General features: G+C 72.1%; 210 protein-coding genes, 2 tRNA genes and 4 pseudogenes (2 of these 216 running past the window's edge). 93 read left to right on the forward strand and 123 right to left on the reverse strand.

What is annotated here, in order from left to right:
* Together OG470_RS01610 and OG470_RS01615 are read right to left on the reverse strand one after the other, a co-directional pair.
* On the reverse strand, positions 1–153 hold the 5' portion of the coding sequence (locus OG470_RS01610; RefSeq protein ID WP_328420032.1) for a histidine kinase N-terminal domain-containing protein. 1,452 nt of this gene lie to the left of the window's left edge; only the first 153 of its 1,605 coding nucleotides appear in the window; it begins with the start codon at positions 151–153; its stop codon lies beyond the left edge, outside the window.
* 24 nt (positions 154–177) lie between these two features.
* On the reverse strand, positions 178–1,209 hold the full coding sequence (locus OG470_RS01615) for an SIS domain-containing protein (RefSeq protein WP_328426081.1): 1,032 nt from the start codon (positions 1,207–1,209) through the stop codon (positions 178–180).
* 189 nt (positions 1,210–1,398) lie between these two features.
* Between OG470_RS01615 and OG470_RS01620 the strand changes: the two genes are divergently transcribed.
* Positions 1,399–3,237, forward strand: coding sequence for a tetratricopeptide repeat protein (locus OG470_RS01620; protein ID WP_328420034.1), 1,839 nt, complete (start codon positions 1,399–1,401; stop codon positions 3,235–3,237).
* On the opposite strand, the gene OG470_RS01625 is transcribed toward OG470_RS01620, so the two are convergent.
* Complete coding sequence (locus OG470_RS01625) at positions 3,238–4,815, reverse strand: MDR family MFS transporter (protein WP_328420036.1); 1,578 nt, start codon at positions 4,813–4,815, stop codon at positions 3,238–3,240.
* A gap of 111 nt (positions 4,816–4,926) precedes the next feature.
* On the opposite strand from OG470_RS01625, the pseudogene OG470_RS01630 reads away from it, so the two are divergent.
* A pseudogene (locus tag OG470_RS01630) lies at positions 4,927–5,545 on the forward strand (TetR/AcrR family transcriptional regulator); the annotation flags it as partial.
* Between the two features lie 44 nt (positions 5,546–5,589).
* Here OG470_RS01630 and OG470_RS01635 read toward each other — a convergent pair.
* A complete protein-coding gene (locus tag OG470_RS01635) occupies positions 5,590–6,099 on the reverse strand; it encodes a GNAT family N-acetyltransferase (protein ID WP_328426083.1) in 510 nt (169 codons plus the stop codon).
* Complete coding sequence (locus OG470_RS01640) at positions 6,096–6,317, reverse strand: biotin/lipoyl-binding carrier protein (RefSeq protein ID WP_328420038.1); 222 nt, start codon at positions 6,315–6,317, stop codon at positions 6,096–6,098. The genes OG470_RS01635 and OG470_RS01640 overlap by 4 nt, the downstream gene beginning before the upstream one ends.
* Positions 6,318–6,454: 137 nt before the next feature.
* Between OG470_RS01640 and OG470_RS01645 the strand changes: the two genes are divergently transcribed.
* A complete protein-coding gene (locus OG470_RS01645; RefSeq protein ID WP_328420040.1) occupies positions 6,455–6,613 on the forward strand; it encodes a 50S ribosomal protein bL37 in 159 nt (52 codons plus the stop codon).
* A 118-nt stretch (positions 6,614–6,731) separates the two neighbouring features.
* On the opposite strand, the gene rsrA is transcribed toward OG470_RS01645, so the two are convergent.
* The 5 genes from rsrA to OG470_RS01670 all read right to left on the reverse strand — a co-directional run bounded on the left by rsrA (position 6,732) and on the right by OG470_RS01670 (position 10,101).
* Positions 6,732–7,019, reverse strand: coding sequence for a mycothiol system anti-sigma-R factor (rsrA, locus tag OG470_RS01650; RefSeq protein ID WP_328420042.1), 288 nt, complete (start codon positions 7,017–7,019; stop codon positions 6,732–6,734).
* 1 nt (position 7,020) lies between these two features.
* Positions 7,021–7,848: a sigma-70 family RNA polymerase sigma factor gene (locus tag OG470_RS01655; RefSeq protein WP_328420044.1), complete on the reverse strand. Its 828-nt coding sequence runs from the start codon at positions 7,846–7,848 to the stop codon at positions 7,021–7,023.
* Between the two features lie 283 nt (positions 7,849–8,131).
* Positions 8,132–8,749, reverse strand: coding sequence for an alpha/beta hydrolase family protein (locus OG470_RS01660; protein WP_328420046.1), 618 nt, complete (start codon positions 8,747–8,749; stop codon positions 8,132–8,134).
* A 52-nt stretch (positions 8,750–8,801) separates the two neighbouring features.
* The gene (locus OG470_RS01665) at positions 8,802–9,194 is read right to left on the reverse strand and encodes a WhiB family transcriptional regulator (RefSeq protein WP_328420048.1); all 393 of its coding nucleotides are present in this window, start codon (positions 9,192–9,194) and stop codon (positions 8,802–8,804) included.
* A gap of 196 nt (positions 9,195–9,390) precedes the next feature.
* Positions 9,391–10,101, reverse strand: coding sequence for an SOS response-associated peptidase (locus OG470_RS01670; RefSeq protein WP_328420050.1), 711 nt, complete (start codon positions 10,099–10,101; stop codon positions 9,391–9,393).
* A gap of 102 nt (positions 10,102–10,203) precedes the next feature.
* Between OG470_RS01670 and aroA the strand changes: the two genes are divergently transcribed.
* The 4 genes and pseudogenes from aroA (at position 10,204) to OG470_RS01690 (ending at position 14,490) form a co-directional block, all read left to right on the forward strand.
* The gene (gene aroA / locus OG470_RS01675; RefSeq protein ID WP_328420052.1) at positions 10,204–11,505 is read left to right on the forward strand and encodes a 3-phosphoshikimate 1-carboxyvinyltransferase; all 1,302 of its coding nucleotides are present in this window, start codon (positions 10,204–10,206) and stop codon (positions 11,503–11,505) included.
* Positions 11,475–12,635 (forward strand): ribosome small subunit-dependent GTPase A, encoded by a 1,161-nt coding sequence (gene rsgA, locus OG470_RS01680; protein ID WP_328420054.1) that lies wholly within the window; start codon positions 11,475–11,477, stop codon positions 12,633–12,635. Before aroA ends, rsgA begins: the two co-directional genes overlap by 31 nt.
* A 28-nt stretch (positions 12,636–12,663) precedes the next feature.
* Positions 12,664–13,482, forward strand: a complete 819-nt coding sequence (hisN, locus tag OG470_RS01685; RefSeq protein ID WP_328420056.1) for a histidinol-phosphatase — start codon at positions 12,664–12,666, stop codon at positions 13,480–13,482.
* A 59-nt stretch (positions 13,483–13,541) separates the two neighbouring features.
* A pseudogene (locus OG470_RS01690) lies at positions 13,542–14,490 on the forward strand (hypothetical protein).
* Here OG470_RS01690 and OG470_RS01695 read toward each other — a convergent pair.
* Positions 14,448–15,647: a glycosyltransferase gene (locus OG470_RS01695; protein ID WP_328420060.1), complete on the reverse strand. Its 1,200-nt coding sequence runs from the start codon at positions 15,645–15,647 to the stop codon at positions 14,448–14,450. The pseudogene OG470_RS01690 and the gene OG470_RS01695 overlap by 43 nt on opposite strands.
* Positions 15,648–15,882: 235 nt before the next feature.
* Between OG470_RS01695 and OG470_RS01700 the strand changes: the two genes are divergently transcribed.
* From OG470_RS01700 to OG470_RS01710, 3 genes are all read left to right on the forward strand, one after another.
* Positions 15,883–16,881 carry an SDR family oxidoreductase gene (locus tag OG470_RS01700; protein ID WP_328420062.1) on the forward strand — a complete coding sequence of 333 codons (999 nt, stop codon included), beginning with the start codon at positions 15,883–15,885 and terminating at the stop codon, positions 16,879–16,881.
* 83 nt (positions 16,882–16,964) lie between these two features.
* Entirely contained in the window at positions 16,965–17,750 is a 786-nt protein-coding gene (locus tag OG470_RS01705) for an ATP-binding protein (RefSeq protein WP_328420064.1), read from the forward strand.
* Between the two features lie 89 nt (positions 17,751–17,839).
* Positions 17,840–18,412, forward strand: coding sequence for a DUF5709 domain-containing protein (locus tag OG470_RS01710; protein WP_328420066.1), 573 nt, complete (start codon positions 17,840–17,842; stop codon positions 18,410–18,412).
* A 20-nt stretch (positions 18,413–18,432) separates the two neighbouring features.
* Here OG470_RS01710 and OG470_RS01715 read toward each other — a convergent pair whose 3' ends face one another.
* Both OG470_RS01715 and macS read right to left on the reverse strand, forming a co-directional pair.
* A complete protein-coding gene (locus OG470_RS01715; protein WP_328426085.1) occupies positions 18,433–19,092 on the reverse strand; it encodes a response regulator transcription factor in 660 nt (219 codons plus the stop codon).
* Positions 19,093–19,106: 14 nt separating this feature from the next.
* A complete protein-coding gene (gene macS / locus OG470_RS01720) occupies positions 19,107–20,273 on the reverse strand; it encodes a MacS family sensor histidine kinase (protein ID WP_328420068.1) in 1,167 nt (388 codons plus the stop codon).
* Positions 20,274–20,393: 120 nt separating this feature from the next.
* Here macS and OG470_RS01725 point away from each other — a divergent pair, with 120 nt between their 5' ends.
* Positions 20,394–20,852 carry an ATP-binding protein gene (locus OG470_RS01725; RefSeq protein ID WP_328420070.1) on the forward strand — a complete coding sequence of 153 codons (459 nt, stop codon included), beginning with the start codon at positions 20,394–20,396 and terminating at the stop codon, positions 20,850–20,852.
* Between the two features lie 22 nt (positions 20,853–20,874).
* Here the strand turns inward: OG470_RS01725 and OG470_RS01730 are convergent, their stop codons facing one another.
* Positions 20,875–21,813, reverse strand: a complete 939-nt coding sequence (locus tag OG470_RS01730; protein ID WP_328420072.1) for a ribose-phosphate diphosphokinase — start codon at positions 21,811–21,813, stop codon at positions 20,875–20,877.
* Between the two features lie 103 nt (positions 21,814–21,916).
* Here OG470_RS01730 and glpK point away from each other — a divergent pair, with 103 nt between their 5' ends.
* Positions 21,917–23,401, forward strand: coding sequence for a glycerol kinase GlpK (glpK, locus tag OG470_RS01735; protein WP_328420074.1), 1,485 nt, complete (start codon positions 21,917–21,919; stop codon positions 23,399–23,401).
* Between the two features lie 16 nt (positions 23,402–23,417).
* Here the strand turns inward: glpK and OG470_RS01740 are convergent, their stop codons facing one another.
* Complete coding sequence (locus OG470_RS01740) at positions 23,418–24,251, reverse strand: phosphoribosylaminoimidazolesuccinocarboxamide synthase (protein ID WP_328420076.1); 834 nt, start codon at positions 24,249–24,251, stop codon at positions 23,418–23,420.
* Positions 24,252–24,399: 148 nt separating this feature from the next.
* On the opposite strand from OG470_RS01740, the gene OG470_RS01745 reads away from it, so the two are divergent.
* Entirely contained in the window at positions 24,400–25,731 is a 1,332-nt protein-coding gene (locus OG470_RS01745; RefSeq protein WP_328420077.1) for an ABC transporter substrate-binding protein, read from the forward strand.
* Positions 25,732–25,798: 67 nt separating this feature from the next.
* Here OG470_RS01745 and OG470_RS01750 read toward each other — a convergent pair whose 3' ends face one another.
* From OG470_RS01750 to OG470_RS01780, 7 genes are all read right to left on the reverse strand, one after another.
* Entirely contained in the window at positions 25,799–26,050 is a 252-nt protein-coding gene (locus OG470_RS01750) for a hypothetical protein (protein ID WP_328420078.1), read from the reverse strand.
* Positions 26,051–26,186: 136 nt separating this feature from the next.
* A tRNA-Met gene (locus tag OG470_RS01755) sits at positions 26,187–26,263 on the reverse strand.
* 179 nt (positions 26,264–26,442) lie between these two features.
* A tRNA-Met gene (locus OG470_RS01760) sits at positions 26,443–26,519 on the reverse strand.
* Positions 26,520–26,607: 88 nt separating this feature from the next.
* Positions 26,608–27,546 (reverse strand): hypothetical protein, encoded by a 939-nt coding sequence (locus tag OG470_RS01765; protein WP_328420079.1) that lies wholly within the window; start codon positions 27,544–27,546, stop codon positions 26,608–26,610.
* Positions 27,536–28,045 (reverse strand): RNA polymerase sigma factor, encoded by a 510-nt coding sequence (locus tag OG470_RS01770; protein WP_328420080.1) that lies wholly within the window; start codon positions 28,043–28,045, stop codon positions 27,536–27,538. The genes OG470_RS01765 and OG470_RS01770 overlap by 11 nt, the downstream gene beginning before the upstream one ends.
* Positions 28,046–28,232: 187 nt before the next feature.
* Positions 28,233–31,232: a UPF0182 family membrane protein gene (locus OG470_RS01775; RefSeq protein WP_328420081.1), complete on the reverse strand. Its 3,000-nt coding sequence runs from the start codon at positions 31,230–31,232 to the stop codon at positions 28,233–28,235.
* Between the two features lie 97 nt (positions 31,233–31,329).
* Positions 31,330–32,343, reverse strand: coding sequence for a YlbL family protein (locus OG470_RS01780; RefSeq protein WP_328420082.1), 1,014 nt, complete (start codon positions 32,341–32,343; stop codon positions 31,330–31,332).
* 114 nt (positions 32,344–32,457) lie between these two features.
* On the opposite strand from OG470_RS01780, the gene OG470_RS01785 reads away from it, so the two are divergent.
* Entirely contained in the window at positions 32,458–33,765 is a 1,308-nt protein-coding gene (locus tag OG470_RS01785) for a zinc-dependent metalloprotease (protein WP_328420083.1), read from the forward strand.
* A 79-nt stretch (positions 33,766–33,844) separates the two neighbouring features.
* Here OG470_RS01785 and OG470_RS01790 read toward each other — a convergent pair whose 3' ends face one another.
* Both OG470_RS01790 and OG470_RS01795 read right to left on the reverse strand, forming a co-directional pair.
* Positions 33,845–34,453 (reverse strand): hypothetical protein, encoded by a 609-nt coding sequence (locus OG470_RS01790; RefSeq protein ID WP_328420085.1) that lies wholly within the window; start codon positions 34,451–34,453, stop codon positions 33,845–33,847.
* 237 nt (positions 34,454–34,690) lie between these two features.
* Positions 34,691–35,221 carry a M48 metallopeptidase family protein gene (locus OG470_RS01795; RefSeq protein WP_328420088.1) on the reverse strand — a complete coding sequence of 177 codons (531 nt, stop codon included), beginning with the start codon at positions 35,219–35,221 and terminating at the stop codon, positions 34,691–34,693.
* A 513-nt stretch (positions 35,222–35,734) separates the two neighbouring features.
* On the opposite strand from OG470_RS01795, the gene OG470_RS01800 reads away from it, so the two are divergent.
* The 3 genes from OG470_RS01800 (at position 35,735) to OG470_RS01810 (ending at position 38,598) form a co-directional block, all read left to right on the forward strand.
* Positions 35,735–35,905, forward strand: coding sequence for a DUF5679 domain-containing protein (locus OG470_RS01800; RefSeq protein ID WP_167457767.1), 171 nt, complete (start codon positions 35,735–35,737; stop codon positions 35,903–35,905).
* Between the two features lie 238 nt (positions 35,906–36,143).
* Positions 36,144–37,241, forward strand: coding sequence for a TOMM precursor leader peptide-binding protein (locus OG470_RS01805; RefSeq protein ID WP_328420090.1), 1,098 nt, complete (start codon positions 36,144–36,146; stop codon positions 37,239–37,241).
* Positions 37,242–37,251: 10 nt separating this feature from the next.
* Positions 37,252–38,598, forward strand: a complete 1,347-nt coding sequence (locus OG470_RS01810) for an ABC1 kinase family protein (protein WP_328420092.1) — start codon at positions 37,252–37,254, stop codon at positions 38,596–38,598.
* Between the two features lie 301 nt (positions 38,599–38,899).
* On the opposite strand, the gene OG470_RS01815 is transcribed toward OG470_RS01810, so the two are convergent.
* The 3 genes from OG470_RS01815 to OG470_RS01825 form a co-directional block, all read right to left on the reverse strand.
* A complete protein-coding gene (locus OG470_RS01815) occupies positions 38,900–39,265 on the reverse strand; it encodes a WhiB family transcriptional regulator (RefSeq protein WP_328420094.1) in 366 nt (121 codons plus the stop codon).
* A gap of 130 nt (positions 39,266–39,395) precedes the next feature.
* Positions 39,396–39,644 (reverse strand): hypothetical protein, encoded by a 249-nt coding sequence (locus OG470_RS01820; RefSeq protein WP_328420095.1) that lies wholly within the window; start codon positions 39,642–39,644, stop codon positions 39,396–39,398.
* 124 nt (positions 39,645–39,768) lie between these two features.
* Entirely contained in the window at positions 39,769–41,934 is a 2,166-nt protein-coding gene (locus tag OG470_RS01825) for an ATP-dependent DNA helicase UvrD2 (RefSeq protein WP_328420096.1), read from the reverse strand.
* Positions 41,935–42,027: 93 nt separating this feature from the next.
* On the opposite strand from OG470_RS01825, the gene OG470_RS01830 reads away from it, so the two are divergent.
* Complete coding sequence (locus OG470_RS01830; protein WP_328420097.1) at positions 42,028–42,270, forward strand: mycoredoxin; 243 nt, start codon at positions 42,028–42,030, stop codon at positions 42,268–42,270.
* A 65-nt stretch (positions 42,271–42,335) separates the two neighbouring features.
* On the opposite strand, the gene OG470_RS01835 is transcribed toward OG470_RS01830, so the two are convergent.
* Positions 42,336–43,625, reverse strand: a complete 1,290-nt coding sequence (locus OG470_RS01835; protein ID WP_328420098.1) for an MFS transporter — start codon at positions 43,623–43,625, stop codon at positions 42,336–42,338.
* A gap of 216 nt (positions 43,626–43,841) precedes the next feature.
* On the opposite strand from OG470_RS01835, the gene OG470_RS01840 reads away from it, so the two are divergent.
* The 3 genes from OG470_RS01840 to OG470_RS01850 all read left to right on the forward strand — a co-directional run bounded on the left by OG470_RS01840 (position 43,842) and on the right by OG470_RS01850 (position 45,624).
* The gene (locus tag OG470_RS01840; RefSeq protein WP_328420099.1) at positions 43,842–44,822 is read left to right on the forward strand and encodes a helix-turn-helix domain-containing protein; all 981 of its coding nucleotides are present in this window, start codon (positions 43,842–43,844) and stop codon (positions 44,820–44,822) included.
* Between the two features lie 74 nt (positions 44,823–44,896).
* Positions 44,897–45,136, forward strand: coding sequence for a DUF397 domain-containing protein (locus OG470_RS01845; protein ID WP_328420100.1), 240 nt, complete (start codon positions 44,897–44,899; stop codon positions 45,134–45,136).
* Between the two features lie 212 nt (positions 45,137–45,348).
* Positions 45,349–45,624: a hypothetical protein gene (locus OG470_RS01850; protein ID WP_328426087.1), complete on the forward strand. Its 276-nt coding sequence runs from the start codon at positions 45,349–45,351 to the stop codon at positions 45,622–45,624.
* Between the two features lie 126 nt (positions 45,625–45,750).
* On the opposite strand, the gene nudC is transcribed toward OG470_RS01850, so the two are convergent.
* Genes nudC through OG470_RS01870 form a run of 4 tightly spaced genes read right to left on the reverse strand, consistent with a single transcriptional unit; the run spans position 45,751 to position 50,580 of the window.
* Positions 45,751–46,710, reverse strand: coding sequence for an NAD(+) diphosphatase (nudC, locus tag OG470_RS01855; protein WP_328420101.1), 960 nt, complete (start codon positions 46,708–46,710; stop codon positions 45,751–45,753).
* A 34-nt stretch (positions 46,711–46,744) separates the two neighbouring features.
* Entirely contained in the window at positions 46,745–48,088 is a 1,344-nt protein-coding gene (locus OG470_RS01860) for a M16 family metallopeptidase (RefSeq protein ID WP_328420103.1), read from the reverse strand.
* Positions 48,089–48,143: 55 nt separating this feature from the next.
* Entirely contained in the window at positions 48,144–49,454 is a 1,311-nt protein-coding gene (locus tag OG470_RS01865) for a M16 family metallopeptidase (RefSeq protein WP_328420105.1), read from the reverse strand.
* A 10-nt stretch (positions 49,455–49,464) separates the two neighbouring features.
* On the reverse strand, positions 49,465–50,580 hold the full coding sequence (locus OG470_RS01870; RefSeq protein ID WP_328420107.1) for an LLM class flavin-dependent oxidoreductase: 1,116 nt from the start codon (positions 50,578–50,580) through the stop codon (positions 49,465–49,467).
* Between the two features lie 174 nt (positions 50,581–50,754).
* Here OG470_RS01870 and OG470_RS01875 point away from each other — a divergent pair, with 174 nt between their 5' ends.
* Genes OG470_RS01875 through OG470_RS01890 form a run of 4 tightly spaced genes read left to right on the forward strand, consistent with a single transcriptional unit; the run spans position 50,755 to position 53,950 of the window.
* The gene (locus OG470_RS01875) at positions 50,755–51,819 is read left to right on the forward strand and encodes an ABC transporter substrate-binding protein (RefSeq protein WP_328420109.1); all 1,065 of its coding nucleotides are present in this window, start codon (positions 50,755–50,757) and stop codon (positions 51,817–51,819) included.
* Positions 51,816–52,595, forward strand: coding sequence for an ABC transporter ATP-binding protein (locus OG470_RS01880; protein ID WP_328420111.1), 780 nt, complete (start codon positions 51,816–51,818; stop codon positions 52,593–52,595). Before OG470_RS01875 ends, OG470_RS01880 begins: the two co-directional genes overlap by 4 nt.
* Positions 52,585–53,469, forward strand: coding sequence for an ABC transporter permease (locus OG470_RS01885; protein ID WP_328420113.1), 885 nt, complete (start codon positions 52,585–52,587; stop codon positions 53,467–53,469). Before OG470_RS01880 ends, OG470_RS01885 begins: the two co-directional genes overlap by 11 nt.
* 1 nt (position 53,470) lies before the next feature.
* Positions 53,471–53,950 (forward strand): RrF2 family transcriptional regulator, encoded by a 480-nt coding sequence (locus OG470_RS01890; protein ID WP_328420115.1) that lies wholly within the window; start codon positions 53,471–53,473, stop codon positions 53,948–53,950.
* A 104-nt stretch (positions 53,951–54,054) separates the two neighbouring features.
* Here the strand turns inward: OG470_RS01890 and OG470_RS01895 are convergent, their stop codons facing one another.
* From OG470_RS01895 to OG470_RS01925, 7 genes are all read right to left on the reverse strand, one after another.
* A complete protein-coding gene (locus OG470_RS01895) occupies positions 54,055–54,255 on the reverse strand; it encodes a hypothetical protein (RefSeq protein ID WP_121652693.1) in 201 nt (66 codons plus the stop codon).
* A 234-nt stretch (positions 54,256–54,489) separates the two neighbouring features.
* Positions 54,490–55,815: a DEAD/DEAH box helicase gene (locus tag OG470_RS01900; protein WP_328420120.1), complete on the reverse strand. Its 1,326-nt coding sequence runs from the start codon at positions 55,813–55,815 to the stop codon at positions 54,490–54,492.
* 222 nt (positions 55,816–56,037) lie between these two features.
* Complete coding sequence (gene cspE / locus OG470_RS01905; protein WP_101369720.1) at positions 56,038–56,241, reverse strand: transcription antiterminator/RNA stability regulator CspE; 204 nt, start codon at positions 56,239–56,241, stop codon at positions 56,038–56,040.
* A gap of 226 nt (positions 56,242–56,467) precedes the next feature.
* On the reverse strand, positions 56,468–59,836 hold the full coding sequence (locus OG470_RS01910; RefSeq protein ID WP_328420126.1) for an ATP-dependent helicase: 3,369 nt from the start codon (positions 59,834–59,836) through the stop codon (positions 56,468–56,470).
* 93 nt (positions 59,837–59,929) lie between these two features.
* Positions 59,930–63,685, reverse strand: a complete 3,756-nt coding sequence (locus tag OG470_RS01915; protein ID WP_328420128.1) for an ATP-dependent helicase — start codon at positions 63,683–63,685, stop codon at positions 59,930–59,932.
* 215 nt (positions 63,686–63,900) lie between these two features.
* A complete protein-coding gene (locus tag OG470_RS01920) occupies positions 63,901–64,446 on the reverse strand; it encodes a TIGR00730 family Rossman fold protein (protein WP_328420130.1) in 546 nt (181 codons plus the stop codon).
* Positions 64,446–65,309 carry a TIGR00730 family Rossman fold protein gene (locus OG470_RS01925; protein ID WP_328420131.1) on the reverse strand — a complete coding sequence of 288 codons (864 nt, stop codon included), beginning with the start codon at positions 65,307–65,309 and terminating at the stop codon, positions 64,446–64,448. The genes OG470_RS01920 and OG470_RS01925 overlap by 1 nt, the downstream gene beginning before the upstream one ends.
* 165 nt (positions 65,310–65,474) lie before the next feature.
* Between OG470_RS01925 and OG470_RS01930 the strand changes: the two genes are divergently transcribed.
* Positions 65,475–65,648 (forward strand): hypothetical protein, encoded by a 174-nt coding sequence (locus OG470_RS01930; protein WP_328420133.1) that lies wholly within the window; start codon positions 65,475–65,477, stop codon positions 65,646–65,648.
* A gap of 31 nt (positions 65,649–65,679) precedes the next feature.
* On the opposite strand, the gene dapE is transcribed toward OG470_RS01930, so the two are convergent.
* Complete coding sequence (gene dapE / locus OG470_RS01935) at positions 65,680–66,753, reverse strand: succinyl-diaminopimelate desuccinylase (RefSeq protein WP_328420135.1); 1,074 nt, start codon at positions 66,751–66,753, stop codon at positions 65,680–65,682.
* A gap of 123 nt (positions 66,754–66,876) precedes the next feature.
* On the opposite strand from dapE, the gene dapD reads away from it, so the two are divergent.
* Positions 66,877–67,836 carry a 2,3,4,5-tetrahydropyridine-2,6-dicarboxylate N-succinyltransferase gene (gene dapD, locus OG470_RS01940; RefSeq protein ID WP_328420137.1) on the forward strand — a complete coding sequence of 320 codons (960 nt, stop codon included), beginning with the start codon at positions 66,877–66,879 and terminating at the stop codon, positions 67,834–67,836.
* 51 nt (positions 67,837–67,887) lie between these two features.
* On the opposite strand, the gene OG470_RS01945 is transcribed toward dapD, so the two are convergent.
* The gene (locus tag OG470_RS01945) at positions 67,888–71,181 is read right to left on the reverse strand and encodes a S8 family serine peptidase (RefSeq protein WP_328426089.1); all 3,294 of its coding nucleotides are present in this window, start codon (positions 71,179–71,181) and stop codon (positions 67,888–67,890) included.
* Between the two features lie 159 nt (positions 71,182–71,340).
* Here OG470_RS01945 and OG470_RS01950 point away from each other — a divergent pair, with 159 nt between their 5' ends.
* Positions 71,341–71,898 carry a sugar O-acetyltransferase gene (locus tag OG470_RS01950; protein WP_328420139.1) on the forward strand — a complete coding sequence of 186 codons (558 nt, stop codon included), beginning with the start codon at positions 71,341–71,343 and terminating at the stop codon, positions 71,896–71,898.
* Positions 71,899–71,960: 62 nt separating this feature from the next.
* Here OG470_RS01950 and OG470_RS01955 read toward each other — a convergent pair whose 3' ends face one another.
* Genes OG470_RS01955 through fdxA form a run of 5 tightly spaced genes read right to left on the reverse strand, consistent with a single transcriptional unit; the run spans position 71,961 to position 75,738 of the window.
* Complete coding sequence (locus OG470_RS01955) at positions 71,961–72,608, reverse strand: nucleoside/nucleotide kinase family protein (RefSeq protein ID WP_328420141.1); 648 nt, start codon at positions 72,606–72,608, stop codon at positions 71,961–71,963.
* Positions 72,608–73,252, reverse strand: a complete 645-nt coding sequence (locus tag OG470_RS01960; RefSeq protein WP_328420142.1) for an SIMPL domain-containing protein — start codon at positions 73,250–73,252, stop codon at positions 72,608–72,610. Before OG470_RS01960 ends, OG470_RS01955 begins: the two co-directional genes overlap by 1 nt.
* Positions 73,253–73,262: 10 nt before the next feature.
* A complete protein-coding gene (locus tag OG470_RS01965) occupies positions 73,263–74,291 on the reverse strand; it encodes a prephenate dehydrogenase (RefSeq protein WP_328420144.1) in 1,029 nt (342 codons plus the stop codon).
* Positions 74,292–74,308: 17 nt separating this feature from the next.
* Positions 74,309–75,415 carry a succinyldiaminopimelate transaminase gene (dapC, locus tag OG470_RS01970; RefSeq protein WP_328426091.1) on the reverse strand — a complete coding sequence of 369 codons (1,107 nt, stop codon included), beginning with the start codon at positions 75,413–75,415 and terminating at the stop codon, positions 74,309–74,311.
* A complete protein-coding gene (gene fdxA, locus OG470_RS01975) occupies positions 75,412–75,738 on the reverse strand; it encodes a ferredoxin (protein WP_007464872.1) in 327 nt (108 codons plus the stop codon). Before fdxA ends, dapC begins: the two co-directional genes overlap by 4 nt.
* A gap of 79 nt (positions 75,739–75,817) precedes the next feature.
* Between fdxA and OG470_RS01980 the strand changes: the two genes are divergently transcribed.
* A complete protein-coding gene (locus tag OG470_RS01980) occupies positions 75,818–76,855 on the forward strand; it encodes a GNAT family N-acetyltransferase (RefSeq protein ID WP_328420146.1) in 1,038 nt (345 codons plus the stop codon).
* 186 nt (positions 76,856–77,041) lie between these two features.
* Here the strand turns inward: OG470_RS01980 and OG470_RS01985 are convergent, their stop codons facing one another.
* The 3 genes from OG470_RS01985 to mshB form a co-directional block, all read right to left on the reverse strand.
* Positions 77,042–77,506, reverse strand: a complete 465-nt coding sequence (locus tag OG470_RS01985; protein WP_328420148.1) for a hypothetical protein — start codon at positions 77,504–77,506, stop codon at positions 77,042–77,044.
* A gap of 81 nt (positions 77,507–77,587) precedes the next feature.
* The gene (locus OG470_RS01990) at positions 77,588–78,022 is read right to left on the reverse strand and encodes a hypothetical protein (RefSeq protein ID WP_328420150.1); all 435 of its coding nucleotides are present in this window, start codon (positions 78,020–78,022) and stop codon (positions 77,588–77,590) included.
* 17 nt (positions 78,023–78,039) lie between these two features.
* Complete coding sequence (gene mshB, locus OG470_RS01995; RefSeq protein WP_328420152.1) at positions 78,040–78,966, reverse strand: N-acetyl-1-D-myo-inositol-2-amino-2-deoxy-alpha-D-glucopyranoside deacetylase; 927 nt, start codon at positions 78,964–78,966, stop codon at positions 78,040–78,042.
* An 86-nt stretch (positions 78,967–79,052) separates the two neighbouring features.
* On the opposite strand from mshB, the gene OG470_RS02000 reads away from it, so the two are divergent.
* Positions 79,053–81,197 carry a S9 family peptidase gene (locus OG470_RS02000; RefSeq protein WP_328420154.1) on the forward strand — a complete coding sequence of 715 codons (2,145 nt, stop codon included), beginning with the start codon at positions 79,053–79,055 and terminating at the stop codon, positions 81,195–81,197.
* 62 nt (positions 81,198–81,259) lie between these two features.
* Here the strand turns inward: OG470_RS02000 and OG470_RS02005 are convergent, their stop codons facing one another.
* The 5 genes from OG470_RS02005 to OG470_RS02025 all read right to left on the reverse strand — a co-directional run bounded on the left by OG470_RS02005 (position 81,260) and on the right by OG470_RS02025 (position 87,319).
* Positions 81,260–83,002 (reverse strand): ABC transporter substrate-binding protein, encoded by a 1,743-nt coding sequence (locus OG470_RS02005; RefSeq protein WP_328420156.1) that lies wholly within the window; start codon positions 83,000–83,002, stop codon positions 81,260–81,262.
* Between the two features lie 155 nt (positions 83,003–83,157).
* Positions 83,158–84,144: an ABC transporter permease gene (locus OG470_RS02010; protein WP_328420158.1), complete on the reverse strand. Its 987-nt coding sequence runs from the start codon at positions 84,142–84,144 to the stop codon at positions 83,158–83,160.
* A gap of 9 nt (positions 84,145–84,153) precedes the next feature.
* A complete protein-coding gene (locus tag OG470_RS02015) occupies positions 84,154–85,161 on the reverse strand; it encodes an ABC transporter permease (protein ID WP_328420160.1) in 1,008 nt (335 codons plus the stop codon).
* Positions 85,158–86,267: an ABC transporter ATP-binding protein gene (locus OG470_RS02020; RefSeq protein WP_328420162.1), complete on the reverse strand. Its 1,110-nt coding sequence runs from the start codon at positions 86,265–86,267 to the stop codon at positions 85,158–85,160. Before OG470_RS02020 ends, OG470_RS02015 begins: the two co-directional genes overlap by 4 nt.
* Entirely contained in the window at positions 86,264–87,319 is a 1,056-nt protein-coding gene (locus OG470_RS02025; protein ID WP_328426093.1) for an ABC transporter ATP-binding protein, read from the reverse strand. The genes OG470_RS02020 and OG470_RS02025 overlap by 4 nt, the downstream gene beginning before the upstream one ends.
* Positions 87,320–87,659: 340 nt before the next feature.
* On the opposite strand from OG470_RS02025, the gene OG470_RS02030 reads away from it, so the two are divergent.
* From OG470_RS02030 to OG470_RS02050, 5 genes are all read left to right on the forward strand, one after another.
* Entirely contained in the window at positions 87,660–89,096 is a 1,437-nt protein-coding gene (locus OG470_RS02030) for a TldD/PmbA family protein (protein ID WP_328420164.1), read from the forward strand.
* 58 nt (positions 89,097–89,154) lie between these two features.
* Positions 89,155–90,567 carry a TldD/PmbA family protein gene (locus tag OG470_RS02035; protein WP_328420166.1) on the forward strand — a complete coding sequence of 471 codons (1,413 nt, stop codon included), beginning with the start codon at positions 89,155–89,157 and terminating at the stop codon, positions 90,565–90,567.
* Between the two features lie 266 nt (positions 90,568–90,833).
* Positions 90,834–91,640 (forward strand): hypothetical protein, encoded by an 807-nt coding sequence (locus OG470_RS02040; RefSeq protein WP_328420168.1) that lies wholly within the window; start codon positions 90,834–90,836, stop codon positions 91,638–91,640.
* Positions 91,641–91,651: 11 nt separating this feature from the next.
* Entirely contained in the window at positions 91,652–93,580 is a 1,929-nt protein-coding gene (locus OG470_RS02045; protein WP_328420170.1) for a fumarate reductase/succinate dehydrogenase flavoprotein subunit, read from the forward strand.
* A complete protein-coding gene (locus OG470_RS02050) occupies positions 93,577–94,641 on the forward strand; it encodes a succinate dehydrogenase/fumarate reductase iron-sulfur subunit (RefSeq protein ID WP_328420171.1) in 1,065 nt (354 codons plus the stop codon). Before OG470_RS02045 ends, OG470_RS02050 begins: the two co-directional genes overlap by 4 nt.
* A 112-nt stretch (positions 94,642–94,753) precedes the next feature.
* Here the strand turns inward: OG470_RS02050 and OG470_RS02055 are convergent, their stop codons facing one another.
* Positions 94,754–95,209, reverse strand: coding sequence for a (deoxy)nucleoside triphosphate pyrophosphohydrolase (locus tag OG470_RS02055; protein ID WP_328420173.1), 456 nt, complete (start codon positions 95,207–95,209; stop codon positions 94,754–94,756).
* A 183-nt stretch (positions 95,210–95,392) separates the two neighbouring features.
* On the opposite strand from OG470_RS02055, the gene OG470_RS02060 reads away from it, so the two are divergent.
* Positions 95,393–95,701 carry a 4a-hydroxytetrahydrobiopterin dehydratase gene (locus OG470_RS02060; RefSeq protein WP_328420175.1) on the forward strand — a complete coding sequence of 103 codons (309 nt, stop codon included), beginning with the start codon at positions 95,393–95,395 and terminating at the stop codon, positions 95,699–95,701.
* Positions 95,702–95,708: 7 nt separating this feature from the next.
* Here the strand turns inward: OG470_RS02060 and OG470_RS02065 are convergent, their stop codons facing one another.
* Together OG470_RS02065 and OG470_RS02070 are read right to left on the reverse strand one after the other, a co-directional pair.
* Positions 95,709–96,095, reverse strand: a complete 387-nt coding sequence (locus OG470_RS02065) for a VOC family protein (protein ID WP_328420177.1) — start codon at positions 96,093–96,095, stop codon at positions 95,709–95,711.
* Positions 96,092–96,445: a DUF1801 domain-containing protein gene (locus tag OG470_RS02070; RefSeq protein ID WP_328420179.1), complete on the reverse strand. Its 354-nt coding sequence runs from the start codon at positions 96,443–96,445 to the stop codon at positions 96,092–96,094. The genes OG470_RS02065 and OG470_RS02070 overlap by 4 nt, the downstream gene beginning before the upstream one ends.
* A 117-nt stretch (positions 96,446–96,562) precedes the next feature.
* On the opposite strand from OG470_RS02070, the gene OG470_RS02075 reads away from it, so the two are divergent.
* The 5 genes from OG470_RS02075 to OG470_RS02095 all read left to right on the forward strand — a co-directional run bounded on the left by OG470_RS02075 (position 96,563) and on the right by OG470_RS02095 (position 100,964).
* The gene (locus OG470_RS02075; protein WP_328420181.1) at positions 96,563–97,447 is read left to right on the forward strand and encodes a LysR family transcriptional regulator; all 885 of its coding nucleotides are present in this window, start codon (positions 96,563–96,565) and stop codon (positions 97,445–97,447) included.
* Positions 97,444–98,199 (forward strand): class I SAM-dependent methyltransferase, encoded by a 756-nt coding sequence (locus OG470_RS02080; protein WP_328420183.1) that lies wholly within the window; start codon positions 97,444–97,446, stop codon positions 98,197–98,199. Before OG470_RS02075 ends, OG470_RS02080 begins: the two co-directional genes overlap by 4 nt.
* A gap of 10 nt (positions 98,200–98,209) precedes the next feature.
* The gene (locus OG470_RS02085) at positions 98,210–98,572 is read left to right on the forward strand and encodes a PH domain-containing protein (protein WP_007464929.1); all 363 of its coding nucleotides are present in this window, start codon (positions 98,210–98,212) and stop codon (positions 98,570–98,572) included.
* 231 nt (positions 98,573–98,803) lie between these two features.
* Entirely contained in the window at positions 98,804–99,535 is a 732-nt protein-coding gene (locus OG470_RS02090; protein WP_328420185.1) for a class I SAM-dependent methyltransferase, read from the forward strand.
* Between the two features lie 148 nt (positions 99,536–99,683).
* A complete protein-coding gene (locus OG470_RS02095) occupies positions 99,684–100,964 on the forward strand; it encodes an MFS transporter (protein WP_328420187.1) in 1,281 nt (426 codons plus the stop codon).
* Here the strand turns inward: OG470_RS02095 and OG470_RS02100 are convergent.
* Genes OG470_RS02100 through OG470_RS02110 form a run of 3 tightly spaced genes read right to left on the reverse strand, consistent with a single transcriptional unit; the run spans position 100,948 to position 102,198 of the window.
* Positions 100,948–101,391: an SRPBCC family protein gene (locus OG470_RS02100; RefSeq protein ID WP_328420189.1), complete on the reverse strand. Its 444-nt coding sequence runs from the start codon at positions 101,389–101,391 to the stop codon at positions 100,948–100,950. The two genes, OG470_RS02095 and OG470_RS02100, sit on opposite strands and share 17 nt — an antisense overlap.
* Before the next feature lies 1 nt (position 101,392).
* A complete protein-coding gene (locus tag OG470_RS02105; RefSeq protein ID WP_328420190.1) occupies positions 101,393–101,743 on the reverse strand; it encodes an ArsR/SmtB family transcription factor in 351 nt (116 codons plus the stop codon).
* The gene (locus OG470_RS02110) at positions 101,740–102,198 is read right to left on the reverse strand and encodes an SRPBCC domain-containing protein (RefSeq protein WP_328420192.1); all 459 of its coding nucleotides are present in this window, start codon (positions 102,196–102,198) and stop codon (positions 101,740–101,742) included. The genes OG470_RS02105 and OG470_RS02110 overlap by 4 nt, the downstream gene beginning before the upstream one ends.
* Positions 102,199–102,312: 114 nt before the next feature.
* Here OG470_RS02110 and OG470_RS02115 point away from each other — a divergent pair, with 114 nt between their 5' ends.
* Positions 102,313–102,687, forward strand: a complete 375-nt coding sequence (locus tag OG470_RS02115; RefSeq protein WP_328420194.1) for a VOC family protein — start codon at positions 102,313–102,315, stop codon at positions 102,685–102,687.
* Between the two features lie 410 nt (positions 102,688–103,097).
* On the opposite strand, the gene OG470_RS02120 is transcribed toward OG470_RS02115, so the two are convergent.
* On the reverse strand, positions 103,098–104,105 hold the full coding sequence (locus OG470_RS02120) for a hypothetical protein (protein WP_328420196.1): 1,008 nt from the start codon (positions 104,103–104,105) through the stop codon (positions 103,098–103,100).
* Positions 104,106–104,177: 72 nt separating this feature from the next.
* On the opposite strand from OG470_RS02120, the gene OG470_RS02125 reads away from it, so the two are divergent.
* Complete coding sequence (locus tag OG470_RS02125; RefSeq protein WP_328420198.1) at positions 104,178–104,513, forward strand: YnfA family protein; 336 nt, start codon at positions 104,178–104,180, stop codon at positions 104,511–104,513.
* Between the two features lie 85 nt (positions 104,514–104,598).
* Here the strand turns inward: OG470_RS02125 and OG470_RS02130 are convergent, their stop codons facing one another.
* The gene (locus OG470_RS02130) at positions 104,599–106,248 is read right to left on the reverse strand and encodes an FAD-binding dehydrogenase (protein WP_328420200.1); all 1,650 of its coding nucleotides are present in this window, start codon (positions 106,246–106,248) and stop codon (positions 104,599–104,601) included.
* A gap of 189 nt (positions 106,249–106,437) precedes the next feature.
* On the opposite strand from OG470_RS02130, the gene OG470_RS02135 reads away from it, so the two are divergent.
* Positions 106,438–107,370 (forward strand): MBL fold metallo-hydrolase, encoded by a 933-nt coding sequence (locus tag OG470_RS02135; RefSeq protein WP_328420201.1) that lies wholly within the window; start codon positions 106,438–106,440, stop codon positions 107,368–107,370.
* 261 nt (positions 107,371–107,631) lie between these two features.
* On the opposite strand, the gene OG470_RS02140 is transcribed toward OG470_RS02135, so the two are convergent.
* On the reverse strand, positions 107,632–108,099 hold the full coding sequence (locus tag OG470_RS02140) for a hypothetical protein (RefSeq protein WP_328420203.1): 468 nt from the start codon (positions 108,097–108,099) through the stop codon (positions 107,632–107,634).
* A gap of 7 nt (positions 108,100–108,106) precedes the next feature.
* On the opposite strand from OG470_RS02140, the gene OG470_RS02145 reads away from it, so the two are divergent.
* Complete coding sequence (locus tag OG470_RS02145; RefSeq protein ID WP_328420205.1) at positions 108,107–108,373, forward strand: hypothetical protein; 267 nt, start codon at positions 108,107–108,109, stop codon at positions 108,371–108,373.
* Positions 108,374–108,393: 20 nt separating this feature from the next.
* Here OG470_RS02145 and ychF read toward each other — a convergent pair whose 3' ends face one another.
* The 3 genes and pseudogenes from ychF to OG470_RS02160 all read right to left on the reverse strand — a co-directional run.
* The gene (gene ychF / locus OG470_RS02150) at positions 108,394–109,479 is read right to left on the reverse strand and encodes a redox-regulated ATPase YchF (RefSeq protein ID WP_328420207.1); all 1,086 of its coding nucleotides are present in this window, start codon (positions 109,477–109,479) and stop codon (positions 108,394–108,396) included.
* Positions 109,480–109,572: 93 nt separating this feature from the next.
* Positions 109,573–110,307 carry a peptidase E gene (locus tag OG470_RS02155; protein WP_328420209.1) on the reverse strand — a complete coding sequence of 245 codons (735 nt, stop codon included), beginning with the start codon at positions 110,305–110,307 and terminating at the stop codon, positions 109,573–109,575.
* 297 nt (positions 110,308–110,604) lie between these two features.
* A pseudogene (locus OG470_RS02160) lies at positions 110,605–111,036 on the reverse strand (hypothetical protein); the annotation flags it as partial.
* A gap of 138 nt (positions 111,037–111,174) precedes the next feature.
* Between OG470_RS02160 and OG470_RS02165 the strand changes: the two are divergent.
* The 8 genes from OG470_RS02165 (at position 111,175) to valS (ending at position 122,513) form a co-directional block, all read left to right on the forward strand.
* Positions 111,175–111,684 carry a SigE family RNA polymerase sigma factor gene (locus OG470_RS02165; RefSeq protein WP_328420211.1) on the forward strand — a complete coding sequence of 170 codons (510 nt, stop codon included), beginning with the start codon at positions 111,175–111,177 and terminating at the stop codon, positions 111,682–111,684.
* Complete coding sequence (locus OG470_RS02170; RefSeq protein WP_328420212.1) at positions 111,681–112,178, forward strand: hypothetical protein; 498 nt, start codon at positions 111,681–111,683, stop codon at positions 112,176–112,178. The genes OG470_RS02165 and OG470_RS02170 overlap by 4 nt, the downstream gene beginning before the upstream one ends.
* Positions 112,179–112,441: 263 nt before the next feature.
* Positions 112,442–113,848: an FAD-binding oxidoreductase gene (locus OG470_RS02175; protein WP_328420214.1), complete on the forward strand. Its 1,407-nt coding sequence runs from the start codon at positions 112,442–112,444 to the stop codon at positions 113,846–113,848.
* Between the two features lie 115 nt (positions 113,849–113,963).
* Positions 113,964–115,475, forward strand: coding sequence for a DNA-3-methyladenine glycosylase 2 family protein (locus OG470_RS02180; RefSeq protein ID WP_328420216.1), 1,512 nt, complete (start codon positions 113,964–113,966; stop codon positions 115,473–115,475).
* Positions 115,472–115,981: a methylated-DNA--[protein]-cysteine S-methyltransferase gene (locus tag OG470_RS02185; protein WP_328420218.1), complete on the forward strand. Its 510-nt coding sequence runs from the start codon at positions 115,472–115,474 to the stop codon at positions 115,979–115,981. Before OG470_RS02180 ends, OG470_RS02185 begins: the two co-directional genes overlap by 4 nt.
* Before the next feature lie 37 nt (positions 115,982–116,018).
* Positions 116,019–117,875 carry an ABC transporter ATP-binding protein gene (locus tag OG470_RS02190; protein ID WP_328420220.1) on the forward strand — a complete coding sequence of 619 codons (1,857 nt, stop codon included), beginning with the start codon at positions 116,019–116,021 and terminating at the stop codon, positions 117,873–117,875.
* Entirely contained in the window at positions 117,872–119,752 is a 1,881-nt protein-coding gene (locus tag OG470_RS02195; protein ID WP_328420222.1) for an ABC transporter ATP-binding protein, read from the forward strand. Before OG470_RS02190 ends, OG470_RS02195 begins: the two co-directional genes overlap by 4 nt.
* A 145-nt stretch (positions 119,753–119,897) precedes the next feature.
* Positions 119,898–122,513 carry a valine--tRNA ligase gene (gene valS, locus OG470_RS02200; RefSeq protein ID WP_328420224.1) on the forward strand — a complete coding sequence of 872 codons (2,616 nt, stop codon included), beginning with the start codon at positions 119,898–119,900 and terminating at the stop codon, positions 122,511–122,513.
* A 15-nt stretch (positions 122,514–122,528) separates the two neighbouring features.
* On the opposite strand, the gene OG470_RS02205 is transcribed toward valS, so the two are convergent.
* From OG470_RS02205 to OG470_RS02225, 5 genes are all read right to left on the reverse strand, one after another.
* A complete protein-coding gene (locus OG470_RS02205; RefSeq protein WP_328420226.1) occupies positions 122,529–123,173 on the reverse strand; it encodes a hypothetical protein in 645 nt (214 codons plus the stop codon).
* A 93-nt stretch (positions 123,174–123,266) separates the two neighbouring features.
* Entirely contained in the window at positions 123,267–123,977 is a 711-nt protein-coding gene (locus OG470_RS02210) for an ABC transporter permease subunit (RefSeq protein WP_328420228.1), read from the reverse strand.
* Between the two features lie 4 nt (positions 123,978–123,981).
* Positions 123,982–124,893 (reverse strand): ABC transporter ATP-binding protein, encoded by a 912-nt coding sequence (locus tag OG470_RS02215; RefSeq protein ID WP_328420230.1) that lies wholly within the window; start codon positions 124,891–124,893, stop codon positions 123,982–123,984.
* Entirely contained in the window at positions 124,893–125,798 is a 906-nt protein-coding gene (locus OG470_RS02220) for an ABC transporter permease (RefSeq protein ID WP_328420232.1), read from the reverse strand. Before OG470_RS02220 ends, OG470_RS02215 begins: the two co-directional genes overlap by 1 nt.
* A complete protein-coding gene (locus OG470_RS02225) occupies positions 125,791–126,705 on the reverse strand; it encodes an ABC transporter ATP-binding protein (protein ID WP_328420234.1) in 915 nt (304 codons plus the stop codon). Before OG470_RS02225 ends, OG470_RS02220 begins: the two co-directional genes overlap by 8 nt.
* Positions 126,706–126,937: 232 nt before the next feature.
* Between OG470_RS02225 and OG470_RS02230 the strand changes: the two genes are divergently transcribed.
* The 4 genes from OG470_RS02230 to galT all read left to right on the forward strand — a co-directional run bounded on the left by OG470_RS02230 (position 126,938) and on the right by galT (position 132,082).
* Entirely contained in the window at positions 126,938–128,452 is a 1,515-nt protein-coding gene (locus OG470_RS02230; RefSeq protein ID WP_328426095.1) for a glycosyltransferase family 2 protein, read from the forward strand.
* 88 nt (positions 128,453–128,540) lie between these two features.
* Positions 128,541–130,070 (forward strand): adenylyl-sulfate kinase, encoded by a 1,530-nt coding sequence (gene cysC / locus OG470_RS02235; protein WP_328420236.1) that lies wholly within the window; start codon positions 128,541–128,543, stop codon positions 130,068–130,070.
* Positions 130,071–130,184: 114 nt separating this feature from the next.
* Complete coding sequence (locus OG470_RS02240; protein ID WP_328420238.1) at positions 130,185–131,009, forward strand: DeoR/GlpR family DNA-binding transcription regulator; 825 nt, start codon at positions 130,185–130,187, stop codon at positions 131,007–131,009.
* Positions 131,006–132,082 (forward strand): galactose-1-phosphate uridylyltransferase, encoded by a 1,077-nt coding sequence (galT, locus tag OG470_RS02245; protein WP_328420240.1) that lies wholly within the window; start codon positions 131,006–131,008, stop codon positions 132,080–132,082. Before OG470_RS02240 ends, galT begins: the two co-directional genes overlap by 4 nt.
* A 270-nt stretch (positions 132,083–132,352) precedes the next feature.
* Here galT and OG470_RS02250 read toward each other — a convergent pair whose 3' ends face one another.
* A complete protein-coding gene (locus tag OG470_RS02250; protein WP_328420242.1) occupies positions 132,353–133,567 on the reverse strand; it encodes an NADP-dependent isocitrate dehydrogenase in 1,215 nt (404 codons plus the stop codon).
* A gap of 138 nt (positions 133,568–133,705) precedes the next feature.
* Between OG470_RS02250 and OG470_RS02255 the strand changes: the two genes are divergently transcribed.
* Positions 133,706–134,503, forward strand: coding sequence for an MBL fold metallo-hydrolase (locus tag OG470_RS02255; RefSeq protein ID WP_328420243.1), 798 nt, complete (start codon positions 133,706–133,708; stop codon positions 134,501–134,503).
* 165 nt (positions 134,504–134,668) lie between these two features.
* Here the strand turns inward: OG470_RS02255 and OG470_RS02260 are convergent, their stop codons facing one another.
* Both OG470_RS02260 and OG470_RS02265 read right to left on the reverse strand, forming a co-directional pair.
* Positions 134,669–135,619 (reverse strand): malate dehydrogenase, encoded by a 951-nt coding sequence (locus OG470_RS02260; protein WP_328420245.1) that lies wholly within the window; start codon positions 135,617–135,619, stop codon positions 134,669–134,671.
* A 173-nt stretch (positions 135,620–135,792) separates the two neighbouring features.
* On the reverse strand, positions 135,793–136,653 hold the full coding sequence (locus OG470_RS02265; protein WP_328420247.1) for a bifunctional methylenetetrahydrofolate dehydrogenase/methenyltetrahydrofolate cyclohydrolase: 861 nt from the start codon (positions 136,651–136,653) through the stop codon (positions 135,793–135,795).
* 447 nt (positions 136,654–137,100) lie between these two features.
* Between OG470_RS02265 and OG470_RS02270 the strand changes: the two genes are divergently transcribed.
* From OG470_RS02270 to OG470_RS02290, 5 genes are all read left to right on the forward strand, one after another.
* Positions 137,101–138,705 (forward strand): peptide ABC transporter substrate-binding protein, encoded by a 1,605-nt coding sequence (locus tag OG470_RS02270; protein WP_328420249.1) that lies wholly within the window; start codon positions 137,101–137,103, stop codon positions 138,703–138,705.
* Positions 138,706–138,906: 201 nt separating this feature from the next.
* Positions 138,907–139,845, forward strand: coding sequence for an ABC transporter permease (locus OG470_RS02275; RefSeq protein WP_328420251.1), 939 nt, complete (start codon positions 138,907–138,909; stop codon positions 139,843–139,845).
* Positions 139,838–140,794 carry an ABC transporter permease gene (locus tag OG470_RS02280; protein ID WP_328420253.1) on the forward strand — a complete coding sequence of 319 codons (957 nt, stop codon included), beginning with the start codon at positions 139,838–139,840 and terminating at the stop codon, positions 140,792–140,794. The genes OG470_RS02275 and OG470_RS02280 overlap by 8 nt, the downstream gene beginning before the upstream one ends.
* Before the next feature lie 7 nt (positions 140,795–140,801).
* A complete protein-coding gene (locus tag OG470_RS02285) occupies positions 140,802–141,839 on the forward strand; it encodes an ABC transporter ATP-binding protein (RefSeq protein WP_328420255.1) in 1,038 nt (345 codons plus the stop codon).
* Complete coding sequence (locus OG470_RS02290; protein WP_328420257.1) at positions 141,823–142,860, forward strand: ABC transporter ATP-binding protein; 1,038 nt, start codon at positions 141,823–141,825, stop codon at positions 142,858–142,860. The genes OG470_RS02285 and OG470_RS02290 overlap by 17 nt, the downstream gene beginning before the upstream one ends.
* 120 nt (positions 142,861–142,980) lie before the next feature.
* Here the strand turns inward: OG470_RS02290 and purH are convergent, their stop codons facing one another.
* Both purH and purN read right to left on the reverse strand, forming a co-directional pair.
* A complete protein-coding gene (purH, locus tag OG470_RS02295) occupies positions 142,981–144,552 on the reverse strand; it encodes a bifunctional phosphoribosylaminoimidazolecarboxamide formyltransferase/IMP cyclohydrolase (protein WP_328420259.1) in 1,572 nt (523 codons plus the stop codon).
* Complete coding sequence (gene purN / locus OG470_RS02300) at positions 144,549–145,169, reverse strand: phosphoribosylglycinamide formyltransferase (protein WP_328420261.1); 621 nt, start codon at positions 145,167–145,169, stop codon at positions 144,549–144,551. Before purN ends, purH begins: the two co-directional genes overlap by 4 nt.
* 177 nt (positions 145,170–145,346) lie before the next feature.
* On the opposite strand from purN, the gene OG470_RS02305 reads away from it, so the two are divergent.
* Complete coding sequence (locus OG470_RS02305; RefSeq protein ID WP_328420263.1) at positions 145,347–145,643, forward strand: CD225/dispanin family protein; 297 nt, start codon at positions 145,347–145,349, stop codon at positions 145,641–145,643.
* A gap of 49 nt (positions 145,644–145,692) precedes the next feature.
* Positions 145,693–146,316, forward strand: coding sequence for a DUF4190 domain-containing protein (locus tag OG470_RS02310; RefSeq protein WP_328420265.1), 624 nt, complete (start codon positions 145,693–145,695; stop codon positions 146,314–146,316).
* Positions 146,317–146,409: 93 nt separating this feature from the next.
* On the opposite strand, the gene OG470_RS02315 is transcribed toward OG470_RS02310, so the two are convergent.
* Positions 146,410–147,741 carry a cell division protein PerM gene (locus OG470_RS02315; RefSeq protein ID WP_328420267.1) on the reverse strand — a complete coding sequence of 444 codons (1,332 nt, stop codon included), beginning with the start codon at positions 147,739–147,741 and terminating at the stop codon, positions 146,410–146,412.
* A 201-nt stretch (positions 147,742–147,942) separates the two neighbouring features.
* Here OG470_RS02315 and OG470_RS02320 point away from each other — a divergent pair, with 201 nt between their 5' ends.
* A complete protein-coding gene (locus OG470_RS02320; RefSeq protein WP_328420269.1) occupies positions 147,943–148,209 on the forward strand; it encodes a DUF4190 domain-containing protein in 267 nt (88 codons plus the stop codon).
* A 15-nt stretch (positions 148,210–148,224) separates the two neighbouring features.
* On the opposite strand, the gene OG470_RS02325 is transcribed toward OG470_RS02320, so the two are convergent.
* From OG470_RS02325 to OG470_RS02345, 5 genes are all read right to left on the reverse strand, one after another.
* The gene (locus OG470_RS02325) at positions 148,225–148,710 is read right to left on the reverse strand and encodes a GNAT family N-acetyltransferase (protein WP_328420271.1); all 486 of its coding nucleotides are present in this window, start codon (positions 148,708–148,710) and stop codon (positions 148,225–148,227) included.
* 89 nt (positions 148,711–148,799) lie between these two features.
* Positions 148,800–149,687 carry a succinate--CoA ligase subunit alpha gene (gene sucD, locus OG470_RS02330; protein ID WP_328420273.1) on the reverse strand — a complete coding sequence of 296 codons (888 nt, stop codon included), beginning with the start codon at positions 149,685–149,687 and terminating at the stop codon, positions 148,800–148,802.
* A 2-nt stretch (positions 149,688–149,689) separates the two neighbouring features.
* Complete coding sequence (sucC, locus tag OG470_RS02335; RefSeq protein WP_328420275.1) at positions 149,690–150,868, reverse strand: ADP-forming succinate--CoA ligase subunit beta; 1,179 nt, start codon at positions 150,866–150,868, stop codon at positions 149,690–149,692.
* Positions 150,869–151,300: 432 nt separating this feature from the next.
* A complete protein-coding gene (locus OG470_RS02340) occupies positions 151,301–151,705 on the reverse strand; it encodes a cobalamin B12-binding domain-containing protein (RefSeq protein WP_252420090.1) in 405 nt (134 codons plus the stop codon).
* On the reverse strand, positions 151,705–152,052 hold the full coding sequence (locus tag OG470_RS02345) for a hypothetical protein (RefSeq protein WP_328420278.1): 348 nt from the start codon (positions 152,050–152,052) through the stop codon (positions 151,705–151,707). The genes OG470_RS02340 and OG470_RS02345 overlap by 1 nt, the downstream gene beginning before the upstream one ends.
* A 98-nt stretch (positions 152,053–152,150) precedes the next feature.
* On the opposite strand from OG470_RS02345, the gene OG470_RS02350 reads away from it, so the two are divergent.
* A complete protein-coding gene (locus tag OG470_RS02350; protein ID WP_328420280.1) occupies positions 152,151–152,858 on the forward strand; it encodes a M23 family metallopeptidase in 708 nt (235 codons plus the stop codon).
* Positions 152,859–153,131: 273 nt separating this feature from the next.
* Positions 153,132–153,899: a M23 family metallopeptidase gene (locus tag OG470_RS02355; protein ID WP_328420282.1), complete on the forward strand. Its 768-nt coding sequence runs from the start codon at positions 153,132–153,134 to the stop codon at positions 153,897–153,899.
* Position 153,900: 1 nt separating this feature from the next.
* On the opposite strand, the gene OG470_RS02360 is transcribed toward OG470_RS02355, so the two are convergent.
* Complete coding sequence (locus OG470_RS02360) at positions 153,901–154,368, reverse strand: NUDIX hydrolase (protein WP_328420284.1); 468 nt, start codon at positions 154,366–154,368, stop codon at positions 153,901–153,903.
* A 159-nt stretch (positions 154,369–154,527) separates the two neighbouring features.
* Positions 154,528–156,933 (reverse strand): DNA helicase PcrA, encoded by a 2,406-nt coding sequence (pcrA, locus tag OG470_RS02365; protein ID WP_328420286.1) that lies wholly within the window; start codon positions 156,931–156,933, stop codon positions 154,528–154,530.
* Positions 156,934–157,234: 301 nt separating this feature from the next.
* Here pcrA and OG470_RS02370 point away from each other — a divergent pair, with 301 nt between their 5' ends.
* Positions 157,235–157,648, forward strand: coding sequence for a chorismate mutase (locus OG470_RS02370; protein WP_328420288.1), 414 nt, complete (start codon positions 157,235–157,237; stop codon positions 157,646–157,648).
* Positions 157,649–157,789: 141 nt separating this feature from the next.
* Here OG470_RS02370 and OG470_RS02375 read toward each other — a convergent pair whose 3' ends face one another.
* The 5 genes from OG470_RS02375 to OG470_RS02395 all read right to left on the reverse strand — a co-directional run bounded on the left by OG470_RS02375 (position 157,790) and on the right by OG470_RS02395 (position 163,522).
* Positions 157,790–158,803, reverse strand: a complete 1,014-nt coding sequence (locus OG470_RS02375) for an ABC transporter ATP-binding protein (RefSeq protein WP_328420290.1) — start codon at positions 158,801–158,803, stop codon at positions 157,790–157,792.
* Positions 158,796–159,824 carry an ABC transporter ATP-binding protein gene (locus tag OG470_RS02380; RefSeq protein WP_328426097.1) on the reverse strand — a complete coding sequence of 343 codons (1,029 nt, stop codon included), beginning with the start codon at positions 159,822–159,824 and terminating at the stop codon, positions 158,796–158,798. Before OG470_RS02380 ends, OG470_RS02375 begins: the two co-directional genes overlap by 8 nt.
* A gap of 26 nt (positions 159,825–159,850) precedes the next feature.
* Complete coding sequence (locus OG470_RS02385; RefSeq protein WP_328420292.1) at positions 159,851–160,816, reverse strand: ABC transporter permease; 966 nt, start codon at positions 160,814–160,816, stop codon at positions 159,851–159,853.
* Positions 160,809–161,735: an ABC transporter permease gene (locus OG470_RS02390; RefSeq protein WP_328420294.1), complete on the reverse strand. Its 927-nt coding sequence runs from the start codon at positions 161,733–161,735 to the stop codon at positions 160,809–160,811. Before OG470_RS02390 ends, OG470_RS02385 begins: the two co-directional genes overlap by 8 nt.
* Before the next feature lie 149 nt (positions 161,736–161,884).
* Complete coding sequence (locus OG470_RS02395; RefSeq protein ID WP_328420296.1) at positions 161,885–163,522, reverse strand: peptide ABC transporter substrate-binding protein; 1,638 nt, start codon at positions 163,520–163,522, stop codon at positions 161,885–161,887.
* A gap of 456 nt (positions 163,523–163,978) precedes the next feature.
* Here OG470_RS02395 and OG470_RS02400 point away from each other — a divergent pair, with 456 nt between their 5' ends.
* A complete protein-coding gene (locus OG470_RS02400) occupies positions 163,979–164,212 on the forward strand; it encodes a PIG-L deacetylase family protein (RefSeq protein ID WP_328420298.1) in 234 nt (77 codons plus the stop codon).
* Positions 164,213–164,293: 81 nt separating this feature from the next.
* On the opposite strand, the gene OG470_RS02405 is transcribed toward OG470_RS02400, so the two are convergent.
* The 3 genes from OG470_RS02405 to OG470_RS02415 form a co-directional block, all read right to left on the reverse strand.
* Positions 164,294–165,460 carry a thioester domain-containing protein gene (locus OG470_RS02405; protein ID WP_328420300.1) on the reverse strand — a complete coding sequence of 389 codons (1,167 nt, stop codon included), beginning with the start codon at positions 165,458–165,460 and terminating at the stop codon, positions 164,294–164,296.
* A 191-nt stretch (positions 165,461–165,651) separates the two neighbouring features.
* Positions 165,652–166,338, reverse strand: a complete 687-nt coding sequence (locus OG470_RS02410) for a response regulator (protein WP_172899192.1) — start codon at positions 166,336–166,338, stop codon at positions 165,652–165,654.
* Positions 166,339–166,340: 2 nt separating this feature from the next.
* Positions 166,341–167,576 (reverse strand): PspC domain-containing protein, encoded by a 1,236-nt coding sequence (locus OG470_RS02415; protein ID WP_442931031.1) that lies wholly within the window; start codon positions 167,574–167,576, stop codon positions 166,341–166,343.
* 186 nt (positions 167,577–167,762) lie between these two features.
* Between OG470_RS02415 and OG470_RS02420 the strand changes: the two genes are divergently transcribed.
* From OG470_RS02420 to OG470_RS02430, 3 genes and pseudogenes are all read left to right on the forward strand, one after another.
* Complete coding sequence (locus OG470_RS02420; RefSeq protein WP_328420302.1) at positions 167,763–169,697, forward strand: PspC domain-containing protein; 1,935 nt, start codon at positions 167,763–167,765, stop codon at positions 169,695–169,697.
* Positions 169,694–169,939: pseudogene (locus OG470_RS37140) on the forward strand (hypothetical protein); the annotation flags it as partial. The gene OG470_RS02420 and the pseudogene OG470_RS37140, both read left to right, overlap by 4 nt.
* Positions 169,940–170,512: 573 nt before the next feature.
* Positions 170,513–171,766 (forward strand): phosphatidylserine decarboxylase, encoded by a 1,254-nt coding sequence (locus OG470_RS02430; protein ID WP_328420304.1) that lies wholly within the window; start codon positions 170,513–170,515, stop codon positions 171,764–171,766.
* Between the two features lie 59 nt (positions 171,767–171,825).
* Here OG470_RS02430 and OG470_RS02435 read toward each other — a convergent pair whose 3' ends face one another.
* The 3 genes from OG470_RS02435 to OG470_RS02445 all read right to left on the reverse strand — a co-directional run bounded on the left by OG470_RS02435 (position 171,826) and on the right by OG470_RS02445 (position 175,082).
* Entirely contained in the window at positions 171,826–172,773 is a 948-nt protein-coding gene (locus OG470_RS02435) for a CDP-alcohol phosphatidyltransferase family protein (RefSeq protein WP_328420306.1), read from the reverse strand.
* Between the two features lie 344 nt (positions 172,774–173,117).
* On the reverse strand, positions 173,118–174,008 hold the full coding sequence (locus tag OG470_RS02440) for an NUDIX hydrolase (protein ID WP_328420308.1): 891 nt from the start codon (positions 174,006–174,008) through the stop codon (positions 173,118–173,120).
* Between the two features lie 123 nt (positions 174,009–174,131).
* A complete protein-coding gene (locus tag OG470_RS02445) occupies positions 174,132–175,082 on the reverse strand; it encodes an NUDIX hydrolase (protein WP_328420310.1) in 951 nt (316 codons plus the stop codon).
* 143 nt (positions 175,083–175,225) lie between these two features.
* Here OG470_RS02445 and OG470_RS02450 point away from each other — a divergent pair, with 143 nt between their 5' ends.
* Positions 175,226–175,612, forward strand: a complete 387-nt coding sequence (locus OG470_RS02450) for a PspC domain-containing protein (RefSeq protein ID WP_328420312.1) — start codon at positions 175,226–175,228, stop codon at positions 175,610–175,612.
* Positions 175,613–175,619: 7 nt separating this feature from the next.
* On the opposite strand, the gene guaA is transcribed toward OG470_RS02450, so the two are convergent.
* On the reverse strand, positions 175,620–177,176 hold the full coding sequence (gene guaA, locus OG470_RS02455) for a glutamine-hydrolyzing GMP synthase (RefSeq protein WP_328420314.1): 1,557 nt from the start codon (positions 177,174–177,176) through the stop codon (positions 175,620–175,622).
* 148 nt (positions 177,177–177,324) lie between these two features.
* Positions 177,325–179,022 carry a GMC family oxidoreductase gene (locus tag OG470_RS02460; RefSeq protein WP_328420316.1) on the reverse strand — a complete coding sequence of 566 codons (1,698 nt, stop codon included), beginning with the start codon at positions 179,020–179,022 and terminating at the stop codon, positions 177,325–177,327.
* Between the two features lie 146 nt (positions 179,023–179,168).
* On the opposite strand from OG470_RS02460, the gene OG470_RS02465 reads away from it, so the two are divergent.
* Entirely contained in the window at positions 179,169–180,290 is a 1,122-nt protein-coding gene (locus OG470_RS02465) for an LCP family protein (protein ID WP_328420318.1), read from the forward strand.
* A gap of 63 nt (positions 180,291–180,353) precedes the next feature.
* Here OG470_RS02465 and OG470_RS02470 read toward each other — a convergent pair whose 3' ends face one another.
* Positions 180,354–181,811 (reverse strand): M1 family metallopeptidase, encoded by a 1,458-nt coding sequence (locus OG470_RS02470; protein WP_328420320.1) that lies wholly within the window; start codon positions 181,809–181,811, stop codon positions 180,354–180,356.
* Between the two features lie 108 nt (positions 181,812–181,919).
* A complete protein-coding gene (locus OG470_RS02475; protein WP_328420322.1) occupies positions 181,920–183,344 on the reverse strand; it encodes a M1 family metallopeptidase in 1,425 nt (474 codons plus the stop codon).
* Between the two features lie 392 nt (positions 183,345–183,736).
* Here OG470_RS02475 and OG470_RS02480 point away from each other — a divergent pair, with 392 nt between their 5' ends.
* Both OG470_RS02480 and OG470_RS02485 read left to right on the forward strand, forming a co-directional pair.
* Positions 183,737–184,864 carry a sugar phosphate isomerase/epimerase family protein gene (locus tag OG470_RS02480; protein ID WP_328420324.1) on the forward strand — a complete coding sequence of 376 codons (1,128 nt, stop codon included), beginning with the start codon at positions 183,737–183,739 and terminating at the stop codon, positions 184,862–184,864.
* Between the two features lie 214 nt (positions 184,865–185,078).
* On the forward strand, positions 185,079–188,396 hold the full coding sequence (locus OG470_RS02485) for a ThuA domain-containing protein (RefSeq protein WP_328420326.1): 3,318 nt from the start codon (positions 185,079–185,081) through the stop codon (positions 188,394–188,396).
* Between the two features lie 68 nt (positions 188,397–188,464).
* Here OG470_RS02485 and OG470_RS02490 read toward each other — a convergent pair whose 3' ends face one another.
* Positions 188,465–189,583 (reverse strand): GuaB3 family IMP dehydrogenase-related protein, encoded by a 1,119-nt coding sequence (locus OG470_RS02490; RefSeq protein WP_328420328.1) that lies wholly within the window; start codon positions 189,581–189,583, stop codon positions 188,465–188,467.
* A 27-nt stretch (positions 189,584–189,610) separates the two neighbouring features.
* Complete coding sequence (guaB, locus tag OG470_RS02495; protein WP_328420330.1) at positions 189,611–191,173, reverse strand: IMP dehydrogenase; 1,563 nt, start codon at positions 191,171–191,173, stop codon at positions 189,611–189,613.
* Positions 191,174–191,359: 186 nt separating this feature from the next.
* Here guaB and OG470_RS02500 point away from each other — a divergent pair, with 186 nt between their 5' ends.
* The gene (locus OG470_RS02500; protein WP_328420332.1) at positions 191,360–191,779 is read left to right on the forward strand and encodes a DUF5319 domain-containing protein; all 420 of its coding nucleotides are present in this window, start codon (positions 191,360–191,362) and stop codon (positions 191,777–191,779) included.
* A gap of 127 nt (positions 191,780–191,906) precedes the next feature.
* On the opposite strand, the gene OG470_RS02505 is transcribed toward OG470_RS02500, so the two are convergent.
* Positions 191,907–192,728 (reverse strand): helix-turn-helix transcriptional regulator, encoded by an 822-nt coding sequence (locus OG470_RS02505; protein WP_328420334.1) that lies wholly within the window; start codon positions 192,726–192,728, stop codon positions 191,907–191,909.
* Positions 192,729–192,980: 252 nt separating this feature from the next.
* On the opposite strand from OG470_RS02505, the gene OG470_RS02510 reads away from it, so the two are divergent.
* Both OG470_RS02510 and OG470_RS02515 read left to right on the forward strand, forming a co-directional pair.
* Complete coding sequence (locus tag OG470_RS02510) at positions 192,981–193,364, forward strand: WhiB family transcriptional regulator (protein ID WP_328420336.1); 384 nt, start codon at positions 192,981–192,983, stop codon at positions 193,362–193,364.
* 213 nt (positions 193,365–193,577) lie between these two features.
* Complete coding sequence (locus OG470_RS02515; protein WP_328420338.1) at positions 193,578–194,750, forward strand: DDE-type integrase/transposase/recombinase; 1,173 nt, start codon at positions 193,578–193,580, stop codon at positions 194,748–194,750.
* 111 nt (positions 194,751–194,861) lie between these two features.
* Here the strand turns inward: OG470_RS02515 and OG470_RS02520 are convergent, their stop codons facing one another.
* The 3 genes from OG470_RS02520 to groES all read right to left on the reverse strand — a co-directional run bounded on the left by OG470_RS02520 (position 194,862) and on the right by groES (position 198,654).
* Positions 194,862–196,505, reverse strand: coding sequence for a molybdopterin-dependent oxidoreductase (locus tag OG470_RS02520; RefSeq protein ID WP_328420340.1), 1,644 nt, complete (start codon positions 196,503–196,505; stop codon positions 194,862–194,864).
* 123 nt (positions 196,506–196,628) lie between these two features.
* On the reverse strand, positions 196,629–198,269 hold the full coding sequence (gene groL / locus OG470_RS02525; RefSeq protein ID WP_328420342.1) for a chaperonin GroEL: 1,641 nt from the start codon (positions 198,267–198,269) through the stop codon (positions 196,629–196,631).
* 70 nt (positions 198,270–198,339) lie between these two features.
* Positions 198,340–198,654 (reverse strand): co-chaperone GroES, encoded by a 315-nt coding sequence (gene groES / locus OG470_RS02530; RefSeq protein ID WP_130404589.1) that lies wholly within the window; start codon positions 198,652–198,654, stop codon positions 198,340–198,342.
* A gap of 335 nt (positions 198,655–198,989) precedes the next feature.
* Here groES and OG470_RS02535 point away from each other — a divergent pair, with 335 nt between their 5' ends.
* The 9 genes from OG470_RS02535 to OG470_RS02575 all read left to right on the forward strand — a co-directional run bounded on the left by OG470_RS02535 (position 198,990) and on the right by OG470_RS02575 (position 206,717).
* Positions 198,990–199,790 (forward strand): helix-turn-helix domain-containing protein, encoded by an 801-nt coding sequence (locus OG470_RS02535; RefSeq protein WP_328420346.1) that lies wholly within the window; start codon positions 198,990–198,992, stop codon positions 199,788–199,790.
* Positions 199,781–199,969, forward strand: a complete 189-nt coding sequence (locus tag OG470_RS02540; RefSeq protein ID WP_210913918.1) for a DUF397 domain-containing protein — start codon at positions 199,781–199,783, stop codon at positions 199,967–199,969. Before OG470_RS02535 ends, OG470_RS02540 begins: the two co-directional genes overlap by 10 nt.
* A 43-nt stretch (positions 199,970–200,012) precedes the next feature.
* The gene (locus tag OG470_RS02545) at positions 200,013–201,215 is read left to right on the forward strand and encodes a THUMP-like domain-containing protein (RefSeq protein WP_328420352.1); all 1,203 of its coding nucleotides are present in this window, start codon (positions 200,013–200,015) and stop codon (positions 201,213–201,215) included.
* A 10-nt stretch (positions 201,216–201,225) separates the two neighbouring features.
* Complete coding sequence (gene ybaK, locus OG470_RS02550; protein ID WP_328420354.1) at positions 201,226–201,705, forward strand: Cys-tRNA(Pro) deacylase; 480 nt, start codon at positions 201,226–201,228, stop codon at positions 201,703–201,705.
* Positions 201,706–201,896: 191 nt separating this feature from the next.
* Positions 201,897–202,994, forward strand: a complete 1,098-nt coding sequence (locus OG470_RS02555) for a sugar ABC transporter substrate-binding protein (RefSeq protein ID WP_328420356.1) — start codon at positions 201,897–201,899, stop codon at positions 202,992–202,994.
* Between the two features lie 107 nt (positions 202,995–203,101).
* On the forward strand, positions 203,102–203,926 hold the full coding sequence (locus OG470_RS02560) for an ATP-binding cassette domain-containing protein (protein ID WP_328420358.1): 825 nt from the start codon (positions 203,102–203,104) through the stop codon (positions 203,924–203,926).
* Positions 203,923–205,182, forward strand: a complete 1,260-nt coding sequence (locus OG470_RS02565) for a sugar ABC transporter permease (RefSeq protein ID WP_328420360.1) — start codon at positions 203,923–203,925, stop codon at positions 205,180–205,182. The genes OG470_RS02560 and OG470_RS02565 overlap by 4 nt, the downstream gene beginning before the upstream one ends.
* A 26-nt stretch (positions 205,183–205,208) precedes the next feature.
* Positions 205,209–206,390: an ROK family transcriptional regulator gene (locus tag OG470_RS02570; RefSeq protein WP_328420362.1), complete on the forward strand. Its 1,182-nt coding sequence runs from the start codon at positions 205,209–205,211 to the stop codon at positions 206,388–206,390.
* An 18-nt stretch (positions 206,391–206,408) separates the two neighbouring features.
* On the forward strand, positions 206,409–206,717 hold the full coding sequence (locus tag OG470_RS02575; protein WP_328420364.1) for a DUF1707 SHOCT-like domain-containing protein: 309 nt from the start codon (positions 206,409–206,411) through the stop codon (positions 206,715–206,717).
* A gap of 53 nt (positions 206,718–206,770) precedes the next feature.
* Here the strand turns inward: OG470_RS02575 and OG470_RS02580 are convergent, their stop codons facing one another.
* The 7 genes from OG470_RS02580 to OG470_RS02610 form a co-directional block, all read right to left on the reverse strand.
* Positions 206,771–207,028 carry a hypothetical protein gene (locus OG470_RS02580; protein WP_328420366.1) on the reverse strand — a complete coding sequence of 86 codons (258 nt, stop codon included), beginning with the start codon at positions 207,026–207,028 and terminating at the stop codon, positions 206,771–206,773.
* 73 nt (positions 207,029–207,101) lie between these two features.
* On the reverse strand, positions 207,102–207,425 hold the full coding sequence (locus OG470_RS02585; protein ID WP_328420368.1) for a hypothetical protein: 324 nt from the start codon (positions 207,423–207,425) through the stop codon (positions 207,102–207,104).
* Entirely contained in the window at positions 207,422–207,964 is a 543-nt protein-coding gene (locus OG470_RS02590) for a hypothetical protein (RefSeq protein WP_328420370.1), read from the reverse strand. Before OG470_RS02590 ends, OG470_RS02585 begins: the two co-directional genes overlap by 4 nt.
* Positions 207,965–207,977: 13 nt before the next feature.
* Positions 207,978–208,406: a hypothetical protein gene (locus OG470_RS02595; RefSeq protein ID WP_328420372.1), complete on the reverse strand. Its 429-nt coding sequence runs from the start codon at positions 208,404–208,406 to the stop codon at positions 207,978–207,980.
* The gene (locus OG470_RS02600; protein WP_328420374.1) at positions 208,403–208,975 is read right to left on the reverse strand and encodes a hypothetical protein; all 573 of its coding nucleotides are present in this window, start codon (positions 208,973–208,975) and stop codon (positions 208,403–208,405) included. The genes OG470_RS02595 and OG470_RS02600 overlap by 4 nt, the downstream gene beginning before the upstream one ends.
* A 115-nt stretch (positions 208,976–209,090) precedes the next feature.
* Complete coding sequence (locus OG470_RS02605; RefSeq protein WP_328420376.1) at positions 209,091–209,615, reverse strand: hypothetical protein; 525 nt, start codon at positions 209,613–209,615, stop codon at positions 209,091–209,093.
* A gap of 10 nt (positions 209,616–209,625) precedes the next feature.
* Positions 209,626–210,165 carry a MauE/DoxX family redox-associated membrane protein gene (locus OG470_RS02610; protein ID WP_328420378.1) on the reverse strand — a complete coding sequence of 180 codons (540 nt, stop codon included), beginning with the start codon at positions 210,163–210,165 and terminating at the stop codon, positions 209,626–209,628.
* A gap of 402 nt (positions 210,166–210,567) precedes the next feature.
* Between OG470_RS02610 and OG470_RS02615 the strand changes: the two genes are divergently transcribed.
* Complete coding sequence (locus tag OG470_RS02615) at positions 210,568–211,308, forward strand: DUF4142 domain-containing protein (RefSeq protein WP_328420380.1); 741 nt, start codon at positions 210,568–210,570, stop codon at positions 211,306–211,308.
* Between the two features lie 3 nt (positions 211,309–211,311).
* Here OG470_RS02615 and OG470_RS02620 read toward each other — a convergent pair whose 3' ends face one another.
* The 6 genes from OG470_RS02620 to tsaB all read right to left on the reverse strand — a co-directional run bounded on the left by OG470_RS02620 (position 211,312) and on the right by tsaB (position 217,434).
* Positions 211,312–213,117 carry an ABC transporter ATP-binding protein gene (locus OG470_RS02620; protein WP_328420382.1) on the reverse strand — a complete coding sequence of 602 codons (1,806 nt, stop codon included), beginning with the start codon at positions 213,115–213,117 and terminating at the stop codon, positions 211,312–211,314.
* Positions 213,117–214,817, reverse strand: coding sequence for an ABC transporter ATP-binding protein (locus tag OG470_RS02625; RefSeq protein ID WP_328420384.1), 1,701 nt, complete (start codon positions 214,815–214,817; stop codon positions 213,117–213,119). The genes OG470_RS02620 and OG470_RS02625 overlap by 1 nt, the downstream gene beginning before the upstream one ends.
* Positions 214,818–214,910: 93 nt before the next feature.
* A complete protein-coding gene (locus OG470_RS02630) occupies positions 214,911–215,165 on the reverse strand; it encodes a hypothetical protein (RefSeq protein WP_328426103.1) in 255 nt (84 codons plus the stop codon).
* 14 nt (positions 215,166–215,179) lie between these two features.
* Positions 215,180–216,226 carry a tRNA (adenosine(37)-N6)-threonylcarbamoyltransferase complex transferase subunit TsaD gene (gene tsaD, locus OG470_RS02635; protein WP_328420386.1) on the reverse strand — a complete coding sequence of 349 codons (1,047 nt, stop codon included), beginning with the start codon at positions 216,224–216,226 and terminating at the stop codon, positions 215,180–215,182.
* Positions 216,219–216,701: a ribosomal protein S18-alanine N-acetyltransferase gene (gene rimI, locus OG470_RS02640; RefSeq protein WP_328420388.1), complete on the reverse strand. Its 483-nt coding sequence runs from the start codon at positions 216,699–216,701 to the stop codon at positions 216,219–216,221. Before rimI ends, tsaD begins: the two co-directional genes overlap by 8 nt.
* A 55-nt stretch (positions 216,702–216,756) precedes the next feature.
* Positions 216,757–217,434 (reverse strand): tRNA (adenosine(37)-N6)-threonylcarbamoyltransferase complex dimerization subunit type 1 TsaB, encoded by a 678-nt coding sequence (tsaB, locus tag OG470_RS02645; RefSeq protein ID WP_328420390.1) that lies wholly within the window; start codon positions 217,432–217,434, stop codon positions 216,757–216,759.
* Between the two features lie 299 nt (positions 217,435–217,733).
* Between tsaB and OG470_RS02650 the strand changes: the two genes are divergently transcribed.
* Both OG470_RS02650 and OG470_RS02655 read left to right on the forward strand, forming a co-directional pair.
* Positions 217,734–218,996: an ISL3 family transposase gene (locus OG470_RS02650; RefSeq protein WP_328420392.1), complete on the forward strand. Its 1,263-nt coding sequence runs from the start codon at positions 217,734–217,736 to the stop codon at positions 218,994–218,996.
* A gap of 186 nt (positions 218,997–219,182) precedes the next feature.
* Positions 219,183–219,887, forward strand: coding sequence for a helix-turn-helix domain-containing protein (locus OG470_RS02655; protein ID WP_328420394.1), 705 nt, complete (start codon positions 219,183–219,185; stop codon positions 219,885–219,887).
* Here OG470_RS02655 and ung read toward each other — a convergent pair.
* Positions 219,870–220,586: a uracil-DNA glycosylase gene (ung, locus tag OG470_RS02660; RefSeq protein ID WP_328420396.1), complete on the reverse strand. Its 717-nt coding sequence runs from the start codon at positions 220,584–220,586 to the stop codon at positions 219,870–219,872. The two genes, OG470_RS02655 and ung, sit on opposite strands and share 18 nt — an antisense overlap.
* Positions 220,587–220,851: 265 nt before the next feature.
* On the opposite strand from ung, the gene OG470_RS02665 reads away from it, so the two are divergent.
* Positions 220,852–222,126: a lipase family protein gene (locus tag OG470_RS02665; RefSeq protein WP_328420398.1), complete on the forward strand. Its 1,275-nt coding sequence runs from the start codon at positions 220,852–220,854 to the stop codon at positions 222,124–222,126.
* Here OG470_RS02665 and tsaE read toward each other — a convergent pair.
* The 4 genes from tsaE to OG470_RS02685 form a co-directional block, all read right to left on the reverse strand.
* A complete protein-coding gene (gene tsaE / locus OG470_RS02670) occupies positions 222,123–222,653 on the reverse strand; it encodes a tRNA (adenosine(37)-N6)-threonylcarbamoyltransferase complex ATPase subunit type 1 TsaE (protein ID WP_328420400.1) in 531 nt (176 codons plus the stop codon). The genes OG470_RS02665 and tsaE overlap by 4 nt on opposite strands.
* Positions 222,650–223,756: an alpha/beta fold hydrolase gene (locus OG470_RS02675; RefSeq protein ID WP_442931032.1), complete on the reverse strand. Its 1,107-nt coding sequence runs from the start codon at positions 223,754–223,756 to the stop codon at positions 222,650–222,652. Before OG470_RS02675 ends, tsaE begins: the two co-directional genes overlap by 4 nt.
* A 114-nt stretch (positions 223,757–223,870) precedes the next feature.
* A complete protein-coding gene (gene alr / locus OG470_RS02680; protein WP_328420402.1) occupies positions 223,871–224,989 on the reverse strand; it encodes an alanine racemase in 1,119 nt (372 codons plus the stop codon).
* A gap of 89 nt (positions 224,990–225,078) precedes the next feature.
* Positions 225,079–226,223 carry the 3' portion of an NAD(P)H-hydrate dehydratase gene (locus tag OG470_RS02685; RefSeq protein WP_328420404.1) on the reverse strand. 325 nt of this gene lie beyond the right edge of the window, so the window shows 1,145 of its 1,470 coding nt (coding positions 326–1,470); its start codon lies beyond the right edge, outside the window; its stop codon occupies positions 225,079–225,081.

Genomic DNA, 226,223 nt, shown 5'->3' on the forward strand with positions numbered 1-226,223 from the left:
CGTGCCCTCGGCGTCGACCGGCACCCACAGCAGCAGATCGGCGAAGGACAGGTCGGAGAGCAGTTGCCAGTCGCCGGCGATCCGGTGCAGGTGGTCGATGTCGGCCGGACGGAGATGGGTGTGCTCCTCGGCGAGGTCGCGCAGCGTGGACACGGTGACAGCGTGCCACGCCGCGCCTCACATCGTCGCGGTGACCTTCTTCAACCCGCGCGGTGCGTCCGGGTCCTCGCCCCGGGTCAGCGCCAGGGCCAACGCCAGGCGCTGCAACGGCAGGATGTCCAGCAGCGGGGCGTACCGCTCGTCGACCTCAGGAACGGCGAGCCGGGTGGCACCGGGCACGTCGGCGGAGCCGACCACCACCACGTCGGCGCGGCGTTCGCCGAGACGGGGCAGCACCTCCCCCATCGACCGGCCACCCGGGCCGGAGCCGACCACGGCGAGCACCGGGACCTCCGGGTCGGTCATGGCGAGCGGACCGTGCAGCAGGTCGGCGCCGGAGAAGGCGAGCGCCGGCAGGTACGAGGTCTCCATCAGCTTCAGCGCGGCCTCCCGGGCGGTCGGGTAGGCGTACCCGCGCCCGGTGGTGACCAGTTGACGGGCGAACCGGTAGCGCGGCGCGAGCTTGGCCGGGGTGTCGTCGGCCAGGGTGCGGGCGGCCAGCTCGGGCAGCGCCGCGAGCGCCTCCCGCTCGGCCGCCGGGAGCACCCCGTCGCCGGCCCGGATTCCCTCCACGAGCATCAGCAGGGCGAGCAGCTCGGCGGTGTACGTCTTGGTGGCGGCGACCGCGCGCTCGTGCCCGGCGGCGATGTCGATGCTCAGCTCGGCAACCTCGGCCAGCGGGGACCCCGGGGCGTTGGTCACCGCGAGGGTCAGCGCGCCGGAGGCCCGGGCGGCGCGTAGCACCTCGGCCAGGTCGGGCGAGCCGCCGCTCTGGCTGACCCCGACGACCAACGCGTCGGACAGGTCGGGACGGGCGCCGAACAGGGTGACCGCGCTGGGCGAGGCGAGCCCGGCGGGCAGGTTGAGGCGAATCTCGGTGAGGTACGCCCCGTAGAGGGCCGCGTGGTCGGAGGTGCCCCGTGCGGTGAAGACCACGTGCCGCGGCCGGCGCTCGGCGACGGCAGCCGCCACCCGGGCGATCTCGCCGGCGTTGGCGGTGGAGAGCAGGCGGGCGTAGCCGGCCGGCTGCTCGTCGATGTCGGCGGCCATCCCGGCCCCTGCACGTGTCACGGACACTCCCCCCTTTGCGCGATTGCCGCGCGTTTCCTGCTCAGTCTTGCATCTTTGGCTCGCTCCGAGCAATCGAACGAGCAGTAGTGCGCAGTTGATCACCTACCAATCTCAATATCAACTAGACTTGTCCCGCTTCACCCGGTGTAGCTGCGACGAGAGGACGACGTGCCCGAGGGAAGGGACGACCCCGCGCTCTCCGCGACGGAGGAGCTGGCCCTGGCCCGGCTGGCACTGGACGAGGGTGATCTCGACCATGCCGCCGGCCACCTCGCCGGCGCGCTGGCCCGGGCACCGACCCTGCCGGAGGTGCACGAGACGCTGGCCCGGCTGGCCGCGGTCGGCGGTGGCGGGCTCGACCTATTCCCCCTCAACCACCACACCTTCGTCGGCGCCGTCGTCGCCCGGGCCCACCTGCTGGCCGCCGCCGGCCGCCCCGCCGAAGGGCTGGAGCTGCTGGCCGCGGCGACCGGGTACGCACCCGGCACGGAGTGGGCCGGCGTGCCGTGGGTGACCGCGCCCGAGCTGGCCGAGCGGCTGGACCCGGAGCACATCGCCCGAGTCCTCATGCAGGTCTGCTCCGCACTGCCCGATCCGGTGCCGCGGGCCGGCCGGGGCGCGCTGGCGCCGTACCTCGCGCTGGCCCGCAACGCGGTCACCGTCCGCCCCGAGCACGGCCTGCTGCTCGGCGCGGCGTCCGCGCTGGCCCGGCGGCTCGGCGAGGTCACGCTGGCGATCCGCTGGGCCACCCGAGGGGTACGGTCCCAGCCGTCGAAGATGGGCGAGGTCTGGCTCGGGTACGCGTACCGCAGCGCCGGCCGGACCCGCGACGCCCTCGCGGCGCTCGGCCGGGCCGTCGCGCTGGACCCCGACGACCTGGCCATCTATGCCGACATCGCCGGCACCCTGGCCGAGACCGGCCGGCTCGACGAGGCGCTGGAGTGGACCGAGCGGGCGCTGGCCCGGGACCCGTCGTTCGACTGCGCGGTGCACACCGCCCACCGCCTGCGGCACCTGCGCGACGGTGATTTGTCCCACCTGGTGGCGCTCGCCGACTTCGTCCGTGACCACCCGGACGACAGCCACGAGCACGGCGACCTGGCCCAGTGCTGCCGAGGCCGGCCCTGGCTCGGTCAGCTGACACCGGCCGGCGGTCCGCTGGTCGACGCGCTGCGCCAGGCGGTCGTCGACGACGACAACGGTCTCGGCAGCGCCGTACGCCTGACGGCGGCGCCGCCGCCGAGCGCCGTGCGGACGGCCACCTCGGTGGCGCCCGGGCTACGGATCGAGGTGTCCGGCGCGCCGGACCCGGATCCGCGCGAGCCCCGGCGGGCGTCCGCCCAGCGGCTGTGGCACTACGCGGACACCGTGCCGACGCCCGCGCTGCCGGCGCCCTCGGCGGCGGCGGTCGAACGGATCGGGCAGGTCGCGCACCCGGCCTGGCCACACCCGCCGGCCGCCTACGACGCCGCCGTGGGCCTGGCCGGTCTCGATGTGGCCGACCTGCTCGGCCTGCTGGTGCACCCCCCGGCAGCGCCGGCCAACGCGGTGGGCCGACTGCTGGCCGCCCACGACCCGTCGGTCTGGGTACGCGGCGTGCAGGTGTGGGCCTGCCTGGGGCTGCTGCACCACCGGACCGACGAGCCGTGGGAGGGCAGCACCCGGCGCCGGGTGCTGCTGGACCTGGTCTGGGGGGTGGAGGACTGGGTCACCGAGGCGGCGCTGTTCGCCCTGGTCACCGCCGCCTGGGTGGACCCGGCGGTGCGGCCGGACGTGGCCCGGGTGGTCGCCGAGCGGCTGGCCGACGCGGTGGCGGTGGCCCGTGTGCGGCCGGTCCCGATCGCCGTCTCACTGGCGCACCTGGCGCTGGCCTCGCCGGCACTGGACCCGGCCACCACGGCGCTCGCCACCGAACTACTCGGCAACCAGTCGCCCCAGCTCCCCCGGCCCCGCAACCCACTCCGCCGGCTCTGGCAACGCCTGACCACCCTCCGCTCCCGCCCCTGATCAGGCGACCGGGGCCCTGCCGAGAGCGATCTCGGCCTCCTCCTCCGGAGTGGCCTGCGCCGGCGCCTCGTTCGCGGTGCGCAACGGGATCTCCTTGATGAACCAGGCGAGCACCGGGATCGCGATGGTGAACAGCACTGCCCACAGGAAGACGTGTGAGATCGCGTCGGCGAGACCGCCGAGCACCAGCTCACGCGCCTGGGCCGGCAGCTCCTTGAGCTTCTCCAGGTCCATCCCGCCGCCCTCGCCACCGAAGGCACCGCCCGCGCTGGAGCCGTTCAACCGGCTGGCGAAGATCGCGCCGAACAGGGAGATGCCGAACGAGCCGCCGATCGACCGGAAGAAGGTGGCCGCGCCGCTGGCCGCGCCGAGGTCCTTCTGCTCCACGCTGTTCTGCGCGATCAGCATGGAGGTCTGCATGAGGAAGCCCATGCCGGCACCCAGCACGACCATGTACAGCGAGGACTGCAACTTGCTGGTTTCGGTGTCGAGCAGGGTCAGCAGCGCCATGCCCGCGGTCATCACCACGCCACCGATGATCGGGTACGCCCGGTACCTGCCGGTCTTCGTGATCGCCCGCCCGATGACCAGCGAGACGACCAGCATGCCGAACATCAGCGGCAGCAGCAGCAGGCCACTGTTGGTCGCCGAGGCTCCCTGCACGGTCTGCTGGTAGAGCGGCAGGAAGTTCATCGCACCGAACATCGCGAAACCGAGCAGGAAGCCGATCAGCGAGACCAGTGCGAAGTTGCGGTTGGCGAAGAGGGCCAGCGGGAGAATCGGCTCGGCGACACGGCGCTCGACCAGGCCGAACGCCACCAGCGCGAGCGCGGCCAGCACGGCCAGGCCGAGGATCTGCGGTGAGGTCCAGTCGTACTCGTTGCCGCCCCAGGTGGTGATCAGCACGACCGCGGTGATGCCGACCGAGAGCAGCCCGGCGCCGAGCCAGTCGATCCGGTGCTCGGTGCGGTACTTCGGCAGGTGCATGGTGGTGATCAGCACGAGCAGCGCGACGCCGCCCAGCGGCAGGTTGACGTAGAACGCCCAGCGCCAGGAGAGGTGGTCGGTGATGAAACCGCCGACCAGCGGGCCGGCCACCATGGCGATGGCCATGATGCCGGCGATCATGCCCTGGTAGCGCCCGCGCTCGCGGGGCGGGACCAGGTCACCGATGATCGCCATCACGCCGACCATGAGGCCGCCGGCGCCCAGACCCTGCAAGGCCCGGAAGGCGATGAGCTGAACCATGCCGTCGCTCGGACCGCCGAAGATCCCGGAGCCGGCCATGCCGCAGAGCGCGGAGCCGAGGAGGAAGATGCCGACCGAGGTCAGGAAGACCGACTTGCGGCCGTAGAGGTCACCGAGCTTGCCCCAGATCGGGGTGGAGACGGTGGTGCCCAGGACGTACGCGGTGACCACCCAGGTGAAGTGGCCGAGCCCGCCGAACTCGCCGACGATCCGCGGCAGCGCGGTGCTGACGATCATGTTGTCGAGCATCGCGAGCATCATCGCGATCATCAGCCCGAACAGCACGACCCGTACGTTCGGTCGCACTGTGGCCTGGGTTGCCTGAGTCATGGGTAAGCTCCCCCCGAGGATTGCCACGCTTACTTGCCGCCCGGCTAGTTACCTTACTAGCCGCACGGTAAGTTGGGTGCCAACTGACGGTCAACCGATTTGGGGGCATGGGTGAGGGAGAGCACAGGCGGCACTCGGGAGCGGATCAAGGTCGTCGCGCTCGAGCTCTTCACCGAGCAGGGGTACGAGAAGACCTCGCTGCGGGAGATCGCCGAGCGCCTCAACGTCACCAAGGCAGCGCTCTACTACCACTTCAAGAGCAAGGACGACATCGTCGCCAGCTTCGTCGAGGAGCGCTTGGAGCGGATGGACGCACTGACCGCCTGGGCCGAGTCACAGCCGGCGACCCTGGCCACCCGGCGCGAGCTGATCTCCCAGTACGCCGACACGATGTTCACCGGCGACCAGCCGTCGGTGATGCGCTTCTTCGAGCAGAACCAGACTGTGCTCAAGAGCCTCGCGTCCGGCCAGCAGATGCGTGGCCGGATGATGCAGCTGGCCAACGCGCTCTGCCGGGGCGACGACTCCCCCGCCGCCCAGCTGCGCGCCGTGCTGTCACTGTTCGCGGTGCACAGCAGTTGGTTCGCCGTGCGGGCGCCGGGCATGACCGACGCTGAGCGCCGCCGGATCGCCCTGGAGGTGGCCGACGAGCTGCTTGCCGCCATCGGCGTGGCGCCCGACGAGAAGGCCGCCCCGGCCACCTCGGTCGACCCGCCCGCCTGATCGACCGCGGGCTCAGCCCCGGCATCTCAGCCTCGGGGCGGCTCCGGCATCTCAGCCTCGGGACAGCTCCCGCCGCAGGCCGAGCAGGTCCACGCCCGGCACCGGCGACCAGTCCCGCTCTGGCGACCGGACGAAGCCGAGCCGCTCGTACAGCCGGTGCGCCGAGGCGGCCATCCCCGCGCGGACGCAGATCACCACCGCCGTGCAGCCCAGCTCGGCCGCGCGGTCGACGCACGCCTGGGCCAGCGCCGCGCCGACACCTCGCCCCTGCCCGGCCGGGTCGACCGCGAGCATCCGGAATTCCGCCTCGCCGGGGCCGGAGAGCTCGGCGAACGGGGTGCCCGGCAGCACGAAGGTGACCGAGCCGAGCACCGCGGCGGTCGCCTCGTCCACCGCGACCAGCACCTCGCCGCTGTCGGCCCGGGTCGACACGTCGGCCAGCACCGCGCCGTACCCGTGCTCGCCCTTGAGCTGGCCGTCCGCCTCGTACGCGGCCACGGTCAGCCGGGCCACCGCCGGGAAGTCGGCCGGCTCGGCGCGCCGGACCCGCAGGCCGGTCAATCGATCACCGCGATGAGGTCGCCGTCCTGCACGACGTCGCCCTCGTTGACGGCGAGCTGCTTGATCACACCGTCGGACTCGGCGATGACCGGGATCTCCATCTTCATCGACTCGAGGATCACCAGGGTGTCGCCCTCGGACACGGTGTCGCCGGCCGATGCCACGACCTTCCAGACGTTCGCCACCATCTCGGCGCGGATCTCCTCGGCCATATGCACGGCCCTCCCTTTTCCCGATGTGCCTGCTGACGTATCCAATCATGCGGCGGGCGACGGTGGGCGCGGAGCGGTGTTGCAAGGGTGCCCGGCCGCCCCGGGGGAAGGTGTCGGGTGCCGGCCGCACTACCATCAGCGGGTTGGAACCGCCGCCGGGCCGCCGGTGGGTGCACCGGCGCGAGGACGTGCGCAGGACGGTTCCGACCCATCACGAGGAGGTCAGCATGGCGAAGAAGTCCCGCAAGAAGAAGGCTCGGAAGAAGAACGCCGCCAACCACGGCAAGCGTCCCAACTCCTGAACGCGCCGACGGGCCGACGGCCCGTCACCGCTCAGCCCAACCCGGGGACGCCGGGTACGACGGTGGCCCGGGTCGACATCGACCCGGGCCACCGGTTTGTCCGTTCAGTACGCCGACGTCAGTCGGCCAACTCGCGGGAATCGCTGGTCTCGAAGACCACCAGCTCAGTGAGCTTGACCCGCAGCCGCTCGCGCAGCTCGTCCGGCGCGGTCTCGTTGCCGCAGCAACGAGCCACCAGCGCCCGCACCTCCTGCTCGAGGCCGTACTCGCGCAGGCAGGGCCCGCACTCGTCGAGGTGGTGCCGGATCAGCGAGCGCCGCTCGTCGGCGCACTCCAGATCCAGGTAGAGATAGACCTCCGCGAGCACCTCGCGGCAGTCCGTCTCGTGCGGCTTCCCACAGCTCACGTCACACCTCCCGGCCGGCAGCGGCAGCGGTCGAGCCCTTCGACGAGCGGGCCGGGCTGAAGCCCCGCTCCGCGGCGTAGCGCTCGAGCAGCTTGCGCAGATTACGACGGCCCCGGTGCAGGCGCGACATCACGGTGCCGATCGGCGTGCCCATGATGTCGGCGACCTCCTTGTACGAGAAGCCCTCGACATCGGTGAGGTAGACGGCCAGGCGGAACTCCTCCGGCAACTGCTGGAGGGCCTCCTTGACGTCGCTGTCCGGCAGCCGGTCCAGTGCCTCGGTCTCGGCGGAGCGCAGCCCACTGGAGGTGTGCGACTCGGCCTCGGCGAGCTGCCAGTCGGTGATCTCCTCGGTGGGCGCCTGGATCGGCTGGCGCTGCCGCTTGCGGTAGGAGTTGATGTAGGTGTTGGTCAGGATCCGGTAGAGCCAGGCCTTCAGGTTGGTGCCCTGCTCGAACTGGTGGAAGGCGGCGTACGCCTTCAGGTAGGTCTCCTGGACCAGGTCCTCGGCATCCGCCGGGTTGCGCGTCATCCGCAGCCCAGCAGCGTAGAGCTGATCGACGAATGGCATCGCGTCCCGCTCGAAACGGGCCCTGCGCTCGTCCGTCTTCTCGGTGGTCAACCGCACATCCCCTCGCGTCGGATGCTTTCCCGCCGAGGATACGCGCACGGACCTGCCCACAGATTCACTTCCGGCCGGTGTGCTCGTGCTCACCGCACCCGCCCCGCCCGGTCCCGCCGTCGCGGGCCAGTCCGGGCCATCCAACAGCCGCTTCAGCTGCCGGGCGTCCCGTTCGTCCCGTTCCAGGGTCCGTGTATCGGTTGGCACCCGTCACCCCCCTCGCAGAAAAGTCGTCCGGGGGTAGTAACGCGGGACAACGGGTGGGGCATTCCGGCCGGCCGTCCCGTTCCTGGTCCCAGCCCCGGCGACAGCCGGCGCTGGGACCAGGAAGGGCCTGGGAGGACTGGCACCGCCCGTCCGGATCGGGCCGGCGGCACCATCGGATGCAACGACCCGCGCCCGGCACCGGACACGGTCCGGCCGACCGACCGGTGCTGTGGCAGGCGTTCACGTCGCGCGGCCGCGACCGGGTTCGGCGCGGCAGCGCGGATCAGCCGGCCGCCCAGCCCTGGGCGCGCAGCCAGTCCCGGACCACGGCCGCCGTACCGACCGGATCCCGCCGCAGGTCATGGGTTTCGCCGGGTCGGGTCACCACCTGCACGGCCGGCCCCGGCTCCGGCATCCCGAACGGGTCCCGGTCGCCGTTGACCACCAACGTCGGCAGGCCGGTATCCAGTTCGCTGGCCCGGGAGCGTTCCGGCCGGCCGGGCGGGTGCAGCGGAAAGGCCAGCGCGACGACGCCGGCCGCGCCCACCGCGCGGGCCGTCCGGCAGGCCACCCGCGCACCGCTGGACCGACCGCCGACCAGCAGTGTCGGGACGTCCGGGTGCCTTTCGCGCAGCGCAGCGAGCACTGCGGTCCACGCCTCGTCGAGGTGCCCGGCGGGGGCCGGCGCACGCCGGCCGGCGACCCGGTAGGGCTGGGTCACCCGGACCACCGCCAGGCCGACCGCGACCGCCGCCTCCCGTACCGCGAGCAGGTCGGGCGCGTCCACGCTGCCGCCCGCACCGTGCCCGAGCACTAACAGGGTGGCAGCCGGCCGGGCCGGCAGGTCGGTGTCGATCCGCGCCGGACCGCGCGGAGTCTCGATCTCGTCGCTGGGCAGCACCGCACCATTCTGCGCCGCCAGGTCGGCGCCCGGGACAGGACCCGGCCGGCGTTCAGCTCAGCGGCACCAGGGTGAGCAGACGGTCCCGCACCGGCGGGCCCGCGTCGTCGACGGCGTCCGGATCCGGCTGGACCTCGCCGCGCCAGGCGACCAGCATCGCCCGCCGCTCCCGAGGCGTGGTGCCGCCCCACACGCCGTGGCAGTCACCCACCTCCAGGGCCCAGGCCAGACAGGACCCCTGTACGTCGCAACTGCGGCACAGTGCGACAGCGGCGTCCGCCGGCTCGTTCGGCGCCGGAAAGAATGTCTCTGGATCGACGCTCTGGCACGTCCCTCTGGTGCGCCAACTGTCATCCTGTCGCCGTTCCTGCAAGGCTCGCAGCAGTCGCGGATCTCGCCGCGCCGCAGCCACCTCGTGCGGGCGGGGCATACGCGCCCGTGTCATCCACCCACCTCCCCCGTGGGACCGGCAAGATCGATGGATGTCGTCCGCCCCGTGCGAATCGACACCCACTACCGGCGCTGTGTTCTATCGCACTTCCGGACACTGAGACAAGGGGTTGCCGGGAACATGACTGAACGGTTAGGAGACGAATCGCGCGCAACCCTGGCAAATCGGCGCCCGACGATGCGCGTGGGCCTCAGAACAGGGTCAGCTCCTGCGGCGCGACCGTTGGCGCCACCGGCACCCGCGCGATCAACTGCGGCCCGTCGTTGCGGACGTCGCCCACCGCCGGCCCGACCGGGCGGATCTCCAACCCGGCCAGCTGGTCCGCCGTCGGCGGGGCGAGCAGCCGGTCCGGCTCGTCGGTCGACGCCAGCCACGCCGACCACCGCTCGGGCGGCAGCAGCACCGGCATCCGGTCGTGCACCTCGGCCAGCTCGCCGAGCGCCGCGGTGGTCAGCACGCTGAAGGTGAGCCGGGTGTCGGCACCGGACTCCCAGATCGACCAGATGCCGGCCAGAGCGAGCACCGAGCCGTCGGTGGGCGTCATGTAGTACGCCTGACGTCCGCCGTCGGGCTGGCGGACCCACTCGTACCAGCCGTCGGCCGGGACCAGGCAGCGACGACGGGCGAACGCCCCGGCGTACGCCCGGCTGGTGGCCACCGTCTCCGCCCGCGCGTTGATCATGCGGGCCGCACCAGCGGCGGACCGGGACCAGTGCGGCAGCAGGCCCCAGCGTCCGACGCAGAGGGAGCGGTGCCCCTCCGGGGTGACCCGGACCAGCGGCACCGGGTCGGTGGGTGCGACGTTGTGATCAGGCAGGATCCGGCCGTCGGTGTCGTCCGACGACTCGAACAACGCGCTCAGCTCACCGGAGCTCCGGGTCGTCGCGTACCTGCCGCACATGGGCACACGCTAACCCGTCGAGGGCCCCGCCGGCTGTCCCGCCAACCGGGAGTACGACCGCCGTTCGGCGCCGCCCACCGGCCGACACGGCAGAATGTAACCGTGGGGAACCTGATCGCGACCCGGCCGCCGCAGCCGTGGACCGCACCGACCGCGTCCGACCCGGTGGCGGCCACGCTGCGCCTGCCCGGGTCCAAGTCGATGACCGCGCGTGCCCTGGTGCTCAGCGCACTGGCCGCCGGCCCGTCGACCCTGGCCGGGCCGCTGCGCGCCCGGGACACCGAGCTGATGGCGGCCGGCCTGCGGGCGATGGGCGCGCACGTGTCGATCAGCGACGACGAACGCTGGCTCGTCCGGCCGCACCCGCTGGCCGGCCCGGCGCACGTGGACGTGGGCCTGGCCGGCACGGTGATGCGGTTCGTCCCGCCGGTGGCCGGGCTGGCCGACGGGCGGATCACCTTCGACGGCGACCCGCAGGCCCGCACCCGGCCGCTCGGCCCGCTGATCGGCGCGCTGCGCTCGCTGGGCGTCCGGATCGACGCCAGCGGCGCGGGCAGCCTGCCGCTGACCGTGCTCGGCTCCGGCGGGGTCACCGGCGGTGAAGTGGTGATCGACGCCTCCGCCTCCAGCCAACTGGTCTCCGGGCTGCTGCTGGCCGCGCCGCGCTTCGACCGGGGCGTCGTGGTGCGGCACGTCGGCCCGCCGGTGCCGTCCGCGCCGCACCTGCGGATGACGGTGCAGATGCTGCGGGCCGCTGGCGCGGCGGTCGACGACACCACCCCCGACGTGTGGACCGTCGAGCCCGGCCCGCTCACCGGGCGCGGCTGGGAGATCGAGCCGGACCTCTCCGGTGCGGTGCCGTTCTTCGCCGCCGCCCTGGTCACCGGCGGCGAGGTCACCCTCCAGGGCTGGCCGCGCAGCAGCGCCCAGCCGGTCGAGCAGCTCCGCTCGCTACTGCACCGGATGGGTGGCGAGGTCACCCTCTCCACCACCGGGCTGACCGTCCGGGGCACCGGCGTGGTGCACGGCCTGACCGCCGACCTCTCCGACGTCAGCGAGCTGACACCGGCGCTGACCGCGCTGGCCATGCTGGCCGACTCGCCGTCGTCCTTCACCGGCATCGGGCACATCCGCGGCCACGAGACCGACCGGCTGACCGCGCTGGCGCGGGAGTTCACCGCACTCGGGGCGGACGTCACCGAGGCTCCGGACGGGCTGGAGATCCGGCCCCGGCCGCTGCGCGGCGGCGTGTTCCGCACCTACCACGACCACCGGATGGCGCACGCCGCCGCGGTGGCCGGGCTCGCCGTGCCGGGCATCGAGGTGGACGACGTCGGGTGTACCTCCAAGACCATGCCGGAGTTCCCGGCACTATGGTCAGCGATGGTGACCGGCAAGAGCTGACGCGACAGGGGGCGGTCCTGGCGACCAAACGGCGGGAGTACGACGAGGACGACGTACGGGTCCGACCCGGGAAATCGTCGCGTCCGCGTACCCGCACCCGACCCCGGCACGCCGACGCGGTGGACGGCTTCGTCATCGCCGTCGACCGGGGGCGCTACACCTGCGTGCTGGCCGGGGCCGAGCACGGCGTGGTCGGGGCCGAGCTGCCCACGGTCACCGCCATGCGGGCTCGTGAGCTGGGCCGCAAGTCGGTCGTGGTGGGCGACCGGGTCAGCCTGGTCGGGGACACCTCGGGCGCGGAGGGCGCTCTCGCCCGCATCGTCCGGATCGCCGAGCGCCGCTCGGTGCTGCGCCGCACCGCCGACGACGACGAGACCACCGCCGAGGGCCGGCTGGAGCGGGTGGTGGTGGCCAACGCCGACCAGTTGGTGATCGTCAGCGCGCTGGCCGACCCGCCGCCGCGCACCGGGTTCATCGACCGCTGCCTGGTGGCCGCGTACGACGCGGACATCGACCCACTGCTCTGCCTCACCAAGGCCGACCTGGCCGGGCCGGAGGAGGTGCTGGGCTACTACACGGAGCTGGAGCTGCCGTACGTGCTGAACCGCCCCGACTCCGACCTGGACGCGCTGCGCGCGCTGCTCGCCGGCCGGGTGTCGGTGCTGGTCGGGCACTCCGGGGTGGGCAAGTCGACACTGGTCAACCGCCTCGTCCCGGACGCCCTTCGGGCGGTCGGCGTGGTCAGCGCGATCGGCCGTGGCCGGCACACCTCGACCAGTGCGGTGGCGCTGCGGCTGCCACCGATCCCCGGCATCGACACCGACCCGGGCTGGATCATCGACACCCCGGGCATCCGCAGCTTCGGGCTGGCGCACGTCTCCGCCGACAGCCTGCTGCACGGCTTCCCCGACCTGGTGGAGGGGACCGCCGACTGCCCACCCAACTGCCCGCACACGGCCGACGAGGCCGACTGCGGGCTGGACGCCTGGGTGGCCGCCGGCAAGGCCGACCCGCGCCGGCTGGCCTCGTACCGCCGGTTGCTCGCCTCCCGGGCCGGCGAGGGCGACCAGCGCGGTGAGACCGACCAGCGCGGGCCCGGCGAGGGCGACCGGCGCGGGCCCGACGAGTGAGCCACCCGGCGTCGGCTAGGTTGCCGGCATGACCGGGTACGCCGACGACCTCGCCCTCGCCCACCTGCTCGCCGACCGGGCCGACGCCATCGCCACGGCCCGGTTCCGGGCGCTCGACCTGCGGGTCGAGGCGAAGCCTGATCTGACCCCGGTGTCCGACGCGGACACCGCCGTGGAGCGGGAGATTCGCGCGTTGCTGGCCGAGCACCGGCCGGGCGACGGCGTGCTCGGCGAGGAGTACGGCGCCCAGCCGGCGAACGCCCCGGACGGCCGGCAGTGGATCATCGACCCGATCGACGGCACCAAGAACTTCGTCCGCGGCGTGCCTGTCTGGGCCACCCTGATCGCGCTCCTCGACGGTGACCGGCCGGTGGTCGGCGTGGTGTCCGCCCCGGCGCTGGGCCGGCGCTGGTGGGCGAGCGCGGGCGCGGGCGCGTACGCCGGGCCGGGCCCCGCGGCCGGCGAGCGGATCGGCGTCTCCGCGGTGCGACGGATCGCCGACGCCAGCTTCTGTTACTCGTCCCTGAACGGGTGGGAACGCGCCGGGCGGCTCGACGCGATGCTCGACCTGATGCGGGACAGTTGGCGCAGCCGGGCGTACGGCGACTTCTACGGCTACATGCTGCTGGCCGAGGGTGCACTGGACGTGATGGTCGAGCCGGAGTTGTCGCTGTGGGACGTGGCGGCGCTGGTGCCGATCGTCACCGAGGCGGGTGGCACGGTCACGGATCTGGCCGGTCGACCGGCTCCGGCTGGCGCGCCGGGCACCGAGAGCAGCGCGGTGGCCACCAACGGTGTGCTGCACGCCGACATCCTCGCCCGGCTGGATCGACCAGCCGAGCATTGACCCCGGGCAACCTCTATCCTCGCCAGGTGGTCTCCTCCGGCTGGTGCTTTCTCGCGGCGATGATTGTCGCGTACGGCTTCGCCAACCTGCTCCAGTCGGTGGCCGCGGCCCGCACAACCGTGCACCACACCTTCGATCCGGGGCTGCTGCTGCGGCTGGCCGGGCACCGGACGTACCTGGTCGGGTTGGGCTGCCAGATCGGCGGTTTCGTGCTCGCCTTCCTGGCCCGGCGGGACCTGCCGCTGTTCCTGGTCCAGGCCAGCGTGGCCGCCGGGCTCGGGGTGACCGCCATCCTCGGCGTGCTGGTGCTGAAGTGGCGGCTGCCGGTGGCCGAGGTGGTGCTGCTGGGCCTGCTCTTCGCCGGGATCAGCGCGCTGGTGCTGTCCGCGCGACCGGCGCCGTCCCGGCAGCTCGGCACCGCCGGCTCGGTCGCCCTGCTGGTGGCGCTCGGCGTGATCGCGGTGCTCGGTGTCTTCGCCGTCCGGCTGCACGGAGCGCCCGGGTCGGTGGCTCTCGGCTCGCTGGCCGGGCTGGCGTTCTCCTCGGCCGCGGTGGCTGCCCGGCCACTGGCCTCCGCACCGTCGGCCGAGGCGTTCCTCGCCAACCCGCTGTTCTACCTGCTGATCGTCCACTCGATCGTCGGCCAACTGCTGCTCGGCCTGGCCATGCAGCGCGGCTCGACGACCGCCGCGGTCGCCGCGATGGACGCCGCCGGAGCGGTGCCGGCGGCGATCGTTGGCCTGCTGTTGCTCAACGACAAGATCTGGCCGGGGCGGGAGTGGCTGGCCGCGGTCGGTTTCCTGGTCACCCTGGCCGCGGTGATCGGGCTGACCCGGTACGCCGAGCCGCAGCAGCACTCCGCGAGGGCGCAACGCCCCGGCCGGACCATGGTCGGCGCCGGCCGACCCGGCTGAGCAGGCGCCCACGCCACGACTGGCGTGGCGTGGGCGGATCCCGACTCAGACTCAGGCTTCGACCGGTTTGCGGCGGCTCACCACCCGCTCGTAGAGGCGCTCCAGCGCACCGGCGGTCCGTTCCCAGGTGTAGCTGCTCCGGACCCGGTCCACTGCGGCGTGGCCGTAGGCGAACCGCCCGGCGTTGTCGGTGAGCAGCCGGCGCAGGGAGACCCCGAGGGTCCGTACGTCGCCGGGGGGCACCAGCCGGCCGGTGACCTCGTCGACGACGGCGTCCGCCAGGCCGCCCATCGCGTAGCCGACCACCGGCACCCCGCAGGCCATCGCCTCCAGGGAGACCCGCCCGGCGGAGGAGTAGTGCGGCGTGCAGGCCACCACGTCCGCCGACCGGTACCAGGTCGCCATCTGGTCGTGCGGCACCGCCCCGACCAGCCGTACCTGGTCGGCCAACCCGGCCTGCTCGGCCAGCTCGCGCAGCCGGCGTGCCTCCGTGTGGTTGGCCAACTGGTCAGCCGGCGGCCCGCCGGCGATCACCAGCTCAGCGTCACCGACCAGCCGCATCGCCCGGATCAGGTCCTCCTGGCCGTGGCCCGGGGAGAGCCCGCCCACGGAGAGGATCCGGGCCCGCTGCTCGCGCGGCGCCGCCTCACCATCGGGGTGGAACTGCTCGATGTCCACCCCGGCGGGCACCATCGCCACCGAGCTGCGCTGCAGGCCCATCCGGGTCAGTTCGTCCACCTCGTCGTTGCTCTGGGCCACCGCGATGTCCACGGCGCGGGTCAGCGCGCGTTCCAGTGGGATCCGCTCCCCCGGCCCGTCGTACCGACCGCCCAGGTGGCGCAGTTGCTCGACGCCGAGCGAGTGGAAGGTCTGCACCACCGGGATGTCGGTCTCCCGGACGGCGTGCGCGGCGGCCAGGCCGCCGATCCAGTAGTGCCCGTGCACCACCTCGGGCCGCCAGGCGCCGGCCCACTCGTCGGCCAGCCAGCGGCCGAAGCCGGTCACGTGCGGGATCAGCTCGGCGGTGGGCAGCGGGGTGGGCGGCCCCGCCGACACCCGTCGCACCTGGTAGCCATCGACGTCAACGGTCTCCGGTAGCCCGGGGTCGTCCCGGCGCTCGTAGATCCGGACGTCGTGGCCTCGGCCGGCCAGCTCGGCGGCGACCCGCGCGATGTGCTGTTGGGTGCCGACCGGCGGGCCGTCGGCGTGCCGGTACGAGCTGGTGTGCGCGCAGACGAGGCCGACGCGCATGGGTCACCTCCCTGCGATCTTTCCTCGGCGGTGGTCCTCCCGGTCAGAGCGTCCCATTAACCCAGAGGTCGGGAGCCGAAACCTGGCAGATCGGGAACAGTCCCCGCAGGTGCCACCGACACTTGCGCCACGACAACCACGAAACCGCCCTGCGCAGCCCCCGACGAGGCGGTTCCACGAGGATCGGCGAGGGACCTTTGGTATGACCCGGCCTGGTCGGGGGTACCGCTCAGGAATGCCGCTGACCCGCAGCCTCGACGATTCGACCGTGGTGATCACCGGCGCCTCCAGCGGGATCGGCACGGCCACCGCGTACGCGCTGGCCCGCCGGGGCGCCGCCGTCGTGCTGGCCGCCCGAAGCGAGCCGGCGCTGCGGCAGGTCGCGCAGCGCTGCCGGGAGTTGGGCGGTCGGGCGCTGGTCGTGCCGACCGATGTGACCGACCTGGAGTCGGTGCAGCGGCTGGCCGACCGGGCGGCGGCCGAGTTCGGGCGCATCGACGCCTGGGTGAACAACGCCGCCGTGGGAGCGGTGGGGCTTTTCGACGAGATCCCGGTCGCCGAGTTCCGCCGGGTGGTGGAGGTGAACCTGCTCGGCGCGGTGCACAGCTTCAAGGCCGCGCTGCCGCACCTCGGCGCGGCCGGCGGCGGGGTGCTGGTCAACAACGCCTCGATGCTGGCCGAGGTGGCGATGCCGTACCAGTCGGCGTACAACGCCACCAAGCACGGCATCCGCGGGCTCGCCGACACCGTCCGGCAGGAGCTGCGGGTCACCGGCCGGGGGCAGATCTCCATCTGCACGGTGCTGCCAGCCACCATCGACACCCCGTTCTTTCGGCACGCGGCCAACCACAGCGGACGCGAGCTGGTACCACCGCCGCCGGTCTACCCGCCGGAGGTGGTCGCCGAGACCATCGTCCGGCTGCTGCGTCGGCCCCGCCGCGAGGCGTACGCCGGCGGCGCAGCCCGGCTCCTCGGCCTGCAGTGGCGGCTGGCGCCCGCACTGGTGGAGCGCATCCTCGGCTGGTACACCCACCGCACCCAGTTCGGCCCGGGCGCCCGAGTCGACAGCAGCGGCAACGTGTTCCACGCCGACGCGGCGGGCCACCGGGACGGCGGTTGGCACGGCCGACGGCGGCAGTTGGTGCGGATGACCGCCGCGTTCGGCCTCGCCGCCGCCGGCACCGCGGTCGGCACGATGGCGGCGATGAGCCGTCGGACCCGGCAGGACCAGTGATGCCGAGCATCGAGCGACCGGAAGCCAGCGCGAGAAGTGAGCCGGTGCTGCGAGCCCCGCAGTCGCGAGCGAAGGAAGGAACAGTGACGTCCGTCACCAGCGAGCACGATCGGGCGATCATGTCGGCCGGCGCGCATTGTCTGGTGGAGATCGACGAGTCGTCCGCGGTGGTCCGGGTGACCGGTGTGCTCGACGCCCCCTGCGCCGGCACGGTCCGCGACGCGCTGCTCGCCCGACTCTGCGACCGGCCCGGCCCGGTGGTGGCCGACGTGACCGGGCTGCGGGTCGACGACCCGGTCGGGCGGGGCGTCTTCGCCGAGGTCCGTCGGGAGGTCGCCGACTGGCCCGCTGCTGACCTGCTGCTCTGTGACCCGGCGGTCCCCGGGCCCAGCCGCGCGGACACGGCGCTGGGCGGCGTGCCGGCCTGGCCCACCCTGGCCGGCGCGCTGGCCGCGATCGCCGCAGCGCCGCTGGCGGCGGTGCTCACCGCCGAGCTGGCCCCGACGGTCGGAGCGGCCGGGCAGGCCCGCGAGCTGGTGACCACCGGTTGCCGGCGCTGGGACATGCCGGCGCTGGCCGAGCCCGCGTGCATCGCGGTCACCGAGATGGTCAACAACGTGGTGGCGCACGCCCGGACCCCGATGACCGTCCGGCTGGCTCCGCAGGACAGCACCCTGCACCTGGCGGTTCGCGACCACTCCCCGCGGCGGCCGGCGTTCGCCGGGCTGGTGCCGCCGACCCACGCCGGAGGGCGGGGCCTGCTGCTGATCGGCACGATGGCCCGGCGGTGGGGCAGCAGCGTGGTACCGGACGGCAAGGTCGTCTGGTGCGTGCTGCACCCCGCAGACGAGGCGAGCGCCCTCGGCTGACGGGCCGTTGCGGCCCTGTTGTCCAACTCGACACCGCACGGCCGGCAGTGCCCCGGTTATGCCGGGAGGGCAGCGGGTAGTGATCAGACATGCGCGACAACGAGTTCCCGACCCCCGTGTCCGACACCGAGGCGCAGGGGCTGCCCGACACCGCCGACGACGACTCGACCGCCAACGACGACGTGCTCACCGGGCGCGAGGCGGACGGCCCGGATCCGGCCCAGCTGCCCGGCGACCGGACGCCCGTGGCGGTGGACCGGTTCGGGACCACCGCCGAGGAGCAGCTCGACGGTGAGTCGTTGGACTACAAGCTCCAGCGGGAGACCTTCGAACGCCCGGTCGACGACCCGCTGGCCGGCCCGGTCGACCCGAAGATCGCCTTCGAGGCGGACAACGAGGCGGCCGCAGCGGAGGCCCAACTGGACGCCGACGTGATGGACCCGGGGCCCACCTCGGACCCGAACTCCCCGGTCTCCCTCTACGACCACGGCCAGCTCGGCACGGTGGCCGACGCCACCGTGGGCCGGCTGGTGGAACCGGACGAGGGGGCGCACACCGACCAGGAGACCGACTCCGTCGCGTACGACGCCGGTTCAGCCGGGGGCGGGGCGACCGCCGAGGAGTTGGCCATCCACGAGACGGAGCCACCGCGCTCGGTCTGACCCGTCGGCCCGCCGCCGAGTCAGTCGTCGAGACCGCGCTCGATCGCGTACCGGGTCAGCTCGACCCGGTTGTGCAGTTGCAGCTTGCCCAGCGTGTTCTGCACGTGGTTCTGCACCGTGCGGTGCGACAGCCCGAGCCGCTGCGCGATCTGCTTGTACGACAGCCCCTTGGCCACCAGGCGCAGCACCTCCGTTTCCCGATCGGTGAGCCGGGGCGCCCCGGGCTCCGAGCCGTCGGCCGGGCCGGCCCCCGACCCCGACCCGGTGCCGGCGGCGAGCCGGCGGTACTCGCCGAGGACCAGCCCGGCCAGGCCGGGGGTGAAGACCGGCGCGCCGTCCGCCGTGCGGCGTACCGCGTCGAGGAACTCGGCCGGCGCCGTCGACTTCACCAGGTACCCGGTGGCCCCCGCCTTGACCGCGTCCAGCACGCTCTGCTGCTCGCCGCTGGCGCTGAGCATCAGCACCCGCACGTCGGGCAGCGCCGCGCGCAGCCCACGGACCACCTCGACACCGGAGATGTCCGGTAGTTGCAGGTCGAGGACGACCACGTCGGGTCGGGCGGCGGCGGCCACCCGGATCGCCTGCCGTCCCTCGCCGCTGGTGGCCACCACCAGGAAACCGGCCTCGGTCAGGTCGCGGGCCACCCCCTCCCGCCACATCGGATGGTCGTCGACCACCATCACCCGTACGGGGGTCACCGGTCCGCCCTCGGCACGGTCAGCTCGATCTCGGTGCCGGCCTCGGGGGTCGACACGATCCGGACCGTCCCGCCCAGGTCCGCCACCCGGCCCCGGATCGACTGGGTCACGCCGAGCCGCCCCTGGGCGGCCGCCTCGGCCAGCCGGCCGTCCGGGATGCCCGGCCCCTCGTCACGGATCGACACGGTCACCGTCTCCCCCTCGTCCTCGATCAGCACCCAGGCCCGCCCGCCAGCATGCCGTCCCACGTTGTCCAGGGCCGCGCCGGTCGCGGCGGCCAGTTCCCCGGCCGTACGCCGGGGCAGCGGCACCGGGGTGGCCGGCGCGGAGAGCGACACCGCCGGTGAGGCGTACCGGCCGAGCAGGGTCCGCAGGTCCACCGCGCCGGCATCGGCCACGTCCGTGCCGCCCCGGCCGGCGTCACCCGCCGGGACGGCGTCACCGACCGGAGCGGCGCCGGCGATCAGCGCGCGCAACGCGGCCTCCTGCTCGCCGGCCAGCCGGGCCAGCTCGCCGGCCTCGCCGGGCAGGTGCGCGCCGCGCCGCTGCACTAGCGCCAGCACCTGCAGGACCGAGTCGTGGATGCCCCGGGCCAGCCGCTCCCGCTCCCGGGTGGCCGCCTCCAACTCCACCGCGCGTTGCAGCCGCTCCTCGGCGGTCACCGCGAGCCGGGCCACGTGCCCGACCACCACTCCGGCGAGCAGCAACAGGATGACCCCGGTGAACGAGGACTGGCCGATCCGCTCCCGGGTCGCCAGGTCAGCGCCAGCGACCAGCAGCGCGGCCACCGTGCCCCGCCGCCGGCCGCCAGAGACGGCCCAGGCCAGCACCGGGCCGGCCATCCAGGCCACCCCCAGAGTGGGCACGCCAGCGGCGAGCGCCGCGCGGCCGACCACCCACGGAGTGGCCAGCACGAGGGCCATCACCACCCCGAGGTCGGCCAGCAGCAGCGGCCAGCGCCGCCAGGCCGGCCGGGCGTACCCGATCGCGGTCGCCCCGGTCCAGGCCATCATCACCAGGACGAGAGCGCCGACGAGGAACGGATGGGCGTACCGGTCGGCGTCGCGCACCGCGAGCGCGCAGACGTACGCGAGGGACGCCAGCCGGAACACGGTGAGCGCCCGCCAGAGCGGCACCTCGAAACCACCCGGCGGTGACGACATGGCGGTCAGGATGCCACAACCGGGCCCGCCGGGCGGGGAGCGCGAAGTGCGGTCCGAGGAACCCTGACGTACGGTGGAAATGCCGCGAAATACTCCGCGATCGGCCGTCGGGACGGGGCCATGACGAACGCAGATCCGCACGCACCGCGTACGGTTGTGCCCATCGAACCTGCCCTCCTGATCGCCGAGGCCTTCGACCAGGCCCAGGTGACCGAGATTCGACACTCGGTCACCTCCTGCGCGCATGCCTCCGGGCTGACCGGGCAGCGGCTGGACGACTTCGTGCTGGCGATCAACGAGCTGATCACCAACGCGGTGCGGCACGGCGGCGGGCGGGGATGGCTGCGGCTCTGGCTGGAGCCGGGGATGCTGGTCTGCGAGGTCGCCGACCACGGGCGTGGGATCAGCGCGCAGCGGCTGGGCGACCGGCGCCGGCCGGCCCCGGACACCGCCGGCGGCTGGGGCCTCTGGCTGGCCCGCGAGCTGACCGACGCCATGGAGGTCGCCACCGGCACCGCCGGCACCACCGTCCGCATCACCACGGCCCTCACCAGCAACAACCACAACACCGCACGCTGACGCCACGCCCACGGGTGGCGGGTCAGGCGAAGAGGGCGGAGACGGACTCCCCGTTGTGGATCCGCCGCATGGCTTCGGCCAGGGCCGGTGCCACCGAGAGGACCTGCAGTTTGGGGACCCGCTTGGCGGTCGGGATGGGGACCGTGTTGGTGCAGACGATCTCCAGTACGCCCTCCTGGTCGCCGAGCCGCTGCAGCGCGTCGCCGGAGAAGAGGCCGTGCGTGCAGGCCAGCCGGATCGAGCGGACCTTCAGGCCACGCAGGTGCTCCATCAGCTCGACGACCGTGCTGCCCTTGGCGATCTCGTCGTCCAGCACGATGACGTCCTTGTCGGTCACCTCACCGATCACGGCGCTGATCTTGACCAGGTCGTCGTTGAACCGCTGCTTCGCCCCGGCCGCGACCGGCGTGCCGAGCAGCCGCGCGAACGCGGCCGCCTCCTTGGCGTTGCCCAGGTCGGGCGAGACCACCACGGTGTTGCTGAGGTCGTATTGCCGGAAGTGGGTGGCCAGCTCGCGCAACGCGTGCAGGTGGTCCACGGGGACGCTGAAGAAGCCGTGCACCTGCGGCGAGTGCAGGGTCAGCGCAAGCACCCGGTCCGCCCCGGCCGAGGTGAGCAGGTCGGCGACCAGCCGGGCGCCGATCGAGATCCGCGGCGCGTCCTTCTTGTCCGAGCGGGCGTACGCGTAGTGCGGCAGCACCACCGTGATCCGGCCGGCGGACGCGCCCCGGGCCGCGTCGATCATCAGCAGCAGCTCGACCAGGTGCTCCTGCACCGGCGGCACCAACGGCTGGATCAGGAAGACGTCCCGCTCCCGACAGTTGGCCTGCAACTGGACTTCCAGGCAGTCGTTGGCGAACCGGGAGACCCGCACCGGATGCAGCGGCACCCCCAGGTGGGCGCAGATCTCGGCGGCGAGGTCGGGATGGGCGGTTCCACTGAAAACGGCGATGTCGCGCACGTTCGCACATCGTAGGCGAAGCGTTTGGTGGCGGACGGCGGCGGGCGGCAACCCGGCCGTGACACCGGTCGACCGGCGCCGCAGGTCCGGGTACGGTGCTGCGGTGACCCCCCAGTACGTCGCCGCCATCGACCAGGGCACCACCTCCTCACGGTGCATCGTCTTCGACCGGGCCGGGGAGATCGTCGCCGCGGCCCAGCGCGAGCATCGGCAGATCTTCCCCCAACCCGGCTGGGTGGAGCACGACGCCGAGGAGATCTGGGACAACGTCCAGCAGGTCGTCCGGGAGGCGCTGGAGGCCGCTGGCACCGACGCGGCGGGGCTGGCCGCGGTCGGCATCACCAACCAGCGGGAGACCACCGTGGTATGGGACCGGGCCACCGGCCGCCCGGTGGCCAACGCCGTGGTCTGGCAGGACACCCGGACCGGGCCGCTGCTGCGCGAGCTGGCGGCGGCGTACGGCGAGGAACGGTTCCGGGCACGCACCGGCCTGCCGCTGGCCACCTACTTCGCCGGGCCGAAGCTGCGCTGGCTGCTGGACGAGGTGGACGGCCTCCGCGAGCGCGCCGAGCGCGGCGAGGTGCTCTTCGGCACCATCGACAGTTGGCTGATCTGGAAGCTGACCGGCGAGCACGTCACCGACGTGACCAACGCCAGCCGGACCATGCTGATGAACCTCGCCACCCTGGACTGGGACCCGGAACTGCTGGACGCCATGGGCGTACCGGCAGCGATGCTGCCCGAGATCCGCTGCTCCGCCGAGGTCTACGGCACGGCCACCGGAGTGCTGGCCGGGGTGCCGGTGGCCAGCGCGCTCGGCGATCAGCAGGCCGCGCTGTTCGGGCAGACCTGCTTCCAGCCGGGCGAGGCGAAGTGCACCTACGGCACCGGCAGCTTCCTGCTGCTCAACACCGGCGCCAGCCCGGTCCCCTCGACGCACGGCCTGCTCACCACGGTCGCCTACCGGATCCACGGCCAACCGGCGGCGTACGCCCTGGAGGGCGCGATCGCGGTCACCGGGTCGCTGGTGCAGTGGCTACGGGACAACCTCGGGTTGATCTCCACGGCCGCGGAGGTGGAGGAGCTGGCCGGCACCGTGGACGACAACGGCGGCTGCTACGTGGTGCCGGCGTTCTCCGGGCTCTTCGCCCCCCACTGGCGCAGCGACGCGCGCGGCGTGATCGCCGGCCTGACGGGCTACATCACCAAGGGGCACCTGGCCCGGGCGGTGCTGGAGGCGTCGGCCTGGCAGACCCGCGAGGTCGTCGACGCGATGAACGCCGACTCCGACGTGGCGCTGCGCCGACTCCGGGTGGACGGCGGCATGACCGCCAACGGGCTGCTCATGCAGTTTCTCGCCGACGTGCTCGACGTGCCGGTGGTCCGTTCCCGGATCACCGAGACCACCTGCCTGGGCGCCGCGTATGCGGCCGGCCTGGCCGTCGGCTTCTGGCCGGACCTGGCCACGCTGCGCGCGCAGTGGCGCTCCGACGCGCAGTGGGAGCCGGCCATGGCCCCGGAGCTGCGCGACCGGGAGCTGCGCAACTGGCGCAAGGCCGTACAGCGCACCCTCGACTGGGTGGAGTGACCGCCGGTCCCGGCGATCACTCCCAGCGGTTGCCGGTGAGCTTCTCGTAGACGTCGATGTAGCGGGCCCGGGTCGCCTCGACCACCTCGGCCGGCATGTCCGGCGCCGGGCCCTGCTTGTCCCAGCCGCTGCCGGTGGCCCAGTCCCGCACGTACTGCTTGTCGTAGGAGAACTGCACCCGCCCCGGCTGGTACGACTCGGCCGGCCAGAACCGCGACGAGTCGGAGGTGAGCAGCTCGTCGGCGAGGACCAGGGTGCCGTCCGGCGCCCAGCCCAGCTCGATCTTGGTGTCGGCGACCAGGATGCCCCGGTCGGCGGCCAGCTCGGCGCCGCGCCGGTAGATGTCGATGGTGATCTGCCGCAGCCGTTCGGCGGTGGCCTGGCCCACCTTGTCCACCACGTCGGCGAACGTGATCGGCTCGTCGTGCTCGCCCACCGGCGCCTTGCTGGACGGCGTGAAGATCGGCTCGGGCAGGATCGACGCCTCACCGAGCCCCCGGGGCAGCGGTACGCCGGAGACGGCGCCGGTGCGCTCGTACTCCCGCAGGCCGCCGCCGGTGAGGTAACCCCGGGCGACGCACTCGACCGGGACCATGTCCAGCCGCTGGCAGCGGATCGCCCGCCCGGCGAACTCCGCCGGCACGTCGGTGGCCGAGATGACGTGGTTCGGCACCAGGTCGGCGAGCTGCTCGAACCACCACAGCGAGAGCGCGGTGAGCAGGCGGCCCTTGTCCGGGATCGGCGTCGGCAGCGCCACGTCGTAGATCGAGATGCGGTCCGAGGCGACCAGGATCAGGTCGTCACCGTCGGCGTAGACGTCCCGGACCTTGCCCGAGTGCAGAAGTTCCACGCGCCCTAGTACACCACGTGGCACCGGGGGCCCCGTTCCGGCCACCCGAGCCGGGGCCGATCGCAGGGGTGACCGGACGGACGTTGACACCTCCCCGCGCCTCCTGCGTGAATGGTCCGACCGCCGCCCGCAGGTGCCTGGAGACCCCGTGCCCTTTGTTCGACCCCCGATCGACCGCTTCGGCGCCGACCCGGGCCGGCGCCGAGTGCTCACCGCGCTGCTCGGTGCCCCCCTGCTGGCCTCCGGCGGCCTCGCCGGATGCAGCGACGGCACCGCGACCTCGACCGAGGAGGGGCCGGTCGAGCTGTCGGTCTTCTGGTGGGGAGGGACGAAGCGGGCCGAGCTCACCGAGAAGGTGCTGCGGCTCTACTCGGAACGCAACCCCCGGGTCACCTTCCGGGTCACCTGGCAGGGCGCCGACGGCTACTACGACCGGCTGGCCACCCAGGCGGCCGGCGGCAACGTGCCGGACCTGATCCAGCTCGACGACGCCATGCTGACCGAGTACGCCGAACGCCAGATCGTCCTCGACCTGAGCGAGCGGGTGGCCGACCACCGGTTGGACCTGCGGGGCCTGCCGGAGGGCCTGATCCGCTACGGCGCCGTGGAGGGGCGGACGATGGCCGTCGCCGGTGGGCAGACCCTCGCGGCGGTGGTGTTCAACCGGGACCTGCTCCGGGAGCTCCGGGTGCCGGAGCCGCGCGCCGGGATGTCCTGGGCTGACTACATCTCCTGGGCGGAGCAGGTCACCGACGCCAGCGACGGCCGGGTGGCCGGCACCGCGGACCCGTCCGGCGACTACCGGGCACTCTGGCTCTGGCTGCGCTCTCAGGGTGGCGAGTTCTACCGGGGGCGCCAGCTCGGCTTCGGCGCGGACGAGCTGATCGCCTGGTTCGAGCTGTGGCAGCGGGCTCGCGCCGGGCGGGCCACGCCGGGCGCGGCGCTGGTCGAGCAGGCCGACAGCGGGGAGCCGGCCCGGCAACTGGTGGTCACCGGGTTGACCGCCGCGTCCTTCGCCTGGTCCCACCAGCTACCGGAGCTGCAGCGGCTCACCGAGGCCGAGCTTGGGGTGATCGGCGTCCCGGGGCCACCTGGTGCACAGTGGGCGCGGGCCTCGATGTACTGGGCCGGGTTCCACGGCACCCGTCACCCGGACACCGTCATCGACGTGATCGACTTCCTGACCACGAACGGCGAGGCCGGCACCGTCCTCGGCCACGAACGTGGCCTCAACGCCAGTCTCGCCGTCCGCCGGTACACCGAGGGCAGCATCACCGACCCGGCCCAGCAGCGCGCCGCCGCGTTCGGTGCCAGCATCGCCGACCAGCTCGGGCCGGCGCCGGCGCCACCGCCGAAGGGGCACGCCAAGGTGCGTACCCTGCTGGTCGCCGCCGCGGAGAGCATTCGCGCCGGACGGGCCGGCACCCGCGCGGCCACCTCCCGTTTCGTCGCCCAGGCCAACGCCGCCCTGGCGGCGTGACCGCTGGCCGGTGGCCCGCCGCCGGTAGCCGGTAGCCCCGACGTCGGGCACGGCGCGAACGACCGGGTCAGCGCGGCGGCCCACCCCGACGGCTGCGCGTCAGCCGCAGCAGCAGGAACACGACGATCGCCACCACCACCAGGCAGCAGAGCAGGCCGAGGAAACCGAAGCCGCCGCCGCGGGACCGCCGCCGGGCGGCCTCGACCACCAGCTCCCCGGTACCCGTGGACGCCCAGGCCGCGACGGGCACGAAGACCGCCAGCACGACCGCACCGAGGACCGCGCTGAGCCGGCCCCACCACTTGCTGAATGAAGACATGCGCCCATCCTCGCCGAAGGACGCAACCTCGGCATGTTGGTCCACGCCGAATCGCGGGACGGAGACCGCGCGGACCGGACTGGGCCGAACATGCGGAACGGCCCCCGAGGACTTGATCCTCGAGGGCCGTTCGTCGTGGTAGCGGGGACAGGATTTGAACCTGCGACCTCTGGGTTATGAGCCCAGCGAGCTACCGAGCTGCTCCACCCCGCGTCGACTGGTTAACCTTAACCCATCCGTTCTGGCGATGATCAGCGGGGCCGGCATCCGCCCCGGAGGCCGGCGGAGCGGCCACATCAGGCGGGCCGGCGGCCGGTCGGCGACGGCCGGTCGAGCCGGCTGGGAGATGCGAAACGACCCCCGAGGATCAGATCCTCGAGGGCCGTTCGTCGTGGTAGCGGGGACAGGATTTGAACCTGCGACCTCTGGGTTATGAGCCCAGCGAGCTACCGAGCTGCTCCACCCCGCGTCGGTTCGATAACCGTAGCGCACCGACCCGGGGCACCGCAAAGCGACCCCGATACCGCCGCCGCCCACCACGTTGACCTGGGCTTCCGTCAGTCGAGCCAGTTCTCGATCGCCGCCACCGCCCGCCGGCTGTCGGCATCGACCTGGGCACGCTCGGCCGCCGTGTCCTCCCAGCCCTGTTCCCAGAGCACCGTCACCACGTTGTCGATCCGGACCGCCCGAACCAACCGGACCTCGTCCCCGCCCGGGTCGCCTCTGCCCTCCGGGTACGGCGCCCGCATCTCGAACAGCACCGACTCGTCCCCGTACCTCCCCGAGTCCAGCAGCCGCTGCCGCCAGGTCCTGGTGTCGTCGGGCAACCTCTGCTCGGGGCAGTCGCGGACGGCCTGCCGCAGCTCCCGCAGCGCATCGTCGGCGCGGCCCGCCCGGTAGATGGTGATGGTGTGCCGGTAACTGCCCGCTGGCACGTACCCCGGCGGGGTTTCCGGCCGCTTGTAGGCCAGGTACCGACCGCGGCGCTGCACCACGGCGGAGTCGCTGGGATAGCGGGCCGCGCAGAGCACCGGCAGCGCTGGCCCGTCCACCTGCGACTCCAGGCCCGTCTGGTTCGCAGCAGCCAGGACGAAGAAGGCACGGTCCGGGATCGAGGTGGGCCGCGGGGGCGTCGCCGTACCGGTTGTCGGGGCCGACGGCGTGGCGCTCGGCGTGCTGCGAGGCGGCGTCGGGGACGGCGGCGTCGGGGACCGGGACGGCGGCGCGGACGGGGACGGGCGGGGAGCCGGCCCGCTCGGCAGCGGGCCGGGGGTGTCGGCGGGCGGCGGCAGCGGCGCGGGGCCGTCCGCCGGAAATGCCACCCGTCCCCCGGCGGCCACCCCGCCGAGCAGCAGAGCCACCGCGAGCGCGGTGCCGGCCATCCGGACCCGGGCCCGCCGGTCGGCGCGCCGCCGGACCAGCTCCGGGTGGGTCAGCTCCTGGCCGTCGGCCACAGCGGTGAGCGACCGGTACAGGTCGGAGAGTTCAGCTGACATCGTTCGCCTCCAGCTCCACCGCGGAGAGGTCGGGCAGCAGCGCGGCCAGCCGGCACCGGCCCCGGGACAGCCAGGACTTCACGGTGCCGACCGGGACCTCGCTCTCCCGGGCGATCTCCTCCACGGACATGTCGAAGAGGTAGTGCAGGGCCAGCGCCTGCCGCTGGGCGGCCGGCAGTTGGCGGAGCGCGTGGACCAGCAGCACCCCGTCCTCACTCGGTGGCGGGGCTGCCGGCGGGGGGCCGGTACGGCTCAGCACCGCCCGCCAGCGGTGCAGGTGGCGCCAGCGATCGGTCGCCAGCCGGGCCACCACCAGCCGCAGCCACGCCTCGGGCGCCGGATGCGCCACCAGCCGCCCCCAGTGCCGCCAGGCCCGGGCGAACGCCTCCTGCACGAGATCCTGCGCCTCGGTGTGGTCGCCGGTGACCGCGTAGCCGTACCGCAACATCCGCCGGGCGGTGCTGCGGTAGAAGTCGTCGAAGCTCTGCGCGTCCCTCACGACTGCCCCCCTCGTCCGCACCCCGTTGCAGTGAGGACGGCGAACCGGTGCCGCAGGTTGCGGGCCGGCCGGACCCTGTCGGAGAGGCGACAACGGGACCGGCTGCGGGTACGGCGGAGCCCCCGGCGTCAGGACCGGATGGGTCCGACGCCGAGGGCTCCGAAAAGGGTGCTCCGGGTAGTGCGGGTCAGCCGGTCGGGCTGACGCTCGGCGCCGGACCACCGGTGGGCGTACCGGCCGGGTTGGCCGCCTGCTGCGCCTGCTGGAAGGCGGTGAGCGCCTCGTCCAGCGCCTTCAGCGCGCGACCGTACCGCTCGAAGTCACCGGAGGTCTGCGCGGCGCGGACCTCGGTGATGGCGGCCTGCACCCGATCCGCAGCGGTGGCCAGCTCGCCGGTCGGCGGCGGAGTGCCGGTGCCGGCGCTCGGCGTCGGTGTCGGCGTCTGCGTCGGTGCCGGCGTCGGTGTCGTCGGGTTGCCACCGGTGGTCGGGGGTGGCGGCGCGCCCTGTCCGGCCCGCTTGCCCTGGTCGACCAGTTGCTTGATGCCGTCGTTGATGTTGTCGGCGAGCGCCACGAACGAGCCGCCGTCGCCGTACGAGAGCAGCACCTTCTGCAACAGCGGGTACGCGTCCTGCTGGTTGCTCTTCACGTAGACCGGCTCGACGTAGAGCATGCCGTCGGCGAACGGCAGCGAGAGCAGGTTGCCGTACTGCACCTGCGCCTGGTTGCTGGAGAGCAGGTTGAGCTGCTGGCGGATGTTGGCGTTGTTCGTCATCTGCTGGTGCACCTGCACCGGGCCGGAGATCCGGGTCTGGTCCGGTAGCTCCAGCACCTCCAGCCGGGGCTTCCCGTCGACGTACGACCCGGAGATCAGCGCGGCGAGGTTCTGCCGGCCGTTCGGGGTGACCGCGGAGGTGAGCTGGAACCGCGGGCCCTCCTGCCCCGGGAACTGCGTGAACAGGTAGTACGGGGGCTGCTTCTGGCCGCTGTCCGGCGCGTCCGGCACGTTCGGTACCTGCCAGAAGTCCTGCGCGGAGTAGAAGTCGCCCGGGTTGGTCACGTGGAACTTGGTGAGCAGGTTGCGCTGCACCTTGAACATGTCCGCCGGGTAGCGCAGGTGCTCGGTCAGCTCGACCGGGATCTCTTCCTTCGGCAGCACCAGGTCACCGCCGAACGCCTTGTTCCACGCCTTGAGCACCGGATCGGTGTCGTCGTACTCGTAGAGCTTCACGGTGCCGTCGTACGCGTCGACCGTGGCCTTCACCGAGTTGCGCATGTAGTTGACGTTCTCCCGGGCCAGCTGGAAGGTGCCCCGGTTGGTCAACTCGTCGGTGGTTTCGGTCTGCAGGTTGACCCGCTCGGCGTACGGGTAGGTCGCCGCCGTCGTGTAGCCGTCGACGATCCACTGCACGCGGCCGTCGACCACCGCCGGGTACGGGTCGCCGTCCAGGGTGAGGAACGGCGCGACCTTCTCCACCCGGTCCCGCGGGTTGCGCACGTAGAGCAGCTTGGAGTCCTTGTTGACCGCCTCGGAGAGCAGGAAGTTCGACTCCTGCTCCTTGATGGCGTACAGCAGCCGCCGCGGGAAGGAACCGATCTCCACGCCGCCCTCACCGGTGTAGGTGTAGGACTCGCCGCCACCCTCACCGACCGGCCGGTCGAACTCGGCCTTCTTGTTCGGGTCGGCCTGGCCGACGATCGCGTAGTCGTCGGCGGCCATCCGCTCGCCGTAGTAGATGCGCGGCTGCTTCGCCGGGATCTGCTCGGTCTGCGAGGAGCACGCCTCCTGGGCCTTCTCGCCGAGGAAGCCGGAGACGAAGAACGGCTGCCCGCCGCAGACCACCTGGTTGGCCGGGGCGGCCACCAGCCCGTACCCGTGGGTGTAGACGGTGTGCCGGTTGATCCAGGTGTTCTGCTGGTCGGTCAGCTCGCCGTAGTTGATCTCCCGGACGCCGACCACGTAGTCGGAGGTCTTGCCGTTCACCCCGTACCGGTCGATGTCCAGCTTGGGGCCGAAGTCGTAGAAGCCACGCACCTGCTGGAGCTGGGTGTACGTCTCGCTGACCAGCTGCGGGTCGAGCAGCCGCACGTTCGACACCACCGAGGTGTCGGTGGCCAGGTTGGCCGGCGGGGTGAGGTTGCTCGCCGCGTACGGGGTGGTCTCGGTGGCCGCCAGCCCGAACGCCGCCCGGGTCGCGTCGATGCTGCGCTGGATGTACGGCGCTTCCTTGTCCTTGGCGCTCGGCTTGACCTCGAAGGTCTGCACCGCCCAGGGATAGATGCCGCCGATGGCCACCGCGGAGACGCCGAGCAGGGCCAGCGAGATGCCCGGCCAGACCAGGTTCCGCATCCAGGCGTTGGAGAACACGATGATCGCGATCGCCACGACGATGGAGATGTAGGCCAGGATCTCCTTCGCCGGCAGCAACGCGTTGACATCGGCGTAGCCGGCGCCGTACAGCTTGGCGCCCTCGTTGTACTCCAGCAGCATCGCGCGCCGGTCCAGCACGTACGCAATTGCCTTGAGCAGCACGAAGACCGCGACCAGGCTGCTCAGATGGGCCCGGGCCGCGTTGCTCATCCGGTCCCCGACGCCCTGGAGGCGGACGCCGCCGAAGAGGTAGTGCACCGCCAGCGCGCCGATCACGGCCAGCACCACGGCGGTGAAGGCGACCCCGAGCAGGTACCGCCAGAACGGCAACTGGAAGACGTAGAAGCCGATGTCCACGCCGAACTCCGGGTCCTTGATCCCGAAGTCGCCGCCGTTGCGGAAGAGCAGCCACTGGTTCCACCGGCTCTGCGCGGAGAGACCGGCGAAGAGCCCCACCACGGCGGCGGTCAGCGCGATCCAGGTGCCGAGGCGCGGGCTGAGCGCCATCCGGTAGCGCTCCAGGGTCGCCTGCTCGACCGAGTGCGGACGCAGCCGCGGGCGCAGCCGGTGGGCCAGCCACAGGTTGCCGCCGACAATCAGCGCCATGCCTAGGCCGACGGCGAGGAAGAGCAGCAGCCGGGTGACCAGCACACCGGTGAAGACCTCGGTGTAGCGGACCTCGTCGAACCAGAGCCAGTCCGTCCACGCCTGAACACCCCACCCGAGCAGGGTGAAGAGCACGAACACCCCGACCAGGACGGCGATGGTGACGCGTCCGCGCCGGCTCATCCTCGGAAGGGGGCTGCTGCTACGCATTACCACTGTTGGCTCCGCACGCTCGAATATGATCGGCTCCGACCAGGCACCCAGAGTACGGGGTGTTCCTGAACGTGGCGGGGCACGGTCACACGAGTCAGCAGCGGGTCGGCTGGCCCCCCGCGCGCAGCGTCTCCAGCGCGGTCAATGCTTCGTCCAATGAGCCCACCCGCAGCAGCGGCAGATCGGGCTGTGGATTGCGGACCGCCTCGGCGCAGTTGTCGGCCGGTACCAGGAATGCCTTGGCCCCGGCGCGCTTCGCGCCGACCAGTTTCTGGGCGATCCCGCCGATCGGGCCGACCGCGCCCTCGTCGTCGATGGTGCCCGTGCCGGCGATGACCTTGCCGCCGGTGAGGTCGGCCGGGGTCAGCTTGTCGATGATGCCCAGGGCGAACATCAGGCCGGCGCTCGGCCCGCCGATGTCCTCCAGGTCGATGTCGAGCGTGAACGGGTGCGGCTGCTGCTGGTCGATCTCGACGCCGATCCGCGGCCGGCCGTCCTGCTCGCGACTGGTCACCGTCGCGGTGGCCGGCACACCGTCACGGGTGTAGCCGATGGCCAGGGCCGTGCCGGCCGGCTTGGCCCGGATCAGCTCGGTGAGCTTCGTGGCCACCGGCACCGGCTGGCCGTCGACCGAGGTGACCACGTCGCCGACCTTGAGCTCCCCGGCGGACGGGCCGTCCGCGGCCACCGTCTTGACCACTACCTGCACCGGGAAGCCCAGTTCGCGCAGTGCCGCGGTCTCAGCGCTGGTCTCCGACGCCTGGAAGTCCTCGGCGTTGCGCTGCTCGACCTGCTCAGTCGACTCCCCCGGCGGGTAGACCAGCTCCCGCGGCACCACCGCCTCGTCGTCGGAGAACCAGCCGGCGATCGCCGCCCGGAGCCGCACCGTGGGCTGCACCCCCACCGTGGTCAGCCGGAGCTGGCCGGCGGAGGTCGACGTCTCCCGCCCGGAGATCTGGATGATTTCCTTGCCGCCGGCCGTGCCGAGGGTGTTGACCGTCGGGCCCGGGCCGAGCACCACGTACGGGATCGGCACCCGGAGCACCCCGATGCTCAGCAGGGCGGTGAACAGGGCACCGAGCAGGACCGTCAGGCCACGACGTCTCATGCGGCAGAGAGTACCGACCGCCCGGAGCGCGGCTGCCGGATGCGCGCACGACTTCGCCCTCAGCGCAACGCCAGCGGCGGCGACCTGGGGCGCGGCGCGCGTACCGTAGACGTCGTGCCTGATATTCCGTTCGGTTTCGCGCTCCCGGGTGGGCAACCACCAGACCCCAACGATCCCGCGCAGATGCAGCAGTTCATGTCGCAGTTGCAGCACCTGCTCTCCGCGCCGGGCAGCGGGCCGGTCAACTGGGACCTGGCCCGGCAGGTGGCGGCCAGCCAGCTGGCGGCTGCCGGCGACCCGGCGGTGTCGCCGTACGAGCGCAACGCGGTCGAGGAGGCCCTGCGCCTCGCTGACCTGTGGCTCGAACCCGCCTCGGCGTGGCCCTCCGGCATCCAGTCCCCGGTGGCGTGGAACCGGAACGAGTGGATCTTCAAGACGCTCGACGTCTGGCGCAAGCTCTGCGACCCGGTGGCCAGCCGGATGGTCGGCGCGATGGGCGACCTGGTGCCGCCGGAGGCCCGCGCCCAGCTCGGCCCAATGCAGTCGATGGTGGCCACCCTCGGTGGCGCGCTCTTCGGCGGCCAGTTGGGTCAGGCGCTCGGCTCGCTCGCCGCGGAGGTGCTCTCCGCCGGTGACATCGGGCTACCGCTCGGCCCGGCGGGCACGGCCGCGCTGATCCCGGCCAACATCCGGGCGTACGGCGAGGGCCTGGAGCTTCCCGAGGACGAGGTACGCCTCTACGTGGCGCTGCGCGAGGCCGCCCACCAGCGGCTGTTCCAGCACGTCCCGTGGTTGCGCGGGCACGTGCTCAGCGCGGTCGAGATGTACGCCGCGGGCATCCGGGTCAACCGGGAGGCGATCGAGGAGGCGATGGGCCGGGTCGACCCGACCGACCCGGAGTCGATGCAGGCGATCGCCCTGGAGGGCATCTTCACGCCGGAGGACAGCCCGGCCCAGAAGGCCTCGCTGGCCCGGCTGGAGACCGCGCTGGCCCTGGTCGAGGGCTGGGTGTGCCACGTGGTGGACAGCGCCGCCAGCGACCGACTGCCCAACGTCGTCCGACTGGGTGAGGCGTTCCGCCGTCGCCGGGCCGCCGGCGGTCCCGCCGAGCAGACCTTCGCCGCGCTGGTCGGCCTGGAGCTGCGCCCGCGCCGGCTGCGCGAGGCGGCGGCGCTCTGGGCCGCGCTCACCGAGCACCGCGGCATCGCCGGTCGGGACGCCGTGTGGGGCCACCCGGACCTGCTCCCGTCGGACGACGACTTCGCCGACCCGGTCGCGTTCGCGATGAACGACATGGACCTGAGCGAGTTGGACAACTTCGACTTCACCGCGCCCGGCGGGGTGGAGGAGAAGGCCCCGGGCCAGCCTGACGACACCGACACCGACACCGACGGCGACACCGACGGCGACGCCAAGCCCTGACGACGGCCATTGGGTGCCCGCAGATCACCGCGGGCACCCGGCACCGGGCTTCTCGCGGCCGGTCAGGCTGGTTGACCGGTCAGGCAGGGCGGCCCGAGCCCGAGAGTAGGGCGCGGGTGGCCTCCCAGCCCTCGAAGGCCGGGTCCAGGGTGGCCAGGTCGGCCGGGCCGCGCAGCCGGCGCCAGCCGGCGGTGACCGCCACGTCCTGTGGTCGAGGGGCACCGGCCCGCGCGTCGGCCGGGCTCGCGGTCTCCAGATCCAGCGGAGGCAGCCAACCCGGCACAGGCAGCCGTACGGCCACCCCGAGCAGGCCCGGGCCGCCGCCCTCCACCGGAGCGACCGCCACCGGTCGGGTGGTGAGCGGGCGCAGCAGCTTGCCGACGGTCAGCGCGGGCAGGTCGGGTACGTCGCCGGCGAGCACCGCCGCCTGGTCGTAGCCCTCCAGCGCGGCGAACACCGCGTTCGGCGTCGGCTCGGGCACCTCGTACACGGCGGTGCCGGGCCAGACCAGCGCGTCCGCCAGAGCACGGTCGGCCGGGGTCACCGCGACCGCGACCTCCACCTCGTTGAGCGTGGCGAACAGGTCGACGACGTCCTCGGCGAGCGCCGCGCGCCAGTCCTCCCGGTCAACGCCGGGCGGCGACCAGTGCACCGGCCCCAGCAACGCCACCACCACCCGCCGCGCCATCCCCCGACCCTAGCGCCCCCGACGCGGCGCGGCGCGGCCCGGCGCGGCCCGGCGCGGCCCGGCGCGGCCCGGCGCGGCCCGGCGCGGCCCGGCGCGGCCCTCCCCCCATGATCGACTCCATATCGGCGATGGTGGGGTGTCCTGGAGCGCGGACAGCGCGATATCGCGGACATGGAGTCGATCTAGGGCGCCGGAGGCCAGCCAGCCCATCAGGGCGGGGCGATCAGGGCGGGGGGGTCAGGTGGGGAGCGGGGCGCAGGAGGCGGCGGCGACGCCTTCGAGGTAGCCGCGGGCTCGTTCCGCCTTGGGGTAGCGGCCGACCAGCGCCCAGAACCGGGCGTTGTGGCTGGGCACGATGAGATGGGCAAGCTCGTGCAGCAGCACGTAGTCGATGACCCACTCGGGCATGTCCTGCACCCGATGGGAGATCCGGATGCTGCGGTCGGCGGGGGTGCAGGAGCCCCACCGGCCGTTCTGGTTGGTGACCCACCGGACGCTCGCCGGCACCGCCTTCGCGCCGTACCCGACGAGGTAGAGATCGATCAGCCGGGTGGCCCGGGCCAACAATTCGTCGTCGGAGCGGGCCAGCCGACCCTCCCTGGCCGCGAGCCGGGCCAGCATCCGGTCGACCCACTCGCTCTCCTCGGCCCGGGAGAACTGGTCCGGGATGAGGACGACGACCCGCTCACCGTCACGGTACGCAGACACCGTACGTCGTCGGCGCTGGCTGCGCCGCACCTCGACGACCGGCTTGCGCGTCCCCGCCATCACTGGCCCGCGCAGCCTCGGCTACGTGTCACGAAGGAAAGCTAATGCGTACTGACCAGGGGTCCGCAAGAGTCAACCGCACGACACGCGCCCAGAAAATGGCGATTGGTCGCCCGGCGTCCCGAAAATTTCTTGGTCGGGTTGCCGCCAGGCCATCTCGTCACCCTTCGTGAACACCGATGGCGGCGCTGCGCGGCTCCCCTCCACCGTAGGTGATCACCCCCGCTCGCGCCTCCGCGGGGCCACCCGCACGGGTGGCTGAGAGGGTTTGGCCGGCGTGTCCCCGCCAAACTGACTTATCAGACCTAATTCGCCATGCACACTCTCGACGTCGACTAGCTCACAGTGTCGATGCACAGCTGACATGGAACCGCCCAGACCTGGGTAGGGTCCGCGGACCAGCGGTCACGATGGTGGCTGCGGAGTGAGACCCAGCGCCGGCGCCCCCTGTGGCCCGCCGCCGGGCACCCCGCCGGGACGGTATTGACCGGCGGACGAGACGAGGAGGGCACCGTGGCCGACCAGGCCCAGACGACCTACAACGGTTACTGCGTGAAGTGCAAGGAGAAGCGGGACTTCGAGGGGCACGTCGAGGTCTCGAAGACCGGGATGAACATGGCCAAGGGCAAGTGTCCGGTTTGCGGCACAACAGTGAACCGCATCCTCGGCAAGGCCAAGGTCTGACCCGTACGGGTGGACGGGGGCGGGGTGGCCAGCGACGGCCACCCCGCCCCCGTTGCCGTATCGGACGGTGATCACCGCAGTGCGGCCACCCGGTCATCGACGGTCTGTCGGGTGACCGACACCGTTACCGGCGGGTTGTGGATAACCCGGCAAATCCTGTGGACAGCGCTGGACAACGGCCCGGCCACCTGTGGACAACGATCGACCGAGCGCACGGACGCGGTCACGATTCGTCATCATGAGCCGTACTGCGCTGCCCCGCCCCACGCTGCTGCCCGGCCTCAGCCGGCTCTGGCGGGACCGGCACACCCTCCAGCTCGGCGTCGGCCCGGGGCCCGCCGTCCTGCTGGAGCTGGCGAACCCGCGCGCCGCCCGCCTGCTCGACCTGCTGGACGGCACCCGCAGCGAACGCGCCGTGCTGGCGCACCCAGCCGCCACCCAGGTCTCCACCGACGAGGCGTACAGCCTGCTCGACGCCCTGCGCGCGGCGGGCCTGCTGGTGCCCGCACACAATCTGCTCCCCCGCGACCTGGCCGGCCCGGTCCGGGCCCGGCTCGCCGCGGAGGCCGCTGCGCTGGCCCTGGCCGCGGCCCGGCTGCCCGGCACCCCCGCGCAGGTCCTCCGCCAGCGGCTGGCCGCCCGGGTGCTGCTCACCGGCGCCGGGGCGCTCGGTGGCTCGCTGGCGGTGGCGCTGGCGCAGTCCGGCATCGGGCAGGTGATCCCGCATCTCACCGGCCCGGTACGCCCCGTCGACCTGGTCGGCACCGGCATCCCCGCCAGCGAGCTGGGCCAGCCGTTGGCACCGGCGGTACGGGCCGCGGTCAACCGCGTCGCGCCGGGGACCGGCACCCACCCGGGCCGGCCGACCCGCTTCGACCTGGTGATCCAGCTCGGCACGGACCGTCCGCCCGCGCTGCTCGCCGCCGGTCTCGCCCAGCGCCGCCAGCCGCACCTGCTGGTCACCGTGCGCGAGGGCGTACCGGTCATCGGGCCGCTGGTCCGCCCGCCCGCCGGGCCCTGCCTGCACTGCGTCGAGCTGCACCGGGCCGACCGCGACCCGGCCTGGCCACGGCTCGCCGCCCAACTCGCTGCCGCCGAGCCGATGGCGGCCGGCGCGGCCGGCACGCTCCTCGCGGCCACCGGGTACGCGCTGGCCGAAGCGCTGGCGCAGCTCGACGGCGGCAGTCCGGAGACGCTCGGCGGTGCCATGGAGATCATCGGCGCCGGCCGCTTCCGCCGCCGGGGCTGGCCGCCACATCCCGCGTGCGGGTGCTCGCGGAGCGGGCGTGGGCACCAGCCCAGCCGCAGAGCAGCAACGGAGCCCTCCGGTCGGTAACAATGACCGTGTGACCGACATCCCGCGCCGGGCCGTGTCCCGGACCGCCAAGCTCGCCGCTCTGCCGCTCGGCTTCGCCGGTCGGACCGTCCTCGGCATGGGTAAGCGCGTCACCGGGCTCGCCTCCGACGTGATCTCCGCGGAGATCCAGCAGCGCACCGCCGAGCAGCTGTTCAGCGTGTTGGGCCAGCTCAAGGGCGGCGCGATGAAGTTCGGCCAGGCGCTGTCGGTCTTCGAGGCGGCCCTGCCGGAGGAGATCGCCGCCCCCTACCGCCAGGCCCTGACCAAGCTCCAGGAGGCCGCACCGCCACTCCCCGTCGCCAGCGTGCACAAGGTGCTGACCGAGCAGCTCGGCCCGGACTGGCGGGACCGGTTCGTCGAGTTCAACGACACCCCGGCCGCAGCGGCCAGCATCGGGCAGGTGCACCGGGCGCGGTGGCGCGAGCCGGGGTACGGCCCGGCGGGCGAACCGAACAGCCGCGACGTGGCAGTCAAGATCCAGTACCCGGGCGCCGGTGACGCGCTGCTCGCCGACCTCAAGCAGCTCTCCCGGCTGGGCGGGATGTTCCGGGCCATCCAGCCCGGCCTGGACGTCAAGCCGCTCCTGGCTGAGCTGCGCGAGCGGATCACCGAGGAGCTGGACTACGAGCTGGAGGCCGAGTCGCAGCGCACCTTCGCCGCCGCGTACGCCGACGACCCGGAGATCTACATCCCGGCGGTGGTCTCCACGTCGCCCCGGGTGCTGGTCACCGAGTGGGTGACGGGCACACCGCTGGCCGACATCATCCGGGAAGGCACCGAGGAGCGGCGGGACGAGGCTGGCCGGCTGATGGCCACCCTGCACCTCTCCGCGCCGCAGCGGGCCGGCCTTCTGCACGCCGACCCGCACCCGGGCAACTTCCGGCTGCTGCCCGACGGCCGGCTCGGGGTGATCGACTTCGGTGCGGTGGCTCGGATGCCCGAGGGCACACCGGAGCCGATCGGTCGCATCGCCGCGCTGGCCCTGCGCAGCGACGCCGACGGGGTCGTGGCCGGGCTGCGGTCAGAGGGGTTCATCAGCCCCACGGCGGAGATCGACGCCGAGGGGGTGCTCGACTTCCTCCGGCCGATGCTGGAGCCCATCGCCGCCGACGGGTTCCGCTTCACCCGGGCGTGGCTGCGGGCCGAGGCGGCCCGACTGGCAAGCCCCCGCTCCCCCACCTACCAGCTGAGCCGGCAGCTCAACCTGCCGCCGTCGTACCTGCTCATCCACCGGGTGACGCTCGGGTCGATCGGGGTGCTCTGCCAGTTGGAGGCGAAGGCCCCGTACCGGAGCATCCTGGAGCGCTGGCTGCCGGGCTTCGCCCCCGTCGCCTGAACACACCGTCGACGCCAGGAAGGGCGGGTGCCGGTGGCACCCGCCCTTCTGCGTGGGGTGGTACTAGAGAACGCCCAGGTCGCGCGCCGACTGGTTACGGCTGTTCATGGCGACGGTACGGGCGGATCGGGTTGCCTCAGTGCTCGTGGTGGTACGACCGGCCTGAGGCCGGCGCATTCGAGCCCGGGACAACGCTTCGTGGAGTAGTTGCATCTCAAAGGCTCCAGTCGGTACGTGCAACATCGTTTTCTCACTCGCTGCCGGTGTGACACCGGCGTAGTTGGGACGGATCGGGAACATGTCAGGCTGCCAGCCGGACCGCGCCACGCACCTCGGACAGCCCACTGGCCGCCAGGCGCGCCTCGGCCTCGACCCGGAGCTCGGCGTCACGGGCGACGTCCTCCTTGCGCGGACGGCCACGGGGCCGCTTGCGCGGGACGACCGCGCCACGCTCGAAGATCTCGCCGCCCCAGACGCCCCACGGCTCCGCTCGCTCCACCGCTCCGGCCAGGCACTCGACGCGCAACGGGCAGTCCCCGCAGAGCGACTTGGCCAGCTCGAGCTCGGCAGGCGAGTCGGAGAACCACAGGTCGGGGTCGAACTTCCGGCAGGGCAGGTTCGCCTCCATCTCGACGCTCACGTCGAGGGGGGCCAACGCCAGACTCATCGCCCGGTCACCTCTCTCTCACTTCGATCTCGTGGATCGCATTCCGACGTACTTCGGCAGGGCAAAAAACTGAGGCCGCGGATCCCGGTATGCGGGTTCCGCGGCCTCGAAGTGAGCCGGTGTCTGATGGTCAGACCGGTCTACCTCGAGGTGGAACGCCGCGGACATCCATGCGCTTCTTGGCGCCCTGAATGCCCATGCCCGTGAAGCCACTGGTCCCCTCGACTCCGGTGGGTGCAACGGTCAGGTTCAGCTCGGCCTGAACCTGGTGCACCTGCGGAACCGACGGTCGTGCAGCCACAAGGGCCACCCGGACAGCCGACAGCGGAGCGTGGACAGCTGGCATCGCCGCCAGACGCTCATAGGTGAAGATCTTCACGGGTGCCACCTCCCTCAACGTTCCTCGGATCGACTGGACCAACCCCCCGTGAGCAGCCGGAATGGCGCCGCTCGCGTGGTGTGTTCTGAGGCTATTCCTCGCGCCGGGGCGAGGGCAAACGAATTTACGACGAGATTTCGAAAGTTTTCTCCGGGCAGACATCGTCCACCCCCGCGCCCCCCACCAGCGCCAGCACCGACTCCCCATAGAGGCCCAACTTGCGGGGGCCGATACCAGCGATGGCGATCAACTCCTCCGGCCGGCCGGGCTTCCGCTCGGCCAGCGCGGTCAGCGTGGCGTCCGTGAAGATCACGTACGCCGGCACCTTCTGCGCCCCGGCCACCCGCTGACGCCACTCGCGCAGCCGTTCGTGCAGCTCATCGTCGATATCGGACGGGCAGGTGGGGCAGCGGCCCAGCTTCCGATCCGGGCCGGCGAGCAGGGTCGCGCCACAGATCCGGCAGGAGACGATCTGGGTGCGGCGCCGCTCGGGGCGGCGGGCCGGACCGGTGCTGGCGACGGCCCGCTCGGTCCCACCGGAGCGGTCCAGTTGGGGGAGGAACCGCGACGGCCGCCGGGCCCGTCCGCCCGGCGAGCGTGCGGCGGCGTACGACAACCAGAGCCACTGCCGGGCGCGGGTGATCCCGACGTAGAGCAGCCGACGCTCCTCCTCGACCTGCTCGACGGTCTTGGCGTACGTGGTGGGCAGGGTGCCCTCGGCGAGGCCGACCAGGAAGACCGCGTCCCACTCCAACCCCTTGGCCGAGTGCAGCGAAGCCAGCGTCACCCCGTCCACCGTCGGCACGTGCTGCTGGGTGGCCCGGCGGGCCAGCTCCTCGGTGAAGTCGGTCAGGGTGACCGCGCGCTCCACCGAGGCCGCCTCGCCGATCGGCAGCACCTCGGGGGTGGCTGCGTACTCCTCGGCCAGCTGGACCAGCGCGGCCAGCGCCTCCCACCGCTCGCGGGCGGCGCCGCCGGCCGGGGGTGCGTCCGGGGCCCAGCCGACCGCGGTGAGCGCCTCGACGACGGCGGTCGGGAGCGGGGTCTCCCCCGGGATCGACCGGGTGGCGGCGCGCAGCGCGACCATCGCCTGGCGTACCTCGGTCCGTTCGAAGAACCGCTCCGCGCCCTGCACCACGTACGGCACCTCGGCCTCGGTGAGCGCCTTCTCGTACGCCTCGGACTGCGCGTTGGTCCGGAACAGCACGGCGATCTCCTTCGCCGGCGTGCCCGAGTCGATCAACGTCCGGCAGCGGGTGGCCACCGCGGTCGCCTCGGCCGGCTCGTCGGTGAAGATCCGCAGGTCCGGCTCGGGACCGGCCGGGCGCTGCCCGCTCAACTCCAGGCGCAGCCGTGCCTCGGTGCCCCGGGCCTGGGAGATCACCGCGTTGGCCAGGCCGACCACCTGCGGGGTGGAGCGGTAGTCGCGGACCAGCCGGACCACGGTGGCTCCCCGGTGCCGGCGCGGGAAGTCGACCAGGTATCGGGAGGTCGCCCCGGTGAACGAGTAGATCGTCTGGCTGGCGTCGCCGACCACGGTCAGGTCGTCCCGGCCGCCCAGCCAGGCGTCCAGCAACCGCTGCTGGAGCGGGTTGACGTCCTGGTACTCGTCGACCACGAAGTGCCGGTACTGGCTGCGGACCTGCTCGCCGACGTCCCGGTGCTCCTCGATGCCCCACACGGCGGCGCGCAGCATGTCCTCGAAGTCGATCACCCCGTTGGACCGCTTGAGCTGCTCGTACGCGGTGAACACGTCGGCCACCTTCGTCGGCTCATGCGGGGTGTCGCGCAACGCCCGGGCCGCCGCCACCACGTATTCCCCCGGCTCGACCAGCGACGACTTGGCCCACTCGATCTCGCCGGCCAGGTCCCGTGCGGCGGCCCGGTCGGTACGCAGGCCGACCCGGGCGGCGGCGAGGGTGACCAGGCGCACCTTGCTGTCCAGTAGCTCGGGCATGGCCCGGCCGGCCAGCAGCCGGGGGGCGAAGTAGCGCACCTGGCGCAGTGCGGCGGCGTGGAACGTGCGCGCCTGGACACCGCCCACCCCGAGCACCGTGAGACGACTCCGCAGCTCGGCGGCGGCCCGGGCGGTGAAGGTGACCGCGAGCACGTGCCGGGGGGAGATCTCGCCGGAGAGCGCCCGGTGGGCGATCCGGGAGGTGATCGCGCGGGTCTTACCGGTGCCGGCGCCGGCCAGGATGCAGACCGGCCCGGCGGGCGCGGTCACCGCGGAGCGTTGCTCAGGGTCCAGCCCGGCGAGCACGCGTTCCGACGCTGAGTGAACCACCACAACCAGGAATCATCTCAGCTACCCCGGACGTTGCAGCGAACAGCCTCGGCTTGATCCGCAAGCCGCCGGCCGAAGGAGTTGGAGGATCCGACCATGCTGACGATGTATTCCACCCCCTGGTGCGGCTACTGCCACCGGCTGAAGTCGCAGCTCGACCGGGAAGGCATCGGGTACGAGGTGGTCGACATCGAGCAGGACCCGAAGGCCGCGGACTTCGTGATGAGCGTCAACGGCGGCAACCAGACGGTGCCGACGCTGCGCTTCGCCGACGGCAGCGCCCTGACCAACCCCTCGATCAACCAGGTCAAGCAGCACCTGGCGGCCCTCACCGCCTGACCGGTCGGCTCACCCTCGACGAGCGGCCGCCCCCTGGGGCGGCCGCTCGTCGTGTCCGGTATCCGTCACCGCCCCGGCGGTCGGGTGCCGGCCACCTGCCGCTCGGCGTCCTCGGCCGGGCGCTGGGGTGCCGGAAGCGTCGGACGGCTCGGCGGCGTCGGCGGGCGGGCACCGGGCGGCGCGCTCAGGTGCCGGCCCCGCCAGAGGTAGCCGCCAGCGGCCATGGTGGCCACCCCGATCAGCGCGAACAGCGCCCGGTAGTCCAGGAACCCGACCAGCAGGGCGCCCGCGCCGATGGAGAACGCCTGCGGCCCGCTGATCACCGCCTCGGTGGCCGCGGCCACCCGGCCGACCAGCCCCGGCGGGGTACGTCGCTGAATCAGCGTGTGCAGGCCCACCATGGTCAGCGGGAGCGAGACGCCGGCCAGCAGCACCGCCGCGAACCCGAGCCGGAGATCGGGGTACGCGAGCGCGAGCGCGGCCGGCCCGAACAGGGCAACGCCGGTGGCCAACGTGCCGACCTCGCCGAGCCGGCGAATCAGCGCCGGCGAGCAGAGCCCACCGAGCAGCCCACCCACGCCCTGCACGGTGACCAGCACGCCCACGAACGCGGCGTCCCGGTTCAGCCCCTGGTCGACGTAGGCGAAGATGAGCGACTCGCTGAAGCCCATCACGAGCGACCCGAGTCCGTAGCCGAGCAGTGCCCGGCGCAGGGCCGGCTCACCGGCCAGGTGTCGCAGCCCGGCACCCAGTTCGGCCGGCCAGCGCAGCCGCACGGTCGGCGGCGCCGGGTGCGGGGTGGGCAGCGCGGTCACCACCGCCGCTGCGGTCAGGAAGCCGACCATGCCGATTCCGGCCAGCGCCCATCCGCCGATCGCCGCGTAGAGCGCCGCGCCGGCCAGCGGGCCGATCAGCCGCAGCCCCTGTCGTACGGTCTGCAGCACGCCGTTCGCCTCGGCCAGCAACTCCACCGGGACCAACTGCCGGATCAGCCCGCTGAGTGCCGCGCTGAGCGTGATGTGGGACAGGCCGTACAGGGCCGCCACCAGGTAGACGAGCCAGACGTCGCCCGCGTCCCGGACGATGAACAACGGGGTGAGCAGCGCCGCGGTGACCAGGTTCGCGGCCACGAAGAAGGGCCGGCGCGGGTAGCGGTCGACGAACCAGCCGACCAGCGGCGCCAGCGTCATCGGTGCGATGACGGCGAAGATCGTTGCGCCGGCGAGCCCGTCGGAGCCGGTCAGGTCCTTGACCCAGATGGCCAGTGCGAGCAGCAGGATCGACTCGGCGGTCATGCTGGCCAGCAGGCCGCCAAAGAGCAGGCGGAAGTCGGGTCGGCGCAGGACGGTGCGCATGGGTCCCTCCGGCGGGATGGCGTGCTCGGGTAGGCGTGGTCGACGGGCCGCGACCACGGGTCCGCCGTGATTCGGCGTACCCGTGGTCGTCTTTTTCTGCAAGACACGCCCCCGCCGGAACCTCCGACGCCGGCCGCGCCGTCCATACTGACCGTGGGGGGCGAATTTCATACAGTTACCGTTGCGTCTGCAGCGGTCGACGGGAAAGAGGACACTGTGCCTCCTGCCGCACCCAGCCCGATCCTGCGTCGTCGCCGGTTGGGCGTAGAGCTGCGCCGCCTGCGCGAGGCCGCGGGCCTCACCGGCGATCAGGTCATCGAGCGGATCGGCTGGGCCTCCGCGTCCAAACTGTCCCGTCTGGAAAACGGCCGCAGCCGACCGGACCCACAGGATGTCGGCGACCTGCTCGACCTCTACGGCGCCGACGAGGCACTGCACGAGGAGCTGCTCGGGATCACCGGCGAGGCCGGTGACATGCGGGGCTGGTTGAAGAACTTCCCGGTGATGACGCAGCAGCAGCGCAGCTGGGCCGAGTTGGAGGCGGGCTGCGCCGAGATCTCCGAGTACAACCCGGTGCTGGTGCCGGGTCTACTTCAGACCCCCGGGTACGCCCAGGTCCGGATCGTCTCGGCCCGTCAGGTGGGTGAGGGCGCCGGCGAGCCAACCCCTGGCGAGGAGCCGGAGACCGAGGTGCAGGCGCGGCTGGCCCGCCAGTCGCTGCTGACCCGGGAGCCCGACGCGCCGCGCTACACGGCGGTGTTGGAGGAGGCGGCCCTCGGCCGCCGGGCCGGGCCGCCCGAGGTGCTGCACGAGCAACTACTTCAGCTCTGCGAGCTGGCCCTGCTACCCAACGTGACGCTGCACGTGTTGCTTCGTGACACTCAGATCGGTAATTGGTACCTTCCGCCGACCGCGTTCTCCCTCTACCGGTTCGCCGATCCGCTCGATCCGGAGACGCTGGCCATCGAAGGGGGGTTCACCGACGTCATGTCGACCGAGGCAATCGCACTAAATCGCTATAAAGTAGTGTTCGAGTGGCTATGCACGGCGGCACTGAACGCCTCGGACACCCTCTCCTGGCTGATCGAGGCGACGGGACGGCTGACCGAGGCGGCGCCCCCATCCACAGTGGCGTTCGGGCCGGCAACGGCGCCGACCCAACGCCGCCGGGCTTCGGGGCGGCTGACGGAACGGTGATCCACGGGGGACCCTCCGTCGGGGCGTGCGGCACCACTCGTCCCATCGGAGCGGTTCACATCAGGAGTGGAACCATGAACGACATCCGCAACACACCGTCCGTTCCCGCCTTCGACCTGGCGGATGCCCCGTGGCGTACCAGCACCCGTAGCCAGACCTCCAACTGTGTGGAGGTCGCCCCGCTGGGCACCGGCCCGTCGGCTGTCGCGCTGCGCGACAGCAAGGACCGGGGCGGCCCGGTGCTGCTGTTCAACCGGGCGGGATGGCTCGGCTTCATCTCCGGAGCGAAGAAGGGCCAGTTCGATCTGAACTGATCCGGTGATCGGACGGGGCCGTCGGCGCACTGCCGGCGGCCCTGTCGCTTTTTCCGGCTGCCGACCCCGCTGACCAGCCATCCGCCGATCAGCCGAGGCTCGAGACCAATAGGTGCGTTTCAGTTGCCGAGACGAACACGCGGCGTAACATGGCCGACGAGTACGTGGAACTTCCATTCTGGCTCATCGTCGCGGTTCATCCGGAGACCCTTATGCGGTTCCTGATAGTTCGCACCGACATCCGCGCCGTCGCTGACGGGGACATCGCCGCCGCCTGGGCCGACGGCCACCGACTCCGCGACGAGACGACCACCCCAGAGCCGCGCCGGCAGACCGTACACGCCGACGATCTGGACGCGGCGCTGCTGCTGGCCCGAGCCCTGGCCACGGTCGGCGCGGTCCGCGCAGGCAAGCAACGGGTCAAGGTCCTGCCCCTCGGCGAGCCCCGGCCCACCTTCCGACACCGACCGGGTCGCACCGGCACCTGACCAAACAGACGTCCGTCGTGGTCGGATCGGCTCCCCCGCCGCGTTTCTCGCCCTAGCCGACCACGACGGCCCGTGTTCCCGGCCCGTGACCGCCGCGGCAACGACGGCCACGGGCCGGGACCGTGCTCACTGGTCGACGTCCACCCAGCCGTCCAGCCAACGGTGGATGAGGAACAACGCGATCGACGACGGCGGCGGCAGGATCAGCTGGGCCCCGTCACCCACGTCCACGGTCCGCCCGGCCAGCGCCGCCCCGATGTCCCGACGGGAGAACCACCGGGCGTACGCGATCTCGGACGGGTCGACCCGCACCGGGTCGGCCGGGTCGGCGGTGGCCAGGAAGCCCAGCATCAGCGAGCCGGGGAACGGCCAGGCCTGGCTACCCACGTACCGAATGCGCTCGACCCCGATGCTCACCTCCTCGCGGACTTCGCGCAGCACGGCAGCCTCCGCCGACTCCCCCGGCTCGACGTAGCCGGCCAGGCAGGAGTAGCGCCGACCGCCCGGGGTGCCCGGCCAGCCGGCGTTGTTGCCCAGCAGGCAGCGCCCGTCCGGGCCGTCGACACCGTCGTGCACCAGCACGATCATCGCCGGGTCGGTACGCGGCCAGACCCGCCCGCCGTTGCGGTCCACCCGGGACCAACCGGCCTCGTCCATCGCGGTCGGCGCTCCGGTGGCCGCCGAGTAGCCGTGCCGGGTGTGCCAGTTGACCAGCGCCAGCGCGGTGGTGAAGATGCCGGCCTCCCGGTCGGCGAGCAGATGACCCACCTCGCGCAGGTTGACCGCCCGGGTGCCCGGCAACGCCGGCAGCGGCGTGTCGACCGCGAAGACCGGCACCCCGTCCGGCTCGACACCGAGGAACATCGCCACCGACTCGGACCCGACCGGCACGTCGGCCGCCCCGAACAGCACCAGCGACGGAGGCGACCCGTTGGTACGGGCCAGCGTCCGCCCCTCGTTGGTCGAGTCGAGCAGCAGCACCCGGGCCCGTAGCCACGCCTCGGTCAGCCACAGCGAGTCGCCCCGCCGGTGGGCGGCCCGGTCCAGCGTGGACCGGGCCAGCGGTGGCTCCGTCTCCCCACTCACGGCGCGCCCTCCCCCGCCGGCGCGGCCGCCCGGCTCACTGCTGCACCGGCTCGGTCCGGACCGTGGTCAGCGAGGCCAGCCCAGGGGTGACCCGCTCGGCGTCGCCGAGCACCACGACCGCAGCCCGGGCCGGCGCGAGATAGTCGGCCGCCGCCCGGGCGACGTCGTCGATGGTCACCTTCGCCAGCCGGGCCGCGTACTCGGCGAGAAAGTCCAGGCGCAGCCCGTTGCCGGCGTACGCGCTGGTCAGCGCGGCCAGCCCGGCCTGGGTGGACATACCGAGCTGGAGGGTGCCGAGGGCGTACTGGCGCGCCTGCTCCAGCTCCTCGGGCTTCGGCGGCAACGACGCCAGCCGGCCCAGCTCGTACGTCGTCTCCAGCAACGCCGGGCCGGTGACCTCGGTGGCCACCTCGGCGGCGGCGACCAGCACCGACCCGGCCACCGAGTGCTCGATCACCGAGTGCGGCCCGTACGTGTAGCCCTTGTCCTCACGGATGTTCTCCACCCAGCGGGAGGAGAAGTAGCCACCGAAGACCAGGTTGGCCAGTTGCAGCGGGGCGTGGTCGGGATGGGTGCGCGACACGGCCGGCAGCGCGATCCGCAGCGAGGACTGCACCGAGCCGGGCCGGTCCACCAGCAGCAGCGGCCCCGGCTCCAGCGGCGGGGTGGGCGGCAGCTCGGCGGTGCGCCCGGCGCCGGCCCAGCCGCCGAGCGCCCGCTCGGCCGCGTCCAGGGCCTTCTCCGGCTGCACGTCGCCGACCACCACCAGTTGCGCGCCGGCCGGGTGGACCCGCTCGGAGTGCAGGCTGCGCAGCGCAGCCGGCCGGACGGCGCGGATCTGACCGGGCTCCGGGGTCTGCGTGGCGTACGGGTGCCGGCCGTAGATCCGCTTCAGCAGCGCCTCCCGGGCCAGGAACGCCGGTTGGCTCTGCGCCACCTGAATCCGGTCGACCAGACGGTCCCGCTCGGTGGCCACCTCTTCGCTCGGGTAGCTGGCACCGGTCAGCACCTCGGCCAGCAGCTCCAGCATCCGGTCCAGGCCGGTGACCAGGCCCGCGCCGGACAGCATCAGCCGGTCCGGATCGACGCCCGCGGAGAGCCCGCCGCCCACCTTCTGCAGCTCGGCGGCGATCTGCACACTGGTCATCGACTCGGTGCCGGAGAGCATGGTCTGCGAGAGCATCGCGCCGCGGGCCAGGTGGGCCCGACCGAACGGCACCCACAGCCGCAGCTCGACCAGGGGCACGGCGGGCCGGCGTACCGCGATCACGGTGAGACCGTTGCTCAGCGTGCGTTCGGCCTGCTTGGGCACCTTGAGCTTGCGGGTGGGGCCGAGCGGCGGCAGCGTACGCGGCCCGGCGGGAGCGGTGGTGGTCATCGAGTCACCTTCGATCGCGACTGCGGGGCTCGCAAAACCGGCTCACTCCTCGCGCTCACCGGGCAGCTCCGGCGATGACCTCGACGGCGGCGCGGCGCTCCGGGCGCAGGGTGGCCGCAGCGGTCCGGACCTGCTCCTCGGTGACCTCGCCGACCAGCCGGGGCAGGTCGTTGAGCAGACCCGGTTCGCCGCGTTGCTGTTCCAGGACGGCCATCCGCAGCGCTCGGCCGAGCACCGCGTCGGTGTCCCGCAGCAGGTGGGTCGCCATCCGGGCCTGGGTCCGGGCCAGCTCGCCCTCGGTCAGCCCGTCGGTGGCCAGCCGCTCCAGCTCCTCGTCCATGGTGCGCAGCACCTTGTCCACGTCGCCGCCCGGCGGCAGGTGCGCCTGGAGCAGCAGCGCCGTCGGGTCGCGCACGTCGAACGGGTCGCCCATGAAGCCGAGGTAGCCACCGAGGCTGGTCACCGTGCGGTCGCGCTGGACCAACCGCTCGACCAGCCGCGACGCGTCGCCGTCGGTGAGCACCTCGGCCAGCACCACGTACGGCAGGTAGCCGGCGAAGTCGCTGATCGGGTCGGGCACCCGCCAGGCGCCGGCCACCGCCGGCAGCGGCGCCAGCTTGTCGGTGTACGAGGTGCGCCGCTCGGTGGTCAGGTCGGGCTCGGTGAAGTCGGGCCGCTGCGGAGCCGGACGGGCCGGCACGTCACCGAAGTGCCGGGTGACCAGCTCGGTCGCCTCGGCCACGTCGATGTCGCCGCTGACCGCCAGCACCGCGTTGCCGCTGGCGTAGTAGCGGCGGAAGAAGTCCGCGGCGTCGGCGACGGTCGCCGACTCCAGGTCGACGAAGGACCCGTAGCCGTCGTGCGCGTTGGGGAAGGTGTCGAACATGACCGGCGGCAGGGTCAGCCAGGGGAAGCCACCGTACGGCCGGTTGAGCACGTTGACCCGGATCTCCTCCTTGACCACGTCGACCTGGTTGCGCAGGTTCTCCTCGGTCAGCCGGGGGCCGCGCATCCGGTCCGCCTCCAGGAACAGCGCGCGCTCCAGCGCGTTGCTCGGCAGGGTCTCGAAGTAGTCGGTGTAGTCCAGGTGGGTGGAGCCGTTGAAGGTGCCACCGGCGCCCTGCACGTGCCGGAAGTGGGCCAGCTTCTCCAGGTTCTCCGAACCCTGGAACATCAGGTGCTCGAAGAGGTGGGCGAAGCCGGTACGCCCCTCCGGTTCGGAACGGATGCCGACGTCGTAGACCACCGCCACCCCGATCACCGGGGCACTGCGATCGGGGGTGAGCACCACCCGCAGGCCGTTGTCGAGGGTGAACCGCTCGACCGGATACTTCGTCGCTGGAATTCTGGATCTCCGCGCCGCCACGGGATCGACCCTAGCGCGTCAGCACCTCCGCTACCGGCGACCTCCGCGGAGCAGCCGCCACCGGGTGGGCCACCAGGGGCAGCACCTCGGCGCCGACCCGCTCGGCCTCCTCCCGGTGCGGCCAGCCGGAGAGGACGAACTCGTCGACGCCGAGCGCGGCGTACTCATCGATCCGGGCCGCGACCTCGGCGTAGCTGCCGACCAGCGCGGTGCCGGCGCCCTCGCGGACCAGGCCGACCCCGGCCCAGAGGTTCGGTGCGACGGTGAGCCCGTCGGTGCGGCCGGCGTTCAGCGCGGCCATCCGGGCCTGACCGACGGAGTCCATGCGACGGAACCGGGACTGGGCGGCGGCGATCCTCTCGCGGCTCATCCCGGCCAGCAGCCGATCGGCCTCCGCCCACGCTTCGGCGCTGGTCGGCCGGGCGATGACGTGCAGCCGGAGCCCGGTGCGCAGGACGCGGTCACGCTCGGCTGCCAGTGCCCGGATCCGCGTCGCCCGGGCCTCGATCGCCGCCGGTGGCTCACCCCACATCAGGTACACGTCGGCCTGGCGGGCCGCCACCGCCTCGGCGGCCGGGGACGCACCACCGAAGTAGACCGGCGGCGGGTCGGCCAGCGGGCTGGCCAGGCCGCCGCCGTCGACGCGGTAGTGCGCGCCGTCGTAGTCGAAGGGCCGGCCGGCCCAGGCGCGGCGGAGCACCTCGATGAACTCGCCGGTGCGCGCGTACCGGTCGTCGTGCCCGAGGAAGTCGCCGTACGCGCGCTGTTCGGCGGGGTCACCGCCGGTGACGATGTTGAGTGACAGCCGGCCACCGGAGACGGCCTGGAACGCCTCGGCCTGCTGGGCGATCAGTGTCGGCAGCGCGAAGCCGGCCCGGACCGCGACCAGCATGCCGAGCCGCTCGGTGTGCTGGGCGACCGCCGCGCAGACGATCCACGGGTCGGGGCAGCCGGCGCCGACCGGGGTGAGCACGGCGGTGAAGCCGTGCGCCTCGGCTGCCCGGCCGACCTCGGCCAGGTACGCCACGGTGGCGGCCCGGTCGTGCCGGGCGGCACCGGCCGTGACGGTGGCGGCGCCGACCTGATGGCCGTCGCCGGAGGTGGGCAGGAACCAGTGGAAGGTCATCGCGGAGTCGCCTCTCTACCGGTCGCCGAGGTGGCGCTTACCCTAGCAAGCCAGTAGGAAATGCCGACATATTTGAGACCCGACATCCCGGCATGTGGATGGGTCTTGACGCTGACCTCGGCCCGGCCCACTCTTCCTACCAACTAAGTAGGAATACTGCGGATTGGATGGACGATGAGACGGCTCCCCCTGCGCCGGTTGGTCACCCTGGCCACCCTCGCCGTGGTCGGCGCGGCGACCCTGGGCACCACCGCCGCGTGCGGCGACGACAGCGAGGGCGCGGGCGGCAGCTCGGGCCCGGTGACGCTGCGACTCGGCTACTTCCCCAACATCACCCACGCGCCGGCCGTCGTCGGCGTCGAGAAGGGCATCTTCGCCGAGAAGCTCGGCGCCAACGTGAAGCTGGATCCGAAGACCTTCAACGCCGGCCCGGCCGCCATCGAGGCCGTCTTCTCCGGGGCGCTGGACGCCACCTACATCGGCCCGAACCCGACGGTGAACGCGTTCTCCAAGTCCAAGGGCGAGGCGGTGCGGGTCGTCTCCGGCGCCGCCTCCGGTGGCGTGGCGCTGGTGGTCAAGCCCGGCATCAACGGCCCCCAGGACCTGAAGGGCAGGAAGGTCGCCACCCCGCAGCTGGGCAACACCCAGGACGTGGCGATCCGCTACTGGCTCAAGGAGCACGGGCTGACCACCACCAAGGAGGGCGGCGGCGACGTCAAGATCGTGCCGCAGGAGAACGCCCAGACGGTGGAGACGTTCAACAGCGGCGCGATCGACGGCGCCTGGGTGCCCGAGCCCTTCGTCTCCCGGCTGATCAACGCCGGCGGCAAGGTGCTGGTTGACGAGCGCGACCTGTGGCCGGACCGAAAGTTCGTCATCACCAACCTGCTGGTCAGCACCAAGTTCCTCAAGGCGCACCCGGACGTGGTGCAGAAGCTGGTCGACGGTCAGGTGGCCGCGAACGAGTTCGTCAACAGCAAGCCGGACGAGGCCCAGCAGGCCATCTCCGACGCGATCGGGAAGATCACCGGCAAGCCGCTGGACCTGAAGCTGATCAAGCAGGCGTGGCCGACGTTGGAGTTCACCAACGATCCGATCTCCTCCTCCCTGAAGGCCGGACTCGACCACGCCGTCGAGGTCAAGCTGACCGACCCGGTGGACCTCAAGGGCCTGTACGACCTCACGTACCTCAACAACGCGCTCACGGCGCAGGGCAAGCCCGAGGTCGTCCAGCCATGACGTCGACCACGACGACGCCCGGGAGCGCGACCACCGCGGTCGCGCTCTCGGGCGTGACCAAGGTGTACGGACGTGGGGCGAACGCCGTACTGGCCCTGGACGGCGTGTCGCTGGACGTGGCGCCGGGTGAGTTCGTCTGTCTGGTCGGCGCCTCCGGATGCGGCAAGAGCACCCTGCTCAACCTGGTCGCCGGGCTGGACCGGCCCAGCGGCGGGCAGATCGGGCTGGCCGGTGACGCCAACCCGGGGCTGATGTTCCAGGAACCGGCGCTCTTCCCCTGGCTGACCGTCGAGGCCAACGTGGAGGTGCCGCTCAAGCTGCGTGGGCTGCCCCGGGCCGAGCGCCGTGAGCGGGTGGCCGAACTGCTGCGGACGGTGCACCTGTCCGACTTCGGTCGCAAGCGCCCGCACGAGCTGTCCGGTGGGATGCGGCAGCGGGTCGCACTGGCCCGCACGCTGGCCCTGGACACTCCGGTGCTGCTGATGGACGAGCCGTTCGGCGCGCTGGACGCGATGACCCGGGACATCCTGCACGACGAACTCGAACGGATCTGGTCCGAGCGCAAGCTCTCGGTGCTCTTCGTGACGCACAACGTCCGGGAGGCCGCCCGGCTGGCCGACCGGATCATCCTGCTCTCCAGCCGCCCCGGCCGGATCATCTACTCCACCGAAGTGGACATTCCGCGTCCACGTCGGATCGACTCCCCCGACGTCGCCGCCATCGCCGCCGAGGTCACCGAACGGCTCCGTACGGAGGTGGGCCGCCATGGCCAGTGACACCCTCACCAACACGGCGCGCACCGACGCGCAGATATCCGGCCTCGACGCGTTGGAGATCGCCGGCCGGGACAAGGAGACCTCCCGGGCCACCCGGCTCTGGGCGGCCACCTGGCCCAAGCTGGCCGCGCTGGCCATCGTCATCGCGGCCTGGCAGTTGGTGGTCTGGTCGGGCTGGAAGCCGCCGTACTCGCTGCCGGGGCCACTGGTCGTCGGCCGCGAGCTGCTGGCCCAGGCCCAGGGCCCACAGCTCTGGGAGGGCCTGCTCACCACGCTGCGCCGGGCCGCCGTCGGGTACCTCTTCTCGGTCGCGGTCGGTCTGCTGCTGGGCCTGGCGGTGGCCCGGTCCACGGTGCTCCGGGCCGCCATCGGCTCGATGATCACCGCGTTGCAGACCATGCCGTCGATCGCCTGGTTCCCGCTGGCCATCCTGCTGTTCGAGCTGAGCGAGAAGGCGATCTTCTTCGTGGTGGTGCTCGGTGCGGCACCGTCCATCGCCAACGGGGTGATCTCCGGTGTGGACTACGTACCGCCGCTGCTGCTGCGCGCGGGTCGCAACCTGGGCGCGCGCGGGCTCAACCTCTACCGGTACGTGATCGCACCGGCCGCGCTGCCGGCGATCGTCGCCGGGCTCAAGCAGGGCTGGGCGTTCTCCTGGCGCAGCCTGATGGCCGGCGAGCTGATCGTGGTCGGCATCTCGCAGACCTCGCTCGGCGCCCAGCTCACCTACTCCCGCGAGCTGTCCGACGCGCCCTGGCTGCTCTCCACCATGATCGTCATCCTGGTGCTCGGCCTGGTCGTGGACGCCGCGTTCGGTGCTGCGGACCGGGCGATCCGACGCCGCTGGGGCGTGCTGGACCAGGCTGGTCAGTGACGTGTACGTCTCCGCGCGCAGCGACTACGCGCTCCGGGCGATGCTCGCCGTCGCCGCCGCCAGTGTCGGCGGCGACGGAGAGGGCGGTGGCGGAGAGGGTGACGGTGGCGGTGGCGGCGAGTTGGTGAAGGCGGCCAGTCTGGCCGAGGTGCAGGGAATACCGCTCAGCTTCCTCCAGGGCATCCTGCTCGACCTGCGCCGAGCCGGCCTGCTGCTCAGCCATCGCGGCAGTGACGGTGGGTACGCGCTGACCCGCCCGGCCGATGAGATCACCGTCGGGGACGTGCTCCGAGCGGTCGGCGGCTCGCTGACCACGGTCCGCGGGCTGCCGGCCGAGCGGGCCGGATATCACGGGGTGGCCGCCGGGCTGACCGACGTCTGGCTGGCGGTGCACGGGGCGATCGCCACCGTGGTCGACAGCACCACCCTCGCCGACCTGCTCACCCGTCACTCGACGGACCGCGCACCCACAGCCTCCTGATCAGGGCGGTGTGGTCGGGCCGGTGCCCCGCCGACCCGACCACACCTCGTACCGATCCGGACCGGGCCTGCCCCTCCGCCGGCACCGGTCGGGCCGGCCGCTGCTCAGCCCACGTGTGCGACCGTCGGGCCGGAGCCCGGGTCACCGGGGCTGTGCAGCTCCACCAGACCGGCGGGAGCGTTACCCGCCGGGGTGGCATGCCAGGGTGCGAAGGCCGCAACCATGGCGAGCAACAGCCCGGCGAGCGCGACCGCGACCACCAGGATCAGTTCGCGCAGCGCCCCCGAGCCGGCTTCGCCCGCCATGGTCACCCCTCCCGTGCCGGGCCCCCCGCCCGACTTTCCCCCGCCGGTCAGCTTCGACCACCGACGCCCGCGACGCAGTCAGCCAGCCGACCCAACTGAGGCTGATTACCGACTCAGCCGAGCGGAACGGGCGGCACGGCGGACGGGCCGAAGGTGCGGCCACCCCGCCACCACTGCGCCACAAACGGACCGACCCGCCCAGCCGAAGCGGGGCGGGTCGGTCGGGCGTACGGATCAGACGGTGCGGGGGCGGCGCGGGCGGCGGGACCGACCCGACGCACGGTGCGCCGAGCGGCCGGCACCGTCGGCGACCGGGCCGCCGGACCCACCGGCGGTACGTCCCCGACCAGCGGCAGCCTGCGGGGCGGCGACGATCGTCACCGGCACGCCGGAAGGCTCGCGGGCACCGGTCACCCGGGCCAGCGCCTCGTCACCCGGGCGCACCTGGACCGACTCGGGCCGGATGCCGGCGACTGCCATCAGGCGGGACACGTCCCGGCGCTGCTCCGGCAGGACCAGGGTGACCACGCTGCCGGACTCTCCGGCCCGGGCGGTCCGACCGCCCCGGTGCAGGTAGTCCTTCGCCTCGGTCGGCGGGTCCACGTTGACAACCATGTCCAGGCCGTCGACGTGGATGCCCCGGGCCGCCACGTCCGTGGCGACCAGGGCGGTCACCTGGCCGTTGCGGAACTGCTCCAGGATGCGGGTGCGCTGCGGCTGGGACTTGCCGCCGTGCAGCGCGGCCGCGCGTACCCCCTTGGAGAGCAACTGGCGGGCGAGCCGGTCGGCGCGGTGCTTCGTACCCATGAACAGGATGGTGCGGCCCTCACGGGCGGCGATCCGGGTCAGCGCGTCGGGCTTGTCCACCGCGTCGACGTGCAGCACGTGGTGGGTCATCGCGGTGACCGTGGCGGTGCCCGGGTCGACCGAGTGGGTCACCGGGCTGCTCAGGAAGCGGCGGACCAACCGGTCCACGCCGCCATCCAGGGTGGCCGAGAAGAGCATCCGCTGGCCCTGCGGCGCGACCTGCTCCAGCAGCTTGGTGACCTGCGGCAGGAAGCCCATGTCGGCCATCTGGTCGGCCTCGTCCAGCACGGTGATCTCGACCTGGTCGAGCCGGGCGTCGCCGCGGTTGATCAGGTCGTGCAGCCGGCCGGGGGTCGCCACGACCACCTCGGCGCCGGCGCGCAGGGCGTCCGCCTGACGCTGCAACGACAGCCCGCCGACGACGGTGACGCAGCGCAGCCCGACGGCGCGGGCGTACGGGGCCAGCGCCGTGGTGACCTGCTGGGCCAACTCCCGGGTCGGCACCAGCACCAGGGCCAGCGGGCGGCCCGGGCGGGCCCGGTGGCCGGCGGTGCGGGAGAGCAGCGGAAGCCCGAAGGCGAGGGTCTTGCCGGAGCCGGTACGACCCCGGCCGAGCACATCCCGGCCGGCGAGCGAGTCGGGCAGCGTGGCCGACTGGATCGGGAACGGCTCCGTGATGCCCTGCGCGGTCAGCGCGCTGAGCAGCGCGGGTGCCAGACCGGTATGGGCGAACGAAGGAATAACAGTGGTCACGCAAAAGCCTTCCTCGACGCGGCACGTGTCGAGGGAGGGCGCCGAAGACGGCGCTGTCGCCAGCGGAAAAAGCCGCCAGGACTCACAAGCACGAACCGAAGGGGGTACGGGCCGGCCCGCCGCCGGGCCGCCGCCTGCTTACGCAGGTCGACGGCGGAGCGGGCCGGTCCCGTCACCGCCGCGCCCGGAGGGCGCGACAGGTAATGCCGACCGATCCGAAGATCAGATCGGGCGGATGTTCTCCGCCTGCGGGCCCTTCTGGCCCTGGGTCACCTCGAACTCGACCCGCTGGTTCTCGTCCAGGCTCCGGTAGCCGGAGGACTGGATCGCCGAGAAGTGGGCGAAGACGTCAGCGCCGCCGCCGTCCGGGGTGATGAAGCCGAAGCCCTTGTCAGCGTTGAACCACTTCACGGTGCCAATAGCCATGTGTTTCGTCTCCTTGACGGAACGTCGGACTCGCACTTGTTGCGAGCCCGAAGAGGAGCGCTCCGCGCGGGAATGCGCGAATCGCCTGTCGCTTCTGGTCGCCCCGCCCGGAGAACTCCGGACACAACAAAGAGCGCCTGGGGCCACAATCCCGCCAGGCGCACACAGAGTCTCTGGTAACCAAAACTGCAACCCGTTCAACCTACCACGGATTTTCCCGCCATGGTCAATGTCGGGCGGAATCTTCGGGCAACTTGGCGATCAGGGCCGTGAGCCCGGTCACGTCCAGCAGGTCGGCGGGGCGCACCGTCGCCCCGTCCCGGACGTAATGGAACGCCGCACCCACCCGGTCGACCGGCACACCGGCCAGCTCTGCCCAGGCCAGCCGGTAGACGGCCAACTGCACCGCGGCCACCTCCGCCGCCGGACCGGAGGGCTGCGCACCGGTCTTCCAGTCGACCACGTCGAACCGGCCGCCCGGCCGAGCGAAGACAGCATCCATCCGCCCCCGGACCACCACCCCGGCGATCACCGTGGCGAACGGCACCTCCACCTCCACCGGTGCCCGGTCGGCCCACTCGCTGGCCAGGAAGCGCTCCTGAAGCTCGACGAGCGCCTCGTCCGGCGCGGCATCCGCGTCGGCCGCGCCGGGCAGCTCGTCCAGGTCGAGCAGCCGGTCGGCGCCGAAGCGCTGCTCCAGCCAGGCGTGGAAGGCCGTGCCGCGGCGGGCGTACGGGTTGGGCTCGGTGGGCACCGGGCGGCGCAGCGTCCGGGCCAGCGCCGCCGGGTCGCGGCGCAACGCGACCAGCTGGGTGACGCTCAGCTGGCCGGGCAGGGCCACCTCGACCGCGCCGGAGAGCCGGGTCAACTCGGCCCGCTCGGCCAGCAGCAGGTCCGCCTCGCGCTGCCAGCGCACCACCTCGGGATCCACCTCCGACCCGCCGGCGACCACCAACTCCGCCGGGCCATCGCTCATCAGACGGCGGACCAGACCGGCAGCCTCGGCCAGCGCCGGCCGACGGCCACCCAGCGGGTCGGCCGGCCACTCCGCGCGGAGCACCACCTCGGCGGTCGGGTTCGTCGCATCCGGGGTCGGTTCCGGCGCCCACGCGTCGACCAGGTGCCCCGGGCCGCCGTCCAGGCAGGCGTCGTACACCTCGCGCAGGAAGACCGACGGGCCACGCGGCCGCTTGGTCCCCTCCCCCCACCAGTACGCCGAGCAGAGCAGCAGCCGGCGCGGCCGGGTCACCGCCACGTACGTCAGCCGGCGCTCCTCCCGCTCGTCGTGAGCACGCCAGGCGTCGGTGAAGTCGGTCACCGCCCGAGCGACCGCCCGCTGGTCCGCCGCCTCGTAAAGCGCCAGCTCGGGCAACCCGTCGACGTCACCGCGCAGCGGGAACGGCAGCACGCCCAGCCCGCCCAGCCAGTGGTCGGAGTTGCGCACCGGCCCGGGCCACAGCCCACGGCTCAGCCCCGCCACCGCCACCACGTCCCATTCCAGCCCCTTGGCGGCGTGGGCGGTGACCACCTGCACCGCGCCCTCCACCACCTCGACCTCGCCGGGGGCGAGGCCGCGCTCCTCGTCCTCGGCGGCGGCCAGGTAGGACAGGAAGCCGGCGAGGGTCGCGCCGGGGGTCTCCCCGCTGAACCGGGCCGCCACGTCGCCGAGGGCGTCCAGGTGCCCCCGGGCCAGGCCGGCGTCGCCAGCGCCGTCCCGGCCGGCCCGCACCGCGACCTCCACGTCCAGGCCGATGGTCCGCTCGATGTCCGCGATCAGGTCCGGCAGGGCCTGGTCCAGGCGGTAGCGCAGCAGCGCCAGCTCCCGGCCGTACGCGCGCAGCCGCGCGAAACCCTCCGCCGAGTACGCCTGCGCCGGGCCGAGGTCGGCCAGCGCCTCCACCAGGGTCGCCTCGTCCAGCAGGTCGGGACTGATCTCGGAAGTGTCGTCGGCGGCCAACCGCCGCCGGGCGTTGGCGATGGCCCGAGCCCGCCGGTGCAGGGCCACCAGGTCGCGCGGCCCGATCCGCCAGCGGGCACCGGTGAGCAGCCGCAGCAGGGCGGCACCGTCGGTCGGGTCGGCCAGCACCCGCAGCGTGCACACCACGTCGCGGACCTCGGGGGTGTCCAGCAGGCCACCCAGCCCGACCACCTCGACCGGAAGACCGCGCTCGCGCAGCGCCGACTCGATCGCCGGGATCTGGCTGCGGACCCGGACCAGGACGGCGGTGGTCGGGCGCTGCGCAACCGGGATGTGCTCGGGCGCCGCGCCTGGCATCCGGGCCGCGCCACGCCACGCCGCGAGCACGCTGTCGGCGATCCAATCCGCCTCATCGGCGTACGTGGGCAGCAGTGCGCAGTGCACCGTGCCACCCGCGGCCCCACCGGGGCTGCGGTGCGGGATCGGATCCCGGACCGTCAGCGCGGAGCGCAGCTCCGGCACCCGGGCACCGGCCGCGCGCAGCGGTGTGGACAGCGCGTTCGCCACCCGGAGGATCTCCGGGCGGTTGCGCCAACTGGTGGTGAGCCCGAGCGCTGCGGCCGGCTGACCGTCGGCCCGGGCGAACTCGCTCGGGAACCGGTCCAACGTTCCAGCGCTGGCCCCCCGCCAGCCGTAGATCGACTGGCAGGGGTCCCCCACCGCCGTCACCGGGTGCCCGCCGCCGAACAGGGCGTTGAGCAGCACCACCTGGGCGTGGCTCGTGTCCTGGTACTCGTCGAGCAGCACCACCCGGAAGCGGTCCCGCTCGATCTCGCCGACCCCCGGGTGGTCCCGGGCCACCCGGGCCGCCCGGGCGAGCTGGTCGGCGAAGTCCATCGCCTCGAAGTCCTCCTTGCGCCGGGCGTACGCACGCACCAGCGGCAGCAGGCGCAGCCGGGTCTGCTGGAGGGCGAGCGCCTTGCGCACGTCGGCGTAGACCCGACCCGGCCGGGACTGCACCTCGGCGAAGAACCGCCCGGTCCAGGCCGCCAGCTGGTCCGGGGCGACCAGGTGCTCGTCCAGCTCCCCGGCGAGCGCCAGCACCGCGTCGGTGATGGTGCTCGGCATCCGGTCCACCTCGGACATGTCGCCGTCGTAGTTGCGCACCAGCAGGTCGACCAACTGCCAGCGGGACGCCTCGGTGAGCAGCCGGGTGGACGGCTCGTAGCCGGCCCGCAGCCCGTGCTCGGTGACGATCCGCCCGGCGTACGAGTGGTACGTCGAGACGGTGGGCTCGCCGGCCAGCGGATCGTCCAGCGGGTCCCGGCCCTGCCGGCCGAGCCGGCGGATCAGCTGGTCGAGCCGGGTCCGTACCCGGTGGGCCAGCTCACCGGCCGCCTTACGGGTGAAGGTCAGCCCGAGGATCTGCTCCGGGCGCACGTACGAGTTGGCCACCAGCCAGACCACCCGCGCGGCCATCGTCTCGGTCTTGCCGGACCCGGCACCGGCGACCACCAGCAGCGGCTCCACCGGGGCGGCGATGATCGCGGCCTGCTCCCGGGTGGGCGCCGGCAGCCGCAGCAGCTTGGCCAGCTCCACCGGGGTGTACCGGGGGCCGGAATCGGCGAGTCGGGGCGCCGGAGCGGGGCCGGCGCCGAACAGGGTGGGCTGGGTCACCGTCCCGCCTCAGCTCGCGACTGCGTGGCTCGCAGGACCGGCTCGCTGCTCGCGCTCACGGCGACATCGTTCGTGACTGCGGGAATCGCACGCTCACTCCTCGCCTTCACGGATGCTCCGGGTGGTCGGCGGTTCGACGACCTGGCGCCCCTGCCCGGAGACCGGGCAGCTGGTGCGCACCGGGCAGACCCGGCACTTCGAGTTGGCCACCGCGGCGAACGTGGCGGCTGCCATCGTATCGGCGGTCCGCCGGACCAGCGCGGTCGCCCAGCCGGCCGCCGGCCCCTCGCCGACCGCCGGCTGGTTCTGCTCCCTGGCGTCCTTGGCGGAGGTGCCGAGCTGCACCAGCGCAGCACCCCCGGACTCGTCGCCGAACTCGGCGAACGCCCCCGCCTCCACCGCCGCCTGGTATGCGCCCAGCTGCGGGTGCTCGGCCAGGTCGGTGCCGGTGACCGCCGTGGACTTACCGGTCTTCAGGTCGATCACCACCAGCCGACCGTCCTCGTCGACCTCCAGCCGATCGACCCGACCGGTCAGGTCGACCGGCCGCTGCGGGTCATCCAGGCGGACCGCGAACTCGTGCTCGATGGCGAGCAGCCGGCGCGGGTTGGTCGCCAGCCAGCGCAGCAGCTTGTCGACCATCGCCTCGGCCCGCTCCCGCTCCGGGCCGGCCATCCACCGGGCGGCCAACTCGATCGCGTCGAACCGGGCGGCCACGTAGTCAAGCAGGGCACCCCGGTCGGCGCTGGCGTCCTCGGCGAGCATCGCGGCGGCGTGCACCAGATTGCCCACCCCCTGCGCGGTGCTGGTCGGGCCGCTGCCGCCGTGCCGTTCCAGCAGCCAGCGCAGGCTGCACCGCAGTGCGCTCTCCATCGCCGACGGAGTGACCCGTACCGGCTCGCCGTCATCCACCAACGGCCGGTCGTCGGAGAGCGCCCGCAGCCCCCACCAGTCGTCGGGGTGCGCGCCGGGCACGCCAGCGGCGGCGAGCCGTGCCAGCTCGGTCGCCGCGGCGCGCCGCCGGGTCGCCGGTGCGGCCGGGTCGGTGATCGCGGTACGCAGCTCGGCCACCAGCGCCGGCAGGGTGAGCGCCCGAGGCGGCCGGGTGACCGGCAGTGCCCCGGGCCGGTCCGGCTCGCCGTCGCCGTGAGTCGCACCGTCGCCCTCGACCGCACCGCCGCCGGTAGGCGCGGCGCTCGGAGCGCCGCCGTCGGTGAGTGGAATGCTCGGGGCGCCGCCGCCGGCGCGTGGGGTACTCGGGGCGCCGCCGCCGGCGAGTGGGGTACGCGGGGCGCCACCGTCGGTGAGCGCGGTGCTCGGGGCGCCGCCGCCGGCGGGATCGCTGGTCGGCGGGCCGGCGCGGGGACCGGGCGGTGTGGACGGATCGACCGGCCCGGTGCCCCCCGGTGGGGTGGGCGGCGCGGTGGGGCCCAGCTCGTAGAGGAAACGGCTCGGCTGCTCCTCGTGGTCGTCGCCGCCGACCGCGGCCGAGGCCACGGCGCTGACCAGCAGCCGGTGTCGGGCGCGGCTGACGGCCACGTGGAAGAGGCGGCGTTCCTCGTCGAGCAACGCCGAGGTCTGACCCACCACGTTCGCGGCGGTGGCGCCGCCGACGGACCGACCCGCCAGCACGTCGACCAGCCGCTCCGAGCCGAGCAGGCTGCCGCGCAGCCGCAGGTCCGGCCAGATGCCCTCCTGCACTCCGACCACTGCGACCAGGTCCCACTCCAGGCCCTTCGCGGCGTGCGCGGTGAGCAGTCGGACCGCCGCGCCCCGGTCGGCGGTCGGAGCGATGGTGTCCGCCGGCAGGTCCTGGCCGAGCACGTGGTCGAGGAAGACCTCGGTGCGGGCACCGGGGAGCCGGTCGGTGAACCGGGCCGCCGCGTCGAAGAGCACCAGCACCGCGTCCAGGTCGCGGTCGGCCGCCTCGGCCCGTCGCCGTCGGGCCAGATCTCCCTCACCGGCCTCCGGCCGCCCCTGGCCGATCGCGCCGGCCCAGCGTTCGGCCAGACCGCTGGCCTGCCAGACGGCCCAGAGCACGTCCTCGGCGGTCGCGCCCGGCCGGGCGGCGATGTCCCGGGCGGTGGCCAGCAGCCCGGCCACCGCCTGCGCCGGCTCCGCCCACCGCCGGTCGATGCCGGCCAGCTCGGCCGGATCACGCAACGCCTCGACGATCAGCTCCCCGGACGGGCGCCGGTCCCCGCCGGCCAACGCCAGCGCACGCAGGCCCTGCCGCAGTCGCCGCTCGGCCAGCGGGTCGGCCCCGCCCAGCGGCGAGTGCAGCAGCGCGACCGCCGCCTCCTCGTCCAGGCGGTCCGGCTCCAGCGCGCAGCGCAGCAGGAGCAGCAGCGGCGCCACCGCCGGTTGCAGGTGCAGCGGCAGATCCTCGCCGTGCACCGTGGTCGGTACGCCGGCCGCGTGCAGCGCCCGTTGCAAAGTGGGTAGCTGCAACGCTGTCGACCGAACCAGCACCGCCATCCGTGACCAGGGCACGCCGTCGAGCAGGTGGGCGGAGCGCAGCGCATGGGCCAGCCAGGCGGCCTCGCTGGTCGCCGAGCGGAACGTGTGCACCTCGACCACGCCGGCCGGGGCGTCCGGCAGCGGGTGCAGACGGCGGTGCGCCGCCGGACCCCGCAGCCGGCGGCCCAGTCGGGCGATCGCGGCGAGCAGGCCCGGCCCGGCCCGGTAGGAGGTGGTCAGCAGCACCTGCGCTGCCGGCGCGCCGGAGGCGGTCCGGAATCGGTGCGGGAAGGTGGTCACCCCGGCCGGATCGGCGCCCCGGAAGGCGTACGTGGAGGAGTCCGGATCGGCGAAGGCGACCAGCGGCTTACCCCCGCCAGCGATCACCGAGAGCAGCTCGAGCTGGGCGGGATCGGTGTCGGCCAGCTCGTCGACGTACACATGGGCAAGCCGGCGGCGCTCGGCGGCCAGCAGCTCCTCGTCGTCGCGCAGCAGCCCGGTCGCCGCCCGGACCAGCTCGGCGGGGTCGTACGCGATCGAGCCCCGGTTGCTGACGTCGCGCAGCGCGAGCACCGCCACGTACTCCCGCAGGAACCGGGCGGCCGCCGGCCAGTCGGCGCGGCCGAGCTTCTCGCCCAGCCGGGCCAGGTCGACCGGCCCCACGCCGCGCTCGGCGGCGCGCATGAGCAGGTCGCGGAGTTGGCCGGCGAAGGCTCGGGTCCGCAGGGCGGGGCGCAGATCGGTCGGCCAGCCGACCGGGTCGTCCTCGGGCTCCTCGCCCACCACGTCCAGCAGCTCGCGGATGATCAGATCCTGCTCGGGGCCGGTGAGCAGGCGGGGCGACGGCTCGCCACGCTCGGCGGCGGCCCGGCGGAGCAGCCCGAAGGCGTACGCCGGGAAGGTGCGCACCAACGGCTCGCGCAGCACCCGGTGGCCGTCCTCGGCCACCCGGGCCTCGATCCGCTGGCGCAGGGCGGTGGCCGCTCGGCGGCCGAAGGTCAGCACCAGGATCCGCTCGGGGTCGACTCCCTCGGCCACCCGGGCGGCGACCGCCTCGACCAGGGTGCCGGTCTTGCCGGTGCCCGGCCCGCCGAGCACCAGCATCGGTCCGTCGGTGTGCGCGACCACCTCCGCCTGCACCGGGTCGACCCGCCGGCCCGGCGAACCATCCACCGACCCGGCCCCTTCGCCCCGGTCTGCCACCCCGCTGCCGACGACGCCACCGCCCGCCGGGGTGTTGTCGTCAGAAAGCACGGAGTTGTCGTCGGAGAGCGCGGTGTTGTCGTCGGAGAGCATGGTGCCACCGGCGGCCACGGTGCTGCCGCCAGGCACGCTCCCGTCCCCCCGCGCCGGCCCCCCAGACCGCCGCACCAACCGGTACGCCTGCATCAGCTCATCCCATCACGCCCATACGACACCAACCCCACCCCACCTCCCGGCCCCACCCCGTCCCCCCGGCCCTCCCCACCCCCCGGCCCCACCCCACCCCATCCAGCTCCGTCGATCATGAAGTTAGCGGCGCGACACGCCGACAGCGGCGCCGCTAACTTCATGATCGACGGGAGGAGCCGGCCGGAGGCCGGGGGGCGGGGGGACGGGTGGGGTCAGGTTAGGTGGGATTCCAGGGCGTCCAGGGCGGTGGGGATGGTGTCGGCCACGGTGAGGAGGTCGAGGCCGGCGGGTTTGAGGAAGTGCTGCTCGCCGAGCGTGCCGAGCCAGTCCAGCAGCGGGCGATAGAAGCCATCGGTGTCGATCAGCACCATCGGCTTGGTGTGCAGGGCGAGAGTGGCGGTGGTCCAGACCTCGAACAGCTCGTCCAGGGTGCCGAGCCCGCCGGGCAGGGCGAGGAAGGCGTCCGACTTGTCGATCATCACGGTCTTGCGGCTGGCCATCGAGTCGGTCACCAGCAGCTCGTCCGAGCGCACGTCGGCGACCTCCAGGTCGACCAGCGCCTGTGGGATCACGCCCAGGGTGCGCCCGCCGGCGGCCCGGGCGCCGTCCGCCAGCGCGCCCATCATGCCGACACAGCCGCCGCCACTGACCAGCGTGTGCCCGCGCCGGGCCAACTCCGCGCCGGTCTCGGTGGCCAGGTCCAGCCAGCGCTGGTCGAGGGTACGGGAGGAGGCGCAGAAGACGCAGATCGCCGCCATCAGCCCTCCCGCGGCTGGTCGGCCGCCTGCTCGGCGGCGGACTGCTGGTCGGCGGCGGCGCGGGCGACGGCCTCGTCACGGACCGCCTCCTGCTCAGCGGAGAGCGCCGCCTCGGCCTCGACGATGTGCCGGACCGCCGCGTTGACGTCGTCGGTGAGGCAGATCAGCTCCAGGTCGACCGGGCCGATCTTGCCGTCGGCTGCCATCGTGCCGCGCAGCCAGTCGAGCAGCCCCTGCCAGTAGGCGACGCCCATCAGCACCACCGGGAACCGGGTGACCTTGCCGGTCTGCACCAGGGTGAGCGCCTCGAAGAGCTCGTCCATGGTGCCGAACCCACCGGGCAGCACGACGAACGCCTGCGCGTACTTGACGAACATGGTCTTGCGGGCGAAGAAGTAGCGGAAGTCGATGGCCAGGTCGACCCATTCGTTGATGCCCTGCTCGAACGGAAGCTCGATGCCGAGCCCGACGGAGAGCCCGCCGGCCTCACTGGCACCCCGGTTGGCGGCCTCCATCACCCCCGGCCCACCCCCGGTGATCACCGCGTAGCCGGCCCGGGCCAGCGCACCGCCCAGTTGCTCGGCCAACCGGCACTCGGGAGTGTCCGGGCCGCTGCGCGCTGAGCCGAAGACGCTGACCGCCGGAGGCAGGTCGGCAAGGGTGTCGAAACCCTCGACGAACTCGGAGAGGATGCGCAGCGCACGCCAGGCGTCCCTGGTCTTCCAGTCGCCCCGCCCACGCGAGTCGAGCAGCCGCTGATCGGCGGTGCTGCTCGGGATCGCCCCCCGGCGCAGCGTGACCGCGCCCCGATGCCGCTCCTGTCCCGGACCGCGGCCGGCCTCCCGCCCGTTGCTCTGGCTCATGGAGCAACCGTAGTGGAGCGGCACCTGTCGGGTGGGCGGGGTGCGGACGCGGAGAAGACGCCGAGAAATAGTTCGAGATCTTGGGCAACTATTCGGCTCGCCCGTACGTCTTACTATTCACATACCGGGTATGCCCCGGCGCGCGCCTTCGGGGGAGGAGACAGCGTGATCAGCAACAGCGAGATGATCCGGATCCGTCGCCAGATGCAGCGACGGATCCGAGACGTGGTGGCCGAACGCCGCCGCACCCGCCAACTGGACCCACCCCTAGCCCCCACTGCCGCCGCCCCTTCCGGAGCTGATCAAGAGGTTTGCGTCGCCGACAACGGGCCCGGCTGACGCAAACCTCTTGATCACCGGAGTCAAGGGGTCAGGCTGGGGCTAGCCAGCGGTGCAGGGTTGCCGCGCCGTCACGGATCTTGCTGATCTCGACGTGCTCGTCCTTGTGGTGGGCCAGGTTGGGGTCCCCCGGGCCGAAGTTCAGCGCCGGAATGCCCATCGCCGCGAACCGGGCCACGTCCGTCCAGCCCAACTTGCCGATCGGCGCCGCGCCGACCGCCGCCAGGAACTCCTTCGCCGGGGCCGCCTCCAACCCGGGGGTCGCGCCGGCCGCCGCGTCGGTCACGGCCAACTCGAAGCCCGCGAAGACCTCCCGCAGGTGCGCCTCCGCCGCCGCCGGGTCGCGGTCCGGTGCGTACCGGTAGTTGACCTCGATCTCGCAGTGGTCGGGGATCACGTTTCCGGCGACGCCGCCGGTGATCCGGACCGCGTTCAGACCCTCGCGGAAGTCGCACCCCTCGATGGTGATCCGACGTGCCTCGTACGCCTGGAGCCGCCGCAGCACCTCACCGGCGGCGTGGATGGCGTTCACCCCGTGCCAGGAGCGCGCCGCGTGGGCCCGCTCACCCGAGGTGGTCACGATGGCCCGCATGGTGCCCTGGCAGCCCGCCTCGACGATGCCGTACGTGGGCTCCAGCAACACCGCGAAGTCCGCCTCCAGCCACTCCGGGTACGCCTGGCCGACCAGGGTCAGCCCGTTGTACCGCGACTCGATCTCCTCGGCCTCGTAGAAGAAGTACGTCACGTCGTAGCGCGGCTCGGGCAGGCTCACCGCGAGGTGCAGCGCGTACGCCACGCCGGACTTCATGTCGGAGGTGCCGCAGCCGTACATGAGGTCGCCGCGCATGGTCGACGGGAAGTTGTTGTTCAGCGGCACCGTGTCCAGGTGCCCGGCCAGCACGACACGCTGCGACCGACCCAGATCGGTGCGCGCCATCACCGTGTTGCCGTGCCGGTGGGTGGTCAGGTGCGGTACGCCCCGCAGCACCTCTTCGACGCAGTCGGCGATCGCCTTCTCGTTGAGGGACACGGACTCAATGTCGACAAGAGCGCGGGTCAACGCCACCGGATCGGCGAGGACCTCGGGGGTCAGCGGGTTCTCCATGGTTCGCACGGTACCTTCAGGTCTGTCGGCGCGAGGAGCGAGCTTGCGGGCCCCTGGGGCGAGCGCGAGGAGCCCCGCAGTCGTGAGCAGAGGCCAGCCCGGCCGCGACCGAAAGGTGAAACAGTGACGTCCGCAGATTCCGCCTGGGGCATCGGCCTGGCCACCGTCACCGCAGACGAGCAGGTGCTCGACACCTGGTACCCGACCGGCAAGCTGGGCCTCGGTGAGCTGCCGCTGGTCGCCGGTGAGGACAAGGCGGACGTGCTCGACCTGCCGCCGACCGCGCTCGGCGACCGGTCGCTACCCGGTCTGCGTACCGTGCAGGTGGTCACCGTGATCGGCTCCCTGGACGACCCGATCAAGGACGCCCCCGACGCGTACCTCCGGTTGCACCTGCTCTCGCACCGCCTGGTCCGCCCCAACCAGCTCAACCTGGACGGCATCTTCGGCAAGCTGGCCAACGTGGCGTGGACCTCCGCCGGGCCGTGCCCGCCCGAGCGGGTGGACGAGCTGCGGGTGATCGAGCGGGCCGCCGGCCGCCACCTGTCGGTGTACGGAGTGGACAAGTTCCCCCGGATGACCGACTACGTGGTGCCCGCCGGTGTACGCATCGCCGACGCGGACCGGGTCCGGCTCGGCGCCCACCTGGCCGCCGGCACCACCGTCATGCACGAAGGCTTCGTCAACTTCAACGCCGGCACCGTGGGCACCTCGATGGTGGAGGGCCGGATCGTGCAGGGCGTGCTGGTGGGCGACGGCTCCGACGTCGGTGGTGGCGCCTCGATCATGGGCACGCTCTCCGGTGGCGGCACCGAGAAGGTGAGCATCGGCGACCGGAGCCTGATCGGCGCGAACGCCGGCGTCGGCATCTCACTCGGCGACGACTGCGTGGTCGAGGCGGGCTGCTACATCACCGCCGCCTCCAAGATCACCCTGCCGGACGGCCGGGTGGTCAAGGCCCGCGAGCTGTCCGGCGTCGACGGCCTGCTGTTCTGGCGCAACTCGGTGACCGGCGCGCTGGAGGCCCGCCCGCGTACCGGCCGGGGCATCGAGCTGAACGCCGCCCTGCACGCCAACGACTGACGATCCCGCCGGGTCCGCGGCGCTCGGCCACGGACCCGGACGGGGTACGCCTCAGCGCAGCCGGTACGCCTGGATGATCCGTTGGGTCACCGTGTTACCGGCGGCGTCCCGAGCGGTGGCCCGCAGGGACGCGTAGCCGGCACCGGCGGGATGCCGCACAGTGGCGGTCCAGCCGTGCCCGCCGTGCCGGACTCGGGCGGGTTGCCAACTCTGGCCGCCGTCGTAGGAGACGTCGACGGTCAGCCCGATCACCCGCGACCCGGCGGCACCGGGCTGCCGCCGCACCTGCACCGGGATGACCAGACTCCGGCCGGCCGGGGCGGCGTTGGCCGCGTCCAGCGGTGGCGTGAATCGGATGGCCGACACCGGCAGCGGCCGATAGTCCTCGCCGGGAACGTGCCGGGACCGGAACGTCCACGCCGTGCTGACCTCGGTGCTGAGATCGGTGAAGATCCGCTTGGACGACGTCTCCAGCCGGTAGCCCGCGTCGCCGGGCGGCACTGTGAACCGCCCGTAGCCCGGCGTCGGCTGCTCGCCGACCAGCACGCCGTCGCGGTAGAGAGCCGTCCGGGCGGTGTCGGCGACCGAGCGGCCAGCGTGCCCCTCGGCGTCGCTGTACAGCGGCAGGTCCGCCTGGATCTCGTCAGCGAGCCGGGTGACGCCCTGCCCGGGCCAGCGCGACACCGGGAAGGACGGCCCGTACGGGGCGCTGCCCCAGCTCTCCCGGGTGTGCCGGCCGGCCCGGTACGCCCGTGGTTCGGCGCTCAGCGTCGCCTTCAGGTCGGTCCAACCGTCGTCGGTGGGCACCCCGAACATCAGCTCCGAGGACCAGCGCACCGATCGGGTGTTGTAGTGCTCGACCCGCTGCCCGGGCACCGTGGTGGGCAGGCCGACCGCCCAGCCGCCCAGGTCCGGATCGAGGTGCGGGAAGACCACCCGCTCCGCGACCAGGCCCGGAGAACCGCCCCGGAACTGGTGCGTGACGCTGGCCAACTCCCGGCTGCGGTAGGTCTTGTCGAAGCCGGTCGGCATCCGGCCGGGGAACTTCTCGGCGAGCGCGTACAGGTACGGGCTGTTGGCGACCTCCGGCTGCGCCCACTGGCTGTTCACCGTGGCGAAGAACCGCTCACCGGAGACCGGCCGGCCGATCTGTCCAGTGGCCAGCCCGGTGAAGTCGAGTGCGAGCAGGCCGAACCCGTAGGAGCCGCCGTCGTCGGTGACCCAGTTGGCCCCGATGTCCACCAGCGCCGGCACGGCCGAGGGCTCCGGGACGGCGGTACGCACCGGCCGGGCCTTCCGGCCGTCGACGGTGACCGTGGTGTCGCCGTCCACGACCAGCTCCGGCTGGGCCAGTTGGGCGAGCCCGTCCTCGGCGAAGAGGAGGCTGACGAGTCCGTAGCGGCCCTTGGGCAACCGGGTGTCGACGGTGCCGTCCGGGTCATACAGGTCGTAGGTGGCCAACGTGTCCAGGTCGACCAGAGCGGTGACGTGGTCGGTGGCGGCCGCACCGGTGGCGTCCAGGTGCCGCACGGTGAGCTGGTAGCTCTCCACCTCCCGGTTGACCGCGACCGGGGTGACCGCCACGGCCGTCCCGGAGCGGGCCACGATCCGCCCGGTCCAGTAGCCGTCCGTTCCGAGCCGGGTGTTCGCCGTGACGGTGGTGCCGGCGGTGCCGCCCGGGGGCACGGTGAGCTGGGTCGTTCCGAGGGCGAACATGCCGGCCGGCGCCGGCTGGCCGTCCGAGCCGGTCACCTCGAGGGACAGGTCCAGGGTGAGCGGGTCCGGGCCGTCGTTGCGCCAGCCGACCTCCCGGGTGACCGGGGTGTCGTCGTCGTGCGGCCAGGCGGGCTGGCCGAAGGAGACGCTGACCGGGTCGCTGACCACCCGCTGGGTGATCGCCCTGGCCACGTCGACCCGGCCGGCGCCCTGCTGGAAGGCGGTCTGCGCCGGGTGCGGCTTCGCCGAGGCCATCAGGGTGGCCTTGAGCTGGCCCGCCGCCCAGCCGGTGTGCTGCTGGGCGATCAGCGCCACCGCGCCGGTGACGTGCGGCGCGGCCATCGAGGTGCCGGAGAGCGAGACGTACTTCTCCCCCACCGGGTCGCCGAGCAGCGTGCCGTCGCCGCGAGCGGCGACGATCTCCACCCCGGGGGCGGTGAGATCCGGCTTCAGCCCGCCGTCGCGCACCCGAGGCCCTCGGCTGGAGAAGTCGGCCAGCGCGTCGTCACGGTCCACCGCGCCCACCGCGAGGGCGGCGTCGGCCGTGCTCGGCGAGCCGACCGAGCCGTCGCTGCCGACGTTGCCCGCGGAGATCACGAAGAGCGCGCCGGTCTGCGCGGTCAGCGATTCGACCGCCGCCTCCAGCGGGTCGACGTCCGGCGTGTCGGGACCGCCCAGGCTCATGTTGATCACGTCGGCGTGCTGGTCGACGGCGGCCCACTGCATGCCGGCCAGGATTGCCGACTCCGAGCAGCCCTGGTCCTCGCAGACCTTTCCGTTGAGCAGGGTTGCGTCCGGCGCGACGCCCCGGTATTTACCGCCGGAGGCGGCGCCGCTGCCGGCGATGATCGAGGCGACGTGGGTGCCGTGGCCGACGGTGTCACCGGCCTCGGCGGCTTCGGTGAAGTTGTGCGACTCGGCGACCCGGCCGGTCAGGTCGGGGTGGTTGGCGTCGATGCCGGTGTCCAGCACCGCGACGCGTACGCCCTGGCCGGTGAAGCCCGCCTGGTGCGCGGCCGGCGCGCCGATCTGCGGCACGCTGTGGTCCAGGCTGACCTGCCGGCGGCCGTCGAGCCAGATCCGGTCGGCACCCCCCGCCGTGCCGACCCGGGCGCCGGCGCCGGTGAGCGCCGCCCAGACCGCTGTGGCCCGCTGCTTGTCGGCCGTCGCGGCGACCCCGCCGATGGCCGGCAGTTGCACGGTGACCGTCAGCCCGGCCGGTACGGCGGTGCGCTGCCGGGCGCCCGCGTCGCCGGTGACCAGCACCGGCAGGTGGTCCCGGCGGCTGTCGTCGTAGCCGGCGGCGATCAGCCCGGTCACGTCGAACAGCCGCCGGTCGACCCGACCGGCCCGGACCAGCGGCAGGGCGTCCTGTGGCAGCACGGTGAGGTGGCCGCGGTCGCGGGTGGTGAGGAAGCGGAGATGGGTACGTCCGGGGCCGGGACTGACCGCGGCGGACCCGGAAGCGGTGACGGTGACGCGGTCACCGGTGAGCAGGGTGACGGTGGTCGGGGATGCGGTGCCGATCGCGGTGCGCGGGGCGGCGTCCGGGGCGGTGGTGGTGGGCGGGCTGGCGACGGCAGTCGCCGGAGTGCCCAGCACGAGGGCGACTACGGCGACGGCGGCCATTCTGCTACGTCGATGCAACGGATCCTCCTCGGTGGAGCGTCAGTACTACTGGAGACGCATTGACCACCGTCAGTGTTACATACCGGGTATGCATAATGTGGGCCGAAAAATGACGGACCAACCAACATGCACCGGGACTGAACCGGCATCATCGACGGGGTGACCTCCATGAAGGACCGGATGCTCGCCGGCGAGCCCTACCTCGCCGACGACCCCGAGATCATCGCCGACCTGGACCGGGCAGCCCGGCTGATGGAACGCTTCAACACCAGCTCCGCGGCGGACGAGGCGGCTCGTCTCGCCGCCCTGCGCGACCTGCTCGGCGAGCTGGGCGAGGGCACCTGGATCCGGCCACCGTTCTACTGCGACTACGGCTGGCAGATCCGGATCGGGCCCCGCAGCTTCGTCAACTACCACGCGGTCTTCCTCGACGTCGCCCCGATCACCCTCGGCGCGGACGTCCAGGTCGGACCGAACGTGCAGCTGCTCACCCCGACCCACCCGGTGGAGCCCGGGCCGCGCCGCGACAAGTGGGAGGCGGCGAAACCGATCACCATCGGCGACAACGTCTGGCTCGGCGGCGGCGCGATCGTGCTGGCCGGGGTGACGATCGGCGCGAACACCGTCGTCGGTGCCGGCGCGGTGGTGACCCGCGACCTACCGGCCAACGTGGTCGCGGTCGGCAACCCGGCCCGGCCGGTCCGTCAACTGGACTGATCGGCACGACACCGACGCCGGCACGGCTGCCTGCCCGGCACGGCTTCTACCCGGAACTCCGGTCAGGCCGCCGGTGGCTCGGTCAGTCGGACGACCAGATCGGCGACGCCGGCGGTGCCGGTCACCAGGGCGGCATTGACCTCGTCGCTGCCCAGCGCCCACGCTCGCGCCTGCTCCGGCGACCGCCCGAACGCCTCGTGCCGGGCGGTCAGCCGACGCAGCCGCACCTCGGCGTCCAGGTCGAGGAACCAGGCCTCGTGCAGCAGCGACCGGATCTCCTGCCACGGGAAGTCCGGCAGCAGCAGGTAGTTGCCCTCGGTCACCACCAGGCGGACCGATGGCGGGACCTCGATGGCCCCGGCGATCGGCTCCTCCAGCTCCCGGCGGAACTCCGGCGCGTAGACCGAGGTCGGCTCCAGCCGGCGCACCCGGCGCAGCAGCGAGACGTACCCGTTGGCGTCGAAGGTGTCCACCGCGCCCTTGCGATCGGCGCGGCCCAGCCGGACCAGCTGCGCCTGCGCCAGGTGGAAGCCGTCCATCGGCACCAGCCGGGCGGTCGGACCGATCTCGGCCACGATCTGCTCGGCCAACGTGGATTTCCCGGCGCCCGGTGCGCCGGTGATGCCGAGCAGTTGTCGCGGACCGGCCTCGGCCAGTGCCCGCGCCCGGGCCACCAGCTCGTCGACCGACAGCACCCGGGGCGGCGGCATCAGCCCAGGACCGGGTCGCTGATGGTGAACCTCGCCTGCACGGCCGCCTGGACGGTCTGCGGCTGCGGGTCCAACTCCAGCTCCGGCGGGCCGCCGCCGGAGCCCACGTCGAACGCCGCGCGGGCGAACATCGGCCGGTCGGCAGGGCCGGCGTCGGCCAGCTCGATCAGCGAGGTGACGTGGGCGCCGAGCGCCTCCGCGTACTCGCGGGCGCGCTGCAGCGCGTCGGTGATCGCGGCGTGCCGCGCCTCGCGGTGCGCGGGGCTGTCCGGCCGCAGCTCCCACCAGGGACCGGCCACCTCGACCTGATCCTGGTCGGCCAGCCGGAGCATCAGCTCGCCGAGGGCGGTGAAGTCGGTGACGGTGACCGTGGTGGTGACGCTGCCGTGCCAGGCCACCACCCGCTCGCCCGAGCGCCGCGTCTCCGGCCGGACCCGCAGGTCGCCGGTCTCCCGCCGGGCCACCACCGGCCCGGCGCCGTCCAACAGCACCCGAATCGCGGCGGCGCGCTCGGCGAGCCGGGTCAGGGTGGCCTCCCGGTCGCGGTCCCGGGCCGTCGCGGTGACCGCGAATCGGGCCAGTTCCGGCGGCACCTCCCGGTACGCCTCGCCGCGTACCTGCACCACCGGACCGTCCACCGCCATGCCCATCACCCTAGTCAGTCACCGGAAGCCATGCCGTGTAGGAGACGACGTCCGTGCCGACCCGGCAGCCGGTCAGGTGCCCGCCGTCGTCGCCCAGCCCGCGCAGCCAGGTCACCTCGGCGGCATGATCGCCGTCGGCGGGGAACTCCCGGTCCCGCTCGGCGAAACGCCGGTCGAGCAGCGCCGACCGGGCCGCGCGGGCCTCCGCGTACCGGGCGGTGAGCACCGCAGCGTCGCCGTCGGTCAGGGCGGTGGCCAGCTCGTCCAGGAACACGCGGACCTCGGCCAGCTCGTGCAGCACCCGGTCCCGGTTGCCGAGCAGCATGTTCGCCGTCCGCTCCGCCGGGGTGCCGGCGACCCGGGTGCCGTCCCGGAAGCTGCCCGCGGCCAGCGCGAGCACCGCGTCGCGCAGCCGCGCCCGCTGCGTCGCTCCGGCCAGCGCGCCGGCCAGCAGGTGCGGCACGTGTGAGGCGAGCGCGGCCGCCGAGTCGTGCGCTGGACCGGACATCGGCACCACCCGGGCACCGAACAGCTCCACCAGCAGCCCGGCCAGCCAGCGGAAGGCGTCGGTCGCTGCGCCCGGAGCTGGGCAGAGCACCCAGGCGGCACCGGCCAGCAGGGTCGTGGTGGCGGCGGTCAGGCCGGCGGACTCCGCGCCAGCCATCGGGTGCCCGGGCACGAACCGGTCGGTCAGCCCGAGCCGGGCGGCCGCCTCAGCCACCTCGATCTTGGTGCTGCCGACGTCGGTCAGTACACAGCCCGGCGCGGTCGCGGCGGCCACCTGGGCCAGCGTCCCGGGCAGGGTGGGCAGTGGGCCGCAAAGGAAGACCACGTCCCGGCCGGCCACCGCCTGCTCGATCGTGGCCGGGGCGGCCACCCCCCGGGCGCGGGCCCGCTCGCGGGTCGCCGGGTCGGGATCCCAACCGGTCACGTCCAGGCCCGCGTCGGCTAGGCGCAGCAGCACCGAACCGCCGATCAGGCCGGTGCCGACCACAGCAGCCCGCACCCCGGCGTACCGCCCGGTCACACCGTCGGTCATCGCCGGGCCGCCCGGGGTCAGGCCCGCAGCCGGCCGGCGACCGCCGCGACGTGCTCGTCGGACTCGGTCAGCGCCACCCGGACGTACTGCCCGGCGGAGGGGCCGTAGAAGACGCCCGCGGCGACCAGGATGCCGCGTCGGGCCAGCCAGTCGACCGTCTGCCAGCAGTCCTCACCACGGGTGAGCCAGAGGTACAGGCCGGCCTCCGAGTGCTCCACGGTGAAGCCCGCGCTGGTGAACGCGGCGGTCAGCACCTCACGCCGGGCACGGTAGCGCTCCCGCTGCTCGTCGGCGTGCCGCTCGTCCTGCAGTGCGGCCACCATGGCCGCCTGCACTGGTGCGGGCACGATCATGCCGGCGTGCTTGCGGACCTTCAGCAGCTCGGCGACGAGCGCCGGGTCGCCGGCCACGAAGCCGGCCCGGTAGCCGGCGAGGTTGGACCGCTTGGAGAGCGAGTGCACCGCGAGCACGCCGTCGTAGCTGCCGCCGCAGACCTCCGGGGACAGCACCGAGACCGGCTCGGCCGACCAGCCGAGCGACAGGTAGCACTCGTCGCTGGCGACCACCGCGCCTCGTTCCCGGGCCCAGTCGACCACCTTGCGCAGGTGCGCCGCGGGCAGCACCCGACCGGTCGGGTTGCCGGGCGAGTTGACCCAGACCAGCCGTACCCGGGAGGTCGGCCCGACCGCGGTGAGCGAGTCGGCGCGGACCACGGTTGCGCCGGCCAGCCGGGCCCCGTCCTCGTACGTGGGGTACGCGATCGACGGCACCACCACCACGTCATCCGGGCCGATGCCGAGCAGGGTGGGCAGCCAGGCGACCAGCTCCTTGGAGCCGATGGTCGGCAAGACGCCGAGACCGTCGACCCCGGCGCCACAGGCCCGGGCGACCCACGCGGTGATCGCGTCCCGCAGCGCCGGCGTGCCGGCGGTCAGCGGGTAGCCAGGAGCGTCGGACGCGTCAGCGAGCGCCTGCCGGATCACCTCGGGAACCGGGTCGACCGGCGTGCCCATGGAGAGGTTGATCAGGCCCTCCGGATGCGCCGCGGCCACAACGGCCGCGGCGTCCAGGGTGTCCCAGGTGAACTCGGGCAGCCGTGACGAGACCGGCGCGGGCCGGTTCAGTGGCCCTCGCCGCGCGGCGGCTGCGCGGCGACGAAGGTGGCGTCCTTCTCCACCTTGCCGATCTTCGAGGCGCCCCCGGGCGAGCCCAGGTCCTCGAAGAACTCGTAGTTGGCGCCGGTGTAGTCCTTCCACTGCTCCGGCACGTCATCCTCGTAGAAGATCGCCTCCACGGGGCAGACGGGCTCACAGGCACCACAGTCGACGCACTCGTCGGGGTGGATGTAGAGCATCCGATTGCCCTCGTAAATGCAGTCGACCGGGCACTCCTCGATACATGCCTTGTCGAGCACATCCACGCACGGCTCGGCGATGATGTAGGTCACCGGTCTTCTCCTCCGCAAGACTCGCCGCGATCTCCCGCGACGGTAAGAGCCTAGTATCTCGCCGGGGAGGGGGTCGATCGTGCTCCGACAGCAGGACTTGGGACACCGGATCGTGGTCCGCCGGATTGTGGGGATTCGCGAAGGCCGCCCGCTCTTCTCCGATGCTCTCGGGGAGCTGGTGGAGCTGAGCGAGACTCATCTCACGCTGGCGACGGCGCAGGGTCCGCTGCGGGTCCCGGTGGCGCAGGTGCACCGGGCCAAGCGGGTGCCGCCGACCCGCCGGCCGACCGCCGCCGCGGTGGTGGCGCTGGAGCGCGCCGCCGACGAGGCCTGGCCGGCACCAACGCGGGGCCGGCTCGGCGACTGGCTGCTCCGGGTGGCCGACGGCTGGACCGGTCGGGCCAACTCGGCACTGCCGATCGGCGACCCGGACCGACCGCTGCCGGCGGCAGTGGACGCGGTCGAGCGCTGGTACGCCCAGCAGGGCCAACCTGCGATGATCAACACACCGCTGCCGCTCGCCGCGCCGGTCGGCGCCGAGCTGGACGGCCGGGGCTGGGGCAGCCGCCCGCCAACGCTGGTACAGACCGCGCGCCTGCCCCTGTCGGCACCGTCGGACGCCGGCCGGACGCCCCGGGCCGGATCACCGACCGCCGCCGGCAGCCCCGACGAACAGCCCGGCGCTGCGGACGAGGTGGCACTCGACCACGCCAGCGTGGTGATCGAACTGGCCGGCGCGCCGAGCGAGGAGTGGCTGGCCGTCGCCGCTGGCCGCAAGGGTGGCCTGCCGGACGCCGCCCGGCACGTGCTCACCGCCGTGGACCAGGTCCGCTTCGCCCACGGGTACGCCAACGGCACGCTGGTGGCGATCGGCCGGGGCACGGTGACGGGGCAGGGCCGCTGGCTCGGGCTCAGCCTGATCGAGGTGCTGCCGGCCGCACGCCGACAGGGGCTAGCCCGCCGCGTGATCGACACGCTGGCCACCTGGGGTGCGTCCGCCGGGGCGACGCACGCCTTCCTCCAGGTGGAGCAGCGCAACACGGCGGCGGTCGCGCTCTACCAGCGGCTCGGCTTCACCACCCACCACACCTACCTGACCCGGGTCGCCCCGCACTGACCCGACCGCCCCGCGCAGCATGATCAGCTCGACATCGCCGATGTCGGGGTATCCGGACGCCGGGATACCGCCGGATCGGCGAAGGCGAGTTGATCAAGCGCCGCGCTCCCCCCGGCCAGTCCAGCGGCGGGTCGGACGAGCGGGTCGGGCCAGCCGCGGACCAACGCGGGTCGGGCCAGCCGCGGGTCAGCGGCGGACGACCCGGCGTGGCTTGGCGGCCTTGACCTCGGCGTACCGCTTGAGCTGCTGGGAGCGGTAGTCGCGCCCGAGCGCGGTGAGCACCAGGTACCCGATCAGCGTGCCGGCACCGCTGGCGAGCAGATAGAGCCAGATCTGGGCGAAGAACGTGCCCGCCCCGCCACCGAACGGGTTGTGGCCGACGAGCAGCGGCCCGACCAGCACGGTCAGCGCCATCGCCACCAGCACCACGACGACCATGTCGGTCGACCACTCGGAAAGCGGCCGGCGGCGACCCCAGCGGAAGGCGACCACGGCCAGGGTCAGCCCGATCACCACGAACATCGCCAGCGACACCCGGTCGGCGACGGTGTCGTCACCGTCAAAGCCAAGCCGGATGATCAGCCGGGCGACCACGTTGACCGCGAACAGCGCTCCCGCGAGCACCCCGACGTCACGCCACCGTCTGTCCATCGCACGACCTCCTGCCGTACGCCCCGTTGCGGGGCGGCATCCCTGGCAGGAATATCTACCACTCGTACCTGTGTGGCGTCATCATCCACCGAGTGCGGGCGGCGGGGCGAGGATCTGCCGGAAGCCCATCACCGCGAAGGTCATCGCACCGGCCACGATCATGGCAAGGCCGACCCAGTTGTCGCCGGCCAGCAGCAGATCGCCCTCGGTGGTCCGGATGGCGGCCACCGCCATCAGCGCGAACCATGGCACTGCGGGCAGCGCCACCGCCCACCGACGGCCGACCACCTCGTGCGCGAACCAGGCCAGCGCGATGTTGGCGCCGACCGCGAGCAGCACCGACACGCCGACCAGTTGCCCGCCGACGCGGACCGTGGCGAACAGCAGCTCCAGCACCCCGGTCAGCACCCCGGCCACCACCACGACGAGCCCTCCGGCCAGCCGCAGACCCAGGTCCAGCAGTCGCGGCGGTGGCCCCGCCGAGGGCGGGGTGTCCTGGTCCGGCATTACCGACATCGGCGCGGCGGGCAGGGTCACCGGAGACCGGCCACCGCGGCCGGGGACCGGTCCGGGGCGGTCTCCTCGGGCAGCCCGGCGAAGAGGTCGTCCTCCCAGCCGTACGGGCCGGCGCCCGGGCCCTTCTCGCCGACCGCGAGGGTGAAGTACTCCACGCCCATGAACTCGCCACCGAAGTTGCCGGCGATCGAGTAGAGCCAGGAGTTGGCCGGGATCTGGGTGCCGTGCGCCCGCATCGCGGCCTCCTTGGCCACGTGCTGGTCGGTGGCGTTGATCCGGGCGGCGATCTGGTCGTCCGGGGTGCCGAAGGGCAGGTCGGCGAGGTCCTCGATGCCGCCGAACGGGTTGTCCGAGGACTCGGCGAAGTGCGTCATGCCGGCTTCCATCACGCTGATCGGCATGGCCGTCCAGTAGACCTTGAGCGGGGCGCAGCCCTCGGCGGCGGCCAGTTCGACGGCGCGCATCGCCACCCGGTGCGCCTGGATGTGGTCGGGGTGGCCGTAGAAGCCGTTCGGGTCGTACGTGATCAGCACCTGCGGGCGTACCTCCCGCATGATCTCCACCAGATGCCCGGCGGCCTCGTCGAGGTCGGCCTGCCAGAAGGCGCGGGGGTGCTCGTTGGTCGCGAGCCCCATCATCCCCGAGTCGCGGTAGCGGCCGGCGCCGCCGAGGAAGCGGTGGTCGCTGACGCCCAGCGCGGCGCAGGCGGCGGCCAGCTCGGCGACCCGGTACCCACCGAGCTGGTCGGCCTCGGCTGCGGCGAGCTGCGCCAGCGCCGGGACGTGGATCTCGCCCTCCTCGCCGAGGGTGCAGGTCACCAGCGTGACATGCGCGCCGGCGGCGGCGTAGTGGGCCATCGTCGAGCCGGTGCCGATCGACTCGTCGTCGGGGTGCGCGTGGACCAGCAGCAGGCGGCGGTCGGGCAGCGTCGTCACGACGGTCACTCTAACCGGCGGTTCCGGCCGGGAGTCGTCGACGCGTCCACCCAGGTCGGCCACATCACGCCCGGCACGGCTCTACGATTTGGCCTGTGGACTTTCCGGAGCTGGCCGCCCGCACACGCCGGTTCAGCCACGGCGCGCCGCGTGCTGTCTCCGTGGCCGAGGACGGCTCCCGGGTGATCTTCCTGCGCTCCGCCGGCCCAGAGGATTCGGCGGACGCGCTCTGGCTGCTGGACGTGGCCACCGCCGAGGAGCGGTTGGTCGCCGACCCGGCCACCCTGCTCAGCGACACCGGCGACGCCGCTGTGCTCTCCCCCGGCGAGCGTGCGCTGCGCGAGCGGCTGCGGCTCAGCGCCGCCGGCATCGGTTCGTACGCGCTGGACGCCGCCGGCCGGGTGGCGGTGTTCGCGCTGGCCGGCCGGCTGTTCCGGGCCGACCTGGTGCACGGCGACGTGGTGGAGGTGGCCGCCCACGGCCCGGTGCTGGACCCACGGCCGGACCCGACCGGGCAGCGGCTGGCGTACGTGACCGACGCCGCCGACGGTGTCCGCCGGGGCGAGCTGCGGGTGATCGACCCCGACGGCACCGACACCCTCCTGGCGGGCGAGGACGCCGGGGTGAGCTGGGGCTTGGCCGAGCACATCGCGGCCGAGGAGTTCGGCCGGTTCCGGGGCTACTGGTGGGCGCCGGACGGCCGCTCGGTGCTCGCCGCGCGGGTCGACGAGACCCGGCTGCCCCGCTGGCACCTGCACGACCCGGCCGAGCCGGCGAGCCCGCCGACCGCCGTCGCGTACCCCCGCGCGGGCGGGCCGAACGCGGAGGTCAGCCTGCACCTGCTGGACCTGGACGACGGCTGGGTCGACGTGCACTGGGACCGGGAGACCTACCCGTACCTGACGGCCGTCAGCTGGACCGAGGGCAGCCCGCTGATCACCGTGCTGCGGCGCTCGCAGCAACACGGGCTGGTACTGGCCGTCGACCCGCGGACCGGTGAGACGCAGGTGCACGCCGAGCTGGCCGACCCGCGCTGGGTCGAGCCGATCGCCGGCACACCGGCGCACCTGCCGGACGGCCGCGTGCTGGTCGGCGGCGAGCTGGCCCACGACGGGTACGACGCGCGGTGCCTGTTCGCCGATGGCACCCTGCTCACCCCGCCGTCGCTGTACGTGCGGCGGGTGGTGGGTCGGCTGCCGAACGGCAGCGGCCCGGCGGACCTGCTGGTCGAGGCGAGCGACGGCGAGCCGAGCGAGCGGCACCTGTTCCGGGTCCGGACCACCATCGGCGGCGGGGTGGACGCCCGCCGGCTCACCACCGACTCCGGCTGGCACATCGCCGCCGTGGGTGGGGACGTGCTGGCGGTCGGCGTCGCCTCGCTGGACCACGCCGGGGTGCGGTGGACGGTACGCCGCGGCGACCGGGAGGTGGCCGAGCTGCGCTCGCTGGCCGCCACCCCGCCGTATTCTCCGCTGCCGCTGCTGGAACGGGTGACCGACCGGCGGCTGCCGGCGGCGGTGCTCTACCCGGACAACCATGTGACGGGCCGGCGGCTGCCGGTGCTGCTGGACATCTACGGCGGCCCGGGGCACCAGGAGGTGGTGGCCGCCCGGGCGGCCTGGCTGGAGCGGCAGTGGTGGGCCGAAGCCGGGTTCGCGGTGGTCACCATCGACAACCGGGGTACGCCGGGAGTGGCCCCGTCGTTCGAGAAGGCGATCCACCGGCGGATGGCCGACGTGATCCTGACCGACCAGGTGGACGCGCTGACCGCGCTCGCCGGCAAGCACCCCGACCTGGACCTGGGCCGGGTGGGGGTGCGCGGCTGGTCGTTCGGAGGGTGGCTGGCCGGGCTGGCGGTGCTGCGCCACCCGGAACTGTTCCGGTGCGGGATCGCGGGTGCCCCGGTGACCGACTGGACGCTGTACGACACCGCGTACACCGAGCGTTATCTCGGGCTGCCGGAGGACGGCATGGACGTCTACGCGCACCACTCGCTGGTGGAGATGGCGGCCGAGCCGGTCACCGGGCCGGACCAGGCCCGGCCGTTGCTGCTGGTGCACGGTCTGGCCGACGACAACGTGGTGGCCGCGCACACGCTGCGGCTCTCGGCGGCCCTGCTGGCCACTGGTCGCCCGCACGCCGTGCTGCCGTTGACCGGTGCCACCCACATGGCCGCGAACGGCACCGCCGAGCGCCTGCTTCCGCTGGAGCTCGACTTCCTCCGTACCCACCTGTTCTGACCCCGCGCAAAGGGCGGCCCCCGGTCGACGGCGTTGTCGACCGGGGGCCCGTCCTTGCGGTGTTACGGCTTGACGAAGGCGTTCACGAACGCCGGGTAGCCGAAGACGCTGGAGATGAAGACCCCACCCGCCTTGGACCCGTGCACGTTGTAGGCCACGTCGACGAAGAGCGGCACCACGGGGGCGTGCTCCTTCATGATCCGCTCGTCGAGCTTGCCCCACTCCGGACCCTGGTCGGCCGGGGGCAGCGCCAGGATGCGGTCCATCTCGGCGTTGATCGTCGGGTCGTTGAAGAACGCGCTGTTGCTGTTGCCCTCGGCCTTGATGGTGCGGCCGTCGTAGAGCACCGGCAGGATCGAGGCACCGCTCGGCCAGTCCGCCGCCCAGTTACCGATGTACAGGTCCCAGGGGTTGTCCTTCTTCTTGACCTCGTCGAGCTTCGCGTCGTCCGGAATGTTCCGCAGGGTGATCTTGAAGCCGGCCCGCTCCAGGTTGGCCTTGAGCTGGGCACCCTCCTGCTGCTCGGTCGTGTTGTCGGCGACACCGAGGACCAGCTCCGGCGTCTGGCCGCCGAGCAGCTCCTTGACCTTGTCGACGTTGCCGTTGGCACCCGCCGGGTACGCCTCGTACGCCTTGTAGCCGATGGTGGCCGGCGGCATCAGCGTGGTCAGCGGCGCGGCGACGGTCTGCCCGCCGAGCGCCTTGATCAGGCCCTCGCGGTCGATGGCGTAGTTGAGCGCCTGGCGGATCTTCAGGTCCTTGACGCGCTGGTTGTTGATGACCAACTGGTTGGCGCTCGGGGTCGGCGAGAGGATGCTGCGCGACTTCAGCGAGGCGTCCCCGGCCACCCTGGCGACCAGCGAGGCGGGCACGGCGTTGAAGGCGATCGCGCTCTGGTCGGCACCGTTGTCCGCGATCACCCGGTTGTTGGCGGCGTCCGCCGTCGCGCCGAAGCTCCACACGAACTGGTCCGGGTACTGGTGCCGGACCGGGTCGGTGTTCGGGTCCCAGTTGGGGTTGCGGTCCAGGGTGATCTGCACGCCAACCTGGTTCTTGGCGACCTTGTACGGGCCGGACGAGAACGGCTGCTTGTCCAGGTTGACGCCGGTGTCCTTGTCCGGCGGCAGCGGCGCCGTGGTCGGCAGCGAGACCGCGAACGGGAGGTCACAGCGGGGCTTGGCGAACTCGAAGCGCAGCGTCTTGGCGTCCGGCGTGGTCAGGCCCGGCGGCAGCGACGTCTTGTTCTTCTTGAAGTCCCACTTGGTGTCGAACTCCGGGCTGTCGGCCAGCCACTCCTGGATGTAGGTCGGGCCGCCGGAGAGGTCCGGGTCGAAGGAGCGGGCGATGCCGTACGCGATCTCCTTGGAGGTGATCGGACGGCCGTCCTCGAACTTCACCCCGTCCTTGACCTTGAACTCCCAGACCTTGCAGTCCTTGTTGACGTTGGTGCCCGGCGTCTCGGCCAGGTCTCCGACGAGAACCAGGCCGCCCTTGCCGTCGTCCTTCCAGGTGGTCAGATAGCGAGCGAAGAGCGGGTTCGTCATCAGACCGGCGAACGAGTACGTCCGCTGCGGGTCCAGGTGGGAGATCGGCGTCTCCCGGATGATGGTGAAGGTGCCGCCCTTCGCAGCCCCGCTCACCTCGGCAGCCGGGCCCTGGGACTCCTTGGGGTCGGTCGCGATGACCCCGGTCTGCTGCCGCTCGGTGTCCACCGTGGTGCCCTCGCCCGTGTTCTCCGAGCACGCACCCAATGCCACAACCAGAGCGATTGCGCCGCCTGCGGCGGCCGCCACGCGTAGTCGCATGAAGTACCTCCTTCACCCATGTGCCGTGCGGTTCGCCGGGGCGAGAACCGCCGACGTCTCGAGGATCGTAAAGAAGAAAACCTACGGATTGTGTAACAGTTGTCGATAAATTTCGCCGCCAGCCGGGTGGTGGACACGCCGGCCGACCGCCCGGCTCAGCGCAGCCGGACCCGGGGGTCGATGGCCGCGTAGAGCAGGTCGACCAGCACATTCGCCAGCACCACGAAGACGGCCGCGATCAGCACGGTGGCCATGATCGTGGGTAGGTCACCGGAGCGCACCGCGTCCACCGCCGTGCGACCCAGACCCTGGATGCCGAAGGTCGTCTCAGTGATCACCGTGCCGCCGAGCGCACCGCCGACGTCGAGGCCCGCGATGGTCACCACCGGGGTGATCGCCGCGCGCAGCGCGTGCCGCCCGTACACCTTGGGTTTGGCCAGGCCCTTGGCCCGCGCGGTGCGGACGAAGTCCTCCGACAGGGTCTCCAGCATCTGCGCCCGCGACAGCCGGGCGTAGATGGCCGAGAAGAGGAAGGCCAACGCCACCCAGGCCAGCACCAGCCCACTGGCCCACTTCGCCGGATTGTCGAAGATGGAGGTGTAGCTCGGGACCGGCAGAAGCCGCAGGTTGTAGACGAACACCAGCAGCAGCACCGCGCCCACGAAGTAGAGCTGCAACGAGGCACCGGTCAGCGAGAAGCCGATGGCGGCCCGGTCCAGCCAGGTGCCCCGGCGCAGCGCGGAGACCATGCCCAGCCCCACCCCCAGCAGCAGCCAGAGAATGGCCGCCGGGATCACGATGCTCAGCGTCACCGGCAGCACCCGGGCGATGGTGTCCGAGACCGCCTCGTTGGTGACGTACGACCAGCCCAGGCAGGGCGCGTCACACCGGCCGCCCTGGGCGCTGCCCAGGTCCCGCCCCATGACGATGCCCTTCATGTAGCCGGCGTACTGGCTGATCAGCGGGTCGTTCAGGCCCAGCTCGGTGCGCACCCGCTCCAACCGCTCCGGGTTGCAGTTCTTCGGGCACATGCCGGTGACCGGGTCACGTGGCAGGGCGAAGAACATCAGGAAGGTCAGCACGCTCACCGCGAACAGGGTCAGCGTGGCGGAGAAGAGCCGCTTGATCAGAAATCGCGCCATGGAAAACCCCTACCGGGACGACTTCGGGTCGAGCGCGTCACGCAACGCGTCGCCGAAGAGGTTGAAGGCGAACACCAGCGCGAAGATCATGATGCCCGGGAAGAACACGTACGCCGGGTCGGTCTGGAGGAAGTCCAGACTGCGATAGATCATCCGACCGAAGCTGGGAGTCTCGTCGCTGAGGCCGACGCCGATGAACGACAGCGCGGCCTCGCTGGTGATGAACTGCGGCACCGCCAGGGAGAACGAGACCAGGATCGGGGCCCAGATGTTCGGCAGCAGCTGCCGGAAGAGCATGTGCCCCAGCCCCGCACCGCTGGCCTTGGCCGCCTCCACGAACTCCCGCTCGCGCAGCGCGATCACCTGCCCGCGCACCAGCCGGGCCGTGCTGGTCCAGCCGAACACGGCGAAGACGGCGATCAGCACGCCCACCCCGAAGGCCGACGACACCTGCCCGCGCTCGCCGTAGAAACGCAGCGTCAGGGTGGGGGTGAGCGCCAGCGCGATGATCAGGAACGGCATGGCCAGAGTCAGATCGGTGATCCAGTTGATCACCGCGTCGAGCCAGCCACCGAGGTAACCGGCGAGAGCGCCGAGCACGACGCCGATCGTCGCGGTGATCAGGGCCGCGGCGAACGCGATGAAGAGCGAGGTCCGCAGCCCGTAGATCAGCCGGATGAAGATGTCCCGGCCCAGTCCCGGCTCCAGGCCGAACCAGTGCTCCCCGGTGACGCCGCCGGCGTAGCCCAGCGGCATGCCGAAGCCGTCCAGCAGGTTCTGGAACTGCTCACGCGGGCCGATCCCGTAGACCATCTCGATCAGCGGGGCGGACAGTCCCAGCAGCATGAAGAAGACGAGCAGCACGCCACTGACCACGGCCGTCCGGTCGCGGCGCAGCCGCAGCCAGGCGAGCTGACCGGGTGAACGGCCGACGACGCCCTTCGCCACGGGCTCGCCCCCGCCCGCGCTGGACTCGATCTCGGCCAGCGCCACACCCTCCACCGGAGACAGGCTCACGACGACACCTCCTCGACGACCGCGTCGGTCGACCCCGCGCTGGTGCTGGCCGCTTCCCCTTCGGGGCTCGTGCTTGCTGATTCCCCTTCGGGGCTCGTGCTGGCTGATTCCCCTTCGGGGCTCGTGCTGGCCGCTTCCCCTTCAGGGAAGTGACACGCGGCGGCCTGGTGGCCCCCATCGCGCGGGACCAGCGCCGGCTCCTCGGTCGCGCAGATGTCCTGCGCCTTCCAGCACCGGGTGCGGAACCGGCAGCCCGACGGCGGGCCGAGCGGGGTGGGCACGTCGCCGGTCAGCCGGATCCGGCCCGCCGGGCCGAGCCGGGTGACGTCTGGGATCGCCGAGAGCAACGCCTTGGTGTACGGGTGCTGCGGGCGCTCGTAGATGTCCGCCCGGTCACCGATCTCCACGATCCGGCCCAGGTACATCACCGCGACCCGCTGGCAGAAGTGCCGCACCACGGCCAGGTCGTGGGCGATGAACACGAACGCCAGACCGAGGTCCCGTTGCAGGTCCCGCAGCAGGTTGACCACCTGCGCCTGGATCGAGACGTCCAGCGCGGAGACCGGCTCGTCGGCGACGATCAGCTTCGGCCGCAGGGCCAGCGCGCGGGCGATGCCGATGCGCTGGCGCTGGCCACCGGAGAACTCGTGCGGGTACCGGTTGTAGTGCTCCGGGTTCAACCCGACCAGCTCCAGCAGCTCCTGCACGCGGGCCTTGATCCCGCCCGGCGGCTTGATGCCGTTGACCTGCAACGGCATCGCCACGATCCGGCCGACGGTGTGCCGGGGGTTCAGGGAGGCGTACGGGTCCTGGAAGATGATCTGGAGGTCCTGGCGCAGCGGGCGCAACTCCCGCCGGCCGGCGTGGGTGATGTCCCGCCCGGCGAACTCGATGGTGCCGGCGGTCGGCTCCAGCAGCCGCACCAGCATCCGGCCGGTGGTGGTCTTGCCGCAGCCCGACTCCCCCACCAGGCCGAGTGTCTCGCCCGGTCGCACGTCGAAGTCCAGCCCGTCCACCGCCCGCACCAGGCCGGTGGAGCGCAGCCCCTGGCGTACCGGGAAGTGCTTGGTCAGGCCGCGGACCCGCAGCAACGGCTCGTCGGTCATCGGGCCACCCCCACGGATGCGATGTCCTCGGCGTAGCGCTCGGCGCGCTCCTCGGCGGTCAGGTGACAGGCGACCAGGTGGCCGTCCGCGCCCGCCGGACGCAGCTCGGGCACCTCGGTGCGGGACCGGTCGCCGTTGCGGTCGGCGTACCGGCAGCGCGGGTGGAAGGCGCAGCCGGGCGGCAGGTTGATCAGGCTGGGCGGATTGCCCCGGATCGGCAGCAGGTCCGCGTCCGCGTCGCCGTGCAGCGACGGCACGCTGGAGAGCAAACCCCAGGTGTACGGGTGCTGCGGCGTGCGGAGCACCTGCTCGACGCTGCCCTGCTCGACGGCTCGCCCGCCGTACATCACCAGCACCTCGTCGGCGGCCTGACCGACCACGCCGAGGTCGTGGGTGATCAGGATGATGGCGGAGTGGTACTCGGCCTGGAGGTCGGCGAGCAGGTCCAGGATCTGCGCCTGCACGGTGACGTCCAGCGCGGTGGTCGGCTCGTCGGCGATCAGCAGGGCCGGATCGTTGACCAGCGACATGGCGATCATCGCCCGCTGGCGCATGCCGCCGGAGAACTCGTGCGGGTACTGGTCGAAGCGGCGCGAAGGCTGCGGGATACCCACCCGGTCCAGCATGTCCACCGCCCTCTGGCGGGCCTCCCGCCGGCGGGCCTTCGGGTGGTGCACCCGGTACGCCTCGGCGATCTGCCGCCCCACGGTGTAGTAGGGGTGCAGGGCCGAGAGCGGGTCCTGGAAGATCATTGCCATGTCGCGACCGCGCAGCCGGCGTATCTCCTCGTCGGGGAGGCCCACCACCTGCCGGCCGCCGACGGAGATCTCCCCGGTGATGGTGGTCCGCTTGGCGTCGTGCAGGCCGAGGATGGCCAGCGAGGTGACGCTCTTGCCGGAGCCGGATTCGCCGACGATGCCGAGGGTGCGACCCCGCTCGACGGCGAACGACACGCCGTCGACCGCGCGGACCACGCCGTCCTCGGTGTCGAACCGGACTCGCAGGTCGGTCACCCGTAGGTAGGCGTCCGAGGTGCTGCGCTGCTCCGGCACGGTGGGATGGTCGTCCGGTTCCCCGGACGGCGCCGGATCCGAGCTGTCCACGGCTGCCTCCCTCAGTGACGAAGAGAACTTACAGGAAAGTCCCGAGGGTGAAAATAAGCTACAAAGTCGGCACCTGTCAGCGGGCCCGAGCGTAACGAGTCGGCATCGGCCTGAACACCCCTCACCTCGCCATCCATGGCCATTCATGCCCTGATCGCACGGCGGGTGCGACCACCTTGGCGGCAGCACCGGGAGGATTCCCGCCGGCATGAGGTGGAGTGAAGGCGGTCATCCGGCCGGAGGATCTGCTCGCCTGACGGGCGCCGGTCGGCTCGCTAGGGTCGGTCGCATGACCGAGTTCGACGCGGCCACCGCCGCCGTCCAGGCCGCCCTCGACGCGGGCGCCCGGTACGCCGACGCCCGGGTGATGCACCGTCGCTACGAGTCGATGACCGCGCGCAACGGCGACGTGGAGGAGCTGACCCAGGACGAGAGCATCGGGCTCGGCGTCCGGGCGCTGGTCGGTTCGAGTTGGGGCTTCCACGCCGTACCCGATCTCTCTGACGCCGCCGCCCGCGACGCCGGCCGGCGCGCGGCGCGGACCGCCATGGCGAGCGCGCGGGTGCCCGGCCCACCGGTCGACCTGGTGCCGGTCGAGGCCGTCACCGCGAGCTGGGCCTCCGGCTGCCAGATCGACCCGCTCGGGGTGCCGCTGTCGGACAAGGGCGACCTGTTGGTCGGCGCGACCCGCACGATGGCCGAGCACGGCGCCGACCTGGCCGAGGGGCTGTACCAGATCTGGGACACCGCCAAGTGGTTCGTCTCCAGCGAGGGCCACCGGATCGACCAGCGGATCCGCGAGTGCGGCGGTGGCATCTCGGCCACCTCGATCGGTGACGGCGAGACCCAGCGTCGCTCCTGGCCCAGCTACCGGGGGCAGTACGGGACCACCGGTTGGGAGCTGGTCGAGTCGCTCGACCTGGCCGCGCACGCCGCGCAGATCGCCGAGGAGTCCCGGGCGCTGCTCACCGCACCGCCCTGCCCGGCCGGCGAGACGGATCTGATCCTCGGCGGCGAGCAGTTGGCCCTGCAGATCCACGAGTCGGTCGGGCACGCCATCGAGCTGGACCGGATCCTCGGCTGGGAGGCCGCGTTCGCCGGCACGTCCTGGCTGGACCTGGCCCAGCTCGGCTCGCTGCGCTACGGCTCCGAGCTGATGAACATCACCATCGACCCGACCATCCCGGGCGCGCTGGGCAGCTTCGGCTTCGACGACGAGGGCTCGCCCGCGGTCAAGCGGGACGCGGTCCGTGACGGGCGGTGGGTGGGTGTGCTCGCCGGCCGGGACTCGGCCGCCATGGCCAGCCTCGACTACGGCGGCAGCGTACGGGCCGACGGGTGGGCCCGGCTGCCGATGGTGCGGATGACGAACGTCGGCCTGGAACCCGGCCCGCACACCCTGGAGGAGATCATCGCGGCCACCGACGACGGGGTGCTGATGGACCTCAACCGTTCCTGGTCGATCGACGACAAGCGCCTCAACTTCCAGTTCGGCTGCGAGGTCGGCTGGGAGATCAAGAAGGGGCGGCGGGGGCGGATGCTGCGCAACCCCACCTACACCGGGATCGGCCCGCTCTTCTGGCGCTCAATGGACATGCTCTCCGGCGAGACGGTGCCCTGGGGAACGCCCAACTGCGGCAAGGGCCAGCCGGGCCAGACCGGGCACACCGGCCATCCGTCCGCGCCGGCCCGCTTCCGCAACGTCCGGGTGGGGGTCTCGGCGTGAGCGCGAGGAGTGAGCCGGGTTTGCGAGCCCCGCAGTCGCGAACGAAAGAGGTGTCGGCGTGAGCGCCGGTGGGTTGAGCGAGGTGGAGCTGGCCGGGCAGGTCATCGAGCTGGTCCGGCGGCTCGGTGGCCCGGCCGCGCAGGCCGAGGCGGTGGTGACCCGGGCCGACCTGGCGCTGACCCGGTTCGCCAACTCGGCCATCCACCAGAACGTCGCCGAGTCGACCGTCGGGGTCCGGCTGCGGTTGCACGTGGACGGGCGGACCGCCGCCGGCAGCGGCAGCGTGGTCACCGCCGACGGTCTGCGCGCGCTGGTCGAGCGCACCCTGGCCGCGGCGCGGCTCTGCCCGCCCGACCCTGGCTGGCCGGGGCTGGCCCCGCCCACGCCCGCGCCGGCCGCCCCACCCGTCGACGAGGCCACCGCGCACGCCGAGCCGGATCAGCGGGCCGATCTGGTCCGCGCGTTCGTGGCCGCCGCCGGGGACCTCAGCACGGCCGGCTACTGCCGCACCGCGCACCGCTCGTCGGCGTTCGCGAACTCTGCCGGACACACCGCGCACGGCCGCTCGGTCGAGGCGGCGATGGATGGCATCGCCCGCCGCGACGGCGCGGACGGGGTGGCCCGGCGCTGCGCCGACCGGCTGTCCGACCTCGACGGCGCCGAGTTGGGCGCGCACGCAGCGGCGAAGGCGCAGGCGGCGGCCGACCCGGTCGAGCTGCCCCCGGGGCGCTACGAGGTGGTGTTCGAGCCGGCCGCCGTGGCGGACCTGTTGCAGAACCTCTCCTGGTACGGCTTCAACGGCAAGCGGTACGCCGAGCGGCAGTCGTTCGCCGAGCCGGGGGCGGCCCAGTTCGACCCGACGGTGACCCTGGTGGACGATCCGCTGGGCGCGTCGGGTCTGCCGTTCGACGCCGAGGGCACCGGCCGGCGGGCGCTGACCCTGGTCGAGGCGGGCACGACCCGGGCGGTGGCGCACGATCGGCGGACCGCCGCCGACGCCGGCGCGGAGTCCACCGGGCACGCGGTCGCGGGTGGTGCCACCTGGGGCCCGATGGCCCGCAACCTGCGCCTGTCCGGGGCGGCGGCCGGGCCGGCCAGCGCGGTGGGCCGGAGCACCACCGGCACAACGGCCGGTGCCGTGGTCGATGCGGACACCGCCGCGCTGGTCGCCGGGGTACGCCGAGGGCTGCTGGTCACCGACCTCTGGTACACCCGGGTGCTCGACCCGAAGAGCCTGGTCGTCACCGGGCTGACCCGCAACGGCGTCTGGCTGGTCGAGGACGGCACGGTCGTGCGGGCGGTCCGCGACCTGCGGTTCACCGAGTCGTACCCCCGGGCGCTCGGGCCGGGGGCGGTGCTCGGGCTGGGCGGCCGGCCGGTGCGCCAACCCGACCGGGTGGACGGTGCATGGTGGGCGGCGCCGCCGGTGCGGCTGGCGTCCTGGCACTTCACCGGGGGCGCCTCCGGGTGATCAAGCCCGGTGCCGGCAGTGAAGTTTCTAACAACGCGTCATCGATCAGCGTGACGGGGCTTTCCCGCAGGCCAGACACACGGGACACTCCCTTGCGCGGACGGCCCGCAAAGATCGGCGTAACGTGTGTCACTTAGCTGCGTCGGTCGATCCGGCGTGGTCGTTGGTGTGCGCATGACGTGGCAGCGGGTGCGGGTTCGCCGGTCCGCGTGCCGACCGGAGAAAGATCAGCCCGCCCGTACGGGCCCGTCGAGGAGACGACTCGAATGACTTCAACGGCAACGAGGCCGCGGGGAGCGCGGGCGCGCGCCGCCATCGCGGCGAAAACGTTGCGTACCGACCGCTGGTGGTTGGCCCCACTGATCACCGTGATCGGGCTCAGCGCCTGGGTCGCGTACGCGACGGTCCGGGTCTTCCAGCATGACAACTACTGGGTGGACACGTACCACTACCTGACCCCGTTCTACTCCCCGTGCGTGACCGACCGGTGTGTCGAGGCAGCCTCGCACTTCGGCCGGTTCCTGCCCGGCTGGTGGGTCATCCCGGATGCCGCACTGACCCTGCCGTTCCTGCTGCTGTTCCGGCTCACCTGCTACTACTACCGCAAGGCGTACTACCGGTCGTTCTGGCTGTCCCCGCCGGCCTGCGCCGTGCCGGACGGTCACGCCTCGTACGGCGGTGAGACCCGCTTCCCGCTGCTCGGGCAGAACCTGCACCGCTACTTCTTCTACGCCGCCGCGATCATCTCGCTGATCAACACCTGGGACGCGATCCTCGCCTTCCACTCCCCCAAGGGCTTCGGCTTCGGGCTGGGCAACATCGTCCTGCTGGTCAACGTGGTGATGCTCTGGGCGTACACCATCTCCTGCCACTCCTGCCGGCACATCATCGGCGGCCGGCTCAAGCACTTCTCCAAGCACCCGGTGCGCTACAAGGCCTGGACCTTCGTCTCGGCGTTGAACGTCCGGCACATGCAGCTCGCCTGGATCACCCTCGGCACCCTGGCGCTGGCCGACTTCTACATCATGGCGCTCGCGGCCGAGTGGTTCTCCGACCTGCGGTTCATCAACTAAAGGGCCCCGACATGACCACTACCACGCGAATCGAACGACACCACTACGACGTCGTCGTGATCGGGGCCGGCGGCGCCGGCCTGCGGGCGGCGATCGAGGCCCGGCTCGCCGGCAAGAAGACCGCGATCATCTCCAAGTCGCTCTTCGGCAAGGCGCACACGGTGATGGCCGAGGGCGGCGCCGCCGCCGCGATGGGGAACGTGAACAGCCGGGACAACTGGCAGGTGCACTTCCGGGACACCATGCGCGGCGGGAAGTTCCTCAACAACTTCCGGATGGCCGAGCTGCACGCGAAGGAGTCGCCGCAGCGGATCTGGGAGCTGGAGACGTACGGCGCGCTCTTCGACCGCACCAAGGACGGCAAGATCTCCCAGCGCAACTTCGGCGGCCACGAGTATCCCCGGCTGGCGCACGTGGGCGACCGGACCGGCCTGGAGCTGATCCGCACCCTCCAGCAGAAGATCGTCTCGCTTCAGCAGGAGGACAAGCGCGAGTTCGGCTCGTACGACGCCCGGATCAAGGTGTTCTCCGAGACCACCATCACCGAGCTGCTGCTGGACGGCGACCGGGTTGCCGGCGCGTTCGGCTACTACCGGGAGTCCGGGGAGTTCATCCTCTTCGAGGCGCCGGCCGTGGTGCTGGCCACCGGCGGCGTCGGGCGGTCCTACAAGGTCACCTCGAACTCCTGGGAGTACACCGGGGACGGTCACGCGCTGGCGCTGCGCGCCGGGGCGACTCTGATCAACATGGAGTTCCTCCAGTTCCACCCGACCGGCATGGTCTGGCCGCCCTCGGTGAAGGGCATCCTGGTCACCGAATCGGTACGCGGCGACGGCGGCGTGCTGAAGAACTCCGACGGCAAGCGGTTCATGTTCGACTACGTCCCCGACGTCTTCCGCAAGCAGTACGCGGAGACCGAGGAGGAGGCGGACCGCTGGTACACCGACCCGGACAACAACCGCCGCCCGCCGGAGCTGCTGCCCCGCGACGAGGTGGCCCGCGCGATCAACAGCGAGGTCAAGGCCGGCCGGGGATCCCCCGCCGGCGGCGTCTTCCTGGACATCGCCAGCCGCCGCTCGGCCGACGAGATCCGCCGGCGGCTGCCGTCGATGTACCACCAGTTCAAGGAGCTGGCCGACGTCGACATCACGGCCGAGCCGATGGAGGTCGGACCGACCTGTCACTACGTGATGGGCGGCGTCGAGGTGGACCCGGACTCCGGTGCCGCCTTCGGCCACGTGCGCGGGCTGTTCGCCGCCGGTGAGGTCTCCGGCGGCATGCACGGCTCCAACCGGCTGGGCGGCAACTCCCTGTCCGACCTGCTGGTCTTCGGCAAGCGGGCGGGCGGGCACGCGGCCAGCTACGCCGACGGGCTGGCCGCCCGGCCGAAGGTGGCCGTGGACGCCGTCGAGGCCGCGGTGGAGACCGCGTTGGCGCCGCTGCAACGCGACACCGGCGAGAGCCCGTACACCCTGCAGCAGGACCTGCAGGCGGTCATGGGCGATCTGGTCGGCATCATCCGCAGAGAGGGCGAGCTGGCCGACGCGCTGGGCCGGCTGGCCGAGCTGCGGGAGCGGGTCGCCAAGGTGAGCGCGGCCGGCGGCCGGCGCTACAACCCGGGCTGGCACCTGGCACTGGACCTGCGCAACATGCTGGTGGTCTCGGAGTGCACCGCGAAGGCGGCGCTGGAGCGGCAGGAGTCGCGCGGCGGGCACACCCGGGAGGACTATCCGGCGATGGAGCCGAAGTGGCGGCAGGTGAACCTGGTCTGCGCGCTGGACGGCGACGCCGTGCGGCTGACCCGTAAGCCGCTGCCGAAGATGCGGCCGGAGCTGATCGGCCTCTTCGACCGGGCGGAGCTGGCCAAGTACCTCACCGACGAGGAGCTCGCCGACTTCGACGCCCTCGTCGTCGACGCTGGAGAGGCGGACAACCGATGAGCGCGAAGCGTCAGTTCCGGATCTGGCGGGGCGACGAGACCGGCGGGGACCTGCAGGACTACATGGTCGAGGTGAACGAGGGCGAGGTGGTCCTCGACGTCATCCACCGGTTGCAGGCCACCGACGCGCCCGACCTGGCCTGCCGGTGGAACTGCAAGGCCGGCAAGTGTGGCTCCTGTTCCATGGAGATCAACGGCAAGCCGCGGCTGGGCTGCATGACCCGGATGTCGACCTTCGGTGACGAGGAGACCGTCACGGTCACCCCGCTGCGCACCTTCCCGGTGATCCGGGACCTGGTCACCGACGTCTCGTTCAACTACGAGAAGGCCCGGGAGACGCCCGCGTTCGCCCCTCCGGCGGACGTGGCCCCCGGCGACTACCGGATGCAGCAGGTCGACGTCGAGCGCTCGCAGGAGTTCCGCAAGTGCATCGAGTGCTTCCTGTGCCAGACCGTCTGCCACGTGATCCGCGACCACGACGAGAACAAGCAGGCGTTCTCCGGGCCGCGGTACTTCATCAGGGCGGCCGAGCTGGACATGCACCCGCTGGACGCCCGGACCGACCGCAAGGAGTACGCACAGGCTGAACAGGGCCTCGGCTTCTGCAACATCACCAAGTGCTGCACCGAGGTCTGCCCCGAGCACATCAAGATCACTGACAACGGGATCATCCCCATGAAGGAGCGGGTCGTAGACCGCAGGTACGATCCCCTTGTGTGGCTTGGTAGCAAGATCTTCCGTCGGGGCGAGACGCCCCAGACCAGCGTGACCACCGCCCGTCAGGGCTCGGCGACCTCGCCGGGCGCGGCCGGGGGCGGGGTGCACTCGCACGCGGGCCGTTCGCACGACCCGCAGGCCGAGGCGCAGGCGCAGAGCGGCGTCAACTGGCAACGGGAGGTGCCCCACCCGACCGCGCCAGCGGTCGACGACCGGGGCAAGCTGCCGCTGACCGAGCTCACCTTCGACCGGGCCGCCGCGCCGTCGCCGTTCGGCGACGACGTGACCTTCCCGCTGCCTCCGGAGCACCTCAACTTCGCCCACCCGGAGCAGGACAAGCACTGAGCACGACCACCAGGACGGGGGCCCACCGGCACTGCCGGGGGCCCCGTCCCCATTTCCGGCGTTGATCATGACGTTGGCGGACGTGCCTGGCTCGACGAGCCCGCCAACCCGATCAGCGCTTCGGTGGTCTGCCCTCGGCGAGGACGGGACGCAGCGCGGCAACGATGGGGGCATCGGCCGGGAGCCAGGTGACCGAGTCCAGTTCGGCGGCGGAGAGCCAGCGCATGGCCGAGTGCTCCAGCGCCTGCGGCTCGTCGCCGTCCAGCAGGCGGGCGGCGTACACCTTGAGCACCGAGCGGCCGTGGGCCATCCGCACGTCGCGGCCGACCCGATCGCCGATCTCCACGCGTACGGCCAACTCCTCGGAACACTCCCGGATCAGCGCATCGATCTCGGCCTCCCCCGGCTCGACCTTCCCGCCGGGGAACTCCCACATCCCCGCCACCTCAGGCGGGGCGGAACGCGCACAGGCGAGCACCCGCCCGTCCCGGATGATCGCCGCACCCACGATCACCTTCAGGTCCCGTCGTTCGGCCTGCCCGCCACCATTAGCCCGTTCGGTCCGCACGGGCGTCCAGGGTGCCAGATCAATCGGCGGTTTGGGTACCGTAACCGGCCGCTAGGTCAATAGAACCCGGAAGTGTGGGCGTGGACACCCCTTCCGTGCGACGACAGACTAGAGGGCACCGACAAGACACGGGATGGCGACGATTTGGCCACAAGCCGGCAACGGCGCTTGGGGGGTGCGGTTATGCGCGTGCTGTTCAACAGCCGGGCCAAGCACGATTACCTTTCCGACGCGTTGACCTTGCTATCTGGTTGGACGCGGGAAGGCGAGCAGATCCGGCGGACTCTCGTGATCGACGATACCCAACACGCGGCGCTGACCGAACGGGTGAAGGTCGTCGCCGACGCGCTGCACCTGCGCCCCGAGATCAGCCGCCACGCTGACAGTACCCAGATCCGGGTCGGGCATGGCAACGGGGAGCCGCTGACCGAGGGCGAGGTCCTGCTGGCCGCCCGGATCGAGGACGTCTACCGGACGGTCACCGAGTCCTGAGGTCCCGCTACATCGGTGGGTACCAGCGCAGCTCCACCGAGTTGCCGTCCGGGTCCCGCACGTAGATCGAGGTCGCCGTCCCGCGGGCGCCGAACCGGCTGACCGGGCCGGTCAGCACCGTGAAGGTGCCCGACTCGATCACCTGCGCCCAGTCCAGCGGTGCCACCACCAGGCAGAAGTGGTCGACATTCGTGCCCTGCCGGTCGCCGCGGACGAGGTCGATGATGCTCTCCGGGCTGATCCGCACCGACGGGAACGGCACGGCACCGGCTCGCCACTCGTCGACCCGTACCGGCTCCAGCCCGAGCCGGCCGCAGTAGAAGTCCAGCGCCCGCTCCACGTCGGCGACGGTCAGCACCAGATGGTCGAAACCGGTCACGCGTACCGTGCTCACGCCTCCTCCAGCGCGGCCGCCGCGCGGAGCCAGTCGGTGAACAGCGCCGGGTCGATGTCGGCGACGCCACGCAGCTTCACCGCCGCCATCACCCGCGCGCCGGGCACCAGTCGCCCGGACGGGTCGGTGATCTCCTGCCCCCGCCACAGCCCGAAGGTGACGTCCGACCGGTACGCCTTGAGCAGGCAGACCGGGCGCAGGCCCGGCCGGTCGCCCAGGCTCCAGACCGGGTGGCCGTGCCACATCGCGCCGGTCGCCCCGGGCAGCGCGGCGGCGATGACGGGCGTCAGCTTCTCCCCGATCTCGCGCAGCGGGCCGGGCAGGCCGGCCAGGTAGTCGTCGATGCTCATCGCAAAGCCCTTCGGTTGAGTGGTTTCCTTGCCGCGTTCACGATCCGCTGACGGGCGCCGCCGACCAAGAGCCGTTGCCGCTACGATCGTTGCGCACAGGTCAACGGTGGGAGCGGTGTGCTGGAGCGGTACGAGGTCGAGACCTTCCTGACCCTCGCCGAGGAGCTGCACTTCGGTCGGACCGCCGAGCGGCTGCGGGTCAGCACCGGCCGGGTCAGCCACGTGGTCAAGAAGCTGGAACGCCGGATCGGGGCGCCGCTGTTCGCCCGGACCAGTCGGGTCGTCCAGCTCACCCCGATCGGGCGGCAGCTCGCCGACGAGCTGGCCCCGCTGGTGGCCGGGATGGACGAGGCGGTCCGTCGCGCGGTCGACGCCGGGCGGGGCGTCACCGGGACACTGCGGGTGGCGTTCCTGGGCGAGTGGACCGCGCCGGTGCTGCTCCGGGCGGTCGCCCTGTTCACCGAGCGACACCCCGACTGCCGGGTGGAGGTGCACGAGGCGCAGCTGGCCACCACCCGCTCCGGCCTGCTCGACGGCTCCACCGACGTGCTGATCGCCTCGTACCCCTTCGACGGGATGGCCAACGGCCCGGCCCTGCTCTCCGAGGACCGGGTGCTGGCGGTGGCCGCGGGCCACCCGCTCACCCGGGAGCGGTCCGTGTCGCTGGAGGTGCTCGCCGACCATCCGGTGGTGCAGTACCCGACGGTGACCTCGACGGAGTTCAAGCGGGACCGGACCCCGGAGCGCACCCCGTCCGGCCGGCCGGTGCCGACGGGCCCCACCGGGAACACGTTCTCCGAGATGCTGTCCCTGGTGGCGCTGGGCCGTGGCGTGCTGCCGGTGGGCGAGCACACCCGGCGCTACTACCCGCGCCCCGACGTGGCGTACGTGCCGATCCACGACGCGCCGCCGATCGAGCGGGGGCCGATCTGGCTGGCCAGCAACAGCACCGCCCGGGTGCTGGAGTTCGTCCGCGCCGCGACCGAGGCGAACCCCCGATGAGGCACGGCGAGTTCCGCCACCGCCGGCTGGTCCAGGTCTACGACGCCGAATGCCCGTGGGGGCCGGACGACGACTTCTTCCGGGCGGTGGTCGACGAGACCCCGGGCGCCCGGGTCCTCGACCTGGGTTGCGGCACCGGCCGGCTGACCGTCGCCCTCGCCGCCGGTGGCCACACCGTCACCGGCGTCGACCCCGCCTGCGCGTCCCTGGCCGCCGCCCGCGCCAAGCCGGGCGGCGAGCGGGTGACCTGGATCGAGGGCACCTCGGCTCTGCTGCCGGACCAGGCGTTCGAGGTGGCGGTGCTGACCAGCCACGTGGCGCAGTTCTTCGTCGATGACGCGGAGTGGGCACGTACCCTCGCCGACCTGCGACGGGCGCTGGTACCCGGCGGCCGACTGGTCTTCGACGCCCGGGACCCGGCGGACCGCCGCTGGGAGCGGTGGAACCCGGTGGACTCGCAGCGGCGGATCACGCTGCCGGACGGCGGCGAGGTCCGCGCCTGGACCGAGGTCACCGGGGTACGTGACGACGCGGTCAGCTTTACCCACCACTACCACTTCGCCGACGACGAGGAGCTGCTCAGCTCGGCGACGCTGCGCTTCCGCACCGAGGCGCAGCTACGCGACTCCCTGGGCGCGGCCGGTTTCACCGTGGATCGCATCCATGGCGGCTGGCACCGCGAGCCGGTCGGCCAGGGCGACGGCGAGTTCCTGGTCATCGCCCAGGCCAGCCGGCTGGCACCGGTTGCCTAGCCTGGTTCACATGGCGAACATCGCGTACGACCGCAAGGAGCAGGTCCAGCAGATCGAGAGTGGACTCCTCGACGGTGAGCAGATCATTGCCGTCTACGACGCTGTCGGCACCGGCACCGGGTTCATCGGGCTGACCGATCGGCGCGTGATCATCCAGGACCGTTCCTTCGTCGGGAAGCGGCATGCGATCACCAGCATTCCGTACTCGAAGATCACCAGCGTGAGCGTGGTCAGCAACAAGTCCTGGGGCGGCACGTTCTTCTCCACCGGGGCGATCGCCATCCACGTCGGCACGCACACGTACGAGGTGGAGTTCCGTGGCGCGCAGAAGAGCCACCACGTGCACAACGTGATCCTGCACCACATCTCCTGACCCGGTCCGGCCTGCTGCGGGCCCGGCGGAGGTAAATGCCTTGCCGGGCCCCGGCGACCTCTGGTGTCCTCAGCCGACAGCCGCGCGAAAGGAGCAGCCGCCATGCCCCACTCAACGGAGTCCCCCCGACCGAACGTCATCCGACCTGAGGAATCGAGACTTCGTGAGCAGACCTGCTTCCCTGGCCACGGCGCGGCTGCGCGCCACTGACACCAACCCCGGAGGCCGCTGATGTCGGTCTTCGACGATCCCGGCCTCTTCGGCCGACTGTGGGCCGCCGGCTACGACGACGGACCCAACCCCGGCCCGACGCCGGCCGTCGACTTCCTGGCCGACCTGGCCGACGACGGGCCGGTTCTCGAACTGGCGATCGGCACCGGCCGGATCGCCCTGCCGCTGGCCGAGCGCGGCCTCACCGTGCACGGCGTCGAGGCGTCCGAGGAGATGCTGGCGAAACTGCGGGCCAAGCCCGGCGGCGAGCACATCCCGGTGGTGGTCGGCGACATGGCGGACGTGGGCGTACCGGGCCCGTTCCGCCTGGCGTACCTGGTCTACAACACGCTCTTCAACCTGGTCGACGCCGAGCGGCAGGCGGACTGCTTCCGCAACGTCGCCCGGGTGCTGTCGCCCGGCGGCGCGTTCGTCGTCGAGGCGTTCGTGCCCGACCCTCGCAGCTTCGACTCCGACGAGCAGGTGCAGGTCCGCGCCGTGACCGAGGACTCCGCGACGATCCGGCTGCACCGGTACGACCGACCGGCGCAGCGCTTCATCCGGCAGACCATCACGTTCGACGGCGACGGTGTGCACCTGAAGCCCTTCGCCATGCGGTACGCCTGGCCGCACCAGCTCGACGCGATGGCGCAGCAGGCCGGGCTCCGGCTCACCGAGCGGTACGCCGACTGGCGCCGGCGACCGTTCGACGCTGACAGCACGGCCCACATCTCCGTCTACCGCGCGGAGTAGCTGCGGTTGGTCGACTCCGGTTCCGGGTCCACACGGAACCGGAGTCGACCTCCGTCCGGGGGACCTGACGTGGGCTTCCGCCCATAGCTGATTCTGCTGGTAGCGACCTTTGTTGATCCGTAGGGTCCGCGCCGGGTCAGCTGGCAGCATGCCATCGGACACCGCCCGTTTCCCGCGCTCCTCGCCCTACTGGCCAGTGGTCAGTCACCCACTGCTCCGGCGGGTCCTGCCCGGGCTGGCGGTGTCCGCCCTGGGCGACGGCATGGCGGTGGTCGCCGTGACCTGGCTCGCCATCCAGCTCGCACCGCAGGACCAGCGCGGCACGTGGATCGCCATCGCGGTGGCAGCGTACGCCCTGCCCAGCGAGGCCGGGACGGTCATCTTCGGTCGGCTGTTGGGCGGGCGTAGCGGCGCCCAGCTCGCCGGCTGGGACGCGATCCTGCGGGCCACGGCACTCGCGGCGATCCCCCTCGCCTACCTCTCCGGCGTGCTCACCATCGGGCTGTACGTGGTCCTGCTGGCCGCGTCGGCGTTGCTGCACTCGTGGGGTTCCGCCGGGCGCTTCACCCTGATCGCCGAACTCCTGCCGCAGCGACACCATTTACCGGCCAACGCGGTGCTCACCATCATCTCCGGGTTCGCCACCATCGTCGGCCCACCACTGGCGGGCATCCTGATCGGCTGGGCCGGGGCGGTCTGGGTCATCGCTATCGACGCGGCCACCTTCGCCGTACTGGCCCTCACCTACCGCCTCGCCCTTCCCGCCGCCGACAGCGCCCACCGGTACGAGCGCGGTGCCTCACGGACTGCGGGCTTCGCCGTCATCCGCCACAACCCCGCCCTGCTCGGCCTCCTGGTGCTGAGCCTGGGGTTCTTCTTCCTCTTCGGACCGGTGTACGTGGCCATGCCGATCCACGTCACCGATGACCTGCACGCCTCCGCGACGCTGCTCGGCATCTACTACACCGCGTTCGGCATCGGCGGCCTCGTCGGCGGTGTGGTCGCCGGCCATCTGCGCGGCTGGCCCTTGCGGACCACCACCATCGGCATCGTCGTCGGGTTCGGCGTCGCCATGCTGCCCCTCGGCCTGGGCGCACCCGTGGGTCTGTCGCTGCCCGCCTTCGCCCTGGCGCGCCTGATCTGGGCGCCGTACATGTCCATGTCGATGGCGCTGTTCCAGCGCAGCACGTCCACCGCACAACTACCGGCGGTGCTGGCGGCGAACGGCGCCGTCCTCGTGCTGGCGGTGCCGCTGGGCACCATGCTCGGCGGCCCGCTGGTGGGCGTCATCGGCGCCCGCCCGACGCTGCTGCTCTGTGCGGTGGCGATCGTGGCCCTCGGCCTGATCGCCGGGGGTTTCGCGATCTCGCGTGGGAGCGCGCGATCCCCCGGCGATTCCGCCGTCACCGAGATCAGTGCCAGTCGCTGATCCTGACGTCGTCCGGCGCCGGCCTGCCGCGCCCTGTCTCCACCAGCTCCTTGAGACTCATCAGGAACGTCGCCCACTTGGTGCTGCAGTGGTGCATGAACTCGACCGGCTCGCGCCAGCCCTCGTGCGTGAACTGGACGATCGTGTACTCGCCGCGCTGGTCGAGACGCCAGCTGACCTCGGTGCCGATCCATTCCTCGGGACCGTCGACGACTCGCCACCGCACCCGGCCGGTGGGGTCCAGCTCAAGGACCTCCATGTCGAACCCACCGGCGTCGCCGAACCGGAAGGCCAATTGCCCGCCGACCTCGCTCTTGCCCACCGTGTCGGTCGTCCACCAGCCGGCGAGGCCCTCTGGAGTTGCCACCGCTCGGTAGACGTCGTCGAGCGGAGCCACGACGCCGACCCGGTGCAGGATGTCGACCATGTCATTCTCCTTCGTTGTTGGTGCGGTTGCGTTCGATCGCCTCGGCGATCCGCTTGATCCGCCGGAGTCGGGCGTCCCAGGTGGCGCCGACCGCTGACAACTGGGCGACGGCTCGGGCGAGTTGCGCCTCGTCCACCTGGTAGAGGCGCTCGCGGCCAGCCGGCGCCGCGTGAATCAGCCCGACCCGGTCCAGGACGGCCAGGTGCTTCGAGACGGCTTGGCGGGTGACGGGTAGCCGCTTGCTGAGCGACGTGGCTGTGCCTGGTCCGCCGGAAAGAAGAAGGTCGATCATCGTGCGCCGGATGGGGTCGCCGATCGCCGACCACAGGTCATCGTCGACGGCCGTGCTCATGAGGTGGCAACCAGCCGCGCAACGTACGTGCCCAGCCTCCGGATGTAGTGGTCCCACCCGGTCTCGTGGTCGCGGTACTGCTCCTCCAGGACAGCGATCTCCCAGCCCATTTCGCGGAACCCGGTCTCGGTCATCCGGACCAGGGTCCCGGCACCGCTCGGCACCAGATCGAAGGTGACGAGCAGTGACTGCCCGCTCCGATCCGCGTCCGTGAAGCACCACCGGAAGGAGAATCGCTTCGGGGGGTCGACCTCGACGACAGCGAGTGCGACGGTCGTCGTCTCGCCCGCCTCGCCGTTACGCCACACGAGCTCACCGGGTGCGCCCGCGACCGGCTCGAACCGTGCGTCGTCAGGCCACCATTCCCGCATGTGCTCGGGCTGACTGACGACCTCGAAGACCACCTCAGGTGAAGCGTCGACATGGATGTCGCGCTCGATGGATCCCTGTTCCATGCTCACAACCTTTCGCAACCTTTGGTTGCATCAACGTACGATAGCCGACTCTCGTTGCGCAACCTTTAGTTGCATGTCGCGTTCCCGTCGTACCCGGGGCGCACAATTCGGCGCATGTCTGAAAACTCTCCGCACCGGCACCACGCCATCGACTACGTGGAGCTGACGGTCACCGACCTCGCCCAGGCCAAGCGCTTCTACGCCGATGCGTTCGGCTGGCAGTTCAACGACTACGGGCCGGAGTACGCCGGCATTCGCAGCCCGCTCGGCGACCCCGCACCCGAGGTGGGTGGTCTGCGCGTCGACCAGGAAGTCCGGGCAGGCGGCCCGCTCGTGCTGCTCTACTCGGCCGACCTCGACCGGTCCGTGCAGGCGGTGAAGGACGCCGGCGGCCAGGTGGTGAACGGGCCGTACGAGTTCCCCGGTGGCCGCCGATTCCACTTCACCGACCCCAGCGGCAACGAGTTGGGCGCCTGGGCTGAGCTGTAGCCGCGAGACGCGGCACGTGGGCAGTCGCAGTACCAGCCCAGTTCGTCGGACGGGATCCGGTCGCCGCCGCAGGTGTGCGGGAGCGGAAGGATCGGGTCGGCGCAGCCGAGGCACTTCGACGGACGCGCGTGAGGGGCCGGCCCCGAGCTGGCAGCCGACCCCTCGTACGTCATGGCCGATCAGAAATCCTGACCGTCAACACCGGCCCGTGGGAGCTGATCTTCCAGGACGCCTGGACGTCCAAGGCGACGCTCGATCGATACAACGCCCCCGTCGGGTCGCTCCCGCCTTCAGCCGTTGCTTGGCCCGACCGATCGGATCCGATTTATCTCTCGGCTGACCCACGGGCACCGCCACGGTGGCGTGGAGGTCCTACCGGGCGATGAGGTCGAACTGACGCGGCCCTAACCTCACTGCTGGTCGAGCAGGAACGGCACGTCCGGGCAGGTCAGGCAGGCGAAGATGCGCAGCGCGCCGTGCCGGCCGACGACCACCCCGGTCGGCTCGTACGAATCGTCGTCCGGCTCGCCGTCCGCCCGCGTCGGCTGCCACCGCTCGGCGCCCCGCTCGGAGGAGTCGATGACCAGGGTCAACGTCGTGGGACCGGCACAGCGGGGGCACGGCGTGGGGCCCAGGTCCGTGAGGCTCCAGTTGGCGTACCCGCCGACCTTCCACCCGGGCGCCATGAAGGTGTCGACGTACTCCTCGTCCTCGTCCTCGTCGACCAGCCGCTGCAGGTCCTCCGGCAGTTCCTCCGGGTACGGGTACTCGACGACCTGCTCCGGGTGCAGCCGGCACGGCCGGGGCACGTACCCGTCGGTGCCGACCTCGCCGCGCGGCGGCTCCGCGAGGAGGTCAGTCAGCTCCGCCTCCCGCCGCCAGCGCAGCTTCACCGTCGGCCCCCACGGGCCCTCGGAGTGTTCGAACGGGCACCACAACACCTGCAACAGGTCTGCCCCACCGGGGCGGGGCAGGTCGGGTACGTCCTCGGCGCGCAGTTGCGCCAGCGCGACCATCGGGTTGGGCGCGGGGTGTTCTCGCGGCACGTACCGGTAGCCGACGACCGGGCCGCCGTCGCGCGAGCCCCAGCCGACGAAACCCGGGCCGACCAGGGCGGCCAACTCCTGGTGCAGATCGAGCTCGCCCTCGGCAAGGACGTGTGACTGCCCGCGCCCGCGCTCCGCCGTCCGCATCCGGGTCGCCAGCTCGGCCGGGATCGGCACCTCCTCGTGGACCATGTGCGGCACGTCGCAGGTGGGCCAGGGCTCGTCGGCCGGCCAGCGCAGCGGCCCGCCGACGTGGCTGTCGGTGGCCGTGACCGCCCCGGGACGCGGGTGCAGCCGGGTCGTCGTGCGGCCGAGCTTCTCCAGGCCGGGATAGCGGGCGAGCGCCTCGGGCGGCAGGGGCGGCGTGATCATGGCGAGATCGTAGGCGGCCGGCGGGCGGCCCGACCCGCAGGACCACGTGGTGGTCCCGCTACCGTCCGAACCATGACGGTCGCCCGCTCGATCCTGTTGTTCCTGCTCGCCGCGCTGTTCGAGATCGGCGGGGCCTGGCTCGTGTGGCAGGGCTGGCGCGAGAACCGGGGCCTGCTGTGGGTGGCGGCCGGGGTCATCGCCCTCGGGTTCTACGGCTTCGTCGCCACCTTCCAACCCGACCCGAACTTCGGCCGCATCCTGGCCGCGTACGGCGGTGTCTTCGTCGCCGGTTCCCTGGCCTGGGCCATGATCGTCGACAAGTTCCGCCCCGACCGCTACGACGTCGTCGGCGCGGCCATCTGCCTGGTCGGGGTCGCCATCATCATGTACGCCCCGCGCAGCGGCTGAACCCGCCCCTCGGCCGATCCCGGCCTGGTCGGAACCGCGCCGGGACGCCGACCAGCCCTCGCCCGCCCGGCCCGCCGCGCCACCGTCACGCGGTTGCCTGCGCGATCGCGCGGCCGGCCTGGCGGCCGGAGAAGATGCAGCCGCCGAGGAAGGTGCCCTCCAGGGAGCGGTAGCCGTGCACGCCGCCCCCGCCGAATCCGCTCGCCTCACCGGCGGCGTACAGGCCGGGGATCGGGGTCGCGTCGGAGTTGAGCACCCGTCCCGACAGGTCGGTCTGCAGGCCGCCGAGGGTCTTGCGGGTGATCACGTGCAGCCGGACCGCGATGAGTGGGCCGGCCTTCGGGTCGAGGATCTTGTGCGGGGTGGCCGTACGGACCAGCTTGTCGCCGCGGTACCGGCGGGCGTTGTGGATGGCGGAGATCTGGCCGTCCTTGGTGAACGCGTTGTCCAGTTCCCGGTCGCGGGCGACGACCTCACGTCGGATGTCCTCGACGTCGAGCAGGGGCGTGCCGGTCAGCGCGTTCATACCGGCGACGAGTTCGTCGAGGGTGTGGGCGACGACGAAGTCCTCGCCGTGCTGCTTGAACGCCTCGACGGGTGCGGGTGCGCCGGGGCGGATGCGGCCGAGGGTCTGCCGGACCGACTTGTTGGTGAGGTCGGGGTTCTGTTCGGAGCCGGAGAGCGCGAACTCCTTCTCGATGATCTTCTGGGTGAGTACGAACCAGCTGTGGTCGTGCCCGGTGGTCCGCAGGTGCGCCAGCGTGCCAAGGGTGTCGAAGCCGGGGTAGAGCGGTCCGGGCAGCCGCTTGCCGGTGGCGTCGAACCACAGCGAGGAGGGCCCAGGCAGGATCCGGATGCCGTGGCCTGCCCAGATGGGGTTCCAGTTCTGCACGCCCTCGACGTAGTGCCACATCCGGTCGGGGTTGATGACGGTGCCGCCGGCGTCCTGGGTGATCCGCAGCATCCGCCCGTCCACATGGGCGGGGACACCGGTGATCATGCGCTCGGGTGCGGTACCGAGCCGGGCCGGCCAGTTCCTCCGGACCAGGTCGTGGTCGGCACCGATACCGCCGGAGGCCACCAGGACGGCCTGGGCGGTCAGCTCGAAGTCACCGACCACCGTGCGGCTGCTGGCCACCCCGCGAGCGGAGTCGCTCGGCTCCAGGACAGCACCCCGTACGCCGGTCACGACACCGTCGGTCACGACAAGCTCGTCGACCCGGTGCCGGAACGCGAGGGTGACCAGTCCCTTCGCGGCGGCGTCACGGACCCGGCGGGCGAACGGCGCGACGACAGCGGGTCCGGTGCCCCAGGTGACGTGGAAACGCGGGACCGAGTTGCCGTGCCCGATGGCCCCGTACCCGCCGCGCTCGGCCCAGCCGACCACCGGGAAGAACCGTACGCCCCGGGCGTGCAGCCAGGACCGTTTCTCCCCGGCCGCGAAGTCCACGTACGCCTCGGCCCACCTGCGCGGCCACTCGTCCTCGGGCCGGTCGAACCCGGCCGTGCCGAGCCAGTCCTGCAGGGCGAGCTCGTGCGAGTCCCGGATCCCCATCCGGCGCTGCTCCGGCGAGTCGACCAGGAACAGGCCGCCGAAGGACCAGAACGCCTGCCCACCCAGATTCGTCTCGGGCTCCTGGTCGAGCAGGATCACCCGGCGGCCCGCCTCCGCGAGTTCGGCGGCGGCGACCAGACCGGCCAACCCGGCCCCGACAACGATGACGTCTGCGTCCATGACAGGCACTCTCCCCACCGGCGTATCCGCTGACGATCAAACCGCAGCGGTTGAGGGTCCACCTTGTCACTGCGTGATAAAACAGCGGCGTCCGGCACTCCTTGCTCGACGTCGCCCGGAGCCTGGACCAGGTCGGCGACCGCGACCGTACGCCGACCGGCCGACCACCCGTCAGAAGGTAGCCACCCCATGCGCATGAAGCTCGGCCGGCCCGACCTGGCCGCGTACGCCGACCGGTTCGACGTCCCACCCGCTGCGGAGGGCTTCAGCGTCACCTTTCTCGGCGTCGCCAGCCTGCTCTTCGACGACGGCGACACGGCGGTGCTGACCGACGGGTTCTTCTCCCGGCCGTCCCTGCTCAGGGTCGCCCTCGGCAGGCTCACACCCGACGACGCGCGCATCAACTCGGCGCTCGCCCGGCTGGGACTGGGCCACGGGGGCCGCCGGCTGGCCGCCGTGATCCCCGTACACACCCACTTCGATCACGTCATGGACTCCGCGACCGCCGCCCTGCGTACCGGCGCGGTGCTCGCCGGCGGCCACTCCGCGGCCAACGTCGGCCGAGGGGCCGGCCTCACCGACGACCGCATCCACGTCGTCACGCCCCACGAGCCGATGTCCCTGGGTGCCTTCACCCTCACGTTCGTCGAGTCCGAACACTGCCCACCGGACCGCTTCCCCGGCACCATCACCGATCCCGTGGTGCCCCCGGCCAGGGCGTCCGCCTACCGGTGTGGTGAAGCCTGGTCGGTGCTCGTCGCGCACGCGAGCGGCCGGACCGCCCTGGTCCAGGGCAGCGCCGGCTACCGGCCGGGAGCGCTCGACGGGCGTCGGGCCGACGTCGTCTACCTGGGCATCGGCCAGCTCGGCGTGCAGGACGAGGACTACATTCGCACGTACTGGGCGCAGACCGTACGGGCCGTCGGAGCCCGTCGCGTGGTCCTCGTCCACTGGGACGACTTCTTCCGCCCGCTCGACCGGCCGCTGCGCGCCCTGCCGTACGCGGGCGACGACCTCGACGTCACCATGGGGGTCCTCACCCGACTGGCTCACGACGAGCGGGTCGCTCTGCACCTGCCGACCCTGTGGCGTCGGGAGGATCCCTGGGCGGGGCTGCGGTGACCCGTCCTGCAAGACGTTGAAGCGGAACTTAGATCGGCTGTCCCGCCACCAGCGGGAACGCGGCCTGACGCCGTTCTGGGATTCGTGCCACGGGAACGATCACCCGCTCAGGGTCAGCCGGCGCTCGTCCGAGCACCCGCACGTCAGCCTGCTCAGCGGCTGTTGCGTCGGCCAGGACAGAGAAGAGGAGTCCGCCGTCGGTCCTGCTATCGCGCCGGTTGATCGTTGTGTTGATCGTCAACGTCGAGGCCTCTTCGTTCCTCAAATGCCCGGGGCCGCTTGACGCAGGGCCACGGCCTGGCTGACCGCAAACGCTGCGACCTCGACGGCCACCGCGGCGAGCAGCACCTTAAACGCGCCATCCCACGGCCGGACCGCCGCGAACAGCGCGATCAGCGTGGCCGCGACGACGTTGGCGATGAGTACCCCCACCAGCCACGGTCGGAGCCGGGGACGCCCGGCGACGCGGTGCAGCGCGAACGCCCAACCGCCGATACCGACCGCGACCGCGATGGTCAACGCGGGCGGCACGGCCAACCGCTCCGACACCGAATCCACGAACAGGGCCAGCGACACCGCCGCCACCGCGCAGTAGATCGCGTCGAGCTGCAACGAAAGCCGTCCTGGGTGCCGTGTGCGCATGACAGCGACAGTAACCGCGAATCCGCCATTCTGGACCACCATGTCGAGCAGGAACACAGGCAGCACCGCCGCGATGCCCGCCCGCAATCACGCCATGGTGATCGTGCAAGCCGGCCTCGGGCTTCGCCTCGGCGAGCTGCTCGCACTGCGCGTCCAGGATGTCGACCACCTCGCCCGGACAGTTCGGATCGAATGGCAGTTCGCGCCACAGTCCAAGGTCCGCACCGAGCCGAAGACACGCCGCTCACTTCGCCGGCCCGTACCGGCACGACTACTACGGCTCGCTGATCTTCTCGGCGGCTGTCGAGCGGGCCGGGCTACCGAAGGGCACCACGAGTCGAGCAACGAATCAACCGCATGACCTGGGTAAACAGGACAGATTCAGACGTTGAAGCGGAACTCCACCACGTCGCCGTCCTGCATGACGTACTCCTTGCCCTCGATGCGGACCTTGCCCGCCGCCTTGGCCGCCGCCATCGAACCAAACTCGACCAGGTCGTGGTACGAGACCACCTCGGCCTTGATGAAGCCGCGCTGGAAGTCGGAGTGGATGACGCCCGCAGCCTCCGGCGCGGTGGCGCCGACCGGGACGGTCCAGGCGCGCGCCTCCTTCGGCCCGGCGGTCAGGTACGTCTGGAGCCCAAGGGTGCGGAAGCCGACCCGGACGAGCTGGTTGAGGCCGGGCTCGTTCTGCCCGATCGACTCCAGCAGCTCGCGGGCCTCCTCCTCGGGCAGGTCCACCAGCTCGGATTCGATCTTGGCGTCCATGAAGACGGCCTCGGCGGGGGCGACCAGGGCGCGCAGCTCGTCGAGGAACGCCTCGTTGGCCAGCTCGGCCTCGTCGACGTTGAAGACGTACAGGAAGGGCTTGGTGGTGAGCAGGTGCAGCTCGCGCAGGTGCTCCAGCTCGATCTTGGCGGCGGCGGCCCCGGAGTACAGGGTGGTGCCGCCGTCGAGCACCTCGATGGCCTGCTTCGCGGCGGCGACGGCGGCGGCCCGGTCCTTGCGGAGCTTGGCCTCCTTCTCCAACCGGGGCAGCGCCTTGTCCAGGGTCTGCAGGTCGGCGAGGATCAGCTCGGTGTTGATCGTCTCGATGTCGTCGGCCGGGGAGATCTTGCCGTCGACGTGCACCACGTTCGGGTCGGAGAAGGCCCGCACCACCTGGCAGATCGCCGAGGCGTCCCGGATGTTGGCCAGGAAGGCGTTGCCCCGGCCCTGCCCCTTCGACGCGCCACGGACCAGGCCAGCGATGTCGACGAACGACACCGGGGCCGGCAGCACCTTCTGCGAGGAGAAGATCTCGGCCAGCTTGCCCAGCCGCTCGTCAGGCAGCCCGACCACGCCGACGTTGGGCTCGATGGTGGCGAACGGGTAGTTCGCCGCCAGCACGTCGTTCTTGGTCAACGCGTTGAAAAGCGTGCTCTTGCCGACGTTGGGCAGGCCGACGATGCCGATGGAGAGACTCACGACGGGCCAGCTTACGCCGGTGGCATCCAGACCGGTCCACGCGGCTCGGTTTCCGGCCGCGCCGCCCCCGTCGGAGGCGGCGCCGACCGGCCGTCAGCCGAGCAGGCGCGGGGCGATGATCGCCTCGCGGACGCTGCCGTCCGCGCCGCGGCTGACCTCGTACGCCGAAACGCCCTCGCGGTCGGCGACCGCCTCGACCAGCCGGGTCCCCCGGTAGACCAGGCCGACCCCGTCGTCGGTGCAGTGGCTGGTGGGCAGCGTCCCGTCGCCGACCAGCTCGTGCATCAACGGTCGCCGCTGGCCTTCGCTGTCGTAGTGCACGCCGTTGCCGTACGGCAGCCAGCCCAGACCCTCGGTGAAGCCGCGCAGTCGGGGGCCGTAGCTGTCCGTGGCGCCGCCCACGTGCCAGCAGATCGAGCCGGCGGAGACGCCGCCCAGCACCACGCCGGCCTGCCAGCACTCGTGCAGGATCTCGCCGAGCCCGTGCACCCGCCAGACCGCGACCAGGTTGGCCACGCTGCCGCCGCCGACCCAGATCACGTCCTGGGCGAGCAGGTGGGCGCGGATGTCCTCGACGTTCGGCATCGGGAACAAGGCGAGGTGCGACAGCCGGAACCGGGTGTCGGCGAACGCGCCGTAGATAGAGGCCAGCGAGGTGGGCTGGTCCCCGACGGCCTGACCGAGGTAGCAGATGCGCGGCTGCGGGCCAGCCTCGGCCAGCTCGGCCGCCAGCTCGAAGACCGGGCCGGGGCGCAGATCCAAGGGACCCCGGTCGCCCCGGAAGAAACCCATGCTGGTGGCGAGGATGGTCGGTTCGCTGGCGGGCATGTGGGTCCTTCCGTCGGTGCACGGCCGCGTTCATCCTGCCGCAGCCGACCGCCGGCCGATCACCCACCCGCGCGAGACCCGGCTCGGGGCCAGGCCAGCGCGACGATGACCGACTCAGCCAGCGCGCCGCTGGCGGGGAATCAGGGCAAGCGCCCCGGTGGAATCGCCCTCGGCCGGCTCGGCGGTGGGCTGGCCCTCGGCCGGCTCACCGGCTGACGCCGCCCCGGCCGGCCGGTCCCGGATCACCACCTCGCCGTCGGGCCAGTGACCCGGGGGCAGCTCGCCGAACGGCCGCTGCCCCGGGGGCAGTTGCGCGGCGGCGGCGCGGGGCAGGGTGAACCGCTCGGCGGCGGCCGGGCCGGCCGCGACCGACTCGCGCAGCATCCAGCGCACCTCGTCGGCCGTCCAGCCCAGCGCTGGCCGGGCGGCGATCTCCCGGACCAGCCGCCGCCCGGCCCGGGTGTCGTCGTCGTAGAAGCGCATGCACCAGTGGTGCGTCCACATGCCGAGCGCCCGCAGGCCCGCATCGTCCAGGGAGCGGGCCAGCCGGCCGCAGGCGGTGTCGGCGAAGGCCGGCTCTGCGTCGGCCGCCCGGTCCCGCTCGATCGCGCCGACCGCGGCCGGCGCCACGGCCCGCATCCGGCGGTAGAAGGACTGCACCACCGCACGGGGCAGCGGCGGGAACGTGTCCCGTGTCGATGCCGCCGCCCGACCCGCCACGCTCGCCATCGCCGCACCCCTTCTTGAGTTGGTGGCCGGACGTTACCCGCCGCGACCGACACTTTCGGGCGGAAAATTCGCCCTCGAACGTGGATAGCGATGATGACCTGGGGCGTCTGTAGAGGTGACAACAAAAAGGGGTGGTGGGTGGACGAGGACGAGCGAGCCCGGTTGGCCGAGTTCGTCGCCAGCCGGACTCCGGCGCTGATGCGGGTCGCGTACCTGCTGACTGGGAACCGCAGCGCCGCCGAGGACCTGTTCCAGTCGGCGTTGGCGCGGACCATCCCCAAGTGGGGAAGCATCCGGCACGCCGACCCGGAGGGGTATCTGCGCGTGGTGATGTACCGCGAGCAGGTCAGTTGGTGGCGGCGACTGCGCCGGTGGCGGGAGACGCCGCTCAACCCGGCGGACGAACCGGTCGGCGCCGACCCGAGCGGCGGGTCAGACGTGCGGTTGGCGATGCGCGCTGCGCTGCGCCACCTGCCACCGGCGCAGCGCGCGGTGGTGGTCCTGCGCTACTACGAGGACCTGCCCGAGGCCCGGGTGGCCGAGCTGCTGGGCTGCTCGGTGGGCACGGTCCGCAGCCGTACCCACCGGGCGGTCAGCCGGCTGCGCGAACTCCTGCCGGAGGTCGAATTGCTGGAGGTACGGCGATGACCGACCGCTTCGAAATCCTCATCCGCTCCACCCTCACCGACCTGGCCGAGGAGGCACCGATCGTGCATGACCAGTTGAGCCGAGCGGAACGGCGGGTGCGCAACCGACGCCGGGCCACGGTGACGATGGGCGCGGTGGGCACGCTCGCGGCCATCCTGATCGCCACCCCGATCGCCCTCGCGGCGACCGGCTCCGACCAACCCCGTCCGGCCGCGCCCAGCCCCTCGGGCCTGCCCGGCGCACCCAGCCCGTCCGGGCCGATCGTCGTACCCAGCCCGTCCGCGCCGCCCGGCGCACCCAGCCCGACCGGGCCGATCGTCGTACCCAGCCCGTCCGGCCCGCCCGGCGTGCCGGGTAAGCCGGGCCCGGCACGGCCGTCGGCCACGCCGACCCCGCTCGGCCCGCCCGGCGTGCCGGCTAAGCCGAGCCCGGCACGGCCGTCGGCCACGCCGACCCCGCTCGGCACGCCCGGGGTGCCCAGCCCGGCGAGTTGATCAGATCCGGGCGGACCGGGCGGTTCTCCCGCCCGGTCCGACCGGCCGGCCCGTCCTTGGTGAGCCCGTCACTCCAGCTCCTTGAGCTGCCGGATGAGGAGCCGGTCGGAGATCCCGGTCACCATCGCCCGGCACTCCCCGCACCGGCATGCGCTGCGCATCCCGTCGAAAAGGGTGCCGTTTGCCAAGGTCGGTACGGCCGCCCACTCTTGGGGCATGACCGATCACGGACACCTGACGGCGCGTGAGCTGCGAAGGCAGCGATGAGTCCCGCCCTGGCCCGGGTGCCCGGTCCGCTCACCGGCCAGCTCGTCACCCCCGGCGATCGCCGGTATGCGCAGCTGCGCTCGACGTACACCACGCCGGCCTCGCCGGCCGGCGTCCTGCTGCCGAAGAACGTCGCGCAGGTGGTCGCCGCGATCCGCTACGCGCGGGAGCAGCGGCTGCCGATCGCCGTCCGCAGCGGCGGGCACGGTCTCGCCGGCACCTCCTCCAACAACGGTGGCCTGGTCATCGACCTGTCCATGCTCAACCGGGTGCAGGTGCTCGACGAGCGGTCCGGGCTGGTCCGCGTCGAGGCTGGCGCCCGCTGGGCGAACGTCGCGACGGCGCTGGCCCGGTACGGCCTGGTGATCAGCTCAGGTGACCACGGCAACGTCGGCGTGGGCGGCCTGACCACCGGGGGTGGCGTCGGCTGGCTGGTCCGCTCGTACGGCCTCACCATCGACCGCGTCCGCGCGGTGGAGGTGGTGCTCGCGGACGGGACGCTGGTGCGCGCGGACGCGGAGCACGAGCCGGAGCTGTTCTGGCTGGTCCGGGGTGCCGGCGCGGGAGCGGGGATCGTGGTGGCGTTCGAGATCGAGGCCACCGAGCAGCGCAACGTCGGGGTGGCGCAACTGGTCGTCGAGGCGCACCCCGACGGCCGCACCGTTCGGGAGTGGGCGGGCTACCTGGCGCAGGCCCCACGGGAGTTGTCGGCAGCCGCCGTGCTGTTCGCGGAGGGACGGTCGGCCCTCATGTCGATCACCGCCGTGGTCGCCGCCGAGAGCCTGCGCCGGGCCCGACCCGTGGTGGAGCCGCTGCTGGCCATCGGGAAGCTGCTCGAACACCGGACCGACCTGCTGCCCTACCCGTCCCTGGTGCCGACCGCACACCTGAATCCGAACGTCGGGCAGCAGCGGGGCACGACCACCAACGGCCTGTTCACCGAGCTGGACGACGCCGGTTCTCGGGCCCTGATGCGGGCGGTGACCGGTCCCGGGCGGGCGGTCATCCAGCTCCGCTCGGTGGGCGGGGCGGTCAACGACGTCGCCCCCGACGCGACCGCCTACCCGCACCGGCACCAGAACACCCTGGTCATCGCCTCGGTCTTCCCGCCGCAGGGCGGCGCGGCGTTGGACGCCGCCTGGCGGGGCGTCGCCGGTCGGGCCGACGGCGCGTACGTCAACTTCGAGAGCCGGCCGGACCCGGCCGCGTTCGCCCGGATCTACCCGGGTGAGACCGGGGCCCGGGTGCGGCGGCTCTGGCGACGGTACGACCCGGACGGCGTGTTCCGGTCGGCCCTGCTGACCGCCCGACCGGCCCGTTCCGGCCAGCCCGCGCGGTCCAGCCAGCCGGCACGGTCCGGTCAGCCCGCACGCTCCGGCCAACCCCACCGGCGCCGCCGCTGACGGGCACCCGGCGGCGGTTGCCGCGGACGGCCGTCAAGCCGCCGACTGCCGGGCCGCACGCCCAGGTCCGATTCCCGCCAGCCGCGAGCCCGGCGAGCGGGGCATCATCGGTGGCGTGGAGATGGATTTCGAGCGGTGCTACCGAGCTGTGGACAGCCGTGACCAGCGGTTCGACGGCTGGTTCTACACGGGCGTGACGTCCACCGGGATCTACTGCCGGCCGTCCTGCCCGGCGACCACGCCCAAGCGACAGAACGTCCGGTTCTTCCCGTCCGCAGCCGCGGCACAGGGCGCCGGGCTGCGCGCCTGCCGCCGCTGCCGGCCGGACGCCGCACCCGGCTCGCCGCAGTGGGACATCCGCGCCGACGTGGTCGGGCGGGCGATGCGGCTGATCTCCGACGGGGTGGTCGACCGCGACGGCGTCCCCGGGCTGGCCGCCCGACTCGGCTACACCGAGCGGCACCTGCACCGGATGCTGCGGGCCGAGATGGGTGCCGGGCCGCTCGCGCTGGCCCGGGCCCAGCGGGCGCAGACCGCCCGGATCCTGATCGAGACGACCGGCCTGGGGATGGCCGAGATCGCGTTCGCCGCCGGCTTCGGCAGCGTGCGGCAGTTCAACGACACGGTCCGCGAGGTGTACGGGATCGCCCCGTCCGAGCTGCGCACGGCCCGTGGCCGGCACCAGGCACCTCCCGGGGCGGGGACCATCACGCTCCGGCTGGCGTACCGCCCCCCGCTGCATGCCCAGGCGCTGCTGGACTTCCTGGCGGTGCGGGCGCTGCCCGGCGTGGACGAGGTCCGCGACGGGACGTACCACCGGGGGTTGCGGTTGCCGCACGGCACCGGCCAGGTGGCGCTGACCCCGGCGGCCGGGCACGTCGCGGCGACGCTGCGGCTGGCCGACCTGCGCGACCTGGCGCCGGCGGTGGCCCGCTGCCGCCGGCTGCTCGACCTGGACGCGGACCCGGCCGCCATCGACGCCACGCTCGCCGCCGACCCGGCGCTCGCCCCGGCGGTCGCCGCCGAACCGGGCATCCGGGTTCCCCGGGCGGTGGACGGCTTCGAGCTGGCGGTCCGCGCCATCATCGGCCAGCAGGTCTCAGTCACCTCAGCCCGCACCACTCTCATCCGCCTACTGGCCGCCCCCGGCTCCACCGAAGACCACGTCGATCATGAGGTTGACGGGCCGAACGGAGATCCAATCGCCGGTCAACCTCATGATCAACGCGTCGGGAACCAGCCTGGGCTGCTCCGGGGGTTTCCCAGCGCGGAGGACGTGCTCGGGAAGCCGGACACCGCGTTCGGGATGCCGGTCGGACGGCGGGAGACGATCCGCGGGCTGGCGCGGGCGGTCATCGACGGGCACCTGGACCTGGCACCGGGCGGCGACCGGGAGGAGACGGTTCGGCGGCTGTTGGCGCTGCCCGGCATCGGCCCGTGGACCGCCGGCTATTTGGCCATGCGCGCCTTCGGCGACCCGGACGTCCTGCTCCCCACCGACCTGGCGGTCCGACGCGGCGCGGCCGCGCTCGGCCTGCCCGACGACCCGAAGACCCTCAGCACGTACGCCGACCGCTGGCGCCCCTGGCGGTCCTACGCCACGATCAGACTCTGGAGAGCGGCATGAGCATCGACAGCACCGTCCTGAGCACCCCGACCGGCCCGCTGAGCATCCTCGCCGACACCGACGGCGAGGTCCTGGCGGCCGGCTTCACCCCGGAACCGGCGGCGCTGCTGCCCCTGGTCCACCCGACCCTACGGGCGCCGCTTCGGCAGCGGGCCGACCTCGGCCCCGTCAGCGCGGCCGTCCGGTCCTACCTGGACGGTGACCTCACCGCCATCGACACGGTGCCGGTGCGGCAGCGCACCGGCGGCGAGTTCATGGCGCACGCCTGGGAGGTGCTGCGCGAGGTCCCACCGGGGACCCCGGTCACCTACACCAGGTACGCGGCGCTGGCTGGCCGACCGCCAGCGGTACGGGCCGCCGCGGCCGCCTGCGCCCGTAACGCGGCGGCGCTGTTCGTGCCCTGCCACCGGGTGCTGCGTACCGACGGCACGCTCGGCGGCTACCGCTGGGGGCTGGACGTGAAGAAGTGGCTTCTCGGTCATGAGCGGCGGTTGACAACAAGCTGACACAAGCATCGACGCCTATTGACGCTACCGTCGGGTAGTGCCTGCGGACAGCGTCGGCAGCCCGGCCGCCCGGGTCGCCGCGGGCCCTCACCCCGTGCACAACCTCTGGCGGTTGCGCCGCTACCTGCGCCCGTACGCCACCGAGTTCGCCTGGCTGATGATCGCGGGGCTCGCCGGAACGGCGGCCGGGATCGTCGTGCCGCTGGTGGTGCAGCGGGTGGTGGATGGGCCGGTGGCCCAGCGCGAGCCCGCCGGCCTGCTCCAGCTCGGTGGCCTCGCGCTGCTGCTCGGCGTGGTCGAGGCGGTGCTGATCTTCATCCGTCGGTGGGTGCAGTCCTCCTCGGCCGTCGGCATGGAGGCGGCGCTGCGCGCCGACGTCTACGCCCACCTCCAGCGGCTGCCGACCAGCTTCCACGACCGCTGGCAGTCCGGTCAGCTGCTCTCCCGGATCACCAGCGACCTGTCGGTGATCCGCCGGTTCCTCTCCTTCGGCGTGTTCTTCCTGGTGCTCAACCTGACCACCTACCTCGTGGTGGTGCTGCTGCTGATCCGCCTGCACGTGGCGCTCGGGCTGCTGGTGGCGGCCAGCACCGTGCCGCTACTGCTGATCACCCGGCGCTTCGCGCGGCACTACCACAGCGCGTCCCGACGGATGCAGGACCAGCAGGGCGACGTGGCCACCCTGGTCGAGGAGACCGCGCAGGGCCTGCGCACCATGAAGGCGTACGGCCGGGGGCCCGAGCTGGTCGCCCGCTTCGCCGATGGGGCCCGGAGGCTGCACGACACCGGCGTACGCAAGGGCCGGTTGCTGGCCAACACCGCGGCGCTGCTCGACCTGGTGCCCAACCTGACCCTGGGCGTGGTGCTGGTCGCCGGGGCGGCCGCCGCCGCGAGGGGTGTGCTCACCATCGGCGAGGTGGTCGCGTTCGTCAGCCTCCAGTTGATGCTCATCTGGCCGGTGCAGACGCTCGGCTGGATCATCGCCAACGCTCAGGAGGCGGCCACCGCCGCCGACCGGATCCTGGAGGTGCTGGACACCCCACCGCAGATCGTCGACGCGCCCGGCGCGGTCGCGCTGCCCCGCGACGCGGTCCACGGCCGGCTCCGCTTCGAACGGGTCGCGTTCCAGTACCCGGGCACCAGCGAGCGGGTGCTACGCGAGATAGACCTGACCATCGAGCCGGGCGAGACCGTGGCGCTGGTCGGGGCCACCGGCTGTGGCAAGAGCACACTGCTCTCCCTGGTGCCCCGACTGCACGAGGTGACTGACGGTCGGATCACCCTGGACGGGCACGACCTGCGGGAGCTGCGGCTGGACTCGCTGCGCCGACTGGTCGGGGTGGCGTTCGAGGAGCCCACGCTCTTCTCCATGTCGGTCCGGGAGAACCTGACCCTGGGGCACCCGGACGCCGGTGACGACGAGGTCCGCGCGGCCCTCGCGCTCGCCCAGGCCGATTTCGCGTACGACCTGCCGTGGGGTCTGGCCACCCGGGTCGGCGAGCAGGGGTTGTCGCTCTCCGGCGGGCAGCGGCAGCGGCTGGCGCTGGCCCGGGCGGTGCTCGGCCGGCCGGCGTTGCTGGTGCTGGACGACCCGCTGTCCGCCCTCGACGTACACACCGAGGCGCTGATCGAGGCAGCGCTGCGGCGGGTGCTCCGGGACAGCACCGCGCTGCTGGTGGTGCACCGACCGTCGACCATCGCGCTGGCCGACCGGGTCGCCCTGCTCGACGGCGGGCGGATCGCCGCGATCGGCCGGCACTCCGAGCTGTTGGCCACCGTGCCGGCCTACCGGGCGCTGCTCGCCGCCGAGCCGCCAGCCGGGCGGCCACCACCTGCCGGGCCGGACACGTCCGCGTCGTCCACCTCGGACGGATGGGGGCTGGTGCGCTCATGACCGTGCGGGAGGCGGCCGACCCACCGCCCGGGGAAGAACCGGAGTTCGCCCGCTGGCGCGGGACGGCCACCGACCCGGAGGCCGACCGGAGCCGGGCCGAGGAGACCAGCCCCGAGGCGGTGGCCCGGCTGCGCCGGCTCAGCCGGGCGCTGCTGGCCGACCTGCTCCGGCCGCACCGGAGTCGGCTCGCCGGCGCGGTCGGCCTGCTGCTGGCCCAGAACGCCGCGGCGATGGCCGGCCCGTACCTGGTCATGATCGGCATCGACCGGACCATCGCGCCGTTGCGGGCCGGTGACGCCGGCCCGGTGGCCGCCGTCGCCGGGGCGTTCGCCGTCGCTGCGGCGACCGAGTACGCGGCCCGCCGAGGTTTCCTCGCGCTTTCCGCCCGGATCGGCCAGGCCGTCCTGCTGGACCTGCGGCAGCGGGTGTTCGGGCACTTCCTGCGACTGTCGGTGGGCTTCCACGAGCGGTACACCTCCGGCCGGATGGTCTCCCGGCTCACCAGTGACCTGGACTCGATCGCCGAGCTGGTCGACGGCGGGATCGACAGTCTGGTGCTGGCCGCGCTGTCGATCCTGTCGGTGGCCGCCATCCTGCTCTGGCTGGACCTGCCGCTGGCCTCCGTGACGCTGTTCGCGTTCCCGTTCCTGTTCTGGCTCTCCCGCTGGTTCGCCCGGGCGTCGGCCAGCGCGTACCGACGGACCCGGGAAGCGGTCGCGCTGGTCATCGTGCACTTCGTGGAGTCCATGCGGGGCATCCGGGCGGTGCAGGCGTTCCGTCGGGAGCCGCGCAACCAGCGGATCTTCGTGGCGCTCGGCGACGACTACCGGCAGGCCAGCCTGCACGCGTTCCGCCTGATCGCCACGTACTCCCCGGCGATCAAGCTGATCGGCAACGTCACGGTGGCGGTGGTGCTCTGCTACGGCGGCTGGCGGGTGCTCGGCGGGCATACCGAGGTCGGGGCGCTCGCCGCGTTCCTGCTCTACCTGCGCCGCTTCTTCGAGCCGATGCAGGAGCTGAGCCAGTTCTACAACTCGCTCCAGTCGGCCACCGCAGCGCTGGAGAAGCTGGCCGGCGTGCTGGACGAGCGACCGGCGGTCGCCGAGCCGGCCCGGCCGGTGCCGCTGCCGACCGGCGCCGGCCGAGGGGAACTGGCCTTCCGGGCGGTCTCCTTCGGCTATCGCGCCGACACCCCGATCCTCGCCGGGCTGGAGCTGACCGTGCCGGCCGGGCAGACCGTCGCGTTGATCGGGCCGACCGGCGCGGGAAAGTCGACCATCGCCAAGCTGGTCGCCCGGTTTCACGACCCGGACAGCGGTGCGGTCCGGATGGACGGCATCGACCTGCGTGCGGTGAGCGACGCCGACCTGCGCCGTGCGGTGGTGCTGGTGACCCAGGAGAACCACCTGTTCAGCGGCACCGTGGCGGAGAACATCCGGTTCGGTCGGCCCGGCGCCGACGACGCCGCAGTGCAGGCCGCCGCCCGGGCGATCGGCGCGCACGAGTTCATCACCGCGCTACCAGAGGGGTACGCCACGCAGGTGCACCGGCGCGGCGGCCGGCTCTCCGCCGGGCAGCGGCAGCTCGTCGCGTTCGCCCGGGCGTTCCTGGCCGACCCGACCGTGCTGATCCTGGACGAGGCGACCTCCTCGCTGGACGTGCCGACCGAGCGGCTGGTGCAGCGGGCGCTCGGCACCATCCTGCGGGACCGGACCGCCCTGGTGATCGCGCACCGGCTCTCCACCGTGGAGACCGCCGACCGGGTGCTCGTCCTCGATGGTGGGCGGATCGTCGAGGACGGCCCGCCCGCCGTGCTGGCCGAGGCCGACGGCCGGTACGCGGCCCTGCACCGTCAGTGGCGCGACTCGATGATCTAGGCGCGCACCGACCCGCGGTCGACGGTGCGCACCGACCCGCCGTCGACGGTGCGCACCGTCCCGGCCTGCCTGTCGGCGCAGGCAGCCGTCGTGTCCCGGCCGCAACTACGTGGCCCGGCACCCGCGCGGTGCCTACGATCGCAGGATGACCGATACGGCGAGGACGGCCCGCGCCGGTCTGCCCGAGCGTCCGAGTTTGGACGGGCTCGAGGAGACCTGGGCGCGCCGCTGGCAGGAGGAGGGCACGTACGCGTTCGACCGCTCCAGGTCGACTGTTCCGGGTCGCGACGCGGCGTCAGACGCGCCGAGCCGGAGTGGTCGCAGGGTGGACGTGTACTCGATCGACACCCCGCCGCCGACCGTATCGGGCGAGCTGCACATGGGACACGTCTTCTCGTACACGCACACCGACACCACGGCGCGGTACCAGCGGATGCGCGGCAAGGCCGTCTTCTACCCGATGGGCTGGGACGACAACGGCCTGCCCACCGAGCGCCGGGTGCAGAACGTGTACGGGGTGCGCTGCGACCCGGCGCTGCCGTACGACCCGGTGTGGCGGCCACCGGCGACGCCGGTCGACGAGGCGGCACTCCGTGACCCCACCCCGATCTCGCGACGCAACTTCATCGAGCTATGCGAGCGGTTGACGGTCGCCGACGAGCAGGTCTTCGAGGCGCTCTGGCGACGGCTCGGGCTCTCGGTGGACTGGTCCCTGACGTACACCACGATCGGCCGGGTCGCCCGGGCGACCAGCCAGCGGGCGTTCGTGCGCAACCTGCTCCGCGGCGAGGCGTACCAGTCGGAGGCGCCGACCCTGTGGGACGTTGGCTTCGCCACCGCGGTCGCCCAGGCCGAGCTGGAGGACCGGGAGCGCCCCGGCGCCTACCACCGGCTGCGGTTCACCGGGCCGACCGGACGGGAGGTGCTCATCGACACCACCCGGCCCGAGCTGCTGCCGGCCTGTGTGGCACTGGTCTGCCACCCCGACGACGAGCGGTACGCCGACCTGGTGGGCGGCACGGTGCGCAGCCCGCTGTTCGACGTCGAGGTGCCGGTGCACGCCCACCCGCTCGCCGACCCGGCCAAGGGCACCGGCATCGCGATGGTCTGCACGTTCGGCGACCTGACCGACGTGACCTGGTGGCGTGAGCTGCGGCTGGCCACCCGAGTCGTGATCGGCCGGGACGGCCGGCTGCTTCCCGAGCCGCCGGCCGGGGTGCCGGCACAGCCGTACGCGGCACTGGCCGGGCAGACCGTCAACAGCGCCCGCCGGACGATCGTCGGGATGCTGGCCGACGCGGGTGACCTGATCGGCGAGCCGCGCCCGATCACCCACCCGGTCAAGTTCTACGAACGCGGCGACCGGCCGCTGGAGATCGTCTCGACCCGGCAGTGGTACCTGCGCAACGGCGGCCGGGATGCCGAGCTGCGGGCGACGCTGCTGGCCCGGGGCGAGCAGCTGCACTGGGTGCCGGCGCACATGAAGCACCGCTACGACAACTGGGTGGCCGGCCTGACCGGTGACTGGCTGGTCAGTCGGCAGCGTTTCTTCGGGGTGCCGGTGCCGGTGTGGTACCGGCTCGACAACGCTGGCGAGCCGGACTGGTCCCACCCTCTCACGCCGGACGAGTCCGCGCTGCCGGTCGATCCATCCAGCGATCCGGCGCCCGGCTACGACGAGTCGCAGCGCGGCCAGCCGGGCGGCTTCGTCGGCGACCCGGACGTGCTGGACACCTGGGCCACCTCATCGCTGACCCCGCAGATCGTCGGCGGTTGGGAGACCGACCCGGACCTGTTCGCCCAGGTCTTCCCGATGGACCTCCGCCCACAGGGGCAGGAGATCATCCGGACCTGGCTCTTCGACAGCGTGGTCCGTTCGCACTTCGAGCACGGCGTGCTGCCCTGGCGGGACACCGTGCTCTCCGGCTGGATCCTCGACCCGGACCGCAAGAAGATGGCCAAGTCCAAGGGGAACGTGGTCACCCCACTGGCGCTGCTGGAGCAGCACGGCTCGGACGCGGTGCGCTACTGGGCGGCCAGTGGCAAGCCCGGCATGGACCTGGCCTTCGACCCGGCGCAGATCAAGGTCGGTCGGCGGCTGGCCACCAAGCTGCTCAACGCGTCGAAGTTCGCGCTCGGGCTGGGCGCGGCGGACGCGCTGCGCACCCCGGCGACCGCCCCGCTGGACCGGGCCATGCTCGCCGAACTGGCCACCGTCGTCACCGCGGCGGGCGCCGCCTTCGACTCGTACGACCACACGGCGGCGTTGCAGGTCACCGAGGCGTTCTTCTGGCGGTTCTGCGACGACTACATCGAGCTGGTCAAGGAGCGCGCGTACGGCACCGGAGCGGCGGCCGACTCGGCGCGGGCGGCGCTGGCCTCGGCACTGTCGGTGCAGTTGCGGCTGTTCGCCCCGGTGCTGCCGTACGTCACCGAGGAGGTCTGGTCCTGGTGGCGGTACGGCTCGGTGCACCGGGCGCCGTGGCCCACCACGCACGAGGTGGCCCGGACGACGGAGGGGACGGGCGACCCGGCGCTGCTACGGCTGGCCGGCGACGCGCTCAGCCAGGTGCGGCGGGCGAAGTCGGAGCGGAAGCTGTCGATGAAGGCAGAGGTGCCGCTGGCGGAGGCGCTCGGGCCGGCGGCGCTGCTGGAACAGCTCACCCTGGTCGCCGACGACCTGCGCGCGGCCGGCCGGATCGGCAAGCTGGACCTGCTCCCCGACCGCACCCCGGAACTCGTCATCGCCTGCGCCTTCTGACCGGCGCGGAAGCGGTCACCAGCCGCGCAGGAAACGCAGGCCGACCAGGATCGCGACCACCGCCGGCCCGACCAGCAGGGTGATCGCCTGGAGCCGGTACTGCATCCGGTGCCGGGTCAACTCGACCGCGTTGCCCAGCACGATCGCCCCGGCCAGCATCATGAACCCGCCCCACCAGCCGGTCTTCAGGTCGATCAGATCCACCCGGATCAGTTGCAGGGTCAGCCCGACCAGCGCGCCGGTGAGCGCGAGCAGGGCCACCGCCCGGTGCAGGCCGCGGGCCAGCGGGTGGGCTGCCCGCCACAGGTAGGTGCCGGCGACAGCCAGGCAGGGCAGCACCACCAGCGCCGGCCAGCCCCGGCCCATCACGCCGAACATCAGCAGCGCGCCCACCGCGAACACCAGCGTGCCGACGCAGGCGATGACGTACCCGGCGAAGGCCCGGCCGCCGCCCCGGGCCAGCAGCGGCCCGCCGCTGGCCGCGATCAGCGCGCCCGGGATCAGGATGAACCCGGCCCACCAGTGGAACCGTCCGCTGCCCTGGGCGGCCGTCGCGACCGTGGCGCAGACGAGCCCGGCGACCGCCAGGCTGGTCAGCCACGGCCGGCTGCTTCGGGAGTACGGTTCAGCCAACGACGTCCGCTCCGCTTCGACGTTCACGCCCACCAGCCTGGCCCGAGGCACCCCTGCCGGTACATCCGGCCAGCCCTACCGACCGCGGGTGGCTGGCCGGAACAGCGACTCGCACCGGCCTCAGCTCGTCTCGCCGGCCACGCTGAACGAGCGCAGGCGGTCGATGGCCAGCACGGTGAAGCCGACGCTGACCAACGCGGTCATCACCGCCGCCACCGGCACCGACACGCTGGTCTCCAGCAGCCCGGTGGGGGCGATCCGGTCGGCGAGGGCGATCACGTACTGCTGGATGGAGAGCACCTTGGTGCCGCTGACGAAGTTGCCCAGCAGCCCCTCCCAGATGAGCACGTAGACCAGGCCGAGCAGCACCGGCCGCCGGGTCACCAGGCTGAGCGCGAGGAACAGCGCCGTGTACGCCAGCGCGCCGAGCGTCGCCGCGGCGGCCAGCGCCAGACCGAGGCGTACCGAAGCGGCCAGCACGCCCGCGATGTAGAGCGGCACCGCGACGGTGGCCGCGGTGACCCCTGCGGCCACCGCGAGCTTGGGCAGCACGATCTGCCAGCGCGGCAACGGCTTGGTCAGGATGTGCACCACCGTGCCGTCGTCGATCTCGGCGCCCAGCACGCCGGTGCCGATGATCAGCGCCACCACCGGCAGCACCACGGCCAGCCCGAGGCCGACCAGCACCGGCGGCCCCCACTCGCCCGGGTCCACCCCCAACGAGCGGCAGAGCACGGCCAGCCCGAGCAGCACCAACGGCAGCGGGAGCAGCAGCAGGAACCGGCGCCGGCCGAACAGGCCGCGCGCGGTGATCCAGGTAACGGTCGACATGTTCTCAGGCCTCCACCAGGTAGGAGAAGACGCTCTCCAGGGACTCGTCGGACGGCACCAGCTGGCGCACCCGGATGCCCCGGTTCAGCGCGATCCGGGGCAGCGCCCGGGTGAAGGCGCCGTAGTCGCCGGCGCGCACGGTCAGGCCGGTGCGGTCCAGCTCGACCCCGCTCACCGACGGTTCGGCGATCAGCGCCACGGCCAGCGCCCGGTCGTCGGTGGAGCGCACCGCGAAGACGTGCGGCCGGTTGGTCATCAACCGGCGGATGGTCCGGAAGTCGCCGGAGGCCGCCAGGCGGCCGGCCACCATCACCTGGACCGTCCCGGAGACCTGCTCGACCTCCTCCAGGATGTGCGAGCTGAACAGGATGGTCCGGCCGGCGTCGCCCAGGGTGTGCAGCAGCTGCATCATGTGCAGCCGCTGGCGCGGGTCCATCCCGTTGAACGGCTCGTCGAGCAGCAGCACCTGCGGGTCGTGCACCAGCGCGGCGGCCACCCGGGCCCGTTGCCGCATGCCCTTGGAGTAGGTGCCGATCCGCCGGTCCTGCGCCGACTCCAGCTCCACCAGGTCGATGGCCCGTCGGGCCGCCGCCGCCGGGTCGGCCAGCCGGTGCAGCTTCGCGCTGGCCAGCACGAACTCGTACGCGCTGAGGTAGCCCTGCACCGCCTCCCGCTCGCTGACCAGCCCCAGCCGCCGGTAGACGTCGGGGTTGCGCCAGGTCGGCTCGTCGTCGAGCGTCACCGTGCCTCGCGACGGGGAGAGGAACCCGGCCATCATGTGCAACAGCGTGGTCTTGCCAGCGCCGTTCGGGCCGAGCAGCCCGGTCACTCCCGGCCCGAGGGTCATGCTGATGTCGTTGACGGCGACCACATTGCCGTACCACCGGGACACCCCGGCCAGGCTCAGCGTGCTCATCAGGAGGCGACCTTCCGGTAGCGGGCCAGCAGGAGGGCGGTCGCGCCAGCGACCAGCAGCACTGCGGCCAAGGCGTAGACCGGGCCGAACCTGCCGATCGACGGGCCGCCCTGATCGCCCTCCACCAGCAGGTCGCCCAGCGACCAGATGCCGACGCCCTGCACCAGGGTGGAGGGCGAGGCCAGCCCGGCCAGCTCGTTGGCCGTCCGCGACGGCAGGATGCTCAGCGTGCCCACGATCGGGGTGGTCATCAGGAAGACCGCGACCACGCCGCCGGCGGCGAAGGCGCGCTTGCCGGTCAGCGACGCGACCAGCAGCCCGACCGACGCGAAGACCACCGCCCACAGCCCGGCGTAGAGCAGCCCGGGCAGCAGGTCGAGCAGCTCGTTCCAGACCCCTCGCATGCCCTCCTTGGTGGTGAACGCGGCACCCAGGAACATCACCAGCTGCGGCCCACCGAGCAGCAGCCAGAGCGCGGTGACCAGCGCCAGCAGCTTGGCCAGCGCGTAGTCGCCGCGCGGCAGCGGCCGGGAGAAGTAGAGCGGGAGCACGCCGCTGCGCAGGTCCCGGGAGACCAGCTCCGGTGCGGCCACCGCCACGAAGAACAGGACCAGCCAGCTCATCGAGTCGGCGAACTGGGCGTACGTGGCGACCGGCTCGCCGATCTGGCTGCGTACCGCGGCCAGCGCCACCGCGACCAGGGTGACGATGCCGACCACCAGCCAGGGGAAGATCTTGGCCTTGGCGCTACGCCCGAACCCGAACGCGGTGCGCAGCCCGTGCAGGTAGAGCGCGCCGAAGACGTGCCGGCGGCCCAGCCGTGAGCCGCGGTAGCGCTGGTAGCCAATGTCGTGGATGACGCCGCCCGGCGCGGAGCGCACGGCGGCGGAAGACGGCTCAGGCATGGGTGAGCTCCCTCGTGGCGAAGAGTTCGGCCACCCGGTGCCGGCGCTGGTCCAGTCGATGCAGCGGCAGGTCCAGCTCGGCGACCGCGCCGAGGATCAGGTCGTAGGTGCTGTCGTCGGCCAGCGGTACGAGCAGCAGCCGGCCGTCGCGCGCCACCGGCAGTTTGAGCTCGGCAAGCCGGGCGGCCAACTCCTCGGTGCCCTCGCTGACCTCCACGGCGAGCACGTCGGTGGCCGAGGTCATCGCGGAGATGTGGTCGGCGCGCAGCAGCCGACCGCCGTCGATTGCGATCAGCGTGTCGCAGATCCGCTCCACCTCGCCCAGCAGGTGCGAGCAGACCAGCACGGAGATGCCGAACTCGGTGCCGATCCGGTGCACCAGCGCCAGCATGGCGTCCCGGCCGGCCGGGTCCAGGCCGTTGGTCGGCTCGTCGAGCAGCAGCAGGTCGGGGTCGTGCACCAGCGCCTGGGCCAGCTTGACCCGCTGCTTCATGCCGGTGGAGTAGCCGCCGACCGGGCGGTAACGCTCCTCGTAGAGCCCAACGTGCCGCAACGCCTCCGAAGCCCGCTCCCGGGCCGCGGTGCGCGGAAGGCCGCTCATCCGGCCGAGGTGGGTGACCAGCTCAGCGGCGGACAGGTCCGGCGGGAGGCAGTCGTGCTCGGGCATGTAGCCGACCCGGGCCCGGACCTCCGCCGGGTCGGTGGTCGGGTCGATGCCGAGCACCGACACCTGACCGGTGGTGGGAGCAATCAGGCCGAGCAGGATCTTGATCAGGGTGGATTTGCCGGCGCCGTTCGCGCCCACCAGGCCGATGATCCCGGGCTCGACGGCGACGGTGAGGTCAGCGAGCGCGGTGACCCGACCTCCGTACGTCTTGGTGAGCGACTGGGTCGCGATCAGTGTCACGCTGCCCAGCGTAGGGAGTCGGTGCCCACAGCGGGCACCGGCTCGCCCCGGGCGCTCCCCTGATCCTGGCAACAGTTGACCCCTAAGGTCCGCTGGCCGGCGACGTTTGCGCCGGTCCCGCGCTCCACCGGACCCCGCCGATGGAATCGCGCATTGAAGATGACACCATTCACCCTCCGTTCACCTGGCGGTGTTCCGGGGGTATTCGGCCGCCGACACGGGAGGGATCGTGATGGTCGGAGTGGACGTCCCCAAGGTGAGTGTCGTGGTGCCGGCGTACAACTGCCGTCGTCACATCGAGAAGCTGATCGCCTCGCTGCTGCGCCAGTCGATGCCCGCCGACGAGTTCGAGGTGATCGTCGTCGACGACGGCTCGACCGACGGCACGGGCGAGCGGTTGGACGAGCTGGCCGCCGCGCACCCGCACATCCAGGTGCTGCACATCGAGAACTCGGGCTGGCCGTCGCGACCGCGCAACCTGGGCATCGAGCGGGCCCGCGGCGAGTACGTCTTCTTCGCCGACGACGACGACTGGTTCGCCGACCAGGCGCTGGAGCGGCTCTACGAGTGCGCGAAGAAGTACGACGCGGACATCGTGGTCGGGAAGATGGCCGGGCACGGGCGGCCGGTGCCGCGGGAGTTGTTCCGGAAGAACAACTTCGACGCCACCCTGGAGAACTCGCCGCTGATCGACAGCCTGACCTGCCACAAGCTGTTCCGCCGGTCGTTCCTCAACGAGCACGGGGTGCGGTTCCCGGAGGGCGGCAAGCGTCGGCTGGAGGACCACCTGGTGGTGGTGCGGGCCTACTTCCTGTCCGGGCGCACCTGCGTGCTGTCCGACTACACGTGCTACCACCACGCCCAGCGGGGCGACGCGCGCAACGTCACCGCTGCCCTGCTGGACCCATCGAGCTACTTCGCCAACCTGCGCGACGCGCTGGACATCGTGGATGCCAACACCGAGCCGGGCCCGCTGCGGGACCGGCTGCACCGGCGGTGGCTGCGCAACGAGATGCTCAACCGGTTGCGCGGCAAGCGACTGCTGAGCGCCCCCGAGAGCTGGCTGGAGCAGGTCGCCCTGGAGACCCAGAAGGTCATCCAGGACCGGTTCGCTCCCGGCGTGGCCGCGGGCCTGCCGCCGCTGCAACGAGCCGTGGCGTTCCTGGCGGAGCGGGGCCGGTTCGCCGACCTGCGCCGGCTGGCCTCCTGGGAGGCGGGCATCGCGGCGCACGGCACGATTGACGAACACAAGCGGGCCGACCGCGCCGTCACGGTGACCGTCGCCGCCGAACTGCGCTCCGCGGACCGGCCGATCGGCTTCCGCGCCGACGACGGGCGGGACGTGCTGGTGCTGCCGGTGGACGAGGTCGCCCCCGAGGTGCTCGACTCCACCACCCAGGTCCGCAAGGCCCGGCTGGACGTGGTCGCCCGCCGCAGGGAGACCGGCGACGAGATCTTCCTGCCGGTGCAGTTCCGAACCGAACGGGTCGCCAGCCCGACCGACGCGGACACCACCCACCTGGTGCACCGGGCCACCACCACGATCGACTTCGGCGCCCTCAACGGCGGCCGGACCCGGGGTAGCTGGCTCCTCAAGGCACGGATCACCAACGCCGGCTGGACCGAGGACGCGCACCTGCCGCTGGTGTTCATCTGCCGGGCCGACGGCTCGCGACCTCGGATCCGCGACCAGCGAAAGCCCTGGAACCGGCTGCGGTCGGCGGTGGGCCGCCGGATCCGCCGCTGATCCGCCCGCCCTGGTCGTGGAGTGGCGCCCTCGACCGATCGGCGGTCGGCTGCGAAACTGTGTGCCGGTCAGCGAGTGGGGGGTGTGGATGAGCAACGGCTGGGTGCTGCCCGACGAGGTGCTCCGGGACGCGCCGGCGTACACGCCGCGTCACGGTGAGCTCGCGGATCTGGAACTGCTGCTGACCGGCGCGTACGCCCCCTTGACCGGCTTCATGACCCGCGCCGACCTGGTTTCGGTCAGCCGGCGCAGTCGGCTGGCCGACGGCACGCCGTGGCAGGTCGCGGTGACCCTCCAGGTGCCGGCCGCACTGGCCGAGAGCTTCGATCCGCGCGACCCGGCCCGCCGGGCGTTGCTGCTGACCGACGGCGAGGGTGCGCCGGCGGCCGCTCTGGACGTGGCGGACGTCTGGCCGGTACGCGAGGGCGTGGCCGGGGTGGGCGGCCGGGTCCGGCGGCTGGGTGACGGTGGCCACGGCCCGTTCCAGCGGCTACGCCGTAGCCCGGAGGAGGTCCGGGCGCTGCTGCCCCCGGGCCGGGTGCTCGGGGTGATCGCCGACCGGCCACTGCACCGGCCCCAGCTCGCCCAGATCGCCCACGCCGCCCGCACCCTGGCCGCGCACCTGCTGGTGATGATCCCGGTCGGCGAGGGTGGCGCCGGTGGGTTCCCGCCGGAGGCGCTGGTGCGCAGCATCTTCGCCGCCCGGGACCGGATGCCGCCGGCCACCCTGGTGGCGGTGCCACTGTCGCACCGGCGGGACGAGATCAGCGACGCGCTGCTGCGCGCCCGGGTCTCCGCCGCGTACGGGGTCACCCACCTGCTCTCCACTGGGGAGATGCTCTCCGGAGCCGGTCTGCGGGTGCTGGTGCCGCGCGAGCTGGCGTACGACAACCGGGACGGGCAGTGGCGCTGGCGGGAGGACATCCCGCAGCGCAACCGCCGTCTCGCGCTGACCCAGGACGAGATCGACGACCTGCTGGACCGGGGCTTCCCGCTGCCGGAGTGGCACACGCCGCCGGCCGTGGCGAAGGAGCTGGCGCGGGCCCGGCCGCCGCGCCGGCACCGAGGCCTGGTGGTCTTCCTGACCGGTCTCTCCGGCTCCGGCAAGTCGACCATCGCCCGAGGGCTGGCGGACGCGTTGCGGGAGAGCGGCGACCGCACGGTGACCCTGCTCGACGGGGACGTGGTGCGCCGGGAGCTCTCCGCCGGGCTGGGCTTCAGCAAGGCCGACCGGGATCTCAACGTACGGCGGATCGGCTGGGTGTCGGCGGAGATCGCCCGGCATCGCGGGGTGGGCATCTGCTGCCCGATCGCGCCGTACGCGGCGGCCCGCGCCACGGCTCGGGAGATGGCCCTGGCCGCCGGGGCGGGCTTCGTGCTGGTGCACGTCGCCACCCCGCTGGAGGTGTGCGAGCAGCGGGACCGCAAGGGCCTGTACGCGCGTGCCCGGGCCGGGCTGCTCACCGGCATGACCGGGATCGACGACCCGTACGAGGTGCCGACCGACGCCGACCTGGTGCTGGACACCACCGACCTGAGCGTGCCGGAAGCGGTGCAGGCCGTGCTGCACCACCTGACCGAGACCGGCTGGGTGGAGCTGAAGATCCCGTCCGTCTGAGGCGTCGCCGTACCCCCGTTCCTTCCACCGCTGCCGGCTACGCGCTAGTGTTCATCTTTGTTGGAACACGTTCGACCGCGTGAGAGTACGTGGACCCCCGGGGAGGCACGGCGGATGCTCGCTCAGCAGCGGCAGGCGGCCATCCTGGAGCGGGTCCGGTCGACCGGGGGCGTCCGGGTGACCGAGCTGGCCGCCGAGTTCGGCGTCTCCGACATGACCATCCGGCGCGACCTGGAGTCGCTGCACGAGCGTGGTCTGCTGGCCAAGGTGCACGGCGGTGCCACGGCGGCCGGCCCGAGCTCCACCGACGAGCCGGGCTTCCACGCCAAGTCGGTCCGACAACTGCCGGAGAAGGCCGCCATCGCGGATCGGGCGGCGCAGTTGGTCCGGCCGGGCGCGGCGGTCGCGCTCTCGGCGGGCACCACCACCGCGGAGCTGGCCCGGAGGCTGGTGGACGTGCCCGGCCTGACCGTGGTGACCAACTCGCTGCCGGTGGCCGAGATCCTGCACGCCGGCGGTCGACCGGATCAGACGGTGGTGCTCACCGGTGGCGTACGCACACCGTCGGACGCGCTGGTCGGCCCGCTCGCGGTCAGCGCCGTCCGGCGGCTGCACCTGGATCTGCTCTTCCTCGGCGTGCACGGCATCACCGAGCGAGCCGGCTTCACCACCCCCAACCTGATGGAGGCGGAAACCGACCGGGCGCTGGTGGCGGCGGCGGACCGGCTGGTCGTGCTCGCCGACCACACCAAGTGGGGCACGGTCGGCATCTCCTCGATCGTCGAGCTGGCCGCAGCACACGCACTGGTCAGCGACGACCGGTTGCCTCCGCCCGCGCGCCGGGTACTCGGCGAGCAGGTGGGTGAATTGATCATGGTGAAGGCGACAGGGGCGGGCCGCGCGACGGGCACGCCGACAAGTGAGGGGACGGCGCCGTGAAGCGCACCGCGATCGACCTGGCCGACGGCCGGGAGCTGATCTACTTCGACGAGCGCGACGACGCCGTCCGCGACCAGCCGGATCGCCGGGACCTGCCGCCGCCGCCCCCCGCGTCCCAGCTGCGCTACGACCCGCTGACCGACGAGTGGGTGGCGGTCGCTGTGCACCGACAGACCCGCACATTCCTTCCGCCGGCCAACGAGTGCCCACTCGACCCGTCGCTGGGTGACCGGCTGACCGAGATCCCGGCCCCCGACTACGACGTGGTGGTGTTCGAGAACCGGTTTCCGTCGTTGAGCGGCCGGGTGGCTGACGAGCCCGGGGAGATCACGCCGTTCACGCCGGTCCGGCCGGGCCTCGGCCGGTGCGAGGTGGTCTGCTTCACCTCCGACCACAACGCCTCCTTCGCCAGCCTCCCCCCGCGCCGGGTCCGTACCGTGCTGGACGCGCTCGCCGACCGGACCGAGGTGCTCGGTGCGCTGCCCGGCGTGGAGCAGGTGTTCTGCTTCGAGAACCGGGGCGTCGAGATCGGCGTCACGCTGCATCACCCGCACGGGCAGATCTACGCGTACCCCTTCGTGACGCCGCGCACCCGGGCACTGCTGGCCGCGGGACGCCGGCACGCCGAGCGGACCGGCGGGGGCAACCTCTACGCGGACGTGCTGGCCGCCGAGCGCGCCGCCGGCGACCGGGTGGTGGCCGAGAACGAGCACTGGACGGCGTTCGTCCCGGCGGCGGCCCGCTGGCCGTTCGAGGTGCACGTGGCGCCGCACCGCGTGGTGCCGGACATCCCGGCGCTCAGCGACAGCGAGCGGGACGCCTTCGGGCCGCTCTACCTGGACCTGCTGCGCCGCTTCGACGGCCTGTTCGACATGCCGATGCCCTACATCTCGGCGTGGCACCAGGCGCCGGTGCGGATCGACCGCGAGCTGGGCCACCTGCACCTGCAGCTGTTCAGCATCCGGCGGGCCAAGGACAAGCTGAAGTATTTGGCGGGCTCCGAGTCCGGGATGGGTGTCTTCATCAACGACATCTCCCCCGAGCGCGCCGCCGACCTCCTGCGCGCCGCCTGAGACGGGCGGGAGACAGGGCGCGGGGGGCCCGGGACAGGGCCCCCCGCAGGGAAGGGACGGCTGGCTGTGCTCGACACAGCCGGGAAGGCTGGCTGATCGGCACGCATGCCGCGGTCGACCGCGGTCAACCTTCCTGGACGCGACTGGCATCTCGTCCACTCTGGTCAACGAGGCGCGCCGGCCGCAGTGACGCCGACGGCGTGTCGACCCCGGACACGCCGGAGCCCGCCGGCGGGTGCCGACGGGCTCCGATGATGCGGTACGCCTGGATCAGGCGAGCTTGCGCGCCAGGTTCTCGTCGAGCGCGTTCATGAACTCGTCGGTGGTCAGCCACGGGGCGTCCCGCGAGATGAGCAGCGAGAGGTCCTTGGTCATCTGGCCGCCCTCGACGGTGTCGACGATGACCTGCTCCAGGGTGTTGGCGAACTCGGTGACCGCCGGCGTGTTGTCCAGCTTGCCCCGGTGGGCCAGGCCCCGGGTCCAGGCGTAGATCGACGCGATCGGGTTGGTCGAGGTCTTCTCGCCCTTCTGCCACTGCCGGTAGTGCCGGGTGACCGTGCCGTGCGCGGCCTCGGCCTCGACGGTGCGGCCGTCCGGGGAGAGCAGGACCGAGGTCATCAGACCCAGCGAGCCGAAGCCCTGCGCGACGGTGTCGGACTGCACGTCACCGTCGTAGTTCTTGCAGGCCCAGACGTAGCCGCCCTCCCACTTGAGCGCGGCGGCGACCATGTCGTCGATGAGCCGGTGCTCGTAGGTGATGCCAGCGGCCGCGAACTCGGCCTTGAACTCGTTCTCGAACACCTCGGCGAAGATGTCCTTGAACCGGCCGTCGTACGCCTTGAGGATGGTGTTCTTGGTGGACAGGTAGACCGGGTAGTTGCGGTCCAGGCCGTACCGGAACGAGGCCCGGGCGAAGTCCCGGATCGACTCGTCGTAGTTGTACATGCCCATGGCGATGCCGCCGCCGGGGAAGTTGGCGACCTCCATCTCCATCGGCGCGCCGCCGTCGGCCGGGGTGTAGGTGATGGTCACCGTGCCCGGGCCGGGGACAACGAAGTCGGTGGCCTTGTACTGGTCACCGTGGGCGTGCCGGCCGATGATGATCGGCTTGGTCCAGCCGGGGACCAGCCGCGGCACGTTGGACATGATGATCGGCTCGCGGAAGACGACACCGCCGAGGATGTTGCGGATGGTGCCGTTGGGCGACCGCCACATCTTCTTCAGGCCGAACTCCTCCACCCGGGCCTCGTCCGGGGTGATGGTCGCGCACTTGACGCCGACGCCGTGCTCCTTGATGGCGTTGGCGGCGTCAACGGTGACCTGGTCGTCGGTCTCGTCGCGGTGCTGGATCGACAGGTCGTAGTAGTGCAGGTCGACGTCGAGGTAGGGCAGGATCAGCTGCTCCCGGATCTGCTTCCAGATGATCCGGGTCATCTCGTCGCCGTCGAGCTCCACGACCGGGTTGTTTACCTTGATCTTCGCCATCGGCCGGCGCTCCTCTCGGGGGACACGTGCTCAAGCAGTACGAGCGTACTGGAAACGAGCCGGCGGCCCCCAGCCGGCCTCGACCGGCCGGCGGAAACCGGGCTGCACGGCGCAGAGATTGCCTGGCATCATCGCCCGATGCCACTGAGCCGCACCCTCGGGTCTATCACGGTCACCGCCCTCACCGACGGGGAGGGTGCCTTCTTCCAGCCTCGGACGGAGGCGTTTCCGCACGCCACGGCGGCGCACTGGCAGGAGGCCGACCGGCGCGACCCCGGCTCGGTGACCGCCGACGGGCAGTGGTGGCTGCAGTTCCGCAGCTTCGCGATCCGCGCCGGCGACGGGCCGGTAACCCTGGTGGACGCCGGGATCGGCCCGGCCGACGCGCCCGCCGCGAGCTGGGCGCCGGTGCCCGGCCGACTGCCCGCCGAACTCGCCGCCGCCGGCATCGACCCGGCTGACGTCGACACGGTCGTGCTCACCCACCTGCACACCGACCACATCGGCTGGGCGGTCACCGGCACGCCGGCTCGGCCGTACTTCCCGAACGCCAGCTACCTGCTGCAGCGCGCCGAACTGGACGCGGTGGCGACACTGAATTCGGGGCTGCCGGCCGGCCTGATCGCGCCGTTGCGCGCCACCGGTCAGCTCCGGGTGGTCGACGGCGAGACCAAGCTCACCCCTGCGGTACGCCTGCTACCCACCCCCGGGCACACCCCCGGCCACCAGTCCGTGCTGCTGGAGACGTCCGGGGAACGCCTGCTGGTCACCGGCGACCTGCTGGTGCACGCCGTGCAACTGGTCGACCCCGACCTGGCGTACGCCCACGAGGAGGACCCGGACGCCGCCCGCGTCTCCCGCACCACCCTCCTGCGCACCCTCTCCCCCACCCTCCTGGCCACCCCCCACCTAGGCACCCCCTTCACCCCCGCCTAACCCCACCCCACCCCCACCCTTCGCCGTGTTGATCAAGAGGTTTGCGTCAGGAATCGCGTTCCCGGTGACGCAAACGTCCTGATCAACACGGGTGGAGATCTCGGGGGGAGTACGGGGAAGGGCCCGTCGGCGGGTGCCGGCGGGCCCTTCGGGTGTCTGGTGGGGTCACATGCTGGCGACGTCGCCCTGCTTGGCGCGGACGGCCTCGGCGGCAGCCAGGAGGCTGGCGCGCTCGTCGGCGTCCAGGTCGGTCTCGACCACCCGGCGGACGCCCTCGCGGCCGATCTCGGCCTCGACGCCCAGGTAGACACCGGCGATGCCGTACTCGCCGTCGACCCACGCGCAGACCGGCATGACGTCGCCGGAGTCCTCGGCGACGGCCTTGGCCATCCGGGCCGCGGCGGCGGACGGGGCGTAGTACGCCGACCCGGTCTTGAGCAGCGCGACCACCTCGGCGCCACCGTTGCGGGTCTTGACGACCAGCTCCTCGATCTGCGCCGCCGGCATCGCGTCACGCAGCGGCTTGCCGTTGACCGTGCTCTTCGAGGGCACCGGCACCATGGTGTCGCCGTGCGAGCCCAGGGTGAGCGTCTTCACCGACGCGACCGGCGCGTTCAGCGCCTCGGCGACGAAGTTGGTGAACCGGGCGCTGTCCAGCATCCCGGCCTGGCCGAGCACCCGGTTCTTCGGGAACTGGGTGGCCAGCTGGGCCAGCGCGGTCATCTCGTCCAGCGGGTTGGAGACCACGATCACGACGGCGTTCGGGGCGTACTTGGCCACGTTCTCGGACACCTGCCGCACGATCTTGGCGTTGGTCTCCAGCAGGTCCATCCGGCTCATGCCCGGCTTGCGCGGCAGGCCAGCGGTGATCACGACGACGTCGGAGCCCTCGATGGCCTCGTAACCCTCGCCGTTCGGGCCGGTGGTCACGCCCACCACCTTGGTCTCGAAGCCCTCGATGGCCCGCGACTGGTTGAGGTCGAGCGCGAGACCCGCGGGCTTGCCCTCCACGATGTCGGTGATCACGACGGTGTCGAAGACGTCGTACTCGGCCAGGCGCTGTGCGGTGGTGGAGCCGTAGAAGCCAGCCCCGACGACAGTGACCTTCTTACCCATGGTCGTCCCACTCCCTGATACCAGTCGGTTTTCCGGACCGTATCAGTCATCGTGGCACCGATCGGGCCAGGGGCGGCGGCCATCGCCGGGATGGGGTGAACGTCACGGCCGCCCGATTCACCAGGCCGACCTGCCGCGCGACCGCCCGAGGGCCCGGGCGGCGTGCGGGGCGGTCAGCCGCGCTCGGCCCGCTCGACGACGTTGCTGAGCAACATGGCCCGGGTCATCGGGCCGACGCCGCCGGGCATCGGGACCAGCGCGCCGGCCGTCTCGGCCACCTCCGGGTCCACGTCGCCGGTGTAGCGGCCCTTACCGTCCGAGCCGATCACCCGGGTGATTCCGACGTCGACGACCACCGCGCCAGGGCTGATCATGTCGGCGGTGAGCAGGCCCGGTACGCCGGCCGCGACGATGACGATGTCGGCGGCCCGGGTGTGCGAGGCGAGGTCGAGCGTGCCGGTGTGGCACAGGGTCACGGTGGCGTTCTCGCTGCGCCGGGTGAGCAGCAGGCCGAGCGGGCGGCCGACGGTGTTGCCCCGGCCGACCACCGCGACGGTGGCGCCCCGCAGCGCCACGTCGTGCCGGCGGAGCAGCTCCACGATGCCGCGCGGGGTGCAGGGCAGCGGGCCGTCGTAGCCGAGGACGAGCCGGCCCAGGTTGACCGGGTGCAGGCCGTCGGCGTCCTTGTCCGGGTCGATCAGTTCCAGCACCCGCTGGGTGTCCAGGTGGGCGGGCAGCGGCAGCTGGACGATGTAGCCGTGGCACGCCGGGTCGGCGTTCAGCTCGGCCAACACGTCGTCGACCTGCTGCTGCGTGGCGTCCGCCGGCAGCTCCCGGCGGATCGAGGCGATGCCCACCTCGGCGCAGTCCCGGTGCTTGCCGTTGACGTACGCCTGGCTGCCCGGGTCCGCCCCGACCAGGACGGTGCCCAGCCCGGGGGTGATGCCGCGTTCCGCGAGCGCCTTCACCCGTATCCGCAGCTCGTCCTTGATCTCCGCCGCGGTTGCCTTGCCGTCCAGAAGCGTCGCCGTCACGATCCGATCGTCTCACGGCCGCCGCCCGCCGTTCGGACGACCTCGGTCGGGCGGCTGCCGAGCGCCCAGTTCGACTCTCTTCACGGTAACGATACGTGACGTGTTGATCGTCACTCTCAGTGACGATTTGTGGATCAGGTCACCGCCGAATCGGGCAGGTCGGCCGAGTGGGGCAGGGACCGCACGTTCGGTCGAGAGCCGGCGAGTCCGGCCGTGGCACCGCGAGGAGTGCCCGAACCGACCGAAGAATTCGCTCGCCAGAGCCCCGGTATCGGATTTTCGCTAGCAGCTCCGTCGCCAGCCGGCAAGGGAGGGACCCCCGGACCGTTATCGAGCCGCAACCGGGTCGTTGTCGAAGGCCGACGGCCGACCTACCGTTACGGCTTGTTGCGCAGCGTAACCCAGCGTCGGGCCTGACTGCGCAGCGTGAGGAGATGAGGAGGCTCAATGCGAGTTCGTAGACTCGCTGCCTGGACCGCCCTCCCGCTCGCGGTGACGCTGGGCCTCGCGGCCTGCGGCAGCGGCGGAGATGGTGGATCCGGCAGCAGCGACCCCAACGCGGCCGTCAGCATCCAGATCGGCGAGCCGCAGCACCTGGTTCCGACGAACACCACCGAGACCTCGGGCTCGCAGGTGCTCGCAGGCCTGTTCAGCCCGCTCGTGGACTACGACGCGCAGAACAAGCCGTACGAGGTCGCGGCCGAGTCGGTGACGTCGTCGGACAACAAGGTCTGGACGATCAAGCTCAAGGACGGCTTCACCTTCCACAACGGTGAGAAGGTCACGGCCGAGGACTACGTCAACGCCTGGAACTACGGCGCGTACGCTCCCAACGGCCAGGGCGGCAGCTACTTCTTCGAGAAGATCGCCGGCTACGCGGACCTCCAGGGCGAGAAGCCGAAGGCACAGACGATGTCCGGGCTGAAGAAGGTCGACGACCTCACCTTCACCGTGACGCTGTCCGAGCCGTACATCGACTTCAAGACGATGCTCGGCTACAACGCGTTCTACCCGCTGCCGGACGCCGCGTTCTCCGCTCCGGGCGTGCTCAAGGACTCGTACGAGCAGGCGCCGATCGGTCAGGGCCCGTTCAAGATGAAGGGCACCTGGCAGCACGACTCCAAGATCGACGTCGAGCGGTACGACGCGTACCCGGGTGAGAAGCCCAAGGTCAAGGGCGTCGAGTTCCGGGTCTACCAGCAGCTCTCCGCGGCCTACGCGGACGTCCTGGGCGACAACCTGGACGTGCTGCCCACGATCCCGACCGAGAGCCTGAGCAACGCCCCGACCGACCTGGGCGACCGGTACCAGGTCAGCCCGATGTCGTCGTTCCAGTTCCTGGCGTTCCCGACGTTCGACAAGGACTTCAGCAACCCGGACGTGCGTAAGGCCATCTCGATGGCCATCGACCGGGACGAGATCACCAAGTCGGTCTTCAAGGGTTCGCAGGAGCCGGCCCGCTCGTTCGTCTCGCCGGTGCTGCCGGGCTACCGGGAGAACACCGCGGGCTCGGCGGCGGAGTTCAACCCGACCGAGGCCAAGAAGCTCTACCAGGCCGCCGGCGGCCCGTCGAAGATCGTCATCTCCTACAACGGCGACGGCGGTCACAAGGACTGGGTCGACGCCACGGCCAACCAGCTGAAGGCCAACCTGGGCGTCGAGGTCGTCGGCTCGGCCGAGCCGAAGTTCGCCGACCTGCTGACCAAGGTCGAGAAGAAGCAGCCGGTGGGTATGTTCCGCTTGGGTTGGGTCATGGACTACCCGAGCATGGAGGACTACCTCGGCCCGCTGTACAGCACCAACGGCTCGTCGAACTACTACGGCTACAGCAACCCGGAGTTCGACAAGCTGGTCAAGGAGGGTTCCGCCGCCAAGACGCAGGACGAGGCGATCGCCAAGTACCAGCAGGCGGAGGACATCCTGGCCAAGGACATGCCGGTGATCCCGCTCCGCTTCGGCGAGAACGTGTACGGCCACTCGTCCAAGGTCAAGAACGTCGAGATGGACCTGTTCCAGCGGGTCAACCTCGTCAAGATCGAAGCGGCCAGCTGAGCTGACCATGGTGCGGGCCACCCGGGCGAAGACGCCCGGGTGGCCCGGACCGCGTTACCCCCGCCGGGACGCAGTCGCGGACCCCGGGACCGGTGGCGCCGGCCTCCCCCGGGCCGGACGGCAGACGTATCAGATATTTCGGGTACGACCAGAGATGCCGTCCTGCGACCCTTCCGCACATTTCCGGAGAGACTGCTAAGCATGTTCCGCTACATCGTGCGGCGCCTACTGCAGATGGTCCTGGCGTTCTTCGGGACCACCCTGATCGTCTACGCGCTGATGTTCGCCGGCCAGGGCGACCCGATCCAGGCCCTCGCGGGCGAACGACCGGTGACGGAGGCTCAGCGGGCCTACCTCACTGAGAAGTACCACCTGGACGCCACCGGTGTCGGCGGCTTCTTCTACCGCTACTTCGACTACGTCAAGAGCCTGCTCCAGGGGGACCTCGGCCAGTCACTGACCGGCCGCCAGATCGGCGACATCCTGCAGGCGGCCTGGCCGGTCACCCTGAAACTCGCGCTCATCGCGCTCGCCGTGGCGATCATCGTCGGGGTCACCGCCGGCGTCGTCGCAGGCATCCGCCGGGCCAGCATCTTCGACAACTCGACGCTCGTGCTGACCCTGCTGGTGCTGGGCATCCCCACCATCGTGCTGGCGCCGCTGGCGCAGTACTTCCTGGGCGTCAAGTGGCAGCTCTTCCCGCCCACCGCCGGCTCGGAGCCGACCTTCTACGCGCTGCTGCTGCCCGGCATCGTGCTCGGCTCACTGTCGCTGGCCACCGCGCTGCGGCTGACCCGTACCTCGGTGGCGGAGAACCTGCGCGCCGACTACGTACGGACCGCCCGGTCCAAGGGCCTGGTCAAGCGCCGCATCGTCACCGTGCACGTGCTGCGCAACTCGCTCATCCCGGTGATCACCTTCCTCGGTGTGGAACTGGGCAACCTGATGAGCGGCGCGATCATCACCGAGGGCGTCTTCAACATCCCCGGCGTGGGCTTCAACCTCTTCCGCGGCATCCGCACCGAGGACGGCCCCCTGGTGGTGGGCATCGTCAGCGTGCTGGTCGTGGTCTACCTGGTCTCGAACCTGGTGGTGGACGTCCTGTACGCCGTACTCGACCCGAGGATCCGCTATGAGTGACTTCGAAACTGTGGCGGCCACCGAGAACCAGGCCGCTCGCCGTGGGCCCTCGGGCGAGCCCGGCACACCGGGCCAGATCGGCGCGCCGAACAAACCGCGCAGCCTGGCCGGGGACGCCTGGCGCGACCTACGCCGCAACCCGATCTTCTGGATCTCGCTGGCGCTGGTCGTCATCCTCACGCTGATGGCCCTGGCCCCCGGCGTGTTCACCGCCAACGACCCGAGGGACTGCCTGCTCTCCCGGCAGCACGCCGGGCCGTCCGGCGGAGCCATCTTCGGGTACGACTTCCAGGGCTGCGACACGTACTCCCGGGCGGTCTATGGCACCCGGGCCTCGCTGCTGGTCGGCGCGCTCGCCGCGCTCGGCACCGGGGTGATCGCGCTGGTGGTCGGCATGCTGGCCGGCTACTTCGGCCGCTGGGTCGACGCGGTGCTCTCCCGGGTGATCGACGTGGTGCTCGGCATCCCGCTGCTGCTGGCCGCGATCGTGCTGCTCAAGCGAGTCGCCAGCGACAGCGAGACCGCCCGGATCGCCGCGGTGATCTTCGTGCTGGCCATCCTCGGCTGGACCACGGCGGCCCGGGTGGTGCGCTCCTCGGTGATCACCGCCAAGGAGCAGGACTACGTGGCGGCGGCCCGGATGCTCGGCGCCGGCAACGGTCGGATCATGTGGCGGCACATCCTGCCGAACTCGCTGGCCCCGGCCATCGTCGTGCTGACCATCGCGCTCGGCTCGTTCATCGCCGCCGAGGCGACGCTCTCCTTCCTGGGCATCGGCCTGAAGGCACCGACCATCTCGTGGGGCCAGGACATCGACACCGGCCGCATCCACATGCGCGAGGCGGCCACGCCGCTGATCGTCCCGTCGGCCTTCCTCGCGCTGACCGTGCTGGCGTTCATCATGCTCGGCGACGCGATCCGTGACGCCTTCGACCCGAAGCTGCGGTGAGAACCTCATGACCCACTCCACCGTCCAACCCACCCCCGCCTCCGCCACCCCCGAGGGTGGCCACCTGTTGGAGCTGCGGGACCTGCACGTCGAGTTCCGGACCAACGAGGGCGTGGCCCGGGTGATCAACGGTGTGTCGTACCACCTGGACGCCGGGGAGACGTTGGCCGTGCTCGGCGAATCGGGCTCCGGCAAGTCGGTCACCGCCCAGGCGATCATGGGCATCCTGGACACCCCGCCCGCGTTCATCCGCTCCGGCCAGATCCTCTACCGGGGTCAGGATCTGCTCACCCGCTCCGAGGAGCAGCGCCGGCAGGTCCGCGGCAAGGAGATCGCGATGATCTTCCAGGACGCGCTCTCCGCGCTGAACCCGGTCTTCCCGGTCGGTTGGCAGATCGGCGAGACGCTGCGCCAACGCGCCGGCATGTCCCGGGGCGACGCCCGCCGCCGGGCCATCGAGCTGATGGACCTGGTCAAGATCCCGGGCGCCGCGAAGCGGATCGGCGACTACCCGCACCAGTTCTCCGGGGGCATGCGGCAACGCGTCATGATCGCCATGGCGCTGGCGCTGGACCCGAAGGTGCTGATCGCCGACGAGCCCACCACGGCGCTCGACGTCACCGTGCAGGCCCAGATCATGGACCTGCTGGCTGACCTGCGCCGGGACCTCAACATGGCGATGGTCCTGATCACCCACGACCTGGGCGTGGTCGCCGGCGTCGCGGACCGGATCGCGGTCATGTACGCCGGCCGGATCGTCGAGCACGCCGACGTCCGCTCGCTGTACCGGGCGCCGGCCCACCCGTACACCAAGGGTTTGCTGGAGTCGATCCCGCGCATGGACGTCCGCGGTCAGGAACTGTCGACGATCAAGGGGCTGCCGCCGAACCTCATGCGGATCCCCTCCGGATGCCCGTTCCACCCCCGGTGCCCGTACGTCCAGCAGGTCTGCGTGGACGTGGTGCCGCACGACCTGGTCCTCGGCGACGGCCGGACCAGCGCTTGCCACTTCGCGCAGGAGGTCCTTGATGACAGCGCCCGCTAGCTCCACCAAGGTCCGGGGCGAGACCATCCTCTCCGTCGACAACCTGGTGAAGCACTTCCCGATCAGTCAGGGTGTGCTGTTCCAGCGGCAGGTCGGCGCGGTCAAGGCCGTCGACGGCGTGAGCTTCGAGCTGCGCCGGGGCGAGACGCTCGGCATCGTCGGCGAGTCCGGCTGCGGCAAGTCCACCCTCGCCCGGCTGCTGATGCGGCTGGAGACGCCCACCTCCGGCCGGGCCACCCTGGAGGGCAAGGACCTCTTCAAGTCATCCGGGTCAGAGCTGCGCCGGCTGCGCCGGAACATGCAGATGGTCATGCAGGACCCGTACACCTCGCTGAACCCGCGGATGACGGTCGGCGACATCATCGGCGAGCCGTTCGAGATCCACCGCGACGCGGCGCCGAAGGGCAGTCGGGAGCGGCGGGTCCAGGAGTTGCTGGACGTGGTCGGGCTCAACCCGGAGCACATCAACCGGTACCCGCACCAGTTCTCCGGCGGTCAGCGCCAGCGCATCGGCATCGCCCGCGCGCTCGCCCTGCGGCCGGAGATCATCGTCTGCGACGAGCCCGTCTCGGCGCTGGACGTCTCCATCCAGGCCCAGGTGATCAACCTGCTGGAGCAGCTTCAGGACGAGTTCGGGCTCTCGTACATCTTCATCGCCCACGACCTGTCCGTGGTGCGGCACATCTCCGACCGGGTCGCCGTGATGTACCTCGGCAGGATCGTCGAGATCGGCACCGAGGACGAGATCTACGAGCGGGCGACCCACCCGTACACCCAGGCGCTGCTCTCCGCGGTGCCGGTGCCGGACCCGGAGGCTCGCGAGCAGCGCAACATGATCCGACTCGTCGGTGACGTGCCCAGCCCGGCCGACCCGCCGTCGGGCTGCCACTTCCGGACGCGCTGCTGGAAGGCGCAGGACATCTGCGCCACCGAGGACCCGCAGTTGGTGCCCCGCGCCGCCGACGCGCACCCCTCTGCCTGCCACTTCGCCGAACTCCGCCCACCGATCCCCACCACCTGACCCCGTTCCCCGCGCCGTCGATCATGGAGTCGTGGTGGCCGTGTTGTGGCCTATCGCGGCTTTCACGAGGCACCACAATTCCATGATCGACGCGGGGGTAGGCCGGGGTTAGGCCAGGGGTTAGTGGAAGAAGTGGCGGGTGCCGGTCAGGTACATCGTGACGTTGGCTTCCTTGGCGGCGGCGATGACCTCTTCGTCGCGGATCGAACCGCCGGGCTGCACGATGGCGCGGACACCGGCCTCGATGAGGATCTTCGGGCCGTCGGCGAACGGGAAGAACGCGTCCGACGCGGCGACCGATTCCCGGGCCCGGTCGGCGCCCGCACGGCTGACCGCCAGGAGCGCCGAGTCGACCCGGTTGACCTGCCCCATGCCGACCCCGACGGTGGCGCCGTCCTTGGCGAGCAGGATCGCGTTGCTCTTCACCGCGCGGACCGCCCGCCAGGCGAACGCGAGGTCGCGCAGCAACTCCTCGTCCGCCGCCTCGCCGGTCGCCAGCCGCCAGCTCGCCGGATCGTCGCCGGGGGCATCCACCCGGTCGGCGACCTGGGACAGCACGCCACCTGTCACCGGCCGCCACTCGACCTTCGCCGGGCTCCAGGCCGGCGCGCGCAGCAGCCGGATGTTCTTCTTGCCCTGCAACACCTCGACCGCACCCTCGTCGAAGCCCGGGGCGACCACCACCTCGGTGAAGATTTCGGCCACCTGCCGGGCCAGCTCGACCGAGACCGGCCGGTTGACCGCGATCACCCCGCCGTACGCCGACACCGGGTCGCAGGCGTGCGCCTTGCGGTGCGCCTCGGCCACGTCCGCGCCCACCGCGATACCGCACGGGTTGGCGTGCTTGATGATCGCCACGGCCGGCTGGTCGGCGAAGTCGTTCGCCGCCCGCCAGGCGGCGTCCGCGTCGACGTAGTTGTTGTAGGACATCTCCTTGCCGTGCAACTGCTCGGCCTGGGCCAGCCCCGCCGGGGCGTCCGGGTCGGTGTAGAGCGCGGCCGGCTGGTGCGGGTTCTCCCCGTAGCGCAGCACCGCGGACTTGCGCAGCGCCAGCCCGGCGAACGCCGGCCACCAGTCGTCGGCCGGGGCCAGCTCCTGAGCGCACCACTGGGCGACCGCCACGTCGTACTCGGCGATGTCGGCGAACGCCCGGGCGGCCAGTGCGCGGCGCTGGGCCAGGGTGAACCCGCCCTCGCCGAGCGCGGCGCGCAACGCCGGGTACCCGGCCGGGTCGGTGAGCACGGCGACCGAGGCGTGGTTCTTGGCGGCGGCCCGCACCATGGCCGGGCCGCCGATGTCGATCTGCTCGACGCACTCGTCGACGCCGGCGCCGGAGGCGACCGTCGCCTGGAACGGGTAGAGGTTGGAGACCAGCAGGTCGAACGCGGCCACTCCCAGCTCGTCGAGCTGCGCGACGTGCGTGTCCTTGCGCAGGTCGGCGAGGAGACCCGCGTGCACCTTCGGGTGCAGGGTCTTCACCCGGCCGTCGAGCACCTCGGGGAAGCCGGTCACCGTCTCCACCGGCGTCACCGGCACCCCGGCGGCGGCGATGGTGGCCGCCGTGCTGCCGGTGGACACGATCTCCACGCCGGCCGCGTGCAGGGCCTGGGCCAGCTCGACCAGCCCGGTCTTGTCGTAGACGCTGACCAGCGCCCGCCTGATCGGGCGGCGCCCGTCCTGAGTGGAACTCACGGAACCGTGACCTTCCTTCCGGTGATGGTCCAGCCTTCGCGGACCAGGCGGCCGACCTGCTCGACGAGCTGGCGCCGCTCGGCTTCCTTGATGCGCTCGGTGAGCGTCTCCACGTCGTCGGAGTCCAGCACCGGCACCGCGACCTGCGCCACGATCGGCCCGGTGTCCATACCGGCGTCGACGAAGAACAGCGTGGCCCCGGTGAGCTTCACGCCGTAGGCGAGGGCATCGCGCGGGCCGTGGATGCCGGGGAACGCCGGCAGCAGGGTGTTGTGGGTGTTCAGGTAGCGGTCGCCGAAGGCGGCGAGGAAATGCGGGCCGACCAGCTTGAGAAACCCGGCGGAGATGACCAGGTCGGGTTGGTGCTTCGCGACGTGCGCGGTGAGCGCCCGGTCCCAGTCCTCCCGGGTCTCGTGGTCGCGGACCCGCTCGACGAACGTCGGAACCCCGGCGGCTGCGGCCCGGTCCAGGCCCGCGATTCCGTCGCGGTCCGCGCCGACCGCGACAACCTGCGCGCCGTACGCGGGGTCGACGGCGGCGTTCAGCAGCGCCTGTAGGTTGCTCCCGGAGCCGGAAACGAGGACAACGATGCGGGCGACGGACGCGGGCTCGGTCACCGGGCAACCCTATCGGGCAGGTCAGGACGCCCATCGGCTGGGCGGCGCGCTGATCGTTGACAGTCCCGCGGGCATCGATTCGGTACGCTGCCGGTCGCTCGGGCTGAACACCGTGCCGGCCGCACCCCGTCAGTGATCCGGCACGCCAGCCGCGTCGTCTGAATGAGGAGCACCCCCATGCAGCCCGGTTACCACCCCCAGCAGCAGCCGCCAATCAACAACAACATGACAATGTCGATCGTCGCCATCTTCCTCTTCTGGCCGCTGGCCATTCCGGCGATCATCAACGCGTCCAAGGTCAACCCGCTTCTCCAGCAGGGCGACTACGCCGGAGCGCAGGCCGCTGCCGCGGAGTCACGGAAGTGGTCGAAGTGGGCCCTGATCGCCGGCATCACGTGGTATGCCATCTTCCTGGTGTGCTGTGCGTTGGGCGGTCTGGGCGCGCTCATGAGTGGCGGCAGCGGCAACTCGTGAGTAGGAACAACAGCAGCTACTGACAAACCCAGCCCAAGGAGCTTCTCGAATGCAGCCCGGTAACCCCGGTCAGGACCCGTACGGCCAGCAGCCCAATCAGGACCCGACCGCCCCCCAACCGCCGCACGACCCGTACGCTCCGCCGCCGGCCGCCCCGTACGGTCAGCAGCCCACCTCCGGCCAGCCGTACGGCCAGCAGCCGCAGGACCCGTACGGCGCACCGCAGAACCCGTACGGCCAGCAGCCCTACGGCCAGCAGCCCACCCCCGGGCAGCCCTACGGCCAGCAGCCCACCTCGGGGCAGCCGTACGGCCAGCAGCCGCCGTACCAGGACCCGTACGGCCAGCAGCAGCCGCCGCCCTACGGTGCGCCGACGTACCCGAACGCCGGTTACCCGCAGCAGCAGGGGCAGAACAACACCCTCGGCCTGGTGTCGATGATCCTCGGCATCGCGTCGATCCCGCTGATCTGCTGCCTCTACCTGGGCATCCCGGTCGGCATCGCGGGCGTGGTGACCGGTTACCTGGCCCAGCAGAAGGTCGCCCAGGGCCAGGCCAACAACGGCGGGCAGGCCAAGGCCGGCCTGATCTGCGGTGCGGTCGGTGCCGGGTTGGGCATCCTGCTGATCATCTTGAGCATCGTGGCGAACGTCAACCTGCCGACCGAGCCCTGAGCGGTCCGGTCCTGACGGGGCGCTCCGGATTCGTCCGGGGCGCCCCGCGCCGTCTCCGCCATGGCCACCGCCCGCGCCGGGCGTCCGGCCGGGTCAGGGCCCGGTCGAGGGCGGGGTCGCGGCGCTGGTGCGGGGTTTCTGCGCGGGGGCCCGGGTGAGGGCCCGGGTCGCGGCGGCGCCGAGCAGCGCGCCGACCGCGATGACACCGGCCGCCACCGCGCCGACCTGCCAGCCCACCGGCCCGACCTGCGCCAGCCGGCCGGCACCGAGCGGCCCGCCGGAGACGGCGGCGGCCACGCCGAGCAGCACGCCGGCCACCGGCCCGGCCAGCGCCGCCGGCGCCAGCAGCTCAGCCCAGCGCTGCGGCGCCCGCTCCGGCCCGGCCAGCCGGGCCACCCGGCGGGCGAGCAGCCAGCCGGCAACCATCCCGGCCAGCACCGGCACTGCGAGCAGCAGGGCGCCGAAGCCGTCCACCGGGCCGCGTGGCAGGCCGGCGAGCAGCGGTACGGCCGGCAGCGCGCCGACCGACACCTCGCTGGTGCGGACCGCGGTGTCGACGCCGACCGCGAAGCCCGGCCCGAGCAGGTAGCTGGTCGACCAGACCGCCGCGTTCGGCGCGTAGGCGAGGCTGACCAGGGTGATCCCGGCCTGCCCGGCCACCCCGGTGCGGTACGCCCCGATCATGTCCGCCGCGTCCCCGCCGCCGGTGGCCACCGCCAGGCCGGCCGCGCCGGCGCCCGCGCCGAGCAGGAGGATCCCGGCCACCAGACCGGTGCGTACGCCGTCGCGCAGCGGACCCGGCATCCGGGTGACGAGCAGCCGGGTCACGGCGGTGATCCGGGTCGCGCCGACCAGCGCGGCGAGCGTGCCAACCACCGCGAACGTGGCTGCCGCCCGCACCAGGGACACGTCCGGCCCGCCGGAGCCGACCAGCACCGCCGCGAGCGCGCCGAACAGCGCGTACGCGATGCCGACCGCGCCCGCGGCGAGCAGTGCCCGGCGCGGTGAGCGGGTGCCGCGGGCACCGATCGCGCGGCTGACGTGCACGCCGGCCCGGGTCAGCCGCCAGAACGCGAGCACGGTCAGCGCCAGCGGGGCGAGCCCGAACGGGCCGGACTCGGTCTGCAGCGGCACGCCGTGCCCCAGCAGCCAGCCGGCCAGCGTGGTGCGCAGGGTGCCGGTCAGCGTGGCGGAATCCGCGCCGAGTTGGACCAGGCCGAGCACGATGGCGACCGGCAGGTACGAGGTGAGCGCGGCCCAGCCGGCGGCCACCCCGGCGGCGACGAGCAGCGGTGCCCGTCCGCGCGGCGACCCGCCGGCGCGGGGGGCGGGCACCCGCCGGCCCGGCGCGGCACGGTCGGCCGTCCGGTCGTCGGCGCGCACACCGGCGGTCCGGCTGGGATGGTCAGGGGTGACGGGGGACATCGGCTCTACTCTGGCACGTCGTGCGGGCAGTGGCAGTCCGTTAACCCGCCCCGAGCGGCGGCGAGTTGACCGAAGCGGGGTCCGGGCCGTCCGGCCGGGTCTAGCCTCGGCCCAGAGGGGCTGACCGTCGCCGCCACCCGGGCCGGGTCCGCCGGTCGCGTTCCGGGTCGGCCCGCCGCCCACGAGCGCCCGGAGGAAGCCGTGACGACCGCATACCCGCCGCCCCCGCCGCCACCGGCCAGGGGACGGGACCGGACCACGCTCTGGGGCGTGCTGGGCATCGTGCTCGGCCTGATCTGCTGCGGCATCCTCGGCATCATCTTCGGCTACCTGTCCATCCGCGACGCCCGGCGGTACGGCCAGTCGCCCCTGCTCGGCTACCTCGCCATCGCGTTCGGCGTGATCAACATCATCGGCGGCGCGATCCTGCGCCTCAGCGGCAACTACCCGTTCTGGAACAACGACTGAGCCCGTGCCGGGTGGTCAGCCGACCAGCCGACGTTGGTACCGCAGGCCGGCGCGGCCGCCGACGCGGACCTCACCCACCACGGTGAATCCGGTGCGCGCCAGCACCGTCCGGGACGCCGGATTGTCGAGGGTGGCCATCGCGGTGAGGGCGACGAGCCCGTACCCGGTGGCGGCCAGGTGGCACACCTGCTCGACCGCGGCGGTCGCCACGCCCTGCCCGGCGGCCCGCTCACCGACCCGGTAGCCGAGTTCGGCCGTCCCGTCCGCGACGTCCACCAGGTTGACCCGGCCGACCAGGTCGCCCAGCTCGGCAAGGACGACGTGGAAGTGGCACACACCGCTCTCCTGCTCGGCCAGCAACGCCCGGTGCCGGTCGGCGAACCCGGCGAAGTACGCGTCGCCGCGATCCGGCACGGAGCGCGCGAAGTACGCGCGGTTCTCCTGCTCGAAGGCCAGCAGGGCGTCCGCGTGGTCGGCCCGGAGCCGCTCCACCGTCAGCATTCCGGCAGCATACGGAGCGCGGCCTCCCGGTGGTACGCCGAGGGGGCCGACCGGAACCGGTCGACCCCCTTCGGTGCTGCCTGGTCCGCTCAGCTGCCGGACATGATCTCGCGCATCAGGCGGGCGGTCTCGGTCGGCGTCTTGCCGACCTTGACCCCGACCGCCTCCAGCGCCGCCTGCTTCCCCTCGGCGGTGCCGGCCGAGCCGGAGATGATCGCACCGGCGTGGCCCATGGTCTTGCCGGGAGGCGCGGTGAAGCCGGCGATGTAGCCGACCACCGGCTTGGTGACGTTGGCCTTGATGAACTCGGCGGCACGCTCCTCGGCGTCACCGCCGATCTCACCGATCATGACGATGGCGTCGGTGTCCGGGTCGGCCTCGAACGCCTTCAGAGCGTCGATGTGGGTGGTGCCGATGATCGGGTCACCACCGATGCCGACGCAGGTGGAGAAGCCGATGTCGCGCAGCTCGTACATCATCTGGTAGGTCAGGGTGCCGCTCTTGCTGACCAGGCCGATCCGGCCGGAGCCGGTGATGTCGGCCGGGATGATGCCGGCGTTGGAGGCGCCGGGCGAGGCGATGCCCGGGCAGTTCGGCCCGATGATCCGGGTCTGCTCGCCCTGCGCCACGTTGTACGCCCAGAACGCGGCGGTGTCGTGCACCGGCACGCCCTCGGTGATCACCACGGCCAGCGGGATCGCGGCGTCGATCGCCTCGACCACGGCGGCCTTGGTGAACTGCGGCGGCACGAAGATGACCGTGACGTCGGCACCGGTCTCGGCCATGGCGTCCGCCACGGACGCGAAGACCGGCAGCTCGGTGCCGTCGAAGTCGACCTTCTGGCCCGCCTTGCGCGGGTTGACGCCACCGACGACGTTGGTGCCGGCGGCGAGCATCCGCCGGGTGTGCTTGGAACCCTCGGAACCGGTCATCCCCTGGACGATGACCTTCGAGTCCTTGGTCAGCCAGATAGCCATGATCAGACCCCCGCAGCTGCCAGCTCGGCGGCCCGCTCGGCCGCACCGTCCATGGTGTCCACCCGCTGCACGAGCGGGTTGTTCGCGCTGTCCAGGATCGCCCGGCCGGCCTCGGCGTTGTTGCCGTCGAGACGGACGACGAGCGGCTTGGTGACCTGCTCGCCACGCTGCTCCAGCAGGGCCAGCGCCTGGATGATGCCGTTGGCGACCTCGTCGCAGGCGGTGATGCCGCCGAAGACGTTGACGAAGACGCTCTTCACGGCCGGGTCGGAGAGCACGATCTCCAGCCCGTTGGCCATCACGGCGGCGCTCGCGCCGCCGCCGATGTCGAGGAAGTTGGCCGGCTTGACGTTGCCGTGCCGCTCACCCGCGTACGCGACCACGTCGAGGGTCGACATGACCAGACCCGCGCCGTTGCCGATGATGCCGACCTCGCCGTCGAGCTTGACGTAGTTGAGGTCCTTCTCCTTGGCGGCCTGCTCCAGCGGGTCCACCGAGGCCTGGTCGACCAGGGCCTCGTGGTCCGGGTGCCGGAACGCGGCGTTCTCGTCCAAGGTGATCTTGGCGTCGAGCAGCAGCATCCGCCCGTCGCCGTTCTTGGCCAACGGGTTCACCTCGACCAGGGTGGCGTCCTCGGCGACGAACGCCTGCCACAGGCCGACAGCCACCTCGACCACCTGGTCGGCGACCTCGGACGGGAAGCCGGCGGCGGTGACGATCTCGCGGGCCTTCGCCTCGTCCACACCCTTGACGGCGTCGATCGGGGCCTTGACCACCTTGTCCGGGGTATCGGCGGCGACCTGCTCGATGTCCATGCCGCCGGCCACGCTGGCGATGCAGAGGAAGGTGCGGTTCGCCCGGTCGAGCAGGTACGAGAAGTAGTACTCCTCGGCCACGTCCGCGGTCACCGTGATCATGACCTTGTGGACGGTGTGACCCTTGATGTCCATGCCGAGGATGTCGGTGGCCCTGGCCACCGCCTCATCCGGGCCCTCGGCAAGCTTGACGCCGCCGGCCTTACCTCGGCCGCCGACCTTCACCTGCGCCTTGACGACCACCCGACCGCCGAGGCGTTCGGCGATCGCGCGGGCCTCTTCCGGGGTAGTGGCGACGCCGCCGGCCAACACGGGCAAGCCGTGCCGCTCGAACAGGTCCCGCCCCTGGTACTCGTACAGGTCCACGATTGCGCGTCCCGTCCCGTCTCCGCGGCGCGCCGTCGCGCCGCCACCAGCGTTCAGAAAACAGTTTGACGCCTGTCATCACTTGAAACAGGCCATTGGCCGCAGCCTAGCGAGGTGGGCACCGCCGGCAACCGAGCGGGTGCGCGGTGTGCGGTAATGCACAACCGGGCAGCAGACAAGGCAGGTTCCGGCCACGTTACGGGCGGCGTCCACCGTCCGGGCGATGTTGCCGGGGGTGCGTAACCCGCCCGTCGGGGCGTCGTTGAGTCAGGTGTCGGAGCGCTGATCAGCGCGATGACGGGAGACGGCCGATGCCCTGTCGGTCGAGGGGTGGCGGCGGGGCATCGTGCATAGAGGGGCCGGACGTGTGAGGGGTGCGTCCGGCCCCTCCCCCGTGTCCGGACCCGCCCGACCACCCGTTCCGGCGTCGCCTCAGGCGACCGGCTGCGCGACGTTCTGCCGGACCCACTCGACGATCGACGCAGTGGTGGCGCCCGGCGTGAAGATCTTGGCGACGCCCAGCTTCTCCAGCTCGGGGATGTCGCCGTTCGGGATGATGCCGCCGCCGAACACGACGATGTCCCGGGCATCCCGCTCACCGAGCAGCTCCAGCACCCGACGGAAGAGCGTCATGTGCGCGCCGGAGAGTACGGAGAGGCCGACCGCGTCGGCGTCCTCCTGGATCGCGGTCTCCACGATCTGCTCGGGAGTCTGGTGCAGGCCGGTGTAGACGACCTCCATCCCAGCGTCCCGCAGGGCACGCGCGACCACCTTGGCGCCACGATCGTGGCCGTCCAAGCCTGGCTTGGCGACGACGACCCGAATACGAGAGCTCATCAGCGCACACCTTTCACCGGCTCCACGGCCTTCACCTGAACGAACGGTAACCCGGCCGACCGGCCCCGGGAAATCTGGGCCGGAAACCCGCTCGACGAACCGGCGTCGCGGGGCGGGATCACCGGGAGTGCGGACGGGTACACCGATGGCATTCGACGGTCCCCGCCGTCAAGCCGGACGACTCCGCCGGACCGGTCACGCTCGGCGACGAACGGACAGTAACGAGGGCGCCGTTCGACGTCACGATGCGTGACAATCTTGGACGCAAACGGACAGATCGGCACGCCAATTCGGCGCTTCGGCTTGTGGGTCGCCTGGTGGTTGGCTAACGTGTCCACGGTTGTCATCAGGTCCATGGACGGGTGACGACGCGGCCAGCGGACGTTCACTTGAGCGTCACGAACGTCCACCGGCCGCCTCGGAACCCCGACAACGGAGGGTGTGCGTGCGCCAGCGCCTGTCGTCTGAGCCCGATCGATATCGCGGTCGTCGCCGCGTTCCCACCCCCCCGCGTAGCCGTTACGCCGCGGTCGTCACCACCGCGTTCGTCGGAGCCGGCATCGTCGCGCTCGGCGCGGGCGCCATGCCGGACGCCAAGGACGTCAGCTCGTCGGTCCTCGACGACCTGAAGCAGGCCTCGGCCACCAGCCAGGACGCCGCGGCCCGTGCCGACAACGCCGACCGCGCCTCCCGGGACAGCCGGAGCAAGGACGCCGCCGAGCCCGACGTCTGGCTGCTGCCCCTGCAGGGCTACGACTTCAACTCCCCCTACGGTGTGCGCTGGGGCAAGATGCACACCGGCGTCGACCTGGTCGCCCCCGAGGGCACGCCGTACCTGTCGGTCCACGACGGGCTGGTCACCAAGGCCGGCTGGTATGGCGGGTACGGCCAGGCGGTGATCGTCCAGCACGCCGACGGCAGCGAGGCCATCTACGGCCACTCCTCCGCGCTGAGCGTCAAGGAAGGGCAGCAGGTCAAGGCAGGCGACCAGCTCGGACTGGTGGGCTACACCGGCCACTCCTACGGCACTCACCTGCACCTTGAGATCCATGTCAAGGGCCAGCCGGTCGACCCGGTGCCGTTCCTCCAGGAGCGCGGAGTGGACATCAAGCTGCAAGTCGAGGCAATCTACAGCGAGGTAGCCGCGTCCTGACGCTGCGTACTGACCGTTGACCGCCCGGATCTGTCGATCCGGGCGGTTTTTCGTTGCCCGGGTCGGCTGGATGTCTGCTGGGTCACAGCACCGACTGTGACCGGTGACACCGGCCCGCATGATCACTTTTACGGACGGAACAACGCAGAGCGGACCATATCCGGGCAGGTGACACTCGGCCCGTCGGCCGGCGCCTCGGTCCCCGTACCCGGGTCAACTCGGCCCGACACCAGTATTTCGAGGTCAAGTGCCCCTCGACTGTGAAGGTCCGCCGTGCAGGAAGACAGCCCCGTCCAGAACGAGAACACCCCCGACACCGCCACCGAGCAGCCGCAGCGCGCCGGCCGGCGGAGCCGTCTCATCGTGCTCGGCGCGGCCGCCCTGGTCGTCCTCGGCCTGGGCGGCGTCGCCGTCGCCACCACCGGCTCGGACCGTCCGGCGCCCACCGCCGTCTCCGCCGACGCGCAGTCCCGGGCCGAGGCCGCCAGCCGCGCGGACCGCTCCGCCCGTGAGTCGAGCGCGCCGGTCTCCCCGTCGGCCAGCCCGACACCGAGCCCGTCGACGGCCAGCGCCAGCCCGACACCGACGAAGACGGCCACCGCGAAGCCGAAGCCGAAGCCGAAGAAGACCACCAAGCCCACGCCCGCCTGGGTCGACCCGATGCCGGGCGCTGCGGTCACCTCCTGCTACGGGCAGCGCTGGGGCACCCTGCACGCCGGCATCGACCTGGCGCTGCCCTCCGGCACGCCGATCCACGCCGCTGCCGCCGGCACGGTGGTCCAGGCCGGCGACGCCGCCGACGGGTACGGCAACTCCGTCTTCGTCGACCACGGCAACGGTTACCTGACCCACTACGCCCACCAGAGCCGGATCGCGGTCACCGTCGGGCAGAAGGTCAAGGCCAACCAGGTGATCGGCTACGAGGGCGCCACCGGCGACGCCACCGGCCCGCACCTGCACTTCGAGGTGCACCAGGGCATGTGGAACCAGATCGACCCGGCGCCGTTCATGCGGGCACGCGGCGTCGACCTGGGCTGCTGACTCAATGCTGAATGAGACCGGCGACCGGGACGGAGGCGACGTGGCCGGTCACCGGAAGGGTCTGCGCCAGTGCGAGGCCGATGTCTACCAGCGATGATCGGCGCAGGCGAGCTACGTCGGGTATCGGAGTCCAGACCGACTCGGCGGTCTCGCCGTTCGGCTCGGGCCGGAGAGCGCCACCGGTGATACGAACTCGGTAGAAGATGCCGACGTTCTGGTGCTCGATCCCCAACCACGCCTCGGCAACGGGGATCACTCTCGAGTCCACACCCAGGAGACGTTCGACCACCGCGTCGCAGCCGGTCTCCTCGGCGACCTCCCGGATCACCGCATCGAACGGATCCTCCGCGTGCTCGACCTTGCCGCCTGGGAGGGTCCAGTGAGTGTCGCCCGCCGGTGGTACGTAACGGGCGAGCAGTACCCGCTCATCCTCGATGCACACGGCGTACGCCGCCAGCCGGAAACTCATCCTCGCACCTCCCGCCGGACCCTATATCAGTGATCTCTCGACCTCGGGCGTGCTCGGTCGCGGCATCCGGGAAAGAGTGGCCTCAGCACCTCCGGAGGCCACTCTTTCCCGGATGTAGCGCGAATCGTGGGAGGGCGACTCCGGCTCGACGTGACGAGGTCAGAGCTTGTCGATCGGGGCGTGCCGCAGCACCAGCCACATCGTCTGGTCGCCGAACTCGATCTGCGCGCGGGCGCCGGGGCCGTGCCCCTCGACGGCGACCACCCGCCCCAGCCCGTAGCGTTGGTGGTTGACCCGGTCGCCGGCCGCCACCTTCGGACCCTGCGGCAGCTCACTGGCCGTGGTCAGGCGGCTGGCGTCCACGCCGAGCCGCTTCGCCAACTGCGCGGCCTTGGGCGTGCCCCCGCTGAACGTGCCCCGCCCGCCGGGCACGCGGTCCGCGCGACCACCGACGCCGCCGCCCCCGCCAGCCCACGAGGTGTACGAACCCTCAGTGCGCTCCCAGTGCACCAGCTCCGGTGGAAGCTCCTCCAGGAACCGGGACGGCGGGTTGTAGGCCGGCTGCCCCCAGGCCGAGCGGGTCACCGCCCGGGAGAGGTAGAGCCGCTGCCGTGCCCGGGTGATGCCCACGTACGCCAGCCGACGCTCCTCCTCCAGCTCGCGGGTGTCGCCCAACGAGCGCAGGTGCGGGAAGACGCCGTCCTCCAGCCCGGTCAGGAAGACCACCGGGAACTCCAAGCCCTTGGCGGTGTGCAGCGTCATCAGGGTGACCACGCCCTGATGGTCGGGGTCGTCGGAGGGAATCTGGTCGGCGTCGGCGACCAGCGCGACCTGCTCCAGGAAGCCCGCCAGAGTGGCCCGCTCCCCCTCCTCGCCCAACGCCTCGATCCGCTCGGTGTACTCCCGGGCGACGCTGACCAGCTCCTGGAGGTTGTCCACCCGGCCGGCGTCCTGCGGGTCGAGGCTCTCCTCCAACTCGGTGAGGTAACCCGAGCGGGTCAGCAGCGCCTCCAGCACCTCCTCCGGGGTGCCGGTCTCGGCCAGCGTGCGGGCGTCGTCGAGCAGCGCCACGAAGTCGGCGATGCCGTTGGCCGCCCGGCTGGAGATGCCCGGCGCCTCCCGGGCCCGGCGCAGCGCGGCGCCGAACGAGATCCGGTCGCGGCTGGAGAGCGCTTCGACGCACGCCTCCGCACGGTCGCCGATCCCCCGGCGCGGGGTGTTCAGCACCCGCCGCAGGCTCACCGTGTCGTCGTCGTTGACCACCGACCGCAGGTACGCGAGCGCGTCGCGGACCTCCTTGCGCTCGTAGAAGCGCACCCCGCCGACCACCTTGTAGGGCAGGCCGACCCGGATGAACACCTCCTCGAAGACCCGGGACTGGGCGTTGGTGCGGTAGAAGACGGCGACGTCACCGGGACGGGTCTCGTCGGCGTCGACCAGCCGGTCGATCTCCCGGGCCGCCCAGTCCGCCTCGGCGTGCTCGGTGTCGGCCACGTAGCCGACGATCCGCTCGCCGGCGCCGGCCTCGCTCCACAGCCGCTTCGGCTTGCGGGAGGTGTTCCGGTCGATCACCGCGTTGGCCGCGTTGAGGATGGTCTGGGTCGAGCGGTAGTTCTGCTCCAGCAGGATCGTCCGCGCGTTGCTGAAGTCCCGCTCGAACTCCAGGATGTTGCGGATCGTCGCGCCCCGGAACGCGTAGATCGACTGGTCGGCGTCGCCGACCACGCACAGCTCGGCCGGGTCCAGCCCCTCGGTGCCGGAGACCAGCTCCTTGATCAGCGTGTACTGCGCGTGGTTGGTGTCCTGGTACTCGTCGACCAGGACGTGCCGGAACCGGCGGCGGTAGCTCTCCGCGACGTGCGGGTGGGACTGGAGCAGGTGCACGGTGGTCATGATCAGGTCGTCGAAGTCCAGTGCGTGCGCCTCGCGCAGCCGCCGCTGGTAGAGCGTGTACGCCTCGGCCAGCGCCCGCTCGTTGGGCCCCTTGGCCCCCGCCGCGAACTGCTCCGGGTCGACCAGCTCGTTCTTCAGGTTGGAGACCTGGGCGGCCAGCCCACGCGCCGGGTAGCGCTTCGGGTCCAGGTCCAGCTCGCGGGCGACCAACTGCATCAGCCGGCGGGAGTCGTCCGCGTCGTAGATCGAGAACGTGGACTTGAGGCCGGCGTGCTCGTGCTCGGCGCGCAGGATCCGGACACACGCGGAGTGGAACGTCGACACCCACATCAGCCGGGCCCGCGGGCCGACCAGCGCGGCCACCCGCTCCTTCATCTCGCCAGCGGCCTTGTTGGTGAAGGTGATCGCGATGATCTCCCCGGGGTGCACGTCCCGCGCGGCGAGCAGGTAGGCGATCCGGTGGGTGAGCACCCGGGTCTTGCCGGAACCGGCGCCCGCCACGATCAACAGCGGCGAGCCGGCATGAGTGACCGCGTCGCGCTGCGGCCCGTTCAGCCCGGCGAGCAGCTGCTGCGGATCGAGGCGTACGGCGGACGGCCGGGGCCGGTCCGGGCGAGCCGGCGCGGACTCCGGCGCAGGCGGGGACGCGGGGATGTCGAAGAGAGGATGCATCGCCCAGCAAGTCTATGCCGCCGGGCAGACACTTCCCGACCGCGCGGTGTCGTGGCTCGCGCCGTCTCCCCCGTCGCCGCACCGTGCCGTCCGATCGAACCGCTTGCGCACGGGCGGGCGGCATGGGCATACTCGACGGCGTGTTCGCTCAGCGCTACTACTTTTACTACGGCACCGGGAGTCCGGCAGCCGTAGGTCGCGCCTGATCGATCAGACCTGCAAAAAGCCCCGGGCTCCTGGAGTCCGGGGCTTTTTCGTCCCGGGATCCGGGCACCGGGCACCACAGTGCGAGGGGTACCCGATGATGACAGACGTGGCGGAGCAGAACGGCGGCCCGACCCGACCGGGGGCGGAGCAGCCCCCGGCGAACGGGAGCGAGCCGGTGGCGGCGACGACGCCGCCGGCCGAGGACGCCGGGGTCGCCGAGGACGGCGGGCCGGCCGAGGCACGGACCGGCACCGCGGAGCCGGCCGCCGCCGCGCGGATCGTGCAGATCAGGGAACGGATCGACGAGATCGACCACGCGTTGATCGCGCTGTGGCACGAGCGGGCCACGCTGTCCCAGGAGGTCGGCGCGACCCGGATGGCCTCCGGCGGCACCCGCCTGGTGCTCTCCCGGGAACGGGAGATCCTGGAGCGCTTCCGGATCGCACTCGGCGCCGACGGCACCCAACTGGCGCTGCTGCTGCTCCGCGCGGGCCGCGGCCCGCTGTGAGCCGCTCCGGCGGCCCACCGGGCGCCGGACCGGCCCGATACCCCCGCCGGCCCGCCGGCGCGGGAGCGGCCCGATCAGGGCCACGGACAAACGAAACCGCCTGCCGTCGTCGTGGTGACGTCGGCAGGCGGTTCCGGTGACTCACGCCTCGTGAGTGGCGACGATCTCGCGCCGCTCCGCGAAGTGGCAGGCGCTCGGGTGGTCCGAGGTCTGCCGGATCTCCAGCAGCGGGACCTGCTCGGCGCAGACGTCCTGCGCCTTCCAGCAGCGGGTCCGGAACCGGCAGCCCGAGGGCGGGCTGATCGGCGACGGCACGTCACCCGTGAGCCGGATGATCGTCTTGTTGTTCCGCTGCGTCGGGTCCGGCACCGGCACCGCGGAGAGCAGCGCCTGGGTGTACGGGTGGGTCGGCCGCTCGTAGATCTCGTCCTCGGTGCCGATCTCGACGACCTTGCCGAGGTACATCACCGCGACCCGGTCCGAGAGGTGGCGGACCACCGACAGGTCGTGCGCGATGAAGATGTACGAGAGCCCGAACTCGGTCTGCAGTTGCTCCAGCAGGTTCATCACCTGGGCCTGGATGGACACGTCCAGCGCCGACACCGGCTCGTCGCAGACGATCACCTCGGGCCGCAGGGCGAGCGCGCGGGCGATCCCGATGCGCTGGCGCTGACCGCCGGAGAACTGGTGCGGGTACCGGTTGATGTGCTCCGGGTTGAGCCCGACCAGGTCGAGCAGCTCCTTGACCTTGCCCCGACGGCTGCCCTTCGGCGCCACCTCGGGGTGGATCTCGAACGGCTCACCGATCAGGTCACCGACCGTCATCCGCGGGTTCAGCGAGGTGTACGGGTCCTGCATCACCAGCTGGATCTGCCGACGGAGCCGCCGCAGCGCACCACCGGAGAGCTTGGAGATGTCCTGGCCCTTGTAGACCACGCTGCCGGCGGTCGGCTTCTCCAGGTTCATCAGGACCCGGGCGAGGGTCGACTTGCCGCAGCCGGACTCACCGACCACGCCGAGCGTCTCACCGGCACGCAGACCGAACGAGACCCCGTCGACCGCCTTGACCTGACCGACGGTCTTCTTGAACACCACACCCTGGGTGACGGGGTAGTGCTTGACCAGGTCATGGACCTCGATGATGTTCTCAGACACGGTTCACCAGCTCCTCGGCGAAGTGGCAGGCGCTGGCCCGGGCGTGACCCACCTGCAGCAGCGGCGGGACCTTCTCCCGGCACACCGGCTGAGCCATGGGGCAGCGCGGGTTGAACGGGCAGCCCGGCGGGATGTTCATCAGGTTCGGCGGAAGGCCCTTGATCGTCCGGAGCTGCTGCCCCTTCTCGTCCATCCGCGGGATGGAGTCGATCAGGCCCATCGTGTACGGGTGCGCCGGCTTGGCGTACAGGTCGTACACGTCGGCTTCCTCGACGATCCGGCCCGCGTACATGACCGCGATCCGGTCCGCGACGTCGGCGACCACGCCGAGGTCGTGGGTGATCAGGATCATGCCCATCTGCCGCTCACGCTGGAGCTCGGCGAGCAGGTCCATGATCTGGGCCTGCACGGTCACGTCGAGCGCGGTGGTCGGCTCGTCCGCGATCAGCACCTCCGGGTCGAGCGCCAGCGACATCGCGATCATCGCGCGCTGCCGCATACCGCCGGAGAACTGGTGCGGATAGTTGTTGAACCGGCCCTTGGCGTTCGGGATCTTGACCTGGTCGAGCATCTCGATCGCACGCTTCTTGGCGTCCGCGCGACCCATGCCCCGCCGGACCCGGAACTGCTCGGCGATCTGGAACCCGACGGTGAAGACCGGGTTCAGCGCGGAGAGCGCGTCCTGGAAGATCATCGCGATGCCCTCACCGCGAATGCGGCGCCGCTCCTCTTCGGACATGCGGAGCATGTCCTTGCCGTGGAAGCGGACCTGCCCGCCGGTGACGAACCCGGGCGGGGTGTCGAGGATGCCCATGATGGTCTGCGCCGTGACGCTCTTACCGGAGCCGGACTCGCCGAGCACGGCGAGGGTCTCCCCCGCGTCGACGTGGTACGTGACCCCGTTGATGACCTTGGCGACGCCGTCCCGGGTACGGAACTCCACCCGCAGGTCGTCGACCTCGAGCAGCCGGCCAGAGGGACGTCCGGACCCGCCGGTTCCCGGCGCGGACTGCTCGGACACGAGAATGTCGGACAACTGGATCTCCCCTAGCGGAGTTTCGGATCGAGGGCCTCGCGGACCGCCTCACCGAGCATCACGAAGCTCAGCACAGCGGTGACGAGGAACGCGGCGGGGAAGAACACCAGCCCCGGCGCGACCCGGATGAACTGCTGCCCGTCGCTGATCATGATGCCCCAGGACACCACCGGCGACTTCAGGCCGACGCCCAGGAACGACAGGGTGGCCTCGGCACCGATGAACGAACCGACCATGATCGTGCCGTAGACCAGCAGCGGGGCCAGGCAGTTCGGCAGCAGGTGCTTGAGGATGATCCGGCCGGTGCCGGCACCCAACGCGCGGGCCGCGACGATGTAGTCGGCCTCCTTGGTGGCGAGCACCGAGGAGCGCATCAGCCGCATCACGACCGGCCAGCTCAGCACGATCAGGGAGGCGATCACCAGGCCCATGATCTGGGCCTTGCTGTTGCCGGAGCCCGAGCCGTTGAACGTGGTCAGGATGACGATCGCGCCGAGCACGAAGGGCAGGCCGAAGAAGACATCGGCGATCCGGCTGAGCAGACCGTCCACCCAGCCACCGCGGTAGCCGGAGATGATGCCCATGGCGCCGCCGACCAGCAGGGTGCCGATCACGGAGAGCACGGCGACCACGATGGAGGCGCGCGCACCGTAGATGACCCGGGCGTAGACGTCCCGGCCCTGCACGTCGTAACCGAACCAGCCCTCGGCGGACGGCTTGTTGAGGCTCCGGGACAGCGTGCCGTTGACCGCGTCGCCCGGGGCGAACAGCTGCGGGAAGGCCGCCATCAGGAGGAAGATCACGATCAGCGTGGCCGAGATCCAGAACAGCGGCTTGCGCCGCAGGTCCCGCCACGCGTCACCGAGCAGGCCACGCGGCTTCTCGTTGCTCTGCGGCAGGCCCGTCCCGGTGGGGGCGACGACGTCGGCCTGGGCGGGAGGGGTGCTGACGATCGATGCGGTACTCGGGTCACTCATAGCGGATCCTTGGGTCCAGGGCGGCGTAGAGCAGGTCAACCACCAGGTTCATCACGAGATAGACCAGCACCAGGACGACGACGATCCCTACCACGGTAGCGCTTTCCTTGGTGACGATCGCGCGGAAGACCTGGCGGCCGATTCCGTTGATGCCGAAGATGCCCTCGGTGACGATCGCGCCGCCCATCAGGGCACCGAGGTCGGTGCCGAGCAGGGTGACCACCGGGATGAGCGAGTTGCGCAGCAGGTGCACGCCCACCACCCGGCGCATCGGCAGGCCCTTGGCGATGGCGGTACGCACGTAGTCGGCGCGGCGGTTCTCCGCGATGCTCGTTCGCGCCACTCGGGCGATGTACGCCACTGACGCGCTACCGAGCACGAAGCCCGGCACGATCAGCTCGGAGATCCGCATCTCGGACGAGACGGTCGGCGTGATGATGCCCCACTGCACGCCCAGCAGCCACTGGAGCACGAAGCCGACGACGAAGACCGGCAATGCGATGAGGAAGAGGGTGGAGACCAGGACCAGGTTGTCCAGGAAGCCGTTGCGGCGCAGACCGGTCAGCACGCCGGCGCCGAGGCCGATCACGGCCTCGATGGTGAGCGCCACCAGAGCCAGCTTCAGGGTGTTCGGGTACGACGTCATGATGATGTCGCTGATCTCGCGCTGCGAGAACGTCTGACCGAAGTCGCCCTGGAGAAGGTTCTTCATGTAGTTGGCGTACTGCACGAAGACGTTCTGGTCCAGGTGGTACTTCTCGGTCATGAACGCGATGTACTGGTCCGGGCAGCGGCGCTCACCGCACTTGCCGGCGAACGGATCGCCCGGGACGGCCCAGACGAGGGCGTAGATCAGGAACGTCGTGCCGATGAAGACCGGCACGAGTTGGAGCAGCCGTCTCAACAGATAACGGCCCATGGGGTGGTCCTCCAGACAGGGGGCGCGTCGGACGGCCGACACGGTGGTGACAACGTGGCGAGTGGAGTGTTGTAACACCCACTCGCGGAACGGCCCCGGGTCGGGCTCACCGGATGTGGCGAGCCCGACCCGGGGTCAGACCGTTCGGATCAGAGCTCGACCGAGGTGATGTCGAGTTCGCCGACGTTGTTCAGCTCGAGCTTCTTGATCTTCTCCGAGTGGCCGGACTGCTGGCCGTAGAAGTAGATCGGGATGCTCGGGACGTCCTGGTCGACAAGCTCAACCGCCTTGGAGAACGCCTCGTGCGAGGCCTCCAGGCTCGGAGCGGCGCTGGCCTGCTTCGCCAGGGCGTCGACCTCCTTGTTGCTGTACAGACCGTCGTTCGAGGAGCCACCAGTCACGTAGAGCGGGTTGACCCAGTTCTCCACGTCCGGGTAGTCCTGCTGCCAGGCGGCACGGTACGGGCCGGTCATCTTGTGGGCGTTGATGTTCTGGCGGAAGACCGCGAAGGTCGGCACGCCCTCGGCGCGAGCCTCGATGCCGAGGTTGGTCTTGACCTGCTGCGCAACGGCGTCCATCCAGTCCTTGTGGCTGGAGTCGGCGTTGTAGTAGAAGACCATCTCACCGGTGAAGCCACCGGCCTCGGCCAGCAGCTGCTTGGCCGCAGCGGCGTCGAACTTGCAGGCGGTGCAGTTGCCCGGCTTGGCGCCCGGGGTCAGCGGGTTCGCCCAGCTGTCGGCCGGCTTGCGGGTACCGAAGAAGATCTTGTCCGAGATCTCCTGCCGGTTGATCGACAGCGACACGGCACGACGCAGCTTCGGGTTCTGGAAGCGCTTGTCGTAGGTCGGGAACGCGATCAGCGCGGTCGACGGCGTCACGGTCGACAGGCCCCGCTCGCCGAGGTCGGTCTTCCACTTGTCACCGGCGAGCGCCGAGGTGGGGACAACCTCCATGAAGTCGAGGTTGTTGCCCAGCAGATCGGCGTAGGCAGCCGACTCGTCCTGGTACAGCTTGACGTCGACGTCCTTGAGCTTCATCTTGTCGCGCAGGCTGTAGTCGTCGAAGCGCGTCAGCTTGATGAGGACGTTGTCCTCCCACGACACGAACTTCACCGGGCCGTTGCCGACCGGCTTCTTGCCGAACTCTTCGGGCTTCTGGGTGAAGAACACGTCCGGCAGCGGCATGAAGGCGCTGTAGCCGAGCTTGGTCGGGAAGACCGCGGTCGGCGCGGCGAGGGTGACCTCGAAGGTCTGGTCGTCGACGACCTTCAGACCGGACATCTTCTCGGCCGTCGGCGCCGGGGCCTTCTGCGGGCCCTCGCCGTCCGGGTCCGAGGTGTAGGTCTGGTCGAAGCCAGCGATGTCCGAGAAGAAGGTGCCGTTCTGCGCGCCGTTCGGCGAGTAGGCGGCCCAGTTCCAGGCGTCGACGAAGTTCTTCGCCTTCACCTCGGTACCGTCGTGGAACTTGGTACCCTTCTTGATCTTGATCGTGAAGACCTTGGAGTCCTTGGTGTCGATGGACTCCGCCAGCGCGTTGCGCGGGGCCCCACCGTCGTTGGGGTACTCGACCAGGCCGGTCCACAGCCAGTCGATGACCTTGCCGCCGCCGGTCTCCGTGGTGTTCGACGGGACCAGCGGGTTCTCCGGCTGGACGCCGTGGATGACGATCGAGCCGTCCGTGCTGGTGGCGGCGTCGCCGTCACCGTCACCGCTCGAGCAACCGCTCGCGACAAGCACGGCAGCCGCGCTGAGCGCGATTGCGCTCGTCGCCCGCTTCGAGACTCTCATTCCGAGGGGCCTCCTCTTTCTAAGACCTGGTTCCGTCGTGGGTTTCACGCACGTCTGGGGGTGACACCGCCCGACCACCCCGGGGCGCGGGTCGCCGGGACCACAGGGAAGTTGGAGACACCCCTGATGTTCCGATCCGCCGGGCTCCCCACCCGGCGAGGCGCAACCCTACGCAGGCGACACAGCCACGGACCGCCGCGAAATAGCGGAGGGCGTGGTCGTGGGCCGTACGGAGTGCCACACACCGAGGGTGAGGTGTTGCCACTGTGACACTCACTGGCCGCTTCCGTGAAGGTGCCGTTATCAAGACGTTAGTTGCCCGCCACGTTGCCGATACTTGAAAAATGATCATAAAGCGGTCGGGTGGGGTGGCTCTGAGCAGGGAAGACGTGGCCCAGCCGGACCACGGCGGTCCGCGTTGGGTCGGGTTCTGTGAGCTTTCCCCAGTCCGCTCCCGTGCTTCCCGACGTCCGTCGAGGGCTCGCCGTCTTTGCCCATCCGGACGATGTCGACCTCGGCTGCGCGGCCACCATCACCGGCTGGGTGGATGAGGGCATCGAGGTCGGCTCTCTGATCATCACCCGGGTGACGCGCGCGATTTCGACGACACCGCGCGAGCCGAAATGCCCCGTTTGCGCATGGCGGAACAGCGAGTCGTTGGCTAAAGCCATGGATGGCCCGACGGTCTGACACGCCGGCCTGGGGGCCAGACGGCATCGGCCCCGGCACCGCGTGGGGCGGGGCCGGGGCCGACGGTGAAACCGAAGCGGATCAGGCGGTGAAGCGCACCTTCCGGCGACGGACCATCAGGACCGTCACCGCACCCGCGGCGAGCAGCAGTACGCCAGCGGTCGCCGCCGTCGCGATCGGCGAACCGGTCAGCGGCAGGCCGCCGCCGTTGCTCGCCGGCGAGGTGGACGGGGCCGGGCTGGCCGGCGACGAGTCCGACGGGGTGGCCGACGGAGTCGACGGAGTCGCGCTCGGGGTCGGGGCCGGCGTCGAGGGGGTCGCGGACGGCGTCGGGGCGGCGGTGAACCCGGCCTCGGCCTTGGCGGTGACGGTGGCACCGGTGCTGCCGCCGAGGATCAGCTTCTGCGCCTTCTTGGTGCCGGTGAACAGGAACACCCGGCCGAAGGAGACCGAGTCCTGCGCGGTCAGCGTCACGTTGACCGTGCCGGCACCCTCGGCGGTCAGCCAGAACTGCCCACCGTTGGTGGTCTTGGTGACCGGCTTGCCCTCGGCGTCGACGGCCGCGCCGCCGGTGGCCGCGACGGTGATGTCACCGGCCGGACCCTTGACCGTGAACGGGCCGGCCTTGCCGCCGACCGTCGCGGTGGCGCTGGCCGGGTCGACGGACAGCTCGGCCCGCGGCTCCGGCTGGTCGGTGGCGTTCTTGACCAGGTAGTCACGGACCTTCTTGATCACGTCGTACTGCTGCTGCGCGAGCAGGCCCTTCTCCCAGTCGCCCAGCTTGATCCCGTCGCTGAAGTGCCAGACGGCGGTCTGCGTGCCGAAGTAGAGCAGCGTGTCCAGCCGCTTCTTCTCGATCTTCGCCGGAGCGGTGGCGCCGGCAGCCGCGAGCAGCGCGGTGGAGTCGGCGTTCGGGTAGCCGTGGGTGAGCACCCACTGCACCTTGCCGAGGTTCTTCACCTGGGACTTGTCCCAGGTGCCCTCCTCGTACTTCCCGTCCAGCTTCACGCTGGTGTGGTAGTCGATGCAGAACGCCGGCACCAGCTTGCCGTCAATCTGCAGCGCGAGCGCGGACGTTTCGCGGGCCTTGCCATCGAGCTTCAGGATCACCTTGGTGCCGTCGACCGCCTTGGCCACACCGGTGGCCGGGGCCGCGGCGGCCGGGCCGGCGATGCCGAGCGCCAGCGTGCCACCGGCGACGGTCGCCAGCGCGATCCGCGCCCAGCGTCGTCCTCGTTGTCCGAACATCAAGATTCGTGCACCTCTCCCCAGGGGTGACCCGCAAACGCGGGCACGCGTGAGTCACTGCCTCCACGGGATGCGCAGCACCCGCGCGCGGAGACGGGACCGAGGCATTATGTGACGACGGTTGATCATTTGTCAGCCCCGAGCGGCGGCATCCGTCGCATGTGACCCAATTGTCGGGGAGGAGGAATAGGTCACACGAGTCGGCGGTCCGCCGCCCATCGGGAGAGCTCGTACCGGTTGGACATCTGAAGCTTGCGCAGCACGTTCGACACGTGCGTCTCCACCGTCTTGATGGAGATGAACAGCTCCTTCGCGATCTCCTTGTACGCGTACCCTCGGGCGAGCAGCCGCAGCACCTCCCGCTCCCGGTTGGTGAGCTGGTCCAGCTCCGGATCGGCCACCGGCGCGTCCGGCCGGGCCGCGAAGGCGTCCAGCACGAACCCGGCCAGCCGAGGACTGAAAACCGCGTCACCGTCGGCGACCCGGCGGATCGCCGCGGCCAACTCGTCCGGGGAGATGGTCTTGGTGACGTACCCCCGGGCACCGGCACGGATCAGCCCGATCACGTCCTCCGCCGCGTCGGAGACGCTCAGTGCCAGGAACTTGACCTGCGGGTGGCTGCGCCGCATCGCCTCCAGCACCGCACGACCGCCGCCGTCGGGCATGTGCACGTCGAGCAGCACCACGTCCGGCCCGGTGGCCGCGATCCGGGTGACCGCCTCGGCCACCGTGCTCGCCTCGCCCACCACCTCGACGTGGGCGCCCAGCTCGGCGCGTACTCCGGCCCGGAACATGGCATGGTCGTCCACCAGGAACACCCGCAGCCGCTCGGGGCGGGCGTCCGCCGGGTCGAGGTGCTCCATCGACTGCTCGGCCATGGTCATCTGTTCCTCTCCGCTGCGGACGAGTCCCGGGAGATCGGCAGGATCAACCGGACCTCGGTTCCGTCCCCCGGTCCGGACCGGATCTCGGCCCGTCCGTCGTGCCGCTTCATCCGCCCGATGATCGAGCCGCGTACGCCGTGCCGGTGGTCCTCCACGGTATCCGGGTCGAAGCCCTTTCCCCGGTCTCGGACGAAGACGCTGATCTGATCCGGCTCCACCTCGGCGTAGAGCGACACGGTCTGCACCCCGGCGTGCCGGGCCGCGTTCACCAGCGCCTCCCGCGCGGCGGCGACCAGCGCGCCGACCCGCTCATCGGTCTCCCGGTCACCGACCACCACCGCCTCCACCGTGATCGCGAAGGTGTCCTCGACCTCGGCCGCGGCCTGCTCCAGGGCCGCGGCGAAGCGCTCGTTGGGCGACGCGGTGGGCTTGTAGAGCCAGTTGCGCAGCGAACGCTCCTGCCCGCGGGCCAGCCGCTGGACCGTCTTGACATCGGTGGCGTTGCGCTGGATCAGGGCCAACGTGTGCAGCACCTGGTCGTGCACCATCGCGGCCAGCTCGGCCCGCTCCTGCTCGCGGATGCGCCCCTCGCGCTCCGAACGGAGCTGGTTGTACGTCCGCCAGAGCACCGGCGCGGCGACCACGCCGACCCCGGCCAGCCCCACCAGCGCGAAGATCACGCCGTTGATCACCGCGTCGAAGTTCTGCGCCGGCGAGTAGACCGCCGCGACGCCGATGATGCCGACCGCGACCAGCACCCCGCCGCCGATGAACCGGAGCACGAAGGCTCGCCGGTCGCTCTCCTCGACGACCGCGCCGAGCCAGGGCACCGGCGTGTCGCCCCACCGCCGCCGCCGCTCGGGCGCGGACTGGTGCCAGATGACACCGGCACCGACCGCGATGATGGCCACCAGCCAGCCGGCGGTGCCCGCCGCGCCGACCGAGTCGAAGACCATCACCTGGATCAGCAGGACCCCGAGCCCGATCCCCACGAACGGCAGGAGCTGGGCCACGTCCCGGCGGGGCGGCACCGCGGTGTCACCGGGCCGCAGCGGCACCACCGCCCAGAAGGCCGCATAGAGCAGCAGGCCGAGCCCGCTCAGCCCGAGCAGCACCATGAACGCGACCCGCACGCGCAGCACCGAGATGCCGAGGTGGTCGGCGATGCCGGCGGCGACGCCCGCGGCCATCCGGTGCTCGGGGGCGCGGTACAGGCGCGGAGGCGGGGTCACGATGCTGATCGGAGGCTCCCCTGGTCACGGTTTCGGGCTGGTCGGGTTCGGTGGATCCGATCGTCACACGCTGCGGTGTCCCGCGACCACGGGGACGCCCCCGACATTCCGGCCGCCAGGATCTCAGGGTGGGGTCAGGGTCGGGTCCTGAGGTCGTTCGGGCGGACCTGGCAGCAGGATCGAGGCATGACCGAGGAAGCTGCCCCGCCGCCCCGTCCCGGGTCGGCACAGCCGGGTGGTGCATCGCCGCCCGCACCAGCCGCGACACCCGCCGGCTGGACCGAGCCCAGCACGTTCGGCCCGCCCACCGGCGCCGCCACCGGGTTCGGCACCGGCCCGGCCGCCGAGCACGCACCGGGCGACCCGGCCGGCGCGGGCTACGGGCCCGGCAGCACGGGCTACGGACCGGGCGGCGCGGGCTACGGGCCTGGTGCCGGCTTCGCGGCCGGCACCGGCTACGGGGCGAGCGGGGCCGGGGGTACGCCACCCGGGCCGGGTGGTCCCGGTCCGGCCGCGCCGCCACCGCCGCTGGGCGGCGCCGGCTTCACCTCGCGGTACGGGCTGGTCCGGCCGCGCGACGGGCGGTACCTGGCCGGGGTCTGCGCGGCGATCGGACGAGCCACCAACACCGACCCGGTGCTCTGGCGGGTGCTGCTCGCGGTGCTCGGGTTCTTCGGCGGCATCGGCATCCTGGTGTACGTCGCCGCCTGGCTGATCATCCCGAACGAGGGCGACACCGCGTCCCCGGTGGAGTCCATGCTCGGGCGTGGCCGGTCCAGCATGTCGCCGGTGACCGTGATCATCCTGGGCATCCTGGTGGCGGCCAGCTTCGGCTACATCGTCACCGACGCCTTCCGCGCGGTGCTGCTCGGCGCGGCGATCCTGATCGGCGGCGCGCTGCTGCTCAACCGGGACAGCCGAGGGCCACAGCCCGGTACGCCGGGCGGGCCGGTGCCGTCCGGGCCGATCGGTACGCCACCCGGGCCGGTCCCGCCGGTCGCCTGGCCGGCGCCGACGTACGGCACCGTGCCGCCCGCCGGCCCGCTGCCGACCGCGCCGCTGGCCGGTGGCGATCCGGCGTACGCCACCACGGGTGGGTCGCCGACCGCGCCCGCCCCGGTCGTCGGCGCACAGTCGGCCGCCGCTCCGCAGCAGTTCGCCAGCGCGCAGCCGGTGTCCGGAGCGGGTCCGGTCTCCGGGGTCGGTCCGGTGTCCGGGCAACCGGCCGGGATGGCTGTTCCGCAGGCCGGCTGGCCCGCGCCCGCCCCCGCCGCCCCGGGCTGGCCGAGCACTGACCTGCCCAGCACCGGCATGCCCAGCGCCGACTGGCCGTCGGCACCGGTGACCGGTGCTCCTGCTGCCGGTGTCCCGTCCGACTACCCGGTCACGCCGCCGCCACCGGCCGGATACCGCCCCCCGTTCGCGCCACACGGCCCGTACGCCTCGCCGGCTCCGGCCGCGTACCCCCCGCCGAAGCCGCCAAAGCCACCGAAGCCGCCGAAGCGACCCCGGGAGCGTTCACCGCTCGGCGCGGTGACCTTCTCGCTGATCTTCCTGGTCCTCGGCGTGGTCGCCCTGCTCGACCTGCTGAACGTCTTCGACGTCGGCGCGTCGGCGTACTTCGCGGCCGCGTTGGCCACGATCGCGCTGGGTCTGCTGGTCGGCACCTGGTTCGGCCGGGCCCGCTGGCTGATCGCGCTCGGCCTGGTGACCGCCGCCGCGCTGGGAACGGCCACGATCGCCGAGTCGTACGACCGGATCCGGGGCGTCGACGGCGCGGTCACCTGGGCGCCCACCGACTACCGCGACCTCGCCAACCGGTACGAGAACAGCTTCGGCGACGCCGTGCTCGACCTCCGCTCGATCGACTTCTCCAATCGGGAGAGCCAGGTGACCGTAGCGATCAACTTCGGCAAGGGGACCGTGGTCGTTCCGCCGAACGTGGACGTCACCACGGTGGCCGACGTCAACGCGGGCGACGCCACCGTCTTCGGCAACCGATCCGGCGGGTTTGACGGCAGCCTGCGGGAGACCACCGACCTCGGCGCGGACGGGCCCGGGGGCGGGAAGCTGCGCCTGTACATCCATGTCAATGCCGGCAACCTGGAGGTGACCCGGTGAAGGCCCACCGTACGGACCTGGTGTCGTTCGCCTTCGGGCTGGTGTTCCTGGCGCTGTCGGCCTGGTGGCTGCTCGCCCAACTGCTCGGGCTCGCGCTGCCGCCGGTCGGCTGGTTCCTGGCCGGCGCGCTCATCCTGATCGGGGTCTTCGGGCTGGTCGGCGCGCTGCGCTCCGGCCGGCCGGCCCGGCCCGAGCCGACCGACCAGGCCGTCGCCACCGAGCCCATCGCGCCGGTCTCCGGGGCGACCGCACCCGTCTCCGTCGCCGCCGCACCGCTTTCCGGGGCGACCGCACCGGTCTCCGGCGCCGCACCGACGTCCGGCGCGGGTCTGGCGGCCTGGGACGCCGAACACTCCACCTGGGACGCTCCCGGGCCGGGACCGGCATCGGAGGCAATCACGGAGGTACGGGTACCGGAGGCTCCGACCGCAGACGTGATCCACCCGGCCTGGCTGGCCCACTCGCCGTCGGAGCCGGAGACCGCGCCGATCTCCGGTCAGCCCGCCGACGGGAATGACGAGCCGACCACCGGGAGCCTCGCCCGACCGGCCGCCGTGGAGGCCGACGAGCCGACCCTGGTCGACCATCCGGTCGAGCGCATCGACGACCACCCGGCGGACGAGCGGGAGGGGCAGCGGCGGGAGTCCTGACCCTGCGCCTGCCGGCGCGGTCTTCTCGACCGCTGGGGCGGTGCGGCAGGCGCGGGCAGGCGCATATGCTGGCCGGTGGAGATTTCGCCTCCGCCGGCCGGCCCGTCCCGCCATGGCGGTCCCGCCGCGATTCCCGTCTCTACCCCCGTCAGGAGCCCGTCCGACATGACCCAGTCCCCCGCCGTGCGTTCCACCGGTCGGTCCGGTCCGGTCCGCATCGGCGAGCGAGCCGCCCGTACCCTCGTCACCGAGCTGGCCCGGATCAACGATCCCAAGGCCGCCCTGCTGGTCGGCGCGAGCCCGCAGTCCGCGGTGCTGGCCGCGGCGATCGAGGCGCTGCTCCCCGGCGACCGGCTCACCGTGGTGGCCGCCGAGTCGTCCAGCGCCACCGCGCTCCGCGAGCACGTCACCGCCCAGGGTCGGTGGGTCGCCGACCGGGTGCGCGTGGTCGACTCGCTGGCCGAGGCTGAGGCCGCCGGGGTGGTCATCGCTGGCGAGGCGTTCACCGGCACCGCCGAGGAGACCCGCAGCGGCATCGAGGACATGGCCAAGTACCTGGCCGACGGCGCGGTGCTGAGCGTGGCCACCACCGCCACGCCCGGCCGGACCACCGGTGCCGCCGCCGAGTTGGCCCGGCAGGACGCCCTTTACGGCGTCGGCGCCGACCTGGTGCTGCGCAACTCGCCGCCGGTACGGGTCTACCGGCTGCGGTTCACTCCGGCCAGCCCGGCCGCGGCCGACCGGCTGGCGCCCGCGTACCGGCCGTCGAGCGTGCCGCTGACCCGGGGCATGCACATCGACTCCAACGGGGTGGCCGCGGCGGGCATCACGCTGGGCCTGGCCGCGCTGGCCCGGGTGGCGCGTCCCTCGTCGAAGCTCTGGCTGCTGCCGGCGCTGGCCGCCGGACCGGTCGCCGCGTTCTTCCGGGACCCGGAGCGGGACGTGCCGGAGGACCCGAACGCCGTGGTCGCCAGCGCGGACGGGCAGGTCCTGTCCGTGCAGCGCCTGCACGACGAGCGTTTCGGCGACGGCGAGTGGCTACGGATCGCGGTCTTCCTGTCGGTGCTGGACGTGCACGTCAACCGAGCCCCGGTCGCCGGCAAGGTGGTGGACTACTTCGTCGCCGATGGCGGCTTCGTCAACGCCATGAAGCCGGACGCCGAGCACAACGTGGCCGCGTACACCGTGCTGGACACCTCCCGCGGCCCGGTGGTGGTCGCGCAGCGGACCGGGCTGATCGCCCGGCGGATCGTGCAGCGCGCGCCGATCGGCGCGCTGCTGGCGAAGGGCGAGCGCTTCGGGCTGATCCGGTTCGGCTCACGGACCGACGTCTACCTGCCGGCCGAGGCTGCCGAGCCGCTGGTCGGGCCGGGCGACAAGGTCGTCGGCGGCTCAACGGTCATCGCCCGCTGGCACTGACCCCGCGCAACAGAGAACGGGGCGCCGCTGATCGCGGCGCCCCGTTTCGCTTGCGTGGATCAGGCGGTACGACGCTGGCGCAGCCAGAGCACCGGCCCGCTGACCAGGTAGCCCACCACAATCAGGGCGAACGTGAGCCGGATGTCGACCAGCGCGCCGATGATCGGGGCCAGCCAGAGCCACGGCGGCAGCTTGACCAGCCGGGCGAGCTTGGCGTACGGGAAGCTGGAGACCATCGCGAAGGCGAGCAGTGCCACCCCGGCGACCAGCACGGGGCCGGGCACCGGAAGGCCGATCGCGACAGTCACGGCGAGCACCGCGGCCGCCATGGTGGTCGGCACCCCGCAGAAGAAGCGGCCGTCCTTGGGCGAGACGTTGAAGCGGGCCAGCCGGATCGCGGCACACGCCGCGACCAGTGCGCAGGCGACCGCCGCCGCAGCCGTCGAGACCGAGCCGGCGAGCGAGGCGTAGACCACGACCGGTGCGGCGAGGCCGAACGAGCACATGTCGGCCAGCGAGTCCATCTGCGCGCCGAACGGGCTGGCCACGCCGAGCCGGCGGGCCAGCGCGCCGTCCAGGCCGTCGAAGGCGACGCAGGCGATCAGGCAGAGCGCGGCGATGCGCACCTCACCCTGCATGGCCTGGAAGATGGCCAGCATGCCGAGCATGAGGCTGGCCAGGGTGCACGCGTTGACCAGGCCGAACTTCATCCGGCGGGCGACCGTGCGCTCGCCGGGGAGCAGCGGGATCGACCCGGGCGAAACCTCGTCGGCGTGTGCCATCGGCGGCAGCGCCGGGCTGACCGGCATGACCGCCTCGATCTCCGCCCGACCCAGGTTGAGCGACTGCCGGCCGAGCCGGTCCAGCCGGTCCAGGCCGTAGCGGCGGCGCTGCCGCTCGGCGTACCGGTGCTCGGGCAGCGCCACGTCGGCGGTGTGCAGGTCGCCGTCGCGGCGACCCACCCGGACCAGCAGCACCTGGCGGGCGAACGTGCTGCTGCGGCGCAACCGGCCCGCCCAGCGACGCCCAGCGGGGCGCGGACTGTCAGTCGTACGACGCCGGCGCCATGGGGCTCTCGGCACGTTTCCTCCATCACCGGATCAGCTGACCGCCGTGGGCGGGTGTCCGGCTGTCTCGTGCCGGACCTTGCTTGGCCCGGCAGCCGTTTTGCGGAGTACACCATCGCATAAGGGAACAGGACTTGGCGATAGCTGCCGGCGGTACTTATATCTGGCCTAAACCGCGCGAACCGCTCTCTTATTCCCATGCCGGGCTTCATCGCCCGTTTCCTCCATCATTCCCGCCTTTGACTGTACCGGAGGGTCACCATCTCGGCTCACCGAGCGGAGGGCTATCGGCCCAGCTGTCCGATTGCCGAGGCAGCGATCCCGGTCAACAGCAGGTCGGCGGCCTGCGACGGGGTGAACCAGCCGGCCCGCGCCGTCGAGCCGCCAGCGGATTCGGTGACCACCGCGTCAGTAGGTACGTCCACCAGCACCCGATAGATCACCCGTACGCCGTGCCAGTCCAGCGGGCGCCCCTCCGGGCCGAGCGCGGCGGGGTTGTGCAGATTGTCCACGCCGAGCAGCTCCACCACCCGGCCCAACTGGCCGCCCTCCTCGACCAGCTCACGGAGCAGCCCGGTGGTCGGCTGCTCGCCGTGATCGGTGCCGCCACCGGGCAGGTGCCACATGCCGGCCCCCGGATAGCCGTCGGCGATCTGGGTGAGCAGGATCCGCCCGGCCGGGTCGGTGACCAGCCCGTACGCGCCGAAGCGCAACCGGCGGTCCGGGTGCACCGGCGGGAACGGCTCACCGGGCCGGTGCGCTCCGGTCGGGAGCGGGGTGACCGGCAGGCCGAGCAGTTCGGCGCTGAACGGTGCCAGCGGCAGGCGGGCCACCTCGGCCGGGGCGAGCCAGCGGGCCCGGTCGGTCGGGCCGTCCACGGCGTCGCGCAGGGCACCGCCACGCACACTCAAGTCGAACGCCAACCGGTCGGTGTGCAGCGCGACGTCGTCCTCCGGGTAGGTGGTCACGTCGGCAACCACCGCCCGCAGCCGGTCCACCGCCACGGTCAGCCCGGTCTGCCGGGAGACCTCGCGGACCACGGCGTGCTCCGGATGCTCGGCGTGCGCCACCGCACCCCCCGCCAGCCGCCAAACCCCCAAGCTCCTGTCCCGAACAACCAAAACCCGACCCGATTCCCACAAAACCCCATAAACCCCCACGCGCCGCATTTCCATCCCGCTCCCCGCCCCCGGTTGTCACCCGTCGATCATGAAGTTATCGCCGTCCATCTCGGCGCGTCCTGACAATAACTTCATGATCAACGCGGAGAGGGGGGTTGGGGGGTGGGGGTGGGGGGGTTAGGTGAGTTGGGCGGCTTGGACTGCTTCGGCGGTTACCTCGGTGAGGTGGTGGGTGGGGAGGGCGCCCAGCTCCTCGCGGGCGAACCAGCGGGCCTCACAGGTGGAGCCGCCCACGTCGGCCACGGTCAACGGGTCGGGCTTGTCGACCACCACGCGGTAGAAGGCGCGTACGCCGTGCCAGTCGATCGGGTAGCCCTCCGGGCCGAGCGAGGCGGCGTCACGGTGGCTGGCCACCCCGAGCAGCTCGACCAGGCGGCCGGTCTGCCCGGTCTCCTCGACCAGCTCCCGGATCAGCGCCGCGCCGGGCTGCTCGCCGTAGTCCGTGCCGCCGCCGGGCAGGTGCCAGCAGCCGGCGCCCGGGTAGCCGGCGGAGACCCGGGTGAGCAGCACCCGGCCGGCCGGGTCGGTGCACACCGCGTACGCGGCGAAGCGCTGCGCCCGGTGCAGCCCGTCCGGGCCGGGCACCGCGTAGAAGGAGGGGAACTCGGGCACCTCGTCGGGCACCACGTCGGCCGAGGAGGCGGGCAGCCCGAGGGCGCGCGCGGTGAACGAGCGCAGCGGCAGCTCGCGCGCCTCGTCGAGGGTGTACCAGCGAGCCAGGTCGGTGGGGCGGTCGCCCACCCGGTCGGCCAGCGTGCCGCCGCGCACCGCCACCCGGTAGATCAGCCGGTCGGTGTGGATGGTGATGCCGCGCTCCGGCAGTGCCCGCATGTCGGCGAGCACGTCGGCCAGACCCGAGACGGCGACCGAGAGACCCGTCTCGGTGGCGGTCTCCCGGACCACCGTGTGGTTCGGGTCCTCGCCGTGGTCGACCGCCCCGCCGGGCAGCGACCACACACCGGGTGTGCCGGAGCGCTCCGATGCGCGGACCAGCAAGAATCGGCCGTCTGAGTCAGCACAAACTGCGTATGCCGCGATCCTGCGGAGCGGCTCCAGCAAGGTGGTCACGGGAGCAAATTCTCCCCGGGCAGGGTTACCGGAACGGAAAAGAGTCAGATTCCTGACTGTCTGACCCCGATCAGGGGCTGGTCAGGGTAAGGATCCGGGCGGTCACCGAGGCCGGGAGGGACAGCGGCGCGGACTGTGGAGACATGACACCCACCACCGCTCCCCGCGCTCCGTACAAGCAGCTCCGGCGACCCACCACCGACCGCATGGTGGCCGGGGTCGCCAGCGGTCTCGGCCGCTACTTCGCCGTCGACCCCACCCTGGTCCGGGTGATCTTCGCGGTCACCGGCCTGCTCACCGGCGGGCTCGCGCTGTTCACGTACCCGATCATGTGGTTCCTGATGCCCGAGGAGCCCAGCGGCGCGCCGGCCTGGCCGCACGGGGCGGGCACCGCGCCGCAGACCGGTCCGCCGCCCACCGCCGGGCCCGCGCCCGGCGGGCCATGGCCGGGGTACGCCCCGACGCCGCCCTACCCGTCGGCGAGCCCGCCCAGCACACGACCGGCGGACGAGGCGCCTCCGGCCGCGTGAGGTGCGCTCACTCCCACTCGATGGTGCCCGGCGGCTTGCTGGTCACGTCCAGCACCACGCGGTTGACCTCGGCCACCTCGTTGGTGATCCGGGTGGAGATCCGGGCCACCACCTCGTAGGGCAGCCGTGACCAGTCGGCGGTCATCGCGTCCTCGCTGGAGACCGGGCGCAGCACCACGGGATGCCCGTAGCTGCGCCCGTCACCCTGCACGCCGACACTGCGCACGTCGGCCAGCAGCACGACCGGGAACTGCCAGACGCCGCGGTCCAGGCCGGCGGCGGTCAGCTCCTCCCGGGCGATCAGGTCGGCCTGGCGGAGCAGGTCGAGCCGCTCCTGGTCGACCGCGCCGATGATCCGGATGGCCAGGCCGGGGCCCGGGAACGGGTGCCGCCAGATCATCGCCTCGGGCAGGCCCAGCTCCAGGCCGAGCGCCCGGACCTCGTCCTTGAACAGCGTGCGCAGCGGCTCGACCAGCGCGAACTTCAGGTCCTCAGGCAGGCCGCCGACGTTGTGGTGGCTCTTGATGTTGGCGGTGCCGGTGCCGCCGCCGGACTCCACCACGTCCGGGTAGAGGGTGCCCTGGACCAGGAACTCCACATCGCCGTGCGAGGCGACCTCGCGGGCGGCGGCCTCGAAGACCCGGATGAACTCCCGACCGATGATCTTGCGCTTCTGCTCCGGGTCGGTCACCCCGGCCAGCGCGCCGAGGAACCGCTCCGCCGCGTCGACCACCTTCAGCTTGATGCCGGTGGCCGCCACGTAGTCCTTCTCCACCTGCTCGGCCTCGCCGGCACGCAGCAGGCCGTGGTCGACGAAGACGCAGGTGAGCTGGTCACCGACCGCCTTGTGCACCAGCGCGGCGGCGACCGCCGAGTCCACCCCGCCGGACAGGCCGCAGATGACCTCCTTGTCGCCGACCTGGGCGCGGATCCGGGCCACCTGCTCGTCGATGATGTTCTCGGGCGTCCAGGTCGGCTCGATGCCGGCGATGTCGTACAGGAAGCGGGTCAGCATCTCCTGGCCGTGCGCGGTGTGCCCGACCTCCGGGTGGAACTGCACCCCGGCCCGGCGACCGGCCAGATCCTCGAACGCGGCCACCGGCGCGCCCGCCGACTCGGCGGTCACCGTGAAGCCCTCGGGCGCCTCGGTGACGCAGTCGCCGTGACTCATCCAGACCGGCAGGTCGGCCGGCAGGTCGCGGAGCAGTACACCGGGGTCGAGGAGGCGGGGGCGCAGCGGTGTGCCGCCGTACTCGCGGTTGCCCGTCTTCGCGACCGTGCCGCCGAGCGCCTGGGCCATCGCCTGGAAGCCGTAGCAGATGCCGAAGACCGGCACGTCGGCGGTGAACATACCGGCGTCGATCTGTGGCGCGTCCGGCGCGTAGACGCTGGACGGGCCGCCGGAGAGGATGATCGCGGCCGGGTTCTTCGCCAGCATCTCGGCGACCGGCATCGAGTGCGGCACGATCTCGGAGTAGACCCTCGCCTCGCGGACCCGGCGGGCGATGAGCTGGGCGTACTGGGCTCCGAAGTCCACCACAAGGACGGGGCGAGGCAGGCTCATGTGCACAAAGCCTACCGACAGTCACGGCCGCTCCCGCCCCGCCCCGCCGCCCCCGCACCCTCCCTTCCAAGATCCAGCACTGACTACCTCGCCAAACAGGACATATAACCCGTAGCGGCGAACCCGCCCGCGAGATCGCCGAGGTGAGTCAGGGGCGCAGGGCGGCCGGCGCCTCGGGTGGGACGGCCGGGGCTCGGGGTGGGACCGGGTCCAGGCGGCGGTAGGGGGTGCCGAGTGGGGGGCGCGGGTCCGGGTCGTTCTTGTTGGGCCAGAGGGACATGGCGCGTTCGGCCTGGGCCGTGATGGTCAACGATGGGTTGACGCCCAGGTTGGCCGAGACCGCGGCTCCGTCCACCACGTGCAGCCCGGGGTGCCCGTACACCCGGTGGTAGGGATCGATCACCCCGTCGGCCGGGGTGGCCCCGATCGCCGCCCCGCCCAGGATGTGCGCGGTCATCGGGATGTCGAAGGGCTCGGTGAGCGAGCCGCCGGGCGTACCGCCGATCTCCTCGGCGAGCAGCCGGGCCGCGGTGTTGCCGGCCGGGATCCAGGTCGGGCTCGGCGTGCCGTGGCCCGGGCCGGTGACCAGCCGACGGCCGAACACGCCGCGCCGCCACCGGGTGGTCAGCGAGTTGTCCAGCGACTGCATCACCAGGGCGATCACCGTCCGCTCCGACCAGCCGCGCACCGACAGCATCCGGGCGGCCAGCCCGGGCTGCCGCACGATGCTGCCCAGCCAGCGCCGGACCCGGTGCGGACCACCGTCGACCAGCAGCGACTGGAGCAGCCCCATCGCGTTCGAGCCGCGCCCGTAGCGGACCGGCTCGATGTGCGTCTGCGGGTCGGGATGGAACGAGCTGGTGATGGCCACCCCCTCGCTGAAGTCCAACCGCTCGGCCCGGGCCCGCTGGCGCGCCACCGAGGCGCCGAGGATCGCCTCCGAGTTGGTCCGGGTCAGCTCGCCGAGGCGGGACGAGAGCCCGGCCAGCGCACCGTCGGCCTTCATCTCGTGCAGCAGCCGTTGGGTGCCGAGCGCCCCCGCGGCGAAGACCACCTGGTCGGCGTGGATCACCTGGCGGCGGTGACGCAGCCAGGCGCCGGTGCGGACCGTGTGCACCTCGTACCCGCCGTCGGCGGCCGGTTTGACGGCGGTCACCGTGGTCAGCGGATGCACCGTGGCGCCCAGCCGCTCGGCGAGCCAGAGATAGTTCTTGACCAGTGTGTTCTTCGCCCCGTGCCGGCAGCCGGTCATGCACGAGCCGCAGTGCAGACAGCCGGTGCGCTCCGGGCCGGCGCCGCCGAAGTACGGGTCGGCGACCCGCTCGCCGGGGCGGCCGATGTGCACGCCCACCGGAGTGGCGTGGAAGGTGTGCCCCACCCCCATCCGGTCGGCCACCGCCCGCATGGCCCGGTCCGCGCCGGTGTTCAGCGGGTACGTGGTGACACCGAGCATCCGCTTCGCCTGGTCGTAGTGACGGGCCAACTCGTCACGCCAGTCGGTGATGTCCCGCCACTGCGGGTCGGTGTAGAAGGCCGGCAGCGGCTCGTAGAGGGTGTTCGCATAGACCAGCGAGCCGCCGCCCACCCCCGCTCCGGAGAGCACCAGCACGCCGCCACCCGATCGCCGGTCGGCCGGGCGGAGCAGGGTGAGCCGCTGGATGCCGTAGCAGCCCAGCTTCGGTGCCCACAGGAACCGACGGGCCCGCCAGGACGTCTGCGGGAACTCGTCGTCGGCGAAGCGTCGGCCGGCTTCCAGCACGCCGACCGAATAGCCCTTCTCGGCCAGCCGGAGCGCGGTGACGCTGCCGCCGAAGCCGGACCCGATGACGACCACGTCGTACTGCATGGACGCATCATTACTCGCGAGTAGCGCTCGCGCCAGCGCCCGTTTTCGCGCGATCATGCACCGGCCGACCGACCCGGCGCCTCCCGGCCGCAACCTGGAGCACTCGTCGGGGCGTTGTTCGGATACGGGTGGGAAGGACGTCCAACATGAACCTCGCGTCGATGGCGTCGCGTCGACGGTGGCTGCTGCTGGGGCTGGCGGCCCTCGCCGTCGTCGCGCTGGTCGCGGCCGGGGCAGTGGTGATCACCCGGCTGACCGGCAACGACACGCCCGACCGAACGGCACCGGTGGCCGGCTCACCGAGCGCCACGCCGGCCGGTACGCCCACCCCCAGCCCGTCCGGGCCGCCGCCGGGCGCCAACATCACCGGTCCGCTGAACCTGCTGCTGGTCGGGGTGGACACCCGGGTCAGCGTGCCCGGCTGGGAGCCGCACGCCGACGCCGTGCTCGTGCTGCACGTACCCAAGGGGCTGGGCCGGGCGTACCTCTTCTCCCTCCCCCGCGACCTGCTGGTGGACATCCCGGCGTTCCCGAAGGCCGGCTACGCCGGTGGCAAGACCAAACTCACCCACGCGATGAGCTACGGCAGCCGGGTGCCGGGCAAGCCCAAACAGCCGAGCACAGCCCAGGGGTACGAACTGCTGCGCAGCACGGTCAGCGGGTACACCGGGCTCCGCATCGACGCCGGCGCGGTGCTCACCTTCACCGGGTTCGACCGGCTGGTGAACGCCCTGGGCGGGGTGGACGTCTACATCGACCAGCGGGTCGCCTCGCTGCACCGCCGGCCGGACGGTAAGCACCGGGAGAGTGTGCCCGGCGGCTACACCGGGCCGCAGATGGTCTACGAGAAGGGCGAGCGGCACCTCAACGGCTGGCAGGCGCTGGACTACGCACGGCAGCGCTACATCACCGGCGGCGACTATGCCCGGCAGCGCCACCAGCAGCAGCTGATCCGGGCGTTGACCCGCAAGATCCTGGACGAGGGCCTGGCCCGGCAGCCGGAGCGGGTCGACCAGGTGGTCGCCGCGCTGGGCGACACCCTGATCTACGTCGGTGGCCGCCGGATCGTCGACCTGGCGTACGCGTTGGGTGGGGTGCCGGAGGACCGGTTCGTGCTGGTCGGCCTGCCCGGCTCGGGCGTCGGCAAGGGCAGCGCCTATCGCGGCGAACAGCTCACCAGTGTCGGCCAGAAGTTCATCACCGAACTCCGTGCCGGCCGCGCCGACGCCTACCTGTCCGCCCACCCCACCCTACGCATCAAAACCTGACCCCCTCCCCGCCGCGGTCTTGAGCTTTCGGTCCCCGATTCGCGGCGGGAAGGGGATGTGTCGTCAGAGGGCTTTGGGGGTTGAGGGCTTCTTGGTGCCGTAGAGCCAGGCGTCGAAGAGAGCGTCGAGCTGCTTGCCGGAGATGCGCTCGGCGAGGGCCACGAACTCGGCGGTGGTGGCGGTGCCGTTGCGCTTCTCCGCCGCCCAGGTCTTGACGATCTCGAAGAACGCCTTGTCGCCGACGGCCACCCGCAGCGCGTGCAGGGTCATCCCGCCGCGCTGGTAGACCGACTCGCTGAACAACTCCTTCGCCCCCGGCTTGCCCGGCGGCGTCTTCCACACCTGGGCCGGCACCTGGGCGTACCGGATGTCGAACGCCTGCTTGGCGGTGTACTCCTTGGTGTGCTCGGCCCAGAGCCACTCCGCGTACGTCGCGAAGCCCTCGTTGAGCCAGATGTCCTCCCACTTGGCCAGCGCCACACTGTCGCCGAACCACTGGTGGGCCAGCTCGTGGGCGACCACCTCGGTGTTCTCGCCGCGCCGGAAGAAGCCGGCGGAGTAGACCGGACGGCTCTGCGTCTCCAGCGCGTACGCGATGCGACTGTCGGAGACCACCACGCCGCCGTACGCGTCGAACGGGTACGGCCCGAACACGCTCTCCAGGTAGTCGGCCACCTTGACGGTCTGGGCGATCGACGCGTCCGCGGCGCCCTTGGCCACCGTGGTGGTGACCGCGTTGTACACCGGCCGTCCCTTGTGCTCGGCGGTGGTGATCCGGAACTTGCCGATCACCAGCGTGCTCAGGTAACTGGCCATCGGCGACTTCTCCGACCACTTCCAGGTGGTCCAGCCGTCCGTGCTGGCCTTGCCGCCCGGCACACCGTTGCTGACCGCGGTGAGGCCGTCCGGGACGGTGATCTCGAAGTCGTACGCCGCCTTGTCGGACGGGTGGTCGTTGACCGGGAACCAGGTGCTCGCCGACTCGGGCTGGCCCAGCGCGATGGCACCGTCGGAGGTGTGCAGGAAACCGCCCTCGCCAAGCACCTCGTTCTTCAGCGGCTTCGGCACCCCCTCGTAGGCGATCTCGGCGACGAAGCCGTTGCCCGTGATCAGCCCGGCCGCCGGCTTGATCACCAGCTCGTTCTTCTCCCGGGTGTGGGTGGCCGGTGCGCCGTCCACGGTGACCGTCTTGACGGTCAGGCCGGCCAGGTCGAGGTTGAACGTCGACAGGTCGGCCGTCGCGGTGGCCTGCACGGTGGCCGTGCCGGTCAGCCGATCCTTCGCCGGGTCGTAGCGCACCTTGACGGTGTACCGCCCGACGTCGTAGCCGCCGTTGCCGTAGCTCGGGAAGTAGGCGTCGCCGACCCCGGCCGCGCCCGCGGTGAAGGTCCGCGACGGCGTCGGGGACGCACTCGGCGACGGCGCCGCCTCCGGGGCGGCCGAGTTGCATCCGGACAGTGCGAGCGCCCCGGTCACCAGCAGACCGACACCAACCCGCAACCTGCGCCTCGTCACCCGCATCACGTGCCTCCCCCGTACGGTGGCGGAGGCGGCCTCCGCCGCTCCGCGCGAGCGGCAACTCCCGGCCGATCGCAGGCGGCAGCCTATCGATCGGTCATCACGGCCCCGTCACGGCAGGGTGGGCGGCGCGCCACCCACCAACCAGGCGTCGAACAGCGGGCGTAGCTGCCGGTCGGCCACCCGCTCGGCCAGCGCGACGAAGTCCGCGGTGGTGCCGCTGCCCGCCGCCCGCTCGGTGGTCCAGGTGTGCAGGATGCGGAAGAACGTGGCGTCGCCGACGGTCCGACGCAGGGCGTGCACGGCGAGCGCGCCACGCTTGTAGACGGCGGCGCCGAACATCCGCTCCCGGCCCGGCTCGACCGATGGTTGCGACCAGTCGGTCGCCGCGTACTGGAGTTCGAAGTTGCGCTGCGCGGTCCGGCCGCCGTCGTGCTCCTCCCACAGCCACTCGGCGTAGCTGGCGAAGCCCTCGTTGAGCCAGATGTCCCCCCACCTGGTGAGCGACACGCTGTCGCCGAACCACTGGTGGGCCAGCTCGTGCGCGACCACGCCCGGGTTGGGCCGGTCGTCGGCGAAGAAGGCGGGCCCGTAGACGGGCCGGGACTGGGTCTCCAGCGCGTAGGCGACCCGGTCGTCGGCGACGACGATCCCGCCGTACGACTCGAACGGGTACGGGCCGAAGCGGCTGGCCAGGAAGTCGACGATCTCTCCGGTGCGGGCCAGCGAGCCGGCTGCGCCACCGGTCGCCGGCAGGCTCGCCGCCACCGCGGTGATCATCGGCTGGCCGGCGTGACTGCCGGTCACCACCCGGTAGTCGCCGATCACCAGGGTGCTCAGGTAGCTGGCCATCGGGGTGCGCTCCGACCAGCGCCAGGTGGTCCAGCCGTCGGCGCTGCTCTTCGGCCCGGGCACCCCGTTGCTCAGCGCGGAGAGACCGTCCGGGACGGTCACCGCCAGTTCGTAGCTGGCCTTGTCCGACGGGTGGTCGTTGACCGGGAACCAGGTGGCGGCGGAGTCGGGCTGGCCGAGCGCGACCGCGCCGTCGGCGGTGTGCAGGAAACCGCCGCTGCCCAGCGCCCCGTCTCTGACGGCGGTGGGTACGCCGGCGTAGTCGACCGCCACGGTGAACGGCCGGCCGCGTGACAGCCCGTCGGGCGGGGTCACCACCAGCTCGCCGTCGTCGCGGCGGTGTTCGGCCCGGGTGCCGTTGACGGTGACCGCGCCGACCTGCAGACCGACCAGGTCCAGGTTGAACCGGGACAGGTCCTGGGTTGCCGTCGCCGTGATGGTGGCCCGGCCGGTCAGCCGGTCGGTCGCCGGGTCGTAGCGGACGTCCAGGTGGTAGTTCTTGACGTCGTACCCGCCGTTGCCGTGGCCTGGAACGTACGGGTCTCCGGCGTCGGCGGCACCCGGCCGGAACATGTCGCGGTCGGCGCCCGTGCAGCCGGCCGCGCCCAGCGCGATCGCGCTGGTCAGCGCGGTGACGGCGACGGCCACCCGGCGCCGGGGCGGTCTCCGTCCGGTCAGGACCATGCACACTCCTCCTGCGACGTCCCCGGTCACGACGAGCGTAGCCAGCGCAGGCGGGCGCGAGGTCGGTATCGACGACCATCAGTGACTTTCGTCGATCCAAACAAAAGTTGGTGCTGATCGATACTTTCTTTTGGCTTCGACCGACGTTAGTGTCTGTCTCCAAGATGTAACGCGTTCGGAACATTCACGCCGACCGCTACCGGAGACGGGGCCTCGTCCCGGCTCGACACGCCGTGGCGGCGGCGTGGACCTGCCCCTTCAACTTCGCGGCACCGCGCAGTCCCGGTCCACCGGGAGCGCGGAACGGGCGCTCGGCGGCGCCCCGCGACCTACCCTCTCGCACCTCTGCTGATCGTTATCGACGGCAAACCGCCGTCGCGAAAGGTGGAACAATGCCAGACCAGATCGCACCCGACGCCTCTTCTGCCGGCCGGCTCAGCCGCCGGTCACTGCTCGCCGCGTCCGCCGGCGCCGCCGCCGCGCTCGGCGCGGCCGGCCTGCCGGTGCTCGCCACCGGCACCCCCGCACTCGCCCACTCCAAGGACAGGGACAAGGGAAAGAGCAAGCTGCGGGTCGAGCCGCTGATCCCGTCGAAGAACCGCGGCATCATCCTCTACAGCGTCCGGGACCGGATCACCGCGGCGCCCGACGACAGCGGCGTGCCGTACGGCTTCGAGCGGGTCCTCGCCCGGCTCGCCGAGATCGGCTACAAGGAGATCGAGTTCGCCGGCTACACCCAGAACACCGCGATCCTCGGCCGGCAGATCACCCCGACCGAGATCCGCAAGATCCTCGACGACAACGGCCTGGTGGCCAACGGCACCCATGCCTCGATCCAGGCGGCCACCTTCCAGCAGCAGCTGGACATCGCCGAGGAACTCGGCATGAAGAACATCGGCACCGGCAGCGACCCGACCAACAGCGCGTACAAGGCCGACTGGGACGCCGCTGCCGACACCTGGAACGAGCTGGGCCGGCAGGCCCGGGCCCGGGGCATGCGGCTCTACACGCACAACCACGACGCCGCGTACAGCTTCCTGCTCGACTCCGGGCCCCTGGACGACCAGGGCCGCCCCACCCGCTCCTCCGGCGTCCGGCGGCTGGAGTACTTCTTCGGCAAGACGGACCCCCGGTACGTCTACTTCGAGCTCGACATCTACTGGGCCTACGTGGCCCGGTACAAGCACCAGAAGTACATCGACCCGACCGGCCGCGAGGTGACCGACCTGTTCGACCCGATCCTCACCGTGGCCGACCGGACCACCCGGTTCCCGCTCTTCCACGCCAAGGACGGCGACCGGGACACCAGCGTGCCCAACGGCCACCAGATGACCCCGCTGGGCGAGGGCGACCTCAACTTCCAGCAGTTCTTCCAGACCATCGGCGAGCGGGACTTCCACCACGCCAACTGGGAGATGGACACCGCCCCCGGTGGCACCGCCAACCGGGCCCAGTCGCTCGACTTCGCGGCGCTCAGCTACCGCAACATGTCCGACCTGACCATCTACCTCAAGAAGTGACCCCCGGCGTGGCCGGCGTCCCTCCGACGCCGGCCACGCCGCACCTCGCCGGCGACGCCGCCGGCGGCCGGTGACCGAACGGTCGACCACCGGCCCGGTCACACCGCGCCTCCCGTACGGCGACGGGACGCGCCCGGTCCCATCCCCCACGCAGTCGCGCTGCCGGCCCCAACAGGCCGGGGATGCCGCGCGCCTGCCGACCACCGGAGGAACGATGACCCGACCGACCGGACGACGATGGCTAGCCGTCGCCGCTGGACTCATCCTCACCATCCCCCTCACCTCCGCCGTCCCCGCCGCCGCCGCACCGACCGACGACGCGCCCCCGAGCACGCCGGCCGTCGTGGAGAACGGGCCGGCCGCGCTCCGCTCCGCCGCCCGCGCACCGCAGACCTACCGGGTGCTGGTGTTCACCAAGACCGCCGGTGAGCGCCGGGCATCCATCACCGACGGCGTCGACACCATCCGGAAGCTGGCCCAGGCGAACGACTTCAAGGTCACGGTGAGCCGGGACGCCGCCGTGTTCACCGCCGCCGAGCTCGCGAAGTACCGGGCGGTGGTCTTCCTCAACACCACCGGTGACGTGCTCAACGCCAGCCAGGAGGCGGCCTTCGAGTCGTACGTCAAGGCCGGCGGCGGCTACGTCGGCGTGCACGCGGCGGCGGAGACCGAGCCGGACTGGGCCTTCTACCAGGACCTGGTCGGCGCGAAGGTGGCCGGTGCCTCGCCGGTCGTCCGGGGCGTGGTGGACGTGGCCGACCGGGCCCACCCGGCGACCGAGACGCTGCCGCGCACACTCACCCTCACCGAGGAGTGGTACAACTTCAACCGCAACGTCCGGGGCACCGCGCACGTCCTGGGCACGGTGGACGAGAAAACCTACACCGGTGGCGCGATGGGGTATGACCACCCGGTCACCTGGTGCAAGGACTACCAGGGCGGCCGATCCTTCTACACCGGCCTCGGGCACAGCATCGAGACGTACCGCTCGGCGAAGTTCCGCGAGCACCTGCTCGGCGGCATCCAGTGGTCCGCCGGCGTGATCGAGGGCGACTGTGGCGCCACGGTGCTCGGCAACTACGAGAAGGTCACCCTCAACGACGACCCCGGCGAGCCGATGTCGCTGGCCGTGCTCCCGGACGGCCGGGTGCTGCACAACACCCGCGGCGGCGAGGTGCGGCTCTACGACCCGGCCACCGGTGCCAGCCCGGTGATCACCACCGTCGACGTGTACCAGCACGACGAGGACGGCCTCCAGTCGGTGGCGATCGACCCGGACTTCGCGACCAACAAGTGGGTCTACATCTACTATGCGCCGAAGCTGAACACCCCGGTCGACAACCCGGCCACCCCGGGCGTCAACGAGGGCGACGCGCCGGCCACCTCCACCGACCCGACGGTCTGGGACAAGTTCAAGGGCTACAACCAGCTCTCCCGGGTCAAGCTGGTGGACTCCCCCACCCCGCACCTGGACATGAGCACCGAGCAGCAGATTCTCCGCGTCGACGTGGACCGCGGCATCTGCTGCCACGTGGCCGGTGAGATCAAGTTCGACGGTAATGGGCTGCTCTACCTGATCACCGGGGACGACACCAACGCCGGCGGCTCCGACGGGTACACCCCGATCAACGAGTCGCCGACCCAGGGCCCCGGCTACGACGCGCAGCGTTCCTCCGCCAACACCAACGACCTGCGCGGCAAGCTGCTGCGGATCAAGGTGCGGGCCAACGGCACGTACACCGTCCCCAAGGGCAACCTCTTCCCGGAGGAACAGGACACCGCCGGGAAGACGCGGCCGGAGATCTTCCTGATGGGGCTGCGCAACCCGTTCCGCTACGACGTGGACGCCCGGGGCATGGTCTACGTCGGCGACTACTCGCCGGACTCCCGTGTCCCCAGCGCCACCCGCGGGCCGGACGGCACCGGCCGCTGGTTCGCCACCAACAAGGCCGGCAACTACGGCTGGCCGTACTGCTACTCGCCGAGCCTGCCGTACATCGACTTCGACTTCGTCACCCGGACCTCCGGCGCCCCGTTCAACTGCGGCGCCCCGGTCAACAACTCGCCGCGTAACACCGGCCTGCGGGTGCTGCCGAAGGTCGAGCAGCCGCAGTTCTGGTACACGTTCGACGGACGCACCCCGTGTGCCGGCTCGTACCTGGAGAACCCGCCGGTCGGCTGCGACTTCAAGTGGCCGGTGATCGGCACCGGCGGCGTCGGCCCGATGGGCGGCCCGATCTACTCGTACGACCCGGCGTCGACCTCGGAGGTGAAGTTCCCCGAGTACTACCAGAACGCGGTGGTGTTCGGTGAGTTCACCCGGGACAAGATCTTCATGATGCGGACCGACGGCAAGGGCACCCTGACCGGGGTCGAGCAGTTCCTGCCGGGCGTCGTCTTCGACAACCCGATGGACATGGAGTTCGGCCCGGACGGCTCGCTCTACCTGCTGGAGTACGGCGACGGCTTCTTCCGGGCCAACCCGGACGCACAGCTGTCGGTGATCCGGTACGTCAAGGGCCAGCGGTCGCCGGTGGCGAAGCTCGACGCCACCCCGACCTCGGGGACGGCACCGCTGACCGTGCAGTTCTCCTCGGCCGGCAGCTACGACCCGGACCCGGGCGAGTCCATCTCGTACGCCTGGGACTTCACCAGTGACGGCACGGTCGACTCGGCCGACCCGAGCCCGTCGTTCACCTACACCGCGAACGGGACGTACACCGCCAAGCTGACGGTGACCGACTCCAGCGGACGGACCGCGGTGCTCACCAAGGAGATCGTGGTCGGCAACACCGCGCCCACGGTGACCGTCACCTCCCCGGTGGCCGGCAGCTTCTTCACCTGGGGTGAGAGCGTGCCGTTCACCGTCACGGTGACCGACCCGGAGGACGGGCCGGTGGACTGCTCGCGGGTGACCGTGACCTTCGTCCTCGGCCATGACAGCCACGGCCACCCGGACAGCTCCACCACCGGCTGCACCGGCACCCTCGCCACCCCGGCCGACGGCGGTGACCACGCCGGCGGGTACCTGTACGGCGGGATCAGCGCCTCGTACACCGACCTCGGTGGCGGCGGCCAGGCCGCACTCACCACGGTCGGCCAGGCGATCATCCAGGCGCCCCGACAGCAGGCCGAGAACGCCCAGGTGAAGCAGGGCGTCGAGGTGGCCAACACCGGCGACACCGGCGGCGGGCAGCACGTCAGCGGGATCGACCCGGGCGACCACGTCGCCTTCGACCCGATCAACCTGGGCGGGGTGACCACCGTGACGCTGCGGCACTCGGGAGGCTCGGCGGCCACCGCGGGCACCGCCCGGGCCGGGGTTGAGCTGCGGCTCGACTCGCCGACCGGCCCGGTGGTCGCCACGGCGACGCTGAACGCGACCACCGGCAACGGGGCCTTCACCAGCACCACGGTGCCGGTGGACCAGCCCGCCGGGGCGCACCGGCTCTACCTGGTCTTCAGCGCCGTACCCGGCGGCCCGACCAGCGGCCTGGTCAACCTGAACTGGGTCGAGTTCACCGAGGGCTGACGCCCCCGGTACGACGGAGGCCGGCCCCGCAGCGTGGCGGGGCCGGCCTTCCGGCGTACGGGGACGGGTCAGCGGTCGAGGACCAGGCCGACCTTTTGGAACTCCTTGAGGTCGCGGTAGCCGCACTTGGCCATCGCGCGGCGCAGCCCGCCGAACAGGTTGAGCTGGCCGTCGGCCTCGTCGGCCGGGCCGAAGAGCAGCTGCTCCATCGACCCGATCGGGTCGCCGGAGACCTCGAACGCGCCCCGGGGCAGCGACGGGTGGCTGGCCGCCGAGTGCCACCAGGCACCACCGGCGGGTGCCTCGTCGCAGAGCGACAGCGGCTCGCCGAGCATCACCGCGTCCGCGCCGCAGCCGAGCGCCTTGGCGATGTCACCCGAGGTCTGGATGTCACCGTCGGCGATCAGGTGCACGTACCGGCCGCCGGTCTCGTCGAGGTAATCCCGGCGGGCCGCTGCGGCGTCGGCGATCGCGGTGGCCATCGGCACCCGGATGCCCAGCACCGACTCGGTGGTCGACCACTCGTCGCCGCCGATGCCCACGATCACGCCGGCCGCGCCGGTGCGCATCAGGTGCAGCGCGGTCTTGTAGTCCGTGCAGCCGCCGACGATCACCGGCAGGTCGAGGTCGGCGATGAACTCCTTGAGGTTCAGCGGCTCGTCGGTGGTCGAGACGTGCTCGGCCGAGACGATGGTGCCCTGGATGACGAGGATGTCCACCCCGGCGTCCAGGATCACCGGGGCCAGCGCCAGGGTGTGCTGCGGGGAGACCCGCACCGCCACAGTGCTGCCACCGGCGCGCAACTCGCGGACCCGCTCCGCGATCAGGTCGGGGCGGATCGGCTCGGCGTACACCTCCTGGAGCCGCTTGGTGGCGCGGGCGTCCTCGTCGAGGCCGGCCAGCTCCTCCAGCACCTTGGTCGGGTTCTCGTAGCGGGTCCACAACCCCTCGACGTTGAGCACGCCGAGGCCGCCGAGCTCACCGAGCCGAACCGCCGACGACGGGCTCATCGTGGCGTCGGAGGGGTGCCCGACGCACGGGATGCCGAACGGGTACGCGTCGAGCTGCCAGGCGGTGGAGACGTCGTCGACGTCCCGGGTCCGGCGGCTCGGCACGATGGCGATGTCGTCCAGGTGGTAACCGCGCTGCGCGGTCTTGCCCAGCCCGATCTCGACCACGTCACGCATGGGGGACTCCAGGTTGTTGGGGGATGGTCAGCGGGAGTGGTAGTTGGGCGCCTCGACGGTCATCTGGATGTCGTGCGGGTGGCTCTCCTTGAGCCCGGCCGCGGTGATCCGGATCAGCTGGCCACGCCGGTGCAGCTCGGGGATGCTCTCCGCGCCGACGTACCCCATCGCGGCGCGCAGCCCGCCGGTGAGCTGGTGGGCGACCGCGGACAGCGGGCCCCGGTAGGGCACCTGGCCCTCGACGCCCTCGGGGACCAGCTTGTCCTCGGCGAGCACGTCCTGCTGGAAGTACCGGTCCTTCGAGTACGACTTGGCCTGGCCCCGGGACTGCATCGCTCCGAGCGAGCCCATCCCGCGGTACGCCTTGTACTGCTTGCCGTTGATGAAGATCAGGTCGCCCGGGCTCTCCTCGCAGCCGGCCAGCAGGCTGCCGAGCATCACCGTGTCGGCGCCGGCGACCAGCGCCTTGGCGATGTCGCCGGAGTATTGAATGCCGCCGTCGCCGATCACCGGCACGCCGGCCGGGCGGGCGGCCCGGGCCGCCTCCATGATCGCGGTGATCTGCGGCACGCCGACCCCGGCGACGATGCGGGTGGTGCAGATCGCGCCCGGACCCACGCCCACCTTGATCCCGTCGGCGCCGGCCTCGACCAACGCCCGCGCGCCGGCGTACGTGGCCACGTTGCCGCCCACGATGTCGATGGCGACGTCCTTCTTGAGCTGCCGGACCATGTCCAGCACGGCCCGCTGGTGGCCGTGCGCGGTGTCCACGATCAGCACGTCCACGCCCGCGTCGACCAGGGTGCGGGCCCGCTTGTAGGCGTCCTCGCCGACCCCCACGGCGGCGGCCACCCGCAGTCGGCCCGCGTCGTCCTTGGTGGCGTCCGGGTACTGCTCGCTCTTGGTGAAGTCCTTGACGGTGATCAACCCGCGCAGCCGGCCCGAGTCGTCGACGATCGGCAGCTTCTCGATCTTGTGCTGGCGCAGCAGGTCCAGTGCCTCGTCCTTGCTCACCCCGACCCGGGCGGTGACCAGCGGCGTCCGGGTCATGATCTCCCGTACCGGGGTGTTCGGCTCGGAGACGAAGCGCATGTCGCGGTTGGTGACGATGCCGACGAGCTGGCCGTCGCCGTCCACCACCGGCACGCCGGAGATCCGGTACCGCCCGCACAGCTCGTCGACATCGCGCAGGGTGTCGTCGGGGCTGGCGGTCACCGGGTTGGTGATCATGCCGGACTCGGAGCGCTTGACCAGGTCGACCTGGAGGGCCTGGTCCTCCAGCGAGAGGTTGCGGTGCAGCACGCCGATGCCACCCTGGCGGGCCATGGCGATCGCCATCCGCGCCTCGGTGACGGTGTCCATGGCGCTGGAGAGCAGCGGGACGGTCAACTCGATGTTGCGGGTGAGGCGGGTGCGGGTGTTGACACGGCTGGGAACCACGTCCGACTCGCCCGGCTGGAGCAGCACGTCATCGAAGGTGAGGCCGAGCGGAACCACCCGGGCCGAGCCGGCGGGCAGCTCGGGCAGGTGGCCGCCCAGGTCGGCGTGCTCGGCGCCGGCCGGAAGATCGTTGTTGGGCGAATTTTCCACGATTGCTCCCCTGAGCTGCTCGGATGGGCTTCAGCGAGGTGGCGCGGGCGGGCACCGGAACATGCCACGGTGCCGGCACGTCGTCCCATCGTACCCAGTGAGCTGGGCGACCTCTGCCGGTGGCGGGCCGGCCCGGCGCGGTGCCGGGGGCGGACGTCCCCGCCGCGTTGGGTCTACGGTGAGGGGGTGCACGACGAGCCCATCGACCCGTTCAACGGCGACCCGGCCGACCCGACCGCGGGGCTGGACGATCCGGGCGACGACGCGACGCCGGATCCGCTGACCGACGTCGAGCGGCAGGATGTGCTGGAGGACCTCGCCGACCTGGAGATCTACCAGGCGCTGCTGGCGCCGATCGGGGTCCGCGGGCTGGTCATCGAATGCGAAGACTGCCGCGAGCCGCACTACTTCGACTGGGATCTGCTCCGGGGCAACCTGCGCCACCTGCTCAACTCGGGCCGTCCCCGGGTGCACGAGCCGGCGTACGACCCGGACCCGGACCACTACGTGACCTGGGACTATGCCCGCGGGTACGCCGACGGGGTGCACGACACCCTGACCGAGGGCACCGAGGACGAGCCGGGCGCTTCCCCCTCCACCGACTGACCCCCGTCCTGACCCCGCCGGCGTTCGCGCCGGCAAGATCGTGCTGCGACAAGGAAACAGTGGCCTCCCGGTTCGGGGAGGCCACTGCATCCTGGATCGAGCACGATCAGGCACGTGGGTGGGTGGGTCAGGCGACCAGGCCGGCGCGGAACCCGGCGGCCACCGCGTGGGCGCGATCCCGGGCGCCGAGCTTGCGGAACAGCCGGCGGGCGTGGGTCTTGACGGTGTCCTCCGAGACGAACAACTCCCGGCCGATCTCCGCGTTGCTCTTGCCCTCGGCCATGCCCAGCAGCACCTGAAGCTCCCGCTCGGTGAGCCCGATCGACGCCCGGGCGGGCCGGGCAGCCGGGTTGGGACGGGGCGGGTCGCTCTGCTGGTCGGTCGCCGACTCACCGGTCGCCGGCTCAGGCTCGTCGTCGCCCCGCTGCACCGGCACCGACGGCACACCCGCCGGCCCCTCGCCGGGCGCGGCGGCCCAGCCCGGCTCGGCCGACCCGCGCAGCGACGGCGCGGAGCGGGCGGAACCGCCGACCGCCGCCGTGTCCCGGGCCGGATCGGTGGCCCGTTGCCGGGTGGCCCGGCCGGGCGCGGTGAGCAGCAGCAGCGCCTTGGCCACCGCGCTGGTCAGGTCGTGGTCGGCGTTCTGGATGAGGCCCCGGGCGCCGGCGCTGATGGTGGCCGCCGCCGCCTCGGACTCCTCAGCGCCGAGCAGCAGCACCGCGGCCTGCGGCGCGCGGGCCAGCACCCGGCGCACGAAGCCGGCGCTGTCCGGCCGGGTGAGGGCCGTGTCGGCCAGCACCACGTCGGCCGGCCGCTCGGCCAGCCGCAGCATCACCTCGGGATCGGAGACGGCGGTACGAACGATCGCGGACAACCCCAGCCGCGCGGCCGCGGAAGTCAGGTGCTGGGCCGCGAGTGGTGTCCGAACGCACACAAGAACGGTACGCACTGTGATCTCCTCTCCGACCACGAGCAGACCATGACGGGGTCGGCCGGGGAGGGGGTTCCCGGCAATCCTCCGAACTTTTCCGACAGATGGGGCAAAAGCCGCAAGTTCCGGGGCGTTCTCGATCACAGAAGTGTGAGCCGGGGACAGCCCGGGTACCGAGAAATCCAGGCCGGAAACGGTGCGCCTGCGCGGCCCGCCGCCCGGAAGCCGGCCACAAGGATCTCGCGGTGCCGCGCGGGAGGAGGGGTGCTGATGTCGAACGTACGTAGACTGCCCGGACCCATCGTCGATCTCTGGGACTGGCAGCGTCTCGGTGCCTGCCGTGGGCGGGACAGCGCTCAGTTCTTCCACCCCGACGGCGAGCGGGGCTCCTCCCGGTTGCGTCGGGAGTCCTCCGCCAAGGCGGTCTGCCGTGCCTGCCCGGTCCGTGCCGAGTGCGCCGCACACGCGCTGTCGGTCCGCGAGCCGTACGGCGTGTGGGGTGGCTTCAGCGAGTCGGAGCGGCTACGCCTGCTCGCCGTCGGCTGGGAGGACCTGGCGGACCGCCGGCAGGCCCGGGTCGACGTGACCCGACTGGAGGCCCGACTGGGCCACCCGCACAAGTCGACCGTCCCGGCCCAGCGCAACGTCGCCTGACCCGGCACTCCCCCGCGACACCGCGAACCGCGCCCCCACCCGCTGGGGGCGCGGTTTCCGCGCCTTCCGGGTCGGAGCGCACGGATCTTGGACAGTTTCCGTTAGCACGGAGCTGTTCAGTCCCATGACCTCTGTCGCAGTTCATGTCCCGGTTCCTGTGTCACAAGATCAGCTTTGTAGGTGGGGGTGCGTTGTCGGGCTTGACTGCAAGCCATGGCGACTCGGCGTCAGGTCATGAGCGCGGTGGATGCCCTGCTCACCGCAGGGGTGAAAATCGATAACGTGCAGCAGTGGTGTCGTGACAACGGGGTCAACCCGCGCACGTTCTACCGACACCGGGCGCGGATCGAGGCCGAGGGTGCGTGGCGACCCCGATCGAGCCGGCCGCACCACAGCCCGGGCCAGGCCCCGCCGGAACTGGACGCCTGGATCTGCAAGCTGCGCGCCGAGTTGGGCGTGGACAACGGCGCGGACCACATCCACGACGAACTGGTGCGCATCCACGCCGAGACCAGCCCCGCGTGGTCGGTGCCGTCACGATCCACGATCAACCGGGTGCTGTCGCGCCATGACCTGCTGCACCGCAACCCTGCCAAGAGGCCCCGCTGTTCCTGGCGCCGCTTCGCCTACGCCCAACCCCGCGACTGCTACCAGATCGACGCGACCATGATCACTCTCACCGACGGTCGTCTCGTCGCCGTGTTCGACGTCATCGACGACCGCACCCGCATGCTCGTGACCTGCCACGCCGCCACCGCCGAAACCGCCACCGCCGCGATCGCCGCCATCGGCCACGCCATCACCAACCACGGCGCACCCGCGATCGTCTTGTCCGACAACGGCGCCGCATTCACCAGCCGCCATCGCCACGACAACGCCGGCCCATCACGCTTCGCCCAAACCCTGCACCAACACGGCACCCGACTGATCCACTCCACCCCCTACCACCCACAGACCTGCGGCAAAGTCGAGCGCCACCACCAGACCCTGAAGAAATGGCTCACCGCGCAACCCCACCAACCCCGCACCCTGGGGCAACTGCAACGACTGCTCGACACCTACCGCGAGCACTACAACCACCGCCGCCACAGCGCCCTACCCGGCCGGACAACCCCACACCACACCTGGCACACCGCGCCACACCACGGCGGACCCCAAGCCCTACCGATCCAAACCGACGCCACCATCCACCGACCCCGCGTCTCCGACACCGGAACCATCCGCGTCGGCCCCGCCCGCATCGGCATCGGCTGCGCCTGGCGCGGACACCACCTCACCGCCATCCGCGACCACCACCACATCACCGTCTACACCGCGGACGGCCACCCCATCGGCCATGCCACCACCAACGACACCCGCTACGTCCGCCTCACCCCCACCCCATGACACACGTCCCGGGACACACGTTTGACACACCTCCCGCGACATGACAGTTAGCACGGAGCGGAAACTGTCCAAGATCTCCACGGGAAACCCCGCACCGCCGCCGGCTCGCGGTCAGCGGACGTTGACGGTGACCGTGTGCCAGCCGGTGGCACCGTCCGGGACCACACCCTGCTCGCGCTCGGTCTGGGTTTCCCCGGTCGCGTCGGTCGCCCGGACCTGGAGCCGGTGCTCGCCCGGCGTGGCGTCCCAGCGCCACGACCACTGCACCCAGGTGTCCACCGACACCGTCGGGGCCAGCTCCGCCTCCTGCCAGGGGTCGCCGTCGACGCGCACCTCGACCCGGCGGATGCCCCGGTGCTGCGCCCAGGCCACCCCGGCCACCGTCACCGGGCCGGCGGTCAGCCGGTTGCGCGAGCGCGGCGCGTCGATCCGCGACTGGGTCTTGATCGGCCCCTGGACGGACCAGCCCCGCGGCACCCAGTACGCGTCGAAGTCGGCGAACCGGGTCAGCTCCAGCTCGGTCACCCACTTGCACGCCGACACGTAGCCGTACAGGCCGGGCACCACCATGCGGACCGGGAAGCCGTGCTCGACCGGCAGCGGCTCCCCGTTCATGCCGATCGCCAGTAGCGCGTCCCGCCCGTCGCGCAGCGCGGCGGTGGGGGTGCCGCAGGTCCAGCCGTCGACCGACCGGCCGACTACCTGGTCTGCGTCCGCGTCCGGCTGGACCTCGTCCAGCAGTTCACGCAGGGGTACGCCGAGCCACCGGGCGTTGCCGATCAGGTCCCCGCCCACCTCGTTGGAGACGCAGGCCAGCGTGACGTACCGCTCGACCAACGGCCGGGCGAGCAGGTCGGCGTAGGTGTAGGTGCGCTCGGTGCCGACCCGCCCGTGGATCCGCAGCCGCCAGGTCGCCGGGTCCACCTGCGGCACCACCAGCGCGGTGTCGATCCGGTAAAACCCGAAGTTCGGGGTGACGTACGGTGCGAGCTGGGCCAGCGAGAGGTCGGCGCCCGCCGGCAGGGCCGGTGCGGGGGCGACCGGCGCGGGCAGCCGGATCGCGTCCCGGGCCGCGGACACGCCGCGCCGCCCGGCCAGCCAGCGCCCGCCGAGTCCGGCCACCGTGGCCGTACCCAGCAACACCCCGGCGCCGGTGAGGAATCTCCGCCGCGACTCCGGGTTGACCCCGTCGTCCGACGCCCGCCCGACGGGCACCGGCGGCGCGGCCGGCGTCACCGGGACCGGCAAGCCGTCCGAGCCCACCGAGCCCGCCGGCGCGGCCGGCGCGGGTGGAGTGGGTGGGGACCAGGGCCACGGGTCCAGCTCCAGCGGACCGGCGATGAACATCCACAGCACCAGGGCGCCGAGGCCGCCGCCGACCAGCGACGGCAGCGCGTCGGCGGCGTCCGCGCCGGGACGGGTCAGCGCGGCGGCCACGCCGACGGCGGCGAACGCCGCGATGCCGGCCAGGCCGAGGGCCAACCGGCGCACCGCCAGCACTCCCAGCAGCGCGGCGAACGCTCCCAGCAGCAGCGCGGTGCCGACCAGGAGGGCGATCTTGTCGGCGGTGCCGAAGAGGTCGATGGCGAGCTGCTTCAGCGACTCCGGGACGGCGTCGACGACCACCCCGCCGACCGCGACCAGCGGTGCCGACCGGGGCCCGGTCAGCACCGCCACCGGTTCCGCGAACCCGATCGCGACGGCGGCGGCTGTGACTCCGGCCAGCGCGGCGTACCGCCGCGACATGGTGCTCATCGGCCCAGTGTGCGCGGTCATCTCGCCCGGTCGCCAACCACGTCAGCGCTCGGTGCTGACCCCGGACACGGACCGGGGCACACCGTCGTCGACGGTGTGCCCCGGGAAGGTACCGCTACCGGGTCAGAAGCCCGGGCCGTGCTGGTGGCCGTGACCGTGGCCGTGCCCGCCGCCGGCGGCCGGCTCGGCCTGCTCCGGCTTCTCCACCACGAGGCTCTCCGTGGTGAGCAGCAGGCCGGCGATCGAGGCGGCGTTGGTGACCGCGTTGCGGGTCACCTTCACCGGGTCGATGATGCCGGCCTTGACCAGGTCGACGTACTCGCCGGTGGCGGCGTCGAGGCCGTGGCCCCACTCCTTGCCGGCAACCTTCTGGACCACGACGTAGCCGTCGTGGCCGGCGTTCTGCGCGATCCAGCGCAGCGGCTCGACCAGCGCCTTGCGCACGATCGAGACGCCGACCTTCTCCTCACCGGTGAAGCCCAGGTCGTCGTCGAGCACCGGAAGGATCTGCACCAGGGCGGCGCCGCCGCCGGGCACGGTGCCCTCCTCGACCGCAGCCTTGGTCGCCGCGATGGCGTCCTCGATGCGGTGCTTGCGCTCCTTCATCTCGACCTCGGTCGCCGCGCCCACCTTGATCACGGCGATGCCGCCGGAGAGCTTCGCCAGCCGCTCGGCCAGCTTCTCCCGGTCCCAGTCGGAGTCGGAGGCCTCGATCTCCTTGCGGATCTGGGCCACCCGGTCGGCAACGTCGGAGGACTGGCCGCCGCCGTCGACGATCGTGGTGTTCTCCTTGTCGACCACGACGCGCCGGGCGGTGCCGAGCACCTCCAGGCCGACCTGGTCGAGCTTGTAGCCCAGCTCCGGGGCGACCAGCTCGGCGCCGGTGGAGATCGCGATGTCCTGGAGCATGGCCTTGCGCCGGTCACCGAAGCCCGGGGCCTTCACGGCGCAGACCTTGAGGGTCTTGCGCAGCGAGTTGACCACCAGGGTGGAGAGCGCCTGGCCGTCCACGTCCTCGGCGATGATCAGCAGCGGCTTGCTGTTCTGCAGGACCTTCTCCAGCAGCGGCAGCAGCTCCTCGATCGCCGAGATCTTCTGGGTGGTGACCAGGATGTACGCGTCCTCAAGGACGGACTCCTGACCCTCCAGGTCGGTGACGAAGTTCGGCGAGATGAAGCCCTTGTCGAACTGGAGACCCTCGGTCACGTCCAGCTCGGTGGTGAGCGCGGAGCCCTCCTCGACGGTGATGACACCGTCGCGGCCGACCCGCTCCATCGCCTCGGCGATCAGCTCGCCGATGGTGGAGTCCTGCGCGGAGATCGTCGCCACGTTCGCGATCGACTCCTTGCCGGTGACCTCGGCGGCCCGGCCGAGCAGCGCCTCGGAGATCTTGGTGGCCGCCGCGTCGATGCCCCGCTTGAGGCCGGCCGGGTTGGTCCCGGCGGTGACGTTGCGCAGGCCCTCGCGGACCATCGCCTGGGCCAGCACGGTCGCGGTGGTGGTCCCGTCGCCGGCGACGTCGTTGGTCTTGGTCGCCACCTCCTTGACCAGCTGCGCGCCGAGGTTCTCGTAGGGATTGGTGAGCTCGATCTCCTTGGCGATGGTCACACCATCGTTGGTGATCGTCGGCGCACCGAATTTCTTGTCCAGGACGACGTTGCGCCCGCGCGGGCCGAGGGTGACCTTGACCGCGTCAGCGAGGGCGTTGACACCGTGCTCCAGCAGGTGCCGGGCGTCGTCCGAGAAGCTAAGGATCTTCGCCATGAATGTCCCTTCGAAGCGCCGTTGCCCCGGCCCGGCGAGCCGGACCGGGGCAACGACACTGATCGGTTGCTTACTTCTCGATGACCGCGAGGACGTCGCGGGCGGAGAGCACCAGGTACTCCTCGCCGGCGTACTTGACCTCGGTGCCGCCGTACTTCGAGTAGAGGACGGTGTCGCCGACCTTGACGTCAACCGGAACTCGGTTGCCGTTGTCGTCGACGCGCCCCGGGCCGACAGCGAGGACAGTGCCCTCCTGCGGCTTCTCCTTGGCGGTGTCGGGGATCACGATGCCCGACGCCGTGGTGGTCTCAGCCTCGTTCGCCTGGACCACGATGCGGTCCTCGAGCGGCTTGATCGCAACCTTGGTCGCGGTAGTCACGGGCATACCCTCCTGGGGTACTGGTTTCGTTGCCGGTCGGCGAGGCCAACCAGCGTCAATCTGCCTCATGCCACCGGGCGGGGCCGTCGTCGCGGGTGCCGGTCCGCCTGGCGTTTCGCACCCGGGTCGTGAGACCCGGGAGCTGGCACCCTCAGGGTGAGAGTGCTAATCGCAGGTTATTCCGTGGCTAGCACTCCGTCAAGGAGAGTGCCAACGCACCCTCCGCCGTGTCGCCACAGTTCCGCCAGTCGTTACCGCAACACGCCGGGAGCACCTCGCCGCACCGTGGCCATCTCCCTACCGTCGGTTGCCACCACCGGATGCCGACGAAGGGGAGCCGAGTGACCCGGATACCGACCCTGACGTTCCTGCACGAACAGCTACGCCGGGCACGCCAGGCGCGCGGGCTCAGCCAGGAGGAGCTGGGCAAGCTGGTCAACTACTCATCGTCGTACGTGAGTGCGGTCGAGATCGGGCAGAGCTCGGTCAAGCCGGACTACCTGGCCCGCATCGACTCAATCCTGGACACCGGCGGTCTCTTCGTCGGCATGCTGGAGCTGGTCCGCTTCCACGCCGCACCCGACTGGTTCCGCCCGTGGGACGAGATCGAGCGGGAGGCGGCTGCGCTGCGCTGGTACGACCCGACGGTGATCCCCGGCCTGCTCCAGTCCGAGGGGTACGCGCGGGCGATGCTCGGCGTGGGCGGCGAGCTGACCGCCGAAGAGGTGGAGACGCGGGTGGTGGCCCGGCTCGCCCGGCAGTCGCTGCTGACCGCCGACCCGCGTCCGCAGCTCGTCGCGGTGCTGGAGGAGCACACGCTGCGCCGGCAACTCGGCGACCGGGAGACCATGCGCGACCAGCTACAGCACCTGCTGGCCGTGGGCACCGCACCGAACGTGCAGGTCCGGGTCGTGCCGGCCGACGCCCCCTGGCATGTCGGGCTCAACGGCCCGTTCATCCTGGCCCGGCTTGAGAGCGGTGCCGAGCTGGTCCACCTGGACAACCAGCTCCGGGGGCAGACCGTGGACAGCCCGAACGACGTTGCCGCCCTGGAGCGGCGCTGGGAGACTGTGACCGGCGAGGCACTGCCATGCCGGCAGTCCGCCCGGCTGATCGAGGAAGTGGTGCAGACATGGACCTGACCCACGCCACCTGGCGCAAGGCCTCCCGCAGCAACAGCAACGGCGGTGCCTGCGTCGAGGTCGCCGACAACCTGCCCGGCGTGGTCGCCGTGCGCGACAGCAAGGACCCGACCGGGCCGGCGCTCACCTTCACCCCGGCGAGCTGGCGGGCCTTCGTCGCCGCCACGCCCACCGACTGACACCACCGTCCAGCCAGCCCGGCCGGCCCGGGACAATGACCGGGTGGATCTCGACCAGCTCGCGGCGCTGCGTACCCCCGAGGGGTCGGCCGCGCTCGCGGCGGCGGCCGTGCTGGCCGGCGGTGACCCGCTGGCCGCGGCGTCGGCCCTGCGCGCGACCGGCGTGCCGCCGGCACTGGCCTCGGCGGCACTGACCCAGGCCGAGCTGCGCCACCGGGCGGTCGGCAAGTTCGGCCCGGCCGCCGCCGGGATGTTCCTCACCCGCGCCGGGCTGGAGCAGGCCACCCGCCGGGTGGTCGCCGACCGCCGCGCCGCCCGGCTGCGCGCGGCCGGCGTGCGCACCCTGGCCGACCTCGGGTGCGGGCTCGGTGCCGACGCGCTCGCCGCCGCCCGCGCCGACATCCGGGTGTACGGGGTGGAGGCCGACCCGGTGACCGCCGCCATGGCCGCCGCCAACGCCGCCGCTGCGGGGCTGGCCGAGCTGTTCACGGTCGAGTGCGGCGACGCCACCACCTTCGACGTCTCCGGCGTCGACGGCGTCTTCTGCGACCCGGCCCGACGCCGCGCGGGCACCGGGCGACGGATCTTCGACCCGCGCGCCTACTCGCCGCCGTGGGACTTCGTCACCGGGCTGGCCGAGCGGGTGCCGCGCACCGTGGTGAAGGTCGCGCCGGGGTTGGACCACGCGCTCATCCCGACCGGCGCGGAGGCGGAGTGGGTCAGCGTGGACGGCGATCTGGTCGAGGCGGCGCTCTGGTGCGGTGAGCTGGCCGAGGTGACCCGCCGCGCCACCCTGTACCGGCAGGAGGCGGCCGGTGACGGGGTCCGCTGCCACCAGCTCACCGGCTCGGGTGCCGCCGAGGCGCCGGTCGGGCCGCCACGCCGCTACCTGTACGACCCGGATCCGGCGGTGGTCCGCGCGCACCTCGTCGCCGAGCTGGCCGGCGAACTGGACGCCACCCTCGGCGACCCGAGCATCGCCTACCTCTACGCCGACCGCCCGACCCGCACCCCGTACGCGCGCTGCCTGGAGATCACCGATGTGCTGCCGTTCTCGCTGAAGCGGCTGCGGACGCTGCTGCGCGACCGCCGGGTGGGCCGGGTGGAGATCCTCAAGCGGGGTTCCGCGCTCACTCCGGAGCAGCTCCGGCGGGACCTGCGGCTGGCCGGTGACACGGCGGCGAGTCTGGTGCTCACCCGGGTCGCCGGGGCACCGACCGTGCTGATCTGCCGCCCGGTCGACTAGGTTCCAGAGTGTGGCGGGACAGGGCACTCCGGCGACAGCACTGCTGACCAAGCGCGGCATCGCGCACCGCACGCACCCGTACCGGGTGGCGCCGGACGCGCCGAACTACGGCGCGCTGGTCGCGGCGGCTCTCGGCGTACCGCCGGAGCGCGTGTTCAAGTCCCTTGTGACCGACGTCGACGGCGCGCTCACCGTGGCGGTCGTCCCGGTCACCGGCGAGCTGGACCTCAAGGCGCTCGCCGCAGCGGTCGGCGGCAAGCGGGCCGCGCTGGCCGACCGGACGGTCGCCGAGCGGGCCACCGGCTACGTACGGGGCGGAATCAGCCCGCTCGGGCAGCGCCGACGGCTGCCCACCGTGCTGGACGACTCCGCGCTGGACCTGCCGACGATCTACGTCTCCGCTGGCCGGCGTGGTCTTGAGCTTGAGTTGGCCGCCGCGGATCTGGTGGCGCTGACCGAAGCCCGGACCGCTCCGCTCCAGGCCCACTGACCGCTCGGTCCAGGGAGGCCGACAGCGCCCACGTCCGCGCCAGATGATCACCGGGTGACGGCCGCGTTGCCGAACTGTTACCCCGACGAACGAAGTCCCCGCCCCGGCAGTCTTGTGGACGCGGCGACAGCGCCATACGTTGCCGGGCACAACAAACACCACACTCCCCACCCCCGGAAAGGACCCTGCACATGCGTAAGGGGCTCCTCACCTTCGCCACCGCGGGCCTGCTGGCCACCGGCGGCACGGCGGCCTGTGGCGACACGTTCGGCGGAGTCGACCAGGCTGGCTCCGCCAAGACCCCGAAGATCGGCGTGATCCTGCCGGACAGCAAGTCCTCGGCGCGCTGGGAGGGCGCCGACCGCAGGTTCCTGGAGGAGGCGTTCCAGCGCGCGGGGGTCAAGTACGACATCCAGAACGCCCAGGGTGACAAGAGTCAGTTCCAGACCATCGCCGAACAGATGATCACCAACGGCGTCACCACCCTGATGATCGTGAACCTGGACTCCGGCACCGGCAAGGCCGTACTCGACAAGGCGAGGTCACAGGGGGTCGCCACCATCGACTACGACCGGCTCACCGTGGGCGGCTCGGCGCTCTACTACGTCAGCTTCGACAACGAGGCGGTCGGCAAACTCCAGGGTGAGGGCCTGGTGAAGTGCCTGGCCGACAAGGGCGTGCGGAAGCCGGCCGTGTCCTATCTGAACGGTGCACCGACCGACAACAACGCCAGTCAGTTGAAGAGCGGCTACAACTCGGTGCTCCAGCCGAAGTTCGACGCGGGCGAGTACACCCAGGGACCGATGGACGCGGTGCCGGACTGGGACAACGCCCAGGCCGCCACGATCTTCGAGCAGCAACTGACCCAGGCCGACGGCCGCATCGACGGGGTGATCGCCGCCAACGACGGCGTCGCCAACGCTGTCATCTCTGTGCTGAAGAAGAACAAGCTCAACGGCAGGGTGCCGGTCACCGGCCAGGACGCTGACCCACAGGGCCTGCAGAACGTCCTCGCCGGCGACCAGTGCATGACGGTCTACAAAGCAATCAAGGAGGAGGCCGAGGCCGCGTCCGACCTCGCCGTCGCGGTGGCCCGGGGCAGGACCAAGGACACCGGGCAGACGGTCCGCGACCCGGAGACCGGCCGGGCCGTCCCCGCGGTCCTGCTGACCCCCCGGGCCGTCTACCGGGAGGACATCGCGGACGTCATCGCGGACGACTTCGTCACCCGGGACGAGGTCTGCTCCGGTGGATACGCCAAACTCTGCGCCGAAGCCGGCGTCCGCTGATCGGCGTCCAGGCGACTCCGCCGACCGGCACGGCAGCAGACCTCCGCGCCGGACGGTGCCCGCCGGGCGCGTCCCAGAGCATCCCCTCCATCCGAAGGAGACCCCCCGTGTCCGGGAGACCCCTGCTGGAACTCCGTGGGATCGACAAGAGCTTCGGTCCCGTCCAGGTGCTGCGCGACGTGGCCTTCTCGGCCCATCCGGGTGAGGTGACCGCGCTGGTCGGCGACAACGGCGCCGGCAAGTCGACCCTGGTCAAGTGCATCAGCGGTATCCACCCCACCGATGCCGGCGAGTTCCTCTTCAACGGCGAGCCGGTGACCATCAGCAGCCCCCGGGACGCCGCCGCCCTCGGCATCGAGATCGTCTACCAGGACCTCGCGCTCTGCGAGAACCTCGACATCGTGCAGAACATGTTCCTCGGCCGGGAGAAACGCAACGGCATCGTGCTGGACGAGGCGACCATGGAGCAGATGGCCGCCGAGACGCTCGCCGGGCTCTCCGTCCGCAGCGTCACGTCGCTGCGCCAGCACGTCTCCAGCCTCTCCGGCGGGCAACGCCAGACCGTGGCCATCGCCAAGGCGGTGCTGTGGAACAACCGGCTGGTCATCCTCGACGAGCCGACCGCCGCCCTCGGCGTGGCGCAGACCGCCCAGGTCCTCGAACTGGTCCGCCGGCTGGCCGACAACGGCCTCGCCGTGGTGCTCATCTCGCACAACATGAACGACGTCTTCGCCATCTCCGACCGGATCGCCGCGCTGTACCTCGGCCAGATGGTCGCCCAGGTGAGGACCACCGAGATCACCCACGCCCAGGTGGTCGAGCTGATCACCTCCGGCCGCTCGGGCGGCTTCGGGCTCGCCGCCGACCCGGCCCCGGGCGGCACCGACAACGGCCTGTGGCCGGCCGATGTGAGCACAGGAGGCGTCCGATGACCACCACCGCCGTACGCCGGGATGACTCCCCGGCCGTGCCCGAGGTGCCGACCATCGGCAGTCACCTGCGCACCTACCTGAGCAGGGTCCGCGGTGGTGACGTCGGTGGCCTACCGGCCGTCCTGGGGCTGGTCGTCCTCGGCACGGTCTTCTCGATCATGCGGCCGTCGTTCCTGTCGGCCGGCAACTTCGCCAACCTGTTCACGCAGGGCGCGGCGGTCACGCTGATCGCCATGGGCCTGGTCTTCGTCCTGCTGCTCGGTGAGATCGACCTCTCCGCCGGCTTCGCCAGCGGCGTATGCGCCGCAGTACTGGCCAACGTGGCCTCCGTGCTCGGCTACCCGTGGTGGGTCGCGGTGCTCGCCGCGATCGTCACCGGGGTGCTCATCGGCACCACCCTCGGTTTCCTGGTCACGAAGATCGGCATTCCGTCCTTCGTGGTCACCCTCGCCGGCTTCCTCGCCTTCCAGGGCATCGTGCTGATGCTGATGAAGGAGGGCCGGAACATCTCGGTCCGCGACGACGTGCTGCTCGCCATCGCCAACCGCACCCTCAGCCCGGCCGCCGGTTGGCTGCTGGCCGCCGTGGCGATCACCGGCTTCGCGGCGGCGCAACTGCTGCGGCACCGCAACCGGGCCGCTCGCGGGCTCGTCACCGACCCGTTCGCGGTGGTCGTCGCGCGCATCGCCGGGCTCGCACTCCTGCTGGGCGTGGCGGTGTTCATCCTCAACCTGGAGCGCAGCCGCAACGTGCCGGCCGTCTCGCTGCGAGGCGTACCGGTGGTGGTGCCGATCATGGCGGCGCTGCTCGTACTGCTGACCTTTGTGCTGCAACGCACCAGCTACGGCCGGCACGTCTACGCGGTCGGCGGCAACAAGGAGGCGGCCCGCCGTGCCGGCATCGACGTCGACCGCATCCGCATCTCGGTCTTCGTGATCTGCTCGTCGATGGCTGCGGTCGGCGGCATCGTCGCGGCCAGCCGGGCCAACTCCGTCGATCCGAACACCGGGGGCAGTAACGTACTGCTCTATGCCGTCGGCGCGGCGGTGATCGGCGGCACCAGCCTCTTCGGCGGCAAGGGCCGCATCCTCGACGCCGTGCTCGGTGGGGCGGTGGTCGCGGTCATCGACAACGGGATGGGCCTGATGGGGTACAGCGCGGGGGTCAAGTACGTGGTCACCGGCGTGGTGCTGCTGCTCGCCGCCAGCGTCGACGCCTTCTCCCGTCGCCGCTCGGCCACGACCGGCACCCGCTGACGGCGGGCATCGCGGTGTCGTCGACCATGCGCACCGGGCCGAGTCAGGACGAGATCCGCCGGCAGAATCTCGGTGCCCTGCTGCGCCACGTGCACGTCCATGGGGCGACCACCCGCGCCGAGCTGACCACCACGCTGGGGTTGAACCGCAGCACCATCGGCGCGTTGACCGCCGACCTGGCCGGTGCCGGGCTGGTCACCGAGGCGACGCCGAAGCAGACCAGGCGTGCCGGCCGACCGTCCCTGGAGGTCCGGCCCGAGTCGGTCCGGGTCTACGCGTACGCGTACTCCATTGAGGTGGACCGGCTGCGGGCCGCCCGGGTCGGTCTCGGTGGCGCGGTGCTGGACCGCCGGGAGCTGGACCGGCCCCGGGGGTTGCTGGCCGCGGAGGCCGCGCCGCTGCTGGCCGGGGCGGCCAAGGAGATGCAGCAGGCGGTGCCAGCCGGCGCGATGTGCGTCGGCACCGGCGTCGCCGTCTGCGGGATGGTGCGCCGCGACGACGGCCTGGCGCTGCTCGCGCCGACCAGCGGTTGGGTGGACGAGCCGATCGGCGCGGCGCTCAGCGCGGAGCTGGGCCTGGACCAGCCGATCACCGTGGGCAACGTGGCCGACGTGGCCGCCGTCGCCGAGCACGCCCGGGGAGTGGCAGCCGGCTGCGACGACGTCATCTACCTGTACGGCGACGTCGGGGTGGGAGCCGGGATCATCGCCGGCGGGCGCCGGTTGACCGGGCACGGCGGGTACGGCGGCGAGGTCGGCCACATGAAGGTGGTCCGCGAGGGCGAGCCCTGCGAGTGCGGCTCCCGGGGCTGCTGGCAGACCGTGATCGGTGAGTACGGCCTGTTCCGTGCCGCCAGCCGGCCGGACGCCCGCGGCCGGGACGCGCTGCTGGCGCTCTTCGACGCCGCCGGCCGGGGCGACGCCCGCGCCCAGACGGCGGTCCGCCAGGCGGGTGACTGGCTCGGCTTCGGCGTGGCCAACCTGGTGAACATCTTCAACCCGGAGATGGTCATCTTCGGTGGCACCATCCGCGACCTGTACCTCGCCTCGGCGGCCCAGGTACGCAGCCGGCTGAACTCCAACGCGCTCGGTGCCTGCCTGGAGCACGTCCGCCTGCGGACGCCCAAGCTGGGTCAGGACGCGGCCCTGATCGGTGCGGCCGAGCTGGCGTTCGAGCGGCTGCTCGCGGACCCGCTCGACGCCGGCTGAGCGCGTACCCTGTCCGGCGTGGATGTCGAGCTGCGCGCCTCCGACGACGACCGCAACCGGGTGGTCGCCGAGCTGCACCGGCACACCACGGCGGGCCGGCTCACCCTGGACGAGTTCTCCGACCGGGTCGGTGCGGTGTGGACCGCACGCACCCTCGGTGACCTGGCCGCGCTCACCCGCGACCTGCCGGTCCTGCCCGACCCGTCCGCCAACGCGACGGCCGACGGCGACCACGCCGGGCAAGGCCGTCGAGAGCTGCTGGTGCTCTTCGCCGTCGCCGCGCTGACCCTGCTGCTGCTCGGCGGGTTCCTCGCCGTCACCCGCTGACCCGGGCCACCGCCGGGTGGGGCTCGGTCGCGCCCCACCCGACAGCCCGCCGGTCAGCTGTGGGAGCTGACCCGCTTGATGTTGACCACACCCTCCTCGTCGAACACTTCGAGGATCTGGGTGGAGAAGCTACGCCGACCACGCCGGGTGAGGTCCACCCCGTCGTGGATCTTCACCCGGTCGGCGCCGTTGTGCTCGGCGAAGACGTCGACGGCCTGGCCGTTCCTGATGTCGGCACAGACCTTGACGGTCCGGGTGCCGTCGGCCTCCTCGTCCACAACGACGAGGCCCCGGTCGATGGGAAGTTTCACTGCACGACCCCTCTCTGGTCTCAGTGGCGGTGCTGGAATCTCGGACGTTGCTGGCTCTGTCGAGCGCGGACGATCAGCCGTACTGGCAGGACGCGGCCGAAGCGACGGTCACGCCGCCGGACTTCTTCTCGCAGCACTGGCACCAGAGGAAGCCGCCGGAGGTCGTACACGACCAGGTGTAGTTCGTGGCCGCCCGGCACGAACTGAAACTGATGAACTTGCTGCTGGGCGGCGGGAAGACCAGGTTGCAGCACTGGTAGTTGGCCGCCATCGCCGGCGTGGATCGGGCGAACACCGCGCCCGAGGTGACCAGGCCGATCGCGCCCAACTTGGCGAGGAACCCACGCCGGGTCCCGCCTCCACGAGACCGGGGGGCCTCGTGTTCGTCGTTGCTCATACCGCCTCCTTCGTTGCCTGCACCGCGGCACGGACTGCCGCGACATCGGTGAACAACAATGCGGAAACCAGCCGTCCGTCCTTGACGACCGCGGCGGACGGGCTGATCTTGACGCCGAACTCGGTGGAGACCCAGGCCGCGCCCTCGTCGATGAGGTACGGCAACCGGGCGAGGCCATGACGCTGGACGAACTCGACCGCGTCGCCGAACGTGGCAGAGGTGACGACGACACCGACATCGCCGGTGTCGGGTTGATCAGCGAGCTGCGCCGCGACGTCCTCGCAGCTCGCACAACTCGTGCTGAGCACCAGGAGCAGGTACGGCCCGCCGGTGCCGAACCGGGCGAACGGCTCCGGCCACGTGCCCGGCCGGGAGCCGAACCGGGCGCCTTCAAGCGGTCGTACCCCGGTGCCGCCGGGGGTTGACTCGGGCGAGCCCTCCAGTCCGCCGGTCCGGGCGTACATCTCGCCGGCCATGGCGAACAGCAGCACGACGGCACCCGCCACGAGCAGCATCACGATGATGGTCAGGTAGTTCATCGAGGCCCTTCCTTCATGCGGTCGAGGTGTCGGCCGGTCGTGGCTCGGGCTCGGGAGCCGGGGCCGGCGGATGCAGCGGCGAGGTGGCCCGGGTGGATCCGCCGAACATGACCCGCGTCCATTCGCCGGCGTAGCAGAAGACGCCGCAGGTGGTGGTGATGCCGAACCGGCCGGGGGCCCGCGACGCGCCCACGTGTCGTGGGATGCCGCCCATCGAGTAGACGCTGTCCAGGTCCTGCCAGAGCGAGATGCTGAGCACCACCCGCTGCCGCCAGTCGACCAGCACCTTGATGCCGAGGTATCCCTTGGCGGCCCGTCGGACGTGCCGTTTCAGGCGTAGGTGCAGCACCAGGATCAGCAGCACCTTGGGCCGGCTGCCGCAGTTGAACCGGGTCACCACGACCTGCCCCTTGGCGGGGTCCGGCTCCAGTACCGGGGTCATGTCTGGACGACCGTCGCGACGAGGGACAGCGCGACGGCCAGGATCGTCACGCCTGAGACGCGCCGTGCCCGGACCACCCATTTCCGACTCCTCTTCTCCGGTAGGTCGGCATACCTGGTGAGGCTCCACAGCGACACCAGCAGGCTGGCGACGAGGACGACGCAGAAGAGCACCAACGGCGCCGACCCGGCGTCCACCAGCAGGACGGCAGCGAGCGAGAGCCAGATCAGCGACACCGTCTTCTGTGTGGTGAAGAGCAGTCCCAGGTCAATGCCCCAGACCACGCCGAGCGTCCCGCCCGGCAGGGTGCGGACCAGCCGCTGCGGGACCTGCCGCCAGATGTGCGGGGTACGGTCGCGCACATCGGACACGCCCAGCCACCCGGCGACTGCCGCCAACAGCACCAGCCGTAGCCACTCGGGCAGCGCCTGCTGGAGCAGGGAGCCCGCGAAATACACCGGAACCGCGAGGATCACACCGGCGATCAGCCCGCCGACCGCGAGGCCGACGAGGAACCGGACGCCCTCGAACGCGTTCCGCCGCAACATGGGACCGGCGACCCCGGCCATGGACACGCCTCAAGGGCTGAGGGCCTGCAGCATGGCTCCGGTTATGCCGAGGACGACCCAGAGGACCATGGCGGACTCCTTCCCGGTTGGCGGCGGGTGCGACGGAGGGTTGGTCCTACACGCGCTGGCGGGTCGGCGAGACCGTCGACCGCAGCATGGTGAAGTCGGTGAACGCCAGGGCGGAGATCAGCATCCCGTCCCGGAACACGAGGGCGGCCGGGCTGACCGCGATGCCGAACTCGCCGGCAACCCAGTCACCGCCCTCGTCGACGTGGTGCGGCAGCCTGGCCAGCCCGTTCGTGGCGACGAACTCCGCTCCGGCGGCGGCATCCGCGGTGGAGACGGCTACGGCGATGTCCGCCACGTCGGCATGGTCGGCGAGTTGGCCGGCCACCGTACGGCAACTGGAGCAGGCCGTGCTGAGCACCAGGACGATCCGTAGCGGCCCGTCGCCGAATCCGGCCAGACCGGCGGGCCAGGCGGCCGGCACCCGGCCGACGTGGGCCTCCTCCAGCAGTCGGATACCGCTGCCCTGGGTCGGGGTGACGCCCGCGCGGTCGGCGAGCTGACCGAGCATCGCGAAGAGGACCACCACGCCCCCGGCGAGGACCAGAAGGGCGATCCCGAACACGTACGTCATGGCGCACTCCTCAGTCGTGTGTGGCGGCCGTCGGCCGGGGGCGGACCAGCTCACGAACCATGTCCCGCCAGATCCAGACGGCGAGCAGCACCATCAGGCCGGCGACGCCGATCGGGAGCAGGTCGGGGCGGGGGACGGCGTCCGCGCCGCCGCGGAGCACGACGAGCGCCCCGGCACCGAGAGCGAGCCCGACGAGCACCGACCGGAGGCCCAGCGGGCGACTGTCGCGTTGCCCGAAGCAACCGCACGGCGTGGCGAGGCCGCGTGCCCGGCCGACCAGCCCGGCTCCGGCGAAGAGCAGGCCGAGCACGCCGGCGACCGCCGCTCCGGCGGTGCGCAGGTCGGGAACGATGAGGGCGATGCCGGTGAGCGTCTCCACCACGGCCAGCAGGCGTACCGCTCGCTGCGCGCTGGGCTCGGGCAGCCGGAGCAGCGCCGCTACCGCTGCCCGGCTCGCTTCGGGAGCCGCCAGCTTGCCGAGCCCGGCGGAGACGAAGACGGCGGTGGTTCCGCAGATGATCAGGCCCACAGCGAGGGCGGATCCGGTCATGCTCCGCTCACCCGTGTCCGGGCATAGGTCATCGACACCGCGCCACCCCCGTGTTGACCGGCCTTCCCCCTGAGGGATTCACATTCGCCGATCGATCGTCGCTCTGCGAGACCCAATTCTTACGGTGCGCATCGATGAGCGTCAAGGTTCACGGGAAGGCTTATTTGCTGTGGTCGATTCCTCTGGCCGCCCATCCCATCCGGCGTGGATGTCGCGCCGCGCGCCTTCGACGACAACCACAACCGGGTCGCCCGGCGGCTCCCACACCACACCCGCCGAGCCGGGCCGTCCGATGAACTAATCGGGCGGTCAGTCCGTACCAGTGGACGGACGGGCAGCCGGCAGGGGTGCGGCTGCCCGGTCCAGACGCGTATCGGTCGGGACCGAGGAGGCACCGCAGACATGGCACCGCTCAGATCCGCCCGTCGCCGGCTGGGCAACCGGACCCACCGGGCGGCGATGTTGCTCATCGCCATCGTCGCGGGGGTCGGTGTCCTGCCCGGCGTGGCCGTCGCCGCGCCCGCCGGCGGGCAGCAGCTCAACGCCGCCGACATGACCCTGCTCAACGGCGTACGGCTGGCCGGACTGTGGGAGATGCCGGCCGGTCAGATGGCCGCCGAGAAGGGGCAGTCGGCCAAGGTCCGGGAGATCGGCGCGGGCATCGCCAACGAGCACCAGGAACTCGACCAGCTCGTCGTGAACGCCGCCAACAAGCTGGGCGCGACCATCCCGAGCGAGCCGACCGCCGAGCAGAAGGGCTGGCTGTCGGAGATGCAGAAGGCCTCCGGCGCCCGGTTCGACCAGATCTTCGTCACCCGGCTCCGAGTGGCTCACGGCAAGATCTTCCCGGTGATCGGCGCGGTACGGGCCAGCACCCGGGACGCCACCGTCCGCAAGCTCTGCGACGACGCCAACGGGTTCGTGATGCACCACATGCAGATGCTGGAGAGCACCGGGCTGGTCCGCTGGCCCGAGCTGCCACCGGCGGCGCTGCCCGCCCCCGGCAACGACGGCCTGCTCGCCGCCGCCGCGGCGAACACCGGCCCACAGGTCGGCGTCAGCAGCACCGTCGTCTGGCTGGTCTTCCTCGCCGCGCTGGGCACCGGCGGGATCGCCACCTACCGGATGCTGCGCCGCACCTGACCACTAGTCGCGGGCTGGGCCGGCGGCCGGATCGGTGCCGGGCTGGTGCCAGGAGCGCCACAGCGCGGCGTACGAACCGCCGGCCGCCACCAGCTCCTCGTGCGGGCCCAGCTCGGTGATCCGGCCGTCCTCCACCACCGCCACCCGGTCGGCGTCGTGCGCCGAGAAGAGCCGGTGCGCGATGGCGATCACGGTACGGCCGGCCAGCACGGCGGCCAGGGAGCGTTCCAGCTCCCGGGCCGCGCGCGGGTCGATCAGTGAGGTCGCCTCGTCCAGCACCAGGGTGTGCGGGTCAGCCAGCACCAGCCGGGCCAGCGCCACCTGCTGCGCCTGCGCCGGGGAGAGCGGGTGGCCACCGGCACCGACCACGGTGTCCAGCCCGTCGGGCAGCGCCTCGGCCCACTCCAGGGCGGCCACCGCGGCGAGCGCCGCCCGCACCTGCGCCGGGTCGGCGCCCGGACGGACCATGGCCACGTTCTCGCGCAGCGGCCCGATGAAGACGTGGTGCTCCTGGGTGACCAGCGCGACGTGCGAACGCAGCTCGTCCAACGGCAGCTCGTCCAGCCGACGACCGGCCACGGTCACCGAGCCGCTGCGCGGGGCGTGCACCCCGGCCAGCAGCCGACCCAGGGTGGACTTGCCGGCGCCGGACGGCCCGACCATGGCCAGCTTCTCCCCCGGCCGCGGCACCAGGGTCACGCCGTGCAGGACGTCCCGTCCCGTCCGGTACGCGTACCGGACGTCCCGGGCGACGAGCTGCTCCGGGCCGGCGTCGGAGGACGCGGTCCGAGCCGGCGCGCCGCCGTCGGCCGGCGCGGCAGTGGGAGTCTCACCGGTGCGGACCACCCCGAGCAGGCGGGCCATCGAGGCGCCGCCCACCTGGAGCTCGTCCAACCAGGAGAGCAGCCGGTCGACCGGGTCCACCAACTGCTGCACGTAGAGAGTGGCAGCGGTGACCTGACCGAGGCTGGCCCAGCCCCGCAGGTAGAACCAGCCGCCGATCAGCAGCGTGGCGACCACCGGCACCACGTACCCGATCTCGGCCACCGGGAAGAAGACGGTCCGCAGGTAGAGGGTGTACCGCTCGGCCCCGTACGACCGGCGGATGTCCGCGTCGGTGCGGGCCCGGCGGCGCGCCTGCTGCCGCAGTGCCTCGGTGGTCCGCGAACCCTCGACGGTCTCGCTGATCCCGTCGGTGATGTCCGAGTAGGCGGCGTTCTCCCGCAGGTAGCCGGCGGGGGCGCGGCGCAGGTACCAGCGGGTGCCGGCCAAGAGCAGCGGCACCGCCAGCAGGCAGGGCAACGCGAGCAGCGGACCGATCAGCAGCAGCGCGCCGACGATGAAGCCGGAGGTGACCACCGCGATCAACGTTTCGGGCACCGCCAGGCGCACGGTACGGGACAGCGCGGAGACGTCCCGGGACGTCCGGGTGAGCAGATCCCCGGTGCCGGCTCGTTCGACTGTGGCCAGCGGCAGGTCGAGGATCCGGTCCACGAACTCCTCGCGCAGCTCGGCGAGGACGCGCTCACCGAGCCGGGACGACGCCAGGTGGGCGAACCGGACCAGCACCGACTGAGCCAGCACGAACCCGGCGATCAGCAGCGCGATCCGGTCCACGGTGGACTGCACGACACCCTGGGAGATGCCCTGCACCAGGTCGCCGAGCAGCCGTGGGGCGACCAGCCCGGCGGCGGCGGCCAGCGCGTGCAGGCCGAGCGCGAGGGCCAGCGCGCGCGGGTGCCGGCGGACCAGCGTCCGCGCGTACCGGCGGACCTGCCGCGCGTCGGCGACCGGCAGTGCGGTGGCCATCAGTCCTCCTCCCGGCTGACCGTCGCCCGGTAGCGCGGCTCGCCGTCCAGCAGCTCGGCGTGTGTCCCCTCGGCCACCACCTTGCCGTCCTCCACGAAGATCACCCGGTCGGCCCGGCCGAGCACCAGCGGGCTGGTGGTGCAGACCAGGGTGGTCCGGCCCGCGCGGGCCGGACCCAGCCGCTGCGCGATCCGGGCCTCGGTGTGCGCGTCGACCGCGCTGGTCGGTTCGACCAGCAGCAGCGTCTCCGGGTCGGCGACCAGCGCACGGGCCAACCGCAGCCGCTGCCGCTGCCCGCCGGAGAACTCCCGGCCGCGCTCGGCCACCGCACTGTCCAGCCCGTCCGGCAGCGCCTCGACGATGTCCGTCGCGCTCGCTGCGGCCAGCGCCGCGCCGAGCACCGCGTCGTCGCCCCGATCGTGCGGGTCCAGCTCCGCCCGGAGCGGGCCGGTGAACAGATGTGCGTCGTTGTCGGCCACCAGGATCCGCCCGCGCACCGTCGCCAGTGCCAGCGCCCGCAGCGGTACGCCGTGCAGCGTGGCATCCGAATCGGTGTACCGGCCGAGCCGGTCCACGATCGCCACCGCGTCCTCGGGGGCGGCGGTCGCCAACGCGGTGAACCGCCCCGGCCGCAGCACCACCCCGGACTCTGGATCGGCCAGCTCACCCGGCCCGTCCGGCAGCGCCACCGGCCGCGCCGGGTCGACCAGCTCCGGGGTGAGCTGCAGCAACCGGACCACCCGGCGGGCCGACACGTGCCCCCGGGTCAGCTTGTCGACCGCCTCGGTCAGGTTGCGCAGCGGGCTGACGAGGAACGCGGTGTAGCCGTAGAAGGCCACCAGTTGCCCGGCGCTGATCTGGCCCTGCAACGCGAACCGCGCACCCAGCCAGGTCACCAGCACCAGGAAGGCCCCGGGCAGCAGCACCTGCGCCGCCTCCAACAGCGACTCCACCCGGGCCACCCGCAGGCCGCGCGTACGCAACTCCTGCGACCGGGTCCGGTAGTGGGCGGAGAGCACCGGCTCGCCGCCGACACCCCGCAGCACCCGCAGCCCGGAGACGATGTCGCCGGCCCGGGTGGTCAGCGCCCCCTCCGCATCCCGGTACGCCTGCTGCTGGCGGTGCAGCGGCCGGATGAGCAGCGCCACCACCGCCATCAGCACCGGTACGCCGAGCACCACGACCAGCCCGAGCGGCACCGAGGCGTTCAACAGGATCACCGCGACGGTGACGATCGCGACCAGCGATCCGGTGCCTCGGGCGGTGATGTCGATGGCGCTCCCGATCTGGCCGATGTCGGCCGTGCCGATGCTCACCACCTCGCCGGCGGCCACCCGACGGGGCAGCGCGGCGCCGAGCCGGTTCGCCGCCCCCACGGTCAACTGCACCGTCCGGAACGCCCCGGCCAGCCAGTTGTGCACCGCGAAACGATGCCGCAGGATCCCGGCGACCGCCTGAAGCACGCCCAGCCCGAACAGCACGAGACCCCAGGTGAGCAAAGAGCCCTCGTCGCGGTGGGCAAGCCCGTCGACAGCACGACCGACGGCGGCCGGCATCAGCGCCTGGGCCACCATCCACACCACACCGAGTGCGATGCCGCCGGTGAACAGCCGCTTGTGCCGGCTGGCCAACCAGATCAGGTAGCGGGTCGGCGACCGGGAATCGGGTACGCCGGGTTCGCCGGCCAGTGAGAAGCGCATAGCGGCTTGACGCTAGGCGGCCGGCAGCGGACCGGCGAACCAATTACCGCCCGGAGGTGCCGCGGCTCACGGCTGACACCGAGCCCGACGGGGTCAGCGGTCGACCTGGGTGAAGTCCCAGGAGTGCGGGGCGCGGGCCACCAGCAACGCGGGCGGCTCGGGCAGTGGGCGCGGGTTGCTGCGCCACTTGGAGATGACCACCACCCGGTGGTCGGTGGAGGAGAAGACCTCGCTGGACACGTACAGCGGGTCGTGCTCCAACTCGGGCAGGGCGGTGTCACACACCCAGGTGATCAGGTCGGCGACGCCGTACGCCTCCGCGCGTGCCTCCCACATCCGCACGATCATGTCCCTCGCCCCCGTCACACGCTGACCGTGGTGAGCGGCAGCGCCGAATCAGCCGGCAGGTCCAGCCGGCTCGGGGCGACCCCCGCAGCGACCAGGTGCGAACCGAGCGCGGCCACCATCGCCCCGTTGTCGGTGCACAGCTTCGGCCGAGGCACCCGGACCCGGATGCCGTACTTCTCGGCCCGCTGTTCGGCCATCGCCCGCAGCCGCGAATTGGCCGCCACTCCCCCACCGATCACCAGGGTCTCGATCCCGTTCGCCCGGCAGGCGGCGAGCGCCTTGGTGGTCAGCACGTCGCAGACCGCCTCCTGGAACGACGCGGCCACGTCGGGCACCGGCACCGACTCACCGGCGCGCTGCCGCGCCTCGACCCAGCGGGCCACCGCCGTCTTCAGCCCCGAGAACGAGAAGTCGTACCGATGCGCGGCGAGATCCTTCGCGGCGGTCAGGCCACGCGGGAAGGCGATCGCGGCGGCGTCCCCGGCCCGCGCCTCGCGGTCGATGGGCGGGCCGCCCGGAAACGGCAGCCCGAGCAGCCGGGCGACCTTGTCGAACGCCTCACCGGCCGCGTCGTCGATGGTGGCGCCGAGCGGGGTGACGCCCCGGGCCAGGTCGTCGATCAGCAGGAGAGACGAGTGCCCGCCGGAGACCAGCAGCGCGATTGCGGGTTCGGGCAGCGGGCCGTGCTCCAGGGTGTCCACCGCGACGTGCGCGGCGAGGTGGTTGACGCCGTACACCGGCTTCTCGGCGGCGAGCGCGTACCCCTTGGCGGCGGCGACGCCGACCAGCAGCGCGCCGGCCAGCCCGGGGCCGGAGGTGACCGCGATCGCGTCGATGTCGGCCAGGGTGACCCCGGCTTCGCGCAGTGCCCGGTCCATGGTCGGCACGATGGCCTCCAGGTGGGCCCGGCTGGCCACCTCGGGCACCACTCCCCCGAACCGGGCGTGCTCCTCGACGCTGGAGGCGAGCGCGTCGGCCAGCAGGGTGTGCCCCCGCACGATGCCGACGCCGGTCTCGTCGCAGGAGGTCTCGATGCCCAGGATCAGCGGTTCGTCAGCCATGGTCGTGTGGTCCGTCCCCGGTCGGCTCGGCGACGCGCTGCATGACCAACGCGTCGGTGTTGCTCGGTTGGTAGTAGCCGCGCCGCACCCCGATCGGCTCGAACCCGTACGTCGCGTAGAGCCGCTGGGCGGGGGCGTTGTCCACGGCGACCTCCAGCAGGGTGCTGCGCACACCGCGCCGGGCGGCCTCGGCGAGCAACTCCTCCAGCAGGGCACGGCCGACGCCGCGCCGCTGGGCGTCGCGGCGGACCGCGATGTTCTGCACCCACACCTCGTCCGGCGGAGCCCCGGCGAGCCCGGCGTAGCCGAGCACCGTGCCGTCGGCATCAATGGCTACCCGGTAGTGGTGCCGGTTGGCCAGCTCGTTCCAGAACATCGCCGGCGACCACTGCTCAGCGCCGAAGAGGTCCGCCTCGATCGGCAGCACCTGGTCGATGTGCCACCAGCGGAACCGCTCCAGCCGCACCGCCGTCACGGTGTGCCCTCGGTTCGCGACTGCGGGGCTCGCAACCCCGGCTCACTCCTCGCGCTCACGGGAGGACCGGTTTGTGGCTGGTCGCCGCCACGGCGTCCGGGCGGCGCAGGTAGAGCGGGGTGAGCCGCTCGGTGGGCGCCCCGGCCCGGATCCGCTCGGCGGCGAGCAGCGCCAGCACGGTGGCGTCCGGGTAGCGCGGCTCCACCCGGACCGGCAGACCGAGCGTGTCCGCGTACCGGTGGGCACCATCACCCACCGCAACCGTCGCCCCCAGCTCCCGGGCGCGGGCGGCGGCGACCGCCGGCGCGGACACCTCGGGTCCGACGATCCGCTGGCCAGCGCCGTCGTAGACGGCCCAGTAGAGCTCCTTGCGGCGAGCGTCGCTGGCGGCCAGCACCGGCTCGCCGGCCGCCGCCGGGTAGCCGATCCCATCCAGGGAGCAGACGCCGTACGTGGGGATGCCGAGCACCTGGCCCATGGTGGCGGCGGTGACCAGGCCGACCCGCAGCCCGGTGAACGGCCCCGGGCCGAGCCCGGTGACAATCGCACCCAGGTCGCGCGGGCGCGCGTCAACATCGGCGAGGACCGCGTCAACCTGAGGCGCGAGCAGTTCGCCGTGGGCGCGGGCGTCGACCGTGCACCGGTGCGCTCGGGACGCCACACCGTCCGCCGAGACCTCCACCAGCGCCGCGGTCACCGCGGGGGTCGAGCTGTCCACCACGAGTACGAGCACGGTATGCCAGCCTAGCCGCCCCGCCCGCCGCCCCGGTCACGCCCCGCCCCGCACACAGCACCGCCCCGGCCCGACCACCGCCCCGACTACCGACGCGGCCGGGCGCGGTTCAGCGTGGGCCGGCGACGGCGTACCCGGCCGGCAGCACATCCGCCGATGAGCGTGATACCTGTGAGTCATATTTATGGGTCTTGTGTCGTGTTAGTGGGTGGTGGTGGGGGCTGGTGACGGCGCATGCCGTTGTTCCGTTGGAGTTTTCGACCTGCGAAAGTGCGAAAACTTGGTGACGGAGCAACGGCATGCGTTCTGCCAGGGTATGGGCTGTGCTGTTCGGGGTCGAGCAGGCGGTTGTTGAGGGTGTCGAGTTCGATCAGGCTGAGTCGTTGTTGGTGGCTCGGGTGCGGGTGTGTCGGGGTGCGCGGCGGCGGTGTCCGCATTGCGGGCGGCGGTGTGTCGGCTATGACGCTGGTGCCCGGCGGCGGTGGCGGGCGTTGGATCTGGGTGCGGTGCGGGCGGTGGTTGAGGCCGACGCGCCGCGGGTGTCGTGTCCGGATCATGGTGTGGTGGTCGCGGCGGTGCCGTGGGCTCGTCATGGGGCGGGGCATACGCGGGCGTTCGACGCGACGGTGGCGTGGTTGGCGGTGCATACGGCGAAGTCCGCGGTGTCGCGGCTGATGCGGATCGGGTGGCGCACGGTCGGGGCGATCGTGGCCCGGGTATGGGCCGACACCGGTGCCGTGACGGATCGCTATGACGGGTTACGCCGGATCGGTATTGATGAGGTCAGTTACAAGAAGGGCCACCGGTATCTGACGGTGGTCGTCGATCATGACAGCGGTCGGCTGGTCTGGGCCGCGCCCGGCAAGAGCGCGGCCACGTTGCACGCGTTCTTCGACCTGCTCGGTCCCGGCCGCGCCGCCGCGATCACTCATGTGTCCGCTGACGGCGCCGATTGGATCACCACGGTGGTCCGGCGCCGGTGCCCCCGAGCAGTCCGATGCGCTGACCCGTTCCACGTGGTCGCCTGGGCCAGCGACGCCGTGGACCGGGTCCGCCGTCAGGTCTGGAACGAAGCCGCAGGTCGAGGGGCCGGTCGTCGCGGCGTCGCCGTTGGTGAGGCCCGGATGTTGAAGAACACCCGTTGGGCGTTGTGGAAAAACCCGCAGAACCTCACCGACGCCCAGCAGGCCAAACTCGCCTGGATCGCCAAGACCCACCCCCGCCTGCACCGAGCATGGGCGTTGAAGGAAGGCCTACGACTGGTGTTCACCCTGGCCAAGACCAGCCCGACCGCCGCGGTCGAAGCCCTCGACCGGTGGATCGGATGGGCCCGCCGCAGCCGCATCGACATCTTCATCGACCTGCAACGACGCATCACACGACACCGCGACGCCATCATCGCGTCCATCGAACACGGCCTGTCCAACGGCCGCATCGAATCCGTCAACGCCAAGATCCGCCTGATCACCCGGATGGCCTTCGGATTCCACTCACCCGACGCCCTCATCGCCCTGGCCATGCTCAGCCTCGGCGGCCACCGACCCGAACTACCCCGAAGATGACCACCCCACCCACACACCCGACACAAGACCCATATTTATGCCTCACAGGTATCACGGTCATCAGGGCGAGGCCCGCCGTCCGGAGCCGGGTCATCGCCGAGGCGATCCCCCAGGCAGGAATGTCGGCGAGTCATCAATCTTGCTCAGCGGTATCGCCGTCAGTTCGGCCTGGTCCACCATGCCGGGATGTCATCCACTCGCCTCGTCACCCTCCTCGGTGCCACCGTGCGACGACAACGACACCTGCGCGAGCTGAGCCAGCGCGAGCTTGCCGAACTGGCCGGTGTCAGCCAGGCCGCGGTGGCCCGGATCGAAAGCGGCGATCGGGCGCCCAGCATCCTGGTGTTGGAGCGGTTGCTCGCCGCCATGGATGTCCAGTTGGCCGTCGGGGTCGAGCCGCTCGACGCCCACCTCGACGCCCGGATCGCCGAACTGGCCGCCCGACCGCTTGCCGAGCGCATCGACGAGCTTGGCCTGGATCGGGCGCTGGACCGGCTCGCCGACTTCCCGCAGGTGATCACCGGAGGCACGGCGGCGCTGTTGCAGGGCGCGCCGGTGCCCGTCGACGCACTGGAGATCGCCGTGCGTTGGCACGACTCGGAACGGCTCACCCGCTGGCTGGAGGCGGCCTACGGCCAGCGGTGGAACGCCCGTTGGGGTGAGTTCGGCGGGGTGCGGTTGGAGCCCGAGGAGCAGGGCGAACACCTCTGGTCGACCCGCTACGGCGAGATCAGGGCGACGATGTGCGACGAGCTGCCCGAGACGATCGAGGTGCGCCACGCTGGACGGGGTTACCGGGTGGTGCCGCTGGCCCAACTGGAGCTGACCGACCCGCGAGCCGGCGACCTGCTGCGCCGCTACCGGGCCCGGCAGCTAGCCAGCGGCCGCTGAACCGGTGGTGCGCTCCCAGTCGATGGTGGGCAGGCCGGCGTCGGCGAGCGCCTTGTTGGCCGCACTGAACGGGCGGCTGCCCAGGAAACCGCGCGGATTCATCGGGCTGGGGTGCCCGGCCTCCAGCACCACGTGCTGCGGGTTGGTGACCAGGGCGGCCTTCTTGCGCGCGTAGCCGCCCCAGAGCAGGAAGACCACCCGGGAATCCAGCGCGTCGAGCGCCCGGATGGTGGCGTCGGTGAACTCCTCCCAGCCGCGGTTGGCGTGCGAGCCGGGCGTGGCCTCACGGACGGTGAGGACGGAGTTGAGCAACAGCACGCCCTGCGCCGCCCAGCCACTGAGGTTGCCGCCGCGCGGCTTCGGCACGCCGAGATCCTCGCCCAACTCCTTGAAGACGTTGCGCAGCGACGGCGGCACGGTCACGCCCTCCCGCACGCTGAAGCTGAGCCCGTGCGCCTGCCCCGCCTTGTGGTAGGGGTCCTGCCCGAGGATCAGAACCCGGCAGTCGGCCGGCGCGCAGAGCCGGTAGGCCGAGAAGAGGTCCTCGACCGGCGGGAAGACGGCGCGGGCGGCGTATTCCCCCGCGACGAACGCGGCCAGCTCCGCGGTGCGGGACGGGTCGAGGTGCGGGGTGAGCGCGGTACGCCAGCCCTGCGGCAGCAGCGCCGGCAGGTCCAGGGTGGGGCCGTCGTCGGACATCGGCAACCTTTCGTAGTCGATCGCCATCTTCCTACCAGTCGCCACCGACACCGCACGGCCCCGGTCACCGAGCGACGACGCGGGGTCGACCCACGAAAGTTACCGTAGCGTAACTTACTGGTGGGTCACTTACGGTATGGGCCGCTGTTAGCTTGCATTCACCTCCATCAATGCTCGTGAGGAGTGAACTGTGAGCCACAGGAACCCCCGTCCCCGTTCCTCTCGTGTGCTGGCCGTCGCAGCGGCAGCGGCAGTCTGCCTGGGCGTGTCCGGTGCACCGGCCGCCGCCTCCGACCTGTCGACGCCCGTCGTCTCCCGCGGTGTCACCATCCCCGCCTTCTACAACCCACCGGCCCAACTGCCCGCCGCCAACGGCACGCTGATCCGCAGCGAGCCCCTGCCGCTCGGCCTGAGCATTCCCGGGCTCGACGGTCGCCCGATGCCGGGCACGGCGACCCGGCTGATGTACCGGTCCACCGACTCCAACGGCCAGGCCGTCGGGGTGACCGGCGCCTACATCGAACCGTCGGCGGCGTGGCGGGGCACCGGCCCGCGCCCACTGGTGGCCGTCGCCTCCGGCACCATGGGCCAGGGCGACCAGTGCGCGCCCTCGCTGGCGTTGCAGTACCCGTTGACCCTGCGCGGCGACACCGTGTCGGTCGGCTACGAGTCCCTGGCCATCTACCGCCTCCTCTCCACCGGCGCGGCGGTCGTCGTCACCGACTACGTCGGTCTGGGCGCCACCGACCGGGTGCACACCTACGTCAACCGCCTCGACCAGGGGCACGCCCTGCTGGACGCGGCCCGCGCAGCGCGCGCCGTGCCGGGCGCGTCGGTCACCCGGGACTCACGCGTCGGCCTGTACGGCTACAGCCAGGGCGGCGGCGCCAGCGCCGCGGCCGCGGAACTTCAGCCCACCTACGCACCCGAGTTGCCACTGGCCGGCAGCTACGTTGGCGCGCCGCCCGCCGACCTGACCACGGTCCTCAAGGGCATCGACGGCAGCGCCCTGACGGGTGCGCTCGGCTGGTCGATGAACGGCTTCGCCCAGTCCGACCCGGCCCTGCGGGACGTCATCGAGGCGAACATCAACAGCACCGGCAGGGCGGCGCTGACGGACGTGTCGACCATGTGCGTCGGCGACGTGCTCTTCGGTTACGGCTTCGTGAAGAGCACCAGCTGGACCGTCAGCGGCAAATCCGTCGGTGACGTCATCGCGGGCTCGCCCCCGGCGCAAGCGGCGCTCGACCGCCAGCGCATCGGCACGCTCAAGCCCGCCGGCCCGGTACGCCTGGTGACCGGCATCCAGGACGACATCGTTCCCCACCAGCAGGCCCGCCAGCTGGCCGTGGACTGGTGCCGCAAGGGTGCCAACATCACGTACGAGGCCATCAGCCTGCCGAACCTCGGAGACAAGATCCTCACCAACCACCTGGTTCCGCTCATCACCGACCAGGGCGACGCGGTGTCCTGGATGGCCGACCGGCTCGCGGGCCGGACCGCCTACTCCAACTGCTGGACGATGCCCCTTCAGCCCTAGCGCTCCAGATCGGCCGGGCCGGCGCCCCTCGTCGATATCGGTGAGGGGTGCAGGGCCGCCAGTCGCCGCGCCCAGTCGCCGCCGACCGGGTCCAGCTCGACCACCCGCGTGTCGTCGTCGCGGCGGTCGATGCGCACCCGCAGGTGGGCGTCGACCAACTGCTCGACCAGGCCCTCGCCCCACTCGACCACGGTCACCGACTCGTCGATCGAGGCGTCCAGGTCCAGATCGTCGATCTCGGCGCGCGGGTCGGTGGCGTCGCCCAGCCGGTACGCGTCGGCGTGCACCAGGGCCACCCGACCGCCCCGGGCCGGGTCGGGTCGGTGCACCCGGGCGATCACGAACGTCGGCGAGGTGATGTCCCCGAGAACCCCGAGCCCGGCGCCGATGCCCTGGGTGAGCGCGGTCTTGCCGGCGCCCAGCGGGCCGGTCAACAGCACCAGGTCACCGGCGCGCAGCAGCCCGGCCAGTTGGAGGCCGAACTCCCGAGTGTCTTCGACGGCCGACAGCTTGACGACGTGACTCACCGTTCCTCCGCGCTCTCCAGTGACTCGAGGAACCGCGCCAGCGCGGCGTTGACCTCGTCCGCGTGCTCCAGCATCACCACGTGTCCGCTGTCCTGGATCTGCACGAACTCGGCGTGCGGCAGCCGCCGGACGATCTCCTCGGAGTGGGTCACCGGAGTGATCATGTCCTTGTCGCCGACCACCACGAGCACCGGTGTGTCGGCCAGCGCCGCGAGCGCCGGGAAGCGCGAGTGGGTGGCCAGGGTCCGCAGATAGCGGGTCACCGTGTCGGCCGACGTCCGGGAGTTCATCATCTCCACGTAGGACACCAGTGCCGGGCTGGGCTTGCGGGTGCCGAAGCCGTACTTGCGGGTAAGCAGCCAGGCAACGTTCGAGGTCGACTTGCGGGCCTTGTCGATCACCGGCCCGCCGTACCGGGTGGCATTGCTCACCATGAACAGCACCGGGCCGCCGACCCGCCCGAGCAGCGCCGGCGCGACCAGCTTGGTCTCCGCGATCAGCCCGCCCGAGGTGGCCATCAGCACGGTGCCCACCACCCGGTCCCCGAACAGCTCCGGGAACAACTCGGCGAACGCCATGATGGTCATGCCGCCCATCGAGTGGCCGACCAGCACCAACGGCCCGTCCGGGGCGGTCCGGTCGATCACCTGACGCAACGTCCGGCCGAGCACCGCGAGGTCGTACTCGCCGGTCTCCAGCCGGCCGGACCGGCCGTGACCGGGCTGGTCGTACGCCACGATCCGGTAGTCGCCGCGCTCGGCGAGCATCTGCCGCTGGAAGTGGAACGTGCCCATGTCCAGGCAGAAGCCGTGCACCAGCACCACCGTCGGATGCCCGGAGACCGGGCGGGTCGGCTCGACCACCTCGACGTGGATGTCGGTGCCGTCCGGCAGCTCCAGCCGGAACGCGTCGTCGTACCACTGCTCGTCGAACTTCTCGTGCGCGTAGCGGTCGGCCGGGTCGGCCTTGAGCCGGCGGACCAGGGTGCGCTCGGTCGCGACGCCGGCGGCCAGGCCGGCCGCGGCCACCCCGACCGCGGCGCCGACGATTCCGGCGACCCGGCCAGCCGCGGTCCGCGGACGCGGGATGCGCCTCGCGCTCACGGTGCCACCTCGGTTCGCGACTGCGGGGCTCGCAACCCCGGCTCACTCCTCGCGCTCACGGTGCCACCTCGGTTCGCGACTGCGGGGCTCGCAACCCCAGCTCACTCCTCGCGCTCACGGCCGCTCGCCGTCGTAGACCCGGGGCACCCGGGTGCCGCCGAACCGGGTGACGATCTCGTAGTTGATGGTGCCGGCCGCTTCAGCCCAGTCGTCGGCCGTCGGCTCGCCGTTGGCGCCGCTGCCGAAGAGCGTCGCCACGTCGCCGTCGGCCACCGGGTCGTCGCCGCAGTCCACCACGAACTGGTCCATGCAGACCCGTCCGGAGATGGTCCGCCGCGCGCCGGCGAGCTGCACCGGCCCGCTGTTGGACGCGTGCCGGGGCACCCCGTCGGCGTAGCCGAGTGGCACCACGGCCAGGTTGGCGTCGGCCTCCGTGGTGTAGGTATGCCCGTAGGAGACACCGGTGCCGGAGGGCACCCGCTTGGTGAGCATCACCCGGGCCCGCGCGGTCATCGCCGGGCGCAGCCCGTACGTCTCGCCGGCCACCGGGGAGAGGCCGTAGACGGCCAGGCCGGGGCGGACCAGGTCGAAGTGGGTGTCCGGGCGGGTCAGGGTCGCCGCCGAGTTGGCCAGGTGCCGCCAGCGCGGGCGGAGCCCGGCCCGCTCGACCATGGCCAGCCCCTCGTGAAAGACGGCCAGTTGCCGGTCGGTGGTCGGGTGGCCGGGCATGTCCGCGTACACGAAGTGGCTCCACACGCCGACCACCTCGACCAGGCCGTCGGCCTGCGCCTTGGCGGCGGCGTCCAGCAGCGCCGGCCAGTCCGCGACGGTCGCCCCACCCCGGGAGAGCCCGGTGTCGATCTTCAGGTGCAACCGGGCCGGGCGCTCGGCGCGCCGGCTCGCCTCGACCATCTCGTCCAGTTGCGGCAGGCTGGCCGCGCCCAGATCCACCCCGGCGCTGACCCCCTCGTGCAGCGGCAGCCCGGGAGCGAGCAGCCAGGCCAGCACCGGCGCGGTCACTCCGGCCCGGCGCAGCGTGAGCGCCTCGTCGAGGGTGCAGACACCGAGCCAGTCCGCCCCGGCGTCGAGCGCGGCCCGGGCGGCCGGAAGCATGCCATGGCCGTAACCGTCGCCCTTGACCACCGCCATCAGCTCAGCGGTGGTGCCGGAGCGGAGTCGGCTCACGTTCTCACGGATCGCGTCAAGATCGACGCGTACCTCGGCCTGCCACATACGCCCAGCCTACTTTCCGCCGTGATCACCGCGGGCGGCGACGCACGTCCCGGACGCCGATCCGGTCGTCTCGTCCACAACCGTCTCGATCAGCCCAGCCGGGCGATAACCGGACGCAACGCGATCGCCACGTCGGGCGCGGTCACCGGCCCGCCGCGGGCCGCCTCCCGGCCGGCCAGCCCGTGCAGGTACGCCGCGGAGGCCGCCGCCCGCTCGGGGGGCAGGCCGGACGCCAGCAGCGAGCCGAGCAGCCCGGCCAACACGTCGCCGGTGCCGCCGGTGGCCAGCGCCGAGGTGCCGGTCGGGTTGACGTACGCCCGACCGTCCGGGGTGCCGATCACCGTGCGGTCCCCCTTGAGCAGCACCACGGCGTTCATCCAGGCGGCCAGCCGCAGCGCGGCGCCGACCCGGTCGGCGCCGGGCTCCTCCCCGCAGAGCCGGCTGAACTCCCGATCGTGCGGGGTGACCACGATCGGCGCGTCCCGACCGCGCAGCTGGTCGGCGAGCGAGCCGTCCACGAGCAGGGTCAGCGCGTCGGCGTCGAGCACCACCGGCACCGGCGCGGCCAGCACGGCGCGCAGCTCGGCCGCCGCGTCCTCGCCGGTGCCCAGCCCGGAGCCACAGACCCAGGCCTGCACCCGGCCCGCCTCGGCGACCCGCTCGGTGGCGATCACCGAGGGGTGCTGGTGCAACACCTCCGCCTTGGCGCCGCCGGCGTAGCGGACCATGCCGGTCGGCCCGGCCAGTGCCCCTCCGACGGAGAGCACCGCCGCGCCCGGGTAGGTGGCCGAGCCGGTGGCCAGACCGACCACGCCCCGGCTGTACTTCTCCGACGCCGGGCCCAGCCGCGGCCACCAGTCGACCACGTCGGACCACTCGGTGACCCGCATCGCCGGGGTGCCCCGCAGCCACGGCCGCAGCCCGATGTCGACCAGCTCCACCTGCCCGGCCAGCACGGCGGCGGGTCCGACGACCAGGGCGGGCTTCAGCGCGCCGAAGGTCACCGTCACGTCGGCGCGGACCGCGGTAGGCCGGCCGGACGCGGCCAGCGGTACGTGCCCGGTGTCCACCGCCACCCCGCTCGGCACGTCGACCGCCAGCACGGTGGCCCGGCCGCCGTCCCGCCCACGCAGCTCAGCGAGGCGCTGCACCACCTCGTCGGCGTTCGCCCGCAGCCCGCCCGTGCCGCCGATGCCGACGATGCCGTCGAGGACCAGGTCCACCGGGCCGACCG

It is taken from the genome of Micromonospora sp. NBC_00389, assembly GCF_036059255.1.
Classification (GTDB): Bacteria; Actinomycetota; Actinomycetes; order Mycobacteriales; family Micromonosporaceae; genus Micromonospora.

Excerpts from the sequence above, each read along its gene's own strand:
- OG470_RS01615 (WP_328426081.1), bottom strand. The coding sequence starts at position 1,209 with ATGGCCGCCGACATCGACGAGCAGCCGGCCGGCTACGCCCGCCTGCTC.
- OG470_RS01625 (WP_328420036.1), bottom strand. The coding sequence starts at position 4,815 with ATGACTCAGGCAACCCAGGCCACAGTGCGACCGAACGTACGGGTCGTG.
- OG470_RS01665 (WP_328420048.1), bottom strand. The coding sequence starts at position 9,194 with ATGACACGGGCGCGTATGCCCCGCCCGCACGAGGTGGCTGCGGCGCGG.
- OG470_RS01670 (WP_328420050.1), bottom strand. The coding sequence starts at position 10,101 with ATGTGCGGCAGGTACGCGACGACCCGGAGCTCCGGTGAGCTGAGCGCG.
- rsgA (WP_328420054.1), top strand. The coding sequence starts at position 11,475 with ATGGTCAGCGATGGTGACCGGCAAGAGCTGACGCGACAGGGGGCGGTC.
- hisN (WP_328420056.1), top strand. The coding sequence starts at position 12,664 with ATGACCGGGTACGCCGACGACCTCGCCCTCGCCCACCTGCTCGCCGAC.
- OG470_RS01695 (WP_328420060.1), bottom strand. The coding sequence starts at position 15,647 with ATGCGCGTCGGCCTCGTCTGCGCGCACACCAGCTCGTACCGGCACGCC.
- OG470_RS01700 (WP_328420062.1), top strand. The coding sequence starts at position 15,883 with ATGCCGCTGACCCGCAGCCTCGACGATTCGACCGTGGTGATCACCGGC.
- OG470_RS01710 (WP_328420066.1), top strand. The coding sequence starts at position 17,840 with ATGCGCGACAACGAGTTCCCGACCCCCGTGTCCGACACCGAGGCGCAG.
- OG470_RS01715 (WP_328426085.1), bottom strand. The coding sequence starts at position 19,092 with ATGGTGGTCGACGACCATCCGATGTGGCGGGAGGGGGTGGCCCGCGAC.
- macS (WP_328420068.1), bottom strand. The coding sequence starts at position 20,273 with ATGTCGTCACCGCCGGGTGGTTTCGAGGTGCCGCTCTGGCGGGCGCTC.
- OG470_RS01725 (WP_328420070.1), top strand. The coding sequence starts at position 20,394 with ATGACGAACGCAGATCCGCACGCACCGCGTACGGTTGTGCCCATCGAA.
- OG470_RS01750 (WP_328420078.1), bottom strand. The coding sequence starts at position 26,050 with ATGTCTTCATTCAGCAAGTGGTGGGGCCGGCTCAGCGCGGTCCTCGGT.
- OG470_RS01765 (WP_328420079.1), bottom strand. The coding sequence starts at position 27,546 with ATGTCAGCTGAACTCTCCGACCTGTACCGGTCGCTCACCGCTGTGGCC.
- OG470_RS01775 (WP_328420081.1), bottom strand. The coding sequence starts at position 31,232 with ATGCGTAGCAGCAGCCCCCTTCCGAGGATGAGCCGGCGCGGACGCGTC.
- OG470_RS01780 (WP_328420082.1), bottom strand. The coding sequence starts at position 32,343 with ATGAGACGTCGTGGCCTGACGGTCCTGCTCGGTGCCCTGTTCACCGCC.
- OG470_RS01790 (WP_328420085.1), bottom strand. The coding sequence starts at position 34,453 with ATGGCGCGGCGGGTGGTGGTGGCGTTGCTGGGGCCGGTGCACTGGTCG.
- OG470_RS01795 (WP_328420088.1), bottom strand. The coding sequence starts at position 35,221 with ATGGCGGGGACGCGCAAGCCGGTCGTCGAGGTGCGGCGCAGCCAGCGC.
- OG470_RS01805 (WP_328420090.1), top strand. The coding sequence starts at position 36,144 with ATGAGCCGTACTGCGCTGCCCCGCCCCACGCTGCTGCCCGGCCTCAGC.
- OG470_RS01815 (WP_328420094.1), bottom strand. The coding sequence starts at position 39,265 with ATGAGTCTGGCGTTGGCCCCCCTCGACGTGAGCGTCGAGATGGAGGCG.
- OG470_RS01830 (WP_328420097.1), top strand. The coding sequence starts at position 42,028 with ATGCTGACGATGTATTCCACCCCCTGGTGCGGCTACTGCCACCGGCTG.
- OG470_RS01835 (WP_328420098.1), bottom strand. The coding sequence starts at position 43,625 with ATGCGCACCGTCCTGCGCCGACCCGACTTCCGCCTGCTCTTTGGCGGC.
- OG470_RS01845 (WP_328420100.1), top strand. The coding sequence starts at position 44,897 with ATGAACGACATCCGCAACACACCGTCCGTTCCCGCCTTCGACCTGGCG.
- OG470_RS01850 (WP_328426087.1), top strand. The coding sequence starts at position 45,349 with ATGCGGTTCCTGATAGTTCGCACCGACATCCGCGCCGTCGCTGACGGG.
- OG470_RS01860 (WP_328420103.1), bottom strand. The coding sequence starts at position 48,088 with ATGACCACCACCGCTCCCGCCGGGCCGCGTACGCTGCCGCCGCTCGGC.
- OG470_RS01870 (WP_328420107.1), bottom strand. The coding sequence starts at position 50,580 with ATGACCTTCCACTGGTTCCTGCCCACCTCCGGCGACGGCCATCAGGTC.
- OG470_RS01875 (WP_328420109.1), top strand. The coding sequence starts at position 50,755 with ATGAGACGGCTCCCCCTGCGCCGGTTGGTCACCCTGGCCACCCTCGCC.
- OG470_RS01880 (WP_328420111.1), top strand. The coding sequence starts at position 51,816 with ATGACGTCGACCACGACGACGCCCGGGAGCGCGACCACCGCGGTCGCG.
- OG470_RS01885 (WP_328420113.1), top strand. The coding sequence starts at position 52,585 with ATGGCCAGTGACACCCTCACCAACACGGCGCGCACCGACGCGCAGATA.
- OG470_RS01895 (WP_121652693.1), bottom strand. The coding sequence starts at position 54,255 with ATGGCGGGCGAAGCCGGCTCGGGGGCGCTGCGCGAACTGATCCTGGTG.
- cspE (WP_101369720.1), bottom strand. The coding sequence starts at position 56,241 with ATGGCTATTGGCACCGTGAAGTGGTTCAACGCTGACAAGGGCTTCGGC.
- OG470_RS01915 (WP_328420128.1), bottom strand. The coding sequence starts at position 63,685 with ATGCAGGCGTACCGGTTGGTGCGGCGGTCTGGGGGGCCGGCGCGGGGG.
- OG470_RS01920 (WP_328420130.1), bottom strand. The coding sequence starts at position 64,446 with ATGGCGGCGATCTGCGTCTTCTGCGCCTCCTCCCGTACCCTCGACCAG.
- OG470_RS01925 (WP_328420131.1), bottom strand. The coding sequence starts at position 65,309 with ATGAGCCAGAGCAACGGGCGGGAGGCCGGCCGCGGTCCGGGACAGGAG.
- dapE (WP_328420135.1), bottom strand. The coding sequence starts at position 66,753 with ATGGAGAACCCGCTGACCCCCGAGGTCCTCGCCGATCCGGTGGCGTTG.
- OG470_RS01945 (WP_328426089.1), bottom strand. The coding sequence starts at position 71,181 with ATGGCCGCCGTCGCCGTAGTCGCCCTCGTGCTGGGCACTCCGGCGACT.
- OG470_RS01955 (WP_328420141.1), bottom strand. The coding sequence starts at position 72,608 with ATGCCGCCGCCCCGGGTGCTGTCGGTCGACGAGCTGGTGGCCCGGGCG.
- OG470_RS01960 (WP_328420142.1), bottom strand. The coding sequence starts at position 73,252 with ATGGCGGTGGACGGTCCGGTGGTGCAGGTACGCGGCGAGGCGTACCGG.
- OG470_RS01965 (WP_328420144.1), bottom strand. The coding sequence starts at position 74,291 with ATGACCGACGGTGTGACCGGGCGGTACGCCGGGGTGCGGGCTGCTGTG.
- OG470_RS01985 (WP_328420148.1), bottom strand. The coding sequence starts at position 77,506 with ATGGACAGACGGTGGCGTGACGTCGGGGTGCTCGCGGGAGCGCTGTTC.
- OG470_RS01990 (WP_328420150.1), bottom strand. The coding sequence starts at position 78,022 with ATGTCGGTAATGCCGGACCAGGACACCCCGCCCTCGGCGGGGCCACCG.
- OG470_RS02005 (WP_328420156.1), bottom strand. The coding sequence starts at position 83,002 with ATGCGACTACGCGTGGCGGCCGCCGCAGGCGGCGCAATCGCTCTGGTT.
- OG470_RS02010 (WP_328420158.1), bottom strand. The coding sequence starts at position 84,144 with ATGGCGCGATTTCTGATCAAGCGGCTCTTCTCCGCCACGCTGACCCTG.
- OG470_RS02020 (WP_328420162.1), bottom strand. The coding sequence starts at position 86,267 with ATGACCGACGAGCCGTTGCTGCGGGTCCGCGGCCTGACCAAGCACTTC.
- OG470_RS02030 (WP_328420164.1), top strand. The coding sequence starts at position 87,660 with ATGACCGAGTTCGACGCGGCCACCGCCGCCGTCCAGGCCGCCCTCGAC.
- OG470_RS02040 (WP_328420168.1), top strand. The coding sequence starts at position 90,834 with ATGACTTCAACGGCAACGAGGCCGCGGGGAGCGCGGGCGCGCGCCGCC.
- OG470_RS02045 (WP_328420170.1), top strand. The coding sequence starts at position 91,652 with ATGACCACTACCACGCGAATCGAACGACACCACTACGACGTCGTCGTG.
- OG470_RS02050 (WP_328420171.1), top strand. The coding sequence starts at position 93,577 with ATGAGCGCGAAGCGTCAGTTCCGGATCTGGCGGGGCGACGAGACCGGC.
- OG470_RS02060 (WP_328420175.1), top strand. The coding sequence starts at position 95,393 with ATGCGCGTGCTGTTCAACAGCCGGGCCAAGCACGATTACCTTTCCGAC.
- OG470_RS02070 (WP_328420179.1), bottom strand. The coding sequence starts at position 96,445 with ATGAGCATCGACGACTACCTGGCCGGCCTGCCCGGCCCGCTGCGCGAG.
- OG470_RS02080 (WP_328420183.1), top strand. The coding sequence starts at position 97,444 with ATGAGGCACGGCGAGTTCCGCCACCGCCGGCTGGTCCAGGTCTACGAC.
- OG470_RS02085 (WP_007464929.1), top strand. The coding sequence starts at position 98,210 with ATGGCGAACATCGCGTACGACCGCAAGGAGCAGGTCCAGCAGATCGAG.
- OG470_RS02090 (WP_328420185.1), top strand. The coding sequence starts at position 98,804 with ATGTCGGTCTTCGACGATCCCGGCCTCTTCGGCCGACTGTGGGCCGCC.
- OG470_RS02095 (WP_328420187.1), top strand. The coding sequence starts at position 99,684 with ATGCCATCGGACACCGCCCGTTTCCCGCGCTCCTCGCCCTACTGGCCA.
- OG470_RS02100 (WP_328420189.1), bottom strand. The coding sequence starts at position 101,391 with ATGGTCGACATCCTGCACCGGGTCGGCGTCGTGGCTCCGCTCGACGAC.
- OG470_RS02105 (WP_328420190.1), bottom strand. The coding sequence starts at position 101,743 with ATGAGCACGGCCGTCGACGATGACCTGTGGTCGGCGATCGGCGACCCC.
- OG470_RS02110 (WP_328420192.1), bottom strand. The coding sequence starts at position 102,198 with ATGGAACAGGGATCCATCGAGCGCGACATCCATGTCGACGCTTCACCT.
- OG470_RS02115 (WP_328420194.1), top strand. The coding sequence starts at position 102,313 with ATGTCTGAAAACTCTCCGCACCGGCACCACGCCATCGACTACGTGGAG.
- OG470_RS02120 (WP_328420196.1), bottom strand. The coding sequence starts at position 104,105 with ATGATCACGCCGCCCCTGCCGCCCGAGGCGCTCGCCCGCTATCCCGGC.
- OG470_RS02125 (WP_328420198.1), top strand. The coding sequence starts at position 104,178 with ATGACGGTCGCCCGCTCGATCCTGTTGTTCCTGCTCGCCGCGCTGTTC.
- OG470_RS02130 (WP_328420200.1), bottom strand. The coding sequence starts at position 106,248 with ATGGACGCAGACGTCATCGTTGTCGGGGCCGGGTTGGCCGGTCTGGTC.
- OG470_RS02135 (WP_328420201.1), top strand. The coding sequence starts at position 106,438 with ATGCGCATGAAGCTCGGCCGGCCCGACCTGGCCGCGTACGCCGACCGG.
- OG470_RS02145 (WP_328420205.1), top strand. The coding sequence starts at position 108,107 with ATGGTGATCGTGCAAGCCGGCCTCGGGCTTCGCCTCGGCGAGCTGCTC.
- OG470_RS02155 (WP_328420209.1), bottom strand. The coding sequence starts at position 110,307 with ATGCCCGCCAGCGAACCGACCATCCTCGCCACCAGCATGGGTTTCTTC.
- OG470_RS02170 (WP_328420212.1), top strand. The coding sequence starts at position 111,681 with ATGACCGACCGCTTCGAAATCCTCATCCGCTCCACCCTCACCGACCTG.
- OG470_RS02175 (WP_328420214.1), top strand. The coding sequence starts at position 112,442 with ATGAGTCCCGCCCTGGCCCGGGTGCCCGGTCCGCTCACCGGCCAGCTC.
- OG470_RS02185 (WP_328420218.1), top strand. The coding sequence starts at position 115,472 with ATGAGCATCGACAGCACCGTCCTGAGCACCCCGACCGGCCCGCTGAGC.
- OG470_RS02195 (WP_328420222.1), top strand. The coding sequence starts at position 117,872 with ATGACCGTGCGGGAGGCGGCCGACCCACCGCCCGGGGAAGAACCGGAG.
- valS (WP_328420224.1), top strand. The coding sequence starts at position 119,898 with ATGACCGATACGGCGAGGACGGCCCGCGCCGGTCTGCCCGAGCGTCCG.
- OG470_RS02210 (WP_328420228.1), bottom strand. The coding sequence starts at position 123,977 with ATGTCGACCGTTACCTGGATCACCGCGCGCGGCCTGTTCGGCCGGCGC.
- OG470_RS02215 (WP_328420230.1), bottom strand. The coding sequence starts at position 124,893 with ATGAGCACGCTGAGCCTGGCCGGGGTGTCCCGGTGGTACGGCAATGTG.
- OG470_RS02220 (WP_328420232.1), bottom strand. The coding sequence starts at position 125,798 with ATGCCTGAGCCGTCTTCCGCCGCCGTGCGCTCCGCGCCGGGCGGCGTC.
- OG470_RS02230 (WP_328426095.1), top strand. The coding sequence starts at position 126,938 with ATGGTCGGAGTGGACGTCCCCAAGGTGAGTGTCGTGGTGCCGGCGTAC.
- cysC (WP_328420236.1), top strand. The coding sequence starts at position 128,541 with ATGAGCAACGGCTGGGTGCTGCCCGACGAGGTGCTCCGGGACGCGCCG.
- OG470_RS02240 (WP_328420238.1), top strand. The coding sequence starts at position 130,185 with ATGCTCGCTCAGCAGCGGCAGGCGGCCATCCTGGAGCGGGTCCGGTCG.
- OG470_RS02250 (WP_328420242.1), bottom strand. The coding sequence starts at position 133,567 with ATGGCGAAGATCAAGGTAAACAACCCGGTCGTGGAGCTCGACGGCGAC.
- OG470_RS02255 (WP_328420243.1), top strand. The coding sequence starts at position 133,706 with ATGCCACTGAGCCGCACCCTCGGGTCTATCACGGTCACCGCCCTCACC.
- OG470_RS02260 (WP_328420245.1), bottom strand. The coding sequence starts at position 135,619 with ATGGGTAAGAAGGTCACTGTCGTCGGGGCTGGCTTCTACGGCTCCACC.
- OG470_RS02270 (WP_328420249.1), top strand. The coding sequence starts at position 137,101 with ATGCGAGTTCGTAGACTCGCTGCCTGGACCGCCCTCCCGCTCGCGGTG.
- OG470_RS02275 (WP_328420251.1), top strand. The coding sequence starts at position 138,907 with ATGTTCCGCTACATCGTGCGGCGCCTACTGCAGATGGTCCTGGCGTTC.
- OG470_RS02280 (WP_328420253.1), top strand. The coding sequence starts at position 139,838 with ATGAGTGACTTCGAAACTGTGGCGGCCACCGAGAACCAGGCCGCTCGC.
- OG470_RS02285 (WP_328420255.1), top strand. The coding sequence starts at position 140,802 with ATGACCCACTCCACCGTCCAACCCACCCCCGCCTCCGCCACCCCCGAG.
- OG470_RS02290 (WP_328420257.1), top strand. The coding sequence starts at position 141,823 with ATGACAGCGCCCGCTAGCTCCACCAAGGTCCGGGGCGAGACCATCCTC.
- OG470_RS02305 (WP_328420263.1), top strand. The coding sequence starts at position 145,347 with ATGCAGCCCGGTTACCACCCCCAGCAGCAGCCGCCAATCAACAACAAC.
- OG470_RS02310 (WP_328420265.1), top strand. The coding sequence starts at position 145,693 with ATGCAGCCCGGTAACCCCGGTCAGGACCCGTACGGCCAGCAGCCCAAT.
- OG470_RS02315 (WP_328420267.1), bottom strand. The coding sequence starts at position 147,741 with ATGTCCCCCGTCACCCCTGACCATCCCAGCCGGACCGCCGGTGTGCGC.
- OG470_RS02325 (WP_328420271.1), bottom strand. The coding sequence starts at position 148,710 with ATGCTGACGGTGGAGCGGCTCCGGGCCGACCACGCGGACGCCCTGCTG.
- sucD (WP_328420273.1), bottom strand. The coding sequence starts at position 149,687 with ATGGCTATCTGGCTGACCAAGGACTCGAAGGTCATCGTCCAGGGGATG.
- OG470_RS02340 (WP_252420090.1), bottom strand. The coding sequence starts at position 151,705 with ATGAGCTCTCGTATTCGGGTCGTCGTCGCCAAGCCAGGCTTGGACGGC.
- OG470_RS02345 (WP_328420278.1), bottom strand. The coding sequence starts at position 152,052 with ATGACAACCGTGGACACGTTAGCCAACCACCAGGCGACCCACAAGCCG.
- OG470_RS02360 (WP_328420284.1), bottom strand. The coding sequence starts at position 154,368 with ATGAGTTTCCGGCTGGCGGCGTACGCCGTGTGCATCGAGGATGAGCGG.
- pcrA (WP_328420286.1), bottom strand. The coding sequence starts at position 156,933 with ATGCATCCTCTCTTCGACATCCCCGCGTCCCCGCCTGCGCCGGAGTCC.
- OG470_RS02370 (WP_328420288.1), top strand. The coding sequence starts at position 157,235 with ATGATGACAGACGTGGCGGAGCAGAACGGCGGCCCGACCCGACCGGGG.
- OG470_RS02385 (WP_328420292.1), bottom strand. The coding sequence starts at position 160,816 with ATGAGTGACCCGAGTACCGCATCGATCGTCAGCACCCCTCCCGCCCAG.
- OG470_RS02390 (WP_328420294.1), bottom strand. The coding sequence starts at position 161,735 with ATGGGCCGTTATCTGTTGAGACGGCTGCTCCAACTCGTGCCGGTCTTC.
- OG470_RS02395 (WP_328420296.1), bottom strand. The coding sequence starts at position 163,522 with ATGAGAGTCTCGAAGCGGGCGACGAGCGCAATCGCGCTCAGCGCGGCT.
- OG470_RS02405 (WP_328420300.1), bottom strand. The coding sequence starts at position 165,460 with ATGTTCGGACAACGAGGACGACGCTGGGCGCGGATCGCGCTGGCGACC.
- OG470_RS02410 (WP_172899192.1), bottom strand. The coding sequence starts at position 166,338 with ATGGCCGAGCAGTCGATGGAGCACCTCGACCCGGCGGACGCCCGCCCC.
- OG470_RS02420 (WP_328420302.1), top strand. The coding sequence starts at position 167,763 with ATGACCGAGGAAGCTGCCCCGCCGCCCCGTCCCGGGTCGGCACAGCCG.
- OG470_RS02430 (WP_328420304.1), top strand. The coding sequence starts at position 170,513 with ATGACCCAGTCCCCCGCCGTGCGTTCCACCGGTCGGTCCGGTCCGGTC.
- OG470_RS02440 (WP_328420308.1), bottom strand. The coding sequence starts at position 174,008 with ATGGAAATGCGGCGCGTGGGGGTTTATGGGGTTTTGTGGGAATCGGGT.
- OG470_RS02450 (WP_328420312.1), top strand. The coding sequence starts at position 175,226 with ATGACACCCACCACCGCTCCCCGCGCTCCGTACAAGCAGCTCCGGCGA.
- guaA (WP_328420314.1), bottom strand. The coding sequence starts at position 177,176 with ATGAGCCTGCCTCGCCCCGTCCTTGTGGTGGACTTCGGAGCCCAGTAC.
- OG470_RS02460 (WP_328420316.1), bottom strand. The coding sequence starts at position 179,022 with ATGCAGTACGACGTGGTCGTCATCGGGTCCGGCTTCGGCGGCAGCGTC.
- OG470_RS02465 (WP_328420318.1), top strand. The coding sequence starts at position 179,169 with ATGAACCTCGCGTCGATGGCGTCGCGTCGACGGTGGCTGCTGCTGGGG.
- OG470_RS02470 (WP_328420320.1), bottom strand. The coding sequence starts at position 181,811 with ATGCGGGTGACGAGGCGCAGGTTGCGGGTTGGTGTCGGTCTGCTGGTG.
- OG470_RS02475 (WP_328420322.1), bottom strand. The coding sequence starts at position 183,344 with ATGGTCCTGACCGGACGGAGACCGCCCCGGCGCCGGGTGGCCGTCGCC.
- OG470_RS02480 (WP_328420324.1), top strand. The coding sequence starts at position 183,737 with ATGCCAGACCAGATCGCACCCGACGCCTCTTCTGCCGGCCGGCTCAGC.
- OG470_RS02485 (WP_328420326.1), top strand. The coding sequence starts at position 185,079 with ATGACCCGACCGACCGGACGACGATGGCTAGCCGTCGCCGCTGGACTC.
- OG470_RS02490 (WP_328420328.1), bottom strand. The coding sequence starts at position 189,583 with ATGCGTGACGTGGTCGAGATCGGGCTGGGCAAGACCGCGCAGCGCGGT.
- OG470_RS02510 (WP_328420336.1), top strand. The coding sequence starts at position 192,981 with ATGTCGAACGTACGTAGACTGCCCGGACCCATCGTCGATCTCTGGGAC.
- OG470_RS02515 (WP_328420338.1), top strand. The coding sequence starts at position 193,578 with ATGGCGACTCGGCGTCAGGTCATGAGCGCGGTGGATGCCCTGCTCACC.
- OG470_RS02520 (WP_328420340.1), bottom strand. The coding sequence starts at position 196,505 with ATGAGCACCATGTCGCGGCGGTACGCCGCGCTGGCCGGAGTCACAGCC.
- groL (WP_328420342.1), bottom strand. The coding sequence starts at position 198,269 with ATGGCGAAGATCCTTAGCTTCTCGGACGACGCCCGGCACCTGCTGGAG.
- groES (WP_130404589.1), bottom strand. The coding sequence starts at position 198,654 with ATGCCCGTGACTACCGCGACCAAGGTTGCGATCAAGCCGCTCGAGGAC.
- OG470_RS02540 (WP_210913918.1), top strand. The coding sequence starts at position 199,781 with ATGGACCTGACCCACGCCACCTGGCGCAAGGCCTCCCGCAGCAACAGC.
- OG470_RS02555 (WP_328420356.1), top strand. The coding sequence starts at position 201,897 with ATGCGTAAGGGGCTCCTCACCTTCGCCACCGCGGGCCTGCTGGCCACC.
- OG470_RS02565 (WP_328420360.1), top strand. The coding sequence starts at position 203,923 with ATGACCACCACCGCCGTACGCCGGGATGACTCCCCGGCCGTGCCCGAG.
- OG470_RS02570 (WP_328420362.1), top strand. The coding sequence starts at position 205,209 with ATGCGCACCGGGCCGAGTCAGGACGAGATCCGCCGGCAGAATCTCGGT.
- OG470_RS02585 (WP_328420368.1), bottom strand. The coding sequence starts at position 207,425 with ATGAGCAACGACGAACACGAGGCCCCCCGGTCTCGTGGAGGCGGGACC.
- OG470_RS02590 (WP_328420370.1), bottom strand. The coding sequence starts at position 207,964 with ATGAACTACCTGACCATCATCGTGATGCTGCTCGTGGCGGGTGCCGTC.
- OG470_RS02595 (WP_328420372.1), bottom strand. The coding sequence starts at position 208,406 with ATGACCCCGGTACTGGAGCCGGACCCCGCCAAGGGGCAGGTCGTGGTG.
- OG470_RS02600 (WP_328420374.1), bottom strand. The coding sequence starts at position 208,975 with ATGGCCGGGGTCGCCGGTCCCATGTTGCGGCGGAACGCGTTCGAGGGC.
- OG470_RS02605 (WP_328420376.1), bottom strand. The coding sequence starts at position 209,615 with ATGACGTACGTGTTCGGGATCGCCCTTCTGGTCCTCGCCGGGGGCGTG.
- OG470_RS02610 (WP_328420378.1), bottom strand. The coding sequence starts at position 210,165 with ATGACCGGATCCGCCCTCGCTGTGGGCCTGATCATCTGCGGAACCACC.
- OG470_RS02615 (WP_328420380.1), top strand. The coding sequence starts at position 210,568 with ATGGCACCGCTCAGATCCGCCCGTCGCCGGCTGGGCAACCGGACCCAC.
- OG470_RS02620 (WP_328420382.1), bottom strand. The coding sequence starts at position 213,117 with ATGGCCACCGCACTGCCGGTCGCCGACGCGCGGCAGGTCCGCCGGTAC.
- OG470_RS02625 (WP_328420384.1), bottom strand. The coding sequence starts at position 214,817 with ATGCGCTTCTCACTGGCCGGCGAACCCGGCGTACCCGATTCCCGGTCG.
- OG470_RS02630 (WP_328426103.1), bottom strand. The coding sequence starts at position 215,165 with ATGATCGTGCGGATGTGGGAGGCACGCGCGGAGGCGTACGGCGTCGCC.
- tsaD (WP_328420386.1), bottom strand. The coding sequence starts at position 216,226 with ATGGCTGACGAACCGCTGATCCTGGGCATCGAGACCTCCTGCGACGAG.
- OG470_RS02650 (WP_328420392.1), top strand. The coding sequence starts at position 217,734 with ATGCGTTCTGCCAGGGTATGGGCTGTGCTGTTCGGGGTCGAGCAGGCG.
- OG470_RS02655 (WP_328420394.1), top strand. The coding sequence starts at position 219,183 with ATGTCATCCACTCGCCTCGTCACCCTCCTCGGTGCCACCGTGCGACGA.
- ung (WP_328420396.1), bottom strand. The coding sequence starts at position 220,586 with ATGTCCGACGACGGCCCCACCCTGGACCTGCCGGCGCTGCTGCCGCAG.
- alr (WP_328420402.1), bottom strand. The coding sequence starts at position 224,989 with ATGTGGCAGGCCGAGGTACGCGTCGATCTTGACGCGATCCGTGAGAAC.